Annotated in this window: 190 protein-coding genes and 1 tRNA gene (2 of these 191 cut by a window edge); 84 read left to right on the forward strand and 107 right to left on the reverse strand. The window is 53.6% G+C overall.

Annotation, left to right across the window (positions count from 1 at the left end; all coding sequences use genetic code 11):
• From SH678x_RS06635 to SH678x_RS06655, 5 genes are all read left to right on the forward strand, one after another.
• On the forward strand, positions 1-1,615 hold the 3' portion of the coding sequence (locus tag SH678x_RS06635) for a heparinase II/III domain-containing protein (RefSeq protein WP_496922103.1). Its footprint begins 860 nt before the window's first position; the window shows 1,615 of its 2,475 coding nt (coding positions 861-2,475); the start codon falls outside the window, past its left edge; the stop codon is at positions 1,613-1,615.
• A gap of 253 nt (positions 1,616-1,868) precedes the next feature.
• Positions 1,869-2,903: a molybdopterin-dependent oxidoreductase gene (locus SH678x_RS06640; protein ID WP_496922104.1), complete on the forward strand. Its 1,035-nt coding sequence runs from the start codon at positions 1,869-1,871 to the stop codon at positions 2,901-2,903.
• Positions 2,904-3,149: 246 nt separating this feature from the next.
• Positions 3,150-4,652, forward strand: coding sequence for an aldehyde dehydrogenase family protein (locus SH678x_RS06645; RefSeq protein WP_496922105.1), 1,503 nt, complete (start codon positions 3,150-3,152; stop codon positions 4,650-4,652).
• Between the two features lie 231 nt (positions 4,653-4,883).
• Positions 4,884-8,285: an SUMF1/EgtB/PvdO family nonheme iron enzyme gene (locus tag SH678x_RS06650; RefSeq protein WP_496922106.1), complete on the forward strand. Its 3,402-nt coding sequence runs from the start codon at positions 4,884-4,886 to the stop codon at positions 8,283-8,285.
• Positions 8,286-8,963: 678 nt separating this feature from the next.
• Complete coding sequence (locus tag SH678x_RS06655) at positions 8,964-10,700, forward strand: right-handed parallel beta-helix repeat-containing protein (RefSeq protein WP_496922107.1); 1,737 nt, start codon at positions 8,964-8,966, stop codon at positions 10,698-10,700.
• A gap of 531 nt (positions 10,701-11,231) precedes the next feature.
• On the opposite strand, the gene SH678x_RS06660 is transcribed toward SH678x_RS06655, so the two are convergent.
• The 4 genes from SH678x_RS06660 to SH678x_RS06675 form a co-directional block, all read right to left on the reverse strand.
• The gene (locus SH678x_RS06660) at positions 11,232-11,993 is read right to left on the reverse strand and encodes a hypothetical protein (RefSeq protein ID WP_496922108.1); all 762 of its coding nucleotides are present in this window, start codon (positions 11,991-11,993) and stop codon (positions 11,232-11,234) included.
• Positions 11,978-12,823: a RecB family exonuclease gene (locus tag SH678x_RS06665; protein WP_496922109.1), complete on the reverse strand. Its 846-nt coding sequence runs from the start codon at positions 12,821-12,823 to the stop codon at positions 11,978-11,980. The genes SH678x_RS06660 and SH678x_RS06665 overlap by 16 nt, the downstream gene beginning before the upstream one ends.
• A 32-nt stretch (positions 12,824-12,855) precedes the next feature.
• A complete protein-coding gene (locus SH678x_RS06670; RefSeq protein WP_496922110.1) occupies positions 12,856-13,383 on the reverse strand; it encodes a hypothetical protein in 528 nt (175 codons plus the stop codon).
• Positions 13,384-13,460: 77 nt separating this feature from the next.
• On the reverse strand, positions 13,461-14,444 hold the full coding sequence (locus tag SH678x_RS06675) for a DUF932 domain-containing protein (RefSeq protein WP_496922111.1): 984 nt from the start codon (positions 14,442-14,444) through the stop codon (positions 13,461-13,463).
• A gap of 847 nt (positions 14,445-15,291) precedes the next feature.
• Between SH678x_RS06675 and SH678x_RS06680 the strand changes: the two genes are divergently transcribed.
• Positions 15,292-16,475, forward strand: a protein-coding gene (locus SH678x_RS06680; protein WP_496922112.1) for an IS3 family transposase whose coding sequence is annotated in 2 segments (ribosomal slippage) — positions 15,292-15,559 and positions 15,559-16,475 — 1,185 coding nt in all. Because the reading frame shifts where the segments join, the coding sequence is not laid out codon by codon here.
• 602 nt (positions 16,476-17,077) lie between these two features.
• Here the strand turns inward: SH678x_RS06680 and SH678x_RS06685 are convergent.
• The 14 genes from SH678x_RS06685 to SH678x_RS06750 form a co-directional block, all read right to left on the reverse strand.
• Positions 17,078-17,860, reverse strand: a complete 783-nt coding sequence (locus SH678x_RS06685) for a DNA polymerase III delta subunit-related protein (RefSeq protein WP_496922113.1) — start codon at positions 17,858-17,860, stop codon at positions 17,078-17,080.
• A 125-nt stretch (positions 17,861-17,985) separates the two neighbouring features.
• Positions 17,986-19,155 (reverse strand): hypothetical protein, encoded by a 1,170-nt coding sequence (locus SH678x_RS06690; RefSeq protein WP_496922114.1) that lies wholly within the window; start codon positions 19,153-19,155, stop codon positions 17,986-17,988.
• 545 nt (positions 19,156-19,700) lie between these two features.
• Positions 19,701-20,888: a hypothetical protein gene (locus SH678x_RS06695; protein WP_496922115.1), complete on the reverse strand. Its 1,188-nt coding sequence runs from the start codon at positions 20,886-20,888 to the stop codon at positions 19,701-19,703.
• A 119-nt stretch (positions 20,889-21,007) separates the two neighbouring features.
• Complete coding sequence (locus tag SH678x_RS06700; RefSeq protein WP_496922116.1) at positions 21,008-21,844, reverse strand: tyrosine-type recombinase/integrase; 837 nt, start codon at positions 21,842-21,844, stop codon at positions 21,008-21,010.
• Positions 21,845-22,654: 810 nt separating this feature from the next.
• Positions 22,655-23,803 (reverse strand): tyrosine-type recombinase/integrase, encoded by a 1,149-nt coding sequence (locus SH678x_RS06705; protein ID WP_496922117.1) that lies wholly within the window; start codon positions 23,801-23,803, stop codon positions 22,655-22,657.
• A gap of 588 nt (positions 23,804-24,391) precedes the next feature.
• The gene (locus SH678x_RS06710; protein WP_496922118.1) at positions 24,392-25,141 is read right to left on the reverse strand and encodes a hypothetical protein; all 750 of its coding nucleotides are present in this window, start codon (positions 25,139-25,141) and stop codon (positions 24,392-24,394) included.
• Between the two features lie 15 nt (positions 25,142-25,156).
• Positions 25,157-26,340 (reverse strand): IS3 family transposase gene (locus SH678x_RS06715; RefSeq protein ID WP_496918735.1). Its coding sequence is split into 2 segments (ribosomal slippage): positions 25,157-26,073 and positions 26,073-26,340, totalling 1,185 coding nucleotides; the frame shifts between segments, so codons are not numbered across the junction.
• Between the two features lie 17 nt (positions 26,341-26,357).
• Positions 26,358-26,636, reverse strand: coding sequence for a hypothetical protein (locus SH678x_RS06720; protein WP_496922119.1), 279 nt, complete (start codon positions 26,634-26,636; stop codon positions 26,358-26,360).
• 185 nt (positions 26,637-26,821) lie between these two features.
• Positions 26,822-27,946: a helix-turn-helix transcriptional regulator gene (locus SH678x_RS06725; protein WP_496922120.1), complete on the reverse strand. Its 1,125-nt coding sequence runs from the start codon at positions 27,944-27,946 to the stop codon at positions 26,822-26,824.
• Between the two features lie 34 nt (positions 27,947-27,980).
• Positions 27,981-28,220 carry a hypothetical protein gene (locus SH678x_RS06730; RefSeq protein ID WP_496922121.1) on the reverse strand — a complete coding sequence of 80 codons (240 nt, stop codon included), beginning with the start codon at positions 28,218-28,220 and terminating at the stop codon, positions 27,981-27,983.
• A 157-nt stretch (positions 28,221-28,377) separates the two neighbouring features.
• The gene (locus SH678x_RS06735; protein WP_496922122.1) at positions 28,378-28,551 is read right to left on the reverse strand and encodes a hypothetical protein; all 174 of its coding nucleotides are present in this window, start codon (positions 28,549-28,551) and stop codon (positions 28,378-28,380) included.
• Positions 28,552-29,074: 523 nt separating this feature from the next.
• Positions 29,075-30,670: a LamG-like jellyroll fold domain-containing protein gene (locus SH678x_RS06740; RefSeq protein ID WP_496922123.1), complete on the reverse strand. Its 1,596-nt coding sequence runs from the start codon at positions 30,668-30,670 to the stop codon at positions 29,075-29,077.
• Positions 30,667-31,209 carry a sigma-70 family RNA polymerase sigma factor gene (locus SH678x_RS06745; protein WP_496922124.1) on the reverse strand — a complete coding sequence of 181 codons (543 nt, stop codon included), beginning with the start codon at positions 31,207-31,209 and terminating at the stop codon, positions 30,667-30,669. Before SH678x_RS06745 ends, SH678x_RS06740 begins: the two co-directional genes overlap by 4 nt.
• A gap of 19 nt (positions 31,210-31,228) precedes the next feature.
• Positions 31,229-32,191: a sugar phosphate isomerase/epimerase family protein gene (locus SH678x_RS06750; RefSeq protein ID WP_496922125.1), complete on the reverse strand. Its 963-nt coding sequence runs from the start codon at positions 32,189-32,191 to the stop codon at positions 31,229-31,231.
• Positions 32,192-32,393: 202 nt separating this feature from the next.
• On the opposite strand from SH678x_RS06750, the gene SH678x_RS06755 reads away from it, so the two are divergent.
• Positions 32,394-34,406, forward strand: a complete 2,013-nt coding sequence (locus SH678x_RS06755; RefSeq protein WP_496922126.1) for a heparinase II/III domain-containing protein — start codon at positions 32,394-32,396, stop codon at positions 34,404-34,406.
• 192 nt (positions 34,407-34,598) lie between these two features.
• Here SH678x_RS06755 and SH678x_RS06760 read toward each other — a convergent pair whose 3' ends face one another.
• Positions 34,599-35,420, reverse strand: a complete 822-nt coding sequence (locus tag SH678x_RS06760; protein ID WP_496922127.1) for a PEP-CTERM sorting domain-containing protein — start codon at positions 35,418-35,420, stop codon at positions 34,599-34,601.
• 73 nt (positions 35,421-35,493) lie between these two features.
• Positions 35,494-36,537 (reverse strand): hypothetical protein, encoded by a 1,044-nt coding sequence (locus SH678x_RS06765; protein WP_496922128.1) that lies wholly within the window; start codon positions 36,535-36,537, stop codon positions 35,494-35,496.
• Between the two features lie 420 nt (positions 36,538-36,957).
• Here SH678x_RS06765 and SH678x_RS06770 point away from each other — a divergent pair, with 420 nt between their 5' ends.
• The 4 genes from SH678x_RS06770 to SH678x_RS06785 all read left to right on the forward strand — a co-directional run bounded on the left by SH678x_RS06770 (position 36,958) and on the right by SH678x_RS06785 (position 41,048).
• On the forward strand, positions 36,958-38,034 hold the full coding sequence (locus tag SH678x_RS06770) for a DUF1559 family PulG-like putative transporter (RefSeq protein WP_496922129.1): 1,077 nt from the start codon (positions 36,958-36,960) through the stop codon (positions 38,032-38,034).
• 167 nt (positions 38,035-38,201) lie between these two features.
• A complete protein-coding gene (locus SH678x_RS06775) occupies positions 38,202-38,921 on the forward strand; it encodes a 3-keto-disaccharide hydrolase (protein ID WP_496922130.1) in 720 nt (239 codons plus the stop codon).
• On the forward strand, positions 38,918-40,321 hold the full coding sequence (locus SH678x_RS06780; protein WP_496922131.1) for an outer membrane protein assembly factor BamB family protein: 1,404 nt from the start codon (positions 38,918-38,920) through the stop codon (positions 40,319-40,321). Before SH678x_RS06775 ends, SH678x_RS06780 begins: the two co-directional genes overlap by 4 nt.
• A gap of 22 nt (positions 40,322-40,343) precedes the next feature.
• Positions 40,344-41,048, forward strand: a complete 705-nt coding sequence (locus SH678x_RS06785) for a hypothetical protein (protein WP_496922132.1) — start codon at positions 40,344-40,346, stop codon at positions 41,046-41,048.
• Between the two features lie 19 nt (positions 41,049-41,067).
• Here the strand turns inward: SH678x_RS06785 and SH678x_RS06790 are convergent, their stop codons facing one another.
• From SH678x_RS06790 to SH678x_RS06825, 8 genes are all read right to left on the reverse strand, one after another.
• Positions 41,068-41,319 (reverse strand): hypothetical protein, encoded by a 252-nt coding sequence (locus SH678x_RS06790; RefSeq protein ID WP_496922133.1) that lies wholly within the window; start codon positions 41,317-41,319, stop codon positions 41,068-41,070.
• Positions 41,320-41,725: 406 nt separating this feature from the next.
• On the reverse strand, positions 41,726-42,502 hold the full coding sequence (locus tag SH678x_RS06795; protein ID WP_496922134.1) for a BUD32 family EKC/KEOPS complex subunit: 777 nt from the start codon (positions 42,500-42,502) through the stop codon (positions 41,726-41,728).
• 183 nt (positions 42,503-42,685) lie between these two features.
• Complete coding sequence (locus SH678x_RS06800) at positions 42,686-44,032, reverse strand: TolC family protein (RefSeq protein WP_496922135.1); 1,347 nt, start codon at positions 44,030-44,032, stop codon at positions 42,686-42,688.
• Between the two features lie 328 nt (positions 44,033-44,360).
• On the reverse strand, positions 44,361-47,438 hold the full coding sequence (locus tag SH678x_RS06805; protein WP_496922136.1) for an efflux RND transporter permease subunit: 3,078 nt from the start codon (positions 47,436-47,438) through the stop codon (positions 44,361-44,363).
• Positions 47,439-47,505: 67 nt separating this feature from the next.
• Complete coding sequence (locus tag SH678x_RS06810; protein ID WP_496922137.1) at positions 47,506-48,798, reverse strand: efflux RND transporter periplasmic adaptor subunit; 1,293 nt, start codon at positions 48,796-48,798, stop codon at positions 47,506-47,508.
• 64 nt (positions 48,799-48,862) lie between these two features.
• Complete coding sequence (locus SH678x_RS06815; protein WP_496922138.1) at positions 48,863-50,290, reverse strand: sensor histidine kinase; 1,428 nt, start codon at positions 50,288-50,290, stop codon at positions 48,863-48,865.
• Positions 50,287-51,003, reverse strand: coding sequence for a response regulator transcription factor (locus SH678x_RS06820; RefSeq protein WP_496922139.1), 717 nt, complete (start codon positions 51,001-51,003; stop codon positions 50,287-50,289). Before SH678x_RS06820 ends, SH678x_RS06815 begins: the two co-directional genes overlap by 4 nt.
• Before the next feature lie 287 nt (positions 51,004-51,290).
• Positions 51,291-51,719, reverse strand: coding sequence for an EamA family transporter (locus SH678x_RS06825; protein ID WP_496922140.1), 429 nt, complete (start codon positions 51,717-51,719; stop codon positions 51,291-51,293).
• Between the two features lie 161 nt (positions 51,720-51,880).
• On the opposite strand from SH678x_RS06825, the gene SH678x_RS06830 reads away from it, so the two are divergent.
• From SH678x_RS06830 to SH678x_RS06855, 6 genes are all read left to right on the forward strand, one after another.
• Positions 51,881-52,765: a DUF1559 family PulG-like putative transporter gene (locus SH678x_RS06830; protein WP_496922141.1), complete on the forward strand. Its 885-nt coding sequence runs from the start codon at positions 51,881-51,883 to the stop codon at positions 52,763-52,765.
• A gap of 14 nt (positions 52,766-52,779) precedes the next feature.
• A complete protein-coding gene (locus tag SH678x_RS06835; RefSeq protein ID WP_496922142.1) occupies positions 52,780-53,166 on the forward strand; it encodes a BlaI/MecI/CopY family transcriptional regulator in 387 nt (128 codons plus the stop codon).
• Positions 53,163-54,254 (forward strand): M56 family metallopeptidase, encoded by a 1,092-nt coding sequence (locus tag SH678x_RS06840; RefSeq protein ID WP_496922143.1) that lies wholly within the window; start codon positions 53,163-53,165, stop codon positions 54,252-54,254. The genes SH678x_RS06835 and SH678x_RS06840 overlap by 4 nt, the downstream gene beginning before the upstream one ends.
• Positions 54,255-54,505: 251 nt before the next feature.
• Positions 54,506-55,288: a methyltransferase family protein gene (locus SH678x_RS06845; RefSeq protein ID WP_496922144.1), complete on the forward strand. Its 783-nt coding sequence runs from the start codon at positions 54,506-54,508 to the stop codon at positions 55,286-55,288.
• Between the two features lie 93 nt (positions 55,289-55,381).
• Positions 55,382-57,124: an ArnT family glycosyltransferase gene (locus tag SH678x_RS06850; RefSeq protein WP_496922145.1), complete on the forward strand. Its 1,743-nt coding sequence runs from the start codon at positions 55,382-55,384 to the stop codon at positions 57,122-57,124.
• Entirely contained in the window at positions 57,121-57,858 is a 738-nt protein-coding gene (locus SH678x_RS06855; RefSeq protein WP_496922146.1) for a polyprenol monophosphomannose synthase, read from the forward strand. The genes SH678x_RS06850 and SH678x_RS06855 overlap by 4 nt, the downstream gene beginning before the upstream one ends.
• Positions 57,859-58,444: 586 nt before the next feature.
• Here the strand turns inward: SH678x_RS06855 and SH678x_RS06860 are convergent.
• On the reverse strand, positions 58,445-59,254 hold the full coding sequence (locus tag SH678x_RS06860) for a hypothetical protein (RefSeq protein WP_496922147.1): 810 nt from the start codon (positions 59,252-59,254) through the stop codon (positions 58,445-58,447).
• Between SH678x_RS06860 and SH678x_RS06865 the strand changes: the two genes are divergently transcribed.
• Positions 59,217-60,400 (forward strand): IS3 family transposase gene (locus tag SH678x_RS06865; RefSeq protein WP_496918735.1). Its coding sequence is split into 2 segments (ribosomal slippage): positions 59,217-59,484 and positions 59,484-60,400, totalling 1,185 coding nucleotides; the frame shifts between segments, so codons are not numbered across the junction. The two genes, SH678x_RS06860 and SH678x_RS06865, sit on opposite strands and share 38 nt — an antisense overlap.
• 215 nt (positions 60,401-60,615) lie before the next feature.
• On the opposite strand, the gene SH678x_RS06870 is transcribed toward SH678x_RS06865, so the two are convergent.
• The 8 genes from SH678x_RS06870 to SH678x_RS06905 all read right to left on the reverse strand — a co-directional run bounded on the left by SH678x_RS06870 (position 60,616) and on the right by SH678x_RS06905 (position 67,791).
• On the reverse strand, positions 60,616-61,122 hold the full coding sequence (locus SH678x_RS06870) for a hypothetical protein (RefSeq protein ID WP_496922148.1): 507 nt from the start codon (positions 61,120-61,122) through the stop codon (positions 60,616-60,618).
• Between the two features lie 44 nt (positions 61,123-61,166).
• Complete coding sequence (locus SH678x_RS06875; protein WP_496922149.1) at positions 61,167-61,379, reverse strand: hypothetical protein; 213 nt, start codon at positions 61,377-61,379, stop codon at positions 61,167-61,169.
• A gap of 796 nt (positions 61,380-62,175) precedes the next feature.
• On the reverse strand, positions 62,176-62,970 hold the full coding sequence (locus tag SH678x_RS06880) for a DNA polymerase III delta subunit-related protein (protein WP_496922150.1): 795 nt from the start codon (positions 62,968-62,970) through the stop codon (positions 62,176-62,178).
• A 121-nt stretch (positions 62,971-63,091) separates the two neighbouring features.
• On the reverse strand, positions 63,092-64,045 hold the full coding sequence (locus SH678x_RS06885; protein ID WP_496922151.1) for a hypothetical protein: 954 nt from the start codon (positions 64,043-64,045) through the stop codon (positions 63,092-63,094).
• Positions 64,046-64,454: 409 nt separating this feature from the next.
• The gene (locus SH678x_RS06890; RefSeq protein WP_496922152.1) at positions 64,455-65,492 is read right to left on the reverse strand and encodes a hypothetical protein; all 1,038 of its coding nucleotides are present in this window, start codon (positions 65,490-65,492) and stop codon (positions 64,455-64,457) included.
• A gap of 242 nt (positions 65,493-65,734) precedes the next feature.
• Positions 65,735-66,163, reverse strand: coding sequence for a helix-turn-helix domain-containing protein (locus SH678x_RS06895; RefSeq protein ID WP_496922153.1), 429 nt, complete (start codon positions 66,161-66,163; stop codon positions 65,735-65,737).
• 492 nt (positions 66,164-66,655) lie between these two features.
• Entirely contained in the window at positions 66,656-67,486 is an 831-nt protein-coding gene (locus tag SH678x_RS06900) for a tyrosine-type recombinase/integrase (protein ID WP_496922154.1), read from the reverse strand.
• Positions 67,486-67,791 (reverse strand): hypothetical protein, encoded by a 306-nt coding sequence (locus SH678x_RS06905; RefSeq protein ID WP_496922155.1) that lies wholly within the window; start codon positions 67,789-67,791, stop codon positions 67,486-67,488. Before SH678x_RS06905 ends, SH678x_RS06900 begins: the two co-directional genes overlap by 1 nt.
• A gap of 132 nt (positions 67,792-67,923) precedes the next feature.
• Here SH678x_RS06905 and SH678x_RS06910 point away from each other — a divergent pair, with 132 nt between their 5' ends.
• Positions 67,924-68,196, forward strand: a complete 273-nt coding sequence (locus SH678x_RS06910; RefSeq protein ID WP_496922156.1) for a hypothetical protein — start codon at positions 67,924-67,926, stop codon at positions 68,194-68,196.
• 205 nt (positions 68,197-68,401) lie between these two features.
• Here the strand turns inward: SH678x_RS06910 and SH678x_RS06915 are convergent, their stop codons facing one another.
• From SH678x_RS06915 to SH678x_RS06935, 5 genes are all read right to left on the reverse strand, one after another.
• A complete protein-coding gene (locus tag SH678x_RS06915) occupies positions 68,402-69,859 on the reverse strand; it encodes a TolC family protein (protein ID WP_496922157.1) in 1,458 nt (485 codons plus the stop codon).
• Between the two features lie 178 nt (positions 69,860-70,037).
• A complete protein-coding gene (locus SH678x_RS06920) occupies positions 70,038-70,379 on the reverse strand; it encodes a DUF3147 family protein (RefSeq protein ID WP_496922158.1) in 342 nt (113 codons plus the stop codon).
• Positions 70,380-70,419: 40 nt separating this feature from the next.
• Positions 70,420-71,340 (reverse strand): hypothetical protein, encoded by a 921-nt coding sequence (locus SH678x_RS06925; RefSeq protein WP_496922159.1) that lies wholly within the window; start codon positions 71,338-71,340, stop codon positions 70,420-70,422.
• Positions 71,341-71,383: 43 nt separating this feature from the next.
• On the reverse strand, positions 71,384-74,809 hold the full coding sequence (locus SH678x_RS06930) for an efflux RND transporter permease subunit (RefSeq protein ID WP_496922160.1): 3,426 nt from the start codon (positions 74,807-74,809) through the stop codon (positions 71,384-71,386).
• A gap of 22 nt (positions 74,810-74,831) precedes the next feature.
• Entirely contained in the window at positions 74,832-76,241 is a 1,410-nt protein-coding gene (locus SH678x_RS06935) for an efflux RND transporter periplasmic adaptor subunit (RefSeq protein WP_496922161.1), read from the reverse strand.
• Between the two features lie 349 nt (positions 76,242-76,590).
• Here SH678x_RS06935 and SH678x_RS06940 point away from each other — a divergent pair, with 349 nt between their 5' ends.
• Complete coding sequence (locus SH678x_RS06940) at positions 76,591-76,737, forward strand: hypothetical protein (protein WP_496922162.1); 147 nt, start codon at positions 76,591-76,593, stop codon at positions 76,735-76,737.
• A gap of 479 nt (positions 76,738-77,216) precedes the next feature.
• Here SH678x_RS06940 and SH678x_RS06945 read toward each other — a convergent pair whose 3' ends face one another.
• The 9 genes from SH678x_RS06945 to SH678x_RS06985 form a co-directional block, all read right to left on the reverse strand.
• On the reverse strand, positions 77,217-78,257 hold the full coding sequence (locus SH678x_RS06945; protein WP_496922163.1) for a glycoside hydrolase family 43 protein: 1,041 nt from the start codon (positions 78,255-78,257) through the stop codon (positions 77,217-77,219).
• 10 nt (positions 78,258-78,267) lie between these two features.
• Complete coding sequence (locus SH678x_RS06950) at positions 78,268-81,339, reverse strand: PA14 domain-containing protein (RefSeq protein ID WP_496922164.1); 3,072 nt, start codon at positions 81,337-81,339, stop codon at positions 78,268-78,270.
• A gap of 154 nt (positions 81,340-81,493) precedes the next feature.
• A complete protein-coding gene (locus SH678x_RS06955; RefSeq protein WP_496922165.1) occupies positions 81,494-82,135 on the reverse strand; it encodes an EF-hand domain-containing protein in 642 nt (213 codons plus the stop codon).
• 46 nt (positions 82,136-82,181) lie between these two features.
• Positions 82,182-83,249, reverse strand: coding sequence for a DUF1559 family PulG-like putative transporter (locus tag SH678x_RS06960; RefSeq protein ID WP_496922166.1), 1,068 nt, complete (start codon positions 83,247-83,249; stop codon positions 82,182-82,184).
• Positions 83,250-83,339: 90 nt separating this feature from the next.
• Positions 83,340-84,254, reverse strand: coding sequence for a LamG-like jellyroll fold domain-containing protein (locus tag SH678x_RS06965; protein ID WP_496922167.1), 915 nt, complete (start codon positions 84,252-84,254; stop codon positions 83,340-83,342).
• 74 nt (positions 84,255-84,328) lie between these two features.
• Positions 84,329-85,453: a LamG-like jellyroll fold domain-containing protein gene (locus SH678x_RS06970; RefSeq protein WP_496922168.1), complete on the reverse strand. Its 1,125-nt coding sequence runs from the start codon at positions 85,451-85,453 to the stop codon at positions 84,329-84,331.
• Between the two features lie 65 nt (positions 85,454-85,518).
• Complete coding sequence (locus SH678x_RS06975; RefSeq protein ID WP_496922169.1) at positions 85,519-88,161, reverse strand: sugar-binding domain-containing protein; 2,643 nt, start codon at positions 88,159-88,161, stop codon at positions 85,519-85,521.
• A gap of 25 nt (positions 88,162-88,186) precedes the next feature.
• Entirely contained in the window at positions 88,187-89,965 is a 1,779-nt protein-coding gene (locus tag SH678x_RS06980) for a hypothetical protein (protein WP_496922170.1), read from the reverse strand.
• A gap of 22 nt (positions 89,966-89,987) precedes the next feature.
• The gene (locus tag SH678x_RS06985; RefSeq protein ID WP_496922171.1) at positions 89,988-90,593 is read right to left on the reverse strand and encodes a sigma-70 family RNA polymerase sigma factor; all 606 of its coding nucleotides are present in this window, start codon (positions 90,591-90,593) and stop codon (positions 89,988-89,990) included.
• 648 nt (positions 90,594-91,241) lie between these two features.
• Here SH678x_RS06985 and SH678x_RS06990 point away from each other — a divergent pair.
• Both SH678x_RS06990 and SH678x_RS06995 read left to right on the forward strand, forming a co-directional pair.
• Entirely contained in the window at positions 91,242-92,630 is a 1,389-nt protein-coding gene (locus SH678x_RS06990; RefSeq protein ID WP_496922172.1) for an FAD-binding oxidoreductase, read from the forward strand.
• A gap of 10 nt (positions 92,631-92,640) precedes the next feature.
• Positions 92,641-93,954, forward strand: coding sequence for a (Fe-S)-binding protein (locus SH678x_RS06995; protein ID WP_496922173.1), 1,314 nt, complete (start codon positions 92,641-92,643; stop codon positions 93,952-93,954).
• Positions 93,955-93,996: 42 nt separating this feature from the next.
• Here the strand turns inward: SH678x_RS06995 and SH678x_RS07000 are convergent, their stop codons facing one another.
• The gene (locus SH678x_RS07000) at positions 93,997-95,553 is read right to left on the reverse strand and encodes a sialate O-acetylesterase (RefSeq protein WP_496922174.1); all 1,557 of its coding nucleotides are present in this window, start codon (positions 95,551-95,553) and stop codon (positions 93,997-93,999) included.
• Positions 95,554-95,726: 173 nt separating this feature from the next.
• Between SH678x_RS07000 and SH678x_RS07005 the strand changes: the two genes are divergently transcribed.
• The 3 genes from SH678x_RS07005 to aroF all read left to right on the forward strand — a co-directional run bounded on the left by SH678x_RS07005 (position 95,727) and on the right by aroF (position 98,204).
• A complete protein-coding gene (locus tag SH678x_RS07005; RefSeq protein ID WP_496922175.1) occupies positions 95,727-96,572 on the forward strand; it encodes a hypothetical protein in 846 nt (281 codons plus the stop codon).
• Between the two features lie 102 nt (positions 96,573-96,674).
• A complete protein-coding gene (locus SH678x_RS07010; RefSeq protein WP_496922176.1) occupies positions 96,675-96,863 on the forward strand; it encodes a DUF1328 domain-containing protein in 189 nt (62 codons plus the stop codon).
• 321 nt (positions 96,864-97,184) lie between these two features.
• Positions 97,185-98,204, forward strand: a complete 1,020-nt coding sequence (aroF, locus tag SH678x_RS07015; RefSeq protein WP_496922177.1) for a 3-deoxy-7-phosphoheptulonate synthase — start codon at positions 97,185-97,187, stop codon at positions 98,202-98,204.
• Here aroF and SH678x_RS07020 read toward each other — a convergent pair whose 3' ends face one another.
• Together SH678x_RS07020 and SH678x_RS07025 are read right to left on the reverse strand one after the other, a co-directional pair.
• The gene (locus SH678x_RS07020) at positions 98,205-100,079 is read right to left on the reverse strand and encodes a hypothetical protein (RefSeq protein WP_496922178.1); all 1,875 of its coding nucleotides are present in this window, start codon (positions 100,077-100,079) and stop codon (positions 98,205-98,207) included.
• A 114-nt stretch (positions 100,080-100,193) separates the two neighbouring features.
• Positions 100,194-101,756: a hypothetical protein gene (locus tag SH678x_RS07025; protein ID WP_496922179.1), complete on the reverse strand. Its 1,563-nt coding sequence runs from the start codon at positions 101,754-101,756 to the stop codon at positions 100,194-100,196.
• A gap of 186 nt (positions 101,757-101,942) precedes the next feature.
• Here SH678x_RS07025 and SH678x_RS07030 point away from each other — a divergent pair, with 186 nt between their 5' ends.
• Both SH678x_RS07030 and SH678x_RS07035 read left to right on the forward strand, forming a co-directional pair.
• The gene (locus SH678x_RS07030; protein ID WP_496922180.1) at positions 101,943-103,178 is read left to right on the forward strand and encodes a Glu/Leu/Phe/Val family dehydrogenase; all 1,236 of its coding nucleotides are present in this window, start codon (positions 101,943-101,945) and stop codon (positions 103,176-103,178) included.
• A 55-nt stretch (positions 103,179-103,233) separates the two neighbouring features.
• Entirely contained in the window at positions 103,234-103,746 is a 513-nt protein-coding gene (locus SH678x_RS07035; RefSeq protein ID WP_496922181.1) for a Crp/Fnr family transcriptional regulator, read from the forward strand.
• 7 nt (positions 103,747-103,753) lie between these two features.
• Here SH678x_RS07035 and SH678x_RS07040 read toward each other — a convergent pair whose 3' ends face one another.
• The 4 genes from SH678x_RS07040 to hisF all read right to left on the reverse strand — a co-directional run bounded on the left by SH678x_RS07040 (position 103,754) and on the right by hisF (position 108,200).
• On the reverse strand, positions 103,754-104,275 hold the full coding sequence (locus SH678x_RS07040) for a CvpA family protein (RefSeq protein WP_496922182.1): 522 nt from the start codon (positions 104,273-104,275) through the stop codon (positions 103,754-103,756).
• Positions 104,276-104,297: 22 nt separating this feature from the next.
• Positions 104,298-106,199, reverse strand: a complete 1,902-nt coding sequence (locus tag SH678x_RS07045; RefSeq protein WP_496922183.1) for an ATPase, T2SS/T4P/T4SS family — start codon at positions 106,197-106,199, stop codon at positions 104,298-104,300.
• Between the two features lie 5 nt (positions 106,200-106,204).
• A complete protein-coding gene (locus SH678x_RS07050) occupies positions 106,205-107,362 on the reverse strand; it encodes a type IV pilus twitching motility protein PilT (RefSeq protein WP_496922184.1) in 1,158 nt (385 codons plus the stop codon).
• A 64-nt stretch (positions 107,363-107,426) separates the two neighbouring features.
• The gene (gene hisF, locus SH678x_RS07055) at positions 107,427-108,200 is read right to left on the reverse strand and encodes an imidazole glycerol phosphate synthase subunit HisF (protein WP_496922185.1); all 774 of its coding nucleotides are present in this window, start codon (positions 108,198-108,200) and stop codon (positions 107,427-107,429) included.
• Positions 108,201-108,424: 224 nt separating this feature from the next.
• Between hisF and SH678x_RS07060 the strand changes: the two genes are divergently transcribed.
• The 3 genes from SH678x_RS07060 to SH678x_RS07070 all read left to right on the forward strand — a co-directional run bounded on the left by SH678x_RS07060 (position 108,425) and on the right by SH678x_RS07070 (position 110,563).
• Entirely contained in the window at positions 108,425-109,540 is a 1,116-nt protein-coding gene (locus SH678x_RS07060; protein WP_496922186.1) for a prenyltransferase/squalene oxidase repeat-containing protein, read from the forward strand.
• Between the two features lie 233 nt (positions 109,541-109,773).
• Positions 109,774-110,118, forward strand: a complete 345-nt coding sequence (locus tag SH678x_RS07065; RefSeq protein ID WP_496922187.1) for a hypothetical protein — start codon at positions 109,774-109,776, stop codon at positions 110,116-110,118.
• Positions 110,119-110,206: 88 nt separating this feature from the next.
• Positions 110,207-110,563 carry a SpoIIAA family protein gene (locus tag SH678x_RS07070; RefSeq protein ID WP_496922188.1) on the forward strand — a complete coding sequence of 119 codons (357 nt, stop codon included), beginning with the start codon at positions 110,207-110,209 and terminating at the stop codon, positions 110,561-110,563.
• 110 nt (positions 110,564-110,673) lie between these two features.
• Here the strand turns inward: SH678x_RS07070 and SH678x_RS07075 are convergent, their stop codons facing one another.
• Both SH678x_RS07075 and SH678x_RS07080 read right to left on the reverse strand, forming a co-directional pair.
• Entirely contained in the window at positions 110,674-112,275 is a 1,602-nt protein-coding gene (locus SH678x_RS07075) for a glycine--tRNA ligase (RefSeq protein ID WP_496923062.1), read from the reverse strand.
• A 155-nt stretch (positions 112,276-112,430) separates the two neighbouring features.
• A complete protein-coding gene (locus tag SH678x_RS07080; protein ID WP_496922189.1) occupies positions 112,431-113,195 on the reverse strand; it encodes a 2-phosphosulfolactate phosphatase in 765 nt (254 codons plus the stop codon).
• A gap of 237 nt (positions 113,196-113,432) precedes the next feature.
• Between SH678x_RS07080 and ubiE the strand changes: the two genes are divergently transcribed.
• The 4 genes from ubiE to mqnE are packed head-to-tail and all read left to right on the forward strand — an operon-like array spanning position 113,433 to position 117,094.
• A complete protein-coding gene (gene ubiE / locus SH678x_RS07085) occupies positions 113,433-114,197 on the forward strand; it encodes a bifunctional demethylmenaquinone methyltransferase/2-methoxy-6-polyprenyl-1,4-benzoquinol methylase UbiE (protein ID WP_496922190.1) in 765 nt (254 codons plus the stop codon).
• Between the two features lie 2 nt (positions 114,198-114,199).
• Complete coding sequence (locus SH678x_RS07090; protein WP_496922191.1) at positions 114,200-114,907, forward strand: UbiX family flavin prenyltransferase; 708 nt, start codon at positions 114,200-114,202, stop codon at positions 114,905-114,907.
• A gap of 4 nt (positions 114,908-114,911) precedes the next feature.
• Positions 114,912-115,901: a UbiA-like polyprenyltransferase gene (locus SH678x_RS07095; RefSeq protein WP_496922192.1), complete on the forward strand. Its 990-nt coding sequence runs from the start codon at positions 114,912-114,914 to the stop codon at positions 115,899-115,901.
• 59 nt (positions 115,902-115,960) lie between these two features.
• Positions 115,961-117,094 (forward strand): aminofutalosine synthase MqnE, encoded by a 1,134-nt coding sequence (mqnE, locus tag SH678x_RS07100; protein ID WP_496922193.1) that lies wholly within the window; start codon positions 115,961-115,963, stop codon positions 117,092-117,094.
• 25 nt (positions 117,095-117,119) lie between these two features.
• On the opposite strand, the gene SH678x_RS07105 is transcribed toward mqnE, so the two are convergent.
• Positions 117,120-117,851 (reverse strand): Bax inhibitor-1/YccA family protein, encoded by a 732-nt coding sequence (locus tag SH678x_RS07105; RefSeq protein ID WP_496922194.1) that lies wholly within the window; start codon positions 117,849-117,851, stop codon positions 117,120-117,122.
• Between the two features lie 298 nt (positions 117,852-118,149).
• On the opposite strand from SH678x_RS07105, the gene SH678x_RS07110 reads away from it, so the two are divergent.
• From SH678x_RS07110 to SH678x_RS07135, 6 genes are all read left to right on the forward strand, one after another.
• Entirely contained in the window at positions 118,150-118,830 is a 681-nt protein-coding gene (locus SH678x_RS07110) for a zinc metallopeptidase (RefSeq protein ID WP_496922195.1), read from the forward strand.
• Positions 118,831-119,015: 185 nt separating this feature from the next.
• A complete protein-coding gene (locus tag SH678x_RS07115; RefSeq protein ID WP_496922196.1) occupies positions 119,016-119,540 on the forward strand; it encodes a hypothetical protein in 525 nt (174 codons plus the stop codon).
• A gap of 7 nt (positions 119,541-119,547) precedes the next feature.
• Positions 119,548-119,751, forward strand: a complete 204-nt coding sequence (thiS, locus tag SH678x_RS07120; RefSeq protein ID WP_496922197.1) for a sulfur carrier protein ThiS — start codon at positions 119,548-119,550, stop codon at positions 119,749-119,751.
• A gap of 45 nt (positions 119,752-119,796) precedes the next feature.
• Complete coding sequence (locus SH678x_RS07125; RefSeq protein ID WP_496922198.1) at positions 119,797-120,633, forward strand: thiazole synthase; 837 nt, start codon at positions 119,797-119,799, stop codon at positions 120,631-120,633.
• Positions 120,634-120,663: 30 nt separating this feature from the next.
• Positions 120,664-122,685, forward strand: a complete 2,022-nt coding sequence (locus SH678x_RS07130; RefSeq protein ID WP_496922199.1) for an ATP-dependent DNA helicase — start codon at positions 120,664-120,666, stop codon at positions 122,683-122,685.
• A 15-nt stretch (positions 122,686-122,700) separates the two neighbouring features.
• Complete coding sequence (locus tag SH678x_RS07135; protein ID WP_496922200.1) at positions 122,701-123,873, forward strand: acyltransferase family protein; 1,173 nt, start codon at positions 122,701-122,703, stop codon at positions 123,871-123,873.
• Here SH678x_RS07135 and SH678x_RS07140 read toward each other — a convergent pair.
• The 9 genes from SH678x_RS07140 to SH678x_RS07180 form a co-directional block, all read right to left on the reverse strand.
• Entirely contained in the window at positions 123,870-124,937 is a 1,068-nt protein-coding gene (locus SH678x_RS07140) for a lipid-binding SYLF domain-containing protein (RefSeq protein WP_496922201.1), read from the reverse strand. The two genes, SH678x_RS07135 and SH678x_RS07140, sit on opposite strands and share 4 nt — an antisense overlap.
• Before the next feature lie 257 nt (positions 124,938-125,194).
• A complete protein-coding gene (locus SH678x_RS07145; RefSeq protein WP_496922202.1) occupies positions 125,195-127,207 on the reverse strand; it encodes an acetylxylan esterase in 2,013 nt (670 codons plus the stop codon).
• 39 nt (positions 127,208-127,246) lie between these two features.
• A complete protein-coding gene (locus SH678x_RS07150) occupies positions 127,247-127,426 on the reverse strand; it encodes a hypothetical protein (protein ID WP_496922203.1) in 180 nt (59 codons plus the stop codon).
• Positions 127,427-127,480: 54 nt separating this feature from the next.
• Positions 127,481-128,305, reverse strand: coding sequence for an alpha/beta fold hydrolase (locus SH678x_RS07155; RefSeq protein ID WP_496922204.1), 825 nt, complete (start codon positions 128,303-128,305; stop codon positions 127,481-127,483).
• Between the two features lie 75 nt (positions 128,306-128,380).
• Complete coding sequence (locus tag SH678x_RS07160) at positions 128,381-129,145, reverse strand: hypothetical protein (protein ID WP_496922205.1); 765 nt, start codon at positions 129,143-129,145, stop codon at positions 128,381-128,383.
• Positions 129,146-129,254: 109 nt separating this feature from the next.
• Positions 129,255-131,210: a cytochrome b N-terminal domain-containing protein gene (locus SH678x_RS07165; protein ID WP_496922206.1), complete on the reverse strand. Its 1,956-nt coding sequence runs from the start codon at positions 131,208-131,210 to the stop codon at positions 129,255-129,257.
• A complete protein-coding gene (locus tag SH678x_RS07170; RefSeq protein ID WP_496922207.1) occupies positions 131,207-131,773 on the reverse strand; it encodes a QcrA and Rieske domain-containing protein in 567 nt (188 codons plus the stop codon). Before SH678x_RS07170 ends, SH678x_RS07165 begins: the two co-directional genes overlap by 4 nt.
• A 30-nt stretch (positions 131,774-131,803) precedes the next feature.
• Complete coding sequence (locus tag SH678x_RS07175) at positions 131,804-132,784, reverse strand: DHH family phosphoesterase (RefSeq protein ID WP_496922208.1); 981 nt, start codon at positions 132,782-132,784, stop codon at positions 131,804-131,806.
• Positions 132,781-133,725: a bifunctional riboflavin kinase/FAD synthetase gene (locus SH678x_RS07180; protein WP_496922209.1), complete on the reverse strand. Its 945-nt coding sequence runs from the start codon at positions 133,723-133,725 to the stop codon at positions 132,781-132,783. Before SH678x_RS07180 ends, SH678x_RS07175 begins: the two co-directional genes overlap by 4 nt.
• A 229-nt stretch (positions 133,726-133,954) precedes the next feature.
• Between SH678x_RS07180 and SH678x_RS07185 the strand changes: the two genes are divergently transcribed.
• Positions 133,955-135,541 (forward strand): Ppx/GppA phosphatase family protein, encoded by a 1,587-nt coding sequence (locus SH678x_RS07185; RefSeq protein WP_496922210.1) that lies wholly within the window; start codon positions 133,955-133,957, stop codon positions 135,539-135,541.
• 55 nt (positions 135,542-135,596) lie between these two features.
• Here SH678x_RS07185 and SH678x_RS07190 read toward each other — a convergent pair whose 3' ends face one another.
• The 3 genes from SH678x_RS07190 to SH678x_RS07200 form a co-directional block, all read right to left on the reverse strand.
• Positions 135,597-136,457, reverse strand: a complete 861-nt coding sequence (locus SH678x_RS07190) for an NAD(P)H-hydrate dehydratase (protein WP_496922211.1) — start codon at positions 136,455-136,457, stop codon at positions 135,597-135,599.
• Positions 136,458-136,499: 42 nt separating this feature from the next.
• Positions 136,500-137,255, reverse strand: coding sequence for a nickel pincer cofactor biosynthesis protein LarB (gene larB, locus SH678x_RS07195; RefSeq protein ID WP_496922212.1), 756 nt, complete (start codon positions 137,253-137,255; stop codon positions 136,500-136,502).
• An 87-nt stretch (positions 137,256-137,342) separates the two neighbouring features.
• A complete protein-coding gene (locus SH678x_RS07200) occupies positions 137,343-138,926 on the reverse strand; it encodes a sigma-54 interaction domain-containing protein (protein WP_496922213.1) in 1,584 nt (527 codons plus the stop codon).
• 233 nt (positions 138,927-139,159) lie between these two features.
• On the opposite strand from SH678x_RS07200, the gene SH678x_RS07205 reads away from it, so the two are divergent.
• From SH678x_RS07205 to SH678x_RS07245, 9 genes are all read left to right on the forward strand, one after another.
• On the forward strand, positions 139,160-140,275 hold the full coding sequence (locus SH678x_RS07205) for a sulfate ABC transporter substrate-binding protein (protein ID WP_496922214.1): 1,116 nt from the start codon (positions 139,160-139,162) through the stop codon (positions 140,273-140,275).
• Positions 140,276-140,320: 45 nt separating this feature from the next.
• The gene (gene cysT, locus SH678x_RS07210) at positions 140,321-141,160 is read left to right on the forward strand and encodes a sulfate ABC transporter permease subunit CysT (RefSeq protein ID WP_496922215.1); all 840 of its coding nucleotides are present in this window, start codon (positions 140,321-140,323) and stop codon (positions 141,158-141,160) included.
• Complete coding sequence (gene cysW / locus SH678x_RS07215; protein ID WP_496922216.1) at positions 141,161-142,048, forward strand: sulfate ABC transporter permease subunit CysW; 888 nt, start codon at positions 141,161-141,163, stop codon at positions 142,046-142,048.
• A gap of 22 nt (positions 142,049-142,070) precedes the next feature.
• Positions 142,071-143,144, forward strand: coding sequence for a sulfate/molybdate ABC transporter ATP-binding protein (locus SH678x_RS07220; protein ID WP_496922217.1), 1,074 nt, complete (start codon positions 142,071-142,073; stop codon positions 143,142-143,144).
• Between the two features lie 43 nt (positions 143,145-143,187).
• Positions 143,188-143,424: a YezD family protein gene (locus tag SH678x_RS07225; RefSeq protein WP_496922218.1), complete on the forward strand. Its 237-nt coding sequence runs from the start codon at positions 143,188-143,190 to the stop codon at positions 143,422-143,424.
• A gap of 335 nt (positions 143,425-143,759) precedes the next feature.
• On the forward strand, positions 143,760-144,578 hold the full coding sequence (locus SH678x_RS07230; protein ID WP_496922219.1) for a BON domain-containing protein: 819 nt from the start codon (positions 143,760-143,762) through the stop codon (positions 144,576-144,578).
• A 52-nt stretch (positions 144,579-144,630) separates the two neighbouring features.
• Entirely contained in the window at positions 144,631-145,629 is a 999-nt protein-coding gene (locus SH678x_RS07235) for a DUF1559 family PulG-like putative transporter (protein ID WP_496922220.1), read from the forward strand.
• A 264-nt stretch (positions 145,630-145,893) separates the two neighbouring features.
• Positions 145,894-146,316, forward strand: a complete 423-nt coding sequence (locus SH678x_RS07240) for a DUF2752 domain-containing protein (protein ID WP_496922221.1) — start codon at positions 145,894-145,896, stop codon at positions 146,314-146,316.
• Between the two features lie 80 nt (positions 146,317-146,396).
• Positions 146,397-147,065 (forward strand): hypothetical protein, encoded by a 669-nt coding sequence (locus tag SH678x_RS07245; protein WP_496922222.1) that lies wholly within the window; start codon positions 146,397-146,399, stop codon positions 147,063-147,065.
• Between the two features lie 3 nt (positions 147,066-147,068).
• Here the strand turns inward: SH678x_RS07245 and SH678x_RS07250 are convergent, their stop codons facing one another.
• Positions 147,069-149,009 carry a vWA domain-containing protein gene (locus tag SH678x_RS07250; RefSeq protein ID WP_496922223.1) on the reverse strand — a complete coding sequence of 647 codons (1,941 nt, stop codon included), beginning with the start codon at positions 149,007-149,009 and terminating at the stop codon, positions 147,069-147,071.
• Positions 149,010-149,177: 168 nt separating this feature from the next.
• Between SH678x_RS07250 and SH678x_RS07255 the strand changes: the two genes are divergently transcribed.
• A complete protein-coding gene (locus tag SH678x_RS07255) occupies positions 149,178-150,116 on the forward strand; it encodes an alpha/beta hydrolase (protein ID WP_496922224.1) in 939 nt (312 codons plus the stop codon).
• Positions 150,117-150,118: 2 nt separating this feature from the next.
• Here the strand turns inward: SH678x_RS07255 and SH678x_RS07260 are convergent, their stop codons facing one another.
• From SH678x_RS07260 to SH678x_RS07295, 8 genes are all read right to left on the reverse strand, one after another.
• Positions 150,119-150,736: a LysM peptidoglycan-binding domain-containing protein gene (locus SH678x_RS07260; RefSeq protein ID WP_496922225.1), complete on the reverse strand. Its 618-nt coding sequence runs from the start codon at positions 150,734-150,736 to the stop codon at positions 150,119-150,121.
• Between the two features lie 157 nt (positions 150,737-150,893).
• Positions 150,894-154,181, reverse strand: a complete 3,288-nt coding sequence (secF, locus tag SH678x_RS07265; protein ID WP_496922226.1) for a protein translocase subunit SecF — start codon at positions 154,179-154,181, stop codon at positions 150,894-150,896.
• Positions 154,182-154,235: 54 nt separating this feature from the next.
• Positions 154,236-154,607, reverse strand: coding sequence for a preprotein translocase subunit YajC (yajC, locus tag SH678x_RS07270; protein ID WP_496922227.1), 372 nt, complete (start codon positions 154,605-154,607; stop codon positions 154,236-154,238).
• 204 nt (positions 154,608-154,811) lie between these two features.
• On the reverse strand, positions 154,812-155,930 hold the full coding sequence (gene tgt / locus SH678x_RS07275) for a tRNA guanosine(34) transglycosylase Tgt (protein ID WP_496922228.1): 1,119 nt from the start codon (positions 155,928-155,930) through the stop codon (positions 154,812-154,814).
• Positions 155,931-155,987: 57 nt separating this feature from the next.
• Positions 155,988-157,313 carry a tetratricopeptide repeat protein gene (locus tag SH678x_RS07280; protein WP_496922229.1) on the reverse strand — a complete coding sequence of 442 codons (1,326 nt, stop codon included), beginning with the start codon at positions 157,311-157,313 and terminating at the stop codon, positions 155,988-155,990.
• Between the two features lie 83 nt (positions 157,314-157,396).
• Positions 157,397-157,470 (reverse strand) — tRNA-Thr (locus SH678x_RS07285).
• A gap of 86 nt (positions 157,471-157,556) precedes the next feature.
• Positions 157,557-160,028, reverse strand: coding sequence for a glycoside hydrolase family 95 protein (locus SH678x_RS07290; protein ID WP_496922230.1), 2,472 nt, complete (start codon positions 160,026-160,028; stop codon positions 157,557-157,559).
• Positions 159,997-162,378, reverse strand: coding sequence for a glycoside hydrolase family 95 protein (locus tag SH678x_RS07295; RefSeq protein WP_496922231.1), 2,382 nt, complete (start codon positions 162,376-162,378; stop codon positions 159,997-159,999). Before SH678x_RS07295 ends, SH678x_RS07290 begins: the two co-directional genes overlap by 32 nt.
• 208 nt (positions 162,379-162,586) lie before the next feature.
• On the opposite strand from SH678x_RS07295, the gene SH678x_RS07300 reads away from it, so the two are divergent.
• Genes SH678x_RS07300 through SH678x_RS07320 form a run of 5 tightly spaced genes read left to right on the forward strand, consistent with a single transcriptional unit; the run spans position 162,587 to position 167,192 of the window.
• Complete coding sequence (locus tag SH678x_RS07300) at positions 162,587-163,864, forward strand: tagaturonate epimerase family protein (protein ID WP_496922232.1); 1,278 nt, start codon at positions 162,587-162,589, stop codon at positions 163,862-163,864.
• A gap of 13 nt (positions 163,865-163,877) precedes the next feature.
• Positions 163,878-164,915, forward strand: coding sequence for an aldo/keto reductase (locus SH678x_RS07305; protein ID WP_496922233.1), 1,038 nt, complete (start codon positions 163,878-163,880; stop codon positions 164,913-164,915).
• Positions 164,916-164,932: 17 nt separating this feature from the next.
• The gene (rbsD, locus tag SH678x_RS07310; RefSeq protein WP_496922234.1) at positions 164,933-165,322 is read left to right on the forward strand and encodes a D-ribose pyranase; all 390 of its coding nucleotides are present in this window, start codon (positions 164,933-164,935) and stop codon (positions 165,320-165,322) included.
• 1 nt (position 165,323) lies between these two features.
• Positions 165,324-166,154 (forward strand): amidohydrolase family protein, encoded by an 831-nt coding sequence (locus tag SH678x_RS07315; protein WP_496922235.1) that lies wholly within the window; start codon positions 165,324-165,326, stop codon positions 166,152-166,154.
• Between the two features lie 18 nt (positions 166,155-166,172).
• Positions 166,173-167,192, forward strand: coding sequence for a zinc-binding alcohol dehydrogenase family protein (locus tag SH678x_RS07320; RefSeq protein WP_496922236.1), 1,020 nt, complete (start codon positions 166,173-166,175; stop codon positions 167,190-167,192).
• A gap of 5 nt (positions 167,193-167,197) precedes the next feature.
• Here SH678x_RS07320 and SH678x_RS07325 read toward each other — a convergent pair whose 3' ends face one another.
• Positions 167,198-168,043 carry a fumarylacetoacetate hydrolase family protein gene (locus tag SH678x_RS07325; RefSeq protein ID WP_496922237.1) on the reverse strand — a complete coding sequence of 282 codons (846 nt, stop codon included), beginning with the start codon at positions 168,041-168,043 and terminating at the stop codon, positions 167,198-167,200.
• 187 nt (positions 168,044-168,230) lie between these two features.
• Between SH678x_RS07325 and SH678x_RS07330 the strand changes: the two genes are divergently transcribed.
• Positions 168,231-169,196 (forward strand): D-2-hydroxyacid dehydrogenase, encoded by a 966-nt coding sequence (locus tag SH678x_RS07330; protein WP_496922238.1) that lies wholly within the window; start codon positions 168,231-168,233, stop codon positions 169,194-169,196.
• A 2-nt stretch (positions 169,197-169,198) separates the two neighbouring features.
• On the opposite strand, the gene SH678x_RS07335 is transcribed toward SH678x_RS07330, so the two are convergent.
• The 5 genes from SH678x_RS07335 to SH678x_RS07355 all read right to left on the reverse strand — a co-directional run bounded on the left by SH678x_RS07335 (position 169,199) and on the right by SH678x_RS07355 (position 174,426).
• Positions 169,199-169,657, reverse strand: coding sequence for a VOC family protein (locus SH678x_RS07335; protein ID WP_496922239.1), 459 nt, complete (start codon positions 169,655-169,657; stop codon positions 169,199-169,201).
• A 7-nt stretch (positions 169,658-169,664) separates the two neighbouring features.
• Positions 169,665-171,044, reverse strand: a complete 1,380-nt coding sequence (locus tag SH678x_RS07340; protein ID WP_496922240.1) for a Gfo/Idh/MocA family protein — start codon at positions 171,042-171,044, stop codon at positions 169,665-169,667.
• An 88-nt stretch (positions 171,045-171,132) separates the two neighbouring features.
• Entirely contained in the window at positions 171,133-172,383 is a 1,251-nt protein-coding gene (locus SH678x_RS07345; protein WP_496922241.1) for a formylglycine-generating enzyme family protein, read from the reverse strand.
• The gene (locus SH678x_RS07350; protein ID WP_496922242.1) at positions 172,374-173,612 is read right to left on the reverse strand and encodes a hypothetical protein; all 1,239 of its coding nucleotides are present in this window, start codon (positions 173,610-173,612) and stop codon (positions 172,374-172,376) included. The genes SH678x_RS07345 and SH678x_RS07350 overlap by 10 nt, the downstream gene beginning before the upstream one ends.
• A gap of 1 nt (position 173,613) precedes the next feature.
• Positions 173,614-174,426: a formylmethanofuran dehydrogenase subunit C gene (locus tag SH678x_RS07355; protein WP_496922243.1), complete on the reverse strand. Its 813-nt coding sequence runs from the start codon at positions 174,424-174,426 to the stop codon at positions 173,614-173,616.
• A gap of 83 nt (positions 174,427-174,509) precedes the next feature.
• On the opposite strand from SH678x_RS07355, the gene mobA reads away from it, so the two are divergent.
• Positions 174,510-175,109, forward strand: a complete 600-nt coding sequence (mobA, locus tag SH678x_RS07360) for a molybdenum cofactor guanylyltransferase (RefSeq protein ID WP_496922244.1) — start codon at positions 174,510-174,512, stop codon at positions 175,107-175,109.
• Here the strand turns inward: mobA and SH678x_RS07365 are convergent.
• A complete protein-coding gene (locus tag SH678x_RS07365) occupies positions 175,106-176,722 on the reverse strand; it encodes a formylmethanofuran dehydrogenase subunit A (RefSeq protein WP_496922245.1) in 1,617 nt (538 codons plus the stop codon). The genes mobA and SH678x_RS07365 overlap by 4 nt on opposite strands.
• A 110-nt stretch (positions 176,723-176,832) precedes the next feature.
• Between SH678x_RS07365 and SH678x_RS07370 the strand changes: the two genes are divergently transcribed.
• Positions 176,833-177,810 (forward strand): NADPH:quinone reductase, encoded by a 978-nt coding sequence (locus SH678x_RS07370; protein ID WP_496922246.1) that lies wholly within the window; start codon positions 176,833-176,835, stop codon positions 177,808-177,810.
• A 79-nt stretch (positions 177,811-177,889) separates the two neighbouring features.
• Here SH678x_RS07370 and ypfJ read toward each other — a convergent pair whose 3' ends face one another.
• From ypfJ to tatC, 3 genes are all read right to left on the reverse strand, one after another.
• On the reverse strand, positions 177,890-178,753 hold the full coding sequence (ypfJ, locus tag SH678x_RS07375; protein ID WP_496922247.1) for a KPN_02809 family neutral zinc metallopeptidase: 864 nt from the start codon (positions 178,751-178,753) through the stop codon (positions 177,890-177,892).
• 42 nt (positions 178,754-178,795) lie between these two features.
• Positions 178,796-180,169 carry a PDZ domain-containing protein gene (locus SH678x_RS07380; protein ID WP_496922248.1) on the reverse strand — a complete coding sequence of 458 codons (1,374 nt, stop codon included), beginning with the start codon at positions 180,167-180,169 and terminating at the stop codon, positions 178,796-178,798.
• 119 nt (positions 180,170-180,288) lie between these two features.
• A complete protein-coding gene (tatC, locus tag SH678x_RS07385; protein ID WP_496922249.1) occupies positions 180,289-181,293 on the reverse strand; it encodes a twin-arginine translocase subunit TatC in 1,005 nt (334 codons plus the stop codon).
• Between the two features lie 534 nt (positions 181,294-181,827).
• On the opposite strand from tatC, the gene SH678x_RS07390 reads away from it, so the two are divergent.
• The gene (locus SH678x_RS07390; RefSeq protein WP_496922250.1) at positions 181,828-182,805 is read left to right on the forward strand and encodes a type I phosphomannose isomerase catalytic subunit; all 978 of its coding nucleotides are present in this window, start codon (positions 181,828-181,830) and stop codon (positions 182,803-182,805) included.
• 76 nt (positions 182,806-182,881) lie between these two features.
• A complete protein-coding gene (locus tag SH678x_RS07395) occupies positions 182,882-183,157 on the forward strand; it encodes a hypothetical protein (protein ID WP_496922251.1) in 276 nt (91 codons plus the stop codon).
• 126 nt (positions 183,158-183,283) lie between these two features.
• On the opposite strand, the gene SH678x_RS07400 is transcribed toward SH678x_RS07395, so the two are convergent.
• Positions 183,284-183,709 carry a hypothetical protein gene (locus tag SH678x_RS07400; protein ID WP_496922252.1) on the reverse strand — a complete coding sequence of 142 codons (426 nt, stop codon included), beginning with the start codon at positions 183,707-183,709 and terminating at the stop codon, positions 183,284-183,286.
• Positions 183,710-184,047: 338 nt separating this feature from the next.
• The gene (locus tag SH678x_RS07405) at positions 184,048-184,920 is read right to left on the reverse strand and encodes a DUF7691 family protein (protein WP_496922253.1); all 873 of its coding nucleotides are present in this window, start codon (positions 184,918-184,920) and stop codon (positions 184,048-184,050) included.
• A gap of 1,448 nt (positions 184,921-186,368) precedes the next feature.
• Here SH678x_RS07405 and SH678x_RS07410 point away from each other — a divergent pair.
• The 4 genes from SH678x_RS07410 (at position 186,369) to SH678x_RS07425 (ending at position 194,033) form a co-directional block, all read left to right on the forward strand.
• Entirely contained in the window at positions 186,369-189,263 is a 2,895-nt protein-coding gene (locus SH678x_RS07410) for a beta strand repeat-containing protein (protein WP_496922254.1), read from the forward strand.
• 533 nt (positions 189,264-189,796) lie between these two features.
• Entirely contained in the window at positions 189,797-191,653 is a 1,857-nt protein-coding gene (locus SH678x_RS07415; protein WP_496922255.1) for an arylsulfatase, read from the forward strand.
• Between the two features lie 413 nt (positions 191,654-192,066).
• The gene (locus SH678x_RS07420) at positions 192,067-193,137 is read left to right on the forward strand and encodes a pseudouridine synthase (protein WP_496922256.1); all 1,071 of its coding nucleotides are present in this window, start codon (positions 192,067-192,069) and stop codon (positions 193,135-193,137) included.
• Positions 193,134-194,033, forward strand: coding sequence for a dihydroorotate dehydrogenase electron transfer subunit (locus tag SH678x_RS07425; protein WP_496922257.1), 900 nt, complete (start codon positions 193,134-193,136; stop codon positions 194,031-194,033). Before SH678x_RS07420 ends, SH678x_RS07425 begins: the two co-directional genes overlap by 4 nt.
• 22 nt (positions 194,034-194,055) lie before the next feature.
• Here SH678x_RS07425 and SH678x_RS07430 read toward each other — a convergent pair whose 3' ends face one another.
• The 4 genes from SH678x_RS07430 to SH678x_RS07445 all read right to left on the reverse strand — a co-directional run bounded on the left by SH678x_RS07430 (position 194,056) and on the right by SH678x_RS07445 (position 196,689).
• Positions 194,056-194,508 (reverse strand): type II toxin-antitoxin system VapC family toxin, encoded by a 453-nt coding sequence (locus SH678x_RS07430; RefSeq protein WP_496922258.1) that lies wholly within the window; start codon positions 194,506-194,508, stop codon positions 194,056-194,058.
• On the reverse strand, positions 194,508-194,756 hold the full coding sequence (locus tag SH678x_RS07435) for a hypothetical protein (protein WP_496922259.1): 249 nt from the start codon (positions 194,754-194,756) through the stop codon (positions 194,508-194,510). The genes SH678x_RS07430 and SH678x_RS07435 overlap by 1 nt, the downstream gene beginning before the upstream one ends.
• 123 nt (positions 194,757-194,879) lie before the next feature.
• The gene (rpsT, locus tag SH678x_RS07440; protein ID WP_496922260.1) at positions 194,880-195,161 is read right to left on the reverse strand and encodes a 30S ribosomal protein S20; all 282 of its coding nucleotides are present in this window, start codon (positions 195,159-195,161) and stop codon (positions 194,880-194,882) included.
• 58 nt (positions 195,162-195,219) lie between these two features.
• Complete coding sequence (locus tag SH678x_RS07445) at positions 195,220-196,689, reverse strand: tetratricopeptide repeat protein (RefSeq protein WP_496922261.1); 1,470 nt, start codon at positions 196,687-196,689, stop codon at positions 195,220-195,222.
• Positions 196,690-196,754: 65 nt separating this feature from the next.
• Between SH678x_RS07445 and cobA the strand changes: the two genes are divergently transcribed.
• From cobA to SH678x_RS07465, 4 genes are all read left to right on the forward strand, one after another.
• Positions 196,755-198,308 (forward strand): uroporphyrinogen-III C-methyltransferase, encoded by a 1,554-nt coding sequence (gene cobA / locus SH678x_RS07450; RefSeq protein WP_496922262.1) that lies wholly within the window; start codon positions 196,755-196,757, stop codon positions 198,306-198,308.
• Between the two features lie 113 nt (positions 198,309-198,421).
• Positions 198,422-199,384 carry a DUF1559 domain-containing protein gene (locus SH678x_RS07455; protein ID WP_496922263.1) on the forward strand — a complete coding sequence of 321 codons (963 nt, stop codon included), beginning with the start codon at positions 198,422-198,424 and terminating at the stop codon, positions 199,382-199,384.
• 12 nt (positions 199,385-199,396) lie between these two features.
• A complete protein-coding gene (locus SH678x_RS07460; protein WP_496922264.1) occupies positions 199,397-200,734 on the forward strand; it encodes a PQQ-dependent sugar dehydrogenase in 1,338 nt (445 codons plus the stop codon).
• Between the two features lie 230 nt (positions 200,735-200,964).
• Positions 200,965-201,156 (forward strand): hypothetical protein, encoded by a 192-nt coding sequence (locus SH678x_RS07465; RefSeq protein WP_496922265.1) that lies wholly within the window; start codon positions 200,965-200,967, stop codon positions 201,154-201,156.
• A 61-nt stretch (positions 201,157-201,217) separates the two neighbouring features.
• Here the strand turns inward: SH678x_RS07465 and SH678x_RS07470 are convergent, their stop codons facing one another.
• On the reverse strand, positions 201,218-202,333 hold the full coding sequence (locus tag SH678x_RS07470) for a hypothetical protein (RefSeq protein WP_496922266.1): 1,116 nt from the start codon (positions 202,331-202,333) through the stop codon (positions 201,218-201,220).
• A gap of 278 nt (positions 202,334-202,611) precedes the next feature.
• Complete coding sequence (locus tag SH678x_RS07475) at positions 202,612-203,037, reverse strand: hypothetical protein (protein ID WP_496922267.1); 426 nt, start codon at positions 203,035-203,037, stop codon at positions 202,612-202,614.
• 406 nt (positions 203,038-203,443) lie between these two features.
• Here SH678x_RS07475 and SH678x_RS07480 point away from each other — a divergent pair, with 406 nt between their 5' ends.
• The 3 genes from SH678x_RS07480 (at position 203,444) to SH678x_RS07490 (ending at position 207,265) form a co-directional block, all read left to right on the forward strand.
• Positions 203,444-203,659, forward strand: coding sequence for a hypothetical protein (locus tag SH678x_RS07480; protein WP_496922268.1), 216 nt, complete (start codon positions 203,444-203,446; stop codon positions 203,657-203,659).
• A 294-nt stretch (positions 203,660-203,953) separates the two neighbouring features.
• Positions 203,954-205,066: a S1 family peptidase gene (locus SH678x_RS07485; RefSeq protein WP_496922269.1), complete on the forward strand. Its 1,113-nt coding sequence runs from the start codon at positions 203,954-203,956 to the stop codon at positions 205,064-205,066.
• Between the two features lie 219 nt (positions 205,067-205,285).
• On the forward strand, positions 205,286-207,265 hold the full coding sequence (locus SH678x_RS07490) for an autotransporter-associated beta strand repeat-containing protein (RefSeq protein ID WP_496922270.1): 1,980 nt from the start codon (positions 205,286-205,288) through the stop codon (positions 207,263-207,265).
• On the opposite strand, the gene coaD is transcribed toward SH678x_RS07490, so the two are convergent.
• From coaD to SH678x_RS07505, 3 genes are all read right to left on the reverse strand, one after another.
• Entirely contained in the window at positions 207,180-207,668 is a 489-nt protein-coding gene (gene coaD / locus SH678x_RS07495) for a pantetheine-phosphate adenylyltransferase (protein ID WP_496922271.1), read from the reverse strand. The genes SH678x_RS07490 and coaD overlap by 86 nt on opposite strands.
• Before the next feature lie 112 nt (positions 207,669-207,780).
• Complete coding sequence (locus SH678x_RS07500; RefSeq protein WP_496922272.1) at positions 207,781-211,947, reverse strand: PAS domain S-box protein; 4,167 nt, start codon at positions 211,945-211,947, stop codon at positions 207,781-207,783.
• A gap of 242 nt (positions 211,948-212,189) precedes the next feature.
• A complete protein-coding gene (locus SH678x_RS07505; protein WP_496922273.1) occupies positions 212,190-213,335 on the reverse strand; it encodes an aminotransferase class V-fold PLP-dependent enzyme in 1,146 nt (381 codons plus the stop codon).
• Between the two features lie 27 nt (positions 213,336-213,362).
• Here SH678x_RS07505 and SH678x_RS07510 point away from each other — a divergent pair, with 27 nt between their 5' ends.
• The 5 genes from SH678x_RS07510 (at position 213,363) to pdxA (ending at position 218,783) form a co-directional block, all read left to right on the forward strand.
• A complete protein-coding gene (locus tag SH678x_RS07510; RefSeq protein ID WP_496922274.1) occupies positions 213,363-214,580 on the forward strand; it encodes a protein-L-isoaspartate(D-aspartate) O-methyltransferase in 1,218 nt (405 codons plus the stop codon).
• A gap of 165 nt (positions 214,581-214,745) precedes the next feature.
• The gene (locus SH678x_RS07515; protein ID WP_496923063.1) at positions 214,746-215,744 is read left to right on the forward strand and encodes a TIGR03000 domain-containing protein; all 999 of its coding nucleotides are present in this window, start codon (positions 214,746-214,748) and stop codon (positions 215,742-215,744) included.
• A 180-nt stretch (positions 215,745-215,924) separates the two neighbouring features.
• Positions 215,925-216,668, forward strand: a complete 744-nt coding sequence (locus SH678x_RS07520; RefSeq protein ID WP_496922275.1) for a hypothetical protein — start codon at positions 215,925-215,927, stop codon at positions 216,666-216,668.
• Positions 216,668-217,630, forward strand: coding sequence for an HTTM domain-containing protein (locus SH678x_RS07525; RefSeq protein WP_496922276.1), 963 nt, complete (start codon positions 216,668-216,670; stop codon positions 217,628-217,630). Before SH678x_RS07520 ends, SH678x_RS07525 begins: the two co-directional genes overlap by 1 nt.
• A gap of 115 nt (positions 217,631-217,745) precedes the next feature.
• Entirely contained in the window at positions 217,746-218,783 is a 1,038-nt protein-coding gene (gene pdxA / locus SH678x_RS07530; RefSeq protein WP_496922277.1) for a 4-hydroxythreonine-4-phosphate dehydrogenase PdxA, read from the forward strand.
• A gap of 18 nt (positions 218,784-218,801) precedes the next feature.
• Here the strand turns inward: pdxA and SH678x_RS07535 are convergent, their stop codons facing one another.
• Positions 218,802-219,455, reverse strand: a complete 654-nt coding sequence (locus SH678x_RS07535; RefSeq protein WP_496922278.1) for a putative ATP-dependent zinc protease — start codon at positions 219,453-219,455, stop codon at positions 218,802-218,804.
• A gap of 199 nt (positions 219,456-219,654) precedes the next feature.
• A complete protein-coding gene (locus tag SH678x_RS07540; RefSeq protein ID WP_496922279.1) occupies positions 219,655-220,629 on the reverse strand; it encodes a hypothetical protein in 975 nt (324 codons plus the stop codon).
• Positions 220,630-220,946: 317 nt separating this feature from the next.
• Here SH678x_RS07540 and SH678x_RS07545 point away from each other — a divergent pair, with 317 nt between their 5' ends.
• The 7 genes from SH678x_RS07545 to SH678x_RS07575 all read left to right on the forward strand — a co-directional run bounded on the left by SH678x_RS07545 (position 220,947) and on the right by SH678x_RS07575 (position 229,535).
• Positions 220,947-222,311: a hypothetical protein gene (locus tag SH678x_RS07545; RefSeq protein ID WP_496922280.1), complete on the forward strand. Its 1,365-nt coding sequence runs from the start codon at positions 220,947-220,949 to the stop codon at positions 222,309-222,311.
• A gap of 27 nt (positions 222,312-222,338) precedes the next feature.
• Positions 222,339-223,163, forward strand: coding sequence for a hypothetical protein (locus SH678x_RS07550; protein ID WP_496922281.1), 825 nt, complete (start codon positions 222,339-222,341; stop codon positions 223,161-223,163).
• A gap of 19 nt (positions 223,164-223,182) precedes the next feature.
• On the forward strand, positions 223,183-224,490 hold the full coding sequence (locus SH678x_RS07555) for a hypothetical protein (RefSeq protein WP_496922282.1): 1,308 nt from the start codon (positions 223,183-223,185) through the stop codon (positions 224,488-224,490).
• A gap of 437 nt (positions 224,491-224,927) precedes the next feature.
• Complete coding sequence (locus SH678x_RS07560; RefSeq protein WP_496922283.1) at positions 224,928-225,866, forward strand: YybH family protein; 939 nt, start codon at positions 224,928-224,930, stop codon at positions 225,864-225,866.
• Positions 225,867-225,904: 38 nt separating this feature from the next.
• Positions 225,905-227,317, forward strand: a complete 1,413-nt coding sequence (locus SH678x_RS07565) for a hypothetical protein (protein WP_496922284.1) — start codon at positions 225,905-225,907, stop codon at positions 227,315-227,317.
• A gap of 107 nt (positions 227,318-227,424) precedes the next feature.
• A complete protein-coding gene (locus tag SH678x_RS07570; protein ID WP_496922285.1) occupies positions 227,425-228,336 on the forward strand; it encodes a DMT family transporter in 912 nt (303 codons plus the stop codon).
• Between the two features lie 83 nt (positions 228,337-228,419).
• Positions 228,420-229,535 (forward strand): pyridoxal phosphate-dependent aminotransferase, encoded by a 1,116-nt coding sequence (locus tag SH678x_RS07575; RefSeq protein ID WP_496922286.1) that lies wholly within the window; start codon positions 228,420-228,422, stop codon positions 229,533-229,535.
• 3 nt (positions 229,536-229,538) lie between these two features.
• Here the strand turns inward: SH678x_RS07575 and SH678x_RS07580 are convergent, their stop codons facing one another.
• The gene (locus SH678x_RS07580) at positions 229,539-230,324 is read right to left on the reverse strand and encodes a hypothetical protein (protein ID WP_496922287.1); all 786 of its coding nucleotides are present in this window, start codon (positions 230,322-230,324) and stop codon (positions 229,539-229,541) included.
• Positions 230,321-230,686: the final stretch of an ABC transporter ATP-binding protein gene (locus SH678x_RS07585; RefSeq protein WP_496922288.1), read on the reverse strand. It continues 564 nt past the right edge of the window; the window shows 366 of its 930 coding nt (coding positions 565-930); the start codon falls outside the window, past its right edge; its stop codon occupies positions 230,321-230,323. The genes SH678x_RS07580 and SH678x_RS07585 overlap by 4 nt, the downstream gene beginning before the upstream one ends.

Here is a 230,686-nt window from a genome sequence, read left to right on the forward strand (position 1 = left end):
GGCGGCCGCGATCGTACCAGAAAAACAAATAGGCGAATACGTTAATTATGGGCGTAATTCAAGTTATGCCCGCAATCGCGATTACGACAAAATACTAGTTGGCAAAAACATCGACTTGGGTTCCGACGCTGCTATTGCAGGACTTATCCTGCAAGATAAAGAGCTGTTGCGACTCGCGGCCCGCTATGCGATGTCACTGGCAATGTGTGACGAGTGGCAGGACTCAGCGCTTTGCCGAATGCCAGGTGGACTGTTTGATCACCGTTGCTTTACGTCTGCCCTGTGTGCCCGCCAAGTGGCAATCATTTTGGATTTGGCAGGTGAAATGTTTACGGATGCAGGTCGAGAGCTTCTGCTCCGTCGATTAGCAGAAGATGGCATGAGCACCATCAATTATACTACTTGGAAGCACGAGTACGTCTTCGACTGCAACCAACTGTCCTGGTTTACCCCTGGCCGTCTCTCAGGCTATTTGGTGATGGAGCGTGAATGGCCACGAGCTAAGCCGTATACCGATTTGGCGTATCAAGATTTACTTGAAAATATCAATAACATTTTTGGCACCGATGGGAGCTTTGCGGAGGGACCACGATACTTGACCCAAGTCTCGAAAGACGTGGGGCGGTCCGTAGAATATTTTTCTCAAGCAAGGGATAAGGAATTTCTGGATGTAGTTCCCGAGCGAATTAAATGCCTCGGAAATCTCGCTGAATTACTTGCTTCAACTGACGATCAACACGACTTAATTCCCATCTGCGATGGCGAGCCCAACCTTGTGGAAGACGAATCGATATCCTTCCTGGCCGCCGTACTCCCGAAGAGCTACTGGGTGAAAGTCTACCATAAATTCATGGATCGCCGAGATTATCGACCCAGTAGTTTGATGGCAATGAAGCTACGCGACGAGATCCCGCCTGATTGCCCGCCCGCCAAGGAATTTGTCCATCTGCCGACGATGGGAGCGCTCGCTTCGACACGAACAATTGGAGGCGAGTCAGTTAAATTGCTCGTCCCGGGAAACCAAGCCAAGGTAGGGCATGCCCACGAGGATAAAGGCAGCTTCGTTCTTGAGTTCGCAGGCGATACTTTTGCAATGGATCCAGGTATCTGCGAGTACGGACATCCTCTGTCTCTACAATACAAATACTGCCAACGACATAACATGCTTGTGCCCACTGGCATTGCCGAAAGACCCGCACCGAAGAATCCGTTGCCTTACGATGTGAAACCGAGTGGTTACGGCGATGGCGAACGATTTACGGCTTCAATCGATGCGGCCCCCGGGTGGGAAACCTACTACACCCGTTGGGAACGCACCTGGGAATCTGCACACCCCAACGAACTGCAGATCACGGATCGATATGCGTTAAATCGCGGCGATGGCGTTGAATTCTATTGGCAGACTAAGCTGCCAGTGAAAGTCGAAAAGACATATATCCAAATCACCGGTAGACGTGGCACAGCCAAAATTGAAATTCCGGTAGGCTGTACGGTTCGCCTAGATTCTCTAGAACTATTCAATGGCGACTCACAAAACCGGATTGCGATCTGCAAACCGGGTGCGAGTGGTAAGTTAGTGGTTTGCGTTAGACTCGAGACCTTCGATTCCCAGTGAATCAACACGAAAATCTGAAGTACAATAAACGATGACCAGCATCAACATTCACAGCCAATTACGTCCTCTAGTGATACAGCGTCGTCAATTTATCCAATCCTTAGCGGCTCTAGGATTCGCCTGGACTCCCTTTGACACTTTGGGCAAACCACTCTCGGAGATTCCGAACACCAATGCTTCAGCCATCGTCACGGGAAAGGACCAAAGGCTGATTGTACGGGAACTAACGCCGGTCGTGTTGGAAACCCCGTTGGTGTTGCTGGCCGAGCATCCCATCACGCCGGTGGACCGACTGTTTGTCCGTAATTGCCAGCAGCCACAGGGAATGGCGGACCTGAATGCTCGCCCGCTATGTGGATGGAGCATCGCGATTACCGGGTTGGTAAATCGAGGAATCTCTCTGGATGCAAGTGAGTTGAGTAAGCTTGAACAAGTTGAGCACGAAATGGTTCTCCAGTGCTCCGGTAACAGCCGAACTCGATACTCGGAGACAGCGCCGATTCCTGGTACACCTTGGGGAAATGGCGGCATGGGAAATGTCCGCTTTGGTGGGGTCCGACTACAAGAGGTACTTAACAAGTATAAAGTTGAAATTAATCCACAGGCCCGTTTTGTCACGGCCGAGGGAGCCGATCATTGCATCCCAGGTAAAGATGACTTCGCACATAGCTTACCGATCGACGACGTTCTCGCGCGATCATTCCTTGCACTCCGGCTCAATGGTCAGTCTCTGCCGTCAGTGCATGGAGGTCCTATTCGATTGGTAACGCCGGGTGTCTATGGCACGATGCACGTCAAATGGTTGCAAAGTCTCCACTTTGAGGCCATCGAAACGCGAAACTCTTACCAGCTTCCTCAATATCGGCTGCCCCTTTCACCTATCCTACCTGGCACGAAGTTCAAATACACAACTGCCAACAGCCGATCGAATTGGGATATGAAGATCAAGAGTGTTATCTTTTCTCCGAAGACAGGAGGTAATATTCCGTCCGGTAAGATAAAAATTCAAGGCGTGGCGTTCAACGACGGCAAGGCACCGATTGACTCTGTACTAATCTCATGGGACTGCGGTCTCACTTGGCGCCGTGCCAATTTGAAACTCGCCACAAGCCCCTATGCATGGTCGACTTTTGAAATGGAACCACGTCTTGAGCCTGGCCGCTATTTGATTTGGTCGCGGGCAATTGATGCACTTGGTCGAAGTCAGCCTCTGGACGGGTCGATCTTTTGGAATCCTCAAGGCTATGAATGGAATGGGGTCGATAAAATTGACGTCACAATCGTATAGCAACTGCCGCATACAAGAAGCCAAAACGCACTTGCGAGAATGGGTTGGTTACATCTTTCTTTTGAGTATGGTCGACACGAGACAAAGAGCGGTTGAACTTTCTTTATTGACCTTATTTTGAGTTACGATAAAGGAGGCTTAAGCTTGACTAAAGATTTTATAGCTGGAGAAGTCTTTATCTGAAGGGCGACCTCAGCGGGTGCTTCGAACCAACAGTCACTCCTATTATTATTTGAAGGGATTTCCATGTCGACCGCCGTATCTGCTCCAGATCAATTGCTACCTGAGGTCAAAGCCTTTCTCTCACAGTCGCCATTCAAGGCATTCATCGGTGGCCGGCAAGTGACGTCATCGACTGGTAGTACAACTTCCACATTGGACCCTGGTAACGGGCAGCAGATCGCTGAAGTCCATGAAATGTCGGCTCATGATGTCGATCACGCGGTTGAGTCAGCAACTACTGCGTTTCGAAGTCCTGCTTGGTCTGGACTGACTTGTCGCGCCCGCTGTGCGCTGTTGTATCGTTTGGCGGAAGCTGTCGAGCAGGAGCTGCCAATTATCGGGCAGATTGAATCTCTCGATGCGGGAAAAATTTATTCTCAGGCTTGTGGCGACGTGCAAAATTTTGCAGACACCCTCCGATACTTTGCTGATTTAGCCCTCCAGGCAGAAGTCAGAACTACTTTGCCGATTCAAAGCTATGAAGCGTGGACCGTTCGGCATCCCTGGGGTGTTTGTGGATTTATTTTTCCTTGGAATTTCCCCATCTTATTATTGGGGTGGGGAATCGCGCCCGCATTAGCGGCCGGAAACACGGTCGTGGTGAAGCCAGCCGAGGATTCACCTCTAAGCACGCTTTACATTGCGCAGTTGGCTCAAAAAGTGGGTATCCCCGACGGTGTTATAAACGTCGTTACAGGAACGGGCGCGAAGACCGGCCTTGCACTAGCGAGCCATCCGAGATTGCGCCGGATGTCTTTTACTGGTTCACCCGAAGTGGGGCGGATAGTAGCTGAAGCGTGCGGTCGCAATCTGGTGCCCATCAAGTTGGAGCTAGGTGGCAAAGGTGCCGCAGTGGTTTTTGATGATGTAAATGTTCAGGAAACCGCGACTAAACTGGCCGCAGCGATTACTTTTCATACAGGCCAAGTCTGTTGCGATGCCACGCGTTGGCTCGTACATCGAAAGGTCTTTGACCAGTTTGTGAACGAATGCATACAACAGCTTACAAAAGTCAAGATCGGCTACCAACTTCACGACACTTCCCAGATGGGCCCTGTCGTCAATGCCAAGCAGCGGCAACGAGTCTTGGATTATTTGCATAAGGGCCAGCAACAGGGCGCTGAGTTGGTACTCGAGGGAGGTAGGGCCGATGTCGAAAACCAAGATGGGTATTATGTCAAGCCAGCGTTGTTGGCCGGTTCGCTCGACAATGTTGCCGCTCAAGAGGAAATCTTTGGTCCCGTCGCGTATTTGGCGGCCTTCGACGACGAAGGCGAAGCGATCAACATGGCAAATCATACAGACTATGGATTAGCCAACAGCGTTTGGACGAATGACAAGATTCGGGCTAATCGCGTGGCTGAGGCTCTATGCGCCGGTAATGCATGGATCAACGCCCACAATCTCTTTCCATTTGGTGTACCATACGGCGGCGTACACAAGAGTGGCATGGGAGGGGGTGTTTTATCGATGGAGACATTGCAGGACTATTGGCGAAAAATGTCTGTAGTTCGACCATTCAACTAGTCTTGAATGAACGGAAAGGTAGTCAGGATGAGGGTATTGATTGCTCATAGGGAAGAGTTATCTATGTGCAGTGTTTTTGACCATACGCCTATCTTCTCAACGCAATCTGATACTTCTCTAAGCAGAACATGATCATCTTCGGACGACGGTGAGATTCGTTTGTGTCGAATGACAGTTAGTTAGTCATTCGATCCGAGAAGAGGAGCGGGTAAAATATACTTAGAGTAGATTATGCTTTTCTTAAAAATCCTATTCGGCTGGTTGCTAATGGCCGCCTGCGCTGTTGCGCAGTCTCCAAAATCGGAATTTCAGACTTCGATGATCTCGCTCCCTCCCGGTTCCTTCCAGCGGTCCGACGGCAAGCCCGTTCGGGTCGACGCTTTCAGCCTCTTAGCAACGGAAGTCACGTGGTCGCAGTTCAAAGGTGTTAAAGATTGGGCCGAAAAGAACGGCTACGATTTTGAGGAGGGAATCGGACAAGGTGATCTACCCGCGCAAAATATCACTTGGTTTGACGCTGTGAAATGGTGTAACGCGCTGTCGGAAATTTGCCGTACGACTCCTGCGTATTACATGGATCCCGAGCATCGAACGATCTATCGGCAAGGCCGTGCTGAACTAGTCAGTGCAAATGTCAATTGGGATGCTGATGGGTATCGACTGCCAACAGAAGCCGAATGGGAATATGCCTATCGCGGTGGCACATTGACGAACTACTATTGGGGAGATCATGCCCGAGCAGACCCAATCAATCATGCCTATGCCGCGTTCCACGTCTGGGGTACCGAAGAGATTGATGGTGGGCCTCTTGCAGTCGCCTCAAAAAATCCTAATGCGCTTGGCCTCTATGACATGGCTGGCAACGTCGAGGAATGGGTGTGGGATCGCTATGCGATTGATTATGCCGGAGTCGGAACTGACAATCCGCGCGGTCCTGATCAAGGCCCACTTCGGATCCTGCGAGGTGGCGGCTTTGTAATCGACCGCCTATTCCATGCCGATGTCCGTCATCCCACTTTCCCATTTCACGTCCAATGTGACATCGGCCTGCGCATCGCGTCGAGCAATCCTGCTGCAAGCTCTGAAGTTCTAGTCCGCATGCCCACATTGCCGCTCACAAATAAAGACACCATTCCATTCAGCGAGTCCAGCAAGACTCTCGATGTACGTGAGGACTCTGATGCATCAGCTTGTGCTCGCCTCATGCCACTGCTCAATATGAACCACGGAAACCTGCAAGCAGTGCGTATCGCTTACGATCAGCAGGACTATACCAGCGCTTTAGCTTTACTGCGCGATCTTTTCTGCGCGCGCTTAAAGACCAGTGATTTGGAACCTTGGTTGAGTGGTAACGTCGACATACAGCAAGCTGATCGATGGTTGGGCATATATCACGAACAACGACCAATCCGGTGGGCCGGCCCGGACTCAGATATATCATCACCGATGGGATTTATAGCTGATGAGCACTTGGCCCGGGCCTATGCCAAGACAAGCAAGCGCGAGTACGCCGATGCTTATTTTTGGATGGTCAATGATACTGCGCTCCATGCCAAACCAGCCTGGAACCGTCTGACAAAGGCTGAGAAAGGCTCGCTCGGGAAACCCCGCGATAGTTTTTATGCGTTCATCGGCTTCGATGCCGGCGATCCACTTAAACCTTTTATTTGTATTGCTTGGATGCTGAAGCACGATTTTCCCTTAGGAGAAGTCCCGCCACGTATTCTGGCTAATGCACTATATTCGGCCGTGGTGGATCGACTGGCTGCAGGGCTTCAGGACGATCGCGCTGCTATTCCCAACCAGCTTTGGGCCAACGCCATGACAATAGTCGAATTCAGCCACATCTTCCCCGAACTAAAGGACGCAGATTTTTTACAGGCCGAAGGCATTTCCCGTATCTGCAACGCGATGGGCACCGTCTTGCCTGACGGAACAGATCTAGAAGCGTCGCTGAATTACAACAAACAGCTGTTTGTCTACCGAGATAAACTTAATCGTTTTTTTCCGAACCGGGCAAACTGGCCTGTGTGGTTGGTTGACCTAAATCGTCGCGCTGATACTCGGCGTTTGATGTATGCCTCGTTGATGACCCCGTTTGGCACGTTCCCCGCAGTCGGCAACCAGCAAGCCACGGACCCAGGTGCACGAGCCATTCTAAAAGGATGGCTAAAAAATGGAGAAGTTAAGGGGCTAGAAGCCGCGATTAGTCCGTTGCTCTCCGACTCTAAGGAGATCATTCCAGAATCGCCCTCCCCCACCTTCACCTCGGTAGCTCTGCCATACGGTGGATACTATGCACAGCGGTCAGGCTGGGCCTGCGACGATTTATATCTCTTTATGCGATCTAGTCGTGACGGCGTTGGCCACAACCATCAAGACAACAACAGCATTCAGGTCGCGGCGTATGGAGCGTGGCTCCTAGTCGACAGTGGCTCGCCCGCTTATGGCCCCGCTTATCTTCCCGATCACCAAAAGAAATACTTCCACTACTTTGGTGAGCAAAGCCTGGGAAATGTATTCCAGGCAAATTGCCTCGCGGTGGATGGCCTTGCCCAAAGTGGACCGTTCGACAAACTCTCTCACCCCACTGCCGGCTGGCAAACGCCCCGCGAGAATCTTTTTCACCATTCCAAATTCTTTGACTTAACTGAGGGCGTATACGATGGCTGGTACGAATCGGAGCCACCTATTAGCGATACAAAAATGAAAGACCTTATCAACGACTTTGGTCGAGACGAAGTTGCGGAAATCGAAGCCTACAACGCCAGACTGAAGCGTGAAGGCCACCGTAGTTTGCGTGCTCAACATCGCCGCCAGGTCATCTTCATTAAACCTGAGAAACTCTGGATCGTGATCGACAAGGTAGATGGCGGAAACGAGTTCACTCAGACTTGGAACTTCCCTCCTATCAATGAAAGTGCCGAATCAAACCATTTTGCCGTTAAACAGAGCCGTGTTGACCGTGAATTAGATCAGAGGCAATCCTCCGGATATGCCCCGCAGGAAGTGGAAAGTAATGCCAAGGACAAACGTATCATTACAACTAGTCACGATGGACCGAACATTGCGGTCCTGAATTTCACGCCCGAGAGTGTCTGCTACCGCCAACACTATGGACACATGTTCCCGCTCCGCGGCTGGCATTCGTTCGATATTAGCGGAGAGAAAGTACCTGCCGTACAAATTGAGTGTACCTGGCGGGGTGAGACACCAATGCTCACGGTATTGTACCCGATGCAAAAGCGGCACACTAATTCTGACTCTTCTAACTTTGGTATGAAAGCCTTTAGGGACCTTAGTCGGAAAGCCGTGAGCGGCCTCAGCTATATTGGCGAGGAAGCCAAGATCATTTGCAAGTCAAGCCGCCAACCGACCAAACTCGTTGTTGGTCCAATTACTGCAAATGCATGTCTGCTGCTAGTTCGTGAGGCTGCATCAGGAAGCATAAGCGGTTTGGTGCTTGGCTGCACACACATAACTAGTGACGACGGGGTTTCGCAGGGTCTCGAAATACCTAATGTGGAATTTGAGTTCAGGGCTAGCCAATGGACTTTTGTTCCTATCAAAGCGCCTAGCAATTTCAGATGGCTAGATGCCGGCGATGAACAGCTACGCCCTGCTTATCAGTGAACGTGGGCAGTACATTAAGGCATGCTACTCGGATTTAACTCGCACATATTGGTTTGCCTGCTCTAAAGACGCTAAATGGAGTCGCCTACGACTATAAACACGACGCAACGCCTAATTCGCAAATCTTTGTCGCCGCATTTCTTTCGCGAGCGGAAGCTGATTAAGACATACCAGTATTGAGAATGCCGATCATGCTGTCTTTGTCCATGAACCCCGGTTGCAACACTCACAGTTGGAACGCCAGCTTTCGGCCGGTTGTGCCTTCCGTCTGAATATACTCCAGAGCAGGCTCACGTACGATTGTTCGCTTAACGGCAGGCAAGTTTCGCGATTCGGTCATAGCACGAGCCTGAACCGCATATACCATTAAAGTTGTGAAGTATCTTTGCAGGCGAAACACGCGGTGCTTTGTGTTCGTTTGTAGGTTCTTTGTAAGTGTGGCCGTACTTTTCCCGAAACGTCTTCTCACTCGAGTAGTAGTTTAATTTGGCGATAGCACCTTCGAGTGATCAGCAGCCGATTCTGTGGCTTCCTCTGTCTCGTCGCTACTGGGTGTAAAAATAGTGACAGAAAGAGCCCCCCTCAGCGGGAACTAGAATACTAAAACATAGAGCATACCGACTTACGATCATTTTCAAGCAGCAATTGCTTATCCGGCATGAGTTGAAAGGGACGCCAATGTCGAATTACATTCAAACAAGATCGCAGTTCTTCCTAACTTTATGTCTGCTTGCGCTGACTGCGGTGTTCGCGATTTTCTTCGACGCCACTAGATCGTTCGCAAACACCATCTTGATAACTGACTTTGGTGCCGTGCCGGACGACGACAATGATGATACCTTTGCGATCCAATCTGCGATTGCCTCCGCTCAGCCCGGAAGCACCGTACTTATCCCTTCCGGCACTTTCCACGTTTCTTCTTCCATAATCATGGGCGGTTCCAACGTGGTTCTACAGGGCGCCAGTCAAGCGACCTCGATACTCCGGCCGATCGGGGCGACGAACATCAATCCCGTCGTTCTTTCTGGAAATACCAATACCACCAGGAACTTTACTATCGACGGCGCAAATACGAACGGCTTTGCCAATGCGATATTGGTCGGTGGAGTAGGTGCAACGGTGGATCAAATGACAATTAAGGACCTTAACTCTACAGGTTTTCCACATGGTGTGTATGCGATCACAGCGAACGATGTGACGGTGTCGAACAGCTTGTTCGAGAATATACATGTCAATAGCGAGTGGGGAGCCGCTATCCGTTTTCAAGCAGGCGTTGGTGGAAATTTTTACGGAAATACCATTCGGAATGCGGGGCGCGGCGGCATCTTCGCAAATGACATCTCAGGATTCGGCAGCTCAGATATACGGGTTCACGATAACGTCATTGAGAATTCCGGAATGTATACGGGGCCCGGACAAGTCGCGATGGCCATTGAGATGGGGCCTTATACGAGGCGCGCCGTAGTTGAAGACAATACGGTGGATCACTGGATCAGCTTCGGCCCAATTGCAGACCAGGTTGCAATACGACGCAACACCATCGGTGATTCACGCTTCGTTGCCAATACATATGCCATTGAAGCGGCTGGAGGTACGACGAATATTGTTGTGTCCGATAACGTCGTCACCGATGGTACCGACTATGGACTGCTGATCGCGAATATAAATACGAAACAACACATGCTATTCCGAAATAATGTGTTTTCTGGAGCTCAACAACAAGGCATGCTCATCCAGGGTGACGCTCCTCCAATCACGACGACCTATTTTTATCAGAATGAGATTGTGAACAACGCCGCTGGTGGAGTAAGAATGCTGCGACAAGTTAACCATGTTACTTTCGACAGTAATGTCATCAGCAACAATACTGGCCCAGGAATTTCACTCGAGACAAATTCCCTCAACGCATTGAGCTTTGTGAACAATGAAATTCAGAACAACTCGGGTTTTTCGGTATCCGGTAATGTTGCGGGGCCAGATCTGGAATGGTCGAGCAATACGGTGACCGGTAATGGATTCAACAGAAACTTGACTTCGAAGGGGTTCTCAAACGCAAAACCATCACTTGCTTTTGTGTCTCAAGTGGACGGGGTGGCAGGCACCACGTTCAATGTGGGCGACCCTGTGAACTTTATCGCCAGTTTTAGCGATCCGAACCCTGCCGACAGCATGAGCGCTATCTTGTGGGATTTTGATTTTGGGTGGCCTTTGGACGTTAATTCGCCAACCATCGTCTTTACAGAACCAGGCGATTATCGCGTAACTGCTTTGGCTTGGGATCAAGCCGGCCGAGGGGCGTTGGCAGAGCAAGTCATCACAATCTTGTCCGTTGCTATACCAGAACCGAATACCGGAGTACTGCTTCTTATTTACACCTGCTGGGCTGGGGTTTTGAGGCGTCGCCACCTGTCCTAAGCGGAGATCAATAGTTATTGTTTAGCCAAAAGTGTTGAAGGCACTGATTTTGACACGACTTCACATACAGCTCCCGGATGGCGAGTGGCGTGTTCATTCCTGACTGGGCCACGGCGCCTTTAGTTGATAGAAGCGGTGCGAACGGGTTGACACCATGTATACCTGGGCATTTTACCACTGACACTCATTTTGTGTCGGCATTATGTAGCAGCGGCAAATATCAGCCACTCTATCGATATTATTCACAAAACCTACAACCGCAACCTGGCCCATGATTCAACGGTCGCCGAGCCGAGCGATCCACTTTAAAGGTCATAGCAATGCTGTTATCGATTGGTTTTTTATTGGTAGCCGTGCTGCATGGGATTAGTGCCTCACCGCCGCATCAAGATTTCTTAAAAGGCTTATGGAGTTGCCATTGAAACGGTTGGATCGACCAAAGCCCGACTGATTAGAGATTTGTCAAATGCGTGCAGACAGCCCTTGGTTGAGTTCAACTTCGCGAGCAATTCCTCGGGCATTCGAGGAGGGTCATTGGGCTGCGCTCATCCTCGATGTCTTGAAGTTCAAGTACATTGCTACGGTCTCGATCATTTTCCTCTCATTCCAATTCATGCTTAGGGATTTCTTATGAAGAACATCGAGGATCTGCTGATAGCTCAGCTGCCCCACAAATGGTCTTCTGGGCAGTTTGGTGAGCGACTCGCCATGCGGAATGGAGTCTTTTAATTGTTGTGGGTGTCGGTATTTGTTGACGATTTCCGTCTGCGGCTTCGGACTCACCAGCAGCACCACGAAATCCCGTTTCGGTATCTCAAACAATTTAGGTTCGTCGTACCAACCACATTGGGACAGACCAACTCGAATATTGCGAATCAATTGATCCGACGGATAACCTTTGCTTCCAAAATTGTGAGTCGTGGTTTCCGAGAGTTCGGAGCGGTATTTCATTTCCAAAAAGACAGTGGTCGGCGGATTCTCCCACTTGATTACCACGTCAACTTCCGTCGAGCCTTCGGTCCAGGGTAAGAGATGCTTTGGCATCTGTGGCTGACGTTGCCACAGTTCGATCCGGAGATTGCGATAAACTTGTGTCCGAAATCTTTGGATTCCCAATCCGACATTCAAGAGTTGCGGTAGCCAATAGCGGGGAGCGATTGCCTGCAGAACGCCGAACAGATTGCCGGTGATGGCATCTTCACTGTTGGGACGAATGATTAACGGACATCTCAGGGTCCCATCCAAGGCGGGCTGACAAACCCGGCCCCCCTTCCCTCCTAGTTCGGTAAGCATTGACCATTTCCATTAAGTTGGTGGATGGGACTTTCCATGGCGGGCTTCGGTGCCTGCCACTGCAGACACTCACTGCGATAAGAGCAGTTCGTGCAATTGAGTGGAGTCTCGATGGGATAGAAAACTTTGTGGGTGACACCGTGCTCGACGACTGCCACTAAGTCTCCCAACCTTCTTCGTTCCGCCTCCGTTCGTGCTGTCGAGATTTGCTGTAGTCGGGGCACTTTTGTTTTCAGGAGGATGGCATATTCCACTTGGGGACTTGTACCAAACTCCTCGATGATCGCCTGACTGTAGCAGGTGGCTTGGAGCGAACTGTCGACCTCGCCTTGAGAATAGGAGCGGCTCGCAGTCTTAAATTCGTGGACGACGAGACTTCCTTCGGTTTCCGTCAGTAAATCGATGACGGCCACCAAGGGAGTTTCCAGATAGTCTCCTTGATTGTTCTGGAGTGGCACGAGAAACGTTCGTTCCACGGCGACGATGTTTTCTGGGGCGGGATGACTCAGATACGTCGCGAGTAGTGCTTTGCCCAGGGCGAGTTGCGATTCGCGTGATTGACCTCGCTTGAAGAGCAACCCCTGGCGTGCCTCCCGAGTTCGCCAAGCTGCCTCCAACAGGCATTCCAGTTCTCTGAGATTTGTCACCTCCTGAAGCTGGATCTTGCGATGATAAAATGCCAACGCTTCATGGATCGCACTTCCCAGCACCAGATCGCTTGATACCCGCAGTTGCGGTAGACGCAACACTCTTTCAAAGTAGTATTGCAGGGGGCACCGCAAATACTGATTGATCGCCGAAAAACTCCAGTGGAAGCGATCGATAGCCATAGCTTCTCCCTACAAGTGAATTGCGTGACGAACTAGGACCGCGTTCCGGTCGTGGCATCGGCCATGAGCGAGTCGAGCACCAGGCCTGCTTCCTTCTTGGTGAGCTCGTAGACAGTCGCCTTTCGGCCGAATTGTTCGGCGATGCGATCTTCAAGTCCGCCTTTGGAGAGACCTTGTCGCTTGCTGAGATTCAACAAGAATTGGATCTGCTTATTGGTGGCCGGTTCGTCGGTCGTATTCGCTGGTAAACGGTTCACCGGTGCACTCCGTGGAGCTGGTGGCTCAGCAACGGGCTTCTTGGCGGTTGGCTTCTTTTCAGTAGGCTGCTTGGCAGGTGCAGGAATTTCATCATGTGCGGCGATGGCTGCATCGCTTTCATACCGTTCGATCTGGCGGCTCAAGGCTTCGTCAGCCAGGTCGTAATACTCTTGGATGCGTTCGACGACCGTTTCGGTGTCTCTGAAGTCGACACAGACTTCGCCTTCCAGATTGAGGCTAAAGCCATGGGAATTGAAGTTTTCAGAGAGTTTGCGGCTGAGACCGATGTTGATCTTGAGCATGGTAATGCCTCATGAAAGAATTGTGGTCGGATCGTCTATGACAAGTACTCGCAGGAGAGGGTCACGACGCTGGTGCTTCAGTTGAAAGAACTCATCGCCAGCGCATTCTTCCAAGCCTCGCCCTTAAGCTTGGCCCCGGAGCCAAACCACGCCGATTTCAGGCGAGCACTGGCCCGATCGTAGTAGCTCTTGCCACGCGTTTGGCGGTGATGATCGACGAACTCGGTCACCGCATTAAAGGCCGACCAAGCGGTAAGGTTGGTCTCAGAGATTTCTTGGCCACGGCCGTACTCGAAGAGTCGAAATAGTTCTCTGCGAATATTTCGGGCACGTAGCCGGTTGGCACCATCGAAATCGGGATAGAGACTATAAAAATAGTCTTCCAACTGTTGCCGAGAGGGATAGAAATTGGCCAAGCGGTTGATCTTCGCTTCGGCATCATCGTAGAACCGTTTGGCGAAGCCGAGGATCTCCTGGGCTTCGGCGATCTTGCTGGTCAGATTCCCTTTGTGGGCGATGGAGACGCCACTGCCACGGCTGCGAGTTTCGGCCATGGCCAAGGTGTTGGCACAGACGACGCGAATCGGAGTGAAAAAGACTCGAAGGGACGACGTTCCATCGTGACTGTTGTGGAGCAACAAAAACTTCTCGGTCACGTCTTCGGAGTCTTTGATGCGGATTTCCCCGGGGAGTTTGGCAAGCATCCAGATCCGTTCCCCTCGGCCGAGTGCTCCCGCTGCGTGGTATCGCAATTCACCCGAAGCGACAATCGCATCGAGAAAACCAAAACACAGGTGATTTTGAACAGGTTGGTAGCTGTTGCCGACGACACCCAGGACGGCATTTGAGTCGGTTCGCACGACGGCTTTTCGCAGGGGGACTATTGTGCCGTCGAAGGTTTGGAGTGGCTTGAGCGCCACGTCGAAATTGAGGCCGGCTTTGGTGATGGCTTCGGCGGCGGTGGCCGGTTCATCGAGTTGCGTGCCGAGGCCGTGCCAGGGGGTGTCACCAAAATACATCATGGCCGTGCGGCCATTGGTTGTCGCAAGTTCGTGGGACATCTATGTTTTCGCAGGGATAAAGGATTAGTTTTCCTAATTACCCCTAAGAATGCGACTAAACACTCATAGCAACGTGGACTTGCATGCGGAACCGTACTCTACCGTGCGATCAGCTTGATAAGAACACCGTGATGATTCAGAAAGCTACCGCGATCACCAGTTGAATCCGTAGGATTATTAGTTTTCCGATTCAAGTTAGATTTGCTAAGTCGAAGAAGTCCACAAAATCGGGATCCGTAGTGGCAAAAGTGTATTCGTCAAATAAACAGGCTGCCGCATTAGCATCAAGTATTGTTACAAGATCGAATTCGGGTCCTCCTCCTGCACTTTCGTCTAGGCCTTGACCAAATTGAACTCCTCCTCGATCAGTGAGTACATACCTGTTATGCAAGCAATTTTGGCGCCATCGTATAAATCGACACGATGAGCCTAGCGGCATTCTGCCTTGTATTAACCTGCGACATTGTTCCTGAAAAAACTGAATGCTCGTGCGATCACCCAAGTGGTACTCGATTTTGGGCCATTGACCTCGACGTACACCAACTGCAACCGCAGCCATGAAGTTCTCAAAGGGTCTCCTATGCCTAAGGTTCTCTGGGCCAAAATATGGATCCACAAATACGATTCGCGTGGCAGTGTTCAATAGGGGAGCGATTGCGCTTGCAAGTGCTTCGGGGGTTCGAGCAACTCTAACTGATCTGGGAACATTCCATATATCATTGTGCAGCGTCGGATCGAGAGTCTCAGGCTGCAAAACATGCTCATGATTTTGACCTGCCCCCTTCACCCGAGCCCACGTTTGGAGCGAGAATCTGGATGTTGGGCGACATTGTAAGGAGGGCATTTGATGCCACGCGGACAGAAGTTTTCAGCGGAACAGATCATCGCGAAGTTGCGTGAAGCGGAAGTGGAATTAGCACGGGGCAAGAAGGTTCCCGAAGCTTGCAAACAGATCGGTGTCACCGAGCAGACTTATTACCGCTGGAAGAAGGAATACGGCGGTCTGCGGATGGACCAGGCGAAGCGTCTGAAGGATCTTGAAAAAGAGAACGCTCGGCTGAAGCGACTCTTGGCCGACGCCGAGCTTGATAAGGCGATCTTGAAGGAAGCCGCCTCGGGAAACTTCTGAGCCCGGCGAAACGACGCCAAGCGGTCGAGCACGTTCGAGATGCCCTCGGACGTGGCCGCGTGTCGGAACGTCGGGCCTGTGAAGTGTTGGATCAACCGCGCAGTACGCAGCGGCGGAAGAAGCATGTCCCCAGTGACGAACCGCGTTTACTTGAGCGGATCGTGAAACTGGCCAGCGATTACGGCCGGTACGGCTATCGCCGGGTGACGGCATTATTGCGTGAGGAAGGATGGCGTGTGAACCACAAGCGGGTTGAGCGGTTGTGGCGTCAGGAAGGTCTGAAAGTGCCCAAGAAACAGTCCAAACGGAAGCGATTGTGGCTGGCCGATGGGTCGTGCATCAGGCTGCGTCCTGCGTACAAAGATCACGTCTGGAGCTACGACTTCGTGGCGGACCGTACGAGCGACGGCCGAGCGATTCGGATGCTAACGCTGATCGACGAGCACACGCGTGAATGCCTGGCGATCGACGTGGCAAGAAGCCTCAAGAGCGAGGATGTCCTGGAGCGACTGAGCGACTTGTTCGTGCGTCGCGGCGTGCCGACGTACATCCGTAGCGACAATGGGTCGGAGTTCACGGCCACGAAAGTACGTCAGTGGCTCACACGCGTCGGCGTGAAGACGTTATTCATTGAGCCAGGCAGTCCCTGGGAGAATGGTTACATCGAGAGCTTCAACGGTAAGCTCCGCGATGAGCTGTTGGCCCGTGAACAGTTCGACACGCTGCTGGAGTCAAAGGTGCTCATTGAGCGTTGGCGTAGACACTACAACACCGTGAGGCCCCACAGCTCGTTGGGCTACCGAGCCCCAGCCCCCGAGGCGATTCAGCCTGCTTCGTTCGCTTCGGCTACGCCTCAGCAAACGAAGCAGGCTGGTGTTGGAACAGGTTCAACACTAGCTTAAGAATTGGTTCCCTACACGGGGGCAGGTCATCTCCTGCCTCGAAGTTCATCTTGAAACAATTTAAGTGATCTTTTTTAAGTGTTATCACCACACTTTTAGTTCAATATTTAGTAGTTAATAATTTAGTTCTTTAGTGTGTTTTAGTTATTTGTTTTTATTCTTGTTCTTTGATTTTGTAATTTGTGTCGTTGTTCTAGTTCTGTTTCTTATTCTTGATCTTTGCCCTAGTCCTATTTATTCTGTTCTTCTAATGCCCAACCCAATTTATGTTTCAGCCCAGTTATATTTTGTAGTTTTGTAATTTAATTTTCATGTTCGTGTAGATGGTTATTGTGAATTTTGTGACCGACATGGCTGGTCACGCTCAACTTTCACGAAAGAGTGAAGTCCATGAAAGCAGCACTTGAGTCGAATCTCTTCAAGACGATTGATAATGCTTGAATCGATCTGGTTCTAATATCGTGTGCCACTGAATCGTAAGAATCACAGGAATTTAATGATTGGGAATCATCACCCTAGACCTCATTTGCCACCCCATATTCAGGAAGCAAGGGAGACCCTGAGTGATGCCTTAAGATGCACTGTCTTAGTGTTGTGTGTTATTAAACTTCACTCTCATAGCCTTCATTCGTTGGATCGTCTGCATCATCTAGTTGACTTCCAAACAATTCGCGAAGGTATTCCTCAGTCAAATTGCCCTCATTCTCAACAAGAACTTGACGTGGAAACTCAGCACATCGTCGCATTTCACAGTTCAAGGCCTTTGCCGCCTGTAGAAGCAGTTGCTCTTCCGGTTGTGGTAGTCCCAGCCGCTCAAACTCAATTTGCCAAGAGGCGACGACCTCGGGGGGCATTGGTCGAACTAATTGAAACTCGTAAGATTGAAAGCGATTGAGTAGTGCTGGATCAACCTGGTGACGGTGCGTCGTTGCAACGATTACTAATGCTTTGGGATTTTTGATTGCTAGGCGAAGCCGATTCTGATTTTCTTTGGAAGCATCCTGCAATTCGTCTATAAAAATGACTTTATCGCTGTGACGGAGCTCAAATTTTAAGTCACGAAAGAATTCATCATCCAATTGCCCTGCTCCATATTCCTCAAAATAGATTGACTCCTGGGCGAACACGGCTCTACAGTTCGAGCACTCACCGCAAGGTTCGTAAATCCCCAATTGCTTTCGAGTGCACAGTGCGACTGCAGCTAATATTGTCGCAACGGTTGTTTTTCCTACGCCTGTTGGCCCGGTGAAATTCACCTTGCGCGGTATGTGGCCCCGAGAAACTGCCGCCGTCAGGCGGCTAAGTTTTCTTTTAAGACCGACCAATTGGTCAAACTTGGTCGGTATGTCATCCTCGTTAAAGGCAGACTCTTGCTGAGTGATCATGATATCGCTTCCTTTATTTACATACGTCTAGTATCGCGCCGGCCTAAAACAAAGCCGATGCTTGAGGACTGCAGTACTGCAATCATGTCGTTAACTGCCACACACAAAGCGATTTAAAATTGCAGCTACTTTTGCCAGATTGCTGCAATCTCGTCGGCAGTGGGCAGATTTTGAAATGGGTTCCGACTTATGAAAGGTGGCGAGCGACCTTGCGCAAAGTGGAAGTGGATTTGGCGTCCTCGCTCGCGTTTCCACTTCGCTCGCGTCGACCTCAAAATTCCCTCATCCTCGAGTTCTTGGAGGTGTGCTTTTACAGTGTTGTAGGTATGCCCTGTTAGCGATTGAACACTCTTTCGATCAAAAGGGCTCTTGCCGAATTCTGGATCATCTGGGAGTGGTTCGCACTTCAATTTACCAGTTTCAATTAGTTGATAAATGTGCGTGCCAGTTTTGATGGCATGGGCAGAAAGTTGACTGTCTGATCGTGAGAGGGGTAAACTGGCAAGTAGTTGTCGTGCCACCCTGTAATCACTGAGTATGCAGTGCTGTGTGGTTTCTTCGAGTACACTTCGTTTATCTGACTTCCAACAGATTCGCAGTGCTGCTATCGTCCTCATGACGCGATGAAACAATACTGAGTCTTCGGCTCTAAGGTTTCCCCGAATGTGGCTGTCGAAGGGACAGCCTGGTCGAGTAATGGTACCAAGTTTTTCTACTAGCTCATGGAGCCGAGTTCGTGCATCGCCATGGTGGGCCGATTCCGGTGAACTAAATAAAGAACCACATCCCAGTAGAGTGCGTACGGATTTGCGCGAGATGAGAGTTAATACCGCCCCGATTGGCAATTGACCGGACTGGCGGTCAGCGATCACGATTAAACCGGGCAAGTGGGGATGTGAATCAAGATCACCTGCAATTATTTCACTGGCGTGTCGGAATAGATGCTTCTCATCGCGCCGTATCCAGATCAGGTAGAGGTCCTTAAAGTCGCGATTTGCCAAATCATGAAGGGCTTTAACCGTCTTCGGCGTCGCGACAGACGAGCGTCCAAGGCTCAGAATACGGTCAGTCAGCGGTATATCAATGCCGATCACATCGGTGATGACTTCGAGAAAAATCGGGCATCGAATGGCCGATGCGGCTAGGCATAGGAAGATCGAAAATCCAATTTGATCGCAGCCGATTTTGCTGTATGTAGCTAGCGTTTGGGCAATTTCTAGTGCGGGATGATTCGACAGCGCGGTTGCCAATTCGGGTTCGATACGAGAGGATTGATTTATTGGCTTGGGATCCATGGACGCCCCTTATAATGTTTATGCGATGGGTGCTCTAATCGGCTCACATTTAAATTCAGCGATTGCCAACTGCGTTCTTGCAGCGTTACCGCGGGAATAGCGAACATGGGGCACACAAGAATTAGAATGCGATCAACCAATATCTCGTCCACCCCAAACCAGCTCGCAAACATCTCGAGAAAAAGGCATTCTAAATGAGACAACGCGAGAGTAAGGAAAACCATCCGGGCTATGCAGTCGTTGGGCGTCCTGTAATAACTCATGAGCGTTGTAAAATCTTCTAAGAGAGCATGCCCTGGTAGGAGTTGCTCTACAGAAGTGTGCTTTGTCGTCAGATTATCTGCCATCTCGCCAACATCCAGGTTTGCGCTTTTCACGGGTCTCTGGACAGTATTGCAACCCAATCGAGACAAGTCTTCTTTGGAACTGCAGCAGCGCTGCAGTATTTCTGCCACATTTTAGATTGCAACAAAAAATGCTCACAGCCAATCGTTAAATATTGGCTGTGAGCATAATTTGCGCTCACGGTTTGATAGACTGCCTAATTAGGCGAATAATGGATTCGGATTGGTTCCTTTGTACTGGAGCTTGAAGCACATAGCTTTCGTCCGACATTTTAGGTGCAGAGGTATTTCGTAGCCCTCTAGCACTTCATTGACTCGAGATGCAGCACTTGTAAAAGTGCTGTCCGGTGGCACTTCCTGGTCGGAAAGAAACTTACTCACAGACGCAAACAGTAAGAGGTCTCCTCTTCGATATTGCTCGTAAGCTGCACTGAACAAACGTTGCGGCTGATCAGGAAACTCAGCACGGATGTGGCCCCATTGGAAAGATCCATCGTTGTTCATTCCGTAGTAGGGCTGAATTTTACCTCCATGTGGATTTATCGTGAGACTGGAGATTGTGGTGTCTTTGAAGCAGTTATAGGCTGCATCAACAATTAGTTCTAAGGAGCGCACATTCAAGTTACACTCGTACTGACGTCGCACATCATCAAACGTCGTCATCCTAAGTGGCGGACTAGGAAGTATCGTAGTCCAGTAGGGCTGGTCAAACAAACTGTTGAGCGAATTTGGAGAGTACCCAAACGATTCGGGCGCAGTCCGCGCAGCGAGTTGCCACAAAGTTCTTGAACCGAAGGATCTCGGGACTTCTAAGCTTTCAATGCAATTTTCGAGTGACTGACAGGTTTTTGGATAGAGCTTCGGCGGCTTGTACTCAATCCTGTAAGCACTTCGTGCAAGGAGATCCCAAAACTCAAGATTGGCACGAACTCCGAGAATTCTCTGAAGATCCGAGATAGTGATTTCTCGAAAGACGGCCTGGCAAAGCGAAGTAAGCTGCCAGAACAGCTTGGCATTCTTCTGAGCAAACAGGGTACGGAGGAACAAACTTATCTCAAAGTGCTCCTGCCCGTTGAGATCACAATTGTTAACGTTACTTAGTGCCTGCGCATGCTGCCGCCACTCTGCCGAGGACAGATTTACGGTGACGGACATAAATGATTTTGTGGCGGACTTGCAAAAGTCGGCCAATTGATCCCTGGCAGTTTTTTTGGGGCATGGTTTGGAAGTTTTTGTTCCCATTTCAGTTTCTCCAAGTTTATGTGTAATAATGAACAAATTGTTGTCTGGGAGAATTTGATTCCATCGACGCCGTTGCGGCAATGTCGGCGGGCTGAGAAACAAGGCTTCACGGAACGTACGGGCGAGGCGTCCAGTTTGGCGCGGCAAAAAAATCTCTTAGTTTTCTGTGTTTTGTGGACTCTTCAAAATCAAATTGAACCGCATGTCCTAAGAGGCCGGAAATTTCGCTGAAAAATACCTCTTCTTACCTTTGAAAGAGATTCCCGTCATTCCAGCACGCTGATCTGCCCTGCCCCGTCTTGAGGGAACAAGTGTTGGTAAAGGGATCGCATATCTTGTGTGGTGTGGCCCATCCATGCCCCAATTGTGGTTTCGGATACGCGACCGCTTCGGGCGAGGTTAGCGCCAAAAGAGTGTCTCAAAACGTGAAATCCCGTGACGACTTCCCACTTTGAACCTTCAAGTGTTGCCTTAAACTGGCGATAGGCTTGCATCCGGGTCATGGGGCCATGTTCCTTCCTGGCTTTCTGAAACGGCATTTCAAGCGGTACAGTAAAAAGGTGTCGCCCTCCGTTATGCTTTGTGAGCCATACCTGCAAGATCTTCGCCAAGCGATCGTGCAAAGGTAAAATGCGTGTGGACCCTGAAAGGTCTTTGCGTCGCTTGCATTCTCGAATCACAACTTCGTTTTCATCGAAGTCGACATCGATGATTTGGGCACGTAGCATTTCGCTACGTCGGCAACCGGTATAGGCCAGAAACGCCATCATCGGGTGGACGAAGTTGTAGCGAGCGTTTTTCTCGAAGTGTTCCAACAACTCGACGACTTGGCCATTGTCTAAATACAGTCCTCGCCAGAGATCTTTTTGATCCGCTTCGGAGAGATCTCCCGCGATAATTTGGCGCTGAATTTGACGCCAGGTCTGAAATCTCTTACCTTCAGCCGGTTTAGGTAACGGGATTTGCCATTGACCGTCCTCGTCGTAGAGCGGGCAGGCCGTTGAAAGCCGCTTATGTCGCTTGGCCCAGAGCCAAACCTGCCGAAATGTCATTAGTTCTTTACGAATCGTGGTGCCGGTAATGAGTTTGCCGCGAAACTTCATCTGACTTCGCTTTCTGGCATAGCGTTTTAGGACATCAAGATTGACAGCCGAGAGTAATGTTCCTGGTCGCAGTATAGATTTAAGACGGCCGATGTGAATTCTTTCGCCAGCAATCGTCGATTCTGCCTTTCCGACTTGGTCCTTCAGATACTCTTCGCAGATAACGGATAATCGCAGTTCCGCGGGACGCGCCGACTTTCTCGGGTTTACCACAGCTTTGCCACCAGAAAGAATCCAATCACCCGGATTGACGTTGGGTGGGATGACGACTCGACCCGTCTGAAGCAGAGCTAGAGTTTCCTGGACGATGCCCAATAAGCGCTGAGCAGCAGAATCTACTCGGGTGCGGCAAGACCGTGTATAGTGGACACCGTCCCATCGGAAGGATATGCACCATGAGTTACTGGTGGTACCGGAGGAACGTTTAAGATAGGCCATACAAAAATCAATCGTTGTCGGGGGAGTTTGCCAACAAAGTCGATTGATTTTTTACCGCAGTTTTACCGCAGAGAAGGCATTTACAGCGCGATGTCAAAGCAATGCCGAAATGGTGTTTGGCGCTCCGTTTTATGCACCAAAAGTATTGCTAAATAAGCACTTGTAGCGAAAAGTTGTTGTCATTAAGTGATTTGCATCGTATCTTGATAAAGTGCTGCGGCAATTTTCAAAATCCAGTGCCCGCAAGGGCGTGAGGGTTCGACCCCCTCCTCCGGTACTCTTATTGGATAAGGACTTACGTCAAATTCTGTGATCCCAGCAGCCCTCTCAAAAAGTGCGAGTTCTACATAAGTTCTACATTTTTCAGAGAACTTATTTTTCGTCCTGTTCATTGACCTGATTTTGGTCGTCAGGCTCACGGACAATTTTGCGGACCTGGGCTGCCGCTCGCATCGCGGGTTTCGTATTGATGTAGTATCTTTCGGTTGTCGTCACACTGGCATGACCTAGAAAGTCGCGGACGACGACCGTCGGAACATCGTTGGCGGTTAGTTCTGATGCGCAGGTAGAGCGGCAGTCTTTCGGGACATAATGTTCCCCGTCAGGTATCCCTGCGGCAGTCTGAATCAGATGCCAGTCGACATAGACTTGGCGATAAGTGTCATAAGGCCAAGGCAAGACAGAATCGTTGGGTGAGTTGAACGGACTTCGATCTTTCCATTGCTTGAGGACATCCGACAATTCTGCGGCAATAGGAACTACTCGATCTTTACGACTCTTAGATGTACCGGCTCGAATGCGAACCTCGTTCGCTTGAAAGGAGATATCACTCCAAAACAGGCCCAGCGCTTCCCCCCGCCGTACGCCCAAATAGTAGATGAGGTACAGAAAAATCCTCCACCAGTTAGGAGGCATTTTTTTAAGCTTGAGCTGAGGATTGCGTAGTGCCGCGAGTAACGCCATGAAATCCTCTTCTGGCATGATCGTTGGATCTCGACGTTCCTCTTTGATGAGAAGTCCAAAGAAATCTGGGATGTCGTCAAGTACACCGCGCCGTTTGGCCCAACGAAATAGAACTCTCAAATGTCGGAGGTCTCGATTGACCGTGGCAACTGCGGCACCCGCAGCCAATCTGGTTTGTATGAAGTTCTCCAAGAGAGTGAGATTGATCTCTGTAAGGGACTTTACATTCATTACCTTCGCAAATTCGTCAAAACTCAGTTGATAGATCTCGATCGTCTTCGGGGCTAGCCGGCCACGGTGCATCTCTACATACTCATCGACCAGCTGTTCCCATGACCAATCGAGTACGCTATCGATATCAATCTCCAGTTCCCGCTCGAGTTGTCGGCGGAATTGCTCGGCAACTCGCTTGACGGTTGTGCCGGTAGTTCGCCAAATCTCCTTCCATTTGGGTTTGCCTGGAATGTTGTCGACAAGTTCCCACCACCGAACATACCAATTGGGCGATTTGCCGTTGGGATGTTTTAGGAGTTGCACTTTTCGGATTTGTGGTGCCATTGCCAACTTTATCCGGACTTATCTCTAAATTTACAGAAACAAAAGTCGCTGGTTTCCTTGCTTAATACCCGAATTAACGGCTTTGGATGTGCGACTAAGAATGGATCGTACTGATCCGATCAGCAGGACAAAGAGCCTTTGACCGGAGTTACTTCTGGTCGAAGTTACTCAGAATCCGTGTGCAAAGCACCGCCGTGGTTGCAGCTTTTTTGCAACATACATGCAGCAAGACTCGCAGTGAAATCATTTCGAAAATGAGAAAGACTCATTCTTTAGCATCGTGCATGCGGCATAAAGAATGACGGATGTCAAACAAATATCATCGAAAAAGTCACGCGAGCTGATTCTTTGGCGACAAACAGGGACCAGTAGTGAATTACTGCAAGGTTTTGTGTTAGTTAGCACTGACCTTAACGTGAACTGATGATTAATAGAAAGTACTGATCAAAAGGACAAAAGACTTTGAAAATAGGATGCAAATATCTCTAGCCGATTCTTGCAGAGCGGCAAACGCCTCTCAACCGCAGTTTATTATCCGAAGATAACAAATGCCGGTTGAGAGGCATAAATTTAAACGTTACAACCTTTTCACTCGTATGAAGCATCTGCTCGCAAGGAATCTAGCGACTCAAAATCTTCACCGCATTTATTACATTGTAGTCTCGCTTCTTTCGCCGTCCCTGCATCTGTGAGTATTCGCCGGTAGCGCGTGTCATAGTCAGCGTGATCACAGTCTGAACGCGGAACGTCAGTGAATATGTCGGGAACCTTTTTCATTTGTCCCCAAACCATTTCTCGCTTGATCCGAGCCCAACTGCCATCGTTCCATCGCTCGACGCAGCTTGGATCAACACTCGTCGGAAACCGCTTATCTGCCCGATGAATACGAGTCTCGAGACACATTCGAGCCTCGACTTTGTCACTCAAAAGATTTCGCAAGTGCAATCGATAGTTCGCAGGCCAGTTATCCGAATCTACCTGGTCACTGCTCCAAATCACTACACGCGTCATTTCCTCCAGACTTCTCAGGACAATGATCGAGTGCGCCAAAAAATCTTCGTAAACTTCAGCTAGATCTGAACTGCTTGCGCGATCAGCATTCCCAGGATCAGATGCAACCTCACATAGAGCCTCCAACGCAAGCTGTGCTGCCGTAGCTGCCAACTCCATAGATTTCTTCAAGCTTGGAGAAAATTCGGATTCCATATATTCCGGGAGTGCATCTTCCAAACAAGACGTATATTGCGCAATCATTCCGATGTGAAGCAAACCTTGCGCGATATGCGTTTGATACGTCGTGACGTCATCAAGCACTTCGACGGCATGACCTGCCCCCAAGAATGGAACCAATTCTTAAGTTAGTGTTGGACCTGTTCCAACGCCAGCCTGCTTCGTTCGCTGAGGCGTAGCCGAAGCGAACGAAGCAGGCTCGATCGCCTCGGGTGCGGGTGGGCGGTAGCCGAGCGAGCTGTGTGGCCGCACGGTGTTGTACACGTGTCGCCAGCGCTCGATCAGCACCTTCGCTTCCAACAGTGTGTCGAAGACTTCGCGGTTCAACAGTTCGTCACGCAGCTTGCCGTTGAAGCTTTCGATGTAACCATTCTCCCAAGGACTGCCTGGCTCGATAAAGAGCGTCTTCACGCCGACGCGAGAGAGCCACTCTCGAACCTTCGTCGCGGTGAACTCCGAACCGTTGTCACTGCGGAGGTAGGCCGGCACCCCACGACGCACAAACAGGTCGCTCAGTCGCTCCAGCACGTCCTCGCTCTTGAGGCTTCTCGCCACGTCGATCGCCAGGCACTCACGGGTGTGCTCGTCGATCAGGGTCAGCATCCGAATGGCTCGGCCATCGCTCGTCCGATCCGCCACGAAGTCGTAGCTCCAGACGTGATTCTGGTAGGCCGGCCGAAGCCTGATGCACGATCCATCAGCCAGCCACAGACGCTTCCGCTTGGGCTGTTTCTGAGGGACTTTCAGCCCCTCTTGACGCCACAGCCGCTCGACCCGCTTGTGGTTCACTCGCCATCCTTCCTCACGCAATAAGGCCGTCACCCGGCGATAGCCGTATCGCCCATACTCGGTGGCCAACTCCACAATCCGCTTCATAAGACGCGGCTCGTCGCTCGCCGCATAGCGACAGCGTCGTTGCGTACTTCGAACCTGCCCTAACACGCGACATGCCCGACGCTCGGTCACGCACTGGCGGCCCAGTGCATCACGCACATACGCCACCGCGCGTCGCCGCTTCGCCGGGCTCAGAAGTTTCCCGAGGCGGCCTCCCGCAGAATCGCTTTATCCAGCTCCGCGTCCGCCAACAGACGCTTCAGACGAGCGTTCTCTTTCTCCAAATCCTTCAGACGCTTCGCCTGGTCCATCCGCAGACCACCGTACTCCTTCTTCCAACGGTAATAGGTCTTATCGGAAATTCCTAACCGCCGGCAAAGTTCAGGGACCTTCTGACCCTGAGCCAATAGGACCTCTGCCTCACGCAGCTTCGTGATGATCTGCTCCGCTGTGAACTTGTTTCCTCGTGCCATCGATGATCCTCCTTCGCTTACAACCACCACCAAATTCTCGCTTCAGGTGTGGTCTCGGGTGAAGGGGGCAGGTCAACTTTTTGAGGGAGTCCACCGTCTCCGGGAATGTAAGTGACTCTGACGGTTTCTCCACTGGGGGTAGAATCCCATTGGATCTTGGGAAACTCGCGTGAGGTGTACAGCACCGCTACGAAATCACCGACCGCGATGTCTTCAGGAGCCAGGGCCTTAGCTAAATTGCTCTGTGTGTTTCTAGGGAGTTGTTGACGGTCGCTAGTTGCTGGCAATTTGCTCAAGTTCTCATTCCTGGGACTACTCAATCTGCTCTGACATCCGTTGTACCGGTTGGCACTGCCAGAGGTGGGACTGTCACTGGCCTTGCTCAACTAAATTCGCAGTTCACCGTTTACGATCCAGCCAATCGGCTATGATCACGCATAAATCAAACACCAGGATGGCGATGAGGATGTCCATGTGAAATCTAGTCTTCGTTATCTTCAATACCCTGACGAAGACTGGTTAAGAACAGGGTTCGCAGTTCGGACGGCTGTTGAACTTGAACCTTGCCGGTCCAGGTCAGTAGCCAATTGAGGATTTCCTCAAGGCCATCGACCGTGAAGGTGAGGGTCACACTACCATCTCGATGTTTCGTAACTTTTTGGGTGTGGTGCCACTGCGTCTCTATGACAATCTTGGCCGCTGGGGGTTTAAAGAAGAGCTCGACCTCATACGTGCACGCACCGCGATAGACGCTCCACGCGTTGCCAAAGTAGTCCCGGATATTGAAATCGGCTGGAATATTGGCCGGGTCGTCGAGGAATCGTAAGGTCTGGAAGCGGGCAACCCGATAAGTCCGTGGAGTTGACTCGCCCTGCTGGTGACCGATCACGTACCAAGCGTTTTTGATAAGACAGAGTCGATAGGGGTGCAGCTGAATCCGACGTGCTCGATCTTCGTAGGGGCTCTCGTAGTTGCCGATTAACTGTTTGCCATGCAGTAAAGCATGCTGTGTCGCCTTGATCGCTTCCTGATGATGACTGTGGTCGACGAGTTTTAAGTCAAAGACTTCAATCAAACGAGCCGCATCGTCGAGCGTCTTTTGAATGGCTGGCGTTGAATTCGAGGACAGCTTTCGAGTTATGGGCTGAGAACCTTGCGAGGCGTCAAGTCCCACGGCACGAGAGACGGCCGTCGCTACGGCTTGCCCCGCCGCTTCGTCGTCGGTGAGTCCCAAGGTCGGAAAGCGAAAGTCGGGTCGGACCCGATAGCATTGGTCATCATCATCGAAGTACCAGGGGACACCGGCAAACTCCAAAACTTCTAAGTCTCTGTAAACCGTTCGTTCCGAGATATCGAGTTCTTGAGCGATGGCTCGACTATTCCAACGGCCTCGTGATTGGATCAAACTGAGAATTTGCAAAACTCTGGCGATACGAGAGTGCTGCCTCGCTCGGCGATCTCGATCAGGTCTAGTCGGTATGGGCGTCGTTCGACCGGGTGGAATCGACGGCTTGGTAGACTTGGATTTCTTGGGCAACTTCGATTCTCGCCATACCTTGCACAAAAATGAAAAAAATGCCCTCAACGTTCCGTTCGTTGAGAGCATCTTTAGTGTGACGGTTGCAACTGACAGCGGTGGGTCAGGCCGCTTGCTCGAAAATCCAGGAATGGGCTTGGTCGACGACCTTGGCGAGATTTAACAGGTCATCGCGGCCAAAACTTTCGGTCTGCTTCCATTCGTCGCCATCCTTGTAGAGGCGGGTGACCGTGACGTTGTGGCGAGTGCCGACGGAGGTTTCATTCTCCCAGATCGCGGCTTTGATGCCGCCGATGCGGACTTCATGGACGGGGGACTGCTTGGACTTGGGTTTGGTAGGCATAAGAGGCTCCTTAAATGAAAATGAACACGTAACTTCCTTAATACCCACTTAAAACGGTATAGGCTGCCCGTCTCCAAGGTTCAACTTATGGTCATCGCGCAACGGTGCAGGAGTCGAACTTGGACACAAGACCGTACACGCCGAGGCGTTTTGCCAATCATTTGCCCACCGCGGCAAGCCAATGATGACGCACCTTGCGGTGCTGGAACAATTGACCATCGTTCGAATCGACATTTGGACGGAAAACTTTAATTTTCGTTGTAGCAGCGCGCTGCGTGACGGCTTTTGCGGCGCAGGTCGCGTAGTCCTCTGTCAACTCTGGAAGTGCCATCCGACCTTCATCGTGCCCACCACTGAGGCGTTGAGAAGTATGTTCGGAGGCAGACGCTGGCGAGTTAGATAATATCTGCTTCCCATATCTGAGATGCTTGGGAGGCAATCCAAATGATACGGCCCAACTTCCTTTGAATCTCTTACAATTGCGAATTTCAGATTCACCACCACGAAGAGAACTGCATGAGACTCTTAAGAGATTTGGGAGCGTAGAACAGTAACGTCGACCACTGCGCACGCGTTTATAGGTGGGGATGTCAAAACCTAAGCCGGCATAGTAAAGGCACCAAGCCCCATTGAGTAAAGGGCCTGCCGCCCACCCAGCGGGGAATTGGTCGGAATGCCACTAAAAGTCCAACTTCCATGCAGAGGTGACTCGATCTTTTCGATCGGTTCTGGAAGGTGATCATTGTTCCAGTGATAGGTATGAAAACTATCGTAGCGACTTATTCGCATAAAGAGCGATGTAACCAAGGTAAAGAAAGAGAGCCCATACTTTTGCAGTTCGATACGAAACGGAACTAATGGTTGCGTGTAAGTGGCTCGCTGCTTTCCATCATTCGCGTGATCTCACTTGGACTAAGACTGCTATCTGAGATTACAAGCTCATCGATTTGCCCTTGAAATCTATCTTTCTTCGGACCGCCGCTACCGAGACGGCACCCTAGCCAAAGCACATCAGTAAGATTTGTGTCTTTCTCTTCAACTCCCTTGCCGAGAATGCTCAATTTTGGCCCTTCGATAACTCTATTACTTTCCAGCCTGCCATCTACATACTGCTTAACTTGTACAGGAGTATCAGAGTCCATGCCAGGAACAAATACAACGCTGATATGATGCCAACGACCATCACGAAGCGAGGTAGTACCCATCGAGTGCCCACCACTAAAATCAGTCCGTAAGGCACCGAGCGGACCTTCATCAGGATTACGATTCCAACCAACGTGAACGGGGCGCAAGCCGAGTTTTGAGCTACCCGCCCTCCAAGCCACCATGGAATAAGCGCCTGACAGCGCCGCATCACGAGGAACTTTCACCCAGAAAGAGACTGTCCTTGGCGAATTGCTAGAAAGTCCCGCGAATTCAGCTCGAGCGAATAGCTTACCGTCAAAATTAATGCCACCATCAAGAAAGCCATCGGCATGTGCTTCGTGAGAATCTTTGCTTAGATACATTATGGGTGACTTATTCGATATGGCATCTGACTCCGAAGAAATTTTTCTGCCGTTAACTTCATCAAAGCTCCATCTCACATGTTTAGGCAAGGCGGTTGACCGGTCAAACGAAACAGAGCTATCGTTTGGATTTTCCAGCGATTGATGATCCTTTTCAGGAACTTCGCCTGTTAAGGCAAATTGGCGCGATTCATTGGCATGAAGAAGTATGGCGTCCCGGTTTGAACCGTAACCCGGCATCGCCTCAACTTCGCCTTGGGTCACAAAAACGTTGGCAACTCCCTCGCCGTTAGCAAACATCGAGAATTGCGTGCCCAAATCAATCACTTCGACAGCGGGGTGGGAAATGCGAAATCCAATCGCCTGCGTCGGCGCGTTAACGGTAATGGACCCATGCTCCAGTATGGCATCCCAAGCCGAGTTAATTACAAGCTTGGCAGGAGCGTTGACAACCACAACAGCTCCTGAATCAAAAGTCAGTTCAGCATGTCCGCGAAATAGCTCGATATTATCATCGCGACAGAAGAAATCACCTAACTCCATACGGCGCCCCGCTGGCTTCCATTGACAGTCTTTTTGGCCGGTTAACTTGGCAACATACTCCCGCTGTTCGGGCTTGACTGTAGCTTTTTGCGGAGTAAAACTCGACCATGCGATTCCTACGACAAGAAACGTAGCCGCAACCGCGAGCCACACGGGATAGCGTTTTAGCAGAACCAGTGAGGCTCGCTGGTGTAGGTCTGGGGCTTCGATCTGCATTTCGCTCGCATAGGACCCCAAGCTAGCCGATTGATCCATTGACCGTACGTAAAATTGACGAGCGTCTTCCGATGCAACAACCCATCTTTCAAGCCGTTGTACATCACTTCCTGACAAACTTTCGTCGATCACGGAATTACAGAGTCGATGAAGCTCAAGTATCTCTTGATCGTTTATGCTCATGTGGCACCTCGGATCACCAATTGCTCTGATACGCAGTCAAGCAAAAGTTTGCGGATTCGACTGAGAGCTTTGTAGGCGGCCGTTATCGATCGTCCTGATTTCCGAGCAGCTTCTTCCACACCGCCCCCAGGTTCATACCGCGTCATAATAAACTCTTTGTCGCGAGTATGCAGTTTATCGAGGCAAATTGCCAATGCCGTATGGCGCTCATCCAGTTCTTTGGTCATCTCACCAGCAGTCTTAGCAACGACATCCAGTATTTCCTGACTAAAAAGAACTTTTGAACGCGCGTATTTTTGTCGTGCATAACGAACTCGCCAGTAAGCAATCTGAGATGCCCACGCGACAAAATCCGTTCCCTCGGTAAATTCGTCGAACTTTTCGCAGACGATCATAATAGTCTCTTGCAGTAGATCCTCAGCGTCCTGCCTACGGGGAACAAGGGTATATATGTACGAAAATATTCTGCGTTGATGCTGAGAGATCAGTGCCACCAATCGCTTTCGGGCTTCTCCTTCTGTTTTTGGAAATTCAGACATTGATTAGAACCCTGTTCGTCTATACGGTCGGACCGATTGCGCTACGAACTTCTGCGAGAAATTGGGGCACTAAAGTGTACGGATCGTAGGGTCGGCCGGGGACAGAAAGTGTTTCGATAGGAAGGTAACCACGATAATCTTGTTTACGCACAATCTCAATCAGCCTGGGCAAATCGGTTCGCTCAGTACTTTCCTTTCCGTAAGGACTTTCTTTAACTTGAAAATTGACCGCATATGGGATCACTTCCGAGATATCAGCATAAGGGTCGTCCGTTAGAAAGTAACCGGTATCCACGATCACACCAAACCAATCAGAGTTGACCATCTCGACAATTTTTAGCGTTTGCTTCGCTGTCTTGAGCATGTCGCCATGATTCTGTACACCGACTAATACTCCATATTCTTTTCCGTAGTCGGCACATTCTTTCAAATCTGCCGCCATCCACTCGGCAACCTCATCCCAGGAGTGTCCTGCAGGTTCAAGTCCTGCGAACACGCGAATAACGGGTGCACCTAATTTGGCCGCAACTTCAATCCACTCTTTAACGTGTTGAACGTCTGCGGCACGTTTCGCCGCATCTGGGGTGGCGAAATCGTTACGAACCCCTGTACCGCTTATATCAAGACCTAGCTGAAACGCTTTGCGCTTGAAATTGTTGATGTAATCATCTTCTGGAACAGCTGGATAACCAGGGAAGAAATATCCTGTAGGGTCTATCGCATCAAAATTGTGCTCAGCGCAAAAATCGAGTAGGTCAATAAGTGCCAGCTTATTCCCGCGACGATTCTTGTTGTAATTATTGAGGAGCTTGCTAAATGAATAAGCATTCAGGCTAATCTTTAGTTTGGGGCCGCCAATTCTTGTGATCGGCGTTTGAGCCGACGCAACTCCGCTCGCCAGGCCACCGACCGTGGCCGCTGCTAAAGGCATTAAAGAACAGTGGCGAATAAACTCTCTTCGACTTGTATGACTGTTGACCAAGGCTGACTCCAATCTCAAAAGCTAATTTACTAACGACTTCGAGACGCACCCAAACAGTAGTTTAATAGCAGTTTGTATCGGAATCAGGACAAACTCGTACACTCAATTATGGTCCTAATCGACGGCCAAATGGCTATTAAGAACTGTTGAATAAAGCTCTTTTCATCGCATACCGGCACCTCCAGAAATGAAGGTTACAAACTTGAAAAATTTCTTACTTCTCTTTGCTTTAGCTGGGGTGGCCGCGTGGCCTACAATTGCCACAGGAGCCCCTTATCCCAAGAATTCTCCGGAAAAACACTTTCCAGAGCTAAAAATTTATGACGATGAGGGTCAGCCTTACAGAATGGCCCGCGAAGACTGGCAAAATGCCCGGCACCTAGTGGCTCGCGATCCCATTTGGCAAAAATGGCTAGAATCCGAGCGTTCGGCCGTTGATAGATGGATAGCTAAGCATCGAGATCGGACTTCATGGATAGCTGGCTGGTCCAATGACTTCGTCAGCCCGAAGGATGGCTCCAAGCTTATCTGGACGGAAGCGATCCCTGGGGAAGAGACGGACCATTTTGCCAGCAAATCGGATCCTCGCGTCGAACTAACCGATAAACTAGTAGCAGCCTGGGTTCGGATTTGGCGTGAAAACCATGCTTTAATGATGGAACGCGCGGCACGACTCTACCGGTTAACCGGAGAGGTTCGTTATGCCGAATGGGCCGCAAGCCAAATGGATTTTTACGCCAACCACCTCCAAGAATGGCAACCTCAACGTCAAGGAGCACGGTTGTTTTGGCAGGTGCTCACAGAAGGAGTAAATCTCATTACCTATGCCCAAACGGTTCGCCTTCTTGGCGATTACGTTGACAAAGATCGTAAAAAACTCTGGCATGATAAGTTTTTTGTGCCTGAAGTCGGCGTGCTGAACGCAGGATTTCCAAAAATTCTCAATATCACATGTTGGCTCCGTTCCGCTTCGGCCCAGGTGGCTCTCGTTTTTGATGATAATGAGATGTGGCAGGCAGCGATTGACGGTCCCTTTGGAGTCCGTCAGCAAGTGGCCGAGGGCATTACTAGCGACTATCTTTGGTTTGAGCAGTCATTTGGTTATAACAGCTACGTCGTCAATGCTCTGGCTTCTTTGTTTGAAACTGCGGGACTTTACGACCGCGCAGATGACTTGGCTCTAGAAATGGCAACGGTTCAAAACCTGATGCTGTCAACAGTTTACTTGCGCTTTCCGAACGGACAATTGCCTACTCCCTCGGACACGAAAGGCCAACTTTTTTCACCCGATTACGAGCTTTTGGAACAGAATTATCGCGTCTTCCCAACGCCCCAAGGCATCGAACTCGCCAAAGAACGATACGACTGGGATACGCTTCTTGATCCCCCTGCCCGAGGAGAGGGCAAATCAACTCAATTGCCCCAAGTTACGTCGCGTAACTTCGAGACGTCCAGAATGGGAGTGCTTAAACAAGGACCATGGCAGGTGTTCATTCACTATGGCCAACCACCTGTCAAATCCCACTTACAAGCCGAAGTCCTAAATTTCTCCGCGTTTTATAAGAACACGGATGTTACGCATGACCCCGGAACGGTAGGTTATGGCTCGCCACTTCATAGAGAGTATTACATCCACGGCCTCAACCACAATGTGCCATTGGTAAACGGCGAGGGCCAAGAGCAACCCCCTAAAGGCCGGAGACCAGATCCCTTTACAAAAACTCGAGCGGGTGAACTCGTCGAATTCTCAACGGATCCACCTCGCATTTCTGTGTCACATCCCGTTTATCGACTTGACGCCAAAGCGAGTCGCACACTCAGTATCAAAGACGACAGGTTGATCGATGTCGTCCAGATTGAATCTTCAGCCGAGGGGCCTCAAAAACTGGGGCTTGCACTGCACCTCCAGGGTAAAGTTAGGTTACCTAAAACATTTGAACCAGATCAGCAATTTGCAGATGGTCGTCCGAAAGCCTTCCGTTATTGGCAAGATGTCAAAGTAGCCAACTACAGCGATAGCGTCACTTTCGATGTCGAATATGGTAAAGAAATACTCCGCCTTCGATTTGAGGTGCCTGGGAAGTTCGTGGTTTGGCATGGCTCGACGCCCGACATGCCACCACATCGCCGCGAGGGATTCTTTTTAGAGACAACTGGTTCGCAGGCTGTCTTTACCACTGTATTTGATGGCGACCGCGCAGAATCCCGGGAATAGCGCTGCAATCTTTGGCGGTACAACCGCGCTGGGAAGCTCGCCTGAAAAAATCAAAGAACTGTTAGCCTCTCAGCACCTAGAGAGCGCTACACAATTGAACAAAAAACATTGGTCGGTGACATAAAATGCCACCGACCAATAACGGCTTCCTTAAATTAGTCGTCGTTCGCGACCTACCCAAATTAAGTGCAATTAAATCTTACAACGTCTCGTGACTAGCAATAAGGAAGATATTGCCAACAACAAGGTCGTACTGGGCTCGGGAACTTCCACTCCCGTAAGTGCTTCTCCAAAAGTTGTAGCAACGAAAAGGTTGTCGATTAGCTGTGAACCTGTGTAGTCGTTGCTCTGACGCAGTGCATACGATTCGATTATTGTTCCGAATCCGCCGCCCGCCGCATTGGATAGGTTCGAACTGGATTCATTCACAGGATCAAGCCACAATGTGGATTCACCGGTCGCGGCATTGTACGCAGTAACAATTTTATAGGTCGTGTCGAACGAAAGGTCGATCGGCCAAAATAAGCCACCGCCTGCAGGATCTAATGAACTACCCGATGCGTGAAAGCCCAAAGCAAAATCACCGCCAGCCTTCGGGGCGACAACACCGACACGAGCCCTGAAGCCAGTGGTGGCGCTACTACTCTTGAAGTGGGCAAAGTATAGACCATCTGCGTCAGGGTCTACAGTTTGTCCACTGGGCAGCAGTAAGTCGAAACTCGCGTAGGTAATGTCTGTTGCAGATCGTGGAGTAAAACTTGTGTTAATGTCTTCACGACCGCCACTAGCCTGCTGTAACACAGCGACTCCCCCCGACACTTGAACAGGATTGCTACCACCGCTACTGTGGGCCGTCCACGCTCCACCGGGACCAGGAGTCGGAGTACGCCCCACAAGATTACCGTTTGGGTGCGAGAACTGTTCTTTAACAAGAATTCCTGCAAATGCCGATATCGGCAGAACAGTTGAAATAAAGGTCGCGAGCATCGCGTAGATAAGTTTGCGTAAGAACATTCAAGTCCCCCCCTTTCAAAAAGCAAAATTCAGTTTCGTTAGCGATTTCCTATAATCAAATGGATCCATTCGTTCAGACAACCTGTCTCGCCGACAGTAACATCACTCCAACAAGGATTAAACAAACCAACGTATGGGGTTCAGGGACTGCATTAGCAGCTACGAAAGGACTTTGGCCAAACTGTCGTTGCCAAAGCAAGAAATCCCTGCCGTCTACGTCGGAATCTGCATCGGCATCTCCTTGAGACTTCGTTGCAACACCCGTCAGACCATAGTTGGTTTGCCATATACCTAAGTCCGTGCTATTGACGAAAGTATCTTCATTGAAGTCAGCATCCAGAAAAATCGAGCCACCGGTCCCAGCCAAGGCTTCGGCAAAAGTTGTGGCAACTACCAGATTGTCAACAATCTGGGTACCGGTGTAATCATTGCTTTGGCGAAATGCGAATCCCTGAATCGACGTCCCGATCGCTGCTCCTGCAGAGTTGGCAATAAAGCTGCTATTTTCGTCCGTGGGGTCGAGCCACAATTTACTTTCACCGGTATTTGCATCGTAAGAAACAACCGTTCTATATGTAGTATCGAAAAATAAATCCACCGGCCACGTTGAGCCCTCGTTAAGACGAGCACCAGAAGCGTTCATCGCCAGGCCAAAATTTCCCCCGGACGAAGGCTGCACAATTCCCGATCGCGCCCTAAATCCTGTCGTCGGCAGACCTGAATAGAAATGGGCAAAGTATAATCCAAAGGAATCTAGAAGAGTCGGGCTGTTGAGATCCTGACCACCAGGAAGTTTGAAATCAAATCGAGCATAAGTGATTGCCGTTGTCGCCTGGGAAATAAATCCCACGTTAACATCTTCGCGGCCACCCGCGCCGCTACCTTGACTGAGGACAACCGAACCACCTAGAACTTGGATAGGAGTGCCGCCCAAGTCATCGTGTGCCGCCCACGCATTGCCAGGCCCCGGGGTGGGCGAATTACCAACAAGGTTGCCATTTGGATGAGAAAAAAACTCTTCAACGAGTATCTCTGCTTGGACGTTGTCGACAACTCCACAAGCTGCCACAATTAATAGCAAAAGAAGTAACCCAGAGCGATGCACTCGGTATGACATGTGAGAAGATCTCCTGCTAGTTAGCCTGAGCATTTCAGGCCATTCGTCGCGCTTGATGAGAGTAAGCACAGAGTGAATGGACCTCAAGCCAATGCTTACACTCGGCAGAGGGCAAGATCACTCAAACGCTTACACCTTGAATAGCTGTGAATCAGACTTTTAGGACAAAATGCGACAAATAACACGTTTATTAGCATGTTTTACCAACAATTCAGAAAATCTTGTCATGGAATCGAATTGAACTGCTATTCATAAATAGGATTGGCAATAGAACGCGTCAATCGTGCATAATTTGTGTGGCAGCACTCTCTAGCACTCTTGTCTGAACTCTGAATAAATGATTTTCAAGGAGCGTGGAGCTCTATCAACGTCGCTTCGGTATTCCTTGTCTTCTTTCTTATCACCAGCGTAATTGATAACATGCGAATTCCCAAAAATTTCGGAAAAGTATCACCGATCTTTCTTCCAGGCAGTGATTTTCGCAAATCCATTAGGGGCACGAAAGCGAGTCCACTCGCATTCACGCTCGTGGAATTGTTGGTTGTCATTGCTATTATTGGCGTTCTGGTTGCCCTATTGCTGCCTGCCATTCAAGCTGCCCGCGAAGCAGCACGCCGGACTCAGTGCGTCAATGGTATGAAACAGATTGGCTTAGCTCTGCAGAACTATCACGACACTGCGAAAAGATTTCCTTCTGGTTGTGTCCATCAAAATCCGACGCCTCCGTCAGTTTCAAACTCTTACCTGGGAAATTGGAGTTGGATGGCCTTGATTTTGCCGCAGCTTGAGCAAGGGGTTTTGTACGATAGGATCGGCGCCACTAAAGCTGATCTAGCCACATCTCTTGACAATCCGGAGAAGGTGGCAGCCATGCAGACCTCACTTCCCGTTTTTCTGTGTCCGACTACGGCAAGTCCAGGAATCAATGAAGAGCGGAGTATTCAAAGTCAAGGTGGCGCCCTCTACGGATTGGCAACATCTGACTATGTGGGCGTCAACAGTAGCAATGAATTAAGGCGGTATCGTGGTGCGCCAGGTGACGCTGCCAACGGAATATTTACCATTGAAAAAGGTGCTCGCATCTCCGAGATTACTGACGGAACCAGCAATACGTTCATTGTAGGTGAGAGAAGTTGGGAAACGACGCTGGTGGGCACTGAGGGTACCGTCCTAGGTCGAGCGGGAGTAGTCTTTGGAATTCGAGGTGTACGCGATAATTCTGAAATCGGTCTCGCAGATGCGATGGCGTGTGGTAAGTATGCCATGAATTACTCGAGTTCAATTGCAACGAAGTCGAATTCTTTTGCAAGAAGGGGCTTCTCAAGTCGCCATCCGGGGGGCGCCAATTTTGCTTCTGCCGATGGGAGCGTCTCATTCATTTCAGATTCCATAGACGGCGGTTTCGATTCGGAACAAACGGCTTTAACAGAAATCGTAGACACTCCCTGGGAAGCCTTGCTGGGAATTGACGACGGGGTTGTGGCGCAGCGAGATTAGTCCTCGACGACACGGCCATTCTTGTTCGATGTCTAGTAGCAAGTGTATGTGACTTGCTCGTACTGTTCGGGACTTTGTTTTTAATAGCGAACGTTGACAGAGAGCCTCAAATAAAAGATATGATAAGTAATATCAGTACGCGAGCCTGTACCAGATCAATCTTGCTATTGAGTTTTTGCTTCGCTCATGTGGGAGTTGTCTTCGCATTTGAGCGATCACCAAAACTCTCGACGGCACCCCCGCCTCGCGATGCCACAGTTCTGTTTGACGGCAGCAACCAAGATGAATGGGTTAGTCAGGCAGGCAAAAAATGGGAAGAGTCGGATGGGCCTGCAGACTGGAAAATTACCCAAGATGGATCGCTGGAAGTTGTACCTAATTCTGGTTCGCTCATTAGCCGTAGTAAGTTCAGTGATTTTAAGCTCCACTTCGAGTTTTTTCTTCCGCCCGGCGATGTGAATGGTGGAGTATTTTTGCTCGCCCGATATGAGTTTGGAATCAAGGGAGCAGAGAGTGCCCCCGAGGGATTGGTGTGTGGCGTTTTCGAGAATTTGATAAGACCTGTACGACCCACCACCGACCTCCACTGCGCCCCTAACCGATGGCATGCTGTCGACATAGATTTCCGAGCGCCACGATTCTCCGATGGTGGAACACTCAGAGAGGAAGCTCAAGCCTCAGTGAAACTGAATGGAATTTCTATCCACGAGAATGTGCAACTGGGGCCTCGCAAAGGGGCAGCTAAGCGATTGGGCGATGCTGCCGAAGGCCCAATCATGTTGCAGGATCATGGGGAAGCTTACAGGTTCCGGAATATCTGGATTGTCGATCGTTCGTCGCGGACGGATAGTTCAGTTGGTGAGGCCGCGCGCAAGACAGACAGATGATGAATAAATTGTTAATCAGCCTATGTTTGTTGTTTGTCCTCGTCCCCAGCGTAATCGCAGAAACTAACAGATTAGCAGGCGAGCATCTAGACAATTGGCACCAATGGCGAGGCCCCAATGCCGATGGCGTTTCTCCACGCAGCAATCCCCCAGTGAGCTGGGACGAATCGACCAACATCAAATGGAAGATCGAAATTCCGGGTAAGGGTAGCTCTACGCCAATAGTTTGGAAGGATCGGATATTCTTGCTGACGGCTATCGACACAGGCACAAAGCCGATTATCAGCCAAGCTTCAAAATCCGCCAATCAGAGTGGTCCCTCTCAAAGAAAAAATGGTGGACGGCGAGGTGGTGCAAAAAATGGTGAAGCACCACAGACAGTACCAAAGCCTAGTACAGTTCATCGTTTCGAAGTTTTGGCGTATGATCGCAAATCCGGTGATCTACTCTGGCGGCGAACGGCATGTGAAACGGTGCCGTTTGATGGCCATCACGCCTCCCACGGATATGCCTCGGCTTCTCCAACGACGGATGGCAAATTCCTTTACGTTTCCTTCGGTTCGTACGGGATTTATTGTTACACTCTCGATGGTGAGTTGAAATGGAAGCGGGACCTTGGAGAAATGCAAACAAGACGTGGATTTGGCGAAGGTATTTCGCCCGTGATTCACGGTGGCTCGCTAATCATCAACTGGGATCACGAGGGCCAGTCTTTTATAACCAACCTAGACCCGAAAACTGGCACCGAGAAGTGGCGGTCCGATCGAGAAGAAGCTACAACTTGGGGTACACCACTGATAATCCGCCACGACGGCCGCGAACAGATCGTAACGAATTCGACGGAGCGGTCTCGCGGTTACGACCTTGAAACAGGCAAGGTGCTCTGGGAGTGCGGCGGACAAGCAATGAGTCCGATTCCATCGCCTGTGGCCACGGCGGGAGTCGCATACTGCATGACAGGATATTTGGGCTATGTTGTGAATGCGATTCCACTAAGTTCGCGGGGTGATATCACCGAAACCACTGGTCCATTGTGGAATTACTCGACCGCAGCACCTTATGTTGCTTCTCCCTTGCTTTCCGAGGATCGGATTTATTTCACCAAGGGCGAAGCAGGCATTCTCTGTTGTTTGAACACTTATACCGGGGAAGTTATTTTTGGTCCCAAGCGATTGCCTGACGTTGGCAATGTATTTGCTTCTCCAATAGCAGCAGGGGGAAAGATTTACATCCTCGGTCGAGAAGGAACATGTATTGTTCTCAGAGATAGCTCAGAGTTCGAAGTGCTTGCCACTAATGCCCTTGACGACGTTTTCAATGCTTCGCCCATCGCCTTGGATGAGCAGATAATTCTGCGAGGCGATAAGTATATGTACTGTATCTCAGAAAGTAGACCTTAGGGTTAATTGACAGGAGAATCCGATGAAACATCTTCGTAGTTCAAGTAATATCGTGCACGTTTTCACGCTCTATTCGATGGTTTGCTTCTGTACGAGTGCGGTTCTTGCTCAAGGCACGGTAGTCAAGGAAAAACCTTCCGACGAACAGACACAAGCTGTCTGGAAGACGCAAGTAGATTCAACCGCCGAAGCCCTCAGTTTACCACCAGACAAGCGAGATCGACTCGCTGAGATATACATTAACCATCGTATGGCACGGCGTGAAGCCACCGGCAAGCTGTCGAAATTGGAACAAGGAAGTAGTGAAAAGAAAGAGCAGTCCGATAAACTTAATGACGAAGCTCGCGAAAAACTACGAGCCGAACTGGCTGGTTTATTGACAAATGAACAAGTGGAACAAGTCGTTCAGTCCTTAGGTAGCTTCAACCCTCGATGGGACCGCTACGTTCTTCAAATTCAGGAGTTCAACCTCGAAGATTCAAAAGAGAGACAGGCGCAACGCCTTGCCTATAATTACGTCCTCGACTATGGCAAGGCGCGAGCAGCAGCCGAAGCTGCCCAAGATAGGCTTTCGAGTGTTGTTGCACGAGACTTGAAATCCAACCTCGATACCGGCATGGCTAAGATTCTCGATAAAGACCAGTTAGCAAAGTGGACTGAGACAACCGCCTTTCGATCAGGAGGAGCGGGCGGCGGGCGTAAGGGATCAAGCGGAAAGGATAAATAGCACGCTGGTCGAAAACGATTTAATGATTTACTGACGTTGGAAATTTCAACGCGACTCCCAGAGTAGTGAAAGTAGGCTCAGGTGTTTGTAGTGTATCATCATGACCAAAACTCTCCGTCTGCTTCCATTCGTCGCCGTTCTTGTAAAGGCGGGTGACGGTCACATTGTGACGGGTGCCGACGGACGTATCGTTCTCCCAAATCGCGGCCTTGATGCCGCCGATGCGGACTTCGTGGACAGGGGCGGATTTAGACTTGGGTTTGGTGGGCATGCGTAGCTCCTTAAGTAAATTTGAATGTGTACTTCATAAATACCCACTTAAAGCGCTGTTTGCTGGCAGTCCTCTATGATCACACCGATAGCCTAGCTATGAAGGCGCAGGCGTCGAGTGTTAGCGCTGGTATACGAGTCAGCACATGCCGAAGCTGATCTGGATGCAAAATTTGCGAAATCTGATGCTGCGGGTGTGTTATTTACCCGTGGAATTCATTTAGAGAGACGCACTGATTCTTGATCAGTCGATTTTTGGTTGAATTTTACTAGGATCACTTTCCCAAACTTGCCATCGAAGCAGTTAAGTGGCACGTCCGCCGTTTTCCAAAACACAGGACTTTTCACAAAGGGCTGGAAACTGCAAGTAGTAGGCAGCAGACATAGAAAATCATCTCGTTCCTCTTCTAAAACTGAGTATCAATGAGATAGCAAGTGGCAGCATATGCTCGCTTCACATCGTTGCTCAGTAATGGGAGAAAAGGAGTTGTCAGGATTTTGAAAAATCGTAAAACCCTTAGCATTCGCCTCAATTCCTGAGGATTAATGCTGCCTCGAGTCTGCCGATACGCGTCAAATGCGACGGCAATTATGTCAGGAGTAGTCGCCGAATATCTAGAAACACTGCCTAGGAACAACCAAATTTCTCTTGCTTGAACGGCATCTGGCGTCATTGAAGACAAATCTTCTTCAAAATCAATTAAGCCAATCCCCTTGTCTGGGGAGTAAACAAAATCATTGATCTTTGCACGACCATGATATTGTCCCGCCAAATGAAGCAGGGCAAGTTGATGGGCACACGATCGAATTACAGAATAGATTTCATCGACGCTGGGTTTATGACTGGCGTGCAGATGTTTATCTAAAGATTCTCCAATGTCGGACAGCACAATCCAGCGATCTGTAACGGCCAACACTTCAGGAACTCGGAATCCTAATTCTTTCAATACTTTGATTCGGCTAGCCTCCGACCGTAGCGCGGCCGCGCCACCTAAACTCACCGTTGGCTGAAATGCTTCTATAGGAATAAGTCGAGCCAGACTTCGCTGAATTGCATGAAAGGTGGTGGCTTTGGAGGAAGTTGCTTTCTTAACCCAAACTTTCTGGCCCTGCCACATTTCAGCGCGCACTCGATCCGAACTTTCTTGGTTCGCTAACTCATACAAATCCTGAGGAATGTTCAAAGAATGGAACCCGTATTAAATATATACACTAACTAATTTGTTTCACCTTGGCTGAATAACTTCCAGACATGCTGGCACGCATCAACCATCAATGAGTGAATGAGCTAGGGCTACTGTGCTTTCCGCAGTTGTATTTGCAATAGTTGTTGAATTCGTGAATTGAACTCGATGTCAATGTTCTGCTCATTCATGGATCAACTCCTCAATCGGTATGCCCATAGCTCCAACCACAGTTGCCGCAGATTGAGCGGCTTCATTAAGCAGATCGAGGTAAGCTCGTTGTTTTTGTAATATGCTCGTTCGCGCTTGTATGGCTCTGACGACGTCAACTTCACCTTCACGAAACTGCCGCTCAAGACTTTGTAGCTCTTGGGGCATAACGAAGAGATTTTGCGAGCTTTCTTCAAGTGCTTGATATGCAACCTTGTAGCGTTCATAGGCTGCCAAGCCTTCGAGCTCGGCGCGGCGTAAGAGCTGGTTCCATGTCACGGATTGTTGGTTAAGTTCGGCAGATCGCTGTGATTGCAAGGGCCGTCCCGTATCAATCACCGGCAGATTAATATCCGCACGGAATCCGACATGGGTCAAACCGTCAGGATTCTGTTGGTAGTAAGGTCCGACGTTCACATCAGGAACTCGACTGGCGGAAGCGAGCCTAAAATTGGCTCGAGCGACAGCAATATTGGCACGTGCTGCAAGAACATCTGGACGTGCTGCGGCGCAATCCCTTATCCAAGCTTCCTCAAGAAATTGCTTTTCGGTAGCTAACTCAAGTGCTAAACTCTCGGCTGTCTCTTGCAAGCAGTGATTGGCTGGCAAGCGCCAACGGATTCTTTGAATATCTCCGACGAATTCGTACGTCGAAGTTGCAGGCATTCCCATCTGACGTAGTAAATCTCGAACAGCCGACTGATAGTTTGCCTCAGCGAGTTGCAGCTGTTGCAAGGTGGCATCGGCATCAAATCTTACCGTGGCCACGTCCGAGGCTGCTGCATCGCCTGCATTGAACCGCTTTTCGACAGATTCAAGCAAGAGGGCATTGTTGTCGTGACTACTCTGGGCAATGTCACGAAGTCCACGCCGATAGAGCATCGTGAAATAGAGTTGTGCGGTCAACGAGACTGCCTGCAACTCAGCTTGATGAATGTTCCAACGAATACCCGTCAATGCTGAAGCGGCAGATTCTTCACGATACTGTTGCTGGTGAGCAAGCTGCAACCGTTGCATCAATAAAACATAATGAGCTGTTGTCCCACCATCTTCTTGATAGGGTGTTGCCTGAACCTGAACAAATGGATTGAACGGATATGTATTCGCTACCCCTACGACGGCTCGCCCAACACGCTCTGTTTGCCTGAGTGCAATGAGATCGGGGTTCTGAGTTAGCGCAATCGAGAGAGTATCTCGAAGCGGAGAAAGCTCATCTTTGGAATGGGTTTCGCTGGGAATGCCGACACCGATTTCTTCAACTGATTCCGCCGAAACCTGAAGAACATCGGCCGATGGCTGTTGCAAATCTGGAGTGGCCACGGAATCAGCCGTGGCTGTGGCAGGAAGAGATACGTTTGTGCTAATACTGTGAGGTTGTGAAGCGGCGGACGTTTTGCATCCGCAAACTGCTAGCAGTAGAAGCAAATGATAGTTGCGAAAACGTCCCATCCCACCCCTCGTAGACATAGCGCTACACGTCACTCTTTCCATACATCTTCGCAATGGAGAAAGTTTCAACATGAGCACGAATTGGTGCTATAAGCGAGAGTTAATCAAATCATGAAAATGAATGCTATCACGAATGACAAACAGGTTAAGTTGCGATGACTTTACGGTGGTTTCAAAGACCATGGGATCTTTACTACGATCAATCTTCTGGGAGCTGCACAGCATTGCCACCCCAGAATAAATACAGAGGTGGTAGCAAAAACAGATTCAGAATCGTCGATGTAAACAATCCACCCACTATCACGACGGCAAGTGGATACTCAATCTCGTGGCCAGGCTTGTTGCCGGAAATGATCAATGGAACAAGTGCTAGTGAGGTAGTCAAAACCGTCATCACGATTGGTGCCAAGCGTTCCTCGGCTCCGCGCAATACCAGATCGAAGCCATATGGTACTCCCTCAGCCACCTGCAAATGGCGGTAATGACTTACAAGCATAATTCCATTGCGAGCGGCAATACCCAGCACGGTTACGAAGCCAACTAACGATCCGAGCGATAGCACTCCGCCGTCTATCCAGGCCGCAACAACAGCTCCAATCAAAGCAAATGGGATTGTTAGGCAAACCAACATCGTTAGCCTTAAAGACTGAAAATCAACGTAGAGAATGAGTAATATTCCCACCATTGCTACACCACCTAGCAATATCAAACGCCTCTGTGATGCTTGTAAAGCGGCGTATTCACCTAAAAATTCTGGGTGATAACCATTGTCGAACGGAATGCTTTGTACGACGTTGTGAACTTCCGTGGCCACAGATCCTAGATCTCGCCCTTTAGCATCACACGTAACATCGATCCTTCGGGAACCATTCTCGCGTTTAACCTCGTTGGGTGCGGGTACTATTCCGATCTCGGCGACATCTTTAAGTGGAATCTGGGCACCGGCTGGCGTATCGATGCGCAGTTCGTGAAGTGCAGTCAAATCAGTGCGCGATGCTTCGGTGCCCCAAACTATGACATCGACCTTCATCTGGTCTTCGTAAATTTCTCCTACTTTAGTGCCGCGCAGAAGGGTTGTTACTGCCCGCCGCACTTGTCCCGAGGTCAAGCCAAAGCGTTCTGCGGCGTTGGCTTTGAGACGTATGTCAACCTGTGGAACCAGCACTTGAGGTTCAACTTTAAGATTGCTAACACCAGGCACGGCTTTCATTGCCAAAGCAACTCGCTGTGCCTGTTCGCGTAAAACGTCCAGGTTTGGTCCATAGATGCGAACTACAATGCTTGAACTCGCGCCTGTCAGCACTTCTTTGACGCGCTCTCGCAGGTAGGTGAGTACGTCGCGATACAAGCCAGGGTATCCATTGATGGCCGCTTCAACTTTTGCGAGGGTCGCATCATAATCAACAGATTCGTCAATACTTATCCATAACTCAGTGAAATTGGGTCCGACGACCTCATCAGCGACTTCGGCACGACCTATGTGACTTCCAAAATTTCTAACTCCGGGGATAGAGCGCAATTCCTTACTGGCTCGAATAGTGATGCGATCCATCGCTTCGATTGAAGTTCCGGGCTTCTCGACGAAATGCATCAAGAAATCTGTTTCTTTAAAATTAGGGAGAAATTCTTTTCCGAGGGTCTGTAGCAAGCCAAATGTGCAAATGAAGGAAACAGCAAGAATAGCAATTGCGGTCATGGGACGATTGACGAACCACGGTAGTATTTTTCTATATGGTATTTTGATCCACTTGGTGAGTGGTGGTTCATGGTCGCTAGCCGTAGAACGAGGCAACATAATTAAAGACATGGCAGGAGTGACAATTACAGCAACGGCCAGCGATGCCAAAATTGCCAGCACATAGCCAATGGCCAGTGGTCGAAAAAATGCCCCAGGAAGACCTTCAAGAAAAAATACGGGCAAGAAAACGAGGATAATGATTGCGGTCGCATACACAATCGCGCTACGAACCTCAAACGAGGCCTCTAAGACAACGCGAAAGTTTGACATCGGTTTTTCAGCCGCGCGATTCAAACGTAATCGACGAACTATATTCTCTACGTCAATCACGGCGTCATCGACAACTTCTCCTAAAGCGATCACCAATCCAGCAATGATCATTGTATTAATTGTCATCCCCCACCAATGAATTAGTAGCACAGCCGCGATGAGAGATAGAGGAATAGCTGTAAGACTGATGATGGCAGTCCGCCAATCGTAAAGAAATGCAATTAAGACAACGACAACGAGTACGCAGCCAATCAATAAGGCATGAGTAAGATTGTCTATCGAACGCTCAATAAAAGTTGCTGGCCGAAAAATAGTTGAATCGATTTCGACATCTTTCAGGCCAGGCTTCAGAAGATCGAGTGCTGCCTCGACTTTCCTGGTGACTTCCAGCATATTTGCGCCTGGTTGTTTCTCAACAATCAGAAGAATCCCCGGCTGATCGTTAATAATGGCATTACCAATCGGCGGAGGAGAGCCGACTCGAATTTCGGCGACATTGCCAAGCGTAAGCGGTGAGCTTTGATTGAATGCAACAACGGTTTTCGCTAAATCTTCTGGAGATTGAACTGGTGCGAGCTGGCGGACGGCCATGCGTTGATTTGGTGTGTCCACGAAACCACCCGCATCGAGAACAACGGCATCCGTCGCTGCTCGCAACACAGCGTCGAGTGTCAGCCGATGTGCTTGTAACCGTTCGACATCAACTAGCACTTGAAGTTGTTTGTCACGCTGGCCCCAGATAGCGACGTTGGCAACTCCCGGAATAGCCATGAGTCGCGGTCGAATTGTCCATACCGCCAACTCAGAAACTTCCTGCTGAGAAAGCTTGTCGGACCACATTCCAATTTTCAGCATTCGGCTGAGCGATGAAAGCGGCTGAAGGATTACCGGCGGGCGGGCTACCGACGGAAGGCGTGGTGTTTCAACGGCAAGCCGTTCTTGCACTAACTGTCTTGCCCGGTAAAGGTCAGCGTCCTCGTGAAGCAGCATGCGAATTGACGACAATCCCAGCACCGACTTAGAACGGAGCGTTTGCAGTCCGGGCGTACCGACTAATGCATTCTCCAATGGGAATGTGATTAGATTTTCCACTTCTTCGGACGATAGTCCTGGTGCTTCGGTTTGAACTTCAATGTAAGGCGGAGCGAATTCGGGAAAAACATCTAGTGGCATGCCGGGGATCATTCGCAGCCCCCCAACGATCAATAACAGGGCGGCGGCAATCACAGCAACGCGCAATCGAAGTGCTGTCTCAACAAGCCACCGCATACATGTCTCCTACCAACTCAACACTTAACAACGAATAGAGATATACGCCGAAAGGTGCCTTGCAAAACTATTTCGCAAAGCCAAATTCGACCCCCGACAGTTCAGCTACCCCAGCAGTTACGACGACGGTTCCTACTTCTGGACCCCGTAAAAGTGCTGCCCAACCATCTGCAATCCAGCCGACTTCAACACGATGTCGAGCATACTTATATGTTTCAACTTCCTCATACACCCATTGACCTCCGTAGACATCATGGAATACGGCAGCCCATGGAACAGCTTTTACGTCTGTATCTTCATTGAGAGGAATATTGGCCGCGATGCGCTGTCCAGGTCGATATTCGTGGTCTAAATTTGCCACCTCATAATAGAGGTCTACCGCGGAAGACTGGGGAATTGCAGTGGGTGGAAGTGAGACAGGATTTGCAATCACGTCCTGTTCTGACTGAACTCCGTCAAGCAAAGTCAATCGGGCGGGCCGATCTGCAGAAATATCATTAAGCTCACCCACATAGACAGGAACTTTGACCCACATCATCGAGTCGTTCATTACTTCAAAAAGCGGAGCGCCTGATGCCACAATTTGTCCTGCTTGAACATGCGTCACCCTCACAATGCCTTTTAGCGGCGACACAATATCAAGTGGTTCCAATGTTCCAGCGTCTTCGTCCAAATTGATATTATCCAATAATTTCTTGCGTTCTTCAGAGGCCGCCAACGCCTGTTTCGCAAGTTCAAACTGAGCTTGTGCATCATCAACGGCTCGTCGAGTGCCAACATTCTCGCTAAATAAGCGTTCAGCACGGGCTAAAGCAATGCGCGCCGCCTCAAGCTGCACAGTGGCCTGCTCGAATTGGCCATTAGCATCAATTTGTGTTTGAGCAACTGTCGCTTTAGCTTCTGCAAATCGAATTCGCTCAGCGGGAGTGAGGACTTCACGCTCAGGAGTAAGCATGGGCAAAAGTTTGAGCAGTGTTTCACCTTCCTGAACCGGCTGACCAACTTGAGGAAATCCAACACCGTTTGGATTTCGCAGTGTTCCTGAAAGCGGAGCGGCAACAATCACCGCCGCGCCCGTCGGAAGCGTTAATTCTGCCCCATAGGATCGATGTCTGGGCATACTGCGAAGCTCTACGGCGTGTAATTTCAGCCCAAGACGGTCGAAGGCCTGTGGACTGAGTTCAATGGCATTGAGCGTGGCTTCATTCACTGTAGCCTTTATAGTGGCAGGACTGACGGTTTGCTTCGCTATCTGATTTCCTGGTCCTGTTGGTGATTTGGCCACAAGGCGCCAATTAAAAGAAGCAGCAGTAAAAGCGGCGATAGCCGCAAGGATGCAGATGTACTTAATGCGTGTCATCTAGCGATACTCCAATCTATGGATTTCATGGCCTGACCAATTTTCATGACTTGGCCATCCCTATCTATAGACGCGCTTGTGACAATTCAGACACGAGTTGCTCAGTGGGGACGCTCAACAATGGTAGGCGAATAGTAACAATCGTTCCAACTTTTAGTTCACTTTTAACATCTATCGTCCCGCCGTGCGCAATAACCGCCGTGCGTGCTATAGAAAGGCCTAGTCCGCTCCCACCCCCATCAATTTCTCGCGAACTATCAACTCTGAAAAATCTATCGAAGATACGCGGCAAGTACTCGCTTGCGATACCTATTCCCGTGTCGCTAATCTCAATAGTTGCCTCCTTATCATTGGTCCTCAGCTGGACGCAAATGTAGCCTTGGTGAGGAGTGTATTTGATTGAATTGTCTAGGACGTTAAAGAGGGCTTGGCTCAGTCGAATATCATCTCCACGGACTTCCGTTGGGGTCAGTGAATTGACTTCAATCTCAATCATTCGACTAGCCGCCAATGGCCTTAGCTGATCCGTGACATCGGCCAGTAAAGCATCTAGTTGAACAACATCTTGATCGCAAACGATAATTCCTGCGTCATGACGACTAAGGTGCAAGAGCTGGTCGGTCAAGCGGCTCAAACGTGTTGCCTCATCCACGACAATTGTCAGGGCATGTTCATACTCCTCAGGCGATCTCGTTGATTGAAGCGTAGCTTCGGCCTCCAAACGCAGCGTTGTTATAGGAGTGCGAATCTCGTGCGACGCATCAGCCGTGAATCGCTGAATTTCAGCCACCGCCTTTTCAAGACGCTCAATGAGAGAATTTAGTGAAGCAGCCAATCTACCGATCTCATCGTCGGAATTCGGGACCTCGATTCTTCGATCAAGGCAAGAAATATTTATTGAGTTAGCGACATCAACAACTTTTTGAACAGGGTCGAGCGCTCGCCGAGTTAGGAGATGACCTATCGCAAGCGAGATAACAGTCCCTAAGCCGGCCAAAACAGTCATCATCAACTGCAAGCTTTTAAGATCCGTGTATAGTGCCGATAGCTCGCGGTAAACCTGGACGCGAAGTCTCCCAAAACTGCTGGAGACTATCGCGGATGCAATTCTATACGGACCTAAACCGTCAATGATATGAGTTTCAAAGTGGGTGACTGCACTAGAACGTGTGACAGCCAAATTATGTGTCCCCTTGGCAACAAATCCAGCGCTCGAAAAAACCACATGGCCTTGTTCATCTGAAACGAGGAAATCATAAAATGAATGCTGCGCAAACCGTTTTTCCGCCGCCGCTCGTAGGTCGGCCTCATCCTCTGCTAGCTTAACCTCAACGGCCATCTCCTTGACTTCTTCCAAAAGGCCCGCGTCGGTGCGTGCGATTATTTGCTGACGCAATATGATGAATAAAAGAAGAGCGAATACACAGAGCATGACTGCGATCGAAGCACCGTACCACAAGGTGAGACGCCATCTGATTGAAAGCTGGCTCATGGTAATTCTCCCAGCAAATAGCCTTGATTACGCACAGTATGCAGGAGCGCCGGTTCACTTTCAGAATCAAGCTTTTTGCGAAGCTGGTTAATCTGAACCTCAATCACATTAGTCCAGGTGGCAGTCGGTTCTTTCCATACATCTCGTGCGATCATTTCGCGTGTAACCACCTGATTAAGGTGTTTAATCAAATATACAAGTAACTCAAACTGTCTATTTTGCATGTCAATAAGCTGATCACCGCGAAATGCCTGGCGCGAGACGAGATCAACAGTAATATCACGGAAGGCAATCTTCGTGTTCGCACCGTGGGTTTCGCGACGAAGCAACGCACGTACGCGTGCTAACAACTCATCGAGAGCAAATGGCTTTATCAGATAGTCGTCGGCGCCCGCATCTAACCCAATCACCCGATCATCGATTGAATCTCGTGCGGTAAGAATGAGCACGAGAGATCGATTGCCACTCCGTCGGATGTTTACTAACCAATCGAGTCCCGATCCATCGGGGAGCATAAGATCGAGTACAATTAAGTCTGTCGATGGCGTAATTATCTGCCTTGCTACTGCCAATGAGTCGGCGCCCAATACATCCCAGCCAGCTTCGCAAAGCGACTTAGTAATGCTTCTCAACAAACTTTTATGATCTTCAATAACTAGAATCTGAGGCATTTGCAGTAGTGCGAAAAAGTGAGAATGTGCAACTGCTGGCATTTACTCATAGCGGGACGACTATGCATTATCGCTATAGATCACGATTTCAAACAGATTCACATTGAAAGATAATCTCGAATTCATCTTTCAAGCCTTCAGATTCTAACTGACATTCGAGCGGTTTTTGTTAGATCTTGCGATCCGTACATCATTTGACTGTGCTTTTTCTACAAAAGATATGACGTGGTGATTATTTGAGTATTCGTACAAAGTCGAAACAAGTCTGGTTTAACGACGCTAAAGATAAATCACTTTTCATTTAAACATTCGAGCAGTCAAGCAAATATCTATTTAGAGTATGCGATAAGTGCTACCCCAACAAATGCCATAAGAACGCCGATCCATCCAAGCGATGAAATTTTCTCACCAAGCAAATAGACGCTGGCAACCGCAATTAGTGGCACGCTCAATTTATCGACCGTTGCTACTCCCGACGCGTCACCAATTGATAACGCTCGATAATAGCAAGTCCATGATATAGCAGTTGCTAATCCAGCAAGTGTGAGAATTATCAATGACTTTTTTGACAACGACAGTACTTCTTGAATATTTCCAGTCGCACTGGTCCATGTAGCTACACACAGCAACACTATGGCGGTGCGTACTAGTTGAGCCTGATCAGGATTAACTCCTCTCAGTCCCAGTTTGCTAAGTAGCGCGGTGACGGCTGCAAACAGAGCGGACAGGCATGCCCAGAAAAACCAATTATTCAACATATCCATGATCCTTTCGGGGACTATTCGACAAGTAGCGGACTTCTGCTGCCTAGTGCTAGCATCTTCAAGAAACGCGGAAAGTGGCAATGTTTTAGCCTTGATCGAATTACGAAAGGCTTAGTATAACACCTATCGTTAGAAGGATCTGGCAGAGCAGTTTTATGAAAATTAACCAATGCGAGCGGGGTCTTCAGTTGCAATATTGCAACTCCTACCGGCGCGGTTTTACCGTACTTGAGTTGCTAGTTGCAGTTGGCGTTATGGGCATTTTAGTTGCCCTTCTCCTCCCCGCCATAATGTCGGCGCGTGAAGCTGCGCGGCGAACGACTTGCATAAACAACCTTCGCCAGATTGGTGTTGCCGTGCATCAATACCATGATCGAGCAAGTCAGCTTCCAATGGCTTGGCAACTGGCGAATCAAGATTCCATGTTTGCTTATGGATGGGCAACCAAAATCTTACCGGACTTGGAACAAGGCGATCTTTTTCGGCAGCTTAACTTCAACGAGAGGCCAAGTGTTGATTCCGCCAACGAGATTACAATATTACCAGTCTTCGTTTGTCCTTCTGATATTATTGAGCCACTATTCGATTTGTCCGAGGATTCAGAGATAGCTGGACAACTTGCAGTGCTACCCACTGCAAACTATCAAGGTGTGTTTGGAGTTGCTGAGGCAGATGAGGCATACGATCCACACGCAATTTCCGATCCATTATTCGGCGAAGGATGCATTGTCCACAATCAAAGAATTCGTCTAACGTCCTTGGATCGCGGCCTTAGCCACACATTACTCATTGGAGAGCGAACCATGGCCATGGTTCCATCCACTTGGTTAGGTGTCGACCTTCGTGGGCAAGATTCCACGTGCAGGCTTGTGGGTTCAGCGATTACTCACCCTAACTGTAGTTCTTGCGATGAATGCGAGTTTGGAAGTCGACATGCCGGCGGGGCCGTCTTTGCGTGGGCAGATGGACATGTCGCATTGGTAAGTGAAGATGTCGATTCGATTGCATATCAACAACTTGCTCAACGCAGCGTCCAATAGGATCAGTTAGGGCTATGAAAGATCAGTCCGATTTAGCAATACTTACCTCGGCCGAGGCCGAAGTGATGAACATAATTTGGGATCTCTCGCCAACTTCGGTGGCTGATATTGTTCCTAGACTACCTAGAGAACTTGCATATACCACGGTCATGACAACTGTGCGTATCTTGGAGACCAAAGGATTTATTGAGCAATGTGGAAAACGCGGCCGTGCTTTTTTGTACAAAGCCATTGTGGACCGCGATGCCGCTCAAGGATCTATGTCCATGGAAGTTGCCAATCGCCTGTTTGGTGGTTCCATCAAATCTCTTGTACTTAATTTAGTAAAAGACGAGGCAATTAGTACGGATGATTTGGCCGAAGTGAAGCGATTGATTGAACGCCTTGAGGCATCCAAATGAATTCCTTGCAGTGGTTTCAAGTCGTACTATCTTTGGCGGTGCAAGCGACGCTTGTAACTGCTATTGCATGTGCGACGGAACGTCGCTGTGAATCAGCGGGTGTAAAAGCACGTATTTGGACCTGCTACTATTTCTCGATATTGGCTATTCTCACTGCCGGCTTATTGCTGCCTCGGGCGCATTGGACAAACCCATGGCAACGTCTTGCTGATAGCAACTTGATGAAAGTCGTTATTGTAGAGCAGTTCATGGCAACTTTATTTCTAATCATCTGGGGAATAGGAATACTTTATTTAGCGATCCGGTGGATCGTGGAGTTCTTTGAACTACGTCGATTTTTCCATAGTTGCAGACCCCTTGGATCTGCCGAACAAGTTGTCCTTACTGAGGCAGCACCCGCCACACTATTAGAACTCGAAGGACGCGCGATTGAATTTCGCATTTGTCCGGAATATCTTGGGCCTTTCTGCTATCAGTTTCATCGGCCTGTCGTATTCCTGCCGCAGTCTCTCGTCCAATCCTCGACAATTAAATTGAAGCATGTTCTTCAACACGAACTCACTCATTTGCGAACTCGGCATCCACTGCAAGTGTTTATGCAACGTTTAGTTCAAACCATATTTTGGTTTCTTCCGGCCATCTGGCGGGCTGGACGTTTCGCCAGTTTGGCTCGTGAATACGTCTGTGATGAGGCAGCTGTTGATTCTGGGGCCTCAACGGCAAGTTACTTAAGAACGCTATTGGCGTATGCCCAGAAATACCGAGACGAGAATAATGTGGTCCTGGCAATTGCTCCTTCTAGTAGCGAACTGCGATTAAGGGCACAACGCTTAGCAAATCCCCGCTCTACGGATCAAGGATTGTTCGGATCGTGGGCCCCCAGCATGATTCTGTTACTTTCCATAATCGCATCACAAATTTGGCTTCCGACAAATCCACTTGCCTCACCGAAAACTAGTTACTCACCTTGGCCAGCATGGTCTGCGGCGGCACTTCACACATTTGACATTTCCGTGAAAGACTTTGATCGATTCGATCCCCGGCTCCAAATGCACGATCTTTTAGAACAAGAAAAATCCCAAGAATAGCAACCTCAAGCATATCAAGCAAAAAATTTTGACTCGAACTCCTAATGTCTTAGTAGTTACTGTGATGCTAATCACCCGGCTTTCTAATTGAGAGTCGGAACATCAATGAAACTTAATATGTGATTACAGAAAGTGTGGACTCAGAGATGCAACATTCAACTAAACAACGCTATCACAACACAGCTCCGTCACGTTCGGAAGAAATAAGGACTACTCCACTCGCATTTCCATTCCAGAACGAAGCTAATCACATGACACGAGCTGTCGATCCGTCTCCTGTCCATTTTTATCAGGCAGGTTTGAGTAGTGAGTTAGAAGTACAGGGGGAGTGGCTTTTTCACTGGCGAAGTTACTTGCCCCTGCTTTTTGCTCCAATAATTTTGGTTGCTCTGCTTAAGACCAGCTGGCCCCTCAAAGGACTAGCTTTGCACGAAATCTGGGAGATAGTTTGCCTAAGTGTATCCGTAATTGGTCTAGGAATTCGTGTGCTTACAATAGGCCATGTGCCTGCTGGTACATCTGGAAGAAACACGCAACATCAGTGCGCCGCCTCGCTAAATCGATCAGGCATTTATTCTGTGGTTCGCCATCCCTTGTACTTGGGTAATTACCTAATTGGTTTAGGTGCAATGATGATACCCTTTGTGTGGTGGCTACCGTTGCTCTACTCATTGAGTTTCGCAATTTACTACGAACGTATCATGTTTGCAGAAGAATGCTTTCTTGTTCGCAAATTCGGCAAGACATTCATAGACTGGGCTGACACAACGCCTGCATTCTTTCCGAAACTTTGGCAATGGCAACCGCCGACCGAGTCATTTTCAGTTCGAAACGTGCTTAAGCGAGAATACACGGGCCTCTTAGTAGTTATATTGCTTCACACAGCATTCGAAACGGTTGTGCAATCACACATCCAAAAACACCTTGTATTTGATGTAAAGTGGGAGTTGCTTTTGATTGCGGGGCTAGCAGTATACCTGACTTTGCGATCGTTAAAGAAATATTCTTCAGTTCTCGATGTTCAAGGTCGCTGATGAGTTCTGAAATGGATATGTTTTTTTAACCTTAACTTCCCGCCGTGTCGCGGCCTGGCTGCGGCGTTTGCATTGCTCCTCTGCGGAATGACTATGTTGTCTACAACTCTTACCCACCAAGAAACGGTAGTCGGACGACCGCTCCTCGGCCCACGAGAACGCATAAAGCCGACTCTTGCCATCGCTTTAGCTTTGATCTTCTCAACCATCTTGTTTGTCCCGTGGCTAGGGATGCGTGATTTCTGGTTTCCTGATGAACCGGATGTCGCCGAACCTGCTATGACAATGTACCGCTCCGGAAACTGGATCACCCCAAAGCACAATGACGAGGCTTGGGCTGACTATCCTCCGCTGACCTATTGGCTCGGAGCTGCCTCGGCCCATGTTTTCGGCGGACCGTCGCCATTCGTTCTGCGATTTCCAGTGGCGGTCATGGCACTCTTGCTCCTTGCGATGCTGGCCTTCCTTCCCCAGAAACAACCAGATGGATTTTCCTCTGCGAATCTCTGGGCAGTCGTGGCGTTGGGTACGACACCCCTCTTTGTTTTTCAGTCCATTAATTACCATCCAGACATGGCATTCGCCCTATTTCAAACGGCGGGCCTCCTGCTCTACGGCGTATCATTTTCCACGGAACCGTTCCGGCAGCGCCCTTGGTGCTATCTCTTGCGCTGTGGGGCGTTCGCATGCTTTGGTCTGGCGGTCCTATCGAAAGGCCCCCTGGGACTTCTGCTGCCGGGCCTCATTCTGGCGATTTGGCTTGCCTCGATAGGGAACTGGAAGTCGATGTTGGCAATTGCCGGGTATAGCGTCATCTCGCTTGCCATATGCTTGCCATGGTATTTCGCGTTCGCTAAAGCCACGGGCGCAAAACACGTTTGGACCGAGCTGTATTTACAGAATTTCGCACGCTTTACAGCTGCTAGCCGCGGTCATGGTCAGCCGTGGTATTACTATTCCACCGGCATTTGGCCACAAATGGCCCCCTGGGCACTTCTTCTGCCATCGGCTCTCTGGTCCGCCGCAAGAAACTCCTGGAAAGACCCTTTTACGCGCCTCGTCCTCCTTTGGTTTGGGATCACCTTCTTGTTTTTGAGTGTGGCCGCCACTAAGCGACAGGTCTATTTGCTGCCCGCTTACCCTGCTGCAGCAATCCTTATGGGTCGCTACATACATACCCTGATCACAAGTCCGCCACTGCGGGTCTTCCAGGTCGGCCGAATCGTGATCGGCGTCGTCGCCATCTCGGCTAGCTTCCCATTGATCGCGAGCGCGCTATTCCCAGGGTTGCTTGACTATGCTCATCTTCCGGCACGAGCACACTCGGTCATTAGCGATCTTCGTTCGTCATTGCTCATCAGCGGCATTGGTACTTTTTTCCTGGGAGCATTTTTATTGAAAGATGCGAGGCAGGCTTATACGGCTCGCATTCCTCTCAGTACGGCAGGATATCTGGCCTTAATCTTCTTGACCCTTCAGATAGCAGTATTTCCTCGTCTAGACCAGGAACGTAGTTACCGCCCGGCGATGGATTACATTCGATCCGTCTCCCCACAAGGGCAGATACTCTATTTTATGCCAGGTGCTGAAATTAAACGTTGTGGGTTCCGCGTTGTCGACCCGCTGTTCAAAGTGCTGCCATCGTTCGACGACCCGCAACAGCTGGCGAATAAGCTCAAAACACCGGGTGCCGTTGCCATAGCAAAAACGGACCAGGTCGGCCGGATCACACCCTTTCTCGACAGCCCTCAGCAAGGGAGTCTGAAATTCAAAGAATTCCATCTAAGCAGCAAATCCTTCACAGTCATCCATAACAATTCGATGGTGCCACGATGAATATCTCACCCAAGCTGGATCGCGTCGGCGAACCAGTGCGTGTCAGCGTTGTCCTGCCCACGTTCAATGAATCTGCCAATATCAAAACAATCATCGCTGCAATACACGCTGCCCTGGGCGGCACGCGGCACTATGAGATCATTGTAGTCGATGACGATTCGCCCGATGGGACGTGGCAGTTGGTCGATGAGATATCGTCAAAGGACCGACGGGTTCAGTGCGTTCGCCGAATCGACAAGAAGGGGCTTGCCAGCGCTATCATCGACGGCTTGTCGCTCGGCAAGGGCGATGCCCTTGTGGTTATGGATGCGGATTTGCAGCATGATCCCTCATTGCTACCAGCAATGATCGCTTCGCTAGACAACAGCGATATCACCATAGCCAGCCGATATGTCGAGGGAGGCACAACCGGTTCGTGGGGAGGTATTCGTCTGTGGGGGTCCCGAACAGTAACCATGCTTAGCCGCCACATTCTAGGTATAGAAGCAACCGACCCACTGAGCGGATTCTTTGCCATCAGGCGCGAACTATTCCTGGCTATGGCGGCAGACCTTCGCCCCAGAGGTTTCAAAGCCCTCCTCGATATCCTTGTCCATTCACCCGGTGCAATCGTCCACGAAATACCGCTTCGCTTCGGGGAGCGACACGGCGGCAAATCAAAGCTCGGCATCAGCACGGTGTTCGATCTCTGTTGCTCACTGATCGAACTGCGGACGGGGCATATCCTGCGGTAAAAACCTGTAGGGAACGCCCTGTTAGGGTGTTTATTGCCGCCGCCAACCGACCTTCGCGCAGAAATCGACGACGAATGTCAGCTGGCGGGTTCTTGTCCTTCATGACTTTTAAGGCAAGTCGACGACCACTTGTCAGATGCAGAGCCAAAGTCAGAATATTCCTAACGCTGCCAGCTCAGTCGCACATTGAACTGTTACAATGTACATTATCCGATTGACGCTAAGTGGCTTCTCTATTGCCTGCTGCTGATTCACTACCGACTTTAGATTCAATTCGAGCAACTCATTACAACAAGGGCACTTAAGAAAAATTGAATTTGCATTCGATTCCCGCCGCCCTTTCATGAATGTCACTCTTCTACTTGGGTGGTATTAGTTGGCACGGTATCTGGCACGGAATCGATAGCTGTTCCTGAAAAATTCTGTAAAATTTGTCCGTACACACGTCGGGCAAAATGTCTTGCTGACCTACCTAAGTCATTGCCTGAAACGAGAATAACTATGCCGACCGTTGCTAACGCAAAACTCCCCGAAACTGACTCTTAATCAGTAGGTTGTTGGTTCGATTTCTAGAGTGGAATTCTTCTTAAGCTTGCACACAATGGCCCGAGGATAGCTTGAACGCGAAATACTCATTAAGCCGTTTCACTAGTTTTGTCTCGTTCCAATTCATTTTTGCGAAATTTTCATTTAGAACATCAAGAATTCGCTGATAACTCAACTGCCCCACAAACGGTCCACTGGGCAGCTCGGTTAACAATTCTCCATATGGAATTGACTTTCTAAGCTCTTGCGAGTCTCGGTACTTGTCGACTACTTTGGTCTGTGGCTGGGGACTCACCAGCAGCACGACAAAATCGCGCTTCGGTATCTCAAACAGTTTGGGTTCGTCATACCAACCACACTGGTAAAGTCCCACTCGGATATTACGAATCAATTGATCCGACGGATAACCTTTTTTGCCAACATTGTGGGTCGTGGTTTCTGAGAGTTCGGAGCGGTATTTCATTTCTAGGAAGACAATGGTCGGGGGATTTTCCCATTTGATGACCACGTCGACTTCCGTCGATCCTTCCGTCCACGGCAAGAGATGCTTCGGCATCTGCGGCTGACGTTGCCACAGTTCGATCCGGAGATTGCGATAGACTTGCGTCCGAAATCTCTGGGCTCCCAATCCGGCATTCAAAAGCTGAGGCAACCAATATCTCGGTGCAATAGCCTGCAACACGCCGAATAAATTCCCGGTAATCGCATCTTCGCTGTTGGGTCTTATGATCAGCGGATGACCTGCCCCCTTCACCCGAGACCACACCTGAAGCGAGAATTTGGTGGTGGTTGTAAGCGAAGGAGGATCATCGATGGCACGAGGAAACAAGTTCACAGCGGAGCAGATCATCACGAAGCTGCGTGAGGCAGAGGTCCTATTGGCTCAGGGTCAGAAGGTCCCTGAACTTTGCCGGCGGTTAGGAATTTCCGATAAGACCTATTACCGTTGGAAGAAGGAGTACGGTGGTCTGCGGATGGACCAGGCGAAGCGTCTGAAGGATTTGGAGAAAGAGAACGCTCGTCTGAAGCGTCTGTTGGCGGACGCGGAGCTGGATAAAGCGATTCTGCGGGAGGCCGCCTCGGGAAACTTCTGAGCCCGGCGAAGCGGCGACGCGCGGTGGCGTATGTGCGTGATGCACTGGGCCGCCAGTGCGTGACCGAGCGTCGGGCATGTCGCGTGTTAGGGCAGGTTCGAAGTACGCAACGACGCTGTCGCTATGCGGCGAGCGACGAGCCGCGTCTTATGAAGCGGATTGTGGAGTTGGCCACCGAGTATGGGCGATACGGCTATCGCCGGGTGACGGCCTTATTGCGTGAGGAAGGATGGCGAGTGAACCACAAGCGGGTCGAGCGGCTGTGGCGTCAAGAGGGGCTGAAAGTCCCTCAGAAACAGCCCAAGCGGAAGCGTCTGTGGCTGGCTGATGGATCGTGCATCAGGCTTCGGCCGGCCTACCAGAATCACGTCTGGAGCTACGACTTCGTGGCGGATCGGACGAGCGATGGCCGAGCCATTCGGATGCTGACCCTGATCGACGAGCACACCCGTGAGTGCCTGGCGATCGACGTGGCGAGAAGCCTCAAGAGCGAGGACGTGCTGGAGCGACTGAGCGACCTGTTTGTGCGTCGTGGGGTGCCGGCCTACCTCCGCAGTGACAACGGTTCGGAGTTCACCGCGACGAAGGTTCGAGAGTGGCTCTCTCGCGTCGGCGTGAAGACGCTCTTTATCGAGCCAGGCAGTCCTTGGGAGAATGGTTACATCGAAAGCTTCAACGGCAAGCTGCGTGACGAACTGTTGAACCGCGAAGTCTTCGACACACTGTTGGAAGCGAAGGTGCTGATCGAGCGCTGGCGACACGTGTACAACACCGTGCGGCCACACAGCTCGCTCGGCTACCGCCCACCCGCACCCGAGGCGATCGAGCCTGCTTCGTTCGCTTCGGCTACGCCTCAGCGAACGAAGCAGGCTGGCGTTGGAACAGGTCCAACACTAACTTAAGAATTGGTTCCATTCTTGGGGGCAGGTCAGCGGAGCGTGATTTACGGGCGGCACTCACCACCAAACTTACGGCCAGGAAGCACCATTCCGGGAGTGAAAGGGTGACACTTTTGGTAAATATTAAAGGGTTTGATGGCTGACTGGTGATTGCTTCGTTCATGGGAATTCTCTTTGGGAGTTGCGGGGACTATTGTTGATGATCGTGGTCTGAAAAATTAGTGGTTCCAGTAACCCGGTTGCGTCAGGAGCAAAAGTTTCTCGACCACCTGCGGTAGGGAGGGTTGGTCCGGTTTGTTCCTGCGCTTGGGTTTTTGATCAGGCCAGTGGCTGGGAGGTACGTAGCGATCATCGATAAACAGCAACCCCTGCCAGCAGGCTGCCCGCTGCCAGTAGCGAGCTTCGCGCGAGAGTTCTCCCTGCGGAGCAGTCCATTGCTTGACCGACCGACGGTTCCGGCGAGCGAAGATGCTGCCTGCCCGCTGGCACCACTCGGCTTGGGCCTTGCGGGCCTTAGCGAAAAACTCGCTCGTCCCGAGGCCGCAGTCGACTTGCGTCAGCGGATTCAGGTACAGGTACGATGGAGCATGAAGTTGTAATAGATAAAGTCGTTCGACGACCCCCTCCACCAACGCGTCGTGGTCAGGATTGTGTCGGACGACCGTGACGATCCCCTCAAAGGTCATGATGGTAGGTTTAGCTAATCGTTGTTTGAGTGCTGACATGTTGTTCCTTCCTCAGGGTTTGAGAAACAAGACTCCGACGAAGACTAGTTGCGCTTCGACTTAAACGAGCACGCCTCCAGCGAAGAACTCGCCTCGTTGAGCAGTTCGACGACGAAAGCCGACCAATTCATGCCGAGCAAAAGAGCTTGGGCTTTAGCTCGGTTGAAGATTGGCTCTGGAACTTGAACGTGCAAAACCCGCATATTACCCGCGAATCGCACCTCTGTCGGTGCTGGTTCTAAGACTGAAAGAGTCATGTTTTGTTTCCTTTTTTTCAGGAGTTAGTGGTCAAGCTGGGTTACGTTGATGGTTTCTCGATTCACAGAGAGTAGGAAGAATTGATCTCTCAAGTTTCTTCTGCCTCGAAGTTCATCTTGAAACAAATGAAGTGATCTTTTTCTAAGTGTTGTCACCACACTTTTAGTTCAATATTTAGTAATTAATAATCTTGTTCTTTGGTCTGTTTTAGTTACTTGTTTTTATTCTTGTTCTTTAAATTTGTAATTTGTTTCGTAGTTCTAGTTCTGTTTCTTATTCTTGATCTTTGCCCTAGTCTTATTTGTTTTATTCTTCTAATGCCCAACCCAATTTATGTTTCAGCCCTGGTATTTTTTGTAGTTCTGTAATTTAATGTTCGTGTTCGTGTAGATGGTTATTATGATTTTTGTGACCGACATGGCTGGTCACGCTCAACTTTCATGGGTTGTTGAGTTCCATGAAAGCAGCACTAGCAAAGTAGAATCCCAAAGATTGCAAGCCTTGAGAGGATTCATTTCGCTGATATCCATACTGACAACCGAATAGTTTTCTCGATTGAAAAGATGCCAGAAAAAATGCTTGGCTTGATAAAAACTTCCTTTTGAAATTTTCAGAATATGGCTCTTCGCGTGAGAATCGCCGTGAGTGATTGGCCATGCCTTGCAACGTGATAGTATAAAAAAGAAGCGGGCCGTAGAGATCGTCTGTCTCCACGGCCCGCTTGGTTGTCAAAGGTGGTTTGGCTTATTAATTAACAGGCGTGTTTTGCCCGTAAAGGCCATGGGCTATCAATAATCAAACTCCCCAACCATTTTCATCGTCGATCGAATCATCGCTTGAGAGGTGATTGTCGTCTCCCGCTTTGCCGAACAGCTCATCTAGATAGGAGTCGGTCAGTTCGCCATCTGTTTCCACTAAGACTTTTCTTGGAAATTCTGCACAGGACCGCATTTCTCGATGGAGACCAATAGCTGCTCGCTTCAGCTGCTGTTCATTTGAATATTTGATATCGTATTTCTCAAAGTCTCGCTTGAAGAAGTCGACTATAATTGGAACCCCTGGGCGTCCCAATTTATACTCATACGACTTCAGTCGACTAAAAAGTGCGTCGTTAATTTGATGGCGATGGGTCGTCGCCGCAATGAGGAACGCTTTTGGTTTATCAATAACACCACGCAATAGTGTCTGAAGATCTTTGTCGAGGTCTTGAATTTCGTCGAGAAAAATGATGTCGCCCTTCCTTTCCAATTCTAGATTTAAATCCAAAATATCTTCTTTCTTCAGTTTACAAGCGAGTCTTTCCTCGAATCCCCACAGTCTTTTTTCGTCGAAAGCTCGACAATTGTCACAGCGACCACAGGGCTCGTATTCCCCTGCTTTACGGTTCTCACACTTAACGCTTTTGGCGATCAGTCTTGCCAACGTGGTTTTGCCAACACCCGTCGGGCCGGTGAGATAAATGATGTGCGGAACGCGATTTGAGGCGAGAGCTTTAGTTATCCGACGTGTCGCAGCTTCGAGGCCAATCAGATCGGCGAATAAGCCAAGTTGCCGATCGTCATCGAATGGGGAGGTCGCAGTACAGATCATTCGTAAAACCTTTCGCACTAGGTGATGTCGCGGCGCGCAGCACCCACGTCACCAGAGTTGTGATATAAAAAAAAGGCGCGCAATCCTGCAAAGCAAACTTAAAGTGTTTCGAATGCAGAAGTTAAGTTTGCGCGTCAAGATTGCAAAGATTTGCAATCTCGACGGCAGTAGGAAGCGAATTGAATCGGCTTCTGCGGAGAAATGGGGGTGATCGAGCCAGCTGAAAGTAGATTTTTGTGCCTCGTCCTCGCTCAGCAGAAGCTCGAGTCGACTCAACAATTCCGTCATCCTCGAGCTCGCTTAAATATTTTTTGATGCTGTTGTATGACCAACTTGTAAATTCTTGCAGGTGCTTCCTATTGAAAACGTCACTGGAGAATTCACTGTCGTCAGGAAGACTTTCTCCGACAATTTCCCCGGTTTGTAGTCCACGATGAATTTTTGATGCCAACTCAATTGCTTTGGATGACAAAGATCCGTTGTCCTGCGCTAGTGGAATCGAGATCATCAGGTCGCGAGCGACTCTATAATCACAAAGAGAGCATTCTTGGCTGACTGCAGTCCTCTTCTGAACCATCGTTTCCCAGGAAATTCTCAGCGCTGCTATCGCTAACAACACCCGATAGAACGCAAGGCTCTCATCGGGAGAAAGATTTGACGATCTAATGTGTTGGCTGAATGAACATGTCGGCAGCTCTGATGATTCCAATTGTTGCAGAAGCTTTTGCAATTTGACTTTAGCAACTTGGGCAGCGTCCGATTCACCAGAGCTGTAAAGGTAGCCACATCCGACTAGGTAGCGGCTTGAAGTTGGCGTCAACAATGTAATGCATGGCCCAATCGGACCTACTAATGCCCTGGATTGAGTAACAAGCAGAACTCCTGGCAAATGTCCGTGAGAATTAAGGTCACCGACCGCAAGTTCGCATGCGCGTAGCAATAATCGCTGTTCATCGTGTCGCGGCCAGATGATGTTACAACCTTCGAAAGCACTCTGCTTGAGGTCGTTAAGTTCCTTGACCGTTGTCGGTTGCTTCACTTTCGCGGGTATAAGATTGAGAATGCGATCAACCATTATTCCATCCCACCCTGGCCAACTCGAGACGACTTGTAAGAATATTGGCGCCTTGTTGAGGGATGCAGCGAATGTGAGAAACGTCATGAGGCTCACAAAGTCGGCGCCTGTCATACAATATTGGAATAGTTCCTCGAAAACGTCTTTTAGCGCATGGCCTTGGAGCAGTTGGCTAATCTTTTCAGGGGGAGATTGGCGTGAGGGCTCTGCCATGAGATTCTGTACCTACAACTGCTTAACGAGACATGTTCAACACAGTATCGTGTTGATGAGTTAGCGCGTCATCGAGGCAGCTGCAGTATTTATGCAGTGGTTACGCAGTATTTCTCCACCGCAAAATAGAAAGAGCCAACAGAGGCCTGTTGGCTGCATCGAAAATCTTAATTGAACGAAAATTGGCTAATTATTATCATACGGCAAAAAGTGGATTTGGACCTTCACCGTAATAAACAATTTTGAATATCCGACGTTTATGAAAGTATCTGAGCTGTAGCGGAACATAGTACCCTTCAAGGATTGTAGAGATTCGACTTGCATCGCTTGACAAAGTACCGTTTGGTGTAGGCTTCGTTTGCCAAAGATCTCCTGTGATGTCATCTACGGGTAAGTCTTTGCCAGCGCGGTATCTTACAAATGCCTGGGCAAAAAGTTTCGCAGATTTGTCCTCAAATGGCACACGTATGGCACCCCATTGAAGTGAGCCGTCGTCGTTTAAGTCGTAATACGGTTCAATCAGTTTTCGATGCTTTGCATGAAAGGCGGAGCTGGCTAGAGCGACTGTGCTGCAAAGCGTTACAGCCTCAGCAAGCATATCGAGCGCTCTTTGATCGAGAACACAGTCGTACTCCTGTTTGACGCCTTCAAAAGTGCTTATGCGAGGGGGTGGAACAGGGTTTACTTGGGTCCAAAATGGTTGCAGGAATAAACTATCGGGCATCGAAAGCGGGTAGCCGAACAACTCCGGCAAGTTTGTTGCTGTAATTTGCCATAACAGCCGAGCACCAAAGGAGTTTGCATAGTCAAGATGACCGACGCAACCATCGAGCGTTTGGCACTCATCCGGATAAAGCTTTGGAGGCAGAAATTCGATTTTCGGTACCTTGCGTATCGATTCGTGCCAGCTGTTCAAATTAGCCAATCCACCGAGAATCGCCTGCTTCCCGTTGTCAGTAATATCACGAAAAGCATCGCGACACAAAGTTTTCAGTTCGGAAAACTTGTCAGCATTTCTTTGTGCAAAGTCTCGGCGGAGAATTTTGTGGAACTCAACTCTAAGAGCATTTTCATCTAACTCGTCTTGCCTATGTTCCAGCAGACTTTGCTCACGCGAGTGCCAGTCATTATCGAGCAAACTTTTTCGGACGGGTTTGAAGTATCGCGGAGATTTGGTACAAAAATCAATCAGCTTATCGCATAGGCTTTTGGGAGTAGATGTTTTTGATCCCATCAGGACCTCCTCAATTTGCGGACAGAAAGTGGACAGGAAAAAGACACTGACGAATTGATACGCGATTCGCAATAGTGGCAACGGCTCGACTTAGACGCTGAGGGGTCTCACGGCACGTAGCAGCCATGGGTGGGAATTGGCGCCGGAAACTTTTTTTCAACAAGTCGCAAAAAATGTCGACTGACACTTTGGAAACGGGAAAGCTGTTTAGCATCACTTCCCTTGAGGATTTGGGCCATCACCTATCGCGGTCGAATTCGCGGGAACGGTCCGGCAGATTTGGGGTTTCGGCAAACCTCAAAGGCTGGATCGGGCTGCTTATTTGGGGAGCTCCTGGCAGAGTTGCTAATTTCTAGATTTTCATGACTTTTCAAAGCCCCCAGCAGATCGTCCCGGGTATAGACCCATCGCTTACCGACTTTGCTTGCTTTCACTTTTCCGGCGAGGCGTAAGTCCCTGAGCGTCGTACGGTTAACGCCACAGGTTTCCGCAGCTTCAGTCTCGTTCAATGCGACGCGTCCTGGAGGCCACGACAGCACGCTCAGAGTTACTTCAAGAATCTCCATAATCAGTTCCCGAATCGCAGTTTTCGGCAGCGCGAGGATGATTTTGGACGAATTTTCTTCTACTTCTGGACCCTGCTGGTCGCAATTTCGATCTTCGTTGTTCATTGTGTTTTTTGGGGAGTGGAGGTGCCAAAAATTCTCTCTTAGCAACCTACCATGCACTTGCATAAACACTTGAGGTTGACTTGCAGCAAACTTGCAGCATTTATGCAAGCTGCTATATTCATGTTGCTTTACCCAATGGCTTGAGTGAAATTATGCTTTTGTTCTATTGAGAGTTCCAAGAATTCCTGAGACTGTAGACGTAGAAAGTTAGCACTCAAGTGGGGATTGTAGATTGAGAAAAGTTCTACAGGAGTTCTACATGCTTCGGAAAAACTTCCCTACGCAATTCGACCTTGGGACGTATTTCCCGAGAAAATAGGATAGTGTCTATACCCTGATGTCGATGTAAGTCGTTATTGAACAGATTCAAAATCCAGTGCCCGCAAGGGCGTGAGGGTTCGACCCCCTCCTCCGGTACTTCTTTGGGATAAGGACTTACGTCAATTTCTCTGATCCCAGCAGCCCTCTCAAAAAGTGCGAGTTCTACATTTTTCAGAGAACTTGTTTTTCGTCCTGTTCATCGGCCTGATTTTGGTCGTCAGGCTCACGGACAATTTTGCGGACCTGGGCTGCCGCTCGCATCCCGGGTTTCGTATTGATGTAGTATCTTTCGGTTGTCGTCACACTGGCATGACCTAGAAAGTCGCGTACGACGACCGTCGGTACATCGTTGGCGGTCAGTTCTGATGCACAGGTGGAGCGACAGTCTTTCGGGACATAATGTTCCCCGTCAGGTATCCCTGCGGCAGTCTGAATCAGATGCCAGTCGACATAGACTTGGCGATAAGTGTCATAAGGCCAGGGCAAGACAGAATCATTGGGTGCGTTGAACGGACTCCGATCTTTCCATTGCTTGAGGACATCCGATAATTCTGTGGCAATGGGAACTACTCGATCTTTACGACTCTTAGATGTGCCGGCTCGAATGCGAACCTCGTTTGCTTGAAAGGAGATATCACTCCAAAACAGGCCCAGCGCTTCCCCCCGCCGTACGCCCAAATAGTAAATGAGGTACAGAAAAATCCTCCACCAGTCAGGAGGCATTTTTTTAAGCTTGAGCTGAGGATGGCGTAGTGCCGCGAGTAACGCCAAGAAATCCTCTTCTGGCATGATCGTTGGATCTCGACGTTCCTCTTCGATGAGAAGTCCAAAGAAATCTGGGATGTCGTCAAGTACTCCGCGCCGTTTGGCCCAACGATATAGAACTCTCAAATGTCGGAGGTCTCGATTGACCGTGGCCACTGCGGCACCCGCAGCCAATCTGGCTTGTATGAAGTTCTCCAACAGAGTGAGATTGATCTCTGTAAGGGACTTTACATTCATTACCTTCGCAAATTCATCAAACTCAGTTGATAGATCTCGATCGTCTTCGGGGTTAGTCGGCCATGATGCATCTCTACATACTCATCGACCAGCTGTTCCCATAACCAATCGAGTACGCTATTGATATCAATCTCCAGTTCCAACTCGAGTTGTCGGCGGAACTGTTCGGCAACTCGCTTGACGGTTGTGCCTGTAGTTCGCCAAATCTCCTTCCATTTGGGTTTGCCTGGAATGTTGTCGACAAGTTCCCACCACCGAACATACCAATTGGGCGATTTGCCGTTGGGATGTTTCAGGAGTTGCACTTTTCGGATTTGTGGTGCGATTGCCAACTTTTATCCGGACTTATCTCTAAATTTACAGAAACAGGAGTCGCTGGTTTCGTTGCTTAATACCCGAATCAACGGCTTTGGATGTGCGCCTAAGAATGGATCGTAGTGATCCGATCAGCAGGACAAATAGCCTTCGACCGGAGTTACCACTGGTCGAAGTTACTCAGAATCCGCGTGCAAAGCACCGCCGTGGTTGCAGCTTTTTTGCAGCATACATGCAGCAAGACTAGTGGTATGCCAGAAAACCTTGCCAACACGATCTCGCCTTCAGAGTTTATCGACTTGGTCGTTGCTGATATTTGTGAGCCTTGGTTTTTTTCTCAAGCACAACACGTTTGGAAGAAAGTTCACAAGCCGACAAGCTCAATGTTCTTCTAATGGTGCAAGACATCAAGTTTTGAACTCGATGCCCGCGTGCCGCTGATCATTGATGTTCCGGCTATCCTTGGAATGTGCTATCTGAATTGCTGGTTCGCCTGATTATAGCTTGAGTGCGATATCAGCCCAAAATGCATTTCATAGGAATAGGATTCAGTCTACATATTGAAGCTGCCTTCTCAGGCGACTAAATCAAACATCCAGACTACCGACCCCGAAAATCAAGAAGCTCAGCAGAATTGGATGATTCGCCGTTACTGGAGCGAACTTCTGTCGTTGTAACAGTGTTTTGCAGACTGCCACGAAGAAGCAGACCTTCGATCTCTACTTCTGCAATACGAAGCATCCGTACTGCATCCAAGTAATTGATTTGTGTTTGCGAATAGGTGCGTTGGGAAGTCAACAATGCTGTGTAGTTTGCCTCACCCGCTTCATACATCTGTCGAGTCAGGTCCAAAGATTCTTGGGCCGCGGGTAGGATAATCGCATTGTAGCGCTCAACTTGATTGCGGGCATTCGAGTACTGCTCAAAAATAGGCGCCAGGCGATTCTGGAGATCAAGACTCAGTTGAGAGAGTGCTTGCTTAGCCGCGACAACTTCATGCTCGGCACGAGCGATGGCTCCTTGATTTCGATCGAAGAAGGGAATGGGGAGGCTGACGGCTACCCCGCCATCGGGCTTGCCACCGATGCCGTTATCTTGCCAGTTCACCAAGCCTTGAAAGTTCACATTGGGCACGGGTTCAGCACGGGCTCGTTGCAAGGCCAGACATGCTCGCTCAACTTCTATCGCCGCGGCTGAAATCTCTGGACTCAGCTCTAAGAGCCGTGCCAGCGATTCCTCAAACTCATATTCTCGGGGTGGTTGTTCGGCGTCACCTTCGAGGGGCTGCGGTGTTAACTCCGGAGCCCCCACGACCGCCGCGAGACTATGCCAAGCCGCGTCATGACGATTCTGGGCATTCTGTGCAAGGATTCGGGCGTTCTCGATTTCCAGTTGTGCTTGGAGAATATCGACACGGCCAACTTCCTTGGCTTGAAACAATGCGTCAGCCGATTGCGAACCCTCACCGCTAATCCGAATTAAATTGTCAGTGAGCAGAATTTGTCGTTGAGCCAACACAACTTCGTAGTAGGCAATTCTCACATCTGTGAGAACTCGCAGCTCTTGGGCGGCAAGTTCTTGCTCAACCTGCATTCGCTCCCGTTCTGCAACGGCCCGGTTAAGTCGCAATTTACCGCCGCGAACAAATTCTTGACTGAACAAGACACCGTGCTGCTCAGCAAGTCCGCCGCTCCCCAGCTGCTGGCCTTCATAACCAACGCTTGGATTGGGAGGTAGTCCCACTTGTACTAAGTTACCACGAGCCGCACCGACCAACGCCCACATTCTTCGCACCGAGGGATTTGCCGCGAGTGCCATCTGCTCTAGTTCTTCCAGAGTCAGAACGGCAGGTTCATCTGTTGCTGGCAATGGCACTGGCTTTGGTATGGGCAGAGCTTCGCCCTTGGCGACAATGCTCTCGGGATACTGTAGTGTGATGATCTCATCAGCTAAGCTGACGGATGCTATGCTGAATGCCAGTGCAAGGCCTAGACCTGACCGGATTAAGGTAGGCCATTGGCATGGCTTATAGCAGCGGTGATCATAGAATTGGTTCATGCTGGGAATCCTTCCCGCGCGATGGCGAGTCCTTGCCATATCGTGATTTCGTCCAGTTTCTTCTGTTTGGATAACCTATTTAGATGATTCCAATTTTCTTTGCCATTCTTTCCAGATTTCGGCTTATTACGGCTGTAATGACGCTGGCTCTGCTATCACGGCACGAAGGTCACGCTGGCTAACTATTGGGTCCCAGCAGGAACCAAGCGCCAATTGTCGCCGCAGCTAATCCGATCCCTAGAGCCATCGCCAGCCAAAATCCAATGCCTAATTCGTTGGCAAACGCAAACGGCACAAAGAACGGTAGGCCTAAGGGAACCAGAATCAACGTTTCTCTTGCGAGCTTGGAGATCGCCCCCATGTCATGATGCTGATGCCAACCCATGGCGAATGCCAAGATGCTGACAATCGGCAACGACAACAGCAGGGCACCATAGCGCGGATAGCGTTTGGACAACTCCGCCACTGCGACGATGGTGACTGCTGCAATTAGAACTCGTAAGATGTTCCAAAGATTCATAGTTCACCTATACCACCATATCTTTATTACCGGAAGCAAATTATTCATGGGGGTGAGTGTGTCCATCGGCATGAGTGTGTGGGATAAGCACAAACTCTTCCGAGCGATATTTCTCTCCATCAGCAGTCAAAGTAACTTCCACCTTCGACTTGAATTCCTTACCTATCAGCCAGCTTGGGTCTTGCCCAGAACTGCCTGGGAATATGAAATAGTTTGTCATGCCGTCGCGTAGATTGGCCTCTCCTTCTTCATCTTCGTTTTTCTCATTGTTTCGCACAGCGAGAGTAGCTGTCTTTCCAGCGACATCTTTGAAGGAGACATTGATTTTCGTCTCGGCTGGGAGATCCAAAGGCTCTTTCAATTGGCGATCCTTGCCGAGCCACAATTCAAGATCGCCTTTATCATCGTGGAGTTTCAGTTCCACAAAGCCAACCTCTTCGCCAGACTTTCCTTTCAGGCCGGCAATAACCCCATCATGCGGAGTGGCATGTTCATGGCCGTGACCATGTTCTCCTGCGGTTTCCGTAAACTCTCCCATCGCTGGTTTGCCATCAATCTCGCCGGAAAGTGCGCCTGCAAAGTCAGCGACGTTGCCGATGCCCGGATCGGTGCCCACAAATTTCGAGGCTTTGCCCTCTTTTCCATCAACTGGCAGCATGACCACGGTTAGGGGTTCAACCTTCTTACCCTCTGCCGTTTTCGTCGCTTTAGTGATCAGAATGAATTCGGTCGCTGCCACGCTGGCTGGCGATTTCTCATCGGCCCCGAGGAACACGATGGTGCATTCCTGTTTGTCGTGATCGACTGTGAATTCCGCATGGTAACTCCCCAGGTCAAACACCACGCCGCCGTTGGGCCCCGCGCCATGTGGCGCATGTTCGACCGCACTCAACATAGAGTTACTTGCGAGCAGCAAGGCAGCAACCAGAAAACTTTGAGACATCAATTTCATGGACTTCATCACACTTTCCCTCTCATTAGAAAACTAGAAACAACTTGTCATTTCAAACACTTTGCAGCAAATCGTTCTCTGAACTTTCGCTGTTTACCAATCGCTCGGCGTCCTTGCCACTAAACTTCCAGAACAAACCAGGATGCAGCAGAAACTCACAAAATGTGGACGTACTCAAACCGCCAAGAATCACCGTGGCGACTGGATAAAGAATTTCCAAACCAGGTTTCTTGCCTCCGACAACCAAGGGCACCAAACCAATCCCCGCCGTGAGTGCGGTCATGAGCACCGGAGACAATCGCTCCAAACTGCCGCGTAAGATCGTGGCCTGTGAAAATGGCTGGTCTTCCTCTTTCATCAAATGAAAGTAATGCGTCACTAGTAGGATGCCGTTCCTGACTGCGATTCCCCCGAGCGAAACGAAACCAACGAGACTGGCCACGGTTAGAGTTTGCTGCGTAATCATCAAAGCCAACACTCCACCAATAAATGCCGTCGGGATGGCATTGAGAATTTGAAACGTGATACGTGCCGAGGGATAAAGCATCATCAACACGACAAAAATGCCCGCGAGAGAAACACCGGCCAATCCAGTGATGAGCCGTGTTGCTGAACGCTGAGCTTCGAATTGTCCGCCGAATTCGATGAAGTACCCTGCGGGGAGTTGGACGCGCTGTTTAACTTTTTGTTCGATTTCTTCAATCGCTCCTGCTAAGTCGCGGCCCGTGATGTTGCATCGCACAGTCTGTTTGCGACGGACGTTCTCGCGGTTCACCAAATTCGGCCCGCTGGCGGCTGCAGGAAAGTCCGCCACGTCCTTCAACCGCAACTGCCCGCGACCGTCAGGCAGTTCTAGTCGTAACTCCCTCAAAAAGTCGGGGTCGGAACGATAGGGCTCTTCCAACTTAATCACTAAATCAAAGCGGCGCTGGCCTTCCAGCACTTTGGAGACGGATTCTCCCTTCAAAGCGGTCTGCACAAATTTAGCGACGAACTCGCGGCTGACACCGTGGAGAGCTAGGTCATCTGGCCTCAACACAACGTGCAGTTCATCGATACGCTCTTGAGGATCAATGATCGGCGGCGTTACTCCAGCCACTTCCTGCAAGGCCGCACGAACATTGCCAGCAATTTGACGAATCTTGTCCAAGTCATCGCCGAAAATCTTCACCGCGACTTGAGCGTTCACTCCCGAGAGCATGTGGCTGATGAGGTGGGAGAGAGGTTGTTCGGCTTCGATTTCGACTCCGGGGACTTCTGCTCGCAAATCAATGAGGACAGTTTTTAAGAACTCATCACGCTGTGTTGCCGCATGGGGGTTCATCGTGAGAATGTATTCACCAACGTTTACCGGCTGAGCATGTTCATCGAGTTCCGCTCGGCCCGTCCGCCTTGCAAAATGTAATATGGGGCCATTAGGGTTCTTATCAGTTATCCGCATAGATGCGAGCTTGCGGTCAATGACATCGGACACTTCGTTTGACGCCTTGAGTGACGAGCCGCCTGGAAGCGCCACGTTGATCTGGACGCTTCCCTCATCGAACTTGGGGAGGAAATCGGCACCCATGCGGGAAAGCTGCCAAACGCTAAAGCCCACAAGTATCCAAGTGATCGCCAACAACATACCCGCGTGCCGCATACTGAAGCGAATCAGCGGTGTTGCTAGTAACTTGAGCCAATGCAACATAAGCCCGTCTCCGTGACGATGCGTCGCTTTCGATTGCGGCAATAAGTAGTACGACAGGACAGGTGTCACTGTGAGTGAGACAACAAGCGAGGCTAGGATCGAAACGATGTAGGCGAGGCCTAAAGGTATGAAGAGTCGACCTTCCACACCCGACAGAGCGAATAGCGGCAGAAAGGCGAGGATCACAACCGCCGTGCCGAACACAATGGCTGACCGAATCTCGCTGCTCGCTTCATAGACCACCCACAGTGGCGGCTTTGGAGTTGGCGAGGCGTTATTTTCGGTGAGCCGCCGGAAGATATTCTCCACATCGACGATAGCATCATCCACGAGTTCGCCCATCGCGACCGCGATACCGCCAAGGGTCATCACGTTGATAGACAACTCGGTGCCTGTGAGCGTTCCGATCAATCGGAAAACGAGAGTCGTAATCACCAGCGACAACGGTATGGCTGTCAAGGTGATGAATGTGGTGCGAATGTTGAGGAGGAACAGAAACAGCACAATGACGACAAGTACCGCCCCGATAACAAGCGCTTCCTCAACATAATAAATACCGCGATCAATAAAACCTTTGAGCTGAAACAAGTCGGTGTTGATGATAATATCAGCGGGCAGTGTCGCCTGAGAGTCGCGCAATGCCGCTTTGACTTGCTGGGTGAGCTTGCGAGTATCGGCATGCGGTTGCTTGACAATCGTGATGACCACACCTGGATTGCCGTCGATGCTGGCATCCCCACGTTTGGGAGCTGGTCCTTCTCTTACGGTCGCTACGTGCCGCAGCAGTACGGGCCGTTCCGCGTTCAATTTGACGGGGACTTTAAGGAGGTCTTCGACGACTTGTTGCGGCAATGGTCCCAGTCTGCCGATGATCCGCACCGGACGCTCGTTCTGTCCCTCTTCCAGGAACCCCCCACTCGTGTTGAGGTTATTGGCTTTAATCGCCGCCTCAATATCTTGGAGCGAGACGTTATACTCCTGCAATTTGGCGGGATCGACGAGCACTTGATACTGCTTGATGTCGCCTCCCATGATGATGACTTCGGCAATGCCGGGGAGCTTGAGCAGTCGTGGACGAATGATCCAATCGGAAGTCGTACGCAAATCCATCCGTTCTTCTAAGGGCGTTCTGAAGCTGACGGAGTGGGGCCGACCGGCGAGGAGGAAGGAAACCTTGGGATGAGCAGCGGTTCCTTCCCAGACTAAGTTCTCGATGGGTACCTTCTCCCAACTGGCGAGGTTGTTATGCTCGCGTGGATTCCAGACCACAAGTTCTATCTGGCCCTCGACCTCAGTTCGCTCTGCCACAAATTTGCTGTCGCCGACTTGGGCGAGGTCGCCCCCTTGTGGCCCGTTGCGGTGATGAAGACCGACATGCAGGATTTGTCCCATGATCGAAGCGGGCGGCGTCATTTGCGGTCGAATGCCCTCCGGCATCGGGACGGCGGCGAGTCGTTCCATGACGACTTGGCGGGCATAGCGAATTTCCGTACGCCAATCGAACTCAACATAGATGACGTTCATGCCTTGGCTGGATTGACTACGAACCGCTTCCACTCCAGACGCCCCTAGGAGGGCGGTTTCAATCGGGAGCGTGACGAGCGTTTCGACTTCCTCCGGGGAGAGCCCCGGACATTCGGTGAGAATGACCACCCGTGGCCGGTCGAGGTCGGGGAAAACATCAATCGGAATGGTTGTCGTTAAATAGCCGCCATAGACCAGTACCACCAAGGAGGCAGCCAGGACCAACGTGCGATAACGCAAGGCGAGACGAATGACGGAGTTGAGCATGATAATTCCTTTTACTGCACCACTAGCGCTGGGCTTCGTCTTCGTTTTTGTGGAGGCTGCCGTCCGCATGGATGTGGAAGCCTTTCGGTACGTCGCCGGAACCCGACTTTGTCATGCGGTTCAATTGAGCAGCAGCTGTCTGGGCGATGGCAGCAATCGTTGACTGCTCTTGGCCCCTCTTGAAAGTCGGAAACGTACCGTCGTTAGCGAGCACCACTCGGTCGCGATCACGATACAAGACATGCACGCTCTTACGCTCGAATGTGTTGGCGTTCTGGGTAAAGACATAGGCTTCCGCTCCCTCCCAGACGACAGCGTCGGCAGGCAACACAAATACATTGATTAGTTTCTCAACGCGAATGCGCAAGAGAACTTTCTGCCCTGGTCTGAATCTCCACAACAATTGCCGCGTGTCACCATGATCGACGGTCTTATATTGATTCTCTAATGGCAGTAGAAAACCAAAAGTGCGCGTGATGGGGTCAATCGTGTTAGCGATGTAGCGGATCAGAAACGCTTGTTCCATGGGTGGCCAGTCGGCCTCGGCGTCTTCCTGAAAATCGACTTCCACGGGCCAGCCTTCTTTGACGCTCCGCTCTAAGAGGGAGGTTTCATCACGAAAGGCTCGGCCTTCGACGGCAAGTAACTGGTGATTGGAGAGGTGACAAAGCGTTTGGCCGGCCTGCACTTGCTCTCCAAGTTCGACTTTGAGTTCTTGGAACTCGTAGGCAAACGGTTGTTCTTCGACAGGAGTTACGGGATACGTCTGGAAGGTCGCCCGTGGCGGTACAACCAAGGAGATTTCACTCAGCAGGTTTCCCTCCGCCACGCCGTAGATTTCATCTTGTGATAAACCTCGATTGATTAGCTCTTGCTGGTAGGCTTGAGCGGCGATCTTCAGGCGAGAGATTTCGTTTTCGACTTCGATAATGCGGGCCTGGGCGATGGCTTCACCGCCGCTTGCGAGTCGTTGGCGGCGTGCCTCGGCGAGCTTGATATCTTGGCTTGTTTTGAATAATTCGGTCTGTGTTTGTTGGAGCGATTCACTGGCCAGCTTGAGGGTGAATAGGATGTCACCAGGACGAACCATATCACCAGGGACATGAAAGATTTGACTGATGGTTCCGATGGCCGGTGCGACGACTTCGCGGTCACTCATCCCAGGGCGATCGACGATCATACCTTGAATAGCGATTGTCTTCCAAAAAACTTCGGTTTGAAGTCGCTTAGCTGTCAGACCCAAATTCTTCTGCGCTTGATCCCCCACGATAATCGTGTCTGTGGGACCGGCTTCGGCCTCGACAGGCGGTGCCGCGTCTTTAGCATTGGCAGGTGAGCTTGGTTGCCAGTGTCGATAGCTCCACCAAATGCCGCCAGAGATCGCCGCCAGCACGCAGCTCACAATAGTCAATTGCACGATTGGACGAACCATAACGCACCTAGATAGAAACGACGCAAAACAGAGTGGAGAGCAGCGATTCAAATTCACTGCAACACTGGGAATGCCGCCAAGAGCGGGCCGTCACTTTGAGTAACGGCGAAAGCGGGCAGCGAAGAGCGCTAGCTCAAATGCGCAATGTGCGCAGTGCCAGATAGAGCGGACAAGCGGGACTGCATTTATCCGAGAAATTAGGCTTAGCCCAAGCCGTCGATAGTTCGGTAGGACTAATTGTTGCGACGGTGGAGAACGTCGCTATAACGAGCAGGTTATTGACGACATCAAACTCTGGGCCTGATGAAATCGTCGGAGTTTCTTCGGATAAGTAGACGGCGTCACTCTCGTGGTCTGGCTGGTTCGCTGGCTCCGATTGTGGAGCGGCAACGTGTTCGCCTTCGGTGCCGTGATGGTGAGCGTGGTCTACGTGGTGAATATGGCTGGCACGATGAGTGTGGCCAGCGTGATGAGAGTGCTCTCCATCCAACCATGAAACGTGGACGTGTGGGCGCGCCTCAGGGCTATGCTGGCTGTCGTCATGGGCGTGAGGCACCAGCGCCATTTGGGTGGCGAGGTAGGCCGTGACAAGCACAAGGGTGAGGCAGCGGTGAACCATGAAAACGTGAGTCCTTCGCTGTACTATAGGAACCAACAGATACCGCGACAAGCGGAAATGCTGGCTGTGGCAAATGGCGTCGTGCAGCAAAACCTCTCTGGTTCATCGACCAAACCTGCTGAGAGGCATTATCGAATACCTCCCTATCAGCAGAAAACCTAGCTTCAATTCACAATCGGATGAATCAAAAGTCCCGCTACCGCTGCTGTCAGAACCATGAAGTGTCCGGCAAGTTTCTGAATCGCCATAGATATGACTAGAGTAACACGCATGATGGATCACCTTAATGAGGTCCTTGAGACTCATCCAGGCTGAATAGATAGTGGTAGGCAACTTGAAGTCCGATCATGATGCCCTCAAGATGCTGTGCAGCGTGGACCGTCGGCGGTCCAAATCAGCGGATCGATGCACATTTGCCGCTTTGTGATGGCTTTATCCCAAGCATGATAGACCACGACTTCGGTTTTGCCATCGGGCGCGATAACGATGGAATGATGCCCAGGGCCTCGCACAACGCTTGGAACTTCATGCAAGACGCGAGCCGATTGCCCCTGTTCGGAATATGGCCCCATTACGGCATCGGCTACGACATAGTCCACGCCGTAGTTGGGCGTGCCGAAGTTTGAACCGCTGTAAAAGCAATAGTAGCGGCCATCGTGCTTAACCACCCAGGGTGCTTCAATGGTGTGCCAATCGAAAATCTGCCCGTCATAAAGATCCATCTTGCGATTGCCTTCAAACAATGTCCAAGCATACCGCGGACGTACAACAACACGCGGTTTGCCTGCGAGACGAGTCATATCCAATAAGCGATCGACGACGATACCAGTCCCCGCCATGCAGCCATCTTCGGTGTTGGGAAAATCCTTGGCGTAGAAGAAATACCAACTGCCGTCGTCACCTTGATAAGGATGTCCATCAATGAAAAACGGTGCTGACTCGCCATCTTTCAATGGCATGGCGTTATCGACATACGGACCTTCGGGCTGCTTGCTCGTGGCGACGCGAATCGAGAAATTTAGGTCGGGCAACGTACCAGCGGAATAATACAAATAGAATGTCCCGTTGTGATGCACGACCTCGGGTGCCCAATATTGGACTTTTGGATTCTCAAGCGGAGGTTGCAATGCGCCGCCTATCTCTTGCCAACTAACGAGATCGTCGGACGAGAGTACACGGAAAACCCGGCCATCGACCCGAGTAGCGCCAGTCGTGCCGAAAGCGTAATAGCGTCCGTCGAATTTTAACACGCCTGGGTCGGGCATGCTCTCGGGAAAAACTGGATTCGTGTATTTCGACAATTCCGAAGCTAAAGAATTCCTAGAAAGAACCAGCGCAGCCGTTGTAGCTGCGGTGGTTTGCAAGAATCTACGGCGCGGCAGGGTAATTCGTTCCAAAATTCTTTCCTTATGACAACAGGCTTTCCAAGGCATCATCAAGCGAAAGTAAGAACTCTTCGGACAGACTAATTTCCGCCTCGGCATCGAAAACCAGATCAAGATCAGAATTTACCGTGCCTTGTATCACAGACGAGTCCGAATTGAATTGCAAAGCGCGAATTTGATCGGCATGCAACAGCTCCCAGACGAGTTGGAACTCGGCCGAATTGAAACTTGATTGCTCAGCACTTATCAGCGGTGTCATGCGGGCGAACACAATGGCATCATTATCATCTGTCGTGCTTGTATTTTCTGCCGTCAGGGCCTGTACCGTTTGCACGGGTTCAAACAAGAATTCGGACACTTCAAGTGACCGATTGCTGATGCGAACTTCGTCGATGAAGGCATCCGTCCAATCCGCGGCATTACCATCGTACATGCCTCGGCCAACGCTGAAGTTACCAGTGGAATTGTAGAGGACTTGGCCACCTGTTCCGGCGAAATCATCGCCGCTCTTGGAATCGACGAGTTGGTATTCGCCGGTTTCGCCCAACAAGTATAACTCCGCGTGATTCGATGAGAGCACAAAGGCGACATGATTCCACGTGCCGGCCGTCATCGTCGTGCCGCTTGATAAATAATGCACGTCGCCGTCGCCATCGATCCATTCCACAAAGAGTTGATTGGCCGTGCCATCGGGAAAGCTGTCGCCACGAACTTTGATTTGCAGCGGAGCCACGGCGCTGGCGGTCGGTTTGCCGTCTTTGCCGAGCAAGGTTTGAAAGCCACCGATCGTGTTCATGTTGAACGCCAACTCGAGCGTCATCGCCGTGAAGAGTTGTGAATTAATCGGCTTGCCATCTGTGTAATTATCGTCATTCAGCCCTGCTCCATCACCACCGGGACCAAAATCGAGCGACAATGTGTTCTGTAATCCGCTCCGCAAAGGCACCGGCGAGACGGATGTCGTGTAAGTTGCCGATGTGAACGCGGGGTCGTAGGTCCGCATGTAATTACCATGCCCCGAACTATCGACGACGCTATTGGGACCAGGCGGGATCAACGCCCCTGCGGTACTACCTTCGTGTCGCCAATAAGCCAAAGTCTCGTCGGGCAAAGCGGTCGTGGCGTAGTTACGCTGCCAAGCCAGGAAGTCGCGGCCATCAACCACGCCGTTCGCATTAAAGTCGGCCGAGCTTCCCGGGAACAACGACAATCCATACTGGGCTTGCCACACAACAAGGTCGGAGGGCCCGACCGTGCCATCGGCATCGAAATCTCCGTTGAGAAATTCTCGTTCGGGATCGGCGGGGCCAGACGGCACATTGATAGGCGTAGTGGCCGGAACCGGCGGGCCAAAATTCGGCGTGCCATCAGCGTTGTACGTGAATGGTTGAATATAAACGTCGCGATCGTCCTGCCAGTTGTCGGCGTCATGATGCGCGTGGTAGACAATCCAATTCTCCGTACCGTCCGGCGAGGTCGTGAACGAGGCGTGCCCCGTGCCTACGATGTCGCCCGCACGCTGGAAGACCGGTGTAGCCGCCTTTTGCCACGACGATGCACTCGTGATCGGTCCCACCCCATCGTACGTGAGCCGACCCAACGCATAGTTTTGGCTCCAGTAGCCGCTGGCGGAGTAGATAATGTGCAACTTGCCGTTGTGATTCAGGATTTGCGGCCCTTCATTGATCGGCAAGCCATGTTGTTCCCAAGCATAGGTGGGTGAGCTGATAAGCGAGCGAGTGCCACTGATCGTGAGCGGATCGGACATCGGCGCAATGTAAAGATTCTGCTGGCCGTCGGTCGCCCCGGGCCAACCCGACCAAACGAAATAGAGTTGGTCGTTCCAGGTCATCGGCGTGCCGTCGATGGCCCAGCCGCCGGTGTTCAGTTGCCCTTTGAAAGTGTACGGCCCCATCGGATTGGGATCGTCGCGCTCAAGCACGTACATCCGATGGGTAGCATTGTTACCATTAGACGCAGTGACATAGATGTACCACTTGCCGTTAAGCCGGTGCAATTCGGGGGCCCACACCTGCTCGGAATAATTCGTTCCCGGTGGCGGCGTCCAAACAACCGTTGAAGCGCTTTCGGGAGTGCTGATGTGAATATCTTCCAGTCGCTCGGCACGTTCCATGCGGACATTGTTGCCCGTGGTGTTGACCATGTAGTACTGGCCTTCCCAGAACATGACATTCGGATCGGCTCCGGGACCAAGCGGGTTGGTGAACTGTAATGGAGTCGCCGCGGCGGCGCGTAGGTTCGAGCTGGGGACGACTTGAAACACATTCTCGCCGGTTTGTTGCTCACTCGACCACTTGAAGTCGATTTGGGCGCTGCCAGTTTTGTCGAAATATTCCAGCCGGATGTCATACCACTTACCGGCTTCCAGTTTTTTTGTGCCTTGAGCCGTCTGGGTGGGATGAGCCGTCCAATCATCAATGACCAGTTCGTTGCCAATCCACAACCGCGCGCCTTCGTCACTGGTGATTGAGAAAACGTAATCCTCGGAATAGTCGACGCGAATCTGTCCCGTCCATTTCACATTGACTTGATCGACAGCCACCGAGGGATGTGGACGTCCGGTGCCCCAATTAAAATTGACCGCGGAATCGACTCGGACAGCGTTGCCACCGAAGGAATCGGTGTACTGACCACGCAAGCCTTCGGGGCTGGCATACAACTGTGTGGCTGGGATGATCTGACGCGCCTGGCTGGCGCTCGACCATTCGAGCGAAATGTTAGCGCTGCCAAATTGCTCGTAATAATCGAGACGGATGTCGTACTTTTGCCCGGCAACCAGCGAGATTGTGGACGTATCAGTTTCTGAGTTGTGTGGTTCCCAATTGTCGACCAACAGTTGGCCGTTCACCCACAATCGCACGCCCTGATTGCTGGTGGTGTAGAACGTGTACGTTTCGGAGTGAAGAGCCTCAACTTGGCCAGTCCACCGCACGCTGTAGTTGTCGGCATCTAGCCCCGGCAGCGGAGAAGCCGGACCCCAATTAAAATCGACCGCCTCGGTGCGCTCGTCGGCGAGGCCCGTGAAATCTTCGTTGTGAAAATACTGTCCGGTCAAGCCTGTACCAGCCAACATCGCTCGGGATTCGAGGCGCTCGATGGCTAAATGCCGCGGCGCAGCAGCGGACGAATTTGATGTCAATGGTTGTCTAGGCACGGGTTGCTCTCTGGTGATCTGTTCCGAATCGCCGTTGTCCGACGGCGAAGTGTCAGCGACAAGAATTACATACCTACTTTTTTTTTGATTGAAGGTCCCAAGTCACGCCTGCAGGATTTTGTCCGGCCAATCCCGCTTCGATACCGAGCGTGGTGGCTGTGTTGTAGACTTCGGGGATGGGAATTGTTGGGTGCGTGATTTCGACGAGATACAATCCAGGCTGCATCACGGGGAGATTCTTGGGAAAATCAGACGGGCGACTTTCTGCGACGATCTCAAGTGACCCAACGCCTGTTGCGTCAGTAGTACCACTCGCAGGCTGAATCGCACCTCCTAAAAATGTCGCTGGAGTAAGTTTTACTTGTGCACCCTCAAGTGGCCTACCATCGAGTCGCACCAAAAAAGGAACGGATACCGCACCAATACCTCGCTTCGACCAGCCTTGCATACCGGCGATAAGCTCCGCCTGTGACAACGACCCGTCCTTGTCGATGTCATATGCCGGCAGGGCATTGAGCAAAGGCGGGCTGGCAGCTAATTCTTCAGCATTAAACTGTCCGTCGGAATCTTTATCGTAGAGTGTAATCGCTTCCTGGGCCGCGTCATCGGGATCGACACCGGGAGTGCTGATGCGACCTGGCCGACCACTGCAGCCCACAGCCACAAGACAGAGAAATACGCTCAATGAAAAAATCGTAAAACAATTATGAACCATGATAAAGCTTTATGAGGTACAAGGCCAAAGACAGTTTTTGGGTAAACTAAAACCCTGCTGATATTGTTTCACCACCATTGCGAGTGCCAAGGGCATCGTGAACAACGGGATCAATGTCGTAAGATATACCTTGGATTGAAGCATCACACATAGCCATAAAGAACGTACTTGGATGAGCACTGCCAAATGCCCGAAACCAGTTAAATCCGGGCTGATCGGGCGCCGGCCTGGCCTCGGCAATTGTGGCTGGGCCTGTAACGCGAGAAGAGTCCAGATCATCTGCAATCCAAGCACCTTGATCATCACCGATATCTTTTTCTTCAGACTCGGACGTTCGACCACCGTCGTAAAAATCTGGATTAATGTTCTTTTCACCGACCATATAGGTATTCGAAGTACCGTCTGATATGTGCTTCATTTCGATTTCACTTCGCTGGTAGACGATGCCTAACAGTTTGTTGAATGCATCGAACTTGGAGTGATAAAAATCCGTCCCTTGATCAGCTTGCGTTGGCGTCGGCCCTTTACCCCACTGATTTAGATATAAATTCCCATTAATCGTGGGGTCACCAAATCCAACCCTAATTAATGGCCCTAGGTTCGCCGCAAAATCTGTCCGAGCAAGTACCTGGGGATTCCCAAAGTTGAAGTTGATGCCATCACCAAGCCCTGCATCGGCATTCGTATAAGCATTCGGTGGTCTGCGGCTTGGACAATAGAAAGTCGCAACTGGCGTTTGTGCCAACTGCGTGAGGCCTTCCCGTTTCGCCGCGGCGGTACCCCCTGAACCAAGTTGATGAATGTTGCCCGCCTCTAAGTAAGGAAGAATACTGTACGCCCAACTTCCAGGTTGAGATTTACCCGTGCCACGATCAGGGTCTCCGATCCATGCGTAGCCCCAACCTCCGGAAGGAAAAAATTGATGCGTGTCGTGGTGCATCTGCCACGCCAGTGCAATTTGCTTGAGTTGATTCGAGCATTGCGAACGCCGGGCAGCTTCGCGGGCCGCTTGGATGGCTGGCAGCAGGAGCGCAACCAGCACTCCGATGATCGCAATAACGACCAACAGCTCGACGAGCGTAAATCCTGAACGAGAACGATCAAACCTTTTCATCGCACCACCTCTTACTATCCTTCGAGACAAGTTCGGCGAGGCCCTGCCCCCAAAGCCCCGCCGAACCTTTGATTTCTTCTAGCAAGCCGCTTACCGGCGACCTCGCCGTAAGAGCCCAACCAAACCCATTGCTGCTAAACAAAGCGACGTGGGTTCAGGAACAAACAAAAACTCATCACGAGTCAGCGCTACGTCGCTGATTCGAACTTCATCGATCAAGGCGTCCGACCAGTCGGCCACGCCGTTGTTGAACATACCCCGACCAACTGAAAAGTTCGTGGGATCGTTGATCAACACCTCTCCCGATGGACCCGCGAAATCCTGGCCCGTCAGAGAACTGAGCAACTTGTAGTTACCAGTCTCATCCGCCGAATACAGTTCCGCCGTGGTATCGGACAACACAAATGCCATGTGATTCCAGTTATTAGCCGTCACGGATTCACCTCCGGCGAGAAAGTGGATATCACCATCGCCGTCAATCCACTCGACAAACAATTGATTCGGAATTGCATTGGGAAAATCATCGCCACGAATAAGCACTTTCAATGGCGGAACCACACTCGGCGTCGGCTTGCCATCTTTTCCGAACAAAGCTTGGTAGCCTCCAATGGAATTCATATTGAATGCGAGCTCGACAGTCATGGCACTAAACAACTGCGAATTGACGGATGCTCCTTCGGAATAGTTGTCGTCGTTCAGTCCGGCATCGTCGCCTCCCGGTCCAAAGTCGAGGGACAACGTGTTGGCCAATCCGCTGCGTAATGGCAGAGGAGAAACCGACGAGGAATATGTCGCCGACGTAAACGTTGGGTCAAATGTCCGCATGTGATTGCCGTTGCCCGAAGCATCAAGCACCGATGCTGGCCCTGCCGCGATCGATCCGCCCGCGGGCCCCTCTTCGTGTCGCCAATAGGCACTGGTCGCAGCTTCTACAGACTGGGCTACGAATCCCAGCACGATCGCGAATGCCAATCGGCGAGTTCTAATCATTGAAGTACAACTCATGAGCAAACTCCCCCTCAGAAAAAAGATGAAAAGTGTGTATCCGTTACCGCCAAAACTCCTGAAATTTACGAACTTTAAAACGACTTACGTCGCCGTTGTGACAAGACGCCTCCTACCAATCCACAGATCAGCACCAAGCCGGCAGGCTCGGGAATGGAAACTAAGCCTGACAATGCTGGTGGATAGGCATTCTGCCAGTCGCTTAGATTGCCCAGGCTGGGATTGCGTTGCCAAGCAAGAAAATCCCGACCGGTTACAACCCCATTCCCATCAAAATCGCCAGTCACTCCGCCTGGTTCGGTGAGGAACAAGAAATTATTCGGCGTGAGCAGGGTATCGCTAATCCGCACTTCGTCGATCAAGGCATTCGACCAATCGGTCACACCGTTGTTGAACATGCCGCGACCGATCGAGATGCCTGCCGGTTCAAAAACCGTCACTTCGCCGGGTCCGAGCGACCCCGCAAAATCATTGCCTGAAATTGCACCCTTCAACACGTAGTCGCCGGTTTCTCCAGCTACCCAGAGTTCGGCATCTGTCGCTGAGAGAGTGAAAGCAACATGGTACCAGGTGTTTGCCTGTACGGTTTCGCCCGTGGCGATACTATGAATGTCACCATCGCCATCGATCCATTCGACAAACAATTGATTCTGAACCGCATTGGGAAAATCGTCACCGCGGACTTTAATTTGCAAGGGAGCGACCGGCGAATCAATTTCGCCAGGACTATCGCCCAGTGGCTTACCATCTTTGCCAAACAGCGTTTGAAAGCCGCCGATGGTATGCATATTGAACGCGAGTTCCACCGTCATCGCGGTAAAAAGTTGCGTTTGAATCGGCTTATCTGCGGTGTAGTTGTCGTCGTTACGGCCGCCACCATCATCGACGCCGACAGTGGGGCTCTCGCCAAAATCAAGGGCGAGGGTGTTGGACAAACCACTTCGGAGCGCCAATGGCGAAACGGAGTTCGAGTAGGTGGCCGCCGTGAAAGGAGCTGACCCGGATGAAAATGTCTGCATGTGATTGTCATTGCCAGACGAATCAAGCACGGTATCTGGCCCACCCGGGACAAACTGTCCTGAAGTGCCTTCTTCGTGACGATAGTAGGCCGCGGTATCGGCCCAAGAATTCGTTGAAGTAAAAGCCGTGAGCGCCACAAGCGCGCATGCCATGCTCATCGTTGGTAAGAACCTTTTCATGAAAACCTCCGCCGCTAAATCAAAATGTTGTCGAAAAGTAAATGACGCGTTCAAACAAATCAGACTTACTGAGAAGCTTTTTCCGCACTACCGCTTCCGAAAAGAAACTGCGTTTCTTCAAGGGCTTTCGTCGAGACGCGCACTTCGTCGATCTGGCCCACAAAGTCACGTCCCATCTTGCCCGCCTCACAGCCCCGCCCTACCAACCATGTGCCACCCTGCCTTGTGAGCGATCCCTCGATGCTCGCTTCTCCTGCAAGCACAAATGGTCCGTCCCCCTCATCGTTAGCCACGTAAAGTTTCACGATTCCATCCCTGCACGTGACTACCGTGTGATACCAGTGGTTAGGTTCCGCTTCGAAGTCGCTATGAATCACGATTTTGTTGCCCGCTTGATCAACAAGTTCGATCCCAATGGTGGCGGGAGTGCCAAACAAACCCAGTTGGAACAAGGGGCGAATCATTCCGTCTCGATCTTCTTCTTTGGAGAGCACAACTTGATTGCCATTGACTGCGACGGGACAAAAACTGGCTTCGATTGTCCAATCGGCAAACGGATAAAGATTCAATATGTCCATGTGTGTTCGCGAGACGTCGGGATTCGTGAACAAATCACGGGTTGCTCCCCCATCGACGGGCGGTTCGGAGTCGTTAAGGCTTTGCTTGTTAGCGACTCGGATCAGGCCAAATTGACGTTGTGGGACCAAGTTACCTATTAGCGGCGCATTAAGCGGAGAAAATGCAAACAGGTGATTGTTGTGCCCAGAAAAATCGCGAGCAGCAATCGCACCCATTTGCGCTCTTAAATCACTGACTGATTTGCCGACATTGCCATCTTCAAATCGCCACCACGCCAGCACCGAAGCATCGACGTTTTGGGCTTCAGTTCGCGTCGGAAGGGGCTCATACAATGCCAAGTTTGCTGCAAGCACCGTTTTTTCGTCGGGCTTGATCACGGCGCGATCGTAGGTCATCAGACCGTTGACTTCGACTTCGACGTCCGTCGTTTGGGTATAAACGGCAGCGCTCAAATGCGACTCAACGAGGGGGCGTAGTTTTGCCACGGCATCGGTATACGCCACCGTCAGTTGCTCAGGGGTTTCAAAGCTGCGATAACCCCAGTTTTCTTCTTGCTGCCAAGTGTGGCCTTTGAGCGGCAACCCAAAGCCCCCGAATTCACCCAACACGGCCGCTCGTTTGACTTCCGCTGGAGGAGCACCCGGACCGGGATAAAAATGGTCATCTTTGATGTCGCCGCATTCAAAATCGTTACCGCCGCTCGCCGCATTCACAAGGCGCGTGGGATCGTATTGTTTGAGCCAATCCACCACCGCCACCGTGTCGAACTGTCCCCAACCTTCGTTGAATGGAACCCAAATCACGATGCACGTCATGTTGTGCAACGCATCGACCATCTCCTTCAATTCCTGCCGGAACTGCGCGGCCGATTCGGGCGTGCGCTCGATCTCAGTGCCATCGGCGGGCCACGGGGCATTCGTAGCGCCGCTCGGCATGTCCTGCCACACAATCAATCCCATCTTATCGCACCAGTAATACCACCGTGCGGGCTCGACCTTCACATGCTTGCGAACCATGTTGAAGCCAAGTTGCTTGGTCACGTCCAAATCGTACTTCAGCGCTTCATCGGTGGGAGCCGTGTACAGACCGTCGGGCCAGTACCCCTGATCGAGCGGCCCATATTGAAACAACGGTTCGCCATTGAAAAAGATTCGTGTCAGGCCGTTATGATCCTTGCCGAGTTCAATCGAACGCACGCCAAAATAACTGGCGACGGAATCAATCGTTTTGTCGTTATCAATTAACTCGATATCAAGATCATAAAGGTAGGGGTCCGCAGGGGACCAAAGGTGAACATTCTCCAGTTTGATCACAATCTCCTGATCGGCGGATTGCTCCTGAGAGGCAACCACTTTGCCTTCGGCTTTAACGGTAACTTTTAACTGTGAGTTTTTAGAAGCACCAACCGCATCAGCTTTCACGGTGACCGTGCCTTGCTTGCGATCTGTCAAAACCTTCAATCCGCGTACATAGGTCTGCGGCACAGGTTCCAGCCAAACTGTTTGCCAAATACCACTAATGGGCGTATACCAAATCCCCTCAGGTTGGCGAACTTGTTTGCCCCGCGGTTGCGTGCCAGCATCGGTTGGATCAGTCACGCCCACCACTAGCTGATTCTCCTTGTCGAATTCAATGGCCTCCGTGATGTCAAAGGAGAACGGCGTGTACCCCCCCTGATGTTCGCCGACTCGCTTGCCGTTGACCCAAACTTCGGAGTGCCAATCGACAGCACCAAAATGCAGGAGAATGCGCTGGCCATTCCAATCGGCACCCACCTTAAATGTGCGTCGATACCAAGCCGTTTCGGTGGGCAAAAGGGAATGTTGCACTCCACCAAGATCACTTTCGATGGGGAAAGGCACAAGTATTTCGTCAGAGAACTTAGTAGGTCGCTGGGAATCCTTATCAGAGATCTGGAATTCCCAATGCCCGTTGAGATTCTGCCACTCGTCACGAACAAGATGCGGTCGTGGATATTCAGGCAGCGGCTTCTCGGACACCTCCGCAGCCCAGCGCGTCACGAGGTGCTCAATCGGTTCAGTCCATGCGTCGTTCACCATGACCAACATGATGCTGGCGATGAGCGCGGTTGTTGAATAGCCGATATTTCGAGAAGAGAGGTTCATCATATTACTAAAGAGAAAAGTTCCAGTCTCAATCGCGGCGCGTTTCGAGAATGGGATCAAGCAAAATTACACGATCATAAATCGGTCCATCGTTTCCATCCGTCACAATCAGGCTTAATAACCTGTCGGTGTCGTTCAATTCCACGCCAAAGAGCGCATCGCCATCTTGTCGACAGAAGTTGGCCCGTTCGTACCGCAATTCTCCATCGACATACACTTGGAATGTGACCTGGGCTTGAGGTTGGAATGGTTGGGAAACATACGACTGCTCGAGATGCGCGAGCACGCCTCGTAGCGATGTCAGCGAAGTTCCATAACCATTCCGAATCGCCGACAAATCCAGTGTGATGCCAACATTCGCGTGCATACCGACGATCCCATCGCGAACCCAGCGCGATCGATCAAGCAAAGCGGTCGTGGTTCCCGCGCCCCAAAATCCTTCGACGTCTTGATCGGCTTTGTCGGCAAGCGGATCGTGTCTGCGTTCCAAGCGACGACGTGCCCAAATCGGACCCCAGGCACCACCATTGATTGCAGGAGTTCTCACGGTTGCGCCATTGTGGTCGATGGCCGTCAATTCGTTTTGAGCACTGGGAATGAAGGTACCTTCCACCCAAGGATTCCAACTGACCGCAACCACATTCCCAGAACCCGACTTGCCACGGACACCTTTGGATTCCGACCAGGGGAGGCTGCTCCACGCCCCTGTCTCGGGATCAATCGAACCAGCCGTGCGATACTCGCCGGGAGCACTGCCGCAAATGACATCCACTAGGCTAATTTCATCGACGCCAAGATTGTTGGGACGTTGTCCATTAAACTCCCGATCAAATGCCGGTAGGTTACGATCCGCGGCCGAAGAACTAAGCCCTGTGCGATCGGCCCGAACCGACATGCCTCTGGTCAGGCGCACGGTTTGTTCGCTATCGGAGCTACGCTGGACATGAACTTCGCCATCGAACACCACGACATCCGTGCGTGCTTCGTCATCGACGGCAACTCCAAAGGCTGTGCCAACATCAACGACATAAGCGCTTGGCGTTTCGACGATGAAATGACCTTCTTCAGAGCGGCCAGTGAGCTTGCCGCGTTTCAACAGCACTTTGCCCGGCCCGAGAATCGTGAGCTCGGCGGGAGCACTCAGAACTGCAATCGCTTGCGAAGCGAATTCAAGCTTAATAATGCCACGTGTGAGCTTCAGATTGCTTCCCAGTGAAAGCCGCATCAGAAAGTCAGCCGGATTGCCTTCGCTGTCCCAGACAGCGTCTTCCGACATGGAAACGATGCGAGCAGCAAAGTCACTGGTATCAAGCTTTGGATCGACAGCCTGGGGTGGAGTTGATCGGGGTGCAACCTTTGGCGTCAGTGCTTGAGCGTCTGAGCTTGATTTATGCTTGTGCGCTGCTTTCGCGAACACGGGAGGCTCCGACGACGTGGCCCAAATCCAGTAAACACCGCAACTGCAAATCAAAAGCACGGCAGCAGCATAAGCAAATGCTGAGAACTTAAGCATACTTTGATTCTTGATCCGCTGAGCTGATCCCTGTTCAAACTTGTAGGCATGGTCCTCCGACTCAGGATTTGCGAGCGTCAGTATGCTGTCGTGGACTGCAGCAGCCGCACGGGCAGTACGAACCATTCCAATGGGCAGGGTTTTTTGCGATAAGCAAAAATGCAACTTGCTCAGCTCAACAAAGCGCTGTCGATTCTCATCCAAGGACAGCATTTCATTAAGGCGTTCTTGATCAGCCGGATCGAACTCGCCGTCCAAGAGTTTTCCTATCAAGGTATCGAAATCATCATTCATGACGTTATCTACTTATCCGGCATCAAGTGCCCTGCTCGGAAAGTCTAAGGTGAATGCAGCGCAAAAGTCCCGCCCGAATGTTTCGTAGCATGCGCTGGACATGCCCTGTCGTACGATTTAAGGCAGCGGCAGCCGTTTGTACATTTCCGCCATTTGTATAACGCAATCCCAAGAGTTCGCGCTCGCGATCCGAGAGTTTTTTGATGCAGTATTCCAATTCAGCTCGTTGTAGGTCGACGTCGTCCATGCGTTCAAGCGCTGTCGTGGCGATTGCTTCGAGAACCTCGTCAGCAAGTATCATCTCACGATGCCGATTCTTTCGTCGGTAATTGAGGACCTCGTACTGTGCCACTCGAGCTGCCCAGGAAAAGAAGCTGGTCCCCGGATCAAACTCATCGAACTTGCGCCATAAGACCACTAAGGTATCTTGAACAATCTCTTCAGCGTCCTGCCACGACGGCACTAGCGTATGCACAAACGCCGAAAGTCGATTGTGGTTCTGCACATGGAGTGCGAGGAACATCTCAGCACGATTGCGCTCCGAAGCATCTAAGTCGGTCGCGGCTGCAGATCCCAACGAATTGTCGATTCGTCGGCTATTCAAGATCTGTTCGATGCGATTGTTCATGGATCATGCCAGAATGGCAGCTTACGGCTCGAGCAAAACCTGATGACTGGATTGTATTTGGCAAATGCTAGAGGAGGTCGTTCCACGCAGCGCCAGAAAAGTCTTCTTTTATTAAACCGCTTGGAGCGCCCATAACGCGCGCACATTTTCAGCAGAAAGAAGAAAAACTGAAAAATGAGGTTTTCCACAGTAAAAGTGGCTATTTACCGACCAATGTCATCATGGCCGGTGCTCGTTTGCCAACCTAGCAATCGCTTAGCCGGTTAAATACCAATTGGGATTTAACTTGCCAATTTCTGCATGATCCCGAATCGAAACGCGCTCTAACCGCAAGATTCCGTAAAAGTCTTGCATCCCAGCAGCGGCAAATTCTGAAAGGAAAACGGATTTACACATGGTAGGGGAAGTTGACAAAATGATTGATCGCGTAGATCTCGAAGTATGTGGTAACACGCATCTATGGTGTTGCGAGATTTTTGCCGAAGTGAACCACTGTATTTTCCCATTCACTGATTCTTTTATCCAAAACCTTTTCAGTCCAATGGTCGACACTTTTCACAGCCTCAACGTGGCCTCCGGCATACTGCCAGCGATACGCCAGCCCATGACAGAGTCTTGATTGTTTCCCAATTTACCGCACTGCTCTGAATGACCGCCTCTTCGTCAACTTGGATCGATCAGCTTGCTCAGATTGTTGGCGCTGAAAAGACATTGACTTCGCCGACCGACATCGCCCCCTATGGCTTTGATGGCACAGCGGCTATGCGGCAACGACCGGCTTGTGTGATCTTTCCACAAAGCACTGAGCAGATTGCCAAGTGCTTGCAAGTCGCTTATCAAGCCCGCTTACCGGTGGTGACCCGCGGCTCTGGTACTGGGCTAAGTGGTGGAAGCCTCCCGGTTGATGGCTGCGTCGTATTGTGCACGGTTGATCTGAATCGGATTCTCGAACTCGATCAACAGAATCTGACCATGCGGTGCCAGCCTGGTGTCATCACCCAGACGATCGATCAAGAAGCCGCCAAAGTTGGATTGTTCTATCCGCCCGATCCGGGCTCGCAGAAGATTTCGACGATCGGCGGGAACGTTGCTGAGAACTCCGGCGGATTGCGGGGATTGAAATATGGCGTGACGCGCGATTATGTCATGGGGTTGGAAGTCGTGACCGTAGAAGGCGAAGTTTTGTGGCTCGGCAACAAATGCGTCAAAGACGTAGCGGGATACAATCTGCGTGACTTATTCATTGGTTCGGAAGGCACGCTGGGAATTGTCACAGAAGTCTTATTGAAACTTTTGCCTCGCCCGGAAGCGCGCCGCACTATTCTCGCGGGCTTCGCCACCCCGGAAGCAGCCGCGGAAACCGTTTCAGAGATCATCGCCAATCGAATTGTCCCCTGCACGCTTGAATTTCTCGATCAACAGACGATTCGCTGCGTCGAGAACTTCAGCCAAGTGGGATTACCGACAGATGTGGCGGCGTTGCTGCTCATGGAATCCGACGGCGCGGCGGTCGTGGTTGAACAAGAAGTCCAGGCGATGTTGGAAATTGCCCGCAAGCGGGGAGCGATCGTCGTTCAAGAAGCCAAGAACGAAGCGGAAGCAGACAAGCTGCGACTGGCACGGCGAAGTGCATTCTCGGCCTTGGCACGAGTACGGCCTACTACGATTTTGGAAGACGTGACGGTGCCTCGCAGCGAACTGGCAAAGATGATCTCGTTTATCAGCCAGACAGCTCAGAAGCACAACTTGCTGGTGGGAACATTCGGTCACATGGGCGATGGCAACTTGCATCCAACGTTTTTGACCGACGAGCGCGACGCGGACGAAATGCATCGGGTGGAACTCGCGCTTGAAGAGATTGTTGATCGTACGCTTGAACTGGGTGGCACGATCACCGGTGAGCACGGCGTTGGTTTGGCCAAAAAAGCCTTTTTGAAAAAGCAATTGGGGGATGCGAGCTATAATTTGCTCAAGAAGATCAAGCAGACGCTCGATCCACACGGCTTGCTGAACCCCGGCAAGATATTCGACCTTTAATCGTTGACCGATGACTAACGCTGATTCCGACAACTTGCTCGTCGCCCTCGACTATTCCGTGTTGCAGCAATGCATGCATTGCGGCATGTGTTTGCCCACGTGCCCGACGTATGACGAAACACGCCGCGAGCGAAATAGTCCCCGTGGCCGCATCGCTTTGATGCGCGACATTGCCGATGGGACTTTGCCGATTAGCCAAGATTTCGCGGAAGAAATGTATTACTGTCTGGGCTGTCTTGCTTGTCAAACGGCTTGCCCAGCAGGGGTCAGTTATACGACCCTGTTTGAAACGGCTCGAGCGGAAGTGGAACGCCGCGAAATCCTCAGTTCGCCGAAGCGAAACTTCTATCGCTGGCTTGCCTTGGATTGCCTGTTTAAGCGGCCACGATTATTGCATCTCGTGGGACGGATGTTGTGGCTTTATCAACGTAGCGGCCTGCAATCGCTTTTACGTACGCTGGGCGTGATGAAGTTGTTGCCGCGGAATTTGCGACGACTCGAATCGCGAACACCGACCATCAATGCTCCCTTTGCCGCGGGTCGTATCGAGGAATGGGAACGCCCGACCACTCCAAGTTATCGTGTCTTATTGCTGACGGGCTGCGTGCAAGATTTGCTTTATGCTGACGTGCATCGGGCAACCGTCGATGTGCTGCTTGCTAATGGTTGCGAAGTTTTCACACCACGAAATCAATCCTGCTGTGGTTCCTTGCATGCCCATAATGGCGATCTCGCCGGCGCGCAAGAGTTAGCCAAGCGAACGCTTGATCGTTTCGATCTGGATGGCATCGACGCGATTATCACCAACGCTGGGGGCTGCGGATCCCATCTGAAGCACTACAGCTCGCTGCTGGCGAGTGACGAACAATATGCCGAGAAAGCCGCGCGCTGGGACTCGCTGGTGAAAGACATTCACGAATGGCTGGTTGAGATCGAATATCGTGTACCGACCAAGCCACCAACACCAAGTGAAGTCTGCGTCACTTATGATGATTCCTGCCACTTGTGCCATAGCCAAAAAGTTTTCAAGCAACCACGCGAAATCCTGAACTCCCTCCCTGGCGTCAAAACAGTGAACTTGACGGAAGCCGATTGGTGCTGCGGCAGCGCTGGGATCTACAGCATTACACAACCCGAGCAGGCGGAAAAACTACTTCAGCGAAAGCTGGCACATATCGCTACGACCGGTGCCTCAGTCGTGGCCACCGGCAACCCGGGTTGTCAGTTACAGCTGTCGCAAGGATTGGCAGCCGATCCAGCATTGGCCCATGTCAAAGTTGTCCATCCAGTGAAGTTGTTGGCCGAGGCGTATGCTCGAGAGTGATTCCTACCACTCGATAATGGACCAAATCGGTGGGCCAGCATTCTAGTTGATCTGCGGCGCGAGATTCCCTTCGGTGATCCCAGGCCACTTGTCAGTTCGAAATGGCGAAGCGGGCAGTCCCGCACGGTTTTCCAGATTGCATATCGGGTTGTTCGCCCACGCATAGCGAACTGCCGCGGGTTTGGCCACGGCATCGCTCCAGACTTCGACTTGGTTATTGCCAATGATTTTGGCCTGAGCTGGCACAAACTTTTTGTCTTCGCCGGCAATCGTAAAGCCCATCAGCTCGTTCTTATCGAAAGCCTTGAGCGCGCCATCGGCATGTTCGCCGGTGTCTAACGTTACGACGATCTTATTGCCTTCAACCTTCATCGATTTGTAACGTGGGCTCGTGTAGGGCAACTTGATGCCGTAATCCTGGGCGAGTGCTATACGTGCCAGACGTAAGGCCACGTCGCGCTTGTCGCGGGGATGAATATCGTCTGCTTCGCCAATGTCGATAACGACGGCTTGGCCCGTGTTAGGAAGTTTATCGAGCGTGAGCGTTTGGGCTTCGCGGAGTTCGGCCCAATCGCTTTCGCCGGGCTCGGGAACTTCGCGGGTGAAGTCGGCAAGTTGTACCCAATAAAAGGGAAAGTCGCCGATCTGCCAATCCTTGCGCCAGCTTGCAATCATAAACGGAAAGAGTTCTTGATACTGATGCGCGCGTCCCGCGTTGGTTTCTCCTTGGTACCAAATGGCGCCGCGGATGCCGTAGCCGAGAATCGGTTTCAGCACGCCGTTGTAGATGTTCCCCGGACGATTTCGCGATTTCATTTCATCTGCCGGTTCCCATGGCGCGGGGCCTTGTTTGCCCCCATCTACCCACTTCTTGACTTGTGCTTGCCACTCGGTTTTTTTCTTTTGGAAATCGTAAGTCTTCTCGAATTCGACCCAATAATCATGCAGAGGCTTAAAGCGTTCGTCGTCAGCCAGCAAACTTCGCTCGATCCACGCTTCACAAGCCGAGCCACCCCAGGAAACGTCGACTAAGCCCACCGGAACGTCGAGTGTTTCTTGCAGTTGCTTGCCAAAGTAATAACCCACGGCCGAAAATTCTTTCACGCTTTGGGGGGAAGCCGTTTGCCATTCGCCCTGGAAATCTTTTTGCGGTTCTTGAGTTCCCACGTGCGGCACGGTGATCAAGCGAATGTTGGGATTGTCGGCGATCAATTGTTCGAGGTCGCCGTCATAGGCCAACTCCACGGACCATTCCATATTCGATTGGCCGGAGCAGAGCCATACTTCGCCCACCATGACGTCTGATATGGTGCGTGAATTCTTGCCAAAGATTTTCAATTCATGCGGACCACCGGCTGGAAGCTTCGCGAGCTTGACTTCCCAATTCCCCTTGTCGTCGGCCGTGGCGGAGTGTTTTTGATCAGCGATTGTGACCGTCACCTTCTCACCCGGTTCGGCCCAACCCCAGACGCGGTTTTCCAGGTCACGCTGCAGAACCATGTGATCGCCGAAAATCGCCGGCAGCGAAACATCGGCGTGGGCAATTGGCAGAATGAACAAACAGCCGAGCAGCGAGACAATCGCAATGAAGTAACGCATGGAAGTTCTGCAAGGAGGACAAGGAATTGAAAAGCGACGTAAGCGCCCAACTCCCAAGAAGTTACCCCGATCCCCGTGTTGAGTAAAGTCTGCCGCCTCATCGAAACTTCACACTCATTTGCCATATTTCAGTTGTAAGGTCACCTAAGGAATATCTGGGGGGAAGATCGAGCGTGCGTCTGTTGTGTTTGAGCTTGCTGTTGCACTTAACCACCGCTAGGGTCTTGCTGGCGGAAGACGTCGTCGAGTTGCGCCACTATGTTGCCCCTGAGGCAACCCAGGCCGTGGCAGTTGATGGAGAATATTTCTATGCGATTGGCAATAGAGTCATTGGCAAATATGACAAGAACACTGGCAAGCTGGTGAACCGCTGGACGGCAAGCGAAGTACTGCCGCTCGTGCATCTGAATTCGGGCATCGTACTCAACAGCGAATTGATTTGTGCCCATTCCAATTTCCCGAGCTATCCCGAAGTAAGTTCGATTGAAATTTGGGATACGCAAAACCTCGAGCATGTGCGATCGCACAGCTTAGGGATTTGTGAAGGGTCGCTCACGTGGGTCGATTGGCATGACGATGCTTGGTGGGCCGTGTTCGCGCATTACACGGAGAAAGTGAACGACGACCCTCACGCCAAGGATGCCCGTTGGACTTCGTTGGTTAAGTTCGACCGTGAGTGGCGGCGGATGGCGGGATGGATTTTTCCGCAGGAAGTCGTCGCAAGATTTGAACCTCACAGTTGCTCAGGAGGTGCTTGGGCACGCAATGGTTTACTCTATTGCACGGGTCACGACCGCGGCGAATTGTATGAGCTCGCCCTGCCCCGCTCGGCTTCGACATTGCGTTTAGTGAAGACATGGCATGTGCCAATCACAGGTCAAGGTTTTGCTTGGGACCCGACAGTTCACGGCAAACTCTTTGGAATTAACCGCCCGCTCGGTCAGGTGGTCGCCCTTCAGCTTCCTTCTCTCACACCGGCAAATTTGCAAACGGCGCGTCGAACGGTCGACGCACCCTAGCCGCTTTCAATTCGCCAGCTCGATGAAAAACTGGCACGTCATTTGCAAATTCATCCTGACGGAAACAGGTATTTTTCAAGTGCTTACTAGGAAGGAATAATTATGGGACTTATTACTTGGGCAATCATAGCGCTGATCGTCTCCGTCCTGGCAGGCGCAGCCGGGTTTACAGGTTTAGCCGCTGGCGCGGCGACGGTGGCACGGCTGTTGTTCGGCTTGTTTCTGGTCATCGCGATCATTCTGTTCGTGATGGTGCTATTGGGGGTCGGAGCGGTTGATGCGGTGACGTAGGGAGAAAAAACTGTTGAAAACAGGGCTCAAAGTTCTCCCCAAATTTTCCGCTTGCCAACCTTGCGATTCCTGGCAAGAATACAGACATGTCAGCTTTCTACGGCAACTTTTGGTTTAGCACCACTCGCTACTTTTACTTTACAAGTAGCGGGCCCGGAGGACGTGCGTAGCAGCTGAACATAAGCAGGCTTACGAAACACAAACCCCGAGCACCGCAAGGTTCTCGGGGTTTTTTCGTTTTTGGGTGGGTTAGTTCCGACTATCAATTCATAACAGCAAAGACAAATCACACGCTATTCTGGAGCAAAAATGATCATCGTCATGAAACGCGGCACATCACAAAACGACATCGACAACGCCGTAGCCCACGTCGAGGCCCTCGGCTTGAAACCCGTGGTGATTCAAGGGACCGAACGCACCGTCATCGCGGCGGTGGGCGAAGAACGAGTCGCGGGGATTAGCTCGCTGGAAAGTTGCCCCGGCGTCGACGAAGTCTTGCCGATTCTGGCCCCCTACAAGTTGGCGAGCCGTGAACTCAAGCCGGAGAGTTCGACAATCGTCGCCGGCAGCTTGTCGGTTGGCAACGGTTCGATTGGCGTGATCGCGGGGCCTTGCTCGGTCGAAACGGAAGAGCAAATCCTCGCGTGTGCCCATGCCGTCAAAGCCGCCGGAGCTTCGGCCTTGCGTGGCGGGGCATTCAAGCCGCGCACCAGCCCTTACAGCTTCCAAGGGCTTAAAGAGGAAGGACTCAAACTTTTGGCCGAAGCTCGTGAACAAACAGGACTAGCGATTGTCACCGAAGTTGTTTCGCCGGACGACGTTGATTTGGTGAGCGAATACAGCGACGTGCTGCAAATTGGTGCTCGCAACATGCAGAACTACCGCTTGCTCGAAGCGGTTGGCAAATCACACCGCGCGGCCCTACTCAAGCGTGGCCCCAGCGCGACGATTGATGAATTTTTGCTGGCTGCGGAATACATCCTCGATGGCGGCAATCAGAATGTGATGCTCTGCGAACGCGGCATCCGCACCTTCGAGAGCCACACACGCTTCACTCTACCCCTGGCCACGGTGCCCTACGTGCAGCAGCGCACCCACTTGCCGATTGTAATTGACCCCAGCCACGGCACGGGCCACACGAGTCTGGTTCCCGCGATGGCCAAGGCCGCGATTGCCGCAGGGGCTGACGGCTTGATCGTCGAAGTCCACCCCAATCCCGACAAGGCGATGAGCGATGGCTACCAATCGCTGAATTTTGCCCAATTCGAGGAAATGATGGCCGGTTGCCGCCGCATTGCCGACGCGGTGGATCGTACGCTGGGCGCGGCGGTGGCGGTGTAATTATCGACTTGCACTCGCAGGTGCGCGGACGTACGTAAGCTTGTTCACGCGGTCGTCGATGATGGTCGCGTGGTCGGCGTTGCCCCGCCATGCGCTTGCGGGATAAATGTCGAGTCGTGGTTCAGTTTGAAGCCTAGCCAGCGATGTGATTTGAATTGCTCCGCCAGGGGCGGCGCGCCAACCAAGGCCGAGTGGTTCGAGCACTGTGTCGAGCGCCTGATGCCACGGTTCATTGGCAACCCGGCACGTTACGAGCGAATCGGGCCAGATTTTGATCGTCGCCAGAGCGGGCCAATCAACAAAGATCGGCAGTCCCGCTTCGCCTTGCCAGTGGTGAAACACTTCGGCGAGCGGTGTGTCATGCGAGAACGTAAAGGTCGTGGGTGTGTTCAACCGGTCGGCAATCCCCACGCCATACGGCTTGGCGGAAAGTAGACGCTCGGGATAGCGACTGCGGAGCGGCAGTCCTTTGGCCAAGCGAATCCGTTCCAGGAAGAATAGGACTTCGTACTGCACGGCCTGAGTCTGTTCGATGCCAAGTGAATCGCCCGAAACAGTCAGTTGGCCGTCACCACCATTCTTTTGCCAGGACTCAGGGGCGACGAGCTCTTGAATCCAATCCGCGAATTGCTGGGCCGTTGTTTCGTTGCCGAGCAAGTCGTCGATGGGGTAGTTGACACTGCGAACCTTACTGGCGTCTTGCCGCACGATCACAATCTGGGGGCCATCGGTCACAACTTCCAGATGCAGAGGTTCCAGGACGGATCTCAGCGCGTCGGCCAAAGTGGTTTCTGTGATGTTGAGCGACACGGGTTTGCCGGGAGTTGTCCCCGCCATCATCAGTTGCTCTGGGGTGACGCTCACTGGCACACCGGAGAGTTGCCCCATGAATGTGATGAAATTCAGGAGAGGCATGTCCTGAACGGCTACGGCAGGAAGACTGCGTTCCAACTGAACCGCCGCCGATCGCCGTCCACTTTCACCACCCTGTTTGGGGTTAAGCTGGACCGCAGTGCTCACAACGACAGGAAGCGGTTCTTCTTGTGGTTCGATTTCACCCGGCGCTGCTTGACCTTCTCCGGCATCGGCTTGCAGATCCCCCTGCCCTGCCTCGCTCACGGCGTTGAGATTGAGTTGTTCGGGATCGAGGGCCAAAGGATCGAATTTCCGCGCGACTCGGGGTTCATCGGCGCTGCCAATCACCAATTTCTTTTGCGGCTCTTGCTCTGTTTCCGTGGGAGTGACGGCTGGCTCGGACGCGATATTTTCTTGAGGCGGTAATTTCACTTCGCCCGTGAGCGGTGGTTCTACGTCAGTGGCTTCAACGTCGAACGGGTTCTCTTCAACCGACGATTCATTGGCAGTCGTGGTAGAAACTGCTTCTTCTGCGGGAGTGACAACAGCGTCAGGCGTTTTGGCAGTTACAGGTTCTCGCTTGGTGGGCTCAACCTCGGCGACAGGCGTTGCCGTCACAGGAGCTTCCGTTTGTGGTGCAGCCACGGCGACCTCGACGGTTTCACCGGATCGCAATACCAAGAACATGCCGGTGATTGTGGCACCAACGACAAAACTCGCCGCGGCCCACAATATGAATTTGGCGCTTGATGTGGCGCCGGACTCCAGCACGCTGGTGATGTCGGTGGGCGATTCGACTTCTGCCGTTGGTTCCGCAGCAGGTGTTTCGAAGTCTTCCTCAAATACGGATTCGCTGAGTGCAGGTGCCGTCGCGGCAACAACAGGCGTTGGTGCGGGTGCTGACTTGGGAGCCGGCGGTGTGATCTCGACCATGCTGTTGCACTTGGGGCAACCGACGATCTGGCCGATGAGCGCAGTATTGCGAACTGACAGGCTAGCCTGACAGGTCAAACAAGTCACCTTGAAAAGTTCCGTGCTCGCCATGAGAAGGCAGGTGAGTAAGTCTGGGGTGAGCTGGTGAGTAAGTTAGTAGATGCTGTTCCGGCGTCTGGCTCACCAACTCCAGTATATCGATTATAGTGGGGGAACGCGAAACACTTCCGGCAATTCCTCGTTCCGTTGAGCAGCGGCCGAGCGTGTCGTCACAATGATTGCGTTATCACGAATCACATAAACCAACTTCTGTCGCGGATCGGAGGCACTGGCGGCCGTCCGGTCGGGATTGGCCTGTCGCAAAATCTCGACAAGAATCTCACGCGCAGGGCGCTCCCGGAGGTCCAGCGACAAGGTTTGGTTTTTTGTGATGCCCTCCAATTGTAGGTCACGGCCAGCGATTTGGATGGGGATTTTCAGGTCCCCGGAGAGCATTTCCAGGGCTTTTTCCAGGGTTTCTTTGGGAAACGAAAGTTTGGTCACTTGATCGAGTTGTTCAGTGACGGAGACAGGTTTCGCGATAGGGGTAACCGGTTGTCCTGTTTCGCTAAGCCGCAAGCGGCTGGCGAGCAGGAGATTGTGCGCGGCTGGTAGCGGCAGATAGCACCTGGCCATGGCGATGCCGTCGGCGTGTGATGTGCGGGTGTAGTCGCTCGTCATTTTAAGCATCGCGGGGAAACGATCTTCGACGGCCTCGCCGTAGGGATGTGGAGGATTGGATATAAGAAAAGCTGCCAGTTGTTGCTGTGCAGAGACAAGTTGCTTGGTGAACTTGTCGGCAAATCGATGAGCGGGCGCGTTTTGGATGGTTGTCGCTTGAAGCTCCCAGAAAAACTGATCGCCAAGATTGACGCTGATCGACACGGCACTCGCATTGTCGGGAATGAGTGCGTGAAAGGCTGTGCGCAACCCTTCGGCTTGTTGCGACAACAACTCGCGGCCTTCGGTATCAAAAAACTTGGCCGACATCAACAACGTGGCCGTGCGGTCGGCATCGGTGTGTGCCAGTAGTCGCTCTAAATCTCGAGCGAGAATAGCCGGCGCGTCTTCTTGCGTTTGGAGTTCTTCCACGAAAGAGCGGGGACATGAAACGATGACTTTCCCATGTCCTGATTTAGGTACAAAGATGGCACGATCGCCACGCATTGTCGACTTGCTGCGCTGGGCGATTTTGCCTTCGTCCCAAGGTTCCACAAATGAGGCACGCAATGAGTACTGCCACCCGTTATCGGCGCTAATCAAAGCTACGAGCAGCGTTTCGATCTCTGAAAATTCGACATAGAGCGTCTCTTGGATCTGCTGTACAGTTTCCTGGCCCCAAGGTCCTAACGCCGCAATCAGCTTTGCACCTTCGCGGTTGGCAAGCAGTTCTGCTGGTCGCAAAAACAAAAAGGCTTGGGCTCCCTGTGGAACATACTCCAAGGTGATCGGCGGGCCATCCGTGGGAGAGACCCATTGCAATTGCGACTCGTCAACGGGCGTGGATTTCTCCGCTTCATTCTTTGCCGTTGCTAACGGTTGTTGTGCCGATGGCTGTTCATTTTGTGCATTACGACTTGCCAACATCGGCACAGACACACCTACTAAATCGGCCAAAGTAAAAAAGGCGGCGATAATTAAAATCCAAAAGAGAACTCCCCGCTTCTTCTTAGGTGGAGGCGAGCTTTTAGCGGAAGAATCAATATTGAGAGGGCTGTCCGTCACAACAGTTTTATCCCGTCTGGCATGCAAAAATCGAACTTGAAAACCAAGGTCTGCGTAAAGCTATCAGCGTTCCAGCCCAGCGCAGCTAGACTTGTTTACCGGTCCGTTGCTTGTGCCCCGTGGCCGTTCCTTTTATTATCCACTGTTTCGCCAGGACTTTTCCAGCCTTAATAGTTTGTCGACGCCATGAAAGCCTTCGAAGCAGTTCAGCATTATTTCGACCGCGCGGCGGATCAGCTTTCCCTCACCAGCAACATGCGCATCTTGCTGATGACTCCCGAGCGGGAAGTGCAAGTTCGCATTCCCATCGAAATGGACAACGGCGAGCTCCACACGTTTATTGGTTACCGCGTGCAGCACAATGATTCCCGCGGGCCGATGAAGGGGGGCTTGCGCTATCACCACGAAGTCGACCTCGACGAAGTGCGCAGCCTCGCCGCGCTGATGACTTGGAAAACCGCGGTTGTGAATCTCCCTTACGGCGGCGCCAAAGGAGGCATCGCAGTTGATGCCCGCAAGCTCAGCCATCGCGAGCGGGAACGCATCACGCGCAAATTCGTCGATGGGATTCACGACATCATTGGTCCCGACGTCGATATTCCTGCCCCCGACATGGGAACCGGGCCGGAAGAGATGGCCTGGATCATGAATCAATACAACAAGTATCACGGCTTTAATCCCGGTGTGGTGACGGGGAAGCCCGTCGAATACTACGGAATCCCAGGACGCGAAGAAGCCACTGGCCGCGGCGTCGGTATTCTTACACTCAAGACCGTAGGCCGCTTGGGCCACAAAGCTCAAAAGACTCGCGTTGCGATTCAAGGCTTTGGCAACGTCGGTTCGCACACCGCCAAGTTTCTCCACGATGCCGAATGCCGCGTCGTCGCGATTAGTGATCTGAGCGGCGGCTACTACCGCGAGTCGGGCCTCGACATCGCCGATGCGTTGCGCTATGCGGCTTCCAACTCGAATTCGCTCGCTGGCTTTTCGGGTGGGGAGCACATCACGAACGAAGCACTATTGGAACTCGACGTGGAAGTGTTGATCCCCGCGGCGCTGGGTGGTGTGATCACGGCCGAGAACGCGAGTAAGGTTCGCGCGCCGCTGATTATCGAAGCCGCGAATGCCCCCATTCGCCCCGATGCCGACGACATGCTCACCGATCGTGGCACTCGAATTTTGCCCGATATCTTGGCCAATGCCGGCGGCGTAACGGTCAGCTATTTTGAATGGGCCCAGAATCGCCAGCATTACAAGTGGAATCTCGACCGCGTGCGGCAGGAACTCGACCGGGTGATGTCCTCGGCATTTGAAGAAGTTTGGAACCTATCGCAAGAACGGCAGGTGAGTTTGCGCACGGCCGCGTTTATGACCGCCATCAGCCGCGTGGGCCGAGCCACGGTGCTCGCCGGAATCAGTTAAAATCATAGAAAGTGTTGTGATGTTCATCGAAGCGCCTACCGTAGGAAGACCGACCATGCCAGCCAGTTCGCTTTCCTGTCTTGCGATCTTCAACAATTTGTCCGAGGCCGAGTGCAAGCAGATCATGTCGCTCGCGCAGCCGCTGGAAGTTCGCGCCGGCGAACAAATCATTATGCAAGGCAAGCAAACTCCGAATTTGTGGTTCATCGTCGAAGGACGGTGCCAGATCACGCGCAAAACCGAATCGGGCTGCGAACTCAAGCTCGCCGAGCTTGAGCCCTTCTCCCACTTTGGCGAGATGTCGTTCTTTCACGAAGCACCGCATTCGGCAAACGTAACAGCGCTCACCGATATGAAACTATTGCGGCTGTCGCGCGCTGATTTCGACAAGCTCTGTGCGACGGGCAGCCCCGTGGCGATGAAGTTGGTGCTGAACTGCGTCTATCAGCTTGCCAATCGTTTGCGTAGCACGGACAAATGGATCACGGAGTTGGTTTGCCAAGAGAATCACAAGCCGACACCCAGTGAATGGACTGAGTTTCGCGAGCTGATCTTTAAGGGCGTTTGAAAGACGTTTACTTAGCCACGAACGTCGGATCGATTCCTTCACCAGCCGCAAATCCACTGGCCACGTTGAAAAACGGTGCTCGGCCATAGGTGAAGACGCTCTTTTGCCATTCAGCGGCATCGGCGTATTTCCATTCCCCCGCCTTAATGGGGATGCGGTCGAGTGTATAGGTCACGAAGCTGGTGAACATTATCGCGGCGATCAAGCCCACAACTGGCCCGCCAAACTTATCGACCAGCGGGATGAATTTCATCTTGGTTTTGGACGTGCGGTCGAAGAGGATCCGCGTGACAAGCACGGTCAACGAAAACAGGCCCCACACCCCTGCAAAAATGAAAAACCAATATTGCTCGGTGTTGGCTCCGGCCCGCTCGGCAATGAGATTTCCCACAGGAACTCCCACGAAAATGCCAAAGACCCCACCCAGCAAGATGCAAAATAAGCTGATGGCGTTATTCCATAAGCCTTCATTGATGGTCATCGCCACCGCGGCGAAAAACACAAAGCAAACAAGGTAAGCGAGCAGCATGATAATACTTCAAAGCAAAATTTTATTGTTGCAAAACGCGAGTTAATTCTTGGAGCGATGTCGTGCCCTGGGCCACGAGCAACACCCCTTCTTCTTGCAGCGACCGTTGACGTGAATTGCGGGCGGCCTGTTTCAAAAGTTCCAGCTTGGGTTGCTTGATCAAAATCTCTCGTATCTGATCGTTGACGACCAGCAGCTCAAACAAGCCCGTGCGGCCCATATAACCCAAGCCTTGGCAGGTTTTGCAGGGCTTTTCAATTTCTTCCGGCTTGGGCGGTCGGTAGAGCTTTTCGACTTTGCCCGCCGGGATGCCAAGTTTCTTGAGCACGTCGGGCGGTGGGGTGTAGCCGACCTTGCAATCGGTGCATAACTTGCGAATGAGTCGTTGATACAGCACGCCCTTGGCCGCGGTGGCGAATTCTTTGGGAGGCATCTTGAGATGCAAGAATCGCAGCAGCGCTTCACCAGCTTCCTTAGCTCGGATGCTCGTAACCAGCAGCCGCTCATCGCCCACTTCGCGGAAGAGCAATTTCGCGGCTTCGACGTCGGTCATATCCCGCAAGATATAGACATTGGGATAGGTGCGAATCAGCGTTGGTAGAATCGTCGCAGGAGTTTCTCCCTTCGAGGAGTCGTAGGTCGTAACTCCGATGTTTTGAATATCATGCTCGCGGTTGTTGACGTCTTCGATCGCGGCGAAGTCACGCATCAAACGGTCGGTTTCTTCGAGCGATACATTCATCATCGTCGTCAGACCACCGCCGGGCAGCGCGGAGAAAATCACCATGCCCGCATCCCCGGCCATGATCTCGGCCCACTGTTTTTGAATGCCTTCACGCATCCCCAAGTCGGCATAATGAACGAGTTGCTTTTTCTCGCCAACGCGGGTGACGACCACACGTTCGCCGGTTTGTACGCCTTGGCTCATGAGAGAGCAGATATAGGTTTTGCCTTCATACTTCGCGCCAAAGCGGCCTTCTTGCTTCGTGCGGCGGTCTTTGACGTTGAGATTCGCCAACGTTTTCATTACGGCAAGCATGACGTCGCTCGACTCGCGATCGCGGGCCTCACCGGGATGCCACACACCATCGATTTCGTAACGCACGCTCACTGCCTGCGCCGAAAAATCGAGCATGATCTTGTCGGCCCGGCGGTTGATCATCTCGGCAATGATGTCCTTGAGCAGCAAATAGCCGGGCGAATGACGCGCGGTGAGCAAATTGGCATTGTTGGCCGTTGTGTCGGCGGCACCCATGGCCATGAGCTCGACCGGGGCACCTTGCTCGTAGCCAGCTGAGCGTTCCGATTTGACCTTAATGCCCATGCCACCCAGGATGGTCGCGAGCACGAATCGCCACCAAGAGCCTGTAAGCACCGTCAGGTGGGGTTCGACATTCTTGTTATGCACAAGCACATAAGGCAGCCAAGTGCCAAAGAACACCACGAACATGACCAAGGCTTTAATCCATGTCGCCAGTGGCAGGAAGAACATGATAAAGCCGATAAGCACGAACGGCACATAATGGATGAGGCTCCATTTTTGATAGACCAGGGCATAGATCTGCGAATCTTTGTTGACCCAGTCCCCAGCTGCCACCCACATCCAGACCACCGCCACAAGCATCAGCAGTTTTACGATCAGCAAGATATTTAGCGGCATTGTCTGGGCATGTTGCTGAAATATCGCAGCCTGATTGGCTTGGCTAGCAGCATCAGGCGCCGCGGCTGGTGCGCCACCCAGATTGGGATCCGGCTGCTGAGGTGCCGGTGCGGCGTTGCCGCCGTTGTTCATCATTTCGTTGCGTGCTTCGTTGGCCGCACCGATCTCGCTTAAGGTCGCTTGACCAAAAACGGCAGACGGCTCTGAGCATGCAACGGCTAACACCAAGACGGCGGTTACTGCTGAAGAAAAAAGGAAACGCATATTCATCAAACCATACCGCCTTGCGAAACATCGATACCTTTGAGTGCCATCTTCAATTCTTCGCGATTCGGCGCGACTTCGAGCGCCACTTCGCGGTCGATCAACTGATCGTCGACCAGCTTTTTCAGACTCTGCGTGAAATTCTGCATGCCGTCTTCCTTGCCGACCCGGATCGCCCCGCCGAGACGAGAATCTTCTTCGTCGAGAATCAGCTTTTGAACCGTGGGGGTAAAGATCATGATTTCGACGGTTGGCACCCGACCTACGCCGGGCTTGATCGACTTCAAAAGCTTTTGGGCGACGATTCCCTTCATGTTCATCGCCATCGCGCTGCGTAATGCGCTGTGCATTTCCGAAGGGAATAAATCCAAAATACGACCTACCGTCGAGGCTGCCGTACTCGCGTGAATGGTTCCGAACACCAAGTGACCCGTTTCCGCGGCATGGATCGCCGTCATGAACGTTTCCTTGTCACGCATTTCGCCCACGAGCATCACGTCGGGATCTTCACGGACGGCGTGCTTCATGCCGATTTCGAAGTCGACTACGTCCAGGCCGATCTCGCGTTGATTGATCAAGCACTTATCTTCGGTGAACACGAATTCGATCGGGTCTTCGAGCGTCAAAATATGTTTGCGATAGCGGGCATTGATCCAGTTGAGCATCGAAGCGATCGTCGTACTCTTGCCCGAACCGGTCACGCCGGCAAGCAGGATCATTCCCTGGTCGTAGGTGCAAAGTCGCTCCATCGACGGCGGCAAATTAAGGCCTTCGAAGTTGGGAATCCAGCTGTTCACGCGCCGCGCGACCATGCCGATGTGGCCCAACTGTTGCAAAAGATTGACGCGAAACCGCCAATTCGTGCCGTCGACATCGCACATGTGGGCAAAGTCGGCCCCGCCATCTTTGTCAAAAATCTTGCGACTCCGCTCGTTCATCAGCGGAAAGCAGAGCCGCACCATTTCTTCGTCGTCGATGGGGCCCCGATTCATCGGGCGCAACGAACCGTCGACGCGGACCATGGGCGGACGACCGACTTTCAGATGCAAGTCGCTCGCTTCGAGTTTCACGCAAGCCCGAAAGAGCTTGTTGATTTCCAGCTCCTGATGTCTGGCTACGAAACTGTCAAAATCCGCTTCGCTAACACCCGAGGATTTACCCATGACAAAACTCCACCGTCGTTGTCGACTGTGCGATTCGTTGAATCGCAGCTTTTTCTCAATTCCATCAAGCGGCTAGGCGAACCGCCACGCCGTACTCTGCCATGATTCGTTTGGTCTCTTGAATTGTAAATTCACCGAAGTGAAAAATGCTGGCTGCCAAGGCCGCATCGGCCTTACCGATGGTCACCGCTTCGGCCAGGTGCTGCGGGCACCCTGCCCCACCGCTCGCGACCACGGGGATCGAAACCGCCGAGCTCACCGCCGCGGTGATTTCCAAATCGTAGCCGTCCTTCGTTCCGTCGGCGTCCATGCTCGTGAGCACGATTTCCCCCGCGCCAAGTTGTTCGACTTTCCGTGCCCAATCGACCGCTTCGAGGCCCGTGCCGATCCGGCCGCCGTTGATATGGACTTCCCACAGTTCGCGGTCATTGCGCATCACGCGCTTGGGATCGATATTCACGACGATACACTGACTGCCAAACCGCAGTGCCGCGGCACGGACAAATTCCGGATCGCGGACCGCCGCCGAGTTGATCGACACCTTGTCGCACCCGGCCAGCAGCAATTGGCGAATATCTTCCAGCGAACGAATTCCGCCCCCCACGGTGAGCGGCATGAACACCTGCTCGGCCGTGCGGCGAACGACATCGAGCATGATGTCGCGACCTTCGTGGCTGGCCGTGATGTCGAGGAACACCAACTCATCGGCCCCCTCGCGCTCGTAGCGGGCCGCCACCTCGACGGGGTCGCCGGCGTCGCGGAGGTTCAGGAAGTTCGTTCCTTTCACCACGCGTCCGCGGTCGACGTCGAGACAGGGAATAACACGTTTGGCAAGCATGAAGGTGAGCGTTCCGAGGAAGGGCTGGGGTCGGGACGATCACACGCCTGGAAAAAACTGCTGGAATCGCCCGAAGTTCCCTAAACTCTTTAGTTTAAGTACGGTTCGGGGGCGGGTCAACTGAGTGGAAATCGTGGGAAGAACGACTGGTATTTGCATTAGAATTGATCGCGAAGAACGTTCTTACACTCGGGCATGACCACGATTACGGTTGGGGATGATGAATGCGAATATGGATTGTTGCGATCATCCTCACGACATGCTCTCAAATAATGGCTCAGGAGAATTCCGATCCGCTCACAATCGCCGAACTCGATGCCATCGACGGTTCCATCGCTCGCGCACTTGATTGGATTGCTGACAGCAGTCAACCCGACGGCTCGTTTGCAACCATGCCCGACGGCCAGCCGGGGATCACGAGTCTTTGTGTCCTCGCGATGCTTGCCGGCGGAGAGTTGCCCGGCGAAGGCCCCCGTGGCAAGAAGATGGAATCCGCGATCGACTATGTGATCGGTACGCAAAAGCCCAATGGTTTGTTGGCTCTGGTAGGGCCGGCGGGCGAGATTGCTTCCACGGCAATTAGTCAGCCAATTGGCCGCTCGGCAATTTACAATCACGTGATCAGTAGTCTGATGCTGGCCGAGGCCTATGCGATGACGTCCGAAAGCCAGTCGCAAGAAATCAAGCGAGCCCTCGAACAAGCCATCAAGTTTTCGTTAGAACTCCAGGGACGCCCCAAGGAGCGACCTGAGGATCGTGGGGGTTGGCGTTATCTGAATCTGGTCGACGACAAGGATGCTGATTTATCGATCATCGGTTGGCAGTTGATGGCCCTACGCGGTGCCAAGAACGCGGGATTTGACATCCCGGCCCAATCTATCGACGAGGCCGTCGGTTGTGTGGAGCGGCATTACTCGCAACAGTTGGAGAATTTCACTTATACAATCGGAGATAGATATACGAGCCGTGCCATGACGGGAGCAGGTATCTTGGCACTCGCTCATGCGGGCCGACATGAATCACCGGAAGCCAAGCAAGCAGGACAAAAGTTGCTCGCCCACTCGTTCGCGGAATACAACGGCAGCCCCGACGGTTTGGACCGTTATCACTATTCACTGTTTCATTGCACGCAGGCGGCCCATCAACTCGGCGGCGAATACTGGGAGTCGTTCTTCCCTCCCGTGGCCCGCGTTCTGTTGAAGAATCAAGCCCCCGACGGTGGCTGGGCTGCTGAGTACAGCCGCCACGGCGACGCCCGCTATGGCCGAGCCTACACGACTGCTCTGGTGGTACTGGTCTTACAAGCGCAGAATGAGCTTCTGCCGGTGTTTCAACGATAAACTGATCTTAGCCCATGCCCTGCCCTCCCAACCGACCTCGCGCAAATCAAACAGCTGCTCGATGCTGCGTTTGACGCCGCGGAGCCATTCACGATCGGCTTCTCGGCATCATTTCAGGCCGCCGAGCAAAGCCATCCTGCGCATTCCTAGCCGATTCAAGCCGTCTCGACGCGCTTACGAAGATCGGCCATATTTTTGATGCTTCCTTCACGTCACTCTCTGCCGACATTGTTATGTACGAACATCATTCTCATCCGTTGCTCACGCGGACGCAGTTTCTGTGGCGGATGGTGCTGCACGGATTGATGGGACTTGTGCTGCTCGTGTTTTCGTTGGCCCTTGGCATGTGGGGTTATTGGCATTACGAAAATTTAAGCTGGCGCGATGGGTTCTTGAATTCCGCGATGTTGATGGGTGGCATGGGGCCGGTGAACGCTCCGCAAACCAACGGCGGCAAAATCTTCGCCGGTCTTTATGCTTTGAATGCGGGACTCGTGTTTATCTTGGCGGCGAGCATTGTGATGGCCCCCGTGGTGCATCGCATCATGCACAAGTTTCATTTGGGTGACGACGAGTAAGACATTGGCAGCGCACACTGGCACTTTTCAGCAAAGTCGCTATATTGCGGGTGTCTCACCTGTCTCAACCTCTTCAAGGAGATTTCCCATGATTGAAAAGCTCGATCGTGGCACGGGCAAAGTCATCGGCTTCAAGCTCTCCGGCAAACTGCACGACGAAGATTACAAGCATTTCGTCCCGCTCGTGGATTCGGCCATCGCCGAGGAAGGCAAGGTGCGACTGCTGGCGCAGTTCCACGATTTTCACGGCTGGGACATGCACGCCCTGTGGGACGACACCAAATTCTCCACAACCCACTGCACCAAGATTGAGCGGATCGCACTGGTGGGCGAAAAGAAGTGGGAAGAATGGATGGCCAAGGTTTGCAAGCCGTTCACGATGGCGAAGATCGAATACTTCGACGCTTCCAAAATCGAAGACGCGTGGAAGTGGCTGGAAGAGTAAGCAGCGCAAACAGGTAATAGCCGCAGGCGGAAGCCCGCGGTCATTTCGAGTTAAAATTCTCGCAGCTTCGACCATCGGCTTGCGCAGACGGCTATTAAGTTTAAGCTTCGCTAACTCACGCGTTGCGTTATCTCTTCGACCACGTCGTCGACCTTCACGCGCCATTGCTCGAGCGTATCGCGATCACGCACCGTCACGGTGTTATCGGTGAGGGTCTGACCGTCGACCGTGATGCAATACGGTGTCCCCGCCTCGTCCTGCCGGCGATAACGACGGCCGACGGCTCCCTTTTCGTCGTAGAACGCCGGAAACTTTTTCTTGAGCGCGCGGTAAATGTCCTGGGCAACCTCGGGCATGCCATCTTTTTTGACGAGCGGAAAGACCGCCGCCTTGATCGGCGCAATTCGCGGATGGAACTTCATCACCACGCGGGTTTGCATTTCGCCCTTTTCGTCGGGCGCTGAGTCTTCGTGATAGGCTTCGCACAAAAAGGCGAGCGCACCACGATCCGCCCCCGCCGAGGGTTCGATGACGTGCGGAATAAACCGTTCGTTCGTGACTTCGTCGCGATAGGTGAGATCGCGGCCACTTCCCTTGTATTTGGGTTTGCCGTCGACCATTTCCACTTCCAGGCAGCCTTCGGCGTTCTTCACGAGCTTACCTTCCATGTGGCTGCGGAGATCGAAATCGCCCCGGTGAGCGATGCCTTCAAGCTCGCCATACTCACCGGCTGACAGGAACGGAAACGCGTATTCGATATCCGCCGTGCCGACGCTGTAGTGGCTCAGTTCGTCTTTCTCGTGTTCACGCAGCCGCAAACGCTCGCCCGCGAGGCCGAGGTCGGTGTACCACTTCATGCGGCGATCGCGCCAGTATTCGTACCATTTGCGCGACTCGGTCGGATGGCAGAAAAATTCAATTTCCATCTGCTCGAACTCACGACTTCGGAACGTGAAATTCCGCGGCGTGATTTCATTGCGAAAGCTCTTGCCGACTTGCGCGATGCCAAAGGGAATTTTCACCCGCGTGCTGTCGGTGACATTCTTGAAGTTCACAAAAATGCCTTGGGCAGTTTCAGGACGAAGGTAAGCGCGGCCTTCCTCGCCAGCGAGCGCGCCAATCGTTGTCGGAAACATCAGATTGAATTCACGCGGCTCGGTAAGAGTGCCAATTTCCTTGGCCTCGGGCGCGAACACGCTTTCCAGTGAATCGAGCTTGTCGAGCGAAATGACAGAACCTTCCCACTTAAGTTGGTCGACGTCTTTGCCGCGCAAGTTGAACGCCTTGAGGGCGCGTTGCTGAAGGTCGGCCTCTTCTTGATCGGCCTCGGCAAGTGTGGTGATGAAAACTCGCTTGCCCTTGGCTTCGACCCAACGACCGCGGAGCTGGTCATATCGATAACGCTTCTTACTCTCTTTGCAGTCGACCATCATGTCGACAAACAAATCAAAATGCCCCGAGCATTTCCACACCTGCGGGTGCATGATGATCGTGCAATCGAGGCCGGTCATTTCGTACGTTGTCGGCGCGCCGGGCTGCACCGCGAGCTCGTCGTGGCCGGTGACCATATCCTGCCACCAGGCATTCTTGATGTTGCGCTTGAGTTCCACACCCAGCGGACCGTAATCCCAGAAGCCGTTGAGGCCGCCGTAGATTTCGCTGGACTGAAACAAAAACCCCCGCCGTTTGCAAAGCGAGACGAGCTTTTCCATTTCCATGGTGATGACTCTAAATCTAATTAATAACCACGAAGGCACGAAGCACACTAAGGGCGACAGAGGTTCGAATCTGCTTAGTGGCCTTTGTGTCTTTGTGGTAAATGAAGTTAATGAAACCGGGCATTGTACCGGGACTCGCGGCAAAGAGTCTACCGCAGCGTGATCTGTCGCGTCGTGCGGTTGAGTTCCGGCAAAACGGCGAGCGAATCGAGTTGGGCGCAATCAATAAGGTCGCTTTGATGCCCCACTTCGAGCAAGTTTTTACCGCCAATGGTGTCCCGCAAAGCCACGGCCAAAACTTCGTTAATCGGGCGGCCTGTTGTCTCGGACTGCGTGAGAATTTTTTGCCATTCTTGCTGGGCGAATTGAGCGGGTTCGTTGAGTTCCCAATATCCGGCGGTGCTATCGCGCAACAGTTGGTCGGCGATCGCCCCCGCCGCGAGGATATCTTCGCCAGTGACTTCGCCATCCGTCCCCGCGCACAAAATATCAACTCGCGAGGCGTCGAGCGCCGCCGCGGCCACCGTCGCGCGATTCACAACCGAACCGACGAGGACGCGCCTCGCTTCCGACGTATGGGCAAGAGCCCGTGTGCCGTTGGTTGTGGTGAAGAGCAACATCTTCCCCACCACGCGCTGCGGCGTGTATTCCCGTGGCGAATTGCCAAGATCAAAGCCCTCGATGATCTTGCCCCGGCGTTCCCCTCCCAGCACCACGTATTCGCAACCAAGCTGCTGGCCCAGTTGCCGGGTTTCTTCAATTTCCAGAAGCGGTACAACGCACTTTGCCCCTGCGGCGAGTGCGTAGCAAATCGTCGACGTCGCGCGGAGCATGTCGATGACGATCGCAGTGCTGTCGGCAAGATCCGCTGCAGCGACGTGGATGGGCAGATTATGAACAAATAATTGAGCCACGCGAGCCGGGGCGTCCCGCCCCCGTCCAGTTTGTGAAGTGTTAACAGGTCATTGCCAGCACGGTTTGCGCTAGCGAAGCAACAATTCTATTGAGATACTGTTTGTTCAGATACAGTAACGAGGAATAGGCCGCGGATAAACGCTGATTGGGCGGATTTGCGCGGATCATTTTTGTGACATAAAGCAATCTGCGTACATCCGTTCAATCCGTGTTCATCTGCGTTCTATTTTTACGACATGCCCACTGACGAACAAACCGTCGATAAATCAGACGCGCGGGTGCGGGAAATGTTCGGCCAGATCGCTGGCCGCTACGATTTCCTCAACCATTTGCTGTCGCTCAATATCGACCGCTATTGGCGGTGGCGGACCGTGCGGGCTGTCCCGCCACGCCAAGGAGGCCGAGTGCTCGACGTGTGCACAGGCACGGGGGATTTGGCGATCGCCTATCATCAGGCTGCGTGGGGAGCCGCCAACGTGATTGGCGCCGACTTCTGCCACCCAATGCTCGCCATTGGCCGCAAGAAGGCCGACAAAATTGTCACCGACCGCCCCATTCTTTTTATCGAGGCCGATGCCCAGCACATTCCCTTGGTCGACAACAAGTTCGACGTGGTGTGCGTGGCCTTCGGACTGCGGAATGTTGCCGACACCGACCGCGGGTTGGCCGAAATGACCCGCGTGTGTGCCCGAGGTGGGAAAGTGGCGGTGCTGGAATTTTCCACGCCCCAGTGGCAGCCGTTCAAGGGAATTTACAACTGGTACTTTAAGAATGTCCTGCCCAGGATTGGCCAGTTTTTCGCGCGTAACTCCCACGAAGCTTATGAATATCTGCCCGAGAGCGTCGGCCAATTCTTGCAAGGCGAGGAACTGGCCGAACGCATGCGGGCCGCGGGACTGGTGGACGTATCGTATCGCTCGTTTACATTAGGAGTGGCCACACTTTACGTTGGCACGAAGCCGCTCTCGGAGTCCGTGCTGGCGATGTCGTTGAGGAAATAGGCATGGCATCTGGTCCAAAAAACATTTGTGTCGCGATCACCGGCGCGAGCGGTGCGGTGTTTTCCGTGCGGCTGATCGAAGTCTTGCTCGCGACGGGGCATGACGTGCATCTGGTGATCAGCCCCAGCGGTGCCCATGTGATCCGTGAAGAAATGGATCTCAACGTCGATCTCGAAGACTTCAAGCCAGCCCAGTTGATGCTCGACGACATCAAACACGCCGCCGACAGCAAGATTCAACTCTTGCAGGCGAGTGCCGGGATTGGCACGGCCGATAGCAATGTGCTGTCCGTCGAAGGGGGCCGCATTGGCGAGCTGACCAGTTACAATCACATGGATTTTCAAGCCGCGATTGCGAGCGGTTCGTTTATCACGCGGGGGATGGTGGTCTGTCCCTGTTCGGGAACAACGCTGAGCGGCATCGCCCACGGCTCGGCCAGCAATTTGATCCAACGCGCCGCCGAAGTTCATTTGAAGGAACGGCGCAAGTTGATTCTCGTGCCGCGCGAAACACCGTTGTCGCTGCCGCATATCGAAAACATAAGGCTGGTGACCTTAGCCGGGGCGGTTGTCATGCCCGCCTCGCCGGGTTGGTATCACGGCGTGACGACGCTCCGCGATTTGGTCGACTTTATGGTCGCACGGATTTGCGATCAACTCGGCATCGACAATTGCCTCATCAATCGCTGGGGAACAAGCGTTAATCCTTAAAGTCATGCTGCAAACCGTCAGCCATCTGCTTTCTCTGATTCGCTTCAGCCACACGATCTTTGCGCTGCCGTTTGCGCTGTTAAGTGGAATGATGGCTTGGCGGCTAAATGCGATTGATAAATCGGACAGCCAATCCATTACTGGCGGAGTTCTTTTTATTGGGCCGTTTGAAATCCCACTCGATTGGTTGTATGGAGTGAGATTCGATATCCGCTGGCAAGAACTTCTCGGCATCTTGCTGTGCATGGTCTTCGCCCGCAGCGCGGCGATGGCGTTCAATCGTCTCGTGGATCGACGAATCGACGCCGCGAATCCGCGTACGGCGGGGCGACATCTCCCCGCAGGGATCCTGAGCGTTCCCCTGGTGACAATCTTCACAGCCGCATGCGGCTTAGCGTTCATCACTAGCACGCTCTTGTTCCTGCCCAACCGCTTGCCACTTTATCTGAGTCTCCCCGTCCTGGCCTTCCTGTGCGGCTACAGCTTTGCCAAGCGCTTCACCGCGCTCGCGCACCTGTGGCTCGGCACGGCCTTGGCGTTATCGCCGGTGGCCGTGTGGATCGCGATTCGCGGCGAACAGGTTTTGGCCAATCCCGCGGATTTGCTTCCGGCCGTTGTTTTGGGGGGCGTGGTACTCACCTGGGTGACCGGCTTCGACATTATCTATGCCTGCCAGGACTTTGAATTCGACCGCCAGCGGAAATTGCACAGCATCCCCGCTAAGCTGGGGATCGCCCGGTCTTTGCGTCTGGCCGCCCTGTGCCATGCCGCCACGGTGGGGCTGTTGGTGCTGCTCCCCTTTGTCTATCCGGCGTTTGGCGTGCTGTATGGGATCGCCATCGTCGTGGTTGCCGGGCTGCTGATTTACGAGCACGCCCTCGTGCGGCCCGACGATCTCGACCGGGTGAATGTCGCGTTTTTCAACGTCAATGCGGTGATCAGCCTGGGCCTGTTTGCGGTTGGAACCCTAGACCTCTGGCTTGGTGCTGGGTGATAATGCTTTGTTCACATTACGGTCGAGACGACCGCGGCTAACGGATTACACAAAAAATCATGCTTCGCACTTCCTCACCCATTCTTCAACCGATTCGCGAAAAAGTGGAGGCCGGCGAACGGCTTACGCTCGACGACGGCGTTTTGCTTTATCAACAGGAAGTCCCCCTGCCGGAGCTGGGCGAGCTGGCCAACTTGGTTCGCGAACGCAAGAACGGCAACTTCGCCTATTACAACATCAACACGCATCTCAACCCGACGAACATTTGCGTTTATCGCTGCACGTTCTGTGCGTTCCGCGCCGACTTGCGCGATGCCAAGGGTTACTGGATGAACGACGAGCAAATCCTGGCGCGTGGTCAGGAAGCCGTCGACGCGGGTTCCACCGAGATGCACATCGTCGGTGGACTCCATCATCAGGCGAAATACGAATGGTATCGCAAAGTGGTCAGCCTGCTTCACGAGAACTATCCGAGCCTGCATCTCAAAGCCTGGACGCCCGTGGAGATCGATTGGTTTTCGCGGCAGACTAAGAAACCGATCCGCTGGGTGCTGGAAGATATGCTCGACGCGGGGCTAGGAAGTCTTCCCGGGGGTGGGGCCGAGATTTTTCATCCCGAAGTTCGTCAACAAATTTGCGAACACAAAGCGGATTCCGCCCGCTGGTTTGAAACGCACCGCACGGCCCACCAGTTGGGGCTGCGTTCCAACTGCACAATGCTCTACGGCCATATCGAAAAGCCGTACCACCGCATCGACCACTTGTTGCGCTTGCGCGAATTGCAGGACGAAACGGGCGGCTTCCAAACATTCATCCCCCTGGCCTTCCACCCCGACAACACCGGTTTGAGCCACATCACCAAGCCTTCGGGGCCAATGGATTTGCGCACAATGGCCGTCAGCCGGCTGATGCTCGACAACATTCCCCACATCAAGGCCTACTGGATCATGCTCGGCATCGGAACCGCCCAGTGCGCGCTTTCCTACGGGGCCGACGACCTCGACGGCACAGTGCGGCACGAGCTGATCTATCACGACGCCGGTGCCGAAACGCCCGAAATCTTGAGCGTCGAAGCGATCCGCCGCCTCATCGAAGAAGCAGGCCGCGAGCCGGTCGAACGCGATACGCTCTACCATCGGGTCGAGCGCACTGGCGATCGCTGGCGTGCCGGCGAGCAAATCGCCGTGGGCTGAGCTTGTCTGGCTGTTTTATCTCACGCTAGTCGCGCGACATGAACAGCTGCAACACGTACCAAAACAGCAGGATGACCGAGGCAAACAAGCCCAAGGCAGCCGCCACGTACTGGGTCGTGCGGTAGTTGTGCAGAATTTCCGACGTGTTGTAGAGGATCGAGGCACACGCCAAGGCGATCATCGCGTAGATGAAGATCGGACCAAGTGCGAAGTTGAACAGAATCGCACAGACAATCAAACCGGTTGCCGCGAAGAAGCCGAAAATCAATACCGATCGCAGGAACGAAAAATCTTTGCGTGTGATAAACACAATCGCGGTCATGACGCCAAAGAGACCCAATGTGGCGGCCGCCGCGGTGGGAATGACGTCAGGATTAAATGTCTTGGCGAAATACAGCAGCGGGGCCGTAATCACGGCCTGGGCGAACACGTAAAGCCCGAGGCCCATGTATTGCTTTTGCAGCGACACGGCGCTGAGCGCCCAGGAATTGGCAACCCAGCTCACGACCATAAACACACCCATCACAACCAGCCAGCCATACCGAGTCCCCACCATCAAACCGACCATTTGCTCGGTGATAGGCAGGCTCAGCAGCACAGCGGAGAGCGCCACGAAGGCGGCAATCGCCCCTGCGAGGTGCATGTAGGTCTTGGAAATGAACGTGGCCCGTTCGTCTTGGGTAGCTTGAGCCGCGGTGAGCGACATCATGCCGGAGAGCGAATAAGGATTCTCGGATTGTTGTGAGCCGTAGTTCATTTCTTGGTACTCCTAAGTAGGAATAAGTTGTGCCGAATGGCGGTGTGGGGTGAGTCTACCTTAAAAATCTAGCTCGGGCCAAACCGAATTTGGAAGTCGAACTCCCAAATTGTATCGTCCCGTGGCGAAATCGGGGTCAAGCGTGTAGGTTGAGCCGGTCTTGGCCGTAAAATTTCCTAAAATCGGCGATTTGGCGGTTGTTGAACCAAAATCGCAGTTAAACCGTAGAAATCCACAGTTCGACGAGGTCTGATTCAAGATCTCGCACCGGACGACGAAATATCACAAGAGGAAGACAATGTTTTTTGATCCGCTCTATTTTTTGATGATTGCCCCCGCCCTCCTGCTCATGCTGTGGGCTCAGATGCGCGTGAAGAGTACCTTTGCCGCAGCGCAGCAGGTATCGACACCGCTGAGCGGTGCCGCCGCTGCTCGCCATATTTTGGACTCCGCCGGTTTGCAGGACGTTGCGATTGAACAAGTCCCCGGCCACCTGTCGGACCACTACGATCCGCGCCATAAAGTCTTGCGGCTGAGCCAAGACGTTTACAGTGCTCGCACGACCGCGGCGGTGGGAATCGCTGCACACGAAGCGGGACACGCCCTGCAAGATGCCCACAGCTACATGCCGCTCGTGATACGCAACGCGGCCGTTCCCGCCGCGACGTTTGGCGGCAACATGAGCATGATCATGATTATTGCTGGTGCCCTACTCGCGGCTCCTAAGCTGATCATCGTGGGTATCGTGGCCTTCGCCTTTGTGGTGTTCTTCCAATTGGTGAACTTGCCCGTCGAGTTCGACGCCAGCAAGCGGGCGAAACTCCTGCTTGTCGAGCACGGCATTGTTGGCAGCAACGACATGGTCCACGTGAACAAGGTGCTCAACGCCGCTGCCTGGACTTATGTGGCCGGCACACTACAAGCCGTGATGACGTTGCTCTACTACATTGTCCGCTTCACAGGCAACGGTCGTGAATAAGAGCAAAAGCGCGCGAGCCGGGTCGTCTGAGTTTACCCGCCGTAGTGGGACCCCGATTACCCAGTTTGCAGCCTAGAAACGCACTCCCCAACCGGATACCATAAAGGGTTGAAAAGCCGCGTGATTTTCTGCGGCTGGTAACCTGGGGTGACGAATCTCACCCCGCCTGTTGCGGGAGAATCTCAATGGTGCAGCGGCTCTGTAACCACGCGGCCTTGGTGGTGCTCGGCATATTTGTCGGCATGGTCGTGTCAGTGGGCTGGTATGGACTCGGCCAAGGCACCCAAGTTCAGGCCACCGCCACCCACGGTGAGGCGAACTTCGCCATCGCCACCGGCTTTGTCGACATGGAAATCGAGGCGTTTTACTTTCTCGATTTTCTCACGGGCGATCTCCGAGCCGCCGTCGTGAGCCGCCGTACGGGGGCATTTGTCTCCTTCTTTGAGAAGAACATTTTGGCAGATTTTGGCACGCTGCCCAAAAACCCCAAATTTTTGATGGTCACCGGCATGGCCAACATCCCGCGTGGCCAGGCGGCCTACCAAATCGGCAACAGCCTGATTTACATCGCCGAGGCCTCAGGCGGCACCGTGAATGCCTATGCTTTGCCTTGGAACTCCACGTTGAACAACAAAGGCGAACCGCAACGAGGCAGTTTCGTGCGTGTGGCGGGCGGATCGTTCCGCACGGCCTTTGTTCGCGATGAATGAGAGAAGCATGATGCAACTCACGGTTAATGGCCAACCGCGTGAACTCGCAGAGGGATCGACCATTGCTGACCTTCTGAGCGAGTTGGAACTCGATCCGCGCACGCTGGCGGTGGAGCGGAACTTGGATCTTGTGCCCCGCGCAAAGCATGCTGAGACGCAACTCGCGGCTGGCGACCGCGTGGAAGTCGTGACCCTTGTGGGTGGTGGTTAAGGACAATACTAGCCGCGAATCAACGATTCGCAGGGACCCGAAAGAATGGCAACTGATCTACAAACAGAAAATTCGCTCACCATCGGCACGCACACGCTCAGCAGTCGATTGATTGTGGGGACGGGCAAATATGCCAGCTACGCTTTGATGGGCGAGTCGCTGGAACGTTCGGGCACGGATTGCATCACGGTCGCCGTGCGGCGCGAGCGATTGATTGATGCCGCTGGTAACAATCTGCTCGATTTCATCGATACTCAGCGGTATACGTTACTGCCCAACACGGCCGGCTGTTTCAACGCCGAGGATGCCATCCGTGTGGCCCGGCTGGGCCGCGAAATTTTGTTGGGTCTTGAGAACCCTGGTGCCGATTGGGTGAAGCTCGAAGTGTTGAGCGACACCAAAACGCTGCTGCCCGATCCGATTGCCACCTTGGAAGCGACTGAAAAGCTCGTGGCCGAAGGCTTTCAGGTGCTGTGCTATTCGACCGACGATCCCGTGGTCGCACGGCGATTGAAAAACGCCGGAGCCACGAGCGTCATGCCCGCCGGTAGTCCGATCGGCTCGGGCCAAGGGGTGCTCAATCCCAACAACATTCGTATTTGTTTGGAATATCTCAAGGAAAACGATCCTGAATATCCTGTGATCGTCGATGCCGGTGTCGGCACGGCCAGCGACGTGACCATCGCGATGGAACTCGGCGTTGATGGCGTGCTCCTCAACACGGGGATCGCCCACGCCAAGGATCCCTTGCGGATGGCCGATGCAATGCGTCACGCCACCGAAGCGGGGCGGCTCGCTTTCCTTTCCGGCCGCATTCCGAAAAAGCTCTACGCCACGGCCAGTAGTCCCGAAGAAGGAACGATCACCGCGCGACCGCGGTAACAAATTCTCTCACGGCAGAATGAAGGACCGATGCCGACCTCCAGTCAACTTGACGTTTCCGACATACTTGGGCCCGAGGGCTCGATTGCTCGGCGGTTGTCGCACTACGAAGAGCGGCCGCAGCAACTTGCGATGGCCGCTGCCGTGGCCGCGGCGATTCGCAACAAGCAGCATCTTGTCGTGGAAGCAGGCACCGGTGTGGGCAAGAGCTTCGCTTATTTGGTGCCAGCCATTTTGGCCGCGACGCAGGAAGAAGGCTCCGAATCTCAAGAAAAGAAGCCTCTGCGAGTCGTGATCTCCACGCACACGATCAGCTTGCAGGAACAGCTGCTGCACAAAGATTTGCCGCTGCTCAACAGCGTGATTCCACGTGAGTTTTCGGCCGTCTTGGTCAAAGGCCGCGGCAATTACATCAGCTTGCGTCGCTTACACAAAGCTATCGCACGCGGTGGCAGCTTGTTCGACAAATACGAATCGCTCGACGAGTTGCGTGCGATTCGCGACTGGAGCGAGACCACCACCGACGGCTCGCGGAGTGATCTTTCTTTCCAACCGACCCCGCAAGTTTGGGAAGAAGTGATGAGTGACCACGGCAATTGCATGGGTCGCAATTGTCCGACCCATCGCAAGTGCTTTTATTACCAAGATCGCCGTCGGGCACAGAACGCTCAGATTTTGATTGTGAACCACGCTTTGTTTTTCAGCGATCTCGCCTTGCGTCGTGCCGGCGTAAACATCTTGCCGGATTACGACGTTGTGGTGCTCGACGAAGCCCACACGATTGAGGGTGTGGCGGCCGATCACATGGGGATTCGCCTTTCCAACGGCCAGATCGAATACACGCTGAGTCGGCTCTACAACGAGCGGACGCAAAAAGGATTGCTCGCCGATTTTGAAATGCGCGATTTACAAAAAATCGTCGAACGTTGCCGCATGGTGGCGGACGAGTTTTTCGCCGATCTGTTGGATTGGCAGGAAGACAAAGCCCCCAGCAATGGCCGCGTTACTCAACCGCTCGACATCAAGAATCAACTCAGCGGTGAACTGCACAAACTCGCGCGGGAAGTTAAGCGAGTTGGTGATGCAAAACATGAAGAAACCGACAAGCAGGATTACATTTCCGCTCATGATCGGCTGATTGCCCTCTCGGGCGAGCTGAATTCCTGGCACCGCCAGCAACTCGCGGGGGCCGTCTATTGGGTCGAAGCCTACCGGACTCGTCGCGGTGTTCCGCGGCTCTCGTTGTTGGCTTCGCCGATTGACGTCGGGCCGGTATTACGCGATCAACTCTTTAATCAAGTCCCCTCCGCGATTCTCACGAGTGCGACCCTGGCCGTCGGAAGCAGCGACAAATTTGAATTCTTCCGCGATCGCATCGGTCTGGTGAAAAGTAACACGCTGAAACTCGACAGTCCCTTCGACTATTCCGAACAAGCGGAACTAGTGACTTTGCGCGGTATGCCCGACCCTTCCAGCGAACGCCAAGAATTCGATCAGGCATCGCTCGAAATGATTCGTCATTTTGTCCGTGAGAGCGATGGCCACGCGTTTGTGCTATTCACGAGTTACGAATCCTTGCGCCGCGCGGCCACGCAGTTGGCGCCTTGGCTGCGTGCCAACAACCTTAACTTGCTGAGCCAAGCCGATGGCACGCCGCGGACGCAGATGATCGAGAATTTCAAAGCCGATCCGCGCTCCGTTTTGCTGGGGACCGACAGTTTCTGGCAAGGGGTCGACGTGCCGGGCGATGCCTTGCAGTTGGTGATCATCGCCAAGCTGCCATTCAGCGTGCCGGATCGCCCTCTGCTTGAAGCCCGTTTTGAAGCGATTCGCGATCATGGCGGCGAGCCGTTTCGCGAGTATCAACTCCCCGAAGCGGTGCTCAAGCTCAAGCAAGGTTTTGGACGTTTGATCCGCAGCCGCACCGACACGGGCCGCGTGGTGATTCTCGATCCGCGGATTCACACAAAATCGTACGGCCGGACGTTTGTCGATTCGCTCCCCAATTGCCGGAAAACGCAATTGGACTATGCTGTGCTGATTGGCTCGTAAAATTGAGGACCCACCGTGGCACAGACTGTTGAACCTGTTATCGCCGAACAGACCAGTGGACGACTGCTCGCGCTCGACGCTTTTCGTGGCATGACGATTTTGGCCATGATTCTGGTGAACAATCCGGGCGACTGGGGGCATATGTATTGGCCGCTCGCACATGCTCCCTGGCATGGTTGGACACCCACCGACTTGGTGTTTCCCTTTTTCTTGTTCATTGTTGGAACCGCGCTGGCTTATTCGCTCCGCAAGTTCCGCAACGGCGCCGAAGTCTCACCCGCGGTGTATTGGCGTATTGCTCGCCGCACGATTGTGTTGATCGCCTTGGGGCTGTTGCTCAATCGCTCGACGTCGATTTTCAACTTTCTTTTGGGTCACGCCGACACAATCGTTTGGAGCAACTGGCGCTTTCCAGGTGTGTTGCAAAGGATCGGCTTGGTCTATTTGCTTGCTTCGCTTGTCGTGTTGCACTTGGGGCTGCGTTCTCAAGTGATCCTCGCGGCGGTTCTGCTGCTCGGTTATTGGGGACTACTGGCATGGTTACCGACGGATAATTACCAAACCAATCTTTCGCCCGACGGCAATGTCGTGCGCGAAGTCGACTTGGCTATCCTGGGACCAAGCCACATGTACACCCAAGCCACCAGCGAAAAGACCGACCCCGAAGGTCTCCTGAGCACCCTCCCTGCGATCGTGACGGCCCTGGCCGGATATTTGGTGGGGCTGTTCATTCAACGCCGCGGAGTAAACGTCAAAACAGTTGTGGGCCTGTTAATCGCGGGGGCCATCGCCGTCGCGATTGGATTGCTCTGGGGCACAGTGTTCCCCATCAATAAAAAACTTTGGACCAGCAGCTTCGTCGTCCTGACCGCCGGCTGGGGGTCGATTGTGCTGGCCGGGTCGCTGCTGAAATTTGATATCTGGGGCTGGCGAAGAATTGGCCGAACATTTGAAATCGTCGGCGTAAACGCGATTCTCGTGTTCGTGGCTTCGGGGCTATGCGCGGTGCTGCTGAGCGTAACGCACGTGGGCGAAGTTTCCACAAAGCAATGGCTTTACAGCACGCTCTTTACCTCGTGGATCACGAGCCCCGAACTCGCCTCGCTGGGCTATGCGGTCGCCACGGTCACCTTTTGGTGGATTGCCATGTGGCTACTCAGCCTCAAAGGCTGGAGCATCCGGGTTTAGCGTACTTGCTGAGCTCCGACGGTTGCCGCAGGTGGCGGTGGGAGGAGCAAGGTCGGCATGGCCGCGCGAGTCGCGTCGATGTATTCGCGCAAGAGTTCCATAGTCGTCTGAAATTCTGGTCGCGAAGTAAGATCGGTGAATTTCGTGTCGCCGCTCACCAGCTTAAAGCGACCAAACACATTCTCAAGCGCCGTGATATCAGCTCCGTCACCCGAGGTTCGCAGTTCGGGGGGAAGTGCCAAATACTTGTCCCAATCAGGATTGAGGATTTGCGCGAGCTGCGTGGAGGATGAGACCAGCGCCTGCCGCAGAGCTTCGACTCGCACCGGCGAAATCGCCGTGGCCGGGATGACCGAGCTATCAGGAGTCGTGGCCGCTTGTTCCGCCGCGACGGCTTCTACACGCATGCCCCCGGTAAGTTCGGTCACGAAGGCTTGCATTTGCGTGGCCGCTGGCGGAATCACTTGGGGCATGTTGGGATCCGTTGTTCCGTAGAACGACATGTTGGCGGCTTGATTGATTTCGAGCACCGAGCCATCAACCGAAGCCCCGAGGAATAAGCCTCGGCTGCGAGAGTACGAAAGAATCTCCGCTTGCAAACGCATATCCGTCGCAGCGGCAGCATTGCGACCGACGGGACCCGCGGCAGCGGCCGCATCGACGCCGATCGTGAACTTGCCATTGAGCAGACTTTCGACGCTCCGCCGGGTTGTGAAGACCAGCACCACGTCGGTTCCTTGCACGCCGGCTTGCCAACCGACGCTGCCCCCTGTAAGGGTCACAAACCGTGGCAATCCCCAACTGCCGTCGGCATCACGAATCATGACCACACCTTGCCCACGGCGTATGCCGGCAACAAAGCCAATCTTGATCACGCGGGGAATGATGGCCAAGCCTTGCGCTTCATTGAGTAGCCGTGTCGGAATCGACCGCCCGGGAATAGCGATCAATTCCGCCAGCACGTGTTCACTTTGGGTAATCGTCGTCGTGGGATCGTTCGCCCACGAGCGAGTTGTAACCAATCCAAGCGTGATAACAACGAGTGCGGCCAATCCGTGACGCATGGGAACTCCGTAATTTGAAAAACTCGTAAACTGAAAAACATAGCGAGGCAAGATAACTACGCGAAGCATCGCCGTCTGGGTCGAGATTCTAAACCAGTCGGGGAATTCTGAAAGCGCCAGAATTTTGGCAGGTAGTGCTAGCTGTTTTAGCGTGCCGCCGGTTTTATACTTGGTCGTTTCGGCCGTAGATGCGCCTGCGGTATTTGACCTTTTTGGGGAGCATCCAGTACTGTTTTCTAGAGAAATATTTTTCGAGTTTACCTCGCATTCGGATCGCCCGTCGGCGCAGGCGCATGATCGGTCTTAGCAGGTGGCCCCAAGAGTTCGGTAAGAATCGGCTTCAGCCCATCGGCCCAGACCTGATAGCCCTCGACCGTGAGATGTACGCCGTCATCCGTCATGCCTTCGGACAGTTTCCCCTCGCCATCAGCAAGCTTGTCGTTCACGTTGAGAAACCGCACTCGCTTGCCGTCGGCCAGTGTTGCAAGTCGTTTGTTGATTTCGTCAATCGTCGGCATCGCGGCCGAGTTGTTGTCGTTGCGGGGCATGATCGCCGTGAGGACGATCGACGCCTCGGGAGCTTTTTCTTGGCAGGTTGCGATGATCGCCCGAATGCCGTCGACGACTTCCTTTACTTTTGCCTCATCACCCGCCTGGCCGTTGACGTTGTTGGTCCCGGCCAGCAGCACAATCACTTTCGGATTCACGCCGTCGAGTTCGCCGTTTTCGATCCGCCACAAAATATTTTCCGTTCTGTCGCCGCCCCAACCAAAGTTCCCCGCGTTCCAACCGAAGAAATTCTTCTGCCAATTCTCAAGCATCGGCTTGTAGGCGGCATCGCTCGCTCCCCACCGCCGCGTGATCGAATCTCCCAGAAAGTACAGATCGATGCCCCCTTGCTTGGCCTTCGCGACCATTTGTTCGTGGGCAAGTTGTGAGTTGGCGTCTGTCTTTTCAATTGCTGGGTGTTTCTTAAAATTTGCCTGCGGGTCGTAGATTGGCACGACATCCAGCGGCTTCCCCTCCGCGAGCGTCGCCAACCACCGTGCCGACTCTTTATTCCACGGTTCCAACTGCTCGGGCGTAGCCAGATGGTTGTGCGGCGAATCGATGAGCGGCACGATTTCCTTTTTGCCAGGAATTAAATTGTAGGCTGTCCAGATTCCTGCGGGAGCCGACGTTTCGTCGACAAAACCCAACGCGATGAGCGTCGTTGCTTTGATCTTTGGTGCAAAATTCACGACGTCGAAATATTGCGCTGTTTCCATCACTTGCGGATTATCGGCAGGAAAATTCGGATAGCTGGCCTGCCGTCCACAATGGGGGCCGTTGGTGTCGCACCCTGCCGGCACGTTGACCATCAAGTGCGTGACCTTGGGATGCAGCCCCGCCACGCACAGACTTTGCTGGCCACCCATGCTAGTTCCGTAACAAGCCAACGTCTTGCCATCCCAGTCGGGATGACTCGCCGCATAGTCGACCGCGCGATAGGCGGCCAGATACATCCGCAAAAAATAGCTCTCGTCACGATCGTCGTTGCCGATCGATTCGTAGTGCTTAATTTCTTCCGGGAGATCGTCGTAGTATTCCTGCGGTTCGGTTGGCAGCACATCATGGGGCTGGATGTTGATCACCAGCCAACCTTGCGCGGCATGGCCCAGCACCCACGATTTATCAAGCGGATAGGGTGGACTGGCCCATTGAAAGATCAGCAGCACTGGTTTCTTGCCAGCCTTCTTTGGCTTCGCATATTGGCCATGAATCTTGCCCCCGTCGACGCGATCCATCGTAATGAGGCCGTACTCAATGTCAGGCCGGCCACTCTCGCCGGGAGTGAGAACCGGATTGGCTGGGACTTCCTCAAGCTTGGCGATTTTAGCCTGCCAAAACTTATCGAAATCATCAGGTCGCGGGACGCACGGTTGCAACTGGGTAGGTTCAACGGCGGCCCCTGCGATATCCAGCGGCTTCGCCTCATCATCAGAGCGAATTTCTAGAAATAGCATCGCTGGCTTGCCAGATGTGATCTCGACCTTAGCATCGCCATTGCCGAAATCCAGAATTCCTTCTTTGAGGACTTTGAAGTTGTTCTCCTTAACCACATATTTCAGCGGCGTTGTTTTGCCAGTTCGCTTGACGGTCCACCCTGCCTTTTCACCGAGATCATAAATTCCGTCGGCTTGAAAGGGACTGACCGTAACCTTCTGGGCCAAACAGACCGTGGAAATGCTCAGCAAGAATATGGCCAAGCAGAGACGCAATCGGAGCATGATCGATTCCTGGAAAGACAAGCGACAAGGGGCGAAGTATTACAACCAGAACGTCCAAAAGTACACAACCAGCAATGTTAACACGATTCCCAAGATCAACCACACGGGATTCATGGGGAGTCGTTTCTTCTGCGACTCGTCTTCATGCGCTTTATCAACTTTCTTCTGCTGCTCACGCTCTTTTTCTTTTTGTTGTTGATGTTTTTCTTGACGGTCCATTCTTGTGTTCCTTAGGAAGTTGATGCATCGCCGTGATGACATCTGCAATCAGACTCAGGCACGTATAAACTCAAGCAAATCATTGTTGAGCTGATCCTTGTGCGTATCCGTGATGCCATGCGGCGCGCCGGGATAAATTTTCAAGATGGCACCGGGCACAAGTCTGACCGATTCCTGCCCCGCCGCAACGATGGGCACGATCTGGTCATCGTCGCCGTGGATGATCAGCGTGGGGATGTCAAACTTTTTGAGGTCGTCGCGAAAATCGGTCTCGGAAAAGGCCTTGATTGAGTCGTAGGTGTTCTTGTGGCCTCCCATCATCCCCTGCATCCAGAACGAGTCGATCATGCCTTGCGAAGGCTTGGCCCCGGGGCGATTGAAGCCAAAGAACGGTCCACCCGCGATGTCTTTGTATTGCTGTGATCGATCCTTGATCGAACCCGCGCGAATCTCATCGAAGGTTTCAATTGGTAAGCCCTTGGGATTGTCTTCCGTTTTAAGCATCAACGGGGGAACGGAACTGACAAGAACGGCTTTGGCCACCCGCTGGGTGCCATGCCGACCGATGTAGCGGGTGATCTCACCTCCCCCCGTCGAGAAGCCGATCAGCACAATCTTGTTGAGATCAAGTTTGTCGATGAGTTGTGCCAAATCATCGGCGTAGGTATCCATCTCGTTGCCATGCCACGGTTGGCTGGAACGACCATGGCCGCGGCGATCGTGAGCGATACAGCGGTAACCGTGGTCAGCCAAGAAGAGCATTTGCGCTTCCCAACTATCGCTCGAGAGTGGCCAACCGTGGCTGAACACGATCGGTTGGCCCGAGCCCCAATCCTTGTAGTAGATTTCCGTGCCGTCTTGGGTGGTGAAGGTGCTCATGAAACTCCTCAAGTAATGTTCCTCGTGGCAACACGTACCTGAAGAGTATAACCGTTTTACCGGGGCACTTAAAAGTTACCCAGCAATTCGTTCGGCCAGTTGATCGATCTGGCCGCGCAAATTCGCCACGAGCATGTGGGGATTGGCCACTTGGCTGAAATGATGATAGTAGTTTTGACTAGCGGAGAGTTGCTGAGCGGAGATTGAACCGGCAAGCTCGTGGATTTCATCAAGCTGCTCGTCGACGCCTCGCAACTGATGATTCAAATGGCGACTGTTGTGCCACAGCCGTCCTGCCATCCAAACGAGTCCTACGATCAGAATTCCTTCCGCGGCGATTGTTGTCGTGAGTCCCCATTGCCAGATGCGAACTTGATTGAACGCCGCCGACCACAACAGTGTTAGCGAACCACAAACAAAAGCCAGAATTCCTCCTGAAAGAAGAAAACTCAACGGCAGCGATTTTTGTTGGTAAGGCAATTCCTCGGCTTCGCGCTCCACTTGCCGTGCGATGGCACGGAGTTGAGCCGAAGATTCCGGAGCATCCAAAGTAAGCCGCTCCCAAAACGGCGGGGCATCAAGGGCCACGCGTTGTTGATAGGGAGCGCGTAGTTGCCGCCCCAAGCGGCGCAGGTTTTCCCGCGATTCCAAATGCACGAGTGGGTCGATGGTTTCAACATTAGCAACCTGCGCATCAAAAGTTTCGAGGGCGATGCCCGTATCCACCAGCGTGGTCTGCGCTGTGAATTTGAGTTCGCGACTGCACTTGGCACAGGTTCGTGAACCACGTCCTTCCGAGGCAACCGCGGGGACATCCTGATGGCAATAGCTACACCACATGCGCGCACTTCCTTCGGCCGATATTTCGAGACTTTCGTCATTATGATCGACCAATGAAGCTGGCAAGCTGTAGCGATTTTAGAAAGTTTGCCGGCAAGCGTTGCTAGCATTACTTCTCGACAGTTGATGGCTCACCAGCATCAGTCACCATCCAATCACCGCGCAGCCAGTCGACAATCAACCCGATCGTGTGCTCATCGAGTTGATTGAGCTGCGGATTGTCGTGCGGGGCGAACGCCGGCATGCGGTCGTTGCGCGTCCCGTAGAAACGCTCGGCCGCGGGGTTCTTGATAAAGTCGATCATCCACTGCCGCGACATGTAACCCGTGAGATCGGGGGCCATCCCCAATTCGCCCGTATCATGGAATTTGTGGCAGTCGACGCAACTCATACCGTTGGGAACGATTTCCGCGAGACCACCCGTCATCAACTCTTTGCCACGGGCAATTGTTTCATGTGTCTTTTCTGCAGCGAGCGCAGAACGATTCCGCGGAATGTCAGCTTCGTTCGTGAGTGCATCGACAATCGCCTGCACGGCATTATCGACGGCTTCACGGTTCTCAGCCTCAACATCCTCGCCAAAGGCGTCACGCACGAATGTAACCATGTCGCCCTCGGCAAAGGGCGAGCCTTCGTAACCCAAGTGATCAGCGTCAGCAACTTTTTCAGGGTTTAGAATCGCGAGATTCCACTCGCGGCTACCAACCCCAGCGAGATTCGGCGCAGTAGGCTTGGGGGTGATGATCTTCATCCCACTAGCCATTCCCAGCAATTCATCGTCCGCTGAATTTGGCTCGTGCGTGTGACAACTCGCGCAATATTGCACGAACAACTTTGGCCCTTGGAGATACGGATCATTCTGCATCAGCGACAGCGCACCCGTCGGTGGAATTCGCTCAGCCGATTGGGCTAACTTGATGATTCGCTCGGCATCGCGGGCCGCTTGTTCTTTAGCGGTGATGAAGGCTCGAGAGGCATCGTAGTGCGTGGCATTGTCTTCGGTGCGTTCATGCCACTGGGCGTAAAAGTCGTCGTTGACCGCCTGAGCCGTGAGCAAGGCAATTCCACCCAACACGACCACCAGCAGGCCAACATTAAACTTATGCCCCGCTCGGCTGCGGCCAATCCACGGCATCAAAAACATGAGCGTGACAAAGATGCCGGGGATCACAAAAGCTCCCCACACTTCCAGATCGCCCGGGAACCACTTTAAGAATTGGAACAAAAACAAAAAGTACCATTCAGGCCGCGCGGCATTGTAGGGGCTCGATGGATCGGCCGGGGCGGTGAGATCCGCACCTCCTCCATACACGGCAAACACCAAGACAACGACCAGCACCCCGAGCGCCGCCACGCAATCTTTGAGCAACTGGTCGGGCCAAAACGCCGCGTCAGGACCCTTGAGCGGTTCCTTTGCATGCAGGCCGTGTTTGCGGAACAACATCAGATGGGGCACCAGCAACACGACGAGCAGACCAGGCAGCACCCCAGCGTGAAGCGCTAGAAATCGCGTAAGCGTTAAATGCCCGTAGTCGCTCCCACCGATGGCGAGCTTGCGAATATCCGGCCCCGCGAGCGGTGCTTGACTCGCGAGATTCGTCCCCACGCTCGTGGCCCAATAGCCTTTTTGATCCCAAGGCAACAGATAGCCCGTGAGTGCCAACCCAAACACGACCAGCATCAAAACCATGCCGATGACGAAGTTCAATTCGCGAGGTGCGCGGTAGGCACCATCCCACACCACTTGGGCGAAGTGCAAACCCAAGAGCATCACCATCGCGTGGGCCATGTAATGGTGAATACCCCGCAGCAGCCAGCCCCCTGGCATTTCGTATTGAATGTAGAACACGCTTTCCCAAGCGGTCTGCGTACTCGGGCTATAAGCCATCCACAGGAACGTGCCAGTGATGAGCTGCGTGAGAAACGCCACAACGAGCGTGCTTCCCCACACATACCGCCAACGTGCCCCGCCGGGGACTCGTTCATACAGCGCTTCGTGAACTAACGAGCGCACTCCGGCGCGATCATCCAGCCAATCGACGACTTTTCCAATCGTGCCGCTCATGTCGTAGGGACCGCTTCCTTGAGACCCGTTTGAAAATCAATGTACTCGACCCAGATTTCGTGAACCTTTTCCCCGTCACCCGCCGTGACGTCGACCAATGTCACCGGCAAGTGATCCATCCCCCGCGGTGCGACCTCAGCATCGCCGTTCACGCGAGTGCCATTAAGATTGAACGCACTCGTGTGGCAAGGGCAGCGAAACTTATCATCGCCCGGCGTGTAACCAATGAAGCAACCCGCGTGGGGGCATTTGGCCGTGAAAGCTGTGGGCTTTTCTTCGCCTGGTTGGCGAATCAAATAAATCGAGCCAATCCGCTGATCGGGATAACGATTCCAAGCATCGATGCGGTTGGCGATCACGGGGAACGCCCGCGGCACGCCGTCGTCGGGAACTTGACTCAACAACGCCACGCGAACCTTGGGACTGCCGCTTTTCTTGAACAACGGCGACAGAAAGGTCACCACACCTGCCAAGAGTGGCGTTACGACCGCAATCGTCCCGGCCACGATCGTCGTGATCGCCGCCACAAAGGTCCGCCGTGTTTTCGGTGATTTCTGATCCATGGCCGCTCGCGGCTTAGCGCTCTATATGTGTTACTTAAACTCTTCCAACAAAACCTCGGTGACCGCCGCCTGCGCTTCCGCCAGGCTTCCTTCAAACGCAATCCCTGCCGCAGCTCGATGTCCCCCGCCTCCGAAGCGTTCCGCCACGGCGCGCACATCGAAATCATTGCGGCTTCGCAGACTCACCTTCGTGATCTTTTTGAGCTCGACAAACAACACGGCGACTTGGCTCCCGGCGACTGTCAGTAGCGAATTGATGACATCTTCGGTGTCAGCGGTTTCCGCGCCGGTTTCTTCAAAGTCTTTAAGCGTGACGTGGGTGACCATTAACCGGCCACCGGCGAGCGATTCGATGTTCCCCAGAATTCTTGCCCGCAGCATCAGCCGGGCCAGCGTGTGCTGCTCGTAAAGTGCTGCGAACACGGCGGGAGGATTCGCCCCCGCGGCCACCAATTTCGCCAGCGCGAGAAAAGTTTGCTCGGTGACCGACGAAAAGCGGAACCAACCCGTGTCCGTGGCGATAGCGGTGAACAGGATCTGCCCAAGCGTCGGGGTCAACGTCACACCCATCGCTTCCGCAAATTCGAGAATCAACCGGCCCGTGGCTTCCGCGGTGGCGTCTTTGAACACCACCGCCTGCATGTCGTCCTGGCTGACGTGATGGTCGATCACCACCCGCACGCCGCTGAAGGTTTTCACCACATCGCCCATGGGCCCGAGTTGCACCCACGCGCTCGTGTCGAGCACCATCAGGACTTCAATCTCTTTCAGGTCCGCCGCGGTAACACCTTGGCCCAAAGTTTCGACACGCATATCAGGATCAAAGAATCGCAAATGATTGGGCACTTCGTCGCCGTTGACGATTCGTACCTGCTTGCCCAACGTTTCCAAAATTTCCGCCATCGCCAGCTCACTGCCGAGGGCATCGCAATCCGCACGGCAATGCGACGTCAGCAAAAACGTCTCGTGATCCGCGATGATCTGCTTAAGAGGTTGCCAATCAATCGTCATTTCAGCTCCACGGCAATGCCCTGCGTCGCGATTTCGCGCGTGAGCTTAATGTCTTGTTGCAATTGATTCACCAATGCCTCGGGACCAGCGAACATGGTCACGTCGCGCAACCGCGCGAGGAATTCCACTTCGAGCGGTTGGCCATACAAACTGTCGTGATAATCGAGCAAATGAATTTCCACTTTCAGGGCGGACTCGCCAAAGGTTGGATTCGGTCCCAGGTTGATCGCCGCGGGGTAGAGGATCGACTGCACGATCGCTCGCCCGGCATAAACGCCCGGCTTGGGAAGCAGTGTATCAATTCCTTCCAAATTTGCGGTGGGGAATCCGATGGAACCGCCCCGCCCTGCCCCGTGTGTCACCATACCTCGAATTCGGTACGGTGCCGAGAGCAACTGCCCAGCCGTCGACACGTTGCCGTCGGCAATCAGCGTACGAATCCTTGAGCTGGAAACCAATTCGCCACCCAAAGCCACGGGCGGCACAACGTCGAGTGTGATCCCCGCCTCTTGCGTGAGTTTGGCCAAAAGTTCGACGTTCCCCTCGCGGTTGTGGCCGAAATAAAAATTAGGTCCTTCGACCATGGCCCGCGCATCGAGCGCGCCGAGCACGATTTTGTCAAAAAAATCTTTGGCCGAGAGTTCCAGCAGTTCCTGATCAGTGTGATACGCCACGACCATATATACGCCGTGCGCGGCCAGCAGTTCCGCTTTGCGCTCGGTCCAAGTCAGCGGCGGCGGGCTTTGATCGGGACGCAACAATCGCACGGGGTGCGGATCGAACGTAAACACAATCGCGGGGCCGCCGACTTCACGTGCTTTTTCCAAGAGACGGCGAACAATTTCGAGATGACCCCGATGCACGCCGTCGAAATTGCCAATCGCTACCGCGCCTCGGCGGGCAGAGTCAGGCAACTGCTTGAGATCGCGGATGATTGGCACGAATGACTCTCACAAAAGGACGTCACAGCAAGATTCGATTATTCTGCCCCGCCAATCATTGGTCAACGATGATCCTCCGAAACCAAGAATTCATCGAATAACTACTCTACTTCATCGTGATCGCATGTTATTCTTGTGGAAGAGACCAAGGAAGCTGACAGGTCTGCGGTGGGGTCGACTGCGACACTGCCTTTGCAACGCGATTGGCAAATAACGGATGCCCCCAGCGATGCCTGAACAACAAAATTATCTGACTCCCGATCTGGTCCCCCGACTGGCCGCCATCGACGTCGGTAGCAACAGTATTCGTTTGGTGGTCGCCGAAGCCCAGTCTGATGGCCGTTACCGCGTGCTCGACGACGAACGCGAATCAACCCGGCTCGGCCGTTCCTTGGCGTCGACCGGCAAGCTCGACGAGGGTTCGATTGCCGATTCGCTCGCCGCGCTGCGCCGCTTTAAGTCGATTGCTAACGGACTCGGCATTGAAAATTTGCGGGCCATCGGCACCTGCGCCGTGCGTGAAGCCAGCAATGGTCCTGAATTTTGCCAAATGGTCAAAGACCAATTGGGCATCGATATCGGAATTATTAGTTCCCAGCAGGAAGCGCGTCTTGCTTTTCACAGCGTGAAACGCCGTTTCGATCTCGCGGGGAAAAACACGCTGCTCGTAGACATCGGCGGTGGCAGCACCGAGATCGTGCTCGCCACGGGAGAAATCATCGAAGCGATCTACGCCACGCAGCTCGGTGCCGTGCGCCTCAACGAGAAATTCGGTGGGGGCCAGTCGTTGGCGGGCGACGACTACGAACGTATGGAACGCTGGATCAACCGCGAGTTGAACAAAACAACCGAGAAGCCCGAAGCGCCGTTGCATTTGTTGATCGGTTCGGGAGGAACTTTTACCAGCCTCGCCAGTATTATTATGTCGGCCAAGGGCCAATCCCGTTTGCCGGTGGCTGGCTGCCGCGTGACTCGCGCTGAATTACGTCATCTGATCGACCGTTTGCGCAAGATGCCGCTCAAGTTGCGTCGTGAAGTGCCGGGACTCAATCCCGACCGTGCCGACATTATCGTGCCTGGACTCGCGGTGATCGATTGCATTATGCGCCGTTTCAAAGTGAATGTCTTGCAGGTGCATGCCTTTGGCGTGCGCGATGGTCTTTTACTGACGATGATTGAAGAATTGCAAGGCTCGGATCGCACTGATTTACCCGCCGATGACGTGGCACAAATGGAACGCTTCGCCACGGCCTGTGGCGTGGAACTTGGGCATGCGCGCCAAGTCGCGAAACTTTCCGGCGAAATCTACGCTGGTTTGTGCGAATACTTCGCCATGGACAAGGAAGACATTCGTCTCCTCGAAGCCGCCGGACGTATGCAGGATGTTGGCTATTTGATCGACTACGAAAGCCATCACAAGCACTCGTATCATTTGATTCTGCACAGCCATATCGAAGGGTTTCGCCCTGAAGAGTTGGAATTGATCGCCAACGTCGCCCGTTATCATCGCGGGTCCGAACCCAAAAAGAAGCACGACAATTTCCGCCGCTTGAATGCGGAAGATCAATTGCGAGTGTTGCGCATGGCAGCCGTGTTGCGGCTCGCGGGTGGACTCGACCGTAGCCACAATCAAACAGTCGAGAAGGTTGAAGTTCGCATGAACAACGATCTCTTGGAACTTGTGGTCTTCGCCGACGAATATCCGGAAACCGATCTCTGGGCCGCGCGCCGTCGCACGGGAATGTTCGAAAAGGTGTTCGACACAGAACTATCAATCGATTGGATCGGCCACATCCCCGCCCCCCAACCGGTCTAAATAGCAACACCGTCCTGCTGTTGTGAAATGGTCACGCTGCCGTGTACTCCTAACTTCACACGCGCTGAAACGCCAACGGCAGATAATCAACAATATCACTCGCGATCAGCGAAACTTCCCCCAGTTCCTCGGCCGCCAAATCGCCCGCTAGGCCGTGAACATGAACGCCTAAGCGTGCTGCATCCCACGGTGTCATCCCTTGCCCTAACAGCGCCGTGATGATACCAGTGAGCGAATCGCCACTGCCGCCGGTGGCCATGCCGGGATTGCCCGTTTGATTCAACGAGACTCGTTCTCCGTCGGTCACAATTGTGTGATCACCTTTAAGAACGACGATTCTATCTTGACTCGCCAGTGTGGCCGCTTGTTCGGCGCGTTCGTTTAGGTCATCTGCACACATTTCGCCGCTGAGTCTTTGAAATTCCCCCGGATGCGGCGTGAGAATCCGTGGCCCCGCGTTCAGCGCCAAGCCTTCTTTCCACTCCGACATGGCATTGAGAGCGTCGGCATCCACAACCATCGGCAGCGAAAGTTTTTGATAAAGAGCATGCACCAATCGCTGCGTGCTCGCGGCGGTGCTCATCCCGGGGCCCAGCGCCAAGCAAGTTTGATTGGCAGCCAGCTCAAAGATTTCGGCCAGCGATTCTTGCTGGAGATAATCACAAGCAGCTTCCCCCAAACCGACGGTCATCAGCGAAGGCTCAAACCCCGCCACGGTCTCTTGCACCACACGCGGCACAACGACGGTCACGAGCCCCGCACCGCTCCGCAGCGTAGCCATACCGGCAAGCGCCGGAGCTCCAGCCTTGCCCCGCGAACCGCCAATAATCATCGCCCGGCCATAAGTCCCCTTATGACCTTCCGGATCACGGGATGCAAGTTTCGGCAGTTGTTCGTGAGTCACATCCGTCAACATTTACTACTCCAGCCGCTCGCGGCTTAGCGCTCCTGTATCCACTCACTCCGCCTGTCGTCTCGTCGCCACCAACCCCGCCAAATATCCCGCCTTAAACCCCGCATCAATATTCACGACAGCCACATTACTCGCGCAGCTATTGAGCATCGCCAACAACGCAGCAAGTCCGCCCAGATTGGCCCCATATCCCACGCTCGTCGGCACCGCGAACACAGGGCACGGCACGTAGCCCCCCACCACGCTCGGGAGCGCGCCTTCCATTCCCGCCACGACCACAATCGCATCGGCGTCAGCGAACTCACCGAGCCTCGCGGGCAATCGATGCGGTCCCGCAACTCCCACGTCGTGAACCATCGTCAAGTGGACTCCCATCCACGCCAATGTTTCTCGCGCTTCTTCAGCCACCGGCAGATCGCTTGTCCCCGCACTTATGACGGCGACATGGCCAACGGGTGCATCGCGCTTTTGAAAATCGACGCGCAAAGTTCGCGCCACGGAGTTGTAAGTGGCTTCCGGCAATTGCTGACATATCGCGTCAGACTTCTCAGCATCGATCCGCGTGGCGAGCACATGTTGCCCATGATCGAGCAGCCGCCTCGCAATGCTGACAATCGCTTCCGGCGTTTTGCCGAGGCCGAAGATCACTTCGGGAAAGCCGCAACGCCGTTGGCGATCCAGGTCAACGGTCGCGGCATCGGTCTGTGCAGTCACGAGCGCGGCAGCACGCAAGAATTCCTCGGCCGAAATTTCCGAGGCCGCAAGCTTCCCGGCAAGCGTCACTAACTGATGAGAGTCCATTCCATCAGTCTAGCCCTTAGGCTTCACTTGCGGGAGCCCGTCAGCCGGCAGCGTCCCGCTGCCGAAGGCGAAACTTTTAGAGAAGACTTACTCCGCTTCGCGAAACTCTTCCCAACGCACGCCCAGTTTGCGCATCCGAGCTCGCAAAGTATGAGGATTGATCCCCAAGATTTTCGCAGCGCCCCGTTTCCCTTCCACGCGGCCTCGCGTTGCCGCGAGCGCTCGTTCGATATGCGATTTCATCGCCGTATCCAAACTCGCCAGTGCGATCGAAGGCGACGAAACCTCCTCCATAACCGAGTGACCATTCGATTCGTGCAGAGGTGGAACGCTCATCACGGGACCTCCTGGGCCTAGTGCCGCGGCAATTTCTAAACTTTTACCATTACCCAAAATTGCCGCACGATCAATGACCGCCCCTAACTCGCGAATGTTGCCCGGCCAGGGATAGTTAACGAGCAAATTGAGGTCGGCGGTCGAAGGTTCGACATAGGTCAAACCGAAACGATTCGCAGCTCGGTGGGCAAAATGTCGGGCAAGTGCGGGGATATCTTCCGTGCGATCACGCAGCGGCGGCAACAAGATTGGGAACACATTGATGCGATACCAAAGATCCTCGCGAAACGAAGAAGCCTTAACCATCGTCGCCAGATCGCGATGCGTCGCAGCAACAATTCGCACGTCAACATGAATTGTTTCTTGTCCGCCGACGCGTTCCACTTGATGATCTTGCAGCACGCGGAGCAGTCGCACCTGCGCGGGCAATGGCAGCTCGCCAATTTCATCAAGGAATAACGTCCCACCATCGGCACGTTCAAACCAACCTTGCCGTAGGTCTCCGGCCCCGGTGAAACTTCCCTTCTCATGACCAAACAAATGTGAGTCGATTAACTCCGCGGGAATCGCACCGCAGTTCACGCGAATGAACGGTCCCGAAGCACGCGGCGAGCCGTTATGAATCGCCCGTGCGGCCACTTCTTTGCCGGTTCCGGTGTCGCCCAAGATCAGCACCGGCACATCAGAGTTGGCCACCAGCGCGACCCGTTCCATCACGTGCCGCAAACCCGTGTCGGCACCGACGACCGCGTCACTCATCTCTTGTCGGCCAAGCCGATTGAGCAGTGTGCGTCGATCGGCCTCGGCCGCTTCGCGGAGCGCACGGAGTTCATGCAGTCGGCGATCGTTCTCCAGCGCAACCGCAAAGGGTTCCAACAATTGTTTGAGCATCCGCGCGTGGGCGGCCAGAAATTTCTCACCTTCGCGCGCCGTAAGGACAATTCCACCGCCGGCACTTTCAGTTCCCGCGAGTGGCCCAGCGAGCAAGTCATTGCCGTTCAAAACGGGCGCGAGCAAACTGAACTCGGTGGCATTCTTTCCAGAACGGCTATGAAGAATCGTCCCTGAATTCGACCACGCGACCAGTCGCCGCCACTGAGCCGTCGTGCAATGAATTGACGGTGCAAGCTGAGTGGCTTCCGGCGCCGTGCCCACGGTTTCCACGCTCTTGGAGGTCGCATCAAAGCGCAGCACGCTGAGCGAGGCCAGCGGCAAATGCTCCGCCAGCATCTCGGCTAGTGTGAGTGTGGATTCACGGATTTCAATGTGCCGGCACGCCTCGCGCCAGATGTCGAGGAGTAAGTCTGGAAAGTCGGTCATAAATTTGGAAGGCATGATACTATTAAATTTAACAGACATCTAGCAAATATCAATGAATATAATCCGTGTTATATGCTAGTTCCTGGGCTCCAAGGCCAAGTTTTCTGTTCACCAGCACCGTTTTCCTCGGTGTTCATGGCTATTTATGCAAACGGCACGCCACGTGCTTTTCCCTGCAACAGCCCACAAGGGTTCATCCGATTTGCTCGCGCAGGATGCCTGAAGCCTCTTACCAACAGAATTCTGTCATGAAAACAACTCACTACGCTTTCGGCTCATTGTCTGTCCTGATTTTGGCCCTCGCCGTTGGTTGCAGCTCTTCGGCCAACTCCAGTTCTGCTTCCGCGGAAAAGAAGGAAGGCAAGGAAATCAAGCTGCTCAATGTTTCCTACGATCCAACTCGTGAGTTTTATAACGAATTCAATGGATCCTTCGCCAAGTATTGGAATCTCAAAACCGGCGATAACGTCATCATCGAACAATCCCACGGTGGTTCGGGCAAGCAAGCTCGCGCCGTGATCGACGGCCTCGAAGCCGACGTCGTGACGTTGGCTTTGGCGTACGATATCGACGCGATCGTCGATAATGCCAAGCTGCTTGATGCTGATTGGCAAAAGAAATTTCCCCAGAACAGTTCTCCGTATACCTCGACCATTGTTTTCTTGGTGCGGAAGGGCAATCCCAAGGAGATCAAGGACTGGAGCGATCTAGTCAAGGACGGCGTGGAGGTCATAACTCCCAACCCCAAGACCAGTGGCGGCGCTCGTTGGAGCTATCTTGCCGCATGGGGATACGCACTCAAGAAAGAGCTTGGCGATTTTAGCAAGATCACGGACGAATCGGCCAAAGATGCCGTTGCAGCTGCCCAAGTGAAGGCCAAGGAGTATATCACCGAACTCTTCAAGCACGTCCCCGTGCTCGATTCCGGCGCTCGTGCCTCAACCAACACGTTCGTGCAAAGCGGTATCGGCGACGTACTTCTGGCCTGGGAAAACGAAGCTTTTCTAGCCGTCGAGGAAGCCAAGCAAGGGGGCAAGGAAGAGCTCGAAATCGTTGTCCCTTCGCTGAGCATCTTGGCCGAGCCTCCCGTAGCGGTGGTTGATTCGGTCGCCAAAAAGCATGGCACGACCGAAGTGGCCGAAGCCTATCTCGAGCATTTATACTCGCCACAAGGCCAGCAATTAGCCGCGAAGCACTACTATCGTCCTTCGATCGAAAAAGCGATCACTCCCGAACAGCGTGAGCAGTTTGTCGATGTCGAATTGTTCTCGATCGACGACGTGTTCGGCAATTGGCGTAAAGCTCAGAAAGAGCATTTCGACGACGGCGGCGTATTCGATCAGATTTATCAGCCAGGTCAGTGAATAAGATTTCACGATTCATAACAGGGATCAGTTAGGACCGTTATCATGGCTTTTAAATTCAAATCACATAGCGTGTTGCCGGGCTTTGGGCTCACGCTCGGCTATACGATCACGTACCTCAGCCTGATCGTGTTGATTCCGCTCGCGGCCTTGTTTCTCAAGTCGGCTTCGCTCCCCTGGGAGCGTTTCTGGCAGGCCGTGACAGATCCTCGCGTGATGGCTTCGTATCGCTTGACCTTCGGGGCGTCGTTCGTTGCCGCGTTGATTAATGCCCTGCTGGGATTCGTGGTGGCTTGGACTTTGGTTCGCTACCGCTTTCCCGGTCGGAAGTTTATCGACGCCATCGTTGATCTCCCCTTTGCCTTGCCGACGGCCGTGTCGGGTATCGCCCTCACGGCGATCTTCACCCGCAATGGCTGGTTGGGTCAGTATCTTGAGCCTCTGGGCATCAAAGTCGCCTTTACACCGCTGGGCATCACCATCGCCTTAATATTCATCGGCTTACCTTTTGTCGTGCGGACTTTGCAGCCCGCGCTCGAAGAGTTGGATGGCGAACTGGAAGAAGCCGCCGCGAGCTTGGGTGCTTCGCGCTGGACGACGTTCCATCGTGTGTTGGTTCCCACAGTGATGCCGGCTTTGATGACCGGCTTTGCTTTGGCATTTGCCCGGGCGGTCGGTGAGTATGGATCGGTCGTTTTCATCTCCGGCAACATGCCGATGCGCACGGAAATCACCTCGCTGCTGATCATCACCAAACTCGAGCAATACGACTTCGCGGGGGCAAGTGCCCTGGCCGTCGTCATGCTGTTGGCTTCGTTCACAATTTTGCTGGCCATCAATGTCATTCAGTGGCACTACAGCAGACGCATTCGGGGGGCGGCATAAATGAGTACCGCAACCAATGCAACCTTAGGGGGCAAGGCCCGTCACCAGATTCGCGATCCGCGCTGGGTGCAGGTGCTGCTGATCGCGGTGTCGATGAGCTTTGTCGGCGTGCTGCTGCTGTTCCCACTGATGGTGGTGTTCATCGAAGCCTTTCGCGACGGTTGGAGCGGCTACATCGCCAGCTTCAAAGACCCCGCCGCGTGGCAAGCGATCAAACTCACCCTGATTGCCGCTGGAATTTCCGTGCCGTTGAATTTGGTTTTTGGATTAATCTCTGCCTGGGCGATCACCAAGTTTGATTTCCCTGGCAAGAGCTTGTTGATCTCGCTGATTGATTTGCCGTTTGCGATCTCTCCAGTGATTTCGGGTTTGATCTATGTCCTCATGTTCGGCTTGCAAGGCTGGCTGGGGCCGTGGCTCAAGGAGCACGACATTCAAATCATTTTCGCGGTTCCCGGCATTGTGCTGGCCACGATTTTTGTGACGTTCCCCTTCGTTGCTCGCGAACTGATCCCGCTCATGCAGGAGCAAGGCAACGAAGAAGAGCAAGCCGCCCTCTCGTTGGGCGCCAATGGCTGGCAAACATTTCGCCGCGTGACGCTCCCCAACATCAAGTGGGCTTTGCTTTACGGAGTGATTTTGTGCAACGCCCGGGCAATGGGCGAGTTCGGCGCGGTGGCGGTCGTTTCGGGCAGCATTCGAGGCCGGACTAACACTTTGCCGCTGCACGTCGAGATTCTTTACAACGAATACAACGCGGTCGCGGCGTTCACGATGGCCTCGCTCCTCGCCTTGCTAGGCCTCGTGACGCTCGCCGCTAAGACTTACCTAGAATGGCGAGTCAAACAACAACTCCGACAGACGCTTGTCGGTCCCTTTGAAACTTGAGCCGCCAACGGCAGAGAAAACCATGAGTATTGAAGTCAAACATGTCAGTAAGACATTCGGCAATTACAAAGCGCTCGATAACGTCAATCTCAAAGTCAACGACGGCGAACTCGTTGCGCTTTTGGGTCCATCGGGTTCGGGCAAAACGACGTTACTCCGCATCATCGCCGGGCTGGAAACGCCCGACAACGAGCAGGCCACGGTTATGTTCCATGGCGAGGACGTCGCCAGTCAGCGCGTCGGTGAGCGGCACGTGGGGTTTGTATTCCAACACTACGCATTGTTCAAGCACATGTCGGTGTTTGAAAACATTGCGTTTGGTTTGCGGGTTCGCCCGCGAGCCCAGCGTCCTGCGAAAGAAAAAATTACCCAGAAGGTCAACGAACTGCTGAAACTGATTCAGCTGGAGAACTTTGGCAACCGTTATCCGGCCCAGCTTTCTGGCGGGCAACGACAGCGGGTCGCCTTGGCCAGAGCGCTCGCCATCGAACCGCGGGTCCTGTTGCTCGACGAACCGTTCGGTGCGCTCGACGCCAAGGTGCGGCAAGGTTTGCGGAATTGGTTGCGAAAACTGCACAGCGAGATTCACGTGACGACGATCCTGGTCACCCACGATCAAGAAGAAGCCCTCGAAGTGGCTGACCGGGTCGTGGTGATGAATCAGGCCAGGATCGAGCAGGTGGGATCTCCGGCCGAAGTGTTCCATCATCCCGCCACGGAGTTTGTGATGGACTTCCTTGGTCAGGTTAACGTGTTTCGCGGCCGGATTGAAGGAGGGCACGCCGTGGTGAGCGGCATGCAAATCGAAGCCCCTGCCCTCGTGGCTGGCAAAAGCGGTGCCGCCAATGTGTACGTCCGCCCGCATGAATTGAACATCGAACGCGAGCTCAACGGCAGCCCCGCGCTGACGGCCACCGTCACGCGGATCAATCCGGCGGGTTCGTTAGCCAAAGTGGCCTTGGCCACGAGCGAAGGCAGCCACATCCAAGTCGATTTGCCGTTTGACCGATTCAAGGAATTGCAATTGTTGACGGGCGAGCAAGTGTATGTTTCTCCCAAGCAAGTCCGTGTTTTTGCACCAGAATACGAAATTTGACGACGTAACTCCGTAGTTGCGTCTTTAACGGAGGACCTTTCTTATGAATGCCCACGAAACCAGAACCAATGGGGTCACACCTTTCCAGGCTCGTGATAACGATTGGCAACAAATTCAAGATGCCTTGCGCGGGTTGCGCTATGGTTCGGTGAACATCATTGTCCAAGACGGTGTCATCGTCCAAGTCGACCGCACCGAGAAGCGCCGCCTGCGTCAGACCGGTGGCGGACAGACGACGAACAATCACGCCGCGCCGACGAACCAACAGCGGGCGTGTTAAAGCCGCAAAATTCTTCTGCCTGATGCCGACTCGCAACAGCGAGAGGCTTCTCGAATAACTACCGCAACCGACTCAAAACAGAGGTTGCCATCTCAGACGACATTCCGAACGGCCAGCCTATTAAGTTTGGCCACGACTTGAGGAATCTCGCTTCCACCTTCGCCCGCTCTTAATGCGTGACGATGTTGCCAGCCAGATCCCTCGGCGAGCAAGCCTCCCTCGGGAAGACAATTAAAAACGAAAGGAATCAATCATGATCTGTTGCTGTTGTTGCATCGCCTTTGCTTGAAACTCATACCAAAAACATACACCAAAAATTAAGCGGAGTTCCCAAAATGTCAGAAAACACTATTACAGATCGGAGCGGCGACGCCGATTTGCTCACTCGCGTGGGCATCGCCCTCACCTTGCGATTGCGGCACACGTTGCACGCGGTTCATATTCATGTGGAAAACGGAACCGTCACGTTGCGAGGCATGGTTCCCACGTTCTACGATCGCCAACTCGCGATTGAAGTCACTCGACGGGTCGCGGGCGTACGTCGCGTTCTCGATGAGATTGCCGTCACGGGAAGCGACGAGACAACCGGCAAGCGTGCTCATGTGACCCGCAACACGGCAGCCACGAACGCGGTGCGCGGGGCCGGAACAGAATCCGCCCGACGTTCGGCGGCTGCCGCGGTCTCGCATCGGCCTCAAGCAGTTCAAGGTTGGAAGTCATTGTTCACCAACGCCGCCACGGTGCTGCGGGGCTTTTTCTTGGCCGTGGCCGTGATGTCCTTCGTGGGTTGCGGTGAGGCTCCCCTGGAAAAGGTTCCCGTCTTCCCCGCCAAAGGATCCATCACCTATCAGGGTAAACCGATCCCCGGGGCGATGATCACGTTGCATCCTGTCACGCCTGTTGAAAATGTCCCAACGCCTCGTGCTAACGTCGCAAAAGATGGCACCTTCAGCGTCAAAACCTATGGCACCGAAGAAGGGGCTCCCGAAGGCGACTACAAGCTCACCGTGCTCTGGTACAAGCCGATTTACAACGGGCCAGATTTTACCTCAGGTCCGAATGTGATCCCACAAAAGTTCACAAAGCCTGAAACGACCGACATCCAAGTCAAAATCGCCTCGGGTCAGAACGACCTACCTGCCATCAAGCTGTAGCGATCATTTAAACAATCAAAATCGAGACCATATTTTTTTAAAGGGAATAATCATGTCACGCAAACACAACGCTTTTACATTGGTGGAGCTGCTGGTGGTGATCGCCATCATCGGTGTCCTGGTAGCTCTGTTGTTGCCCGCCATTCAAGCCGCCCGTGAAGCCGCTCGTCGCACGCAGTGCGTCAATAACTTGAAGCAAATCGGCTTGGTCGTTCAGAACTACCATGATGCCAAGAAAGTGGTCCCCGTCAGTGCCCGGCCCGTTGGCTTGACCACGGCCCCCCGTATTGCCGCGATCACGCACATGCTCCCCTATTTTGAACAGGCCCAGTTGCGTCAACAGTTTGATTTGACATTAAACTGGGGACATGCCAAGAATCGTGACGTTGTCAACACGCCAATTGCGACGCTGCAATGCCCTTCCGATCCTGAGCCAGCCAGCCGATTGGATGGTATTCCAGAAAATTCTCCTTGGGTGAATGAAGTCAGTTCGCCAACGGCTTACTCACCCACCGTGTGGGTCGACAAACGATTGGCCGATGCCAATCTTGTGGACAAAACCAATGTCGATGGCAATGGAAACGCACTCGATATGCCAGGCATCATGGAATACAACAACGTCAAAGTGAACTTCAAGAGTGTGAGCGACGGCCTTTCCAATACGATTCTGTTCGCGGAGTCTGCTGGTCGTCCCGCTCGTTACTTCAAAGGAACTGCGAATCCCGACTTGACCGCGTCGCGCGTCAATTCCGGGGGTTGGTGCCGCCCAGCTTCGGACCTGCTAATTCAAGGCTGGGACGTTGTGAATGACAAAGCAATCGGCACCAGTGCAGTGAATGCCACCAACGGCGAGGATATTGTCACCGCAGGTTACCCCCATCCGTACTTGAGTACTTACGGCACGGGAGCACCTTATGCGTTCCATCCCGGCGTGAACAATCATGTATTCGGCGATGGATCGGTCCGCCCCATCAACGAAGACATCGACATCCGTGATTACGCTCGATTGGTGACTCGCGATGGTGCCGAAGTCGTCAGTGCGCAACTCTAGTTAGCCGGCAGCGTCACGCTGCCGTATAAATTGGAATTTCCGATAACGCCCAGGGATGGCCATCCCTGGGCGTTGCCGTTTTGATCCAAGATTGTGCTCGGAAATGTCCACTTTCTATTCATTCTGCTAGCGTCCACGTAGTCGCTGGCAACAGGCAACACTATGAAAAATGGCTAGAATCGAGACAAGCTGGCTCGGTGCTCAATCCACCTTGAGCGGTCGGCCTCGTTTTACTATCGTTCCGCTGCAACTCGTGGCATCGGCATGGCTCACGCACGTATATCCACTGCTATTCGACTAATCTTGGGTAGCGTTGGAATAATTGTGTTGCTCTTGCTGCAAACTGCGAGAAGTTTGACACCCGATCCACGAGGTTTTGGCACGCACGAACAACTGGGGCTCGCACCCTGCAGCTTTTATCGCTGGACAGGACGAGAATGCCCAACGTGCGGCGCGACCACCGCGTGGGCTTGGCTACTGCGGGGCGACTGGGCTGCGGCGCTGCAAACCAACTTGGCTGGCACGCTGCTATGTGTTGTTGCCGTGTTGAGCGTGCCGTGGCTGGTGGTGTCGGCGAGCCTTGGGCGATGGTGGATTGTGAAACCGACGGCCAACGCCTTGGTGCTTGTTGGCAGCGGATTGGTAGTGATTGCGGTGCTCGATTGGGCACAGCGAGTTTGGTTTTAAGATTGTGGCAGCCAGGATGGCTCGTCAAAAAATATAGACTTGCCTGCGTGGCAAAATCTCATCTGGAAAAGGATTGAAAGATGGCACGTCCTCTCTTAGCACAAAGCCGTTGGCTCGCGTTGGGTTTAACATTGCTTATGCTGGGATCGTCGGCGGGCTGCATCCATACCCTACTCGCCACGGGGGTTTACCTTTGGCAGGGTGGCAACGTAGTTTCCGCTCAATGCGAAAAGCTCGAAGGCGAACGTGTGGTTGTCGTTTGTCGGCCTCCCTCGACGAATGAGTATCGCCATGCGGGGGCCGCGCGCAGCATCGGCAAGCGCGTAAGCGCCTTGCTTAAGGAGAATATGAAGAAAGTTGACGTCGTCAGCCCCAGTGAAGTTGACAACTGGATTGACGAACAAGATTGGGAAAATTTTAAAGACTTGGGACGGTCTGTCGAAGCGACGCGGGTGGTTTACATCGAACTTGATAGTTTCGATTTATATAAAGGCACGACACTCTATCAAGGTGATGCGGACGTGCGAGTTACGGTCTATGACATGACAACTCGCGATGGCGAAGAAATCTGGACCCGGAACGTGGGCCAGATCTTGTTCCCACGCAATGCCGGCATCCCCTCTGCGGACAAGTCAGTCCAGGAATTTCAAAATCAATTTGTTGAAGTTGTGTCGGTCCAAGCAGCCAGTTTGTTCTACAAGCACGATCCGAATGCTCACTTCGCACTCGATGCCGTCGCGAATCGCTAAGACTTAAAGGGGTGGCGGATCGCGTCGCGGTGGCGGCGTGGGACGTTGTGGTTCGGGACGCGGCGGCCGTGGCTGATTGTTGTTATCCGGTTGAGTGAGCACCGGGATAATGGTGTAGCCTTCTGTCCACTGCCATCCCAAAGGGGTCTGGAGCTCACGTTGAGCCAACATCGCCCAGGGCGTGCCGGGATGTTCGCTCACGACGTGTTTCAGCAATTCCTCGGCATGTTGGCCGAGTGATTCTAGCGTACTGTTAGCCAAACTACGGTCGCCCTTCAGTTGCCAGGTATTGTTTGCATCCTTTTCAAAACTCATGCCTTGTTTGGCTTTGGCGAGCATGACGTTATAGCCATCGGTTCTGACCTTGGCCGCGAGCGCACGGCCCAATGCGAGGTCGAAACCCGCCTGCCAACGTGGACTGCGCAATTTGTTACGATCGGTTTCGCCATCAAGTAAAATCTTACATAAACGATCCAGTTGCGGTTGGTGAATCGCCGCGGCGCGTTGGGCTCGTGACAATTCCTCCGCAAGGCTGGCATCATCCCGGCGAGGAAACTCGGTGTCGAAATCCTCCATCTGTGAAGTCCACGAAAGCTGGGCCGCTTCAACCAGCGCAGCTTGTGCGCGATTACTGCTAATCTGCCGACGGTATTCTCGCTCGGAGAAGTAGTCGGGCTGGTACTTCTTCATCGCCTCGGGCTCAAAAAACGCCGCTAAATGCGCGGTCAGATTATCCGTTTCAAAACCGCTCACGTGTCGCCCCACAATACGGTTGGGATGCACCGCGAAGTACAGTCCGCCTGTCTCAAAGCAAAGCTTTGTGAGTCCATAGGGCCCAAAGCCCGAATCGATCAACTCGTCATACTTTCCCGAGCCGGCGAAATGTAACTTCAAAACCTCAGGCATCAGCGTTTCGGGCCCCAAACTCACGGGGACCCATTGCGGGCGTTGATCGTAGTTGGGGTCGGGATCAATCCATTTGACATAGGCTGTTTCCCGACCGAACGGCGCGGGACGGCCGACCACGTAAACGGGAATCGCGAGCTTTTGACAGAGCCTGATCGTCGTTTCATGCTCCGCAACATCGTCGCCTGATTCGTCAGTGAACACAACGATCATCACGTGGCGCAAGTTCTTTTGATTCAGCCGGTAGGTGCGAAACTTGTTCGCAACGTCGGCAATCGATTGAAAAACGTATTCATAGCGAGAATTGGAATCGCCAATTGATTCAACAGCCGCTTCAATCTCATCAATCTGATCGGTCGGCTTTTGAGTATAGAGTTGAATCGATTCGCCAAAACCGGCAACAGCCGTGAGCAGCGGTTTGTCTTCATGCTTAGAGAACACCGGATTGTCGGCCGCTTCAATCACGCCCAATTCGTCGTAGACGCGTCGAAATCTGCGCAGAATGCTTGCTCGTTCCCCCTTGAGACTTCCTGATTCGTCGAACAACCACACCACCAACGTTGGCTGTTGCTCGATGGAAGTCAGTATTTCCTGCGTGATACGGTCAATCGCACCAAGGGCTCCCGTGGTGCCGACGCTGCCGGATCCTTGGACCGAAAGTCGTTCAGACAACTCGGGACCACGAAAGGTGGGCGTCGACACATCAACGGTAAAACGTTCCCCAAAATCGCTGGCAGGTTCGTGCTCGAACAGCACGAGCGACGATTCGTCGAGCTCCATAGCCGCGGCAAGTGCGGAATCGGAGCCATGTTGGCTCAGAGCTCCGATCTCCTCGGGTGTCACGTCCGCAGCGACAAATTCCTCCGCCAGAAAATTTTCTTCGGGAAGCGAGATGTCTTCCAACGCCAAGGAGAGCTCTTCGAGCTTGTCAGGCACAACGATCGTCGTTAGACCGAGCGCGATAGTTAACAGCAGATGAACGGCCACGCTGGAGAACCAGGCGGCTGAATCGGCGGATCGGTGTAATAAGAATTTCATAGAGGACCCGCGATTTGGCCCAATCTGTCTATCACACAATTTTGGACGAGAAGAGCAAAGTCGGCAAGTTACCACGGATATTATAACCCCGGCTGTCGTCCATAGTGTCGAAGGCTGTTGGTGAGTAAAATAGAGTACGTCTCGAAATTTTGACTTTGTGAGGATGGCATGAATTCGCAGTATCCACGTTTCGCGATCTTTTGCTTGATTTGTCTGCTTGCAAGCGATCTTTTTGCTCAAACCCCCCCTCGGAGTGCTCGCCCAGCCGCTCCCGAAAACGTTACTTTCACAACCAAAGATAATGTCCGTCTTAGAGGGACTTACTATCGCAGCACGGCGGGCCGCGATGCCGTGCCGATTGTCATGCTGCACGACTCCAAAGAAAGCCGCACGATTTTCAACAACCTAGCTTTAGCCCTGCAATCGCCCAGTGATCCGCGGATTCAATCCCATGCTGTATTGACAGTCGACCTACGCGGTCATGGCGAGAGTACCGTGGCCGTGAATCCTACCTCGGGCCAATCGGTGGAATTGGATGCCGCCAAGCTCAAGCCCGGCGATTACGAAGACATGGTGCGTTTCGACATGGAAGCCGTGCGGCGGTTTCTAGTCGAGCGCAATGATCTTCAGGAATTGAATCTCAACAAACTGTGCCTGCTCGGCACGGGGATGGGGGCCAACGTCGCCTTGATTTGGTCCGCCGTCGACTGGGACGCTCCGCCCCTTGCGCAGCGTAAACAAGGACAAGACGTTAAAGCCTTGATATTGGCTTCACCGAGTTGGAAGCAGAAAGGCCTGCCATTGGTGGCAGCGCTGAAGCATCCGGACGTGCCCAGGCTTTTGTCAATTATGTTGGTCTATGGCAGCCAGGACGCCAAAGCCAAACAAAGCGCCGAGACGGTCTACAAGAACCTAGAGCGCTTCCATCCAGAACCGCCCATCGACCAAATTCAAACCATGAAGGATCTTTTTGAATATCCGCTGCCAACAAAGTTGCAAGGAAGCAAGTTGCTTGTCGATCCGCAATTCAAAATGATTGCGAACATCGATAACTTCATAAAAGCCCGGTTGGTCGATCAGCCATTTGAGTGGATCCAACGCAAATAGCGTCAGTCGATGATCCGCTCGGGATTGGCCGGGATGCGAAGTTCCACGCCAATCGGCAACAGGTGGGGATTGCTAAGCTGGTCGCGATTGAGATCGAAGATTTCCAGTGCCCGGCCTGCGTCATGGAGATAGCGCTCTGCCATTTTTTCTAAGGTATCACCGTTTGAAACGACATGGATCAACTCCGTCGGCCAGGGAGTTGATGCACTTTGGGTGGCTGCGCCCACCGTATTGTAGGCGGGTTTTGTGGTCTTCTCGTCGATCGACTCGGGCGTTGGCGTGACCGAGGAGGTTACGGGACTTTCTTGATTTGCGATCGCGGGATGATTGGCTAAGTCAAAACTTTCTAATCCCGCTACAGGTCCAGGCACACCAGACAAATCACCGGTGCTGGCCATTTGGGCCATGACTTGCCCATTGGCACTAGGAAGCTGACTGGAGATTGCCGGCGCTGATTGTGCAATGGGATCGCCGTTGCTAGCCCGCAAAATGGTTGCTGGCGTTTCTGAAGGCGCGTTGGAATAATCCAACTCGTCGGGCGATTTGCGAAATGGCCAAGCCAGCACAAATCCCACCGCGAGGATGCACCCTGCCGTCACCAATTTTCGTTTGCGAGTCACGGCCCAAATCCGAGAACGATGTGAAATTGATCACTCATCGTTCAAAATCGGATAGCCGAATACCCCCTGATAAGCCTTGTCGCCCAAGCGCGCATTGTACCGATCGCACGGGACCGTGTGTGCGGACTCGGTAAGCTTTGCGGGCTATGACCGTTGGTCACTTCGTCGCCGCGAGGTCGCGAGTGCTCACCTTGCTCGCGGATGGAACCTTGGAGCCGCTCTTCTCCTCGAACTGGCTCAACCAGAGCAGCACAGGCGAGGCGATGAAAATCGAGCTGAAAGTACCCACGATGATGCCAGCTGCCATGACAAAGGAGAATGCGTGCAGGCCCTCACCTCCCATGACATAGAGCATGATGACCGAGAAAATCGTGGTCAAAGAAGTGAGCAATGTTCGCGATAGAGTTTGGTTAACGCTCTGATTGATCATCTCACTGGTAAGTCGTGGACTCTTTCCTTTGACTTCACGAATACGGTCGAACACCACAATCGTGTCGTTGAGCGAATAGCCAATCAACGTGAGAAACGCCGCCACGACGGGGAGGCTAATTTGGAATTTCTCCAGCATCAATGCATGCGCCAAGCCAGGCGAGGCTTCGACAATCCAGCCGCAAATGGCCAGCAATCCCAACGTAATGAGAACGTCGTGAACCACAGCCACCAAGGCGGCTACACCGTAGGTCCAACCGTGGAAGCGGAACCAGATATAGGCCATGATGCCAATGAAGCTCACCACCGTCGAAGCGATGGCCTTGGTCCGCAGATCGTCGGCCACACGACCGCCAATCTTATTGGCCAAGGGGAAAATGGGTTCACTGTTTGTGGATTGTTCGAGTTCGGCAAAGACTTCAGCGGCCTCGGCGGGTGAAATTGCCAACTTGACGTCCCAAGTGCCGAAGCGGCGTCCGCTGCCTTGAGTGTAATCAGGATTGGAAATCTCGAACCGAGTCGAGCCATGTCCCTTTGCTTCCAGAGCTTCGCGAAGCATGTGCTCCACGGTCTCATAATTAACACCGGCATCAATGTCCTTGGGATCACCAAACATCAGTTTGGCTTTGGTGCCATTCGCGTACAAGTCCGCCACGGTCGCAGGAGTTGTCACAGCGGCAGGGGTTTCCGTGTTGGCAACAGGTTCTTCGGTTTCTTCTTCAACTACAGTGTCCTCTTCAACCTCGGTAGCATCACCCTCGGCGGGTTCGTCGACGGTTTCGTCTGCTTCCTCTTCAACTGCTTCGACTTGGAAGTTTGCCAGCCGAGCGCTCACTTGCCGACGCGATCGGCTCGCACCGGTCTGCTCGCTCACGGGGCCGACTTCGGAAATCTCAATGCTGTAGGTTTTGAGTTTATCACCGAACTTGTCCTGCAGAATTTGCTGCACGGCCTCAATGTCTTGCTCGATGCTGCTCACGGTGAAGCGTGTTCCCGTGTTACCGACCTCCACAAGCGAGAGGTTCTTGTCATTGAGATCCGTCTCCGCAAGGGTGTCCATCACTTCGGAAAACGTCATCTTGTTGTCGTCGGTGAGCACAAGCGTCACGGAAGTTCCCCCCGTGAAGTCGATGTTGAGCAAATCGGCCCCCCGATCGACGACGGCATACAAACCGATGGCGGTCAAAATTAAAGATCCAACAAACGCGATGCCACGTTTGCCCATGAAATCGAAATGAGTCTCGCCAATGATCTGAGACATTTTGAGGTCTTTGATTGTGCCCAACCGCTCGGCGACGTCGAAAATCAGCCGCGTAATGAAGATGGCCGCGAACAAACTCATCACCGTACCGATGATCAGCGTCACACCGAAGCCTTTCACGTTGTCGGGAGCAATGCGGTAAATCACGACCGCGGTAATCAGGTTCGTAAGATTCGAGTCAATAATCGCCGACAAGGCTTTGTCGTAGCCGTTGCGAATCGCCATACGCAAGGCGGCCCCGCGGGCGCGTTCTTCTCGAATACGCTCGAAGATCAGCACGTTGGCATCCACCGACATACCGACGCTCAGCACCAAACCCGCGAGACCCGGCAAGGTGAACGCCGCGTGGAACAAGACCATCGTCCCCAGGGTCAACAGCAGATTCACACACAAGGCGATACATGCCACGAGCCCAGCGAAACGGTAATAAATCAGTAGGAAGACAAACGATATCACCATACAGAGCAGCATGGCCACGTAGCTGCGTTCGACAGTTTCGGCGCCCAGCGTGGGGCTGATCGATTCGCGGCTGATGGGATCTTTGTTTAAAGACGCAGGCAAACTTCCAGAATTCAGAATGCCGACCAGCTCATCGACTTCCTGTTGTGTGCCAATTCCCTCGATCGTTCCCGTGGAAGTAATTTTGCTGTTAATATTGGGGGCCGACTTAAGATTTTTGTCGAGAATAATACCCAAGTTGTACTTCTGGCCCGAAGGGTTCGGCGTGTGGCTCCCCGTCAATTGGCCAAAGCGATAAGCCCCCTGATCGTCGAATGTGAAGAGAACCACGGGCTGGCCCGTCCCATCGTACGATGCCGAGGTCCGCTGCAAGTAATCTCCAGTAACGTCGAGTCCGTCATTAGTCAGCACCAATGCCTGAGGTTGATCGCCAACCAAACGCTTGACGACGCGGTTATCAGGCTGATCAGGTGCACCAAACTCGGCAACGTTGTAGGGCATCCACTCAGCGACTTTGCGTCCGCCCAGCATCACTTCGTTTTCACCTTTAGGCAGAGCTTTGGCCAACTCGATAATTTCGGTGTTTTCCGAAAAAATTGGCGATGCGGTGATGCGAAACTCCAGGGCACCGGCGGTGTAAATCCGCCGCTCGATCATGTCGAGTTCTTCTTGGCTCGCCTTGGGGATAATGATTTCAATTTGATCGGGACCATATTCACGAATCGAGACTTCCTTTGTACCGCTGGGATCGACACGCTCCCCGAGCGCACCAATGAGCTGCCGCACAAGCTGGCTTTTTTGCGAGACGGTCTTTCCCGTATTATCGACCCCCTGGGTCGTCGCGTCGGCGGAGGCGACGGCTGAAGTGTCCTGCAACTCGTAAATCAGGGTGATACCACCGCTGAGGTCCGGGCCGTACTTCAGTTCGCCTTGGTACAGCACCAGGGCAGCCGCCAGTACGGAACCGATGGCCAAGGCAAACTTCCAGCCATAGTCAGGCATCCGCCAGCGCTTGGCGAGATAGCTGCCGATGATGATTGGAATCACGAAGACCGCGATTACCATGCTGAGCATGATCAGCCCAGGAATGGCCGAGGCCACTTCCGCGGGTGCGGGGGCATCCGTATTGCCGGCGACACCGATCTTGGTGCTCACGGTTTCGGCACTTTCTTCAGGCGTTTCTTGCGCGATGATGGGCAGTGCCGACAGCCCCAGGGTCATGACCGCGAGTAGCAGCGCAAGTTGGCGCCATTGTGAGAAAAGCGTAAGCACAGTTTCTTTTGCCTTCGTTATCATTTCAATTTCCGTTAATGATCGAGAAGAAGTCGGGACTCGACTTCTGCAATCGTGTTAGCTTTCTGATTTGGTTTCTTCGTTAATGACGCGGGCGATGGCCGACGCGCTGACGCGAATTTTTGTGCCGGTGGTTTCGTCGACACGGACCGTGATTTCGTCGCGATCGCGTTGAACATTGGTGACGACGCCATGAATGCCGCCGATCGTCACGACACGATCTTTTTCCTTGAGATTGGCCACCAACTCGCGCAAGGCATTTTCTTTATTTTTTTGCGGTCGCAAAATCAGGAAATAAAAGAACACCATGATCGCAATCAAACCAGGCAGCATGCTCGTTATCCCCGGGGGAGAAGCTTCCTCGGCTTGGGCAAACAGCAGGTGGTTCGGCATCGCGAATGCCAATTCAATCGAGTTGGGAAAGATCATGCCACTTATCAAATACTTTTTAAGTTGATTTCGGCTACCCAAACGACATCGTGGGCGGGACTTACGACAAGAACTGCCGCCTCACCACGCCATCACTCCGCCAGCAGAGACCACCCGTGCCCCTAGGGACGAATAGTGGGCAAACCGAAGAATCGATCATCATAAATCGAAGCGCCGCAACGGACAAGGGCGACAGACGCCTCCCTAGGGGGCACGCCAACCGGCCATTTTGGCTTCCCGAAAGTCCCTAAAGGCGTCCGCTTCAATGGCAGCCCGAGCCTCGGTCATCAGCCTTTGGTAGTAGGTCAGATTGTGAATCGAGGTGAGAATCGGCCCCAGCATTTCCTTGGCTTGAAACAGATGCCGAAGATAACCACGGCTATGTTGGCAAGCGGGGCAAGGACAGCCCGGCTCCAGCGGGCTTTGGTCCAGTTCGTGAGAGGCATTGCGTAACCGCACGGGCCCGCGATCCGTGAAAGCCAGCGCATTTCGGCCATTGCGAGTCGGCATCACGCAGTCGAACATATCCACTCCACGGGCCATGCACTCGACCAAGTCTTCCGGTCGCCCCACGCCCATTAAGTAACGGGGCTTTTTCGCGGGCAAATATGGCGTGGTGAATTCCAAAGTTTCATACATTTGCCACGGCTCTTCGCCGACGCTCAGACCGCCGACGGCAAATCCGGGGAAATCCAAGCCCACGAGGGCTTCGGCACTTTCACGGCGCAACTGGGCATCAAGCCCCCCCTGCACGATGCCCAGCAACATTTGGTCGTCACGTCGCGATGCCTTGAGACAGCGCTCCGCCCAGCGAACGCTCCGGCGCATAGCGTCGGCGATCACGTCGGTTTGATTGGGGAGCGCAATCACGTGATCGAACTGCATCACAAAATCGCTGCCCAAATTCTCTTGAATTTCAATGGATCGCTCGGGGGTCAATTCCATCCGCGAGCCATCGATATGAGAACGGAACGATACACCCTGCTCGGTGACCTTAGACATGGCCGCGAGACTGAAAACCTGGAAACCTCCGCTGTCGGTGAGAATGGGGCCCGACCAACCCATGAACTTGTGCAGTCCACCGTGGGCCGCCACCACGTCGTCGCCTGGGCGCAGCGCAAGGTGATAGGTGTTGCCGAGAATGATTTGCGCGCCGGTTTCGCGCAGGCGACCGACATCCAAACCTTTGACCGTGCCGACGGTGCCTACGGGCATAAAAGTGGGAAGTTCCACGATCGCCCGCGGTGTATGCAAGCGCGCACGCCTAGCTCCGGTGTGCCGATCAACGTGCAACAATTCGAAACGAAAAGCGGAACTCGCCATCAGCCACGGCTCTCATCACTTGTGGCTGAGAGCCGATTGCTGACAGCCGATTGTTTTTCAGTCACCACGCAACTTGAGATTGGCTTGGGTGAGCTTTTCGCGAACTTCGTTGAGACTTGTCACGCCGAAGTTCTTGCACTCGAGCAAATCATCGCCCGTCCGGCGAAGCAGTTCGCCGATGGTCGACAGTCCCAAGCGAACCATGCACTTGCGGGCTCGCACCGAAAGGTTGAGATCGGAAATCGGCCGATCCATGAGGGCTCGTTCGTCGTCGCTCAGCTCGACGGCCTGATACTGAGGCTCTTCCTCACGCCATTTCGTGGCAAATTGGCCCAATTCCAGGCCTTTGGAGACTAGCATTTCCCGAATTTCCACAAGCGAAGTTTCGCCGAAATTCTTGCTCGCGAGCAATTCTTGCTCGGTCGTCTCGGTCAGATCGCCGAGGGTCATGATGCCCATCTTTTGCAAGCAGTTGCGGCTGCGAACCGACAACTCGAAGTCGCTCACAGGAACGCTCAAAATCTGTGACATGCGATCTTGGCGACGACGGGCTTCTTCGTCGTAGTACATGTCGCGCGAGGCATCGGCATCTTTGAAGTACAACCGAGCCCGCACATGGTCGGGATAAACATCGAGAATCCGCTGGTAGCATTGCTTGGAACGCTCGAAGTGCTCGATATCTTCGTAGAGCAAGCCCAGGTTAATGAGCGTGCCGACATGGGTCGGAAATTGCGAAGCGGCACGTTCGTAGAGCGAGCGAGCGTAGTCGTCGTTCCCGTGGCGATCGTTTTCCATGGCCAAGCCAAAGAGCGCGCCCGAATGGGTGTTGTCGGCTTCGACGGCCCGCTCCAACAGCGCGACGACTTCATTGGGATTGCCACCCAAGGCCGAAACCGTGGCGGAACGCTGATACAGATATTCAGCGGTTTGCTCGACGGCGCCCGAAAGATTGTCGAGAATCGTGAGCGATTCCTGAGCCTTGCCGGCATAACGGAGGGCTTCGGACTTGGCGAGGGCGACTTCATCTTTATTGTAGCCCGCTCGCTCTGAGGATTCGTAAGCCGTCAAAGCTTCCTCATATTTATCGAGAGCCAACAACGCCTTGCCCAGAAAAAAGTGGGTCAATGCTCCGCCGTCGGCATTGCGCAGCGTCTGCACGGCGGCCGAATAACGGCCCAGCAGATACTGGCAAACACCCAGGCGCACCGAAGCCGCGGGAGTACGCGATTCCTGCTGCTCCATCTCGTTGACGGCGTCCCGCAGCAAACGAAAGTTGCTGTAGTCGGACGAAATCGCACGAACGATCTGCTTAATCTCGTTCGGACCGAAGGTGCTGTTGGAAAGCACAATTTGCTTCAAATCGACTTCGAGAACTTGCGACATCTGCCACCCACTCCTATTAAGGTCGTTGCCAAACTTATCTGCTCTAAGGATCACCCAGGCGACGAAGCCCAAGCGATCAAATGAGCCAGTGGTGGGAGTCGAACCCACAACCCCCGCATTACGAATGCGGTGCTCTGCCAATTGAAGCTACACTGGCGATTGTGTTTAAGCTCATCAGAATAACGAATTTTATGCCGTGCGGCAAGTCTTGCCGGGTTGCGAGAATTGGCCGCTGGCGGGCCGTTATTTGGGTGAAACACGGGTCAGCTCGCCGTCCAGTTGGATGATTCCGTCGGTCGCGTTGACTTTGATGCTCTTGCCACTGTACTTCACTTCGACGGGCGTCTGCGGCGACTTCAGCACGCATGCCGTGAGTTTCCCATCCGCCCATTCGAGATCGATCTCCGCGCCGCCGCGAATTCGCAGGCCGGTGACTCTTCCGTTGGGCCAAGCAATTGGCAGCGCTGGCAATAACTCCACCAGTACCGCGCCGTCCACGGTTTTTAGGTGCGATTGAACCAGCATTTCGCAAATGCCGCTGGTCGCGCCGAAATTGCCGTCGATTTGAAACGGTGGATGAGCATCGAGCAGATTTAAGTAGACCCCGCCGCCACCGTCGTACTTTGTGTCTTTGATGCCCGTGGGACGGAGCAGGCGGGTCAGCAAGCGATGGGCGTGGTCGCCATCCTGCAATCGGGCCCAAAAATTAATCTTCCATGCGAGCGACCAACCTGTGCCGTCATCGCCGCGGGTTTCCAAGGTTTTACGCGCAGCGTCGGCCAGCTCGGGAGTCGTTGTCGGCGAAATTTGCCTCCCAGGATGGAGAGCAAACAAATGCGAGATGTGCCGATGGTGCGGATCGGCCTCTTCGAAATCTTGATACCATTCCTGCAACGTTCCTCGCTTGGAAATCTTAAGCGGAAAGAGCTGTTCGCGTTTGGCGATCAACTGTTCGCGGAATTCTTGGTCGATGTCCAACAGCTCGCTGGCTTCGATTAGGTTGCTGAACAGGTCCCAAGTGATTTCCATGTCGGACGTTGACGCCATCGAAACCGATTCATGCTGACCCTGCCAGACAAACTTGTTTTCCGGCGAGGTCGACGGGATCGTGACCAAGTGACCGTCTTGATCCTCTACTAAATAATCAAGCAAGAACTCCGCCGCTCCTTTCATGACGGGGTAAGCCTTTTCTCGCAAGAACTGCCGATCGCCCGTGAATTGGTAATGCTCCCACAGATGTTGGCAGAGCCACGCCCCCCCCATCTGCCAGTTCGCCCACACGGGATCTCCTTCGCCAAAATTCCCCACAGGGCAAGACAGCCGCCACAGATCGACATTGTGATGGGCGCACCAGCCATCCATGCCATAAGTGACTTCCGCGGTACGCTGGCCCGTGACCGCGAGTTCTTCGATCATGGTGAGCAGTGGCTCGTGCAGTTCGGAAAGATTAGCCGGTTCGGCGAGCCAGTAATTCATCTCGGTGTTGATATTCACCGTGTAATTGGAACTCCACGGTGGGCGCATCTTGTCGTTCCAGAGGCCTTGCAAGTTGGCCGGCTGTTCCCCTGGGCGAGAAGACGCAATCAACAAATAGCGCCCGTATTGAAACAGGAGCGCCGCCAAATCAGGATCGTCCGCCCCTTCAGCGGCAGTCTGCAAACGCTCGGGCATCAACATGTCCCGGCGTTCGTGGCCTCCGAAATCAATGGCCACGCGGTTGAACAAGTTTCCGTAGTAGGCCTTGTGACGTTTAAGCAGCGCATCGTTGTCGAATTCGCTGGCAATGTCTAAATCACGCAGAGGCTGGATCGTTTCGTCGATTCCCTGACCATCGGGCAGCTTATCAAAGCCGTTGAAGCTGGTATCGCAAGCCAGTAACAACGTGACACTACGGCAATCCTTGGCGACGATCTTATTATCGTCGACGCTGACCACACCGCCATCGTGCCTTACGCGAATTCTCGTAGAAAATCGCATCCCCGTGCCGCGCTTGTCATCACGCTGGATGATGGGGTTCTCGACGTGTTGATAAGACGGAGCCACATGAATGGGCGCGTGGCCACTCATCAGAAAATCGCCGTTCTCCGCGCGAGATAGCTTGTGCTCCAGCAAGCTATCCATCGTCAGCTCAAAGCTCATCCCCTGGGGGTCATCGGTTTGCAATTCCATGACGAACACTTGATCGGGATAGCTCACGAACATTTTGCGAGAATGCTTATGTCCGTTCGACTGGTACTCGACTTCAGCCACCGCGTCGGTAATGTCGAGGCTGCGTTGATAGTTGCTCGGATCGCCTAGATTCAGAAACTTGATGCGCAAATTCCCCAGCGGCAAATACGATTGCGAATAGGCCCCTTGAAGTTTCTTAGTGAGCTCGCCCGCTTCGTGAAATTTTTCGGCCAGAACAAGCTCGCGAATCTTCGGCAGATATTCCTTGCCGGCAGCGCTATTCCAGTCGTACGGTGCCCCCGACCAGAGCGTGCTTTCATTGAGCGTAATGGTTTCCTCATCGACGCCGCCAAAGACCATCACACCCAGACGCCCATTGCCCAACGGCAAAGCCTCTTTTTCCCAGTCGGTGGCGGGCTTGTCATATTTGAGCGCAAGGTGATCGGCAGGAACTGCCTGGGCCTGCGCACAAAACAAAGCTGTGAACAGGATCAAGAGAGCAATGCGCAAAGGCTCAGTCTGCGTTAATTTTTTCAAGATCAGCATCGAGAGATATTTCTTTATCGGCGGGTAATTCTAGTTTCACTTTCTGGCCATCATAGCGAACAATCACTCTCTTACCGAGTGTTGAATGCAGTTTGCATCCGTTGAGTTTGCCATCCGACCAATCCAAATCGACCACAAAGCCACCGCGCGTGTGAAGCCCCGTCACTTTTCCTTGGGGCCAAGCGCTCGGCAGTGCCGGCAGGAGATCGATGATCGTAGAGCCCTCTTCGTTTTTGAGATGCGATTGCACGAGCATCTCGCAAATTCCGTTGGTCGCACCGAAATTGCCATCGATTTGAAATGGCGGATGGGCATCGAACAAATTCGGATACACACCACCGCCATTGTGCTTGGCTTTGGGGGAGCCCGTGAGAGTCAGCAGATTGTCCAGAATTTTATAGGCATGATCGCCAGCGCGCAAGCGCGCCCAGAGATTGATCTTCCAAGCGAGTGACCAACCAGTGCCACCGTCGCCTCGCATTTCCAAGGATTTTTTCGCGGCCTCAAACAACTCGGGAGTTTCGGGTGTGATTTCATCGCCCGGAAAGAGCCCCCACAAATGGGACACATGCCGATGGCGGTTCTGGGGATCGTCGACATCTTCCAGCCATTCTTGCAATTGCCCATGTTGGCCGATTTTGTTGGGAGCGATTCGCTTGGACGTTTCGTCCAGTTCTGCTGCAAACTCCGCGTCAACGCCTAGCGTCTTCGCCGCGGCACTCGTATTGGCAAACAGATCGCGAATGATTTGGTGATCCATCGTGGGCCCCAGCACCAGCCCCCCTTGCTCGGGCGAATTGCTGGGGCCACTGATCAGCCATTTCCGAGGAGTGCGCGGATCGACAATGAGCGTATCGACGAAAAACTCGGCCGCCCCCTTCATCAACGGGTACGCCGTCTCGCGCAGGAAGACTTCATCGCCCGTGTGCTGATAGTGCCACCACAGATGTTGGCACAACCAAGCTCCCCCGGTGGGCCAAATGCCGTGATTCGACGCATTGATCGGAGCCGTGCCGCGCCACAAATCAAAATTGTGGTGCAACACCCAACCCCGTGCTTTGTAGTGTACGCGAGCTGTTTCCGCTCCTGATGCGGCGAGCTCCTTCATCGCGGCGAAGAGTGGTTCACAGCATTCGCCCAAGCCACAAGCTTCCGCCGGCCAGTAGTTCATCTCCGCATTGATGTTGCTTGTGTATTTGCTATCCCACGGCGGTGCCAATTGGTCGTTCCAAACCCCTTGCAAATTGGCCGGCTGATCCCCAGGGCGGCTGGCTGCGATCAATAAATAACGGCCATAGTGAAACAGCAACGCCGCCAGTTGGGGATCGCTCACCGATTTCGCGGCCAGTACACGCTCGTCGGTTGGCAGATCATTCGTAACGTCATCACCAAGAGTAAGCGTCACCCGGTGAAACAGTTCTTGGTGATCTTTAACATGATCGTCTTCAAGCTGCTTAACCGTTTTCTCAGTAGCCTTGCCCAGATCGTCTCGACTGCGAGCAACCGGATCGGCGGAAATATCTCGAAAGTTCACATGGTTGGTCGCGGCCGTGAGCAGCAATGTTGCCTGCGTGGCATTCTCGACGTTAATCGCGTCGGCACTTTGTTGCACTTGGCGATCGGTTTCAACACAGGCCAGATGGGCCGCGAATTTCATTTGGCCTTGAGGATTTCCCGCGCGCTGATTGTCGCTAGCGCGAACTCGCCCCGTCATGAGTTGTGTTTGCTCGTTGGCGGCAGTCAATTCAATCTCGGTTTGCGGGCTCGTCAATTTCGCCGTGAATGAGAGCTTTCCTCGCTGATCGCAAGACAACTTGATGACAACCACGCGGTCGGGATAGCTGGCGAACGTCTGGCGAGTATATTTCACGCCGTCGACTTCATACGTCGTTGTGATCGTGGCGGTATCGAGATCAAGTTTTCGTTTGTAGTTGCTGTAGTTTTCGTGTTTAGTAAACACCAACTCGACGTTCCCAAACGGCTGATACGCCATCTGCCCCAAAGGTTGGGACATAAACTCACGCCCGGCCAATTCCTCGGCTTCCTGTTGCTTACCTGTGAAGAGCAATTCCCGTATCTCGGGCAAAAAGCGATAGGCTCCTGGGTGAGCGTAGCTATGCGGTCCGCCGCTCCAGAGTGTGTCTTCGTTAAATTGGTATTTCGCCTGCGTAACGCCGCCAAAATCCATCACGCCCATGCGACCGTTGCCAACCGGCAGCGCTTCAACCCACTGGGTGGCGGGCTCATGATATTGAAGCAACCACGGAGAACTGAGTGCTGGTGTCATTAAAGACAGCACTACCACGGCTTGAAAGAACAAGGTGTGCAAAAATGCGTGGTGAGTTTGCAAAGAAGAGTTCCTTCAACGAGCTTTCGATACCGAGAATAGCGAACGGTAAGGGGAGAAATTTAGCAGAGTAAACAATCGCCAATTTCCAAGACTCTGTCTCCAAGGTATCCTAAGAAATTCATCTTGGCGAGCAATTGCATTCTCGGTCAATGTGATTGCGTGCAATAGTTCTTTTCAATCTTAGGGCGGACCTGCCGCCGCGAATGTAATGGCAATAACAGCTCCTCAGCCGACAACGCTCGGCATGACACCTTCGTTTGGCTTCGGCGATCGCATCGGTTTGGCGACACCAGGACACTTAGCCGCGCTGCGAAAAGCGGGCGGCGGCATCGCTCCGATCTTTGCGCAGCAGTCGATTCGCGAAATGGCCCGCACCAGCCGCAGCCCTGAAGGCGTAATGAACGACGCACTGCAGGCACTCACTGCTGGCGGTTGGATCGATGCTCACGGCGCCGACGCCGATCACCTCAAAACGCGCGAAGATGTCGACCGCACCGCGGCGGCGGGGTTTACTTTTTTCACGATCGATCCCTCGGGGCACGTCGACCAAATGGCCGACGACTATGATGAAGCGACCGTGCGCGCCAAATTTCAAGATATCAAGGAATACGCCGGTTGGGTTCCCGGCTACAAGGGTAACGAAGTCAAGCTCGCCAGCGGCTCGACGATCAATTTCGATGAACTGGCTGTGCTGCGTGCCGCGGTAAAATATGGCCGTGCCATCCGCGAAGCGATTGAACTGGCGATCTACATTCGCCAGGTACAGGAAGAAGCCAATCGGCCGTTTGAAATCGAGCTGTCCGTCGACGAAACCGAACAGCCAACGACGCTCGCCGAGCACTTTATTATCGCCGAGCAATGTTTGGCCAACGACATGAAGCTCGTGTCGCTTGCTCCACGGTTTATCGGCCACTTTGAAAAAGGGGTCGACTACATCGGCGACTTGGCCGCTCTCGACAAATCGCTGAACGACCACGCCGCGATTGCTCGCCAACTCGGGCCTTACAAAATCAGTTTGCATTCTGGTTCAGACAAAGTTTCGATGTACGCGGCTTTGTCGCGAGCCACCCAAGGGCAGTTTCACGTCAAAACGGCCGGCACATCTTATTTAGAAGCACTACGCGTTGTGGCGATTCACGAGCCCGAGCTTTTCCGCGAGCTTTGTGAGTTCAGTTGTTCGCGCTACAACACCGATCGGGCGACTTATCACGTGCACGCCACGTTGGAAACCGTGCCTGCGCCGAGTAGCTTAAGCGACACGGATCTCGTCAAGAAATATCTGGAACGCTGGGAAGACGTTCCCAACGGCAAGGGATTCACCGAAGCGGGACGGCAGATTTTGCATTGCACGTTCGGTTCGGTGCTCACCGATGAACGCTTCGGCAAATTGGTGCGGCAATGCTTGGCCGACCATCAAGACACGTATTCCGAGGTTCTGGAAGAGCACTTTGCTCGTCATCTCGATGCTTTGCGAGTAGGCATGTAAGCCGGCAATCGCCATGAAATTCTCGGCAGTAGGCAACACGGGCTTACAAATTCCACGCATCGTTTTCGGCACGAGCTGCTTGGGCAACTTGTACGAGGCTTTGCCCGATGAGACCAAACTTGCCATCTCGCGCGAGTGGTTTGCCCATCAAGAGCCACCCGTGGTGATCGATACTGCCGGCAAATACGGGGCGGGACTCGCACTGGAAATGATCGGCCGCAATCTGCGCGAGTTGGAGATCGATCCCAAGCGGATCATCATCTCCAACAAACTCGGTTGGAAGCGCGTTCCGCTGACCACGCCAGAGCCGACTTTCGAGCCAGGGGCGTGGGTGGATCTCAAGCATGATGCCGTACAGTGTATTAGCTATGAAGGGATTCTTGAATGTTGGCAGCAAGGTTGCGAATTGCTTGGCCCTGGTTACTCGCCACAGTTGCTCTCCGTTCACGATCCGGACGAATACTTGGCGAGCGCGAAATCGCCAGCTGAGCGCGAACAACGATTTGCTGATATTCTGGGAGCGTATCGGGCACTCCAAGAACTTAAGGCTGCTGGCAAGGCACAAGCGATCGGCATCGGTTCTAAAGACTGGCGGGTGATTCAAGAAATTGAACGCGAAACAGAACTTGATTGGGTGATGCTGGCCAACAGTTTGACGATTTATCGTCATCCCCCTGAACTGCTCGAGTTTGTCGCCAAACTGAATCGCCAGAATATCGCGATCATCAATTCCGCCGTGTTCCACGCGGGGTTTCTCGTGGGAGGCAAGTTTTTCGATTACCGCGTTGTGACACCCAACGAGAATCCCAACTTGTTTGTTTGGCGTGAAAGTTTCTTGAACCTCTGTCAGAAACACATGGTAAAATCGGCCACCGTTTGTGTTCAGTTTGGCCTGACCGTGCCGGGGGTGTTGGCCGTGTCGCTCAACACGAGCGATCCCGCGCGGATCGCCGATAATGTGTCAGCCGTGCAAGCCTCGATCCCCGCTGAATTTTGGTATGATGCCAAGCAAGCGGGGCTCATTGCCGCCGACTACCCGTACGTTGGATAAATTGTGGGAGATTCTTCATGCTTAAGTCTGGGATATTGAATCCACAGATCAATTCGCTTTTGAGTCGCATTCGTCACACGAATACGTTGGTGATCGCCGACCGCGGCTTTCCGTTTTGGCCAACAATCGAGATCGTCGACATATCTTTGATCGACGGCATTCCCACGGTACTCGAAGTCTTGCGGGCCGTGCAGCAGAACTTCGTGATTGGTAAAGCGTGGATGGCTGAAGAGTTTTTGGCCAACAACACCAAGCAAGTTATCGATCAATACGCATCGGCGTTTGAGGGTATCGAATTGACGCACGAGCCGCATGTTGACTTCAAACATCGCGTCCCCCACGCCATTGGCCTCATCCGCACGGGAGAGACGATTCAATACGCGAACATGATTTTGGAATCGGCCTGACATGAAAATCGATGCCCATCATCATTTCTGGCAATACAACCCCGTGGAGTTTGGTTGGATCGACGATTCTCTCGAGCGGATTCGTCGCGACTTTTTGCCCGCCGATTTGCAGACTGAAATTCAAGCTGCTGGCGTTGATGGGGTCGTTTCCGTTCAAGCCCGCCAATCGCTTGAAGAAACGTCCTGGCTCCTCGATTTGGCTTCCGCAAACGATTTTGTCAAAGGAGTCGTCGGTTGGGTGCCACTTGTCGACGAGAATGTTCACAAACACCTGGAAGAGTTTAGCACGAACTCTAAGGTCAAAGCCGTTCGCCACGTCGTGCAAGCGGAGCCCGACGATGAGTTTATCCTCCGCAAAGATTTCAATGCGGGAATCTCGGCGCTTCAAAAGTACGACTTAGTGTACGACATCCTGATTTTCGAGCGGCAACTACCCTATACGATTCAATTTGTGGATCGCCATCCCGATCAAATCTTCGTCCTTGATCACATTGCCAAACCACGCATCAAGGAGAACCTGATCGAGGATTGGGCAGCCAACATCCGCGAACTCGCCAAGCGGCCCAATGTCTTCTGCAAAGTCTCGGGCATGGTCACGGAAGCGGATTTCAAATCGTGGACGCCGGAACAATTGAAACCCTATTGGGAAACGGTCCTCGCCGCGTTTGGGCCAGATCGACTGATGTTTGGTTCTGACTGGCCGGTTTGTTTGGTAGCTTGCGAATACGAACGCTGGTTGAATCTCGTCGGTGAGCTTGCGGCTTCTCTTTCGCCAAGCGAGCAGGCAAGATTGTTCGGTGCGACTGCACAAAGTGTTTATAAGCTCAGCTAAACGGTTTGAGATTTCGTTATGAAAGCACTTGTAATTAACGAGCCGGGTAAAACTTCGCTTGTCGAGCGTGATCAACCACAGCCTGCGGCTGGGGAAGTCCTGCTCAAGGTGGCTTGCGTCGGTTTCTGTGGCAGCGATCTCAATACGTTTCGAGGGCTCAATCCGCTGGTGAGTTTTCCGCGAATTCCCGGCCACGAAGTCAGCGGTGTGATCGTGGATGCCGCTCGCGGTGCCTTAAAAGAATTTCAGCTTGGCCAACAAGTCTTGGTCATGCCCTACACGGCCTGCGGCAAGTGTACGTCGTGCCGCTGTGGCCGCGCGAATTGCTGTCAATTCAACCAAACCTTGGGCGTACAACGCGACGGTGCGATGGCCGAGTATATCGCCGTTCCCACTGAAAAACTTCTCGCTGCTTCAAAGCTTTCTTTGGCAGAACTCGCGCTTGTTGAACCACTCACGATTGGCTTTCACGCGGTCGATCGGGGCCGTGTGACCAGCAACGACACTGTAGCGGTGCTCGGCTGTGGTGCCATCGGCTTAGGCGCAATCGCTGGCGCGGCGGCGCGCGGTGCCAGAGTGATCGCCGTCGATATTGACGATGCGAAACTAGAACTTGGCCGATTGTGCGGGGCCAGTGAAGTCATTCATTCCGGTCGTGAACCGCTGCACGAAGCTCTCGCCCAGCTGACCGATGGTGACGGACCTCATGTCATCATCGAAGCGATTGGCCTACCTCAAACTTTTCAAGCCGCAGTCACGGAAGTCTGCTTCGCGGGCCGAGTCGTTTACATCGGCTACGCAAAAGCGCCGGTCGAGTACGAAACGAAATACTTCGTGATGAAGGAACTCGACATTCTTGGTTCGCGCAACGCCACGGCCCAAGATTTTCGCGATGTGATTCAACTCTTGGAAAGCGGTAAATTTCCTGTTCAGCGTGTGATATCCCACACGGTCGATCTCGCTCGTGCGGGCGAGCTGCTTCGCCAGTGGAGCGAACGTCCCAGCGATTTCACCAAGATCCAAGTCGTGTTCGATTAGACGAGCTATTTGGCAGCCACGGCATGCTGCTGTTGTTCGCCCAGTCCTTGCACGCCCAGCCGCATCGTTTGACCGGGCTGCAAGAAAACCATCGGCTTTTGACCCATGCCGACGCCGGGAGGCGTACCGGTCGTGATGACATCTCCTGGCCGTAACGACATAAATTGGCTGATGTAGCTGACCAAAGTTTTCACGTCGAAAATCATCGTGCTCGTCGAGCCGTTCTGATAACGGTGGCCATCCACTTCGAGCCACAAATCCAGTTGTTGCGGATCGGGAATTTCATCTTTTGTCACAAGCCACGGGCCCAGCGGAGCAAAAGTATCGCATCCCTTGCCTTTGTCCCACGTACCGCAACGGTCTTTCTGGAAGGACCGCTCTGAGACGTCATTCACCACGCAATATCCGGCGACATAATCAAGCGCCGTCTCTTCAGTGACATATTTCGCGTGCTTACCGATCACCACGCCGAGTTCCACTTCCCAATCGGTCTTGGTCGATCCCCGGGGAATCTCCACGTCGTCGTACGGCCCAGAAATCGCCGTCGTGGCCTTCATGAAGATCACCGGCTCGGTGGGGATTTGAGCACCGGTTTCGGCGGCGTGGTCGGCGTAGTTCAAACCGATTCCAATAACTTTGCTTGTTCCCGCAACGCATGGCCCAAGCCGCACGCCTTGGTTGACCACTGGTAAAGTGTTGACGTCGAGTTTCCGCAGCTTTATCAGCGACTCTTCCGACAACGCGTCACCGCTAAGGTCGCCGATCTGACCCTCCAAAGAGCGAATTTGTCCCGCCGCATCGAGCAATCCTGGTTTTTCTTGGCCGCGTTCGCCAAATCTCAAAAGCTTCATAGGAACTCCTTGGACAAACTGCCACCGATGGCAACAGGGCAATTGGCAAAAGATAACGGTTGGTCAATGTTAAAACCAAAATCAAATTGAAAATTGGGGGTTTCACAATGGCTTTTCATGGTCGAAGATGCCGAAGCAGCAGCTATTGCGATTCATTGCTCACTAAAAACAAATCGAGGAACGAAACATGGGGAAAAACTCGTTCCAAATTGTCGTGCTCGATGGCTATACCTTAGCTGCAGAGGACCTGAGCTGGGAAGGGCTGCAAGCACTGGGGCATTGTGCGATCTACGATCGCACTCCCGAAGACAAGATTGTTGAGCGCACCCAGGATGCCGACGCGGTTCTTATCAATAAAATTGCCTTAAGAGCGGCCTCACTCGAGCAACTGCCAAAATTGAAATACATCGGCGTCACCGCGACGGGCACCAATATCGTCGATCTGGCGGCCGCAAAATCCCAGGGCATCGTGGTCACCAATGTCCCCGGTTATGCGACCCGTTCGGTGGCACAATTGGTCTTTGCGCACATTCTCAACTTGGCCCAAGGCGTGGGGGATCACGCGGCAGCCGTGCGTGCCGGTCAGTGGTCGTCGTGCCCCGATTTTAGCTTCTGGAACACGCCGCAGATCGAGTTGGCTGGACTCACGTTGGGAATCGTCGGCTTTGGAGCTATTGGCCGAGAAGTGGCCAAGCTGGCCGATGCCTTCGGGATGAAAGTGCTGGCCACGAGCCGCTCCCCCGTGCAGCGGCCAAGTTACGTCAGCATGGTCGACATCGACATCTTGTTTCGCATCGCCGATGTGATCTCATTGCATTGCCCGCTGACACCCGAAACGCATGAGCTCGTGAATCGCAAACGACTGAGCAAAATGAAACGCACGGCGTTTATCATCAATACAGGCCGTGGGCAATTAATCAACGAAGTGGCGCTCGCCGAAGCTTTGTCTTCGCGGCAGCTTGCCGGTGCTGGTCTCGACGTACTCTCGGTCGAGCCGCCCCCCACTGACCATCCCTTGCTTACTGCACCGAACTGCTACATCACACCCCACCTCGCCTGGGCAACTCACAGCGCGCGGCAACGTTTGATGCAGACGGTCGTCGACAATCTGGCCGGGTTTCAAGCAGGCACGCCCAAGAACGTCGTCAACTGAGCTCACCGGTACTCACAGAGTTCCAGCAGGTTATCTTCCGGATCGCGAAAGTAAACGAGTCGCTTCTTTGCTCCGCCGGCATATTTCACTTGGCTATCGGGGACCGACTTCACATCGCTTTGAAATGAAAGTCCTGCCGCTTGCAATCGCGTGACTAGCGAGTCAATCTCCGAAACTCGAAATGCCATGTGCCGCAGACCAAAAACATGCGGCGCATTTGGCACGGCGGGCTCAATGGCAGCCGGTGCCCGATAGTCGATCAATTCAATCCGTGGCCCCGATGGCAAATCAAGATAAACAACATCCGCTTCGACGCCCGACAATCCGACCGTCTCGTCGATCCACGCCCCTGAGATCGTCACTTGCTTGGTAACCGTAAAGCCCAGCACGTCGCGATAAAAAACAGTCATCCGTTCCAAATCGCGAACGACGATATTCACATGGTCAATCGATTCAATCATCGCCGCGTCAAACCACCTTCGTCACGCCCGGCACGGGGACAGGGTAGTTCCCTTTGGCATCTGGCACGACCGGCGGCGCGGCGGCAAAGTTGTATTCCTTGGGCGACAGGTCAATCTCGGAATTGATCGCCTCGTCCCACTCCATCATCTTGCCGGAATAGGTCGCCATGCGACCCATAATGGCAGTCATCGTGCTGTGAGCGCCGTATTCCGCTTCATTATAAGGTTTCCCTTCGCGAATCGCGGCAAACAGATGATCGTGCTCCAATTGATAGGGGTCAGCGCGTTCGCCGTCGTATTTCCATTCGCCTTCAGGAGACTTAATCATGCCCGCGCTGATGTTCGATCGGCCTTTCGAGCCCGTGGCAAATTCGGCGACTTGATTCCAGCAACCATCCATGTGGCGGCATTCGCTCAGCATGGTCGAACCATCGGGATACGTAAACTCGACGACATGGTGATCAAAAATTTGGCCGAAATCAGGCGATGTCCGACGCTCGCGCCCGCCAGCTCCCTGAGCCATGATCGGATGAGCTTGCTTAACCCAGTTGCTGACGTCGATGTTGTGAATGTGCTGCTCGACAATGTGATCGCCGCATAGCCAATCGAAGTAATACCAATTGTTGACTTGGTATTCCATCTCCGTGGGTTCGTGGCCATACGACTTATAGAAGTCGCCACGGGTGCGCAACCACAACGGCCCGCTGTTCCAGTAAACCCGCGTGAGCAAGATGTCGCCGATCGCGCCGTCTTGCAATCGTTTGACGGTTTCGATGTAAGCGGGATCATGACGGCGCTGCAAACCCACGCCAACGCATAATCCTTTTTCTTCGGCCATTTTGCCGGCTGCTAGAATCTTGCGAATACCCGGCGCATCGACGGCCACCGGTTTCTCCGTGAACACGTGCTTGCCTGCCTTGATGGCGGCTTCCACATGTTGAGGGCGGAATCCCGGAGGCGTGGCATGAATCACAACGTCAACGCCACTGTCGATGGCTTGTTGATAAGCATCGAGACCAGCGAATTGGCGTTCGGCGGGAACTTTTACGGCAGCAGCTGCTTTATCAATCGCGTCACTACCCCAACGCTGTTCCAAAGTTCGGGAAATACGATCGAGCGATTGTTCAATTCGTTTGTCAAAAGCGTCGGCCATCGCCCACAAGGTGACTTTGCCATTCGTCGACAAGGCTTGCACCGCCGCGTCGGTGCCGCGTCCGCCACAGCCAATCAATGCGACTTTGATTTCTTTATCGCCTAAGGCTTGGCCCGCTCGTACTGTACTCAATCCGGTTGCCACAGCTGCCCCTCCCAAAGCCAAAGCGGATGACGCTTTCACAAACTCACGGCGGGTAGGCAAAGCGAGTGAAGGTTGAGGTTGATCTGCCATCGCGCGAAACTCCCTACGGTCAAGATAAGAGGACAGTACGACAAGTTCTACTATTATCCGCGATAAGAGAATTCATGCCAACGGGTTGTCAATGATCTTCTTGAGACAACGAAATTTCCGCGGTGGCACCCGGTAGGCGTGGATCCGCAGAAACTTTCACCCCACGGCCTTCCTCGAGCCGGTCCGCCACGTCCTGCTCGATCCGCTTGATATCGGCATCCCAGACTTTTTTACGAAGTTCGGCGTTCATCGGTGCGAGGGGCCGAATAATGCGAAATCCTACCCCCGTGGCGGGCTCTTCGGTGAACCACCAGGGGCTTGTTGGCAAGTTGGGATCGGAAAGCGTCCATTCCGGGTCATCGGATTGGTAACGCGCGGCACTCCGGCAGTCAGGGGCTTCGACCAACCAGCTGCCGCCACGTATCGCACGTGGAAACAACTTCGCTGGCCAAGCGACGGCTTCCGCCGCGGTCACACCATCTTTTAACTTCGAGTAGTGATCGGCAACATATTCATCGAGGACCCACTCAGCGACATTCCCATGCATGTCATAGAGTCCCCAAGCATTGGGTTTCAACTGACCGACTTCATGGGTTTCATAATCGGCGTTGTCCGTCGTCCAAGCATAGTCACCAATATTCGCGGCATCGTCGCCGAAGGAATAGGCCGTTGTTGTTCCCGCGCGGGCCGCATATTCCCATTCGGCCTCGGTCGGCAAACGAAATTGTTCGCCCGTAATGCCGCTCAGCCACTTGGTATATTGCTTCGCCGCAAACTGGCTCATCGTCACCGCCGGTTGCTCGGGCTCTTCGCCGGGGCCATAAGTAAAACTTGAATCGTAGAGGGGCGTAGGACAGGTGATCGCATCCACGTCGAGCGTTTCCTTCTCCAAATATTCTTTCACCTTGGGCATCGCCTCAAGTTGTTTCTTGGCCGATTCCATCCGCGTGCCCGTGAAACGCAACTCATCGAGCTTCTTAAAAATCTCATACTGCTGCATAAAGTTTCGGTACTCGGCCCAAGTCACTTCATGCTTGCCGATCCAGAACGGTTCGACTTTAACTCGCACTTGGGGACCTTCACCTTCGCGGCGATTTTCTTCGGTTGCTGGACTTCCCAACAAAAACTCGCCCCCTGGAATGGGAATCATTTCAAACGAAACCGTGCTGTCAGGAATGGTCACCGTATAGGGGACCATGAAACCGCCCCCTTCAATCGCTACGGCAGCCGGTTGGCCAGGGTCTTCCCTGACTATGCCCGGCGTGTCTATGGCATGCAGAAAAGAAAGCGGGTTTGAACCAACACAAATCAACAAGCAGAAAATTGCAGTCAAACGCACGATGAACCAACTCCCTGTTGAATGGCAGATAGAATCGAGGCTGCCGTCGGTAATCCGGAATCACAAATGGCTCGCAGCTTCAGCGGCACGCCATCCATTCTAAAGACCGTGCCGTCGCTATGCACGCCGGACGTAGTCGTAGTGATCTGGACTGTGGGAGCCAATGCCGGTGATTGGCCCGTATCGTCCAATAAAATGGACGGCAGTTTCTCTAATCGTTTACGAGCTGCTGGGCTCAAATATTTAAGTGATTCGCTCCCGGCAATCACCACGGCATCAGCTTCGCCTCGTTCGAGCATGGCATTGGCTGAATAAGCATAGGGATCGTAGCGCGGATAGCCCAAGGCGAAATTTACACCACAGGGATAACCCGTTTGCCAGGTCAACACGTTCTCGATTTGCGGACCACCTAATCCCATCGTTGCGCTGCGAGAGCGGTTGTTGAGTTGTCGAACCAACAAGAACAACGATTCAATTTCCGCCTGCCCGCCAATGCCCGGTCCAAACAGAACTGCGGAGTAATTCGCTTCTTGCAACCAGCTTGTAAGCTGTTTTAACTTTTCGACATCAATTCCAGCGATTGTCTTTGGCTCAATCTCAATGCCAGCAACGATCGCGCGTATGGTAACGATTGCCGCAAGCACATTTTCATGTTCGATGTTGAAAGTCAGATCGTCTTTCTGCTCGAAAGTCGAGTTAATAGAGATGATGCGGCGATTGCCAGCAAAGAATCTTCCTGTCGGAGCAAGAAATCGCTTAGATAGCTCTGGATGGGTTCTCTCTTGATCAGCTCCCCAGAGAACCACCACATCGGCCCGTTGTTTGATTTCGCCCAAGGTGCACGTCGAAATGCCGACAGATTGCAGGGCGACAATCGCATCGCGATGAAACGCGGGAATGGCCGGATCGATCGTCGCCCCCAAATGATCTGCGAGTGCAACGGCCGCCCGCTGCGTTTCCACAGTGCTGCCAGACAAGCCATAAAGCAGCGGCGACTTGGCCTCTGCCAAAAACTCCGCAGCTCGCTCGATTGCAACAGACTGCGAAACATCATGTCCATCGACTTTCGCTTGGGGGCCTTCATCTAGCGAACGACCTTTTAATCGGGCCGCGCAAAGCGGGCACGCATTTTTAACTTCAACGATCTGCTGCTTATCGATGCGCAGTGTGATTTCCTCGCAAACCAAGCCGCATGCCGCGCACGTTACGTTGTCGATGGTTGTTGTCATGCTAGCTCGCTAGGAAAACTTCGCCCCGCCCCGTCGCTAAGAAGTCGCCGTTGTACTGCTGCCACTGGCGATTAGCATTCCAAAGGTCGTTTTCAAATCCCAGCGTTTGCAGTTGCCGGCCGACCATGCCCAGCACCGGCGCATGTGTTGTGCAGGCGTAACGAAACGTGGGCAAGAGTTGTAAGGGCTTATCACCCGCTAGACAGAGCGTCCCACGTTTCATTCCTAGTCCAAGACTCGCGCCGCATTCTCCGCCAATCACAATTGTCCCCGCCAACATGTCGCGTCCCACGCAGCGGCCAGCGTTTCCACGAATGGCAATCAGTCCACGTCGCATACGAGTACCAACGTGATGGCCGGCATCACCCATGACTATGATCGTGCCACCGGTCATCCCGCGCGTTGATCCGGCACGTGCACCGCCGACCGAGTTCCCCGCCGAACCTGTGACATGAATGGTGCCACCTTGCATCTCAAGCCCAACACCATCGCCGGCATGGCCAACGATCTCGATTTCGCCTCCTTGCATAGCGCTTCCCACATCGCGGCCAGCATTGCCTTCGACTCGAATCTTGCCAGAATTCATCTTCGCGCCGAGGCCCACCGCGGTGGAAAGGTCGCCCACAAACTGCAGCTCTCCATCTTCAAGATCGCCAGAAATCTCAAAAAAATCAGCAACAGCTTGCTTCTCTCTCCCCAGATAAATCTCCGTGCGCAAAATCTGGGCGATCGGTTGATCAGCCAACGCTTCGGGCGTAATTCCCGCCAGTTCCAGCGGGCAAGAAACGCCTGTCTTGAGAGTGAAAGTGAGCATGTTCTTAGCGTAAGCTGCGATTGCTGGATCGCAAGCCATAAACAGACGTTTGCACCTCAGGAATTTCACGGGACAATCAATCCATGCAAAGAGGTGCGATCATTTTGTGTGGGGGCCAATCCAGCCGCATGGGCGTTGATAAGGCTCTCTTGCCATTCGGCGATGAAACGATGCTCCAGCGCGTCGTGCGAATCGTTGGCACTCAGGTCACATCCAAACACACGGTAGTCGTCGCTTCTTCACAGCAAGAATTGCCTGAACTTCCAACACTCGTTTGCCGCGACGACGAAGAATACCGCGGACCACTCGCAGCGATGGCACGTGGACTCGCCGCACTTCCAAATGATGTGGAGGCGGTGTTCATCACCGGTTGTGACGCTCCTTTGTTATTACCGGAGGTTCTCGATTTCTTGTTTGCCGAACTTGGTTCCGCGGACGCCGTCGTCCCGAAAGATGCCGAGCGCCTGCATCCCCTTTGCGCCGTTTACAATGTTCGCGTTCAAGAAAGAATTGAGCAACAAATCAGTCAGGGCCAACATTCCTTACATCAATTCATCAAGCAACTCGATGCGAATTTGATTGATACTGATATTCTGCGACCGATAGATCCCGAACTTCTCTCGCTGCGCAATCTCAACAGCCACGACGATTACTTGTCGGCACTCGCCGCCGCCGGATTTTAAACACCAAAGTTTTGCCAACTCACCGAATAGTTGCCTTCAAACCAAGTTTTGATGTCAGGTTCGAGTTCGCGATCATAATCCCGCTCGATGTGCAGCACCCTCCCGACGGGCGTGCTGCGAATTTCGCCCTGTTCGACGACGATCTCGCCCGATTTCATCACCAATCGCGGTAACTCGAACATCGTTTCCTTGTTTTCGTGCGGCGTGTAAATCGTAATGTCGGCATCCGCGCCAGGGCCCAAGTGACCTTTATCCTTCAATCCCAAAATTCGCGCCGGACCGGCACGGGTGATAATCGCGATCTCGTTGAGCGTGTACTCGCGATTAAGATCAGCCAGGCAAGATCGCTTGAGCAGCGTTTGCGGACAATCTTTCAGCATGTCGCTGCGATAAGTGCGATCCATCAGCAACCGAATGATTTGCGGGTAGGCCAAAAACGACCCGCCGTTGGGGTGATCCGTGCTCATCACGACCCGCCAGGGATCGTCGACCAACAAATACCACTCGAGCCCAATTGCCCACTGCAAGGCATGCACGAGCGACTTGTTTTTATAAGTAATCGGCGAAATCCCACAGCCCGCTTCCATCTCAACGTCGCAGCTAATCCATTTCGTTCCGTAAAGATTAGCGAGAAAATGCCCCAACGGCCCGTCGCCCGTCATGCTTGTTGTTTCACCGAACAAAACTTGCCCCACGTCGACCGTCAAATTTTCGTGGGCATTCACATAGTCGGCAAGCTGCGCGACCTTGCTCTTGAATGTCCCTTCATCAGCATCGCCGCCCCCATAGCTGTGAAACTGAATATGCGTGAGATGACCTCGGCGCCCCTCGAGAGAGTTCATCGTCTCCAGCGTCGTCTGCCAATTGCCGGGCATCCCCAACTGATTGCAATGAATATGAACCGGGTGGGGAAGTTCTAGCTCCGTGGCAGCTTGCGCAACCGAGGTGATAATTTGCCGCGGCGTGACATTGAAGTGGGGAACGACATCGTCGAGCCCCGTGTTGCGTGATCCGCTCGCGGACTTCCAAGTTTCAACGCCACCCGGATTCACCAGCTTGGGGGCGTAACCTTTTCCTGCTGACAACAGCCACGCCATGAACGCTCGCAACTTCTGCGGCTCATTCTGTTCGATCGCCCGCATGATGTAGTGGTTGTTGCCCATCAACAGATAACAACCTTTGTCCAGACAAGGCGTGTCGGCAAACTCCTCGTGGGCATGGGCGGCCAACAACGGTGGCACGGCCGCGTCGAAGGCCGTGGTATAACCCAAAGCTGCGTATTGGTATCCCGTGGCAAATGTGCTGGGGACGCTGCCGCGTGTCCCGCTGCGAGTTAGTGGAGTCCGTCGCATGGGTTCGGCTTGGCGATGATCTTCGGGTCGAAACTTGCGCGCCGCGTTGACCTTGGGCCCCGCGATGTGACAGTGCATGTCGATTCCACCGGGCATGACAACCAAGCCCGTGGCGTCGATAGTTCGCGCTGGCCGAGCTTTGGGATCGCTTGGCGTGGGCACCATCTTTCCGTTTTCGATCCACAGATCGCGCACCTCGCCGTCGATACCATTGGCGGGATCGTATACTGTTCCTCCTGAGATCTTCGTGAAATCGCCCATCAAAATTCCGCTGCGTTGTTCTCGTTGTTCGGCTGGCCGCTTGTGAAAGTTCCCATTGTACGCCATCCTGAATGACCAACTCTACAGGAAAACATGAGGGAGTCACGAACATGAAAGCCGTATGGTACGAAGCCGTTGGTCCTGCTGATCAAGTTCTGCAATATGGTGAGCTCCCTGATCCCCAGCCTCAGGCCGGCGAGGTCCGCATCGCCGTGCGTGTCTCGGGCGTGAATCCCATCGACGTGAAAAAACGAATGGGGGGACGCGGCGGCATGGCGAGCGCTCGCGTAATTCCTCATTTCGACGGTGCCGGGGTCATCGAAGCGGTGGGTGCAGGAGTTGATCCCAAACGGGTTGGCGAGCGGGTTTGGTTCTACGAAGCCCAGTGGCAACGCGACAACGGCGCGGCCGCCGACTTTGTTTGCTTACCAGCACACCTGGCGATTCCGCTTCCCGACGACGTAGATTTTGAAGTGGGTGCTTGCTTGGGCATTCCAGCACTCACCGCCTATGGGGCCGTGTTCTATGACGGCAAAGTCGAGGGGCAAACAATTTTAGTCACCGGCGGTGCGGGCTCGGTAGGTCGTTATGCGATTCAGTTCGCCAAACTCTCCGGCGCGCGTGTGATCACAACCATCAGCAACGATGAAAAAGCCGCCAGCGCTCAAGCCGCGGGTGCCGACGAAATCATTAATTACAAAACCACCGACGTCGCCGAGTGCGTGCTCAAACTCACCAAGGGGCAAGGGGTCGATCGCGTCGTGGAAGTGGAGTTCGGCGGCAACCTAGAGACCAATCTCAAGGCCGTTCGCATTGGCGGGATCATTGCCACCTACGCGTCCCAAGCCGTGCCCGAGCCGAAGCTCCCGTTTTACGACCTTATGTATCGCAACATCACGGTCCATCCGACAGTCGTATTTCAACTCCCCGCGGCACTCAAGGCCGAAGGAACGTGCGACATAACAGGTTGGCTCCAGGCGGGGAAGCTCACCCACGAAATCGGCGCACGCTTCCCGCTTGCCGAAACCGTCAAGGCGCATCAAGCCGTCGAGAACGGCACGATGGGTAAAGTGCTTGTCGTTAACTGAAGCACGATCAAGGACTGTGGACGATAGGACTGTAGACTGTGGACCCAATATATCCAAAGTCCTACAGTCCACAGTCTTCTTACAACTCTTTGGTCTCAAAAATCTCATTACCCGCGAGCAAATCACCGCTTTGCAAACCTTTGGTGAACCAGCGGACCCGTTGTTCCGACGTGCCGTGGGTGAACGATTCGGGGACGACGTAACCTTGCGTCTGCATTTGCAAGCGGTCGTCCCCGATGGCCGTGGCCGCGTTCAGAGCTTCCTTGATATCGCCCGGTTCGAGCACTTGCCAGTTCTGCTGCGCGTGATGGGCCCAGACACCGGCCAGATAATCGGCGTGCAGTTCCATCCGCACGGAGAGCTTGTTGTACTCCTTCTCACTGATGCGGCCTTGGTACGACTGTATCTTATCGGCGATGCCCAAGAGCTTTTGCACATGATGACCAACCTCGTGAGCCACGACATAGGCTTGCGCAAAATCACCGGGGGCATTAAAGCGTCGTTCCATTTCGTCAAAGAACGAAAGGTCGAGATAAACCTGCTGATCGAGCGGACAATAAAAAGGGCCTGTGGCGGCACTGGCAAAACCGCACGCACTCTGCACGCGCTGAGTGAAAAGCACCAATTTTGGTTCCCGATAGTCTTCACCTTCTTCTGCGAAAAGTTGATTCCAAACGTCTTCAGTTTGACCGAGCACTATGCGAATGAAGCGCGCCGATTCTTCTTGCGCCGGGTCGATAGGCCCCTGCTCCACGGGGGCTTGCTGTTGACCTGGATTGAGTACTTCAGCGACCTTGGCGGCCTGGCGAGGATCGCCACCCAGCAATGTAATCACCAGAAAAATAATCACAGTAATCAGTCCACCACCACCTACGACGGCCCCCGCCGAGATGCGACGACGATCTTCCACATTGGTGCTCTCTCGGCTTCCATCGGTGCGCATCGGGACAATCCTCTCAAAAATCATCAGGGAGTATGGTGGAAATTATTGGGACAGTTCAACTTGGAGTTCGCGTTCTGTGCGCGGATCGGCCACAGTGAGACGGAACGAGCGTTGGCCGGCGCTCAATGCTTGTTTCAGTTGATCAGGATGCAAAATGGGTGTGTCGCCGACATTCATAATGATCCAGCCCGGCTGTATTCCCGCGCGGCTGGCGCGACTGCCTGGCTGGACCGCGACAACCTGCACGGCAGCCTCGTCTTGGTAAAACGTAAGTTCAGTAGCCAATCCCCAGTCATCGGTGGGACCAGTTGAGACTGTTGGTTTAGCGACAGGCGGTGGCGTGGAAACTCTGCCAGTTGATTTACAGACGGCCTGAACGGGCACATCTTCACCACTTCGAGAATCGCGGACCAGAAGTGTCACTGTACCCCCTCCCGGGGGAAGCGAATTGGCAAAGGTGTCGGCATCCATCACGGATTGATCCTTGACGGCCAGAATCACGTCGCCGACTTCGAGTCCAGCTTCCGCGCCACCCTGCCCCAGCAGAACTTTGGTGACAACAACGGCACCTTTTCTTACCCCGATGCGCGTGGGCATGATTTCGATTCCCAAAGCATTGGTGATTACGGTCGGAGCGTCATCATTGGTCTTGGTTGTGGAAGGCTCCGCAGGTTTCGGAGTTGCCGATTGGGATGGCATTGCGGTGAGCGTTACCTTCGCCAAGCGGCCTGTATTGATATCAATCACCGTGAGATCAAGTGGCAAGGATTTGGCGGCGAGGTCTTCGAGAGTCGCGACCGAAGTCAGTGGCTTGCCTGAGAAGGCGGTAATGACGTCTCCCTTTTGAAAACCAGCATCGTGAGCAGGGCCAGTCTCTTCGACGCTTTTAACTTCAAAAGCCAGTTGTCCGCCAATGAATTTGGCTTCGCATGCCATGCCCCGCAGATTCAAAACAGGCGAATCGTGCGCGGTTGTGTCCGAGGTTGTGGGTTCAGAAATTGGAGTTGTGTTGTCCGTCAAAACCTCAAACGAATTGCGCCCCAGTGTTTGCCAGGTACCTGAAGAGGTTGAATACAATTGTGTGCGAATGACTTGTCCTGGCTGGGGGAGCGTGGGAGCCCCACCGCGGCGCGCGGTTTCATTATCTGCCGAGTCGTGGATGATGAAAAACGTCTCGCCTGGTGTCGGGAGCTGCATCCCGCGGGGAAGTGCACTGCTATTCAAAGAGACCGACTTGGGCATAAGTTGGATGGCGTAGATTGGCTCGGATATTTTCGTATTGAGATAGACAGCTTCGACAGTCCCATCGACCAAAATCGTGATCGCCGCGCTAGAGTCAAGTTGGCCGAATAAGGGCAAGTTTTCGCAATAGGCAAAGAGTGCGAATAAGAATAAGGACTGATAAAACTTGCACATGAAAAAACCTCTCGGAAACTCAATCGAGGTAGGATCGCAAAAACCAAATTGAGTTTAGAAGAAGCACTTCAGGCGTGCAATCGTCTCAAAATATTCAGATAAGATCAGCGGCAAGCGACTTATTTCGCATCGAAACGGCTGGGCCCGAACACGTCGCCCCGCGGCAGCTTTTTGCACAGCCAGATGCCCAAGAAATAGAGGGCCGTCAGTGGCAAGGCCATCATCAGCATGCTGCCCGGGTCGGCGGGGGTGAGAATCATCGCGATGATGAAGATCACCACCACCGAGATTCGCCAGCTACTCAGATACGACTGCACCGTGAAGATGCCCATGCGCTCGAGCGCGACCATCACCAACGGCAACTGGAAGCTCAAACCAAAGCCGAGTGGCAGGAACAACACAAAGCTCATCCAGTCGCTAATCCGCGGCGTGGGGGTAATGCCCATTTTGGCGTTGAACCAAAACAAGAAATCGAGCACAAAATCGAAGACCGCAAAGAAGGCGAGCGCAGCCCCCGCGAAGAACAAGCCCAAGCTCATCGGCATATACAGATAAACAAGATTGCGTTCGCGTTTGTAAAGTCCCGCGGCGACGAAGTTCCAGATGAAATAAAAGATGAAGGGGCTGGCAAGAATCGCCCCCACCACCAGCGAAGCCTTCATATAGATCATGAACGGCTCTTGGCCGCTGAGGCTGATCACGGCGACGCGCGGATCGTCTTCCAGCGGGCGGTACAGCCTGAGCTGAATCATATCCTCACGTCGAACGGCAAAGCCCTCCCCTTCCGCTGGTGCAGGAATTTCTATCCCGAGTGCTTTGGAAAGTTCCTGGCGATCGACGTATAAATCTTCGGGCATGAGGCCGTCGTCGGCGATTTCCTCGGCCGCAGTGCCGATATCATCTGGCACCGACTCACCCAGGGCTTGTTGTGCTTCCAGCCTCGCGACGATTTCCCCTTCGGACTGTTCGCGGTAAAAATTTTCGAGGGCCCGGCGGAGCGGGGTTTGCATGTAATCCACGACATGCCAACCGATACCCAGACCCACAAGCGTGCCGATCATCCAAGCCGCGAGCGACTTAAAGAGCGCTGTGCGCAGCTCTTCAAGATGCTCGGAAAACGACATTTTCGTTTTCTCGAGAAGGTCTTCGTCCTCGGGGGCAGCGGGCATGGCGGAGATGAACGGTTTGGGCGGTCGTGGAGCAAGTTCGGCACTGTCGGCCAGGCCAGCAGCGGCATCATCTTAGAATGCTTAAGAATACGACAGAGACACGCCGCCGGAGGGGCCCGCCACCAATCGTCCTAAGTTCCATGTTAACAAGGGATTGGAGCGTCGACAACGCGGCGAAAATACTCACCACTAAGGCACAAAGGAATGCGCAGCCACGGATCAAACACAGATGAAACACGGAAATTAGAACAAACGACGTTCTCCCGCAGACTGTGCCAAAAATATCAAAGGCCTTTCCGTAAAGATACTTTCTCTTAATCCGTGTTTTGTCCGTGAAATTCCGTGGCTCATCCGAAGATTTAGAAGTGGCTTGCCTTCGAGTTCTTAGTGGCTTTGTGGTGAATTGATTTGAGCAGTGATGAAAAAGTCGCTTGCTCAGAAAACGACAATCGCGATGATGGGGGATTCGAGTTTTCTGGAGCGAATCGAATGACGAAATCGTGTAATTATCCCCTCCGCTTTGAACCGTTGTTCCGCCGCTATTTGTGGGGGGGCCGCCGACTGGGAACCATGCTCGGCAAAGCCATTGGTTCTGGCGACGACTACGCCGAGAGCTGGGAACTCGTCGACCACGGCGACGATCAAAGCGTGGTGATCGCCGGGGCACTTCAGGGACTCACGCTCCATGAGTTGGTCACGCGGCATGGCGAGCAGTTGCTTGGTCGCCATGCGGGGCAATCCCAGTTTCCGCTCTTGTTCAAATTTTTGGATTGCAATCGAACGCTCTCGGTTCAAGTTCATCCCAACGACGAGCAAGGAGCTTTGCTCGATCCTCCCGATTTGGGTAAGACCGAGGCCTGGGTGGTGCTGGCCACCGAGCCCGGCAGCAAAATCTACGCGGGGCTCAAGCCGGGTGTCTCGCGCGAACAATTGGCCGCGGCGATTGAAGCCGGTCATTGCGAAACATGTTTGCACGAATTTGAACCGGCCGTCGGGGATTGCGTGTTCATCAAGGCGGGAACCATTCACGCTTTGGGGGCGGGGCTCGTGATCGCTGAAATTCAACAGGCCAGCGACGCGACCTTTCGCTTATTCGATTGGAACCGCGTCGATGCCGAAGGCAAGCCGCGGCAGTTGCACATCACCGAATCGCTCGACGTGACGGACTACCAGCGCGGTCCCGTCGCGCCGCAACAGCCAGCGCAGACCGATTCGCCCGAGCGGCAGCGATTGGTCGAGTGCGACAAGTTTGTGCTCGATCGACTGACGCTTACGAAACCCCAGACAGTGGGTGGCGACGAGCGGTTTCATTGGCTCGTGCCTCTGGCGGGTGCTATCACCGTGGCGGGGGATGCGGTGCAGGAACTGCTCGCCCTGGGCACTACGTGCTTAATTCCCGCCGCCGCGGGTGCCGTCGAGATCGTGCCACAAGCTACGGCTGTGGTGCTCGATATCTATCTTCCGTGAATTTTGGCCCAGCACTACAATTCGCCGCAATCTGACCGCTGGACGGTTATATCAGTGTCTGCCGCGAGCCAACATTATGTGGTGCAAAGTCTTCAAACTGACAATCGTGGGAATTTTCCTAGCAGAGCTTGCCGCCTGCTCACCGACGATCCGTTGGCCCCGGCTGGCCAGTCCCGGCACAGCCCCCTTCCAGCGCCACAATGCCGAGCAGTTTGATCCCTACCCGCAAAACGATATGGCGCCCCCAATCGTCGGTGGTCGACCACCTGATTACATGGTCCCGATCAACCAAGTCGAACGCTCCCGCCAAGGCATGCCCGTCGGCCAATGGCGCGAAGGGCCGCGATATTAAGTTTTGGCTTGGTTCCTGTGCCTTAGGACACGCCCACATGTGTGAGGTCGCGTCATAGACTAACTCGCTTCGGCGATTTAGCCGATGCGTCATAGCTCACTTTCGATTTATCGTATCGTTCGTTCCTCAAGTTGATTCAACGTCGCCATCGGGGCCACACAAATAGTCCTTGGCCCAGTGGAAAACGAAGTTTCCGGCACTTTCCCACTCCGCCAAATCAGCCTGAAGTTCGAGTTGTTCTTGCTCGTCTTCAGCGACACTTGCAGGATCGGCTTTAAATTCCGCCAAGTGCGATGGAAGCAATTCAATTCCAACGGATTGGCCGTCGACTGTGAACTGCTGGACGCGTATCGGCCGCTCTTTAAAACCAATGCTATGACTTAAACGGTCGATGTCTTTTGCCAGAGAACTCTGGAAGGTCGGGTCGTATATTTTGAATGGTCCCAAGCGATTCCCATCGATATATTCAACGCCTTTCGGGGTCTCCCAAGACACACGAGTAACCCCTATCCGAGGCGGCAACATGGTAAGGCTGTAAACGTCGTACGACAAGAACTGTCCGCCGGCGTCGAAGAACACAGCTACCAGATTTGGACATAGAAGTCCCAATATCACTTGACGCCCTTCGCTCGTGACGCCGGTAAAGAAATCTTGACCATACGATGTCAAAGAGAAGAGTTTAATTTGCCTTCAATATACTTCGGTTTCTGTCAATTCCCAGATTGCGTCGGATTCATTGCCCGACGGGCTCAAGAACCGCCTCGTTCGTAACCAAGGACGAACCGTCACTCCGCTCAAAAATCAAGCGTAATGACACTCCCTCCTTGGACAATCAAACGCTAAATAAATGGCGTAATCTAAATGTGAGGAAAACCGTGGGAGTCTCCAGGCTATTGGTAGAACGATACGACACCACGGCCTTGCGACGCAGCATTCTTGATACAGGTCCGAAGTATTACCCTTGCTTCTTCAATGTCGGGATCATCCGGATAAGCAATACGAATCTTTGAAAGCCTCTTGGCGTCACGCGCAGTCTCTTCGGCGGTGAGATGGCTGATCATGGGAAAGTCACCATAGGTCGCAATAGGGACAGGGTGGCGGACATGTTCGAGGAGCAGGTTCAGTTCCAGCGGCGATAGGTCACCAATCATCCCGCCGTCAGGAAGTCGAGTCCCCAATACATGACAAAACACTTCGAGCGCTGATCCGTGTGCAGCGCCAGTACGAACGAGGTTGCCAGATACAAGGTCAGAAATCGCTTCGCGAGAGACGTGAGTGAATGATGCTATCACGGTGTCTGTTTCTTCATGGTCCTCTTCTTCGTCTTCAGGCAGTGGTCGAAACAAGAACGGTCCACGCGACATATTCTCGGCGATCTTTGGATTGTCGCACTCGTATCGGAGGAGTATTTTCTCGATGCCTGAGTCGGGAAAGCACTCGTGAATCGCCGCCAATACACTTTGCGTCACACGGGACGGGTGATGTACGGTCACATCGAGAATAGTGATGCCGGAGCTGCTCAGTGCTTCCGCTACCTTGTCAATTATAATTGGCTGGTCGTCGAGCAAGATGCCGTCGTTAGCGATGCGCAGCGTAGAATCAGACTTAAGTGACGTGAGATCCAACGCAGGTGGTACTTCGCAGTCTTTAGAGTCTTCAACGGTCGCGGCCAGCAACTCGGCGAGCAGAAAGGAATCTTGTGAGCCAATAGCGCCAGCCAATTCGGCAATGTCTACGGCGTATAGCGACGTGGAATATCCCATTACACTGCTCCCTGCTGACGACCCAGCTCACCCGCACCGGCCGCTTAGGTGAGCTATGGTCGGGGAAAAACTTATATGCGGCCGGTGGTGGTGCAGCGACTGGTTCGGGGTGTGCGTAACTCCCGACCATGCGCAACACCAAGCCGAATGTATGGGGTTGTCGCGTCCCCCATCCACATGTTTTCCTTTGTCAAACGAAAAAGCTCAGTTGCCCGCCGTTAACTGAAAAAGGGGCCTGTACGAAGTATAAACGAAGACGGAGATCGCTCAACTACATCGATTTGTTAGGCCGACCGTGCTAAGCTGAGTTTGCTAAATTGACAGGCACGTAACCATTTGCTTAATTTCATGGCCGAACGCACTCTTTGCCCGCTGTGCTCTAAATCAGTACTCTCGTCCGCCTTGCAACGATATGACGGGCTGTGTAGAGGGTGTGCAACTCAACCAAGGAAATTTCGCAATTACGCCGTTGCTTGTTTTATTGCCTCGCTGCCGATATTAACTCTGCCACAAGCGCTGACATCCCATTTTCAACTGGCTGCGGAAACCGGAATAACGGTCAGACTACCTTGGCTCTTGGGCGTTTCATACAAAGCATTTGGGATTTCGGGCACCCGTTTAATTTTTTGGAGTGCCGGCGTTCTTTTGCTTTTTAGTGCCGGATACTTTGCACGGAGATGGTGCGCCGCTAGACGCAAAAACACCATTGCTCGCCACCAGAACGACTAAAGGCAAACTCTCCCGATGCGCGCTCAGGTCGAACCGACATTGGTCGAGTCATCATGTCCGCATAGGGTTTGAAACATTCAGTTGCCTTCTGCGATATCACGGAATCACTTGTCATTCTCTGATAATCCTATCGCTGGCGGATTTATTCATTCCACTAGTCCACCAAGGCCATCTCCCCCCTTCCCCATAGCCCCTGGGTTTCTGCTTTCGCGGCAGGTATGATGGGGGATATGCGGCCGTGGTGTTGTCGCTCTCCCTTTCGACCATGAGCCAGCGCGATGCCTCCCCGCAAAAAAACCAGCCCCAAAAAATCTCAACCGCGAACCTTCGGCAAAAAAGCGCCGCTGCGCGGGTTGCGATAATAAAGCGCAAAATAGGGCCGGAATAATCGGACGTTGGCCGTCGGAAGTTGACCACGGATTTGGGCCGATTATTCTAAACGTCTACAGGATTTGAGCTCCTCTCGTCCTATCCCACCCCTGCCGCCAGTCGCTTGAGATCGAAGCTCATGTATGCTCACCGCTGAAGTTAAGCTCAGCGCGTGGGAACGTCCTGCAGAAGTCGTCGAGCGAGCGGGCTGACCATGCATTCCACCGATTTGCCCATTGCAACCTTAGATGTCTCAACTTATGCCCCGACATTCCTACACATGCTTTGAACTTCGTTGCCTACTTGCCCGCTCACTGTTTCGCTTACTGGCCTTAATGGCAATTTTCTCGATGACGCTCACTCAGGTGCGGGCACAGATCACCTGGACTGGTGGCGTCGGCAATTACGGTGACGGCGCCAATTGGAGCGGGGGAGCCGTGCCGATGAATAGCGAGGCGATTCTGATCAACAATGGAGGTACCGCGCAGATCGCTGGTACCAATTCGTACTCGGTAGGCAACGTCACTCTAGGATCGGGTGGCGCCGGCACCCTGGAAGTTGGCAGCGGCATTAACACCGAGTTGGATGCCAACGAGTTCTACGTTGGGTACCAGGGATTGGGAACCTTCACCATCGGATCGGAGGCATTGCTGGGGGCTGGCGATTTCTGGGCCGGCTATGCTTCAGGCGCCACGGGAATTGTGAACGCCAGCGGTGCTTACTTGTCTCCCTTCACCGTCTATCTCGGCTACGGGGGCGATGCCACCGTGACTCTGGAGAATGGTTCCACGTTACAGAGCACGACCGGCTATGTCGGCTACTCGTCCGGTTCGCATGGTGTCGTGAATCTCACGGACAGTACCTGGAAGGCCGAGAATCAAGGCAATCCCCGTGATATCACGGTTGGGCTGAGTGGCTGGGGCGAAGTCCAGGCCATCACCTCGCAGCTATCGGTCGACAACCTTGTTGTTGCTGCCAACACCGGTTCGGTCGGCGACGTATCCGCCAGTGGCGGCACCCTCACCATCGAGCAGGAACTCACCGTCGGTAGCGCTGGTACCGGCACGCTTACGCTTACGAACGCGGCGTCCGCCCAGATCGGGGGAACAGTGTCGATCGGCATGGATGGCAACGGAACCCTCGACACGACCGACGCCGACTTTCAAGCTCCAGAGTTGTTTGTCGCACAGAACGGCGGATCGACCGGTTCGGCGACCGTGTCTGGCGGCACCATGACTCTGACGAGTGAACTCCACGTCGGCGCCGGTGGCACCGGCACGTTCACGCTTGAAGGTGGAGGAGATCTCAAAACCGACAAAGGCAATATGGGCTTTGCTACGGGTTCGTCGGGAACCATCGACGTCCTCGATGGCACCTGGACCAATACGCAGGCCATTTTTGTGGGGGTATCCGGCGAAGGAACTTTGAACATCGGCGCGCAAGGCGTCATCAACAGCGAGAGCGGCTACATCAGTCAGGAAGCCACCGGCGAGGGCAAAGTCAATTTCACCGGCGGTTCCTGGATCATGTCCAACACACTGGCGGTCGGCGTCAATGGAAATGCGGAACTCAACATGACCGGGGGCGAGATCTCCTCCCAATGGGCGCAGGTCGGGCTCTCGGGACATTCGTTGGGCGTTGTTCAAGTCGACAATGCAACTTGGACCACCGGCCAGACGCTGACGATCGGTGTCGATGGCAATGGCGGCGAGTTCTACGCAAGCAACGGCGCGGACGTAACCGCCGGTGCGATCGAACTGGGAGGCAGCGCGAACGTCACCGGTTTGCTCGAAGTTGTTGATTCGACCCTCACCACAGAGACTATTCTTCAAGGTGGGGGGAGTGGCTCGCTCTCTTTCTCGGGAGCTCAATTGAAACTGCTGGGGGGCTCGTCGGTTATCGACTCACTTCTCATCGATGGCTTCGCAGCGGACGCAGTGGTCTTAGGAACTGGGGGCCTGACAGTCGACACGCAAGGTGGCAACGCACAGATCCCCACCATCCTCAGCGGTACGGGTGGCCTGACCAAAGCGGGTGCCGGTCGACTCCGGCTCACGGCGGCCAATACCTACGTTGGTGGCACGACGATCACAAGCGGCTTACTCGAAATCACCAACAGCGGCGCACTCGGAACCGGAAATGTCGCCGTGGGATCCGGTGAGCTCCGCGCCTACGACAGCGTGACGCTCGCGGGTGATCTCAACGGGGGCATTCAACTTATCTCCGTGAATGGTGGCCAGACGGGCGTTTTCTCGGCGGCCATGAACCAGACATTCACGCTCGCGCCTCTCGATTTCCTGCTTGTCGATGGCTCGACGATGCAAGTTGGCAGCAGCGGGCAAACCGGCACCGTGGTCTTCGCGCCCACCGGGGCGGTGGCGCTTCCCGGTGATGCATCCCTCAATGTCACCGCGGGTACAATGGTTGCCGCCAGCAGCGGTCTCGAATTCATCACCTCCGTGGCGACCTCAACCACGGTAGAGTCCGGTGCCACGCTCGATTTCCAGGACCACCTTTCCACCGGCGGCATCCGGGCTCTGTATGGTGAGGGGACGGTCAATATGGGCACCTCTTCTTCGACCATGCTGATTGTCGATTCCGGCAACTTCGCTGGTAACATCGCAGGCAACGGCGGCCTCGTGAAAGATTCGACCGGCACCTTGACGCTCACCGGTCAAACTTCCTTCATCGGCGGAACGACCGTCAACGCGGGGACGCTTATTGTCGATGGTTCGCTGGCGTTCGGATTGGGATCGGCGTGGGTCAACACCGGCGGCACGCTGGGTGGCAGCGGCATGGTAGATGATGTGGCACTCAACGGCGGCACGCTTTCCCCCGGCAACTCGGCCGGAACGCTCACAATCGCCGATCTGCTCTGGACGTCTGGCATTCTGCTCTTCGACCTTGGGCCCACGTCTGCCGAGTCCGACTTGCTCAATGCCATCGAGCTCGAAGGACTCTCCACCACCTCCACCTACGAGTTCACCTTCGTGAACAACGGTTGGAGTGTTGGCACGACCTACGACCTCATCACGTTCGACGCTTCGACGATCCCCATCGAACAATTCAAGTACACCAACGGCCACGGCTTCGACGGCATCTTCGCCTACAACGGCAATACCCTGCAGTTCACCGTGAGTGTGGGGGCCGCCATTCCCGAGCCTTCCGCAGGGATGCTGCTCATGCTGTTCGGCGTGCCCGCCCTGGCGCATCGCGCCCGCAGTCAAAGAGCCACTCAGCGGTGATTTTGTCGCTAGTGCATGTCCCTTTCGATGTGTGCGCCCGTGTCGTCTTCCCCATTGGATGGTCCCGATCAACCAAGTCGAACGCTCGCGCCAAGGGATGCCGGTGGGCCAATGGCGCGAGGGGCCGCGGTATTAAGGTGCGGATTTCAAGTTCTACCACCAGGAGTTTATTTGGTACGCCCTTCCACTATTCGCCAAAGAAGTGCGCAAGTAACTCCGGACACGCCCACCTAGGGCAGTTAGATGAATCTACAATCGTCAGCCGGGAAGAAGCAATCTTGCGCCACGCGCGAGTCCTTGCGCCCTTGTTTGCTGGGCGTCATCACAGGAAGCATTTGTCGCGAGATCAACGCAATGTTACAGTGATAGTTTTCGGAGGCTTAGCATTATCGACAATGCGTCCGTCCTCCAATAACTTGGATACATCCACTTAGTTGTACGGCATGCTCCGCCATTACGCTGGCGGTATATTTGCCAGGATCACCCGACGTCGCCGCTGCTGTGATATCGCAAACTACACGAGGGATAGGGTCGTGGATGAGGGGCAAGAAGTTTGCTGTGGACGTGGCTGGAGGTTTGACTTTCGCCGCCTCATTTGGGTTCTGCTAGTTTTACGCAGCCCGTTGATCGATAGCTGGTTTGCGGCAGTCTTGTTCGTGGTCGGGATCACGGGAGTGGCTTTTGCTGAGGAACCTCAGTGCAATGTCCTTGTGATCATTGCTGACGACCTTGGTTATGGCGACATAGGCTTGCACGGAAACACAGGAGTCAAGACATCGAACCTTGATAACCTCGCGGCAGAAGGGGCTTCCTTCAGTCGCTTTTATGTCCAGCCAGTCTGTGCGCCGACGAGAGCAGAGTTTTTAACAGGCCGCGATCATCTGAGCGTAGGCGTGTCCGGTGTTTCAGAAGGCTCAGAACGTCTGGACCCGGATGTAACAACCATCGCAGACTCTTTCCGCGGGGCGGGATACTCTACCGGTCTGTTCGGTAAATGGCACAACGGGACCCAGCCTCCATACCACCCAATCTGCAGGGGTTTCGAGGAATTTTATGGTTTCACGTCTGGGCATTGGGGTCACTACTTTGACTTCTGGCTCGACCACAACAATCAGATGGTCAGTGGTCGCGGATACGCTGCAAACGACTTTACTGACCACACGATCAGTTTTATGGAATCGCAACGTGATCAACCGTTTTTCGCGGTCGTCGCGTTCAACACCCCCCACTCCCCCATGCAAGTCCCCGACGCTTGGTGGGCACGGCACGCCGGTCAAGATATCCAGCTTCGCGCATCGGAGCCCGAACACGAGGACATTCCCCACACGCGCGCTGCGCTTGCGATGTGTGAAAATCTCGACTGGAACGTAGGTCGATTGCTCAAGTGTCTCGACACGCTGGAGATCGCCGAGGATACAATCGTCGTGTTCTTCTCTGACAATGGGCCCAACGGCCACCGCTGGAACAACGGTTTGCGGGGTATTAAAGGATCGACCGATGAGGGGGGCGTCCGCTCGCCACTCTTTGTCCGGTGGCCGAAGCGAATCCCAAAGGGAACGCTTGTCACTACACCTGCGTGCGTGCTCGATTTATTACCCACGCTCAGCCGTCTCTGCTCAGTTAATCTCGTGGCATCCAGCAATCTGGACGGCTTGGACCTTTCGCCCTTGCTCCTCAACCAAGTCCACAAAGTCGCTGAAGATCGAATTATTGTCTCGCATTGGTCGGGAATGATGGCCGTGCGTCGTGGACAATTCCTTCTGGATCACCAGGGTCGGCTCTACGACCTCAATACGGACCCCGGGCAACTTCGAGACTTGGCCGCTGAGTGGCCGATAGTCGCAAGCGAACTGGCCACCGAAGTCGTACAGTGGAGAAAGCGCATTAATGGGGGCCGGCGACGGGAACCCATGCCCTTCACTGTCGGCCACCCAAGTCATCCGATGTCGATACTTCCCGCACGAGACGCCACAGCCTTGGGGTCCCTCAAGCGATCTAACCGCTACCCAAACTGCACCTACTTTAGTGAATGGTCAAACCCCAACGACGCTGTTGTGTGGGATGTCGAGGTCGTCACACCTGGTACTTATGCTGTGAAGCTCTTCGCAGCGGTTCCCTCCGACGCGGTCGGCTCGGAGGTCATACTCCGTGCCGACAACGCTGAGTCTCGCGTTGTCCTTACAGAAGCGACTGACTGCCAGCCTCTCGGACCGTCGGATGACCGTGTCCGACGACAAGAGGGACCTGTCAAACAGTTTCAGCAGATCCCTATGGGATCGCTCAAATTGAGATCAGGGCGCCAATCACTAAGCGTTTCCTTTCTATCGGATCGATCGGATGGCCCTGCAATTTGGCAGCTGAGCCTTGAAGCGGCTGACTCCAAACCGTGATCGAAGCCCCCGTTCCTCAATCTCGACCGTTCAATAGTCGGTAGTGGATCGATTGAGGGCTGGGTCATAGAAAGATTCTTGCTCGTTGCGTAAGGACGAACCGGGCATTAGCCATGTCATTATGTCCCCATGGGATTGAAGCATTCAGATGCCCTCTGCGGTATCTACCAAATTCTTTTCAAAACGAATACACTTGGCAGTATGCCCCGCCAACACATGCCATGCTCTCTGACAAGGAATTAGTTGTCATTCTCTGAACTCCAATCGCTGACGGGCTATTTCAATCTGCTGGTCCACGAAGGCCCACCTCCCCCCTTCCCCATAGCCCCTGGGTTTCTGCTTTCGTGGCAGGTATGATGGGGGATATGCGGCCGTGGTGTTGTCGCTCTCCCTTTCGACCATGAGCCAGCGCGATGACTCCTCGCAAAAAAACCAGCCCCAAAAAATCTCAACCGCGAACCTTCGGCAAAAAAGCGCCGGTGCGCGGGAAACGTCCCGACGCGCGGCCCAGGCGGCGGACCGTCTCCACGCCCCCTTCCGATTTGCCCGGTGAGCGGCTGCAAAAGTTCCTCGCAGCGGCGGGGATCGCCAGCCGTCGCGAGGCCGAGCAGATCATTCTGGAAGGCCGCGTGCAAGTCGACGGCCAAGTCGTGACCGAACTCGGCACGCGGGTGGAACCTGCCAAGCAAGAAATCTTCGTCGACGGACAGAAGATTGGCAAAGTGAAGCACGTTTATTACGCCGTCAATAAACCGACCGGGATCGTGTGCACGGCGAACGATCCCTCGGGCAGGCCGCGCGTGATTGATTTGCTGCCGCCCGACGTGGGCCGCGTTTATAACGTCGGTCGTCTCGACATGAGCAGCGAAGGCTTGATCCTCGTGACCAACGACGGTGATCTGGCCAATCTGTTGACCCATCCTCGGCATGGCGTGCGGAAGTATTACGAAGTCCACGTGGCGGGCGAACCGGGGCCGGACGTGTTGTCGCAACTGCGGCGGGGCGTGCATCTAGCGGAAGGATTCGTGAAGCCGGTCGACGTGCGGTTCAAAGGCAAGAAAAAAAATAGCGGCGTGCTTGAAATGGTCCTCGACGAAGGACGCAACCGCGAAGTGCGGCGGCTGTTGGCACGCGTGGGTCACAAGGTGCAACGCTTGATTCGCATCGCCGTCGGACCCATTCGCTTGGGCGAACTTCCCAAGGGAGCATCGCGAATGCTGACTCCGGAGGAAGTTCGCAAGCTGCGCGCGGCCGTCAGCGAACAACCCGTCGCGCGGAAACGGGCCCCCTCCCCTGCCGGCCAGGATGACGTCAAGAAACTGGCCGAGGTCGCGCGCGAACGTAAACGCAAAGCAGCGATGGGTAAGGCCACCAAAGGTTCGGCCCCAGGAGCTCGCAAAGGAACCAAAAAGCAAGGCGCGGGCCCGAGTGGCTCGAAGAAACCGAGCGGATTTGGACGGCCGCGAAAGCGAGGTTCCCGTTGAGCACCGCAGGATGCGATTTAAGCTCGAACCCGTTGTCTGCGGCGTATTATGCCGACCGCGCGCGGCAATATCGCGTGACGATCACTCAGAATGAATGCCTAGCGCGGAGCACCTACCGCGTGCGATTCGAGTGCCCCGAGCTGGCCGCGACGATCGTGCCGGGGCAGTTTCTGATGGTGCGGTTGCCGCACGACAATGACCCGCTGCTGGGGCGACCGTTCGCACTCTACGACACGGTGCTCGATGCGGGTGGCACGCCGATTGGTGTCGACGTCGTCTATTTGGTCGTCGGCAAGATGACCAGCCAGCTCGCCCACTATCAGTCCGGGCAGCAACTCGACGTCTGGGGACCGCTGGGGAACGGTTTTTCTGCAGAGCCGGTCGAGCATCTGGTGATGGTCGCGGGGGGAATTGGTCAAACACCGTTTCTCGCGCTGGGGCGCGAATTTCTGGGGAAGCGTTCGTATGGTTTGGGGGAACGCAACGTTTCGGCAGCGCAAAAAGTGACGCTGTGTTACGGCGTGCGAACCAAAGATTTCCTGTCCGGGGCCGAAGATTTCCGCGCCTGCGGCATCGACCTGTGGATCGCCAGCGACGATGGCAGCGTCGGTCATCACGGCTTAGTCACGGAAGTCTTGGAACAAGTGCTCGACATGCAGACCGCGAGTTCCACACGCATCGCCTGCTGCGGGCCCGAACGGATGATGGAAGCCGTGGCGGGCATCGCGCGGGTGAAGAACGTGCCATGCGAAGTGTCGCTCGAAACGCCCATGGCCTGCGGCATCGGCATCTGCTTTAGCTGCGTCGTGAAAACCGAACAGCCGGGAGGAGACTGGGACTACAAACGCACGTGCGTCGAAGGCCCCGTGTTCGACGCGCGGAAGATTGTTTGGTGACCGCGATAAATTATCTGCGATCTTAGCGAATATCCGAGACTTCTTGCGGATGTATTAAGCTGATTTGTTCAAAGCGTTCAAAGTCTGCCGTATTGAATGTCAATAAATGCTTAACACCGTGACGCATCATTGCAGCAACGAGACGTGCATCATGAGCGTTCTTGCCCTGGACGGAATATTTATTGACCAATTGTCTCCAATGGCTGTAAATGGCGCGTTCATCACGCAGCACGCGAAATAATGGTTGTGCATGTCTTTTCAATTGCTTCTCGGCTTCAGCTGCCGACATGCCTAATCCGTTGTTGGCTACGGGTCGCGTGGCAACAACCCAAAATTCATAATGATTTTGGGGGACCACGCACAGTTCATGGCCAGACTTCGCTGGTGTCTGCATCACGGCGACCGACAAATCATGTTGCGGATGATTGACTTCAGAAAATCGCAGCAACAAATTCGTATCGACAAGAATGAGCATTACACTCGATCCGGATACATGCTTTCACGAGAGTCATCCACGTTTGGATTCCGGGAACGCTGCTCACTCACCCATTCATCGAAATGACGTACCCATTCCTCATAAGAGATGGCGGGAGTACTGGACTCTTCAACAAGGTTTTGTTGAAGCGTGTCGAGCGCCAACTCTTCAGAACTTCTGCCTGTGGAAAGAGACAGTTCGCGCAGCTTGGCTTCGATCTCGGGCGTTAGATTTAATGTTAAAGTCATCGTGGAATCTCCCTGCCTAATTTTAGCATGCCACGAGGGGAGTTCCACAAGTCCGCTTTTTACCGGCCAGCCCACCGGCTTGCGCCGGCGGCTCTTGGTGGCGAACGTGGGCTGTCAGCGAACTTAGGCGCTGGCTTTGGCCGTTTTGATCTTCTTGATCGACGCCGAGAGGCGCGACTTCAAGCGCGAGGCTTGATTGTCGTGAATCACATGCTTCGAGGCTGCCTGATCGAGCTTCTTGGTGGCTAGGATGAATTCCTGCTCGCTCGTGGCGACGTCGCCTGCCAGGATGGCGGCACGGACCTTACGGATTTGGGTCCGGAGCGTGGACTTGATGGTGCGATTGTGGGCACGACGATCGATGCTCTGACGCAAACGCTTCTTGGCACTGGCTGAATTGGGCATGTTGACTGATTAACAACGGGACTACGGATTACTGTTGGCCACCCTCGGCCAACGAGAATCACCCAATATCGCGTAATTTGTTGATTTTGTCCAGCCGGTCGGCCACATCCCGATAGCTAAAATCGAGGCCCGCCAATTCGGTCAAATGTCGCTCGGCGCGGTCAAATTCTCGCATTCCCGTGGCCAAAACCCCCGCGCGATACAGCGCCAGGCGGCGGATTTCTGAATCTGGCTCCTCGCAGGCGGCCACGGCCTGTTCGTAGTTGGCCAGGGCCAATTTGTACTGCTCGATCTTTTGGAAGCACTCGCCCAGCTCGACCAAAACCTGGGCCCGGCGTTGAACGTCGCCGCGGGCGGCTTGCAGCAGCGGAATCGCGTCCTTGGGTTTGCCAGCCCGTTTAAGCCGCAGGGCGAGCTCATACTTCAAACGCAAATTGTGCGGATCACGCTCAGCCTTGGCGGCGTAGGTTTCCAGCTCGAGTTGATTCGCGCGGATACGCATCTGGTTGGCGAGCTGCTGATTCTCTTCCGTGGGATCCTGCTGATGATTCTGCTCGGCGATCGCCTGTTGCTGTCGCGAACGCCGTAACAAAACTTCTTCCAAGCGCTCTCGCACCGTGAGGTCGCCCCCGCCGGAAGCCTGCAAGGCGCGCTCGAGAACTCGTTCGGCCTCGTCGAAGCGTTGCTGCTGCACGTACAAATCGGAGAGCTGGTAATAGGACTGCAAATTCGACGGATCGCGCTCGATCGACTTTTGCAGCCGTTGCTCCGGCGGCAGGTCGATATCTTCGTCGGTCGCCGAGGTTTGATGATCTTTCGCGTTGCGGGCGTAATTAGCCACGGAGATTTTCGACGTGCTGCCATCCGTGCTGCCTTGCATCAACATGCTGGAATCGTAGCCCCCTTCGTGGATCGTTTTTTCCACCGAAAGCCGCGAGATGGCTTGCAGCGCTTCTTCGTCCTGCGGCTTGGCTTGTTCGACGCGATGCCAACAGGCGATCGCTTGATCGAACTGGCCCATCCGTTGGAGCGTCATCGCCGCTTGGCGGTTGGTGGCGATGTCCTTCGGCTTCGAGTCCAAGCCACGGCGCAAATACGACAGTTGTGCTTCGTCGAGCCCGAGCTCGCGGCAGACCTGGGCCATGCCCAACAGCGTGGTGATATCCCACGGATTGTACGCCAGCGCGTTGCAGCCGGCTTGCAGGGCTTCGGTCCAATTCCCTTTGGCGGCCGCGCGATTGAGGGTCGATCGCTGGCTTTTAATTTTCAGCGACGCCAGCATTGCGCCCGACTTATTATTCTTATATTTCTTCTGCAAGTTCGAGAAAAAGCTTTGCAGATAGATCGTGTTGCCGGGGTCTTCGACCACGCATTGCGTGAAAAGTTGCGTGGCGTAATCGAAATCGTCCTTATCGGCACAACGCTGGCCATGCTCGAAAACCTTCTGCAAACGCTGGCGCGAAGCGGGCGACAAGGGCGCAATTCCTCGCGCTCCGCGTGTGCCACCAGCTTGTTGAGAAGGTTCCATAACCATTATTCTAGCATTCTGTACTCTGCTCACCAATTTGCCGCGATCAGCAAGAATTTTGCCTCATGACCACCCCAACCGGCCCCACCACGATAGGCAAGGTGTATCTCGTCGGTGCCGGGCCGGGGGAACCGTCGCTCATCACGTTGCGGGGCTTTGAACTGCTCCAAAAAGCCGACGCCGTGTTTTATGACTACTTGGTCGATCCGGTTGTGCTCAATCATGCCGGCTTGTGGGACGAGAGTCAAACACCGCGCGAACTCGTCTGTCTCGGTCGGCATGGCGAAGGGCGATTATTGTCGCAGGACGAAATCAACGCCCAGATGGTCGCGACGGCTCAGCGGGGCAAGATGGTCGTGCGGCTCAAGGGGGGCGACCCCGCGATCTTTGGCCGCACGGCGGAAGAAATCGCCGCCCTCGAAGCGGCTGGCGTTCCGTACGAAGTTGTCCCCGGCGTGACCTCGGCACTCGCCGCGAGCAGCTATGCGGGCATCCCGCTCACGCACCGTGATCGAGCCTCCTGCGTCGCGTTTGTCACCGGGCAAGAATCTTGTCACAAGGAAACGGATTCGCTCGATCTGGCGAACCTCGCCAAGTTTCCGGGCACGCTCGTGTTTTACATGGGCATCACGACCGCGCCCCGTTGGTCGACCGAATTGATCGCCCACGGCAAGCCCGCGGCCACACCGGTGGCGATCATTCGCCGCGCGACGTTTGCCGATCAAGAAGTAATTAAAACGACGCTTGGTGAACTGGCCGTAATTTTGGGTCCGAAAAAAATGCGTCCCCCCGCGATCATCGTCGTCGGCGAAGCGGTCGACGCGGCCACGCAGTCGGCCTGGTTTTCGACCGAAGTTCAGCAAACAACGAAACCACTTGCGGGGCAAACGATTTTGGTCACGCGGCCCGAACATCAATCGGCCGATATGCTGCGCGAGTTGCATTCACTGGGAGCGACCACTTGGTGCCAGCCCGCGATCGAAATTTCCGCACCGGCGGATTGGAACGCCGTCGATCAAACCATCGAAGAGTTACCAACGTTTGATTGGCTGGTGTTCTCAAGCGCGAACGGCGTCGACTACTTCTTGCGACGTATCTTGGAAACAGGTCACGATCTGCGGCGCTTGGGCAACTGCCGCATGGCGGCGATCGGTCCCGCGACGGCCGAGGCATTAAAAAAGTTTCATCTGCACGCCGATTTGCAGCCGCACGAATACCGCGCCGAGGCCTTGGCCGCGGAACTTGCCCCGCAGGCCAAGGGCAAACGCGTTCTGTTATTGCGAGCCAGCCGTGGCCGGGAAGTGTTGGCCGAGCTGCTCACCGCCGCGGGGGCCGACGTTTCGCAGGTTGTCGTTTATCAAAGTGCGGACGTCGCCCAGCCCGCGGATCACGTGCTGAAACGTTTGCGGTCGGGACAAATCGATTGGATCACAGTCACCAGCTCCGCGATCGCCAGGTCGCTCGTAAAAATGTTCGGCGACGATCTCCAGCAGGCGAAACTCATCGCGATCAGCCCGCTGACCGCAGAAGTCTTGGCCGCCGCCGGTTACAAGGCCACCGCCGTGGCGAAGGAATACACAAGCGCTGGAATGATCGCGGCGCTGGTGGAGACTCAATAGCCGGATCGCCACGCGATCCAGGAAATCCCCCGGAGGGCGTGGCCCTCCGGCTAGGGTCTTGCGATTCAGAATTTCCCCGGCCTGGAACACTTATTGCTTCTCTCTGGCTGGCGATGGCCAGGATACATAATAAACGTGGGGAAACTTTCGGCGTTGGACGCGGTGCGTTCACGTTGGTTGAACTGCTTACAGTCACCAGCATCATTGGTGTGCTGGTGGCCATGTTACTCCCGGCCGTCCAAGCGGCACGCGAAGCTTCGCGGCGCATGACGTGTGGCAACCATGTGCGTCAAATTGGTCTGGCTGCGCAAAACTATCACGCGGCGTATGGCCATTTTCCGCCTGGACGAGGTGCTCCACTTCCCTCGGTATTTTCCACGCACGCTTTCTTGCTGCCATTTTTGGAGGAAATCTCGCTGCGCGAACTCGTTGACTTCGCAGCGCCACCCACGAGTTTCACAGTCGGCGCTACTGCTTACGACGGCACGCCGAATTACGCAGCGGCAACGCGCCGCGTGGCGATTTTCTTGTGCCCGAGCGATCCCGCCGCAGGAGACATTGCTGGCTCGGAATTTGGTGCAACAAACTACGCGGCCAATGCCGGCAGCGGTCGGCTCAACGCGGGAAACATCGTCGAGTCGGACGGCGTGTTTTACACGAACTCCGCGGTCGGGTTTCGTCATTTGCTGAGAGGCTCTTCCGCGACCGTGGCTTTCAGCGAGCGAACATTAGGCGTCGGGCAAACCAACGACTCGGCATCGAAAGACCTCATGCTGGAATTGCCGCTGGCGAGCGACCCGAGTGATAGCTCATGTGGCGCGACCAATAGTGGTTCTTGGTACGGCCAACGGGGGGAGAAGTGGATTTTGGGGAACTACGGTAACACTCTCTACAACCACTATTACGCGCCCAATTCTGAAGTCTGGGACTGTATGAATCTGTCTCAACAAAAAGGCTTGCTCGTCGCGCGGAGTCACCATCCGTCCGGCGTGGTGACTCAATACTGTGATGGAAGTCAAAAATTTATTGATAACGACATCGACGTGGAACTGTGGCGCGACATGGCGATGCGCTAGAAAGGTTTGAATATGAGAATCGATTACGTTTTGAAGATGGCATTAGCTTGCAGCTTGGTTTATGGAGCTCAGACGGCGGCTGTGTTGGCTGAAACGACCAATGAGTTGGGCCAGCAAGTGGCCAAGCAATTACCAAAGCCTTTTGCGACCGAATCGGTGATTAACCATCCGGAAGTGATCGGTTGGCCAGAAGGAAAGATGCCGCAAGCTCCCGCGGGTTTTAAGGTGAGTGCTTTTACGAAGGACTTAGACAACCCGCGCTGGCTGTATGCTCTGCCCAATGGCGATATCTTGGTGGCACAAGCCCGTACGATGCCGAAGCCGGCGCCCGATGAAGATGCCCCCACCGAAAAGCGCGAAGAGCAAGAGAAAATGCGCGCGGGCATGAAAAAATCGAAAACCACGACCGGCGATTCTCCTAACATCATCACGTTGCTCAGAGATGCCGATGCCGACGGCACTCCGGAGGTTCAGGAGACTTTTCTCAAAGATTTGAACCAGCCATTTGGGATGGCGATTGCGAACGAAACGCTGTTCGTGGCCTGTACCGATGGCGTGTGGGCTTACCCTTACGAAAAAGATCAAACGACCATCGACAAACCGGGCATGAAGATCTTGGTTCTGCCGGCCGGGGGATACAACAACCACTGGACGCGCAACATCATCGCTTCGCGGGATGGCACGAAACTGTATATCACGGTTGGTTCCGCCAGCAACGTGGCCGAACATGGCATGGTCGAGGAAATGCTGCGAGCCAACATTCTGGAATGCAACTTGGATGGCACGGGCCTGCGCGTGTTTGCTTCGGGGCTGCGAAATCCGAATGGACTCGCTTGGGAGCCAATCACCGGAGCCCTGTGGACGACGGTCAACGAACGGGATCAACTTGGCGACGAACTCGTGCCTGATTATTTGACGAGCGTCCAAGAGGAAGGATTTTATGGTTGGCCGTATGCTTATTTTGGAGCGCATGAAGACCCACGGCTCGAAGGCCAGCGGCCTGACCTTGTGAAGAAGACGATCGTCCCCGACGTGCCGTTGGGCTCGCACGTGGCCGCGTTGGGTTTGGCGTTTGACAAAGTCGATCGGTTTCCCGAAAAGTATCATGGGGGAGCATTCGTAGGCCTGCGCGGTTCGTGGAATCGCTCGGAGTTTTCGGGTTACAAGGTCGCCTTCGTCCCCTTCCGCGATGGCATTCCCGCGGGCGATGCCGAAGATTTCCTCACCGGCTTTATCGCCAACGACAATGAAGTTTACGGCCGGCCCGTGGGCGTAATCTTCGCCCAGGATGGTTCGCTGCTCGTCGCCGACGAACCCAGCGACGTCATCTGGCGGGTGACGACGGAGTAAGTTTGAGTGCCCCAATGAGCCGCCACGCGCTAGCGTCGGTTTTTTGATGGATGCTGAAAAATGGAAGGACCCACGGCTAGTGCCTGGCTGCTCAGTCGCACCAGAGAAGTCCCCTTTTACTTTCAAACTTCTTCAAAACCTGGAACAGTCATACAAAGCGCCGTCGACGATTGGGCTGTGTATGATAATGCTGGATCGGCACCGATTTTGTTGGAATGGAAAGAGCACTTATGAATCCCAAAGACATTACAACCGCCATGAACCCGGACTTACGTGGTTCGCTCGACGCTCTCCGACGAGCTGCCGAAATGGCCCGTCAAACTGCGATCCAAACCGAGACCGCGATCATCATCGTCCAAGACGGCAAACAAGTGCGCATCACCGCCGAAGAATTGCGCAAGCAACAAGCGGCCCGTGTGTGACAGTGCTGGAGGGTGTCAGCCACAGTCGAATTGCACGTAACTCTTGGATTGCTACCACAAGTTAAAATCGGTGTGTACGTCTGCGGACACCGAATACTGCGGCTAATGATGCAAGAAGAAATGCCGTCGGTTCAGGCACTAACACCGAGGGGTCTCGCGCTCCGAAGAGAAACATTCCATCGCTGCCCGAGAGGGTCATGTAGAGAAAGCCATTGACCGAGGCAAGATCGTAAATATAGTCGATGTCGATCGTGGCGAGTTCTGGAAAGATATCCATTAGGGGCGCTGCCCGGTCGGGAAAGCCAGGAACGATACCGGGGTAAAATGCGTAAGCCTCTTTTGGAAAAAAGGAATCCTGAATCACAGCAAAACCGCTGTGAGAAACGATCACCCCTATTTCAATAAAATTATTTGGATTACCTGCAATGAAAATTGGCGTATCACCGCCATACTTTATAGCCGGGATATCCCAAGCTGTGTTAACTCCCACACCATCCACACGGTCTCGAATAGACGTTGGACTATTTGATCCATCCAAAAACGAAAGCTCACCGGATGGTGACCAAAGGATAGGCGCCGAACCAATCGTTCCAGGAATGCCAGCAGACCCAAGCGCATAACCGCTTGGTGTCATAGAGTTGAGCCTAGTGGTATTGTTACTGCTATTAGAACCTGTCGGATATGGGAGTGGTTCCCTCAAACCGTCCAAAAGAAACTTTGTTGCCTCATCGCCATCATCGTAATCAAAGCCACCAAACGTCCGCAGATTGATATCAACTCCCCGTACGCGAATACGCGGCATTGCCCAAGTAACTATTGGCACAGTGGGTTGATTCAGTGGAAAGAGTGCCGCCGCAGCTTGATCGGTGAAACTATTAAAGTTTGCCGCGATGTAAAGTTCACCGTTAAAGGCTTTGACTACCCGTGTCACACTCGATGGAATGCTCAGTGTGGGGTGCGAGATGGGAGCAAATATTTGACTCCCCGAAGCGTTAACAACCCATACGCCGTCTGTGACACCCAGATAAGCCGTCCCATCGATCACTTCGAGATTGGGTTGCAAGGTTGACGACGTACTGACTTGCGTCAAACCCAGCGGAGGCAGGGCCAGCGCGTTTGTAACGCAGCAGGCGAAAAGGACCGAACAGAAGAAACCGCATAAAACTTTGATCGACATGTGAACGAACCTAGTTGAGCCAGGGTTTTTTAATCCCCTTATTCTAACGACATCTACGCCGCAATGCGACTATGGCCAAGTTTTTTAGTCGCCGAAATCATAATTCCTCTCATGGCCAACGGCCTCTCTCATCGTAGCCTGGGGCAACGCCCCAGGACTCAGACCACACGATCCATTTGGCCGAAGGCCATTGTCATCGTGAAAGACTCGGCCACAGTTGAGTATGGCCTTCAGCCAACGATGCGATGTCGATTCTATTCCTAGGGCGTTGCCCTAGGCTACGATGAGGCTTGGCTTTCAGCCAATGAATTCGAGCCTGTGTCGCCCCAGCCTGCATACGTCCATTCGTGCCATTCGTCTGATTCGTGGTTATTGAGTTCTGAGTTGCGGGCTTCGAGTTGCGAGAACAACCGACTCGTGACTCGAAACTCCTCCTTCCCCCCGGCCAAGAATCGTTGTGGCGAAGCGCTTCCCAATCGCGATAATGGGGTTCGCCCATTGTGAGGCGTGCTCTTTGGAAACTCGAACTGTGGAACGTCCTTTTGGAACGCGCTCAATGTACGTTTTGACCAAAAGTCGACTTGTTTTGGCACTTGCGACATGACCAAGTGACAAAACCCAGGAATTTCTGCGCGAAAGTTGGGACCCCAGCGCACGGGCGAAAAATCGAGCTTGGCGTGCTCGGGGAGCTGCAAACCGAGCAAAGCTGGCCAACCTGGCAAAGCTCAGTGGGACTGTGGGACTGTGGGACTGTGGGACTGTGGGACTGTGGGACGATGGGACGATGGGACTGTGGGACGATGGGACGATGGGACGATGGACGATAAGAAGCTAGAAGTTGGAGGCTAGTATTTCCGACCCCTGGCCCCTGACCTCCGACCTCTGTCCCATGATAAACCTTGCCGGCCGTGCTGGTTATTCGCTTCCCCTTATGACGTTTAGCGAACGGCTGCGGCGAAACGTCGGACGTTTGCAGTATGGTGAGCCAGTGGCCGATGTTTGTGTTGGGGGAAGCTTGGTGCTCGCGATCACCTGCGAGATCCAAGCTCCACAACATGGGATACCCAGTCATTCAGGGACAAGAGTATGCAATCCGACGGAAACCCAAAAGTGCGTGCCACAATTTACCTGCCGCTCGACGTTCTGAATGAGGCTCGGGACGCCGCGGTGCATTTGGCAGGTTACCCGGCACGGCTGACTCTGACTCAGTTGGCGGAGAATGCCCTCCGGGCCGAGTTGCGGAGACTCAAAGCTCTCTACAACAACGGCCAGGATTTTCCCCGTCGCGACGAAGAGTTGCGGGGCGGTCGTCCTATTGCCGCTTGAGACCGATTGAAAAAATGCCACGACCCACGGCAGTCGAAAGGGACTGCCGTTCGTCGTGGCGCATTGCAGTTGGTGAGGACAGAGAGAACGCAGTGATGGACAGAGTACCTCAAGGAAAACGGCGCAGGGATGCGGTTAGCTCAGCCACCGCGAAGGTGGAAGCCGCGCTCGCTTCACGTGAGGAGGCTGCCAAACTTCGTGAGCGGTTGCTGAAGATGATCGTCGAGAACGAACAGAGACGTCGTCAGTCTCCCACCGGATCGACACCTTCACCCACCCAAGTTTGACACCGCAGTGAAAGTTTCCAGAAACGAAACGATTGACCGTTGGCGTGTCCGCTATTGCCTGGCAATAGCGGGCACGATCATCTTTGCGCAGCTGGGCCTCGCGCCCGTGGCAGTCGCAGAGTTTTCAGCCGCCAACTTTAAGAACGTCTGGGCGCAAGAGTTTGGGCTTGGTTCGGAAACCCCTGCTCCGCCCGTGGACAGTGGTTTTCGTTCGGTGCCGCCAGCCACCATGCAACAGCCGCATCCGGCCGTGGCGAGGATTGTTGTTCCCGAAGGGGAAGCGACATCCATGGGGAGCGGCACGCTGGTGGATCTACGCGATGGCTATGGCATCGTCGTGACCAACTGGCACGTCGTGCGCGATGCTCAAGCGCCGATTGAGGTAATCTTTCCCAACGGATTTACGTCGAAGGCGCGAGCTTTGAAAGTCGATTCCGATTGGGACTTGGCCGCTTTGGTGATCTACGAACCCAAAGGCGTGCAGCCGGTGAAGATCGCCCCGACCGCGCCGCAACCGGGCGATCAACTGACGATCTGCGGCTACGGGCCGGGGATCTATCGCTCGGTGACGGGTCGCTGCACGCAGTATTACTCGCCGAAAGAACATTTGCCGCAGCAGATGGTGGAGTTGAACGTCGAAGCACGCCAGGGGGATTCCGGCGGGCCGATCCTCAATAGCAACGGCGAACTCGCAGGAGTGCTGTTCGGCGCAGGCAACGGCACAACGATGGGAAGCTTCGGCGGCCGCGTGGGTGAGTTCTTAGCTTCGCTCGCACCCGATATTGGCCGGCCAACACAGGCTCAATTGGTGTCCGCGCAAACGACAAGCGACAACGATTTCAACGCGGCCCCAACGGCCAACCCGTGGCAGTCGAACCTTGCCGAACAACCGGCTACGAAGCCCGCAACGACCGAAATTTTGCAACCGCCCGCGTTCGATGAATTGCAGGCGAATAACAATCCCGCCCCGGCTCCGCAAGTCGATGCGTTTGCCGCCCAATCGCCGAATATGATTGTGCTTCCCGAGGAAGACAAACCGCTGTTCGAGAAAATCAAATCAGGGCTCGCCGCGTTGGGGCTGTTTGCGATTGTGGTGATGTTTCTCAAAGCGGCGGGGTGATCGCTCAGAGTTTGATATTCTTGATGAACATTGTCGATTTTCTCGAAGTGCTGCACGCATATAAAACAATCAACCAGCCGTTGATTGCAGAAATTCGATATATCACCACTTGCCTTGCAGTTTAAGCTGTAGCAGTCCGAGTGACTTCTCATCTTTGAGTTGGTACTAACTCAGCTTTATTTACTGCAAGATAGGCACTTCATTTTGAGGCCCTAGGCCATGCGCCCCTGCATTTTCTGCTCCTTGTTTTTCATTGTCTTTGGCTCATTTGTTGAGGCTCAGGAAACATTTGTCTATCAGTTAGGAGGACCGGCTCCAGGGCAATGGGAGTCGTCTGGTAACTGGTCGGGTGGCAGTGGAAGTTTCAGTGCTTGGCCGGGAGAATCTCCTGAGATCGGAACTCTTGACAGCGCCAATCTCGCTGCGGCGCATCCTGCGAATTATTCGATAAATATTACGACGCCAGGTCTTACACTCGACAAGCTCACGCTGGGATCGTCGAGTCACCAAGTCGTGACGACAATCACAGGATCTCCGGGAGCGACACTCTCTGCCAACGAAATTCGCACAGGGAACAGCAACGTCAATGCTCATCAGATCAATGTTGATTTTGTGATGCCTTCAATCGAACTTGAGTTGGCGGATTCAGGTTTTCTGATACCAATCAACTTCAACGGCCAGTTTCTTAATCTCGCTCCGACTGCCAATACCTATCGAATTGTCGACAATCAATCGCGCCGCGCTATGACGGTCAATGGTAACATCGTTCTCTCTGATACGGTTACGGCAGGCCATTTGTTGTTTCGCAATGGTGGACTACCGGCCTTCACCACTATCAATGGTGTGATTGAAGATGGGACTGCTCCAGGCGGTGGCGTGAGTTATGTGCGCGGCAGGTTCGTTGTGACGAATGCCAACACATATTCGGGGGAAACTGTCATCGGGGCCAATAGTCCTGACGCTGAGACTCAAGTCGAGATTCATCATGACCTCGCATTTGGCACAGGACGGGTGACAGCAGGAGGCGGCAACGAGGAGCGGACATTGATTGCGATTGGTGGCTCGCGCACGTTGGCCAATGAAATACGTCTAGCACGGGATATGCAGTTCGCTGGCACCAATAGCTTTACACTCAATGGCCAAGTTTTTCAGAGCAACAGCCGGCGAATGATCAATGATCTGCCGATTGGTAAATCTTTGACTATAAATGGTGATATCTACGCTGCTGACGACAATACCTCGCGACCTTGGACTTTTGCCGGTACAGGTCGAACGACGGTCAACGGATCTATTTTCAATTCACTCGTGTCGGGTACAGCCTCAGGTTCATTAGTCAAATCGGGCAGTGGAATTCTTGAGTTGAATTCGGAGAGTTTTTATGTTGGTAACACAAGCGTTAATGCAGGGACTCTTGTTGTCAACAATTCTACAGGCTCTGCGACAGGCACTGGCAATGTCATTGTCAATGCAGTCCTCGCGGGCTCGGGAAGCATCGCGGGAATTGTGAACGTCAATAGCGGTGGCCAAGTGAGGCCAGGCAACTCCTTAGGGCAGCTGCAAGTTGGTGGTTTAAATCTGAATCTTGGCAGTACGTTGCAAGTTGAACTCGCTGGCACGGGGGGGATTCCGGGAGTTGACTTCGATCAGCTGATCGTCAACGGTTCAGCAAATTTAGCTGGCAGTTTATCCATAGTTCTGACAAATGGAATCGCTCCTAAAGTTTCGGACGTGTTTACGGTATTCCAATCCCATGCACTGACAGGTGAGTTGCTGAATGTTCCTAATGGCGAGCGTTTAGCGACCATGGACGGCATAGGTTCCTTTTTGGTCAATTACAGCGATGCCAATAATGCGATTATGCTTACGGAATTCCAGGCAACGCTGTCAGCAGATTTTGATCGTGACGGAGATGTTGATGATATCGATCTACAGCTTTGGCAAACCAGTTATGACATCAATGGTTTAGCTGATGCCGACGGGGATGGCGACTCCGATGGTAGGGACTTCCTGATTTGGCAGCAGCAGGCAGGCAGTACGATCTTCGCAAGTTTAAGTGCGATACCCGAGCCTACGGGATTAACGCTTTGTCTAACGGTTGTAATACTCAGAGTCCTCAGTCCACGATCTTCGCGCGTAAGTCGCCGACGATATCGCGGGGGACAAAGCGGGCCAACTCTTCATCACCTGCGAGCGGCGTGATCTGTTTGATCAACGAACTCGAGACGTGCGAGAACTCGTCGTCGGCCATGAGGAAGACGGTTTCAATGCCCGGATCGAGCTTGCGATTGGCGAGCGTCATGGTGAATTCGCTTTCCATATCGGTGAGGGAACGCACGCCGCGGATGATCACGCGGGCTTCGCATTGGCGGACAAAATGAACTGCCAGGCCGGTGAAGACTTCCACACGCACGTTGGTCAAGTGCTTGGTCGAGCGGGTGATGAGATCGACCCGTTCTTCGCCGGTGAAGAGCGACGATTTTTCGATGTTCGTGCCGACGCCGACGATCAGCTCATCGACCAAGCGGCTGCTGCGCTCGATGACATTAAGGTGGCCCAACGTGATGGGGTCGAAAGAACCAGTGTAGACAGCGCGGCGGGACATGAGTTTGTTCGCTTCATGGGAAAAGTTGTTTTGCAAGCATATTGTGATTGTTGTGCAAGGAATCGGCCAGTGCAAATTTTCGTTCGCACTGATATCGATAGCGACTCAAACACTAGGCTTGCGAAGCAAGCGGTTTCGACAATCGCTGATGGGTGAGCAAGTCCATTAACATATCAACCGATGGTGGTTTGACGAGGTGCTGATCGAAGCCCGCGGCTTTGGAGGCTTGAATATCTTCTGCTTGTCCATAACCGGTGAGCGCGACTAGGAAAGGCTGTTGAGCATTGACGTTTGCGCGGATGGTTTTGGCGACTTCGTAACCGTCCATGCCGGGCAGGCCGATATCGAGAAGCACCAAATCGGGTTGAAAGGCAGTGACGCTGTCCAAAGCGGTCGGACCATCATGAGCCATTTCGACTTGATGGTCCCCCAGTTTCTTAAGCAATAGCGAAACGACGCGAGCCGCGCCGAAATTGTCGTCGACCACCAGAATTCGGCGGCTAGGCGTTTGGACTCGGGGGCGAATCGTTTGCGGCGTGGGAGTTTGAGAACTAATCGGAAGTTTGACGGTAAACCGGCTCCCCTTCCCTACCCCTTCGCTATCGGCAGAGACGGTCCCCTGATGGAGTTCCACGAGACTGCGAACCAAGGTGAGGCCGATCCCCAAACCACCCTGCGCGCGATCCAAAGCACGGCTCGATTGGGTGAATAAATCGAACACGCGGGGGAGCAATTCGCGTTCGATACCGATCCCGTTGTCACGAATCTCCACGGCGACGTTGTTGTCGTTATGAGTCAGGCTTAACTCGATATGCCCGCCTGTGGGCGTGTACTTTGAGGCATTGTTCAGCAGATTGCCAAGAATCTGCACGAGTCTCACGGGGTCGGCATGGACATGAAGACCAGCCGGCGCCAGCGAAACCTTCAGAGATTGATCTTTCTCCTTGAAGGCCCAACTCACGGCGTCAACGGCACGCTCGACGAGTGGCACGATATCGACAACTTCCTTGCGCAATTCCACCTTTCCACGGGCGATGCGGGACACGTCGAGCAAATCGTCGACCAGTCGCACCAAGTGCTCAACCTGATTGCGCATGATGCCGACTGCTTCGTTGGCTTCGTCGTCTTGAACGGTGAGGAAGTCGAGCCCAGTGCGGATGGGAGCAAGGGGATTGCGAAGTTCGTGAGCCAGCATCGCGAGAAATTCATCTTTGCGATGGTCAGCCTCGCGCATCGAATTGATCATTTGCATTTGCTCGATGAACGCCGAGGCTTGATGGGCGTAGAGATCGAGCATCCACAACTCCCGGCGGGCGAGCCGTCGAGGCTGACGGAAGTGCGTTGCTAGAACTCCCAGCAGCAGGCCGTTGCGATTGCGTAAAGGGGTACATTGAATCGCACGATAACCGGCTTGCTGGGCGAATGGCAACAAACTGGCATAGTCGGCGTCGAGTTCCACGTCTTCGATAATGACTCGGCTTCCAGTGCTGAGCGCTTTGCCGCAGGCGGAATTTTCTGCGAACTCGGCGCCCCTGACTGTATCGAGTAATGCTTGATCGAAACCCTGTTGGGTGGCCATTTGAAACTTGTCGGCCAGCGGATCATACAAATGCACCGAACCCATATCGGCTTGTTGCATCGTGATCACCGAGGAGAGCACCAATTGCAAAGCACGATCCAAGCTCTGTGCGGCAAGCAATTGCTCGTTAAGATTATGTAAGCTCTTCATGCCGGCGAGTTCGGCGGTGATTCGCTGTTCGTTTTCGCTCAGAGCTTGCTCCGCCAACTTGCGGGACGTGATATCCGATACCGTGCCGATATATCCCAGCATTTTACCTTCGGCGTTGCGTAGGGGCTCAGCACAACCTTGCAGCCAGGCCACGCTGCCGTCGGGCCGCTGGAATCGAAATTCCGTGTGAGAAGGTTGCCCGGCATGGCAGGCTTTTTGCCAATCATCGATGACGCGCTGGCGATCATCGGGATGCACCGCATCGATCCAGCCGCTGCCGTTGGCTTCGTGCGCGCCGTAACCAGCAAGCTGGCACCAGGCGTCGTTGACGAACAGGGTTTCTCCCGCGAGGTTCGTCTGAAAGATTCCCACGGGAGCATTGTTGGCGAGCGTGCGAAAGCGTTCTTCACTTTCGCGCAAGGCTTGCGCTGCTTGCAGTCGCTCACTGATGTTCCGCGCTACTTTGGAAGCCCCGATCACCCGGCCTGTGGTATCACGAATCGGTGAGACGGTTAGCGACAGATCGAACAATTTTCCGTCTTTGTTCAGTCGCTTGGTTTCAAAATGCTGAAGCCGATCGCCATGGCGGATGCGGCCAAGGATTCGCAATTCCTCTTCGTGGCGGTCAGGGGGAATGACCATCAGGATCGATTGCCCAATGGCTTCCGCGGCCGTGTAACCAAAGATCCGCTCCGCGCCTAAATTCCACGAGGTGATAATGCCGTCAAGCGTTTTGCTGATGATCGCGTCGTCGGACGAAGAGACCACCGCTGCGAGCAAACCGCGATCCCCTTCGGCGCGGCGCTGTTCGGTGACATCGAGCAGCATATTGATCGCGCCAGTGACCTTGCGCCGCTCATCGAACAACGGTTGCGGATGGGGCATCACATTCACGCGCGTGCCATCGGGGCGTTCGATGACGACTTCTTCGCCAAGAACAGCCTTGCCATCCCGTAGCGCACGGACCATGGGACATTGTTCCCATGGTAACGGCGTGCCATCGGGACGATAAATTCGCATGGGGGCTGCCCAATTGTCCTCGCCGACCGGAGGCACAAAACCAAAGAGCTTGGCCGTCGCGTCGTTGAACAGCTCAATCCGTCCGAGCGCATCGCAGGTGAACACAGCCGCTGACAGGCTTTCCACGAGATGCCGATAGCGCTCTTGGCCTAATCGCGTGGCGTCCTCGACTGCTTTGCGGTCGGTCACGTCGCGAGTGGTGCCTGCGACGGCTTCGACTTCGCCGTCGCTATCGAACACGGGGACGAAGATATACTCGTATATTCTCGTCCCATGAGTGCCGGTGAAAGGAACTTCCCCTTTGAATGTTTGCTTTGTCGAGACCACATAGTCAAGTTCGCGACTATGCATGGCCGCATGCCATTCAGGATAGCCCAATTCAAGGCAGGTCTTACCGATGGCCTCGTCCCATGTTTTGCCCCAAACTTCCAGCAACGTGTCATTGGCATAACTGAAGCGATGATTCAAGTCGAAAACGTAGATAAAGTCGGGGGTCGAATTGAGAATCGTTGCATACAGTCGTCGCTGTTTCTCCGCCTCTTCTCGTGTGCGATGCACTTCAGCCATCGCTTGCCGGCGTTCCGTGATATCGACGGCGACTCCTCCCACACCTTGCACTTCGCCATGCGAATCAATCAGCGGAAACTTAACTGCCAAATAATCTTGGTTGAAACCCTCACGTTGGATGCGCTCTTCATGCTCAAGAGGCCTGCGCGATTCGATCACCTGTAAATCGTGCTCGCGAATCCGCTCAGCTGAACTGCGGTCCAAGAGTTGGTCGTCGCGGAACCCGACCACTTCGGGACGCCCCAAGGCCGTCGCAGCCAACGGATTAGCGAGCGTGTAATGACCTGCCAAATCTTTCAGAAAGATTGCCACCGGCGCGTTGATAATCAACTGCTCAAAGCGCCCTTCACTTTCATGAAAAGCCTTTTCGGCGCGGGCGCGTTGATCACTTTCACGCTGGGCCTTGCCGTAGAGTTTCGCGTTTTCAATCGCCAGCGATGCTTGCTCGGCGATGCCTTGCGCAACGCGCTCGGCCGCCTCATCGAAGATGCCGATTTCGGTATGACCAAAAAATAGTCCACCGATCATATCCCCTTGTGGCGACTTCACTGGCACGGCCAAATAGCTCCGCACGGGAAGATGGCCCAAGGGCATGCCTTGGTGTGGATCCATTTGTCCGTAGGCTGGATCTGCGAGCACATCGTCGAGTCGGACAATCCGCTCGCCGCTGAACGTGGGAGAGAACAACGGCGTGTTGCGGGGCAGGCCAAATTTCTCAAAATCTTCGCGGGCAGCACCGCTCAGCGTGTACAGCAAAAAGGCTTCGCCTTGCTCGTTGACCGTGTTGTAGAAGAACGCACCAAACGAAGCGAGGGTGAGCTTTGTGCCGATGTCGGTCACTTTTTGCAGGACCAGTTGGAGGTCGAGATTGCTGTGCAGATCCCGGGCGACCGCGTTGAGGGTTTCCGCTTCTTTGCGGAGCTGGATTTCGTGTTCGAGCGCGCCGGCGGAATTCTTCAACACGTGCTGGTCTCTTTGTTGAGAACGGTGCGCTGTGTCCATGGAAGATGCTCTGATTAGCTAGCACTCCAGTACAAACAATCGCAGAAACGGGAAAGCTTATTGTTGCACTCGCAGGAGCCATTATCAACAAGAGCCAGTTGATTCGGCGTGAATTGGCTAGTCGGCTCTCCGTAATCTCCGCAGTAGAGTCTGCCTAGCCCGTAGAGGCAAAGCGGGTGTGGTCACTACTTGACCAAGGCTGGTTACATTTCCCGCAGAACCGCCAAGAGCCGCTCCAAATCGGCTGCGTTGTTGTAGGCATGGGCACTCAGGCGGAGCCGACCCGAACGGCAGGCGAGCGCGACTCCCTGGCCTAAGCAGGCTTTGCGAATGGCTTGTGGATCGCGGCCAGGAAGTTCCCAGGAGACGATGCCGGAACGATTGTCCTCTTCTCGGGGCGAATGAATGACGCCCCCCGCTGCGCGCAGGCTTTCGCACGCTATGTCGGTGAATTCGAGAATCGCCGCGGCAATGTTTTCCACTTCGAGTGACAGAAGCAGCTTGATGCTGGCCCCCAGCCCGATGAAGCCCGGCATGTTGTAGGTGCCCCCTTCGTAGCGGGCGGCGGAGTTCTTCAACCTAAAACCTGCCTGAGAGAATTCGCCAGCATTCACGACACTATTCCAGCCAATACCGATGGGCTTTAAACGTTCGAGCCAACCTTCATGAATGTATGCTATGCCGGCTCCTTCAGGGCCCAACAGCCATTTGTGACCGTCGGCGGAGAGCACGTCGATTTCGTCGGCTTTCACGTCGATGGGAAACACGCCAAGGCCCTGGATCGCATCGACCAAGAAGAGCGCGCCGAATTCGTGGGCAACATCGGCGATGGGCTTAAGTGGGCGGCGACAACCGTTGCTGTAGCAAACCCAACTGACGCTCACGACGCGGGTCCGCTCGTCACAATATTCGGCGAATTGCTCCGGCGAGACGCGTCCTTCATCCGTGGGGACGAGACGAGTTTCAACGCCACGTTTCTCCAAATTCAGCCAGGGAAACATATTCGTCGGGAACTCATCTGCCAAAGTGACCACATTGTCCCCCGGCTGCCAAGGAAAACCTTCGGCGACGAGATTGATCCCAGCCGTGGTGTTGGGGACGAGGGCGATTTCGGACTCCCCTGCCCCAACTAACTCCGCAGCCGCTTTGCGACAACTGGACAGCTGTGCCGCCCAGTCGAGCCATTTGGTGTCGCCTTCGAGCGAAGATTGCGCGAGCCAATCAGCGAGAGCGTCATGGGCGGGTTGCGTGAGGGGGGCCACCGCGGCGTGATCGAAGTAGGCCCACTTACGAGCGACCGGCATCGCCGCGCGCAGTCGTTCGCGTGTTTGCTCGATAGAATTAGACATTGGTTTCCATTGACGGAGTTTTTTTGAATGCGTATGACAGTTCAGTTTATCGTATTCTGCGTACTTTGCCTGGGAGGACTCGTAGGCACGAGTGCAAGTTCACAGGCGGAAGAACTCTCCAAGGCCCGTGAAAAAATGGTCGCCGAAGAGATCGAAGCAGCGGGGGTGAAGAATCCCGCTGTTTTGGATGCGATGCGTGCAACACCTCGGCATGAGTTCGTGCTCGATAAATGGCGCGAACAAGCCTATTACGACACCGCTTTGCCGATCGGCGATCAGCAAACGATTTCACCGCCGTATGTCGTGGCCTACATGACCGAGCAGCTCGATCCACAGCCGACGGACCGCGTGCTCGAAATCGGCACAGGGAGCGGCTATCAAGCGGCCGTGCTGAGCCCGCTGGTGAAAGATGTTTACACCATTGAGATTGTGGATCATCTGGCGCGCCGCGCGACACAAACACTTAAGCGACTCAAATACGACAATATTCACGTGCGGAGCGGCGACGGCTACTTGGGTTGGCCCGAGGCCGCGCCGTTCGACAAGATCATTGTCACCTGTTCGCCGGAAGCGATCCCAGAGCCGCTAGTTGAGCAACTCGCTGAAGGGGGACAAATGATTATCCCCGTCGGCGAGCGATATCAACAGAATCTCATTCGCGTGACAAAGCGCGATGGAAAGTTGGTGCAAGTGCCACTACAAGCCACGTTGTTTGTGCCAATGACAGGCGCAGCGGAAGAGAAGCGTGAGGTGCTTCCCGATCCGATGAAGCCGCAGATCTTTAACGGCGACTTCGAGCAAGTATTCGGCGAGAAGAACTTACCCGTAGGTTGGCATTACCTGCGGCAGGCTGTGACAAGACAAGATGGTGAAGGTAATCGCTATCTGGCGATTGCCAACAAAACTCTCGGCAAGCCGACGCGCGCGTTGCAGGGCTTCGCAGTCGATGGTCGCGAAATTCGGAACTTCAAACTTTCCGCGCGGATTCGTGGTAAAGATCTGGGCCCCGATCCACTGGGAAGGCCGTCGGCAGCGATTGTCGTGACCTTCTATGATCAGCGCCGCGCAGTGATTGAGAATCAGGTCCTAGGACCATGGACTGGAACATTCGATTGGCGCACGGAATCGAAAACTTTGCGTGTGCCGGTGACCGCCCGTGAGGCCATTGTGAGGCTGGGACTTTTGGAAGGAACCGGCGAGCTAGCAATCGATCAGCTCGCCTTGGAAGTGACGGATACCCCATAAGGGCGAGTCGTAAGGAGCCTATTAGGGTCTACGGAAACCGCGCAACCCCTAAATTCGGCTAAATTTACGTAGCTTGCTTGAATTACACTCATTCGCTGCTAGATTAGTGCAGGTAGCGGGAAACCGTCCTCGCTCGACACGCAGATAGTTATGGAGACACCGGTGATGATAATTCTTGGCAAAGGCCGTTTTTCCGTGGCCTTGTTGGCAGCAGCTCTATTGGTTGGTTTGGTAAGTGAAGCAGGTGCTTGGTCTTACGGCAGCTGGGGATCCTCGGGTTCCTATGGTTCGTCGGGTTCGTACGGTAGCTCAGGCTCCTATGGATCCTACGGCGGCTCAAGCGGCAGCTGGGGTTCTTACGGTTCCAGCGCTAGCTACGGCAGCTATGGCCGCGTCGGAATCGTTGGCCGCATTCGTGCTCGCCACGCCGCTCGTCACAGCGCTGGCTCTTACGGTTCGTATGGCTCAAGCGGCAGCTGGGGTTCCTCGGGTTCAAGCGCCAGCTATGGTAGCTACGGCAGTTCAGGTTCGTCGGCCAGCTACGGCGGTGCCGTTTACAGCACCCCTGTCGAAACAGAATGCGAAGGCTGCACGGCAGAAGCCACGACCGACCAAGCTCTGAAGAGCTCGGGTAGTGCTGTGGTCGAAGTCACCGTTCCTGCTGACGCCAAGGTTTTTGTCAACGACAAAGCCACGACCAGCACCGGCAACTCGCGGAGCTACGTCTCCAACAGCCTGCAAGCAGGTCAGACCTACATGTACAATTTCCGCGTCGAGTTCCAAAAGGACGGCAAAGACGTTGTGAAGAACGAATCAGTAAAGCTCAATGCGGGTGATCGCGTGGCTTTGACATTCGATGCCAAGAATGAAATGAAGCTTTCCTCGGCAGTCCCCGCGGCTAAGACCGAATTGAAGCTGTCGGTTCCCGCCAACGCCAAGGTGTTCCTGGCTGGTGCCGAGACCTCGCAAACCGGTACCGATCGCACCTACGCCACGAGCCGTTTGGCCGCAGGCGAAACCTGGAACGGCTACACCGTTCGCGTGGAACTTGAACAAGACGGCAAAACCGTCGTTCGTGAGGAAACGCTGACGATGAAGGGTGGCGAAAGTTACGAGCTAGCGTTCGATTTCGAGCAGGCTGACGATCATTTGGCCGCGAAATAATTGATTCGCTATTAAAAATTGCTATTCACCCCCACATCGGTGTTGACCGGTGTGGGGGTTTTCATTTTGCTAAGGGTTCTTTCCCACGATGGAAAGAGTCGTTTGACCTGCGATTCGTTGAATCGCGGCTATTGGGATGTTAGGGATGACGCCCGTTCGGGGCAGATAAAGTGGGCCACGATGGCTAAAGTTGAACCTTCTCGCACGGAACCGCAGCGACCAACCCCACCCGGCCAGCAGCAGCCGGTTAAGAAACAACCGCCCCGCGCGGCGGGTGAAATTGGTTGGCACCCCGTTTGGCGGTGGTTGGTAAGCCTCTTAATTGTGTTGCATCTGACGGCGGTGTTCAGCGCGCCGTGGGACATGGCGACATCTGCCGCATTGCCTCCGGGTTATATCGCGCCGACCGACAATATGGGCCGTCCGTTGCCTCCACAGGCAGGGATTTTACAAGAGCCGATTTTGACGCGCGCCTTGCATCGGACGTTCTTCAACGACTATTTGAATCTGTTGTATCTGAATCACGGCTACGAGTTTTTCGCGCCCGATCCCAACGGTAGCAATTTGATTCGCTATCAGATACGTGATAGCGGCGGTCGCGAGATCACGTCGGGACAGATTCCCGACCTCTCGAAACAATGGCCGCGACTCCTCTATCACCGGCACATGATGCTTGCGGCACAGACCGGCGACATGGGCGAAGAATCCGGCCGCCGCTATGCTCAGCATCTGTTGAACGTGAACGGCGGGCATACGATTACGACGGAATTGGTGTTTCACAAGTTGCTGTCGCCGCAGGATGTGAAGAACGGTGCCAAGTTCGATGCCGCGGAGTCTTATCAAGTGTTGGCGAAAATCCAAGAAGTGGCTAAACCCAAACCGGAACAGCCGATTGCGCTGCCTTCCACGGAAGGAGCGCCGTGATGGGAGTCTTTGCCGACACACGCGGCTATGTCAGCGAAACGTGGCAAGCGTGGAACAAGTTTTGGTTTCAATCGGTCGATCCCGCAACACTTTGTTTGCTGCGATTGTTAGCGGGGACGCTGATTTTTTACACACACTTGGTGTGGTCGCTTGATTTGCAGGCATTTCTCGGTCCTGAGGGTTGGCTGCCGGTTGAATACGTACGCCAGGTTCAAGGCAATCAGTGGTCAGTCTGGAGCGTTTATTTCTGGATCAAACCGACGTGGCTGCTGTGGACCGTGCATATCGTCGCACTGTTGGTCTTCTTCTGTTTCATGATTGGCTTGTTCAGCCGCACAATGGCAGTGTTGGCATTTCTATTCGCTGTGTCGTATGCGCATCGTGTCAGTCCCGGTGCATTCTTTGGCCTCGATAAGGCCAACTGCATGCTCGCACTCTATATCATGCTAGGACCCTGTGGTGCGCGTTATTCAATTGACTCGCTGCGCCGTTCGCGGCGTGGCATTACGACGCCGGTTGCTCCAAGCACGGCGGCGAATCTTGCCATTCGCCTGCTGCAAGTTCATTTATGCATCATTTATTTTTTCACGGGCATGGCCAAAGTCATTGGCGAAACCTGGCCCGCTGGGACGGCCGTGTGGTGGGCCATCGCGATCCCCGAATACCGCTCCATCGATATGACATGGCTGGCCAACTGGCCCGTGTTCGTTGCCTTGGCCACCCACGCGACGGTCTTTTGGGAGTTGTCCTACTGGGCCTTGGTGTGGAATCGGTTCACGCGGCCGCTCGTGCTGTGGATGGCTGTCTTCGTGCATGGCGGCATCGCACTTGTCATGGGGATGATCACCTTTGGTGTGGGGATGATCATTGCCAATCTGGCTTTTCTACGACCCCAAACCGTGCACCGCTGGTTTGATCCAATTGCTGGCCGCTTCGCTCGACTGCTCGGGGCTGGCAAATAAAGAATCAGGAACATTCATCAACGCTCATCTGCGCTAATGTATTATTAGTGGAGATCAGCCATAATGAGTGCTCCCAATCTTTCTATTTGCTACGATCGCCGCCTAAAATTTCAACATGAGTATTTCTGAACAAAAACCCCGACTGGCGATCACGATGGGTGATGCCGCCGGCGTGGGGCCGGAAGTTATCATTAAAGCGTGGAGTGATTCGCGCATTCATGAAGCGGCTGACCTAGTTGTACTCGGCCATCCCGAAGTCTTGCGCGAGGCCGTCGCGCTGGTTGATGTGCAACTCAAAGTCAAACCCGTCGACAACATAACATCCGCCGACTCGCCCGAGTCCTCGATTCCCTGTTTGGCTGTGGGGAACAACGACATTCTCGAAGTGCCTCATGGGCAAGTCGACGGCCGTACTGGACACGCGGCGTATGAAGCCGTCATTCGAGCGATCGACGATACAAAGGCCGGGGTGTTCGATGGCATCGTGACCGCGCCTTTGAGTAAAGCCGCCTTGCACGCAGCGGGACATTTTTATCCTGGCCATACCGAACTGTTGGCCGAGCGTTGCGGCGTGAGTGATTTCGCGATGATGTTGTATCTGCCGACGCATGAACTGCCGCATTCGCGGGCCGGCTTGGGGGTGGCGCATGTGACGCTGCATATGGCGCTCCGAGACGTATTTGCCATTCTCAATGGCGATGCCATCTTGGAAAAGTGCCGGCTGGCCCATCGCGTGATGAGCGTCGGTTTTGGTCTCGCTGCACCACGAATCGGCGTTTGCGCTCTGAATCCCCATGGCGGCGAGAGCGGGTTATTCGGCGACGAAGAATCGCGGATCATTGCTCCCGCGGTGGAACGTGCCCGTGCTGAGGGGATCGATGCGCAAGGCCCCTTCCCTACCGACACGCTCATGGTTCGCGCGCGGGATGGCGAGTTCGATGGCATTGTGGCGATGTATCACGATCAAGGACACATCGCGCTGAAGTTGTTGGGGATGCACCGCGCGGTGAACATCACGCTGGGACTGCCTATCGTACGGACCAGCGTGGCCCACGGGACGGCTTTCGATCGTGCCTGGCAAGGAACAGCCGAATCAACCGGCATGGTGGCGGCGATCACCACCGCGGCGGAATTAGCGAAGCGGGGTTTCTAAGCGAAGCGGCTAAAGAGTTTATTCGCTTTCGGCTATGACTTCGCCATCGTTTGGAGCGTGATCGATGTCGACGACAAAATCGCCTGACAAGAAATTACGACCCAGCAGTAACGGATAGTCCATATCCGCGCGGTTATTTAGCGTCACCACGACTTCCTTCTCCACGTCCTTCCAGCGAAACGTGAGTGGAACTTTGTAGCGGACCTCATGCTTTTCGGAAGTCTTGATCGTGACACAGTGATCGATTTCACTTTCGACCCACGTGGGTTCATCTTGGTAATTACAGATCAGCACGCGGATGGGCTTGCCGATGTTGCTTTCCATGGACTCGGCTTCGTCATCGATTTCCCAGCCTTCGCAGTGGATCGAGCAGGAAGCGGCACCCGTGTCGATACGAGCTTCAAATGCCAACTCGCTCTGAGATTCAACAATCCGAGCGGTCGCGCCGATGACGTGTTTTTCAGAATGCTTGGGAATGCGCTTTTTGAGAATGTTCTCTTCGGAAGAGACCAGCTTTGCATGCCGTGAACTCTTCTTCTTCGGCTCAGCCTTTGGAGATGGCGCTGTCGCTTCAGACTTGTTGGAGCTTGTTTGAGCAGTATCTTCCGCCATGAGTACGGAGTATGAGCCCACCAACAACCAAGCGATGGCCAACGGTAAAAAGCGATGCATCACGTTTTCTCTCCGGGTGAAATACGAGCGGGAGCCCGTGGATCCCTGCCTGCGAGCAAGTTCCACCATAACAAACGCTCAGCGTGGAGTTCAACAAAAAACGCGTCTGGACAGCTACTACGCACGAGAAAAGACGAAAGATCGAGGGCCGCCTGCGCAAATTGCGGGAAATAGCAGAGATTTCGTGGGAAATCAGCGTTTATTTTCGGCGATCGGCGACGGCGGTCTCTGCTTCGCCTTTTTGTTTGATCACCTGATCGAACACCAGCGAAGTCTCGTCACTCCAATCAACGTCGCCCGGTTTAAATTGGAAGATCGTGTTGTCGACCGCGGCGGCGAACTGAACTTCGAAAATCTCGTAGCGAGTGAGCGGATCGTGCGTCGGCTTGAGGCCCGTGAGGTTGTCGGCCAGGGGCGCATCGGTTGCGCGGCGAAATTCGATCACGTAGGGAAATAGATTGCTTTCACCCACTAGCAGCAGTACGTGATGAGGCAGTTGCTCCGGCCACGGATGTTCTTCGTCGATGACCGTGCAAAGCTCGGCGAATTGTTCAGGTCGCCATTGGCCGATGAGGGCCTCGACGGCAAAGCCATTGAGCTGAGTGGCGCGTGGTGGAGCGAAGCGATAACGGCGCAATAAGTCGGCCAGCATCTGGGAGAGTCCACCGCGAAATTCGGCGCCACGCAAAAGTTCTTCCCATTCGCTCGTATCGTGCGCGGTTTTGGGATTGCTTCGTAAACGGGCTTTGAGATTTCCCACGTCGAGACGGTGGATTTCGCGCCCACTGGGTACATGTCGATCTGACCACAAATAGCGTCCGTCGAAGACTTGCAGATAGCTAGCATTCTTGCCGGCGACTTGTGTTTGCATTTCCCAGCGAGTCACCCGCTGAGGTCCCGCACCGAGCTGCCAGTAATGACCGGAGCCGAGCAACGTGTCGTTGCCGAGCCGGGATTGATGCCGCAGTTTGGCGGTGACGTTGGAGCGACGTTCCATCGCGGCCAGCACTTCAGCGACGAAAGCATCGCCGTTGACGGTGGTTTGCGCATAAGCAGTGCCTTGCACTGGTAGGAAAACCAAAGCCAGCAATAAGCATCCACGGACGCCCCAGGATGGCAATCCCCGGGCATTCATTCGTGCTAGCGCGAAGCTGCGTCGTGTTAAGCCACGCAAAATGGTTTTCCTTTGTCGGTTTTGGTGGATTTGCCAAAGATTCCGGTCGTACCATGTCGACCATTACTCACCGGAAGACTACCTCGACTCGTCGGGGTCACTTCCCCATGGCTGAGATGCCAGCGATTCAAGGTGCGGGATTCTAGTGAGATCCTGCCATTTGGGTCCACGGCAAACGGTAACAGCATCCTGGTGCAGGGTGCTAGCACCTTCGGCTATGAATTGAACGAACACGGAGACCCCCGCCGCACGGCAAGGGCTACTCCACAACCTCGTATGCCAAACGCATGTTCGTGCGACTTGAGGGGGGAAACGCGATGAAAAAACGATTGTTCACAGTTGCGATAGCGTTGTTGGCCATGGTGGCCGGAGCGAAGTGCTCTGCGCAGCATCACTTGGCCTACAACTTGCCGCCTGCCCAGCGGCTGATGGAACCAGGCCCCGGTGTGGGTGGCCCTGGCCCGGGCGTTTTGATGCCTTCCGCCGGCATGGGTGGTGGTGGGATTGCTCCCGCCATGGCCATGGGTGGCGGAATGGGAGGTGGTTACGCTCCTGGTTGCCCTCCGATGGGGATGGGTCCTGGGCCAACTTCTCAAATTGCCTTTCTGGGTGTCGAAGGGGGAGAAATCTCCTGGGACATCAGCGGGCAACAAATTTTTGATTCCACCCCGTTGGTGATGCCTGGTCGACAGAACTTTCCGCAGGGTGCGATCTATCGCTTGAAACTTACCAATCTGCCGAGCCGTGCCGGAGTCGAGCTGTATCCCACGTTGGAAGTCGCTCCGGTGACTCCACGGACCGATGCCTACTTGGCTCACGCTCCGATTCCTGTGCAATTCACCGACGAAGACTTGGACCAAGTCCTCAGCGGTAATTTTGTGACCAAAGTCATCTACTTACCAGACCCCGAGTTCCAAGAACTCGCGCTTTCGGGCGTCGAAACTTTGGTCAGCACGCGGCTTGATCCTGGTGTCGATCCGATTGCCGAAGCCGATCGTCGCGGTGCGATTCTCGCGATCTTGCGAGTTGGTAACCTCGACTTGCAACTCGGTGGTGGCGGCATGGCCATGGGCCCTGGCGGAGTGGAACACGCTCAATATGCCGAGGGTGAAGAGGGTGCTTACCCAGCCGAAGGTGGTTATGCCGAAGGCGTTCCTGCTGATCCTAATTGCTATCCCGGTCAAGGTGGTGGCTACGGTGGTGGCTACGGTGGTGGTTACGGTGGTGGTATGCAACCTCCGATGGGGATGCCCACGGCGGGTTTTGCTCCTCAAGCGTTGCCTCCGCACATGGTGTCGGGAATGACCACTCCTCAATGGGGTATGCCGATCACCGGCACTCCGATTGGGCTACCCGGTCCTCCTCACATTCCTTTGGGCCACGAAGCAGGCCTCACCAAGCACGTGATGAAGAATCACACTCGCGTGATGATGCCGCCTCCAGTTCACAAACAAACGATCACGGTCAAGCAGCGGCCAGGTATGAACTACCCACGCCCTGTGAACCACGTGAATATTTCCGAAACGAATCGTGCTGGCTTGCGTCTCTTCCACGGCACGGTGCCACCGTTGGTGCCCACCGCAGTGAAGAAAGCGGCTGCCGCGGCTGCCGGTTGCCACGATGGATCTTGCTATGAAGGCGAGTGCATCGAAGGTGCCGAATACGTCGAAGATTGCCAATAGCAAAAAGCAATTGGTGAATGGAGTTTTATGACAACGGTTCGCACTACTCAGCCATGTGATGCAAATCGCATGCAGGTCGCTGGCTCACTGCTGTTAGCAGTTCTGATTGGTCTAGCATGCGGCGCGGAAGCGCTGGCTGCGGAAAAATCAGCGCATTGGCACCACGCAGGTGCCATGCCTCCGGGAGCGATTGGCCGCCAGCGACTGCTGAGAGGTGCGCCGTTGTTGGGTGCCTGTCAGCCGGTGGAGATTCGTGCTCCTCAGGGAGCCCGAATCGCCCCGGCGGCGGGAACCACTTTTCTCGAAGGTCAGTCTGACCGACTTCTCGTAGGTCTTACGATTGGGCCGGTCTATCGTTTTCGCGTGACCGAAATTCCCGAACATCCGGGCCTCGAAATTTTCCCCACGGTCGAACTCATCGACCGTTTGTATCCCCCGCCGGGACAAGCCATGCGCTTTCCGGTTCCCATTGAGCTGACTCAATCCGAGTTGCTGCTCGCGGCCGAGGGGCGTTTTATTACACGGGTGATTTATCTGGAAGACCCGGATTTGGCCCCCGCGATTGCTCGCGACGAAAAGCAACAACCCTGGGTCGAAGCACGGCCGGGTGATGATCCGTTGGTGATGGCCGATACACTGGGTCGTCCGATGGCCATTCTGCGATTGGGTGGTCGGACCCCCGAAGGGGATGAAGCAACATTTTCTTATGGCGCGGTCGACCCCATAGTGTTGCAACAACCACCGGCCGATCATCCTAACAAAGGCTATGTCGATCACGCCGTTCAGCCGGCGATTCCGAACGAGATTCTTATCAATCCGGAAGACATGCCAGCCTACGGCACCGACCAATAAAACATCGAGGCAGTCCGTCGTGCAATCTGCTTATCCACAATACCAAGCTCAATACGAAGATTATTCGCGTCCCCCCACGTGGTTTCGCTACGGCGTGATCGCGGTGGCGACGCTGATCCTTTGTTCCTGCCGAGCGGTTCCGGAACAACAATCACAGCAAATGCACGGAATGCCACCGGGAATGCAGTTTGGTCCTCAAGGACAACAATCCGCACAACAACTTCCTTATCCTCCGGCAGAGTTTCCCCAAGCGGCGATGCCACGCCGGGAGGTGATGCCAGCCGTTTACAGCAACGATAGGCATGTGCCGCCATCGGCAATTCAGCAAGCACAGTATGCCGCTGGCATTGGAACCGGAGGTTGCAACACACCCGGTTGTGCGGCCTGTGGGTGCGGTTGCGAGAATTGCCCGATCGTTGGCCCACGTGATGAATACCTTTGCGATGGTGGCGATCACGGCACACCCGCCGGAGTGAAAGCCGATTGGGAAGTCACTGGCTTGGAAGAAGAAGACACCGTTGCTCATTACGACACGGTCGATGGTCGCACGATCATTACACCGAGCAATCAAGTCTGCATTTATGCCCCGCGGTTCGGCGTGGTCCGCCGCGTGATCGATTTACACGAATATGCCCGCTACGATGCTGCGAATGGCTATGGCCAGATCACGGCCTTGGCGAAAATCGACGAAAACGAAAAGATCATGACCTCACTTGCCAAGGTTGAGCCAAACGTCAACCGTGGCCGCGATCCAGCGAGCTTGCTCAAGGAACGTCAACAACCGGGGGAACTCGATCGTGAAGTCCGCTTGCTCTCCGATGTCGGTACGCTCGCGCCCTATGCAAACTTGCAGCTCGTGAAGGCAGGAACTCTCACGGGTGATGAAAAAGTCAAAATCGCTCGTGCGAGCTTAGCCGCCGTCACTTGGACGGGAGATCAAGCTCCGCAGATTACGATTGATAGCCGCAATGCCGTGGCCGCGGTCAGCGACCGCACGCCGGGCGTGATTTATCACTTGGAAGAACCCAATAAGCCGGTCTTGCGGATCGTGAAGCTTGCTTCCTGCGGTTCCGCCAAGCCGGGCGAAATCATCGAGTTCACTCTACGAGTGGATAACATCGGCAACCGCGAGATGGGGAACGTCACGGTTGTCGACAATCTCACGACACGGCTCGAATATGTGCCCGACAGCGCCAAGGCGAGCGTCGCGGCCGATTTCTCGACCGAGCCAAACGACGGTGGTTCCGAAATTCTCCGCTGGGAGATCAAAGACCCCGTGGCCAAGAACACAGGATTTATTCTGCAGTTCAAGGTGAAAGTGCGGTAAGAAACAACGTGCGAAGTTTCGCAAAGGTAAAGTCAGTCGTCCACGACCGCCATGCGAGTCGAGACGATGAGCCTCTTCGATCTTGCTGTTCTTCCTATTCATGCCGGCCTTAGGTTCCCGACTGATTCTGTTAGACCATTCACGGTCCGTCGCAATGTTACGCAAATTCTATTTAGGACAGCTGGCGTTGTCTTAATGGCCCTAAATTGCTTCTGTTTGATTGTGTGCGTATTCCGACCCATTGTTCGCGGGCGAAATCTCTATGATTGCGTTACACTCTGTTGCCACTTGTTCGCGCGAAGAATAAGTTAAGGGCAGTGAACAGTTAGAATCTTTTCGGGCTGGCATGCGATCAATACCAAAGCTGGCTTTTGCCGCGGATTGATCAATCGCCAAGCGAAATTCCTAAGCCACTACACGTCGAGGGAGGACGTACCATGAAAACTTCTGTCTTTGTGTGGGCCTGGTGTGGGGCCTGTCTGATTTTGCCACCGCTTCGCGCGGATCAAGCTGATGATGAGGCCGCGATCCGTGAAGCTGTTACGTCTTACGTTGCCGCATTCAATGCGCAGGATGCACCGGCTTTGGCTGCCCACTGGTCCGACCATGGCGTCTACCAAAATCCGCTGTCAGGTTTGGAAGTCAGTGGCCGCAAAGCCATTGAAGAGGAGTTTGCAGCGGTCTTAAAGGAGCTGAAGGGTGCGAAACTTTCGGTCAACGTGACATCGATTGATTTTGTTTCACCGAGCGTGGCCGTTGAACGGGGCATTGCGGAGGTCGTCGGTGCTCAATCAAGCCCCGAGACCACGGAATATTCAGCCGTTCACGTCAAGCAAGGGGATAAGTGGCTACTGGATCGGGTGACGGAAATGGGGGTAACAACGGTCAACTCCCATTATGAGCAGCTCAAGCCTTTGGAGTGGTTGATTGGGACTTGGGTCGATGAGGATGAAGAAGCGCGAGTGGAAACCTCTTGCGAGTGGGCTAAGAATCAGAATTTTCTAACGCGCACTTTCACGATTGATTTGCCGAACGAGCCGAGGCTCTCGGGGGTTCAGATCATCGGTTGGGACCCATCCGAAGGAAAAATTCGTTCGTGGACGTTTGACTCGGATGGCGGATTTGCTGAAGGAACTTGGGTTAATAAAGACGAAAGTTGGCTGGTTGAGACGGCCGCCGTACTCCCTGATGGACGCAAATCGTCGTCGATCAATATCACGAAGTTGCTGGATGACGACACGGTGTCTTGGCAGATCACTGGCCGTGACGTCGACGGTGAGATCTTGCCGAATTTGCCCGAAGTGAAGATCACTCGCCACAAGGCATCGGAGCCTGTGCTCGACTCGGAAACAGAATCTCCGGTCATGGTTCAATAACCTGCCGTCACAGCAAATCGAAATAAGGAATTCGTCAGATGTTCAAGTTACGTAAATTCACAGCCGTACTTCTTGTCGCCGTTTTGTTATGCCCAGTTGACGTATTTGCCCGCGGTGGGCGGGGCGGAGGCGGTGGTGGGGGCCGAGGAGGTGGCGGCGGAGGTCGATCGATGGGTGGTGGCGGAGGTATGAGTCATGGCTCGTCGATGAGTCGTGCCCCTTCCATGAGTCGACCGTCGATGCCCAGCCAGTCGCGGCCTAGCCCTTCGCGACCCACTAGCGGCGCTCGACCGAGCACAGGTGCAATCGGTAATCGACCAAGTGGCGGTGCCGGTGCGCGTCCTAGTGCTCGACCCGGCACGGGCGGTGCTGGCCGGCCAGGTTCTGGTGGCATCGCCGGTAGTGGGCGACCCAGCGCGGGGCAATTGAACAGTTTTCTCGATATCCCTTCACAAGGGGCACGGCCGAGTGCAGGCCGGCCCTCGGCAGGAACGTTGCCCACCGGTGGTAACGCTGCCGTGGCCGATTTCTTCCAAGGCGGGGGACGAACTGCTGGTGCGGCTGGCCAGATTGGAACTCGCGACGTGGCGGCCGGCGTAGGAGATCGAGCGACTCAGCTCGGCGATCGCGCTGCAGGGGCTCGTCAGCAAGACCGCGCTGGTGACCGTGGCGATCGCCAAGCGGCACGTGTTGAGAATCGAGGTGACTATCGGTCCAATCTTGCCGAGGGCCGTGGCGACCGACGTACCGACCGGCAACAACAGCGGGGCGATCGCGCGGATAGTATTCGCGATGAACTGAGCGATCGATTCGATGATAATCATCTCTTTGAAGACTTCTGGCGTGATCATCCTAATGCGTACGTTAACTTCCGGCAGAATCCGGTCTTTTGGTCATGGGCGACTTATGCGACTGTATCAGCATTTATGCCATGGAATTGGGGGACTGGCTATTACTACGACTATGGTAGTGGTGGGACCAGCGGATACTCGTCGGATACCGGAACTATGTACGCCGACGAGGCGACGTATTCCTCGCCCGAGTATTGCGCGGAAGCAGAGGCTCTAGCCGAGAGCGCGCCCGAGGAACCACCGGCCGACACGGAATGGCTGTCGTTAGGAGTGTTTGCCGCTACTGACGAGAAAAGTCAGGCCGTGCCCAACATGTTTTTGCAATTGGCGGTCAGCAAAGAAGGAATCATCGCAGGGACCTATCAAAATAAGACCACCGGTCAAACGGAGTCGCTAGAAGGCATGGTCGATAAAGAAAGCCAACGTGCGGCTTGGACCATCTCCGGGAAAAACACGCCGATTATGGAGACGGGGCTGGCCAACCTAACCATGAACGAGGCCCCCGCCTTGGCACATTTTGCTGATGGCACAACACAGCAATGGTTACTGGTCCGCGTGGCCAAGCCAGAGGAGACTTCTGCGGCAACGCCAAGTCCTTGATCATAAGTATGGCTGGGGAGCAAAAGTTGCGGATTACAACCGACTACTGTTGATGCATTCGGCAGAGCTGGATAGTCGTTGTTTGAGTTGTCCGTTAGACTCTCCCCATGCCGTACTTCTATTTCTTATTCAACTGCCTGATTTGGGGTTCAAGTTTCATCCTCATGGATCGGGCTGCCAACGCCCTAGGTCCACTCGCGATTTCGACGGGCAGGCTCTTGGGTGGTTCGTTGACGCTTGCCTTGTATTGGGCTTGGACGCGACCGCCGAGCCATCTCGCTAAAGGGGATTGGAAACACATCCTGTTTGTGGCCGCGGTGGCCAACGCGTGGCCGTTCACGGTGCTGCCCTTTGTGATGTCACAGGCTGATGAACATGGCTACTTCGGCATGATGGTTTCGTTGTTGCCGTTGGTGACGATCATTGTATCGATTCCGATGCTGGGCATTTGGCCCACCACGCGGCAAGTGATCGGCGTGCTTGGCGGATTGATCTGTTTGTCGGGCGTTGTGCTCGATGGTTCGCAGCGGGGAATCGCGCCGGGAGTCTTAGCACTCGCCGTGACCGTGCCGATGGCTTACGCAACGGGCAACACGTACATCAAATGGAAACTGTCGCATCTCGATTCCGTCGTGATGACAGTTTTGTTCTTAGGGATCGCTGGGCTCTTACTGTTGCCTCTCCAGTTGTTCCCTGGTTTGTTAGAACGTACCGGCTTGGCGGGACCGCATGAGCCCCGTGATTGGGGGCTAGCCATGATTTCCATGCTCCTGCTGGCCGTGCTCAGTACAGGACTAGCAACGTTGATGTTCCTGCGAATGGTGAAAGACCAAGGGCCCTTGTTTGCGGGAATGGTGACCTACGTGATTCCCATCGTTGCGTTGGCCTGGGGCCAGTACGACAGCGAACGGCTCACCACCTTGCAAGTCGGCGCGATTCTGGGTGTTCTTTCGATGGTGGCTCTGGTGCAGTGGCGGGCCGCGGGAGCCAATCAACCGCAAGCTGAACCGTTGGCCTAGGTGCCTCGCGAAACCGCAAGCGAATGGGTTATAGTGTGATTTGAATTTCTAACCCCCAGCCTCCAGCCCCTAGCCTCCTTCTTATGTCTCATCCCTGGTTAGCAGAACGTACCCGTGAATTCGATAGCTCCGGCATTCGCAAGGTGTTTGACCTCGCGGCGAAAATGAAGAACCCGATCAATTTGTCGATTGGGCAGCCGGATTTTCCCGTGCCCGACGCGATCAAAGAAGCGGCTATCGAAGCGATTCGCCACGACAAAAACGGCTACAGCGTGACGCAAGGGATTCCACAGCTCCGCGAAGAGTTGCAACGCCGCGTCGATGCCGAATATGGCCATGCCGACCGCCGGGTGCTGGTTACTTCAGGAACAAGCGGATCACTAGTGATGACGATGCTCGCCCTACTGAACCCTGGCGATGAAGTGATTTTCATGGATCCGTACTTCGTGATGTATCCTGCGCTGGTGAAGATGGTGGGTGGCAAGTGCGTGATGATCGACACGGCCCCTGATTTTTCTATCGACGTCGAGAAAGTCAAAGCGGCGATCACATCGCGAACGAAGCTGATTTTGCTCAACAGCCCGGCCAATCCCACGGGAGTGGTCGCGAGTCGCGAGAGCGTCAAAGCCTTGGCGGAGCTAGCAGTCGAGCGAAGTATTGCGATCCTGAGCGACGAAATCTATCGTACATTCAGCTACGACGGAGTGCCGGCCAGTCCCGCCGAGTGGAACGATCAAACGCTGGTTGTCGACGGCTTTAGCAAAACATACGCCGTGACGGGTTGGCGCATGGGCTGGATTCACGGTCCCGTGGCGATCATCGACAAGCTTACCATGATGCAGCAATACACGTTTGTTTGTGCGCCGCATCCCCTGCAATGGGGCGGCATCGCGGCGCTTGATACCGATATGACCGCGCAAGTGGATGAATATCGCAAGCGGCGTGATTTTATCGTGAACGGCCTGCGCGAGGCGGATTACGAAGTGGCTCCTACGGGCGGAGCATTTTATGTTTTTCCCAAAGTGCCGGCAGGTCTTGGCACTGGCTCGGAATTCGTCGCCCGCGCGATTGAAAAGGAATTGCTGATCATCCCCGGCAATATTTTCAGCCAACACGATACCCATTTCCGCATTTCTTACGCGGCGAGCTGGGACACGCTCGAGCGCGGGCTTGGGGTTTTAAGAGAGTTGGCAGGCTGAGAATTAGCCCCCATCGCTCTCATCGGTGGCGGAAAATTCTCGGCCACGTACAACCCCCACGGCGATGGCCAGCAGAATGAGTGTGTAGGCGACAAGTACGACCGCGTGTTCCCAGGCGGGCGGATCGCCGATAAAGGCGAACAGCACGTTCATGTCAGGGCCAATACTAATATCGCTCCACAGAACGAGCAATGTCCGAATACGATATTGCACGGTGAAGGTATTAATCAGCGCGGGGACGAAGCTAATAATCAATTCAAAAATGAGCGTAAAGGCCACCGCGATGACCATCGATCGTTTGGGAAACAGCGTACCCAGCAACAAGTAGAGTGCCGCATAAGCGGGGCACGAGAGCAGCGTGATCCGCGCGATGACCCAGGCGATTTCCGCGCCGTTGTCGTAGGGCATGACCGCGGTGGCGGCACAGAGTCCCACCAGTGCCGCACTTAAGGCCCATGTGAGCGAAACCAAATATTTGCCGATGAGCACATTGGTCTTCCCCTGTGGTCTGACCGCTAAGTAGACCCAGCTTTTGCGTTCAAGCTCTGCGGACACCACCGGCGTTGCCCAGAGGAATGTGGCCAACATGCTCACGAGCATCGGCACAAGAGTGAAGAGCGTGGCCATCCAGAGTTCTCTTGGCGCGGATTCTCCACGAAGAGTGAAGCGGATCATGCTGACGATCAACACGGGAAAGAGGGCCAGCACCAACCACCAAGCCATGCGAGCCAGCGTGAAGGCACGTCGCCATTCGAAGAAAAACACGGCGGCTATGCTGCTAAGGTTCATGCCAATTCTCCGCGATGAATCTTTAACAGCGAATTGAACAAGGCTTGTAGCGACTCGTCGGCGGAGTGCATTTCCTCGACGCTAATCCCTTTTTCAGCAAGCCAACTGGGGAGTTGATCGTAAAGTTTCATGGGATGCCGCGTGGAGACAATCAATTGATTCTGATCGATTCGCAGGGAATCAGTGATCTCGTGTTCCAAAAGCAGGCTCGCCAAACGGCGCGGGTCGCTCGTGCGAATCGTGATTTCATTGGGAACATCGACCAACAGCGCGTGGACTTCTGAAGCAGTTCCAGATGCCAACAACCGTCCGCCGCTGATCAACAAGAAGCTGTCGGTGATCGATTCCACTTCGTAGAGCAA

The organism is Bythopirellula superficialaquae (assembly GCF_059632245.1).

Excerpts from the sequence above, each read along its gene's own strand:
- SH678x_RS07200 (WP_496922213.1), bottom strand. The coding sequence starts at position 138,926 with ATGCCTTCCAAATTTATGACCGACTTTCCAGACTTACTCCTCGACATC.
- SH678x_RS07145 (WP_496922202.1), bottom strand. The coding sequence starts at position 127,207 with ATGCTCCGATTGCGTCTCTGCTTGGCCATATTCTTGCTGAGCATTTCC.
- larB (WP_496922212.1), bottom strand. The coding sequence starts at position 137,255 with ATGGACTCTCATCAGTTAGTGACGCTTGCCGGGAAGCTTGCGGCCTCG.
- SH678x_RS07150 (WP_496922203.1), bottom strand. The coding sequence starts at position 127,426 with ATGGACCGTCAAGAAAAACATCAACAACAAAAAGAAAAAGAGCGTGAG.
- SH678x_RS07330 (WP_496922238.1), top strand. The coding sequence starts at position 168,231 with ATGGGGAAAAACTCGTTCCAAATTGTCGTGCTCGATGGCTATACCTTA.
- SH678x_RS07490 (WP_496922270.1), top strand. The coding sequence starts at position 205,286 with ATGCGCCCCTGCATTTTCTGCTCCTTGTTTTTCATTGTCTTTGGCTCA.
- SH678x_RS07570 (WP_496922285.1), top strand. The coding sequence starts at position 227,425 with ATGCCGTACTTCTATTTCTTATTCAACTGCCTGATTTGGGGTTCAAGT.
- SH678x_RS06890 (WP_496922152.1), bottom strand. The coding sequence starts at position 65,492 with ATGGGATCAAAAACATCTACTCCCAAAAGCCTATGCGATAAGCTGATT.
- rpsT (WP_496922260.1), bottom strand. The coding sequence starts at position 195,161 with ATGCCCAATTCAGCCAGTGCCAAGAAGCGTTTGCGTCAGAGCATCGAT.
- SH678x_RS07125 (WP_496922198.1), top strand. The coding sequence starts at position 119,797 with ATGGCAACTGATCTACAAACAGAAAATTCGCTCACCATCGGCACGCAC.
- SH678x_RS06995 (WP_496922173.1), top strand. The coding sequence starts at position 92,641 with ATGACTAACGCTGATTCCGACAACTTGCTCGTCGCCCTCGACTATTCC.
- SH678x_RS07305 (WP_496922233.1), top strand. The coding sequence starts at position 163,878 with ATGAAATTCTCGGCAGTAGGCAACACGGGCTTACAAATTCCACGCATC.
- SH678x_RS07300 (WP_496922232.1), top strand. The coding sequence starts at position 162,587 with ATGGCAATAACAGCTCCTCAGCCGACAACGCTCGGCATGACACCTTCG.
- SH678x_RS06960 (WP_496922166.1), bottom strand. The coding sequence starts at position 83,249 with ATGAAAAGGTTTGATCGTTCTCGTTCAGGATTTACGCTCGTCGAGCTG.
- SH678x_RS07030 (WP_496922180.1), top strand. The coding sequence starts at position 101,943 with ATGAAAGCCTTCGAAGCAGTTCAGCATTATTTCGACCGCGCGGCGGAT.
- SH678x_RS06930 (WP_496922160.1), bottom strand. The coding sequence starts at position 74,809 with ATGCTCAACTCCGTCATTCGTCTCGCCTTGCGTTATCGCACGTTGGTC.
- SH678x_RS06850 (WP_496922145.1), top strand. The coding sequence starts at position 55,382 with ATGTTGTCTACAACTCTTACCCACCAAGAAACGGTAGTCGGACGACCG.
- SH678x_RS07320 (WP_496922236.1), top strand. The coding sequence starts at position 166,173 with ATGAAAGCACTTGTAATTAACGAGCCGGGTAAAACTTCGCTTGTCGAG.
- SH678x_RS07035 (WP_496922181.1), top strand. The coding sequence starts at position 103,234 with ATGCCAGCCAGTTCGCTTTCCTGTCTTGCGATCTTCAACAATTTGTCC.
- SH678x_RS07470 (WP_496922266.1), bottom strand. The coding sequence starts at position 202,333 with ATGTCGATCAAAGTTTTATGCGGTTTCTTCTGTTCGGTCCTTTTCGCC.
- SH678x_RS07380 (WP_496922248.1), bottom strand. The coding sequence starts at position 180,169 with ATGTGCAAGTTTTATCAGTCCTTATTCTTATTCGCACTCTTTGCCTAT.
- SH678x_RS06665 (WP_496922109.1), bottom strand. The coding sequence starts at position 12,823 with ATGGCTATCGATCGCTTCCACTGGAGTTTTTCGGCGATCAATCAGTAT.
- SH678x_RS07565 (WP_496922284.1), top strand. The coding sequence starts at position 225,905 with ATGTTCAAGTTACGTAAATTCACAGCCGTACTTCTTGTCGCCGTTTTG.
- SH678x_RS07095 (WP_496922192.1), top strand. The coding sequence starts at position 114,912 with ATGCTGCAAACCGTCAGCCATCTGCTTTCTCTGATTCGCTTCAGCCAC.
- SH678x_RS07350 (WP_496922242.1), bottom strand. The coding sequence starts at position 173,612 with ATGACAACAACCATCGACAACGTAACGTGCGCGGCATGCGGCTTGGTT.
- SH678x_RS07140 (WP_496922201.1), bottom strand. The coding sequence starts at position 124,937 with ATGCGTCACGGATTGGCCGCACTCGTTGTTATCACGCTTGGATTGGTT.
- SH678x_RS07065 (WP_496922187.1), top strand. The coding sequence starts at position 109,774 with ATGTACGAACATCATTCTCATCCGTTGCTCACGCGGACGCAGTTTCTG.
- SH678x_RS07460 (WP_496922264.1), top strand. The coding sequence starts at position 199,397 with ATGAGAATCGATTACGTTTTGAAGATGGCATTAGCTTGCAGCTTGGTT.
- SH678x_RS07505 (WP_496922273.1), bottom strand. The coding sequence starts at position 213,335 with ATGTCTAATTCTATCGAGCAAACACGCGAACGACTGCGCGCGGCGATG.
- SH678x_RS07370 (WP_496922246.1), top strand. The coding sequence starts at position 176,833 with ATGAAAGCCGTATGGTACGAAGCCGTTGGTCCTGCTGATCAAGTTCTG.
- SH678x_RS06920 (WP_496922158.1), bottom strand. The coding sequence starts at position 70,379 with ATGAATCTTTGGAACATCTTACGAGTTCTAATTGCAGCAGTCACCATC.
- SH678x_RS06660 (WP_496922108.1), bottom strand. The coding sequence starts at position 11,993 with ATGCTTACCGAACTAGGAGGGAAGGGGGGCCGGGTTTGTCAGCCCGCC.
- SH678x_RS07525 (WP_496922276.1), top strand. The coding sequence starts at position 216,668 with ATGGGAGTCTTTGCCGACACACGCGGCTATGTCAGCGAAACGTGGCAA.
- SH678x_RS06845 (WP_496922144.1), top strand. The coding sequence starts at position 54,506 with ATGACACGAGCTGTCGATCCGTCTCCTGTCCATTTTTATCAGGCAGGT.
- SH678x_RS06740 (WP_496922123.1), bottom strand. The coding sequence starts at position 30,670 with ATGAGCATAAACGATCAAGAGATACTTGAGCTTCATCGACTCTGTAAT.
- SH678x_RS07580 (WP_496922287.1), bottom strand. The coding sequence starts at position 230,324 with ATGAACCTTAGCAGCATAGCCGCCGTGTTTTTCTTCGAATGGCGACGT.
- SH678x_RS07280 (WP_496922229.1), bottom strand. The coding sequence starts at position 157,313 with ATGTCGCAAGTTCTCGAAGTCGATTTGAAGCAAATTGTGCTTTCCAAC.
- coaD (WP_496922271.1), bottom strand. The coding sequence starts at position 207,668 with ATGTCCCGCCGCGCTGTCTACACTGGTTCTTTCGACCCCATCACGTTG.
- SH678x_RS06725 (WP_496922120.1), bottom strand. The coding sequence starts at position 27,946 with ATGCTCTCAACGAACGGAACGTTGAGGGCATTTTTTTCATTTTTGTGC.
- SH678x_RS07535 (WP_496922278.1), bottom strand. The coding sequence starts at position 219,455 with ATGCATCGCTTTTTACCGTTGGCCATCGCTTGGTTGTTGGTGGGCTCA.
- SH678x_RS07075 (WP_496923062.1), bottom strand. The coding sequence starts at position 112,275 with ATGGAAAAGCTCGTCTCGCTTTGCAAACGGCGGGGGTTTTTGTTTCAG.
- SH678x_RS07245 (WP_496922222.1), top strand. The coding sequence starts at position 146,397 with ATGGCACGTCCTCTCTTAGCACAAAGCCGTTGGCTCGCGTTGGGTTTA.
- SH678x_RS07465 (WP_496922265.1), top strand. The coding sequence starts at position 200,965 with ATGAATCCCAAAGACATTACAACCGCCATGAACCCGGACTTACGTGGT.
- SH678x_RS07560 (WP_496922283.1), top strand. The coding sequence starts at position 224,928 with ATGAAAACTTCTGTCTTTGTGTGGGCCTGGTGTGGGGCCTGTCTGATT.
- SH678x_RS07040 (WP_496922182.1), bottom strand. The coding sequence starts at position 104,275 with ATGCTGCTCGCTTACCTTGTTTGCTTTGTGTTTTTCGCCGCGGTGGCG.
- SH678x_RS07205 (WP_496922214.1), top strand. The coding sequence starts at position 139,160 with ATGAAAACAACTCACTACGCTTTCGGCTCATTGTCTGTCCTGATTTTG.
- SH678x_RS06985 (WP_496922171.1), bottom strand. The coding sequence starts at position 90,593 with ATGAACAATCGCATCGAACAGATCTTGAATAGCCGACGAATCGACAAT.
- SH678x_RS06700 (WP_496922116.1), bottom strand. The coding sequence starts at position 21,844 with ATGAAGTTTCGCGGCAAACTCATTACCGGCACCACGATTCGTAAAGAA.
- SH678x_RS06745 (WP_496922124.1), bottom strand. The coding sequence starts at position 31,209 with ATGTCTGAATTTCCAAAAACAGAAGGAGAAGCCCGAAAGCGATTGGTG.
- thiS (WP_496922197.1), top strand. The coding sequence starts at position 119,548 with ATGATGCAACTCACGGTTAATGGCCAACCGCGTGAACTCGCAGAGGGA.
- SH678x_RS07225 (WP_496922218.1), top strand. The coding sequence starts at position 143,188 with ATGAATGCCCACGAAACCAGAACCAATGGGGTCACACCTTTCCAGGCT.
- SH678x_RS06925 (WP_496922159.1), bottom strand. The coding sequence starts at position 71,340 with ATGAAGTCCATGAAATTGATGTCTCAAAGTTTTCTGGTTGCTGCCTTG.
- SH678x_RS07235 (WP_496922220.1), top strand. The coding sequence starts at position 144,631 with ATGTCACGCAAACACAACGCTTTTACATTGGTGGAGCTGCTGGTGGTG.
- pdxA (WP_496922277.1), top strand. The coding sequence starts at position 217,746 with ATGAGTATTTCTGAACAAAAACCCCGACTGGCGATCACGATGGGTGAT.
- SH678x_RS06970 (WP_496922168.1), bottom strand. The coding sequence starts at position 85,453 with ATGAAAAGGTTCTTACCAACGATGAGCATGGCATGCGCGCTTGTGGCG.
- SH678x_RS06830 (WP_496922141.1), top strand. The coding sequence starts at position 51,881 with ATGAAAATTAACCAATGCGAGCGGGGTCTTCAGTTGCAATATTGCAAC.
- SH678x_RS07175 (WP_496922208.1), bottom strand. The coding sequence starts at position 132,784 with ATGACGATTGATTGGCAACCTCTTAAGCAGATCATCGCGGATCACGAG.
- SH678x_RS07405 (WP_496922253.1), bottom strand. The coding sequence starts at position 184,920 with ATGGGATATTCCACGTCGCTATACGCCGTAGACATTGCCGAATTGGCT.
- SH678x_RS06785 (WP_496922132.1), top strand. The coding sequence starts at position 40,344 with ATGAAACATCTTCGTAGTTCAAGTAATATCGTGCACGTTTTCACGCTC.
- yajC (WP_496922227.1), bottom strand. The coding sequence starts at position 154,607 with ATGATCTTTCCCAACTCGATTGAATTGGCATTCGCGATGCCGAACCAC.
- SH678x_RS06810 (WP_496922137.1), bottom strand. The coding sequence starts at position 48,798 with ATGACACGCATTAAGTACATCTGCATCCTTGCGGCTATCGCCGCTTTT.
- SH678x_RS07575 (WP_496922286.1), top strand. The coding sequence starts at position 228,420 with ATGTCTCATCCCTGGTTAGCAGAACGTACCCGTGAATTCGATAGCTCC.
- SH678x_RS07455 (WP_496922263.1), top strand. The coding sequence starts at position 198,422 with ATGGCCAGGATACATAATAAACGTGGGGAAACTTTCGGCGTTGGACGC.
- SH678x_RS06950 (WP_496922164.1), bottom strand. The coding sequence starts at position 81,339 with ATGTTGGCTGGTACAGGCTTGACCGGACAGTATTTTCACAACGAAGAT.
- SH678x_RS06835 (WP_496922142.1), top strand. The coding sequence starts at position 52,780 with ATGAAAGATCAGTCCGATTTAGCAATACTTACCTCGGCCGAGGCCGAA.
- aroF (WP_496922177.1), top strand. The coding sequence starts at position 97,185 with ATGAAACGCGGCACATCACAAAACGACATCGACAACGCCGTAGCCCAC.
- SH678x_RS07355 (WP_496922243.1), bottom strand. The coding sequence starts at position 174,426 with ATGCTCACTTTCACTCTCAAGACAGGCGTTTCTTGCCCGCTGGAACTG.
- SH678x_RS07230 (WP_496922219.1), top strand. The coding sequence starts at position 143,760 with ATGTCAGAAAACACTATTACAGATCGGAGCGGCGACGCCGATTTGCTC.
- SH678x_RS06915 (WP_496922157.1), bottom strand. The coding sequence starts at position 69,859 with ATGAACCAATTCTATGATCACCGCTGCTATAAGCCATGCCAATGGCCT.
- SH678x_RS06650 (WP_496922106.1), top strand. The coding sequence starts at position 4,884 with ATGCTTTTCTTAAAAATCCTATTCGGCTGGTTGCTAATGGCCGCCTGC.
- SH678x_RS06760 (WP_496922127.1), bottom strand. The coding sequence starts at position 35,420 with ATGTTCTTACGCAAACTTATCTACGCGATGCTCGCGACCTTTATTTCA.
- SH678x_RS07010 (WP_496922176.1), top strand. The coding sequence starts at position 96,675 with ATGGGACTTATTACTTGGGCAATCATAGCGCTGATCGTCTCCGTCCTG.
- SH678x_RS06935 (WP_496922161.1), bottom strand. The coding sequence starts at position 76,241 with ATGGTTCGTCCAATCGTGCAATTGACTATTGTGAGCTGCGTGCTGGCG.
- SH678x_RS07515 (WP_496923063.1), top strand. The coding sequence starts at position 214,746 with ATGATAATTCTTGGCAAAGGCCGTTTTTCCGTGGCCTTGTTGGCAGCA.
- cobA (WP_496922262.1), top strand. The coding sequence starts at position 196,755 with ATGACCACCCCAACCGGCCCCACCACGATAGGCAAGGTGTATCTCGTC.
- SH678x_RS07165 (WP_496922206.1), bottom strand. The coding sequence starts at position 131,210 with ATGAGCGGCACGATTGGAAAAGTCGTCGATTGGCTGGATGATCGCGCC.
- SH678x_RS07115 (WP_496922196.1), top strand. The coding sequence starts at position 119,016 with ATGGTGCAGCGGCTCTGTAACCACGCGGCCTTGGTGGTGCTCGGCATA.
- SH678x_RS07185 (WP_496922210.1), top strand. The coding sequence starts at position 133,955 with ATGCCTGAACAACAAAATTATCTGACTCCCGATCTGGTCCCCCGACTG.
- SH678x_RS06900 (WP_496922154.1), bottom strand. The coding sequence starts at position 67,486 with ATGAATGTAAAGTCCCTTACAGAGATCAATCTCACTCTGTTGGAGAAC.
- cysW (WP_496922216.1), top strand. The coding sequence starts at position 141,161 with ATGAGTACCGCAACCAATGCAACCTTAGGGGGCAAGGCCCGTCACCAG.
- rbsD (WP_496922234.1), top strand. The coding sequence starts at position 164,933 with ATGCTTAAGTCTGGGATATTGAATCCACAGATCAATTCGCTTTTGAGT.
- SH678x_RS06895 (WP_496922153.1), bottom strand. The coding sequence starts at position 66,163 with ATGAACAACGAAGATCGAAATTGCGACCAGCAGGGTCCAGAAGTAGAA.
- SH678x_RS07130 (WP_496922199.1), top strand. The coding sequence starts at position 120,664 with ATGCCGACCTCCAGTCAACTTGACGTTTCCGACATACTTGGGCCCGAG.
- SH678x_RS07335 (WP_496922239.1), bottom strand. The coding sequence starts at position 169,657 with ATGATTGAATCGATTGACCATGTGAATATCGTCGTTCGCGATTTGGAA.
- tatC (WP_496922249.1), bottom strand. The coding sequence starts at position 181,293 with ATGTCGTTTTCCGAGCATCTTGAAGAGCTGCGCACAGCGCTCTTTAAG.
- SH678x_RS06870 (WP_496922148.1), bottom strand. The coding sequence starts at position 61,122 with ATGTCAGCACTCAAACAACGATTAGCTAAACCTACCATCATGACCTTT.
- SH678x_RS06735 (WP_496922122.1), bottom strand. The coding sequence starts at position 28,551 with ATGGCACTTCCAGAGTTGACAGAGGACTACGCGACCTGCGCCGCAAAA.
- SH678x_RS07420 (WP_496922256.1), top strand. The coding sequence starts at position 192,067 with ATGACTCCTCGCAAAAAAACCAGCCCCAAAAAATCTCAACCGCGAACC.
- SH678x_RS06675 (WP_496922111.1), bottom strand. The coding sequence starts at position 14,444 with ATGTCCCACGAACTTGCGACAACCAATGGCCGCACGGCCATGATGTAT.
- SH678x_RS06875 (WP_496922149.1), bottom strand. The coding sequence starts at position 61,379 with ATGACTCTTTCAGTCTTAGAACCAGCACCGACAGAGGTGCGATTCGCG.
- SH678x_RS07390 (WP_496922250.1), top strand. The coding sequence starts at position 181,828 with ATGACGAAATCGTGTAATTATCCCCTCCGCTTTGAACCGTTGTTCCGC.
- SH678x_RS07510 (WP_496922274.1), top strand. The coding sequence starts at position 213,363 with ATGCGTATGACAGTTCAGTTTATCGTATTCTGCGTACTTTGCCTGGGA.
- SH678x_RS07000 (WP_496922174.1), bottom strand. The coding sequence starts at position 95,553 with ATGCGTTACTTCATTGCGATTGTCTCGCTGCTCGGCTGTTTGTTCATT.
- cysT (WP_496922215.1), top strand. The coding sequence starts at position 140,321 with ATGGCTTTTAAATTCAAATCACATAGCGTGTTGCCGGGCTTTGGGCTC.
- SH678x_RS07325 (WP_496922237.1), bottom strand. The coding sequence starts at position 168,043 with ATGAAGCTTTTGAGATTTGGCGAACGCGGCCAAGAAAAACCAGGATTG.
- SH678x_RS06765 (WP_496922128.1), bottom strand. The coding sequence starts at position 36,537 with ATGTCATACCGAGTGCATCGCTCTGGGTTACTTCTTTTGCTATTAATT.
- SH678x_RS07160 (WP_496922205.1), bottom strand. The coding sequence starts at position 129,145 with ATGTGGTGTAGCTATTGCCATCAGGATGTCCCCGCGGTTGCCTCGGAA.
- SH678x_RS06965 (WP_496922167.1), bottom strand. The coding sequence starts at position 84,254 with ATGAGTTGTACTTCAATGATTAGAACTCGCCGATTGGCATTCGCGATC.
- SH678x_RS06990 (WP_496922172.1), top strand. The coding sequence starts at position 91,242 with ATGACCGCCTCTTCGTCAACTTGGATCGATCAGCTTGCTCAGATTGTT.
- SH678x_RS06770 (WP_496922129.1), top strand. The coding sequence starts at position 36,958 with ATGCGAATTCCCAAAAATTTCGGAAAAGTATCACCGATCTTTCTTCCA.
- SH678x_RS07220 (WP_496922217.1), top strand. The coding sequence starts at position 142,071 with ATGAGTATTGAAGTCAAACATGTCAGTAAGACATTCGGCAATTACAAA.
- SH678x_RS06670 (WP_496922110.1), bottom strand. The coding sequence starts at position 13,383 with ATGCTCAAGATCAACATCGGTCTCAGCCGCAAACTCTCTGAAAACTTC.
- ypfJ (WP_496922247.1), bottom strand. The coding sequence starts at position 178,753 with ATGCGCACCGATGGAAGCCGAGAGAGCACCAATGTGGAAGATCGTCGT.
- SH678x_RS07550 (WP_496922281.1), top strand. The coding sequence starts at position 222,339 with ATGACAACGGTTCGCACTACTCAGCCATGTGATGCAAATCGCATGCAG.
- mqnE (WP_496922193.1), top strand. The coding sequence starts at position 115,961 with ATGCTTCGCACTTCCTCACCCATTCTTCAACCGATTCGCGAAAAAGTG.
- SH678x_RS07365 (WP_496922245.1), bottom strand. The coding sequence starts at position 176,722 with ATGGGCGATTTCACGAAGATCTCAGGAGGAACAGTATACGATCCCGCC.
- SH678x_RS06955 (WP_496922165.1), bottom strand. The coding sequence starts at position 82,135 with ATGGTTCATAATTGTTTTACGATTTTTTCATTGAGCGTATTTCTCTGT.
- secF (WP_496922226.1), bottom strand. The coding sequence starts at position 154,181 with ATGATAACGAAGGCAAAAGAAACTGTGCTTACGCTTTTCTCACAATGG.
- SH678x_RS07110 (WP_496922195.1), top strand. The coding sequence starts at position 118,150 with ATGTTTTTTGATCCGCTCTATTTTTTGATGATTGCCCCCGCCCTCCTG.
- SH678x_RS07070 (WP_496922188.1), top strand. The coding sequence starts at position 110,207 with ATGATTGAAAAGCTCGATCGTGGCACGGGCAAAGTCATCGGCTTCAAG.
- SH678x_RS07340 (WP_496922240.1), bottom strand. The coding sequence starts at position 171,044 with ATGGCAGATCAACCTCAACCTTCACTCGCTTTGCCTACCCGCCGTGAG.
- SH678x_RS07170 (WP_496922207.1), bottom strand. The coding sequence starts at position 131,773 with ATGGATCAGAAATCACCGAAAACACGGCGGACCTTTGTGGCGGCGATC.
- SH678x_RS06975 (WP_496922169.1), bottom strand. The coding sequence starts at position 88,161 with ATGATGAACCTCTCTTCTCGAAATATCGGCTATTCAACAACCGCGCTC.
- SH678x_RS06980 (WP_496922170.1), bottom strand. The coding sequence starts at position 89,965 with ATGAATGATGATTTCGATACCTTGATAGGAAAACTCTTGGACGGCGAG.
- SH678x_RS06780 (WP_496922131.1), top strand. The coding sequence starts at position 38,918 with ATGATGAATAAATTGTTAATCAGCCTATGTTTGTTGTTTGTCCTCGTC.
- SH678x_RS06645 (WP_496922105.1), top strand. The coding sequence starts at position 3,150 with ATGTCGACCGCCGTATCTGCTCCAGATCAATTGCTACCTGAGGTCAAA.
- SH678x_RS07290 (WP_496922230.1), bottom strand. The coding sequence starts at position 160,028 with ATGCTGATCTTGAAAAAATTAACGCAGACTGAGCCTTTGCGCATTGCT.
- ubiE (WP_496922190.1), top strand. The coding sequence starts at position 113,433 with ATGCCCACTGACGAACAAACCGTCGATAAATCAGACGCGCGGGTGCGG.
- SH678x_RS06690 (WP_496922114.1), bottom strand. The coding sequence starts at position 19,155 with ATGGATCCCAAGCCAATAAATCAATCCTCTCGTATCGAACCCGAATTG.
- SH678x_RS06705 (WP_496922117.1), bottom strand. The coding sequence starts at position 23,803 with ATGGCACCACAAATCCGAAAAGTGCAACTCCTAAAACATCCCAACGGC.
- SH678x_RS07060 (WP_496922186.1), top strand. The coding sequence starts at position 108,425 with ATGCGAATATGGATTGTTGCGATCATCCTCACGACATGCTCTCAAATA.
- SH678x_RS06655 (WP_496922107.1), top strand. The coding sequence starts at position 8,964 with ATGTCGAATTACATTCAAACAAGATCGCAGTTCTTCCTAACTTTATGT.
- SH678x_RS06685 (WP_496922113.1), bottom strand. The coding sequence starts at position 17,860 with ATGATCACTCAGCAAGAGTCTGCCTTTAACGAGGATGACATACCGACC.
- SH678x_RS07430 (WP_496922258.1), bottom strand. The coding sequence starts at position 194,508 with ATGCTCATTCTTGTCGATACGAATTTGTTGCTGCGATTTTCTGAAGTC.
- SH678x_RS07240 (WP_496922221.1), top strand. The coding sequence starts at position 145,894 with ATGGCTCACGCACGTATATCCACTGCTATTCGACTAATCTTGGGTAGC.
- tgt (WP_496922228.1), bottom strand. The coding sequence starts at position 155,930 with ATGGCGAGTTCCGCTTTTCGTTTCGAATTGTTGCACGTTGATCGGCAC.
- SH678x_RS07435 (WP_496922259.1), bottom strand. The coding sequence starts at position 194,756 with ATGACTTTAACATTAAATCTAACGCCCGAGATCGAAGCCAAGCTGCGC.
- SH678x_RS07105 (WP_496922194.1), bottom strand. The coding sequence starts at position 117,851 with ATGAACTACGGCTCACAACAATCCGAGAATCCTTATTCGCTCTCCGGC.
- SH678x_RS07545 (WP_496922280.1), top strand. The coding sequence starts at position 220,947 with ATGAAAAAACGATTGTTCACAGTTGCGATAGCGTTGTTGGCCATGGTG.
- SH678x_RS07090 (WP_496922191.1), top strand. The coding sequence starts at position 114,200 with ATGGCATCTGGTCCAAAAAACATTTGTGTCGCGATCACCGGCGCGAGC.
- mobA (WP_496922244.1), top strand. The coding sequence starts at position 174,510 with ATGCAAAGAGGTGCGATCATTTTGTGTGGGGGCCAATCCAGCCGCATG.
- SH678x_RS06860 (WP_496922147.1), bottom strand. The coding sequence starts at position 59,254 with ATGATCTGCTCCGCTGTGAACTTGTTTCCTCGTGCCATCGATGATCCT.
- SH678x_RS07050 (WP_496922184.1), bottom strand. The coding sequence starts at position 107,362 with ATGGGTAAATCCTCGGGTGTTAGCGAAGCGGATTTTGACAGTTTCGTA.
- SH678x_RS06840 (WP_496922143.1), top strand. The coding sequence starts at position 53,163 with ATGAATTCCTTGCAGTGGTTTCAAGTCGTACTATCTTTGGCGGTGCAA.
- SH678x_RS06855 (WP_496922146.1), top strand. The coding sequence starts at position 57,121 with ATGAATATCTCACCCAAGCTGGATCGCGTCGGCGAACCAGTGCGTGTC.
- SH678x_RS06730 (WP_496922121.1), bottom strand. The coding sequence starts at position 28,220 with ATGCCTACCAAACCCAAGTCCAAGCAGTCCCCCGTCCATGAAGTCCGC.
- SH678x_RS07315 (WP_496922235.1), top strand. The coding sequence starts at position 165,324 with ATGAAAATCGATGCCCATCATCATTTCTGGCAATACAACCCCGTGGAG.
- SH678x_RS06815 (WP_496922138.1), bottom strand. The coding sequence starts at position 50,290 with ATGAGCCAGCTTTCAATCAGATGGCGTCTCACCTTGTGGTACGGTGCT.
- SH678x_RS06805 (WP_496922136.1), bottom strand. The coding sequence starts at position 47,438 with ATGCGGTGGCTTGTTGAGACAGCACTTCGATTGCGCGTTGCTGTGATT.
- hisF (WP_496922185.1), bottom strand. The coding sequence starts at position 108,200 with ATGCTTGCCAAACGTGTTATTCCCTGTCTCGACGTCGACCGCGGACGC.
- SH678x_RS07250 (WP_496922223.1), bottom strand. The coding sequence starts at position 149,009 with ATGAAATTCTTATTACACCGATCCGCCGATTCAGCCGCCTGGTTCTCC.
- SH678x_RS07155 (WP_496922204.1), bottom strand. The coding sequence starts at position 128,305 with ATGAGCACCTTCACCACCCAAGACGGCACGGAAATCTACTACAAGGAT.
- SH678x_RS06820 (WP_496922139.1), bottom strand. The coding sequence starts at position 51,003 with ATGCCAGCAGTTGCACATTCTCACTTTTTCGCACTACTGCAAATGCCT.
- SH678x_RS07045 (WP_496922183.1), bottom strand. The coding sequence starts at position 106,199 with ATGCGTTTCCTTTTTTCTTCAGCAGTAACCGCCGTCTTGGTGTTAGCC.
- SH678x_RS07190 (WP_496922211.1), bottom strand. The coding sequence starts at position 136,457 with ATGTTGACGGATGTGACTCACGAACAACTGCCGAAACTTGCATCCCGT.
- SH678x_RS06825 (WP_496922140.1), bottom strand. The coding sequence starts at position 51,719 with ATGTTGAATAATTGGTTTTTCTGGGCATGCCTGTCCGCTCTGTTTGCA.
- SH678x_RS07410 (WP_496922254.1), top strand. The coding sequence starts at position 186,369 with ATGACGCTCACTCAGGTGCGGGCACAGATCACCTGGACTGGTGGCGTC.
- SH678x_RS07520 (WP_496922275.1), top strand. The coding sequence starts at position 215,925 with ATGGCTAAAGTTGAACCTTCTCGCACGGAACCGCAGCGACCAACCCCA.
- SH678x_RS06885 (WP_496922151.1), bottom strand. The coding sequence starts at position 64,045 with ATGGTTGATCGCATTCTCAATCTTATACCCGCGAAAGTGAAGCAACCG.
- SH678x_RS07255 (WP_496922224.1), top strand. The coding sequence starts at position 149,178 with ATGAATTCGCAGTATCCACGTTTCGCGATCTTTTGCTTGATTTGTCTG.
- SH678x_RS07445 (WP_496922261.1), bottom strand. The coding sequence starts at position 196,689 with ATGGAACCTTCTCAACAAGCTGGTGGCACACGCGGAGCGCGAGGAATT.
- SH678x_RS06790 (WP_496922133.1), bottom strand. The coding sequence starts at position 41,319 with ATGCCCACCAAACCCAAGTCTAAATCCGCCCCTGTCCACGAAGTCCGC.
- SH678x_RS07395 (WP_496922251.1), top strand. The coding sequence starts at position 182,882 with ATGTGGTGCAAAGTCTTCAAACTGACAATCGTGGGAATTTTCCTAGCA.
- SH678x_RS06880 (WP_496922150.1), bottom strand. The coding sequence starts at position 62,970 with ATGATCTGTACTGCGACCTCCCCATTCGATGACGATCGGCAACTTGGC.